This window comes from Streptomyces sp. NPDC090442 (assembly GCF_044769405.1).
GTDB lineage: Bacteria > Actinomycetota > Actinomycetes > Streptomycetales > Streptomycetaceae > Streptomyces.
The window spans coordinates 57,672-282,968 of the sequence record NZ_JBIVXW010000002.1; the positions used below are offsets into that span (position 1 = coordinate 57,672).

201 protein-coding genes, 3 tRNA genes, 1 pseudogene and 1 riboswitch (2 of these 206 running past the window's edge) are annotated in these 225,297 nt (G+C 72.7%); of the genes and pseudogenes, 85 read left to right on the top strand and 120 right to left on the bottom strand.

The genetic code is table 11. The features are described 5' to 3' along the window. Together ACIQU6_RS02050 and ACIQU6_RS02055 are read right to left on the bottom strand one after the other, a co-directional pair. Positions 1–188: the 5' portion of a DUF6230 family protein gene (locus ACIQU6_RS02050; protein WP_403479701.1), read on the bottom strand. 433 nt of this gene lie to the left of the window's left edge; only the first 188 of its 621 coding nucleotides appear in the window; its start codon is at positions 186–188; its stop codon lies off the left edge, out of view. A 639-nt stretch (positions 189–827) separates the two neighbouring features. Then, a complete protein-coding gene (locus ACIQU6_RS02055) occupies positions 828–1,802 on the bottom strand; it encodes a tetratricopeptide repeat protein (RefSeq protein WP_403479702.1) in 975 nt (324 codons plus the stop codon). 308 nt (positions 1,803–2,110) lie between these two features. On the opposite strand from ACIQU6_RS02055, the gene ACIQU6_RS02060 reads away from it, so the two are divergent. After that, positions 2,111–2,749 (top strand): TetR/AcrR family transcriptional regulator, encoded by a 639-nt coding sequence (locus ACIQU6_RS02060; RefSeq protein WP_403479703.1) that lies wholly within the window; start codon positions 2,111–2,113, stop codon positions 2,747–2,749. Between the two features lie 28 nt (positions 2,750–2,777). Here the strand turns inward: ACIQU6_RS02060 and ACIQU6_RS02065 are convergent, their stop codons facing one another. Both ACIQU6_RS02065 and ACIQU6_RS02070 read right to left on the bottom strand, forming a co-directional pair. Continuing rightward, positions 2,778–3,791, bottom strand: a complete 1,014-nt coding sequence (locus ACIQU6_RS02065; protein ID WP_403479704.1) for a GDP-mannose 4,6-dehydratase — start codon at positions 3,789–3,791, stop codon at positions 2,778–2,780. Next, positions 3,788–4,948 (bottom strand): UDP-N-acetylglucosamine--N-acetylmuramyl-(pentapeptide) pyrophosphoryl-undecaprenol N-acetylglucosamine transferase, encoded by a 1,161-nt coding sequence (locus ACIQU6_RS02070; protein ID WP_403479705.1) that lies wholly within the window; start codon positions 4,946–4,948, stop codon positions 3,788–3,790. Before ACIQU6_RS02070 ends, ACIQU6_RS02065 begins: the two co-directional genes overlap by 4 nt. A gap of 62 nt (positions 4,949–5,010) precedes the next feature. Between ACIQU6_RS02070 and ACIQU6_RS02075 the strand changes: the two genes are divergently transcribed. Both ACIQU6_RS02075 and ACIQU6_RS02080 read left to right on the top strand, forming a co-directional pair. After that, positions 5,011–5,751 (top strand): response regulator transcription factor, encoded by a 741-nt coding sequence (locus ACIQU6_RS02075; RefSeq protein WP_403479706.1) that lies wholly within the window; start codon positions 5,011–5,013, stop codon positions 5,749–5,751. 67 nt (positions 5,752–5,818) lie between these two features. Then, positions 5,819–7,243: a sensor histidine kinase gene (locus ACIQU6_RS02080; protein ID WP_403479707.1), complete on the top strand. Its 1,425-nt coding sequence runs from the start codon at positions 5,819–5,821 to the stop codon at positions 7,241–7,243. A gap of 342 nt (positions 7,244–7,585) precedes the next feature. Here ACIQU6_RS02080 and ACIQU6_RS02085 read toward each other — a convergent pair whose 3' ends face one another. The 4 genes from ACIQU6_RS02085 to ACIQU6_RS02100 all read right to left on the bottom strand — a co-directional run bounded on the left by ACIQU6_RS02085 (position 7,586) and on the right by ACIQU6_RS02100 (position 12,102). Next, complete coding sequence (locus tag ACIQU6_RS02085) at positions 7,586–9,286, bottom strand: methylmalonyl-CoA mutase (protein ID WP_403479708.1); 1,701 nt, start codon at positions 9,284–9,286, stop codon at positions 7,586–7,588. A 412-nt stretch (positions 9,287–9,698) separates the two neighbouring features. Continuing rightward, positions 9,699–10,031: a DUF3817 domain-containing protein gene (locus ACIQU6_RS02090; RefSeq protein WP_403479709.1), complete on the bottom strand. Its 333-nt coding sequence runs from the start codon at positions 10,029–10,031 to the stop codon at positions 9,699–9,701. A gap of 143 nt (positions 10,032–10,174) precedes the next feature. Next, positions 10,175–10,687 carry a MarR family winged helix-turn-helix transcriptional regulator gene (locus tag ACIQU6_RS02095; RefSeq protein WP_274913221.1) on the bottom strand — a complete coding sequence of 171 codons (513 nt, stop codon included), beginning with the start codon at positions 10,685–10,687 and terminating at the stop codon, positions 10,175–10,177. A gap of 125 nt (positions 10,688–10,812) precedes the next feature. After that, on the bottom strand, positions 10,813–12,102 hold the full coding sequence (locus ACIQU6_RS02100; protein WP_403479710.1) for an MFS transporter: 1,290 nt from the start codon (positions 12,100–12,102) through the stop codon (positions 10,813–10,815). Positions 12,103–12,180: 78 nt separating this feature from the next. Here ACIQU6_RS02100 and ACIQU6_RS02105 point away from each other — a divergent pair, with 78 nt between their 5' ends. After that, on the top strand, positions 12,181–13,170 hold the full coding sequence (locus tag ACIQU6_RS02105; RefSeq protein WP_403479711.1) for a DUF5937 family protein: 990 nt from the start codon (positions 12,181–12,183) through the stop codon (positions 13,168–13,170). Positions 13,171–13,182: 12 nt separating this feature from the next. On the opposite strand, the gene ACIQU6_RS02110 is transcribed toward ACIQU6_RS02105, so the two are convergent. Both ACIQU6_RS02110 and ACIQU6_RS02115 read right to left on the bottom strand, forming a co-directional pair. Continuing rightward, positions 13,183–13,491, bottom strand: coding sequence for an MTH1187 family thiamine-binding protein (locus ACIQU6_RS02110; protein ID WP_403479712.1), 309 nt, complete (start codon positions 13,489–13,491; stop codon positions 13,183–13,185). Continuing rightward, positions 13,488–13,838 (bottom strand): DUF3817 domain-containing protein, encoded by a 351-nt coding sequence (locus ACIQU6_RS02115; protein ID WP_403479713.1) that lies wholly within the window; start codon positions 13,836–13,838, stop codon positions 13,488–13,490. The genes ACIQU6_RS02110 and ACIQU6_RS02115 overlap by 4 nt, the downstream gene beginning before the upstream one ends. Before the next feature lie 218 nt (positions 13,839–14,056). Between ACIQU6_RS02115 and ACIQU6_RS02120 the strand changes: the two genes are divergently transcribed. The 4 genes from ACIQU6_RS02120 to ACIQU6_RS02135 all read left to right on the top strand — a co-directional run bounded on the left by ACIQU6_RS02120 (position 14,057) and on the right by ACIQU6_RS02135 (position 16,714). Further along, positions 14,057–14,695 carry an AIM24 family protein gene (locus tag ACIQU6_RS02120; RefSeq protein ID WP_403479714.1) on the top strand — a complete coding sequence of 213 codons (639 nt, stop codon included), beginning with the start codon at positions 14,057–14,059 and terminating at the stop codon, positions 14,693–14,695. Next, a complete protein-coding gene (locus tag ACIQU6_RS02125) occupies positions 14,695–15,345 on the top strand; it encodes an AIM24 family protein (protein WP_403479715.1) in 651 nt (216 codons plus the stop codon). Before ACIQU6_RS02120 ends, ACIQU6_RS02125 begins: the two co-directional genes overlap by 1 nt. Further along, on the top strand, positions 15,342–16,115 hold the full coding sequence (locus ACIQU6_RS02130; protein ID WP_403479716.1) for an AIM24 family protein: 774 nt from the start codon (positions 15,342–15,344) through the stop codon (positions 16,113–16,115). Before ACIQU6_RS02125 ends, ACIQU6_RS02130 begins: the two co-directional genes overlap by 4 nt. 122 nt (positions 16,116–16,237) lie before the next feature. Beyond that, on the top strand, positions 16,238–16,714 hold the full coding sequence (locus ACIQU6_RS02135; protein WP_403479717.1) for a MarR family winged helix-turn-helix transcriptional regulator: 477 nt from the start codon (positions 16,238–16,240) through the stop codon (positions 16,712–16,714). A gap of 128 nt (positions 16,715–16,842) precedes the next feature. Here ACIQU6_RS02135 and meaB read toward each other — a convergent pair whose 3' ends face one another. Both meaB and ACIQU6_RS02145 read right to left on the bottom strand, forming a co-directional pair. Beyond that, on the bottom strand, positions 16,843–17,802 hold the full coding sequence (meaB, locus tag ACIQU6_RS02140) for a methylmalonyl Co-A mutase-associated GTPase MeaB (protein ID WP_403479718.1): 960 nt from the start codon (positions 17,800–17,802) through the stop codon (positions 16,843–16,845). Positions 17,803–17,872: 70 nt separating this feature from the next. Then, complete coding sequence (locus ACIQU6_RS02145) at positions 17,873–19,048, bottom strand: acetyl-CoA C-acetyltransferase (protein ID WP_403479930.1); 1,176 nt, start codon at positions 19,046–19,048, stop codon at positions 17,873–17,875. 164 nt (positions 19,049–19,212) lie between these two features. Between ACIQU6_RS02145 and mce the strand changes: the two genes are divergently transcribed. From mce to ACIQU6_RS02180, 7 genes are all read left to right on the top strand, one after another. Next, complete coding sequence (gene mce, locus ACIQU6_RS02150; RefSeq protein ID WP_403479719.1) at positions 19,213–19,653, top strand: methylmalonyl-CoA epimerase; 441 nt, start codon at positions 19,213–19,215, stop codon at positions 19,651–19,653. Between the two features lie 210 nt (positions 19,654–19,863). Beyond that, positions 19,864–24,162 (top strand): polarized growth protein Scy, encoded by a 4,299-nt coding sequence (gene scy / locus ACIQU6_RS02155; protein ID WP_403479720.1) that lies wholly within the window; start codon positions 19,864–19,866, stop codon positions 24,160–24,162. Positions 24,163–24,276: 114 nt separating this feature from the next. Continuing rightward, entirely contained in the window at positions 24,277–25,215 is a 939-nt protein-coding gene (locus ACIQU6_RS02160) for a cellulose-binding protein (RefSeq protein ID WP_403479721.1), read from the top strand. Positions 25,216–25,373: 158 nt separating this feature from the next. Next, positions 25,374–26,399 carry an ABC transporter ATP-binding protein gene (locus tag ACIQU6_RS02165; RefSeq protein ID WP_403479722.1) on the top strand — a complete coding sequence of 342 codons (1,026 nt, stop codon included), beginning with the start codon at positions 25,374–25,376 and terminating at the stop codon, positions 26,397–26,399. Positions 26,400–26,402: 3 nt separating this feature from the next. Next, a complete protein-coding gene (locus ACIQU6_RS02170) occupies positions 26,403–27,176 on the top strand; it encodes an ABC transporter permease (RefSeq protein WP_403479723.1) in 774 nt (257 codons plus the stop codon). Positions 27,177–27,300: 124 nt separating this feature from the next. After that, a complete protein-coding gene (locus ACIQU6_RS02175; RefSeq protein ID WP_403479724.1) occupies positions 27,301–28,479 on the top strand; it encodes an ATP-binding cassette domain-containing protein in 1,179 nt (392 codons plus the stop codon). Next, on the top strand, positions 28,476–29,705 hold the full coding sequence (locus ACIQU6_RS02180; protein WP_403479725.1) for an ABC transporter permease subunit: 1,230 nt from the start codon (positions 28,476–28,478) through the stop codon (positions 29,703–29,705). Before ACIQU6_RS02175 ends, ACIQU6_RS02180 begins: the two co-directional genes overlap by 4 nt. A gap of 22 nt (positions 29,706–29,727) precedes the next feature. Here ACIQU6_RS02180 and ACIQU6_RS02185 read toward each other — a convergent pair whose 3' ends face one another. After that, positions 29,728–30,051, bottom strand: coding sequence for an ATP/GTP-binding protein (locus ACIQU6_RS02185; RefSeq protein ID WP_403479726.1), 324 nt, complete (start codon positions 30,049–30,051; stop codon positions 29,728–29,730). Positions 30,052–30,277: 226 nt separating this feature from the next. On the opposite strand from ACIQU6_RS02185, the gene ACIQU6_RS02190 reads away from it, so the two are divergent. Next, positions 30,278–31,327: an LLM class flavin-dependent oxidoreductase gene (locus tag ACIQU6_RS02190; RefSeq protein ID WP_403479727.1), complete on the top strand. Its 1,050-nt coding sequence runs from the start codon at positions 30,278–30,280 to the stop codon at positions 31,325–31,327. A gap of 128 nt (positions 31,328–31,455) precedes the next feature. On the opposite strand, the gene ACIQU6_RS02195 is transcribed toward ACIQU6_RS02190, so the two are convergent. Next, positions 31,456–31,848 carry an SCO5389 family protein gene (locus ACIQU6_RS02195; protein ID WP_403479728.1) on the bottom strand — a complete coding sequence of 131 codons (393 nt, stop codon included), beginning with the start codon at positions 31,846–31,848 and terminating at the stop codon, positions 31,456–31,458. 252 nt (positions 31,849–32,100) lie between these two features. On the opposite strand from ACIQU6_RS02195, the gene nucS reads away from it, so the two are divergent. Continuing rightward, entirely contained in the window at positions 32,101–32,763 is a 663-nt protein-coding gene (gene nucS / locus ACIQU6_RS02200) for an endonuclease NucS (protein WP_100599763.1), read from the top strand. 133 nt (positions 32,764–32,896) lie between these two features. Here the strand turns inward: nucS and ACIQU6_RS02205 are convergent, their stop codons facing one another. The 3 genes from ACIQU6_RS02205 to ACIQU6_RS02215 form a co-directional block, all read right to left on the bottom strand. After that, a complete protein-coding gene (locus ACIQU6_RS02205) occupies positions 32,897–35,602 on the bottom strand; it encodes an ATP-binding protein (protein ID WP_403479729.1) in 2,706 nt (901 codons plus the stop codon). Positions 35,603–35,900: 298 nt separating this feature from the next. Beyond that, positions 35,901–36,224 carry an STAS domain-containing protein gene (locus tag ACIQU6_RS02210; protein WP_403479730.1) on the bottom strand — a complete coding sequence of 108 codons (324 nt, stop codon included), beginning with the start codon at positions 36,222–36,224 and terminating at the stop codon, positions 35,901–35,903. Positions 36,225–36,370: 146 nt separating this feature from the next. After that, positions 36,371–37,219: a 3-hydroxyacyl-CoA dehydrogenase family protein gene (locus ACIQU6_RS02215; protein WP_403479731.1), complete on the bottom strand. Its 849-nt coding sequence runs from the start codon at positions 37,217–37,219 to the stop codon at positions 36,371–36,373. Between the two features lie 365 nt (positions 37,220–37,584). On the opposite strand from ACIQU6_RS02215, the gene ACIQU6_RS02220 reads away from it, so the two are divergent. After that, positions 37,585–38,157 (top strand): cob(I)yrinic acid a,c-diamide adenosyltransferase, encoded by a 573-nt coding sequence (locus ACIQU6_RS02220; RefSeq protein WP_403479732.1) that lies wholly within the window; start codon positions 37,585–37,587, stop codon positions 38,155–38,157. 6 nt (positions 38,158–38,163) lie between these two features. On the opposite strand, the gene ACIQU6_RS02225 is transcribed toward ACIQU6_RS02220, so the two are convergent. Continuing rightward, entirely contained in the window at positions 38,164–38,748 is a 585-nt protein-coding gene (locus ACIQU6_RS02225; RefSeq protein ID WP_403479733.1) for a hypothetical protein, read from the bottom strand. Between the two features lie 261 nt (positions 38,749–39,009). Between ACIQU6_RS02225 and ACIQU6_RS02230 the strand changes: the two genes are divergently transcribed. Both ACIQU6_RS02230 and ACIQU6_RS02235 read left to right on the top strand, forming a co-directional pair. Then, complete coding sequence (locus ACIQU6_RS02230; protein WP_403479734.1) at positions 39,010–40,239, top strand: sensor histidine kinase; 1,230 nt, start codon at positions 39,010–39,012, stop codon at positions 40,237–40,239. Next, on the top strand, positions 40,236–40,925 hold the full coding sequence (locus ACIQU6_RS02235; protein WP_403479735.1) for a response regulator: 690 nt from the start codon (positions 40,236–40,238) through the stop codon (positions 40,923–40,925). The genes ACIQU6_RS02230 and ACIQU6_RS02235 overlap by 4 nt, the downstream gene beginning before the upstream one ends. 362 nt (positions 40,926–41,287) lie before the next feature. On the opposite strand, the gene ACIQU6_RS02240 is transcribed toward ACIQU6_RS02235, so the two are convergent. The 25 genes from ACIQU6_RS02240 to ACIQU6_RS02360 all read right to left on the bottom strand — a co-directional run bounded on the left by ACIQU6_RS02240 (position 41,288) and on the right by ACIQU6_RS02360 (position 67,914). Further along, positions 41,288–41,731, bottom strand: coding sequence for a DUF2550 domain-containing protein (locus ACIQU6_RS02240; protein WP_383409287.1), 444 nt, complete (start codon positions 41,729–41,731; stop codon positions 41,288–41,290). Between the two features lie 117 nt (positions 41,732–41,848). Next, on the bottom strand, positions 41,849–42,232 hold the full coding sequence (locus tag ACIQU6_RS02245; protein ID WP_136742616.1) for a F0F1 ATP synthase subunit epsilon: 384 nt from the start codon (positions 42,230–42,232) through the stop codon (positions 41,849–41,851). Positions 42,233–42,339: 107 nt separating this feature from the next. After that, positions 42,340–43,782 (bottom strand): F0F1 ATP synthase subunit beta, encoded by a 1,443-nt coding sequence (gene atpD / locus ACIQU6_RS02250; protein ID WP_403479736.1) that lies wholly within the window; start codon positions 43,780–43,782, stop codon positions 42,340–42,342. 5 nt (positions 43,783–43,787) lie between these two features. Further along, complete coding sequence (locus ACIQU6_RS02255) at positions 43,788–44,708, bottom strand: F0F1 ATP synthase subunit gamma (protein WP_403479737.1); 921 nt, start codon at positions 44,706–44,708, stop codon at positions 43,788–43,790. A gap of 20 nt (positions 44,709–44,728) precedes the next feature. After that, positions 44,729–46,318, bottom strand: a complete 1,590-nt coding sequence (atpA, locus tag ACIQU6_RS02260) for a F0F1 ATP synthase subunit alpha (RefSeq protein ID WP_403479738.1) — start codon at positions 46,316–46,318, stop codon at positions 44,729–44,731. A gap of 212 nt (positions 46,319–46,530) precedes the next feature. Beyond that, positions 46,531–47,346 (bottom strand): F0F1 ATP synthase subunit delta, encoded by an 816-nt coding sequence (locus ACIQU6_RS02265; protein WP_403479739.1) that lies wholly within the window; start codon positions 47,344–47,346, stop codon positions 46,531–46,533. Continuing rightward, a complete protein-coding gene (locus ACIQU6_RS02270; RefSeq protein WP_274913259.1) occupies positions 47,343–47,906 on the bottom strand; it encodes a F0F1 ATP synthase subunit B in 564 nt (187 codons plus the stop codon). The genes ACIQU6_RS02265 and ACIQU6_RS02270 overlap by 4 nt, the downstream gene beginning before the upstream one ends. 41 nt (positions 47,907–47,947) lie before the next feature. Then, a complete protein-coding gene (atpE, locus tag ACIQU6_RS02275) occupies positions 47,948–48,217 on the bottom strand; it encodes an ATP synthase F0 subunit C (protein WP_274913260.1) in 270 nt (89 codons plus the stop codon). A 76-nt stretch (positions 48,218–48,293) separates the two neighbouring features. Then, positions 48,294–49,088, bottom strand: coding sequence for a F0F1 ATP synthase subunit A (atpB, locus tag ACIQU6_RS02280; RefSeq protein WP_274919004.1), 795 nt, complete (start codon positions 49,086–49,088; stop codon positions 48,294–48,296). 279 nt (positions 49,089–49,367) lie between these two features. Beyond that, entirely contained in the window at positions 49,368–49,805 is a 438-nt protein-coding gene (locus ACIQU6_RS02285) for a hypothetical protein (RefSeq protein ID WP_274913262.1), read from the bottom strand. 289 nt (positions 49,806–50,094) lie between these two features. Beyond that, positions 50,095–51,420, bottom strand: a complete 1,326-nt coding sequence (locus tag ACIQU6_RS02290; RefSeq protein ID WP_403479740.1) for an MraY family glycosyltransferase — start codon at positions 51,418–51,420, stop codon at positions 50,095–50,097. A 119-nt stretch (positions 51,421–51,539) separates the two neighbouring features. Next, complete coding sequence (gene glyA, locus ACIQU6_RS02295) at positions 51,540–52,928, bottom strand: serine hydroxymethyltransferase (RefSeq protein ID WP_403479741.1); 1,389 nt, start codon at positions 52,926–52,928, stop codon at positions 51,540–51,542. Positions 52,929–53,159: 231 nt separating this feature from the next. Next, complete coding sequence (locus ACIQU6_RS02300) at positions 53,160–53,855, bottom strand: protein-tyrosine-phosphatase (protein WP_403479742.1); 696 nt, start codon at positions 53,853–53,855, stop codon at positions 53,160–53,162. Then, the gene (locus ACIQU6_RS02305; RefSeq protein WP_274913268.1) at positions 53,855–54,502 is read right to left on the bottom strand and encodes an L-threonylcarbamoyladenylate synthase; all 648 of its coding nucleotides are present in this window, start codon (positions 54,500–54,502) and stop codon (positions 53,855–53,857) included. Before ACIQU6_RS02305 ends, ACIQU6_RS02300 begins: the two co-directional genes overlap by 1 nt. A gap of 70 nt (positions 54,503–54,572) precedes the next feature. Beyond that, a complete protein-coding gene (prmC, locus tag ACIQU6_RS02310; RefSeq protein WP_274913269.1) occupies positions 54,573–55,418 on the bottom strand; it encodes a peptide chain release factor N(5)-glutamine methyltransferase in 846 nt (281 codons plus the stop codon). A gap of 39 nt (positions 55,419–55,457) precedes the next feature. Further along, positions 55,458–56,537: a peptide chain release factor 1 gene (gene prfA, locus ACIQU6_RS02315; RefSeq protein WP_403479743.1), complete on the bottom strand. Its 1,080-nt coding sequence runs from the start codon at positions 56,535–56,537 to the stop codon at positions 55,458–55,460. Between the two features lie 168 nt (positions 56,538–56,705). After that, positions 56,706–56,930, bottom strand: coding sequence for a 50S ribosomal protein L31 (gene rpmE, locus ACIQU6_RS02320; RefSeq protein WP_248015100.1), 225 nt, complete (start codon positions 56,928–56,930; stop codon positions 56,706–56,708). A gap of 154 nt (positions 56,931–57,084) precedes the next feature. Continuing rightward, positions 57,085–58,209 (bottom strand): LCP family protein, encoded by a 1,125-nt coding sequence (locus tag ACIQU6_RS02325; protein ID WP_403479744.1) that lies wholly within the window; start codon positions 58,207–58,209, stop codon positions 57,085–57,087. A gap of 349 nt (positions 58,210–58,558) precedes the next feature. Then, positions 58,559–60,586 (bottom strand): transcription termination factor Rho, encoded by a 2,028-nt coding sequence (gene rho, locus ACIQU6_RS02330; RefSeq protein WP_403479745.1) that lies wholly within the window; start codon positions 60,584–60,586, stop codon positions 58,559–58,561. Positions 60,587–60,959: 373 nt separating this feature from the next. Continuing rightward, the gene (gene thrB, locus ACIQU6_RS02335; RefSeq protein ID WP_403479746.1) at positions 60,960–61,877 is read right to left on the bottom strand and encodes a homoserine kinase; all 918 of its coding nucleotides are present in this window, start codon (positions 61,875–61,877) and stop codon (positions 60,960–60,962) included. A 347-nt stretch (positions 61,878–62,224) separates the two neighbouring features. After that, positions 62,225–63,307, bottom strand: coding sequence for a threonine synthase (gene thrC, locus ACIQU6_RS02340; protein ID WP_274913277.1), 1,083 nt, complete (start codon positions 63,305–63,307; stop codon positions 62,225–62,227). Positions 63,308–63,315: 8 nt separating this feature from the next. Beyond that, positions 63,316–64,608, bottom strand: coding sequence for a homoserine dehydrogenase (locus tag ACIQU6_RS02345; RefSeq protein WP_403479747.1), 1,293 nt, complete (start codon positions 64,606–64,608; stop codon positions 63,316–63,318). Positions 64,609–64,765: 157 nt separating this feature from the next. Further along, positions 64,766–66,157: a diaminopimelate decarboxylase gene (lysA, locus tag ACIQU6_RS02350; RefSeq protein ID WP_403479748.1), complete on the bottom strand. Its 1,392-nt coding sequence runs from the start codon at positions 66,155–66,157 to the stop codon at positions 64,766–64,768. A gap of 100 nt (positions 66,158–66,257) precedes the next feature. After that, the gene (gene nrtL, locus ACIQU6_RS02355; protein WP_403479749.1) at positions 66,258–67,289 is read right to left on the bottom strand and encodes an ArgS-related anticodon-binding protein NrtL; all 1,032 of its coding nucleotides are present in this window, start codon (positions 67,287–67,289) and stop codon (positions 66,258–66,260) included. A gap of 121 nt (positions 67,290–67,410) precedes the next feature. Further along, positions 67,411–67,914 (bottom strand): response regulator, encoded by a 504-nt coding sequence (locus ACIQU6_RS02360; protein WP_403479750.1) that lies wholly within the window; start codon positions 67,912–67,914, stop codon positions 67,411–67,413. Between the two features lie 257 nt (positions 67,915–68,171). Between ACIQU6_RS02360 and ACIQU6_RS02365 the strand changes: the two genes are divergently transcribed. From ACIQU6_RS02365 to ACIQU6_RS02380, 4 genes are all read left to right on the top strand, one after another. Continuing rightward, a tRNA-Arg gene (locus tag ACIQU6_RS02365) sits at positions 68,172–68,243 on the top strand. Positions 68,244–68,771: 528 nt separating this feature from the next. Further along, positions 68,772–69,293, top strand: coding sequence for a hypothetical protein (locus ACIQU6_RS02370; RefSeq protein ID WP_403479751.1), 522 nt, complete (start codon positions 68,772–68,774; stop codon positions 69,291–69,293). Further along, on the top strand, positions 69,286–70,551 hold the full coding sequence (locus tag ACIQU6_RS02375; RefSeq protein ID WP_403479752.1) for an MAB_1171c family putative transporter: 1,266 nt from the start codon (positions 69,286–69,288) through the stop codon (positions 70,549–70,551). The genes ACIQU6_RS02370 and ACIQU6_RS02375 overlap by 8 nt, the downstream gene beginning before the upstream one ends. A 152-nt stretch (positions 70,552–70,703) precedes the next feature. Next, positions 70,704–71,159: an NUDIX domain-containing protein gene (locus ACIQU6_RS02380; protein WP_403479753.1), complete on the top strand. Its 456-nt coding sequence runs from the start codon at positions 70,704–70,706 to the stop codon at positions 71,157–71,159. Here ACIQU6_RS02380 and ACIQU6_RS02385 read toward each other — a convergent pair. Together ACIQU6_RS02385 and ACIQU6_RS02390 are read right to left on the bottom strand one after the other, a co-directional pair. Further along, entirely contained in the window at positions 71,156–72,088 is a 933-nt protein-coding gene (locus ACIQU6_RS02385) for a helix-turn-helix transcriptional regulator (protein ID WP_403479754.1), read from the bottom strand. The two genes, ACIQU6_RS02380 and ACIQU6_RS02385, sit on opposite strands and share 4 nt — an antisense overlap. Positions 72,089–72,533: 445 nt before the next feature. After that, positions 72,534–73,832 (bottom strand): cytochrome P450, encoded by a 1,299-nt coding sequence (locus ACIQU6_RS02390; protein WP_403479755.1) that lies wholly within the window; start codon positions 73,830–73,832, stop codon positions 72,534–72,536. A 370-nt stretch (positions 73,833–74,202) separates the two neighbouring features. Here ACIQU6_RS02390 and ACIQU6_RS02395 point away from each other — a divergent pair, with 370 nt between their 5' ends. From ACIQU6_RS02395 to ACIQU6_RS02410, 4 genes are all read left to right on the top strand, one after another. Then, on the top strand, positions 74,203–75,651 hold the full coding sequence (locus tag ACIQU6_RS02395) for an FtsW/RodA/SpoVE family cell cycle protein (RefSeq protein ID WP_403479756.1): 1,449 nt from the start codon (positions 74,203–74,205) through the stop codon (positions 75,649–75,651). Next, positions 75,648–77,102 carry a penicillin-binding transpeptidase domain-containing protein gene (locus ACIQU6_RS02400; RefSeq protein WP_403479757.1) on the top strand — a complete coding sequence of 485 codons (1,455 nt, stop codon included), beginning with the start codon at positions 75,648–75,650 and terminating at the stop codon, positions 77,100–77,102. The genes ACIQU6_RS02395 and ACIQU6_RS02400 overlap by 4 nt, the downstream gene beginning before the upstream one ends. Before the next feature lie 120 nt (positions 77,103–77,222). Beyond that, the gene (locus ACIQU6_RS02405) at positions 77,223–78,053 is read left to right on the top strand and encodes an ABC transporter ATP-binding protein (RefSeq protein WP_403479758.1); all 831 of its coding nucleotides are present in this window, start codon (positions 77,223–77,225) and stop codon (positions 78,051–78,053) included. Positions 78,054–78,170: 117 nt separating this feature from the next. After that, entirely contained in the window at positions 78,171–79,079 is a 909-nt protein-coding gene (locus tag ACIQU6_RS02410; protein ID WP_403479759.1) for an alpha/beta fold hydrolase, read from the top strand. Between the two features lie 39 nt (positions 79,080–79,118). Here ACIQU6_RS02410 and ACIQU6_RS02415 read toward each other — a convergent pair whose 3' ends face one another. Together ACIQU6_RS02415 and ACIQU6_RS02420 are read right to left on the bottom strand one after the other, a co-directional pair. After that, positions 79,119–80,027, bottom strand: coding sequence for an ADP-ribosylglycohydrolase family protein (locus tag ACIQU6_RS02415; protein WP_403479760.1), 909 nt, complete (start codon positions 80,025–80,027; stop codon positions 79,119–79,121). A gap of 30 nt (positions 80,028–80,057) precedes the next feature. Next, complete coding sequence (locus tag ACIQU6_RS02420; protein ID WP_403479761.1) at positions 80,058–81,167, bottom strand: ferritin-like domain-containing protein; 1,110 nt, start codon at positions 81,165–81,167, stop codon at positions 80,058–80,060. 207 nt (positions 81,168–81,374) lie between these two features. On the opposite strand from ACIQU6_RS02420, the gene ACIQU6_RS02425 reads away from it, so the two are divergent. The 3 genes from ACIQU6_RS02425 (at position 81,375) to ACIQU6_RS02435 (ending at position 83,520) form a co-directional block, all read left to right on the top strand. Beyond that, positions 81,375–82,301: a diiron oxygenase gene (locus ACIQU6_RS02425; RefSeq protein WP_403479931.1), complete on the top strand. Its 927-nt coding sequence runs from the start codon at positions 81,375–81,377 to the stop codon at positions 82,299–82,301. A gap of 203 nt (positions 82,302–82,504) precedes the next feature. Then, positions 82,505–83,245 carry a TetR/AcrR family transcriptional regulator gene (locus tag ACIQU6_RS02430; protein WP_403479762.1) on the top strand — a complete coding sequence of 247 codons (741 nt, stop codon included), beginning with the start codon at positions 82,505–82,507 and terminating at the stop codon, positions 83,243–83,245. An 11-nt stretch (positions 83,246–83,256) separates the two neighbouring features. Then, positions 83,257–83,520 carry a hypothetical protein gene (locus tag ACIQU6_RS02435; RefSeq protein WP_403479763.1) on the top strand — a complete coding sequence of 88 codons (264 nt, stop codon included), beginning with the start codon at positions 83,257–83,259 and terminating at the stop codon, positions 83,518–83,520. A gap of 191 nt (positions 83,521–83,711) precedes the next feature. Here ACIQU6_RS02435 and ACIQU6_RS02440 read toward each other — a convergent pair whose 3' ends face one another. From ACIQU6_RS02440 to ACIQU6_RS02465, 6 genes are all read right to left on the bottom strand, one after another. Then, complete coding sequence (locus tag ACIQU6_RS02440; RefSeq protein WP_403479764.1) at positions 83,712–84,953, bottom strand: tyrosine-type recombinase/integrase; 1,242 nt, start codon at positions 84,951–84,953, stop codon at positions 83,712–83,714. A gap of 628 nt (positions 84,954–85,581) precedes the next feature. After that, on the bottom strand, positions 85,582–85,803 hold the full coding sequence (locus ACIQU6_RS02445; protein WP_403479765.1) for a helix-turn-helix transcriptional regulator: 222 nt from the start codon (positions 85,801–85,803) through the stop codon (positions 85,582–85,584). A 20-nt stretch (positions 85,804–85,823) separates the two neighbouring features. Then, entirely contained in the window at positions 85,824–87,581 is a 1,758-nt protein-coding gene (locus tag ACIQU6_RS02450; RefSeq protein ID WP_403479766.1) for a phage/plasmid primase, P4 family, read from the bottom strand. Next, entirely contained in the window at positions 87,578–88,054 is a 477-nt protein-coding gene (locus ACIQU6_RS02455; RefSeq protein ID WP_403479767.1) for a hypothetical protein, read from the bottom strand. Before ACIQU6_RS02455 ends, ACIQU6_RS02450 begins: the two co-directional genes overlap by 4 nt. Continuing rightward, positions 88,051–88,734 (bottom strand): HNH endonuclease, encoded by a 684-nt coding sequence (locus ACIQU6_RS02460; protein WP_403479768.1) that lies wholly within the window; start codon positions 88,732–88,734, stop codon positions 88,051–88,053. The genes ACIQU6_RS02455 and ACIQU6_RS02460 overlap by 4 nt, the downstream gene beginning before the upstream one ends. Then, positions 88,731–89,840 (bottom strand): sigma factor-like helix-turn-helix DNA-binding protein, encoded by a 1,110-nt coding sequence (locus ACIQU6_RS02465; protein ID WP_403479769.1) that lies wholly within the window; start codon positions 89,838–89,840, stop codon positions 88,731–88,733. The genes ACIQU6_RS02460 and ACIQU6_RS02465 overlap by 4 nt, the downstream gene beginning before the upstream one ends. A 247-nt stretch (positions 89,841–90,087) precedes the next feature. Here ACIQU6_RS02465 and ACIQU6_RS02470 point away from each other — a divergent pair, with 247 nt between their 5' ends. Further along, positions 90,088–90,861 (top strand): GntR family transcriptional regulator, encoded by a 774-nt coding sequence (locus tag ACIQU6_RS02470; RefSeq protein WP_403479770.1) that lies wholly within the window; start codon positions 90,088–90,090, stop codon positions 90,859–90,861. Next, complete coding sequence (locus ACIQU6_RS02475; RefSeq protein WP_403479771.1) at positions 90,858–91,424, top strand: GNAT family N-acetyltransferase; 567 nt, start codon at positions 90,858–90,860, stop codon at positions 91,422–91,424. The genes ACIQU6_RS02470 and ACIQU6_RS02475 overlap by 4 nt, the downstream gene beginning before the upstream one ends. Before the next feature lie 1,289 nt (positions 91,425–92,713). Here ACIQU6_RS02475 and ACIQU6_RS02480 read toward each other — a convergent pair. The 5 genes from ACIQU6_RS02480 to ACIQU6_RS02500 form a co-directional block, all read right to left on the bottom strand. Next, positions 92,714–93,970, bottom strand: a complete 1,257-nt coding sequence (locus tag ACIQU6_RS02480) for a styrene monooxygenase/indole monooxygenase family protein (RefSeq protein WP_403479772.1) — start codon at positions 93,968–93,970, stop codon at positions 92,714–92,716. 57 nt (positions 93,971–94,027) lie between these two features. Beyond that, entirely contained in the window at positions 94,028–94,603 is a 576-nt protein-coding gene (locus ACIQU6_RS02485) for a GTP-binding protein (RefSeq protein ID WP_403479932.1), read from the bottom strand. A gap of 76 nt (positions 94,604–94,679) precedes the next feature. Then, on the bottom strand, positions 94,680–95,081 hold the full coding sequence (locus ACIQU6_RS02490; RefSeq protein WP_274913306.1) for a DUF742 domain-containing protein: 402 nt from the start codon (positions 95,079–95,081) through the stop codon (positions 94,680–94,682). Continuing rightward, positions 95,078–95,572, bottom strand: coding sequence for a roadblock/LC7 domain-containing protein (locus ACIQU6_RS02495; protein ID WP_403479773.1), 495 nt, complete (start codon positions 95,570–95,572; stop codon positions 95,078–95,080). The genes ACIQU6_RS02490 and ACIQU6_RS02495 overlap by 4 nt, the downstream gene beginning before the upstream one ends. Beyond that, positions 95,572–98,556: a nitrate- and nitrite sensing domain-containing protein gene (locus ACIQU6_RS02500; protein ID WP_403479774.1), complete on the bottom strand. Its 2,985-nt coding sequence runs from the start codon at positions 98,554–98,556 to the stop codon at positions 95,572–95,574. The genes ACIQU6_RS02495 and ACIQU6_RS02500 overlap by 1 nt, the downstream gene beginning before the upstream one ends. Before the next feature lie 615 nt (positions 98,557–99,171). On the opposite strand from ACIQU6_RS02500, the gene ACIQU6_RS02505 reads away from it, so the two are divergent. Then, positions 99,172–100,017 (top strand): hypothetical protein, encoded by an 846-nt coding sequence (locus ACIQU6_RS02505; RefSeq protein WP_403479775.1) that lies wholly within the window; start codon positions 99,172–99,174, stop codon positions 100,015–100,017. A 92-nt stretch (positions 100,018–100,109) separates the two neighbouring features. On the opposite strand, the gene ACIQU6_RS02510 is transcribed toward ACIQU6_RS02505, so the two are convergent. Beyond that, positions 100,110–100,631 (bottom strand): MarR family winged helix-turn-helix transcriptional regulator, encoded by a 522-nt coding sequence (locus tag ACIQU6_RS02510; RefSeq protein ID WP_403479776.1) that lies wholly within the window; start codon positions 100,629–100,631, stop codon positions 100,110–100,112. Between the two features lie 306 nt (positions 100,632–100,937). Here ACIQU6_RS02510 and ACIQU6_RS02515 point away from each other — a divergent pair, with 306 nt between their 5' ends. Next, the gene (locus ACIQU6_RS02515; RefSeq protein WP_403479777.1) at positions 100,938–101,798 is read left to right on the top strand and encodes a lysozyme; all 861 of its coding nucleotides are present in this window, start codon (positions 100,938–100,940) and stop codon (positions 101,796–101,798) included. 71 nt (positions 101,799–101,869) lie between these two features. On the opposite strand, the gene lon is transcribed toward ACIQU6_RS02515, so the two are convergent. The 3 genes from lon to ACIQU6_RS02530 form a co-directional block, all read right to left on the bottom strand. Beyond that, a complete protein-coding gene (gene lon / locus ACIQU6_RS02520; protein ID WP_403479778.1) occupies positions 101,870–104,335 on the bottom strand; it encodes an endopeptidase La in 2,466 nt (821 codons plus the stop codon). A 148-nt stretch (positions 104,336–104,483) separates the two neighbouring features. Beyond that, entirely contained in the window at positions 104,484–105,344 is an 861-nt protein-coding gene (locus ACIQU6_RS02525; RefSeq protein WP_403479779.1) for a pentapeptide repeat-containing protein, read from the bottom strand. A gap of 97 nt (positions 105,345–105,441) precedes the next feature. Then, a complete protein-coding gene (locus tag ACIQU6_RS02530) occupies positions 105,442–106,296 on the bottom strand; it encodes a rhomboid-like protein (RefSeq protein WP_403479780.1) in 855 nt (284 codons plus the stop codon). Positions 106,297–106,490: 194 nt separating this feature from the next. Between ACIQU6_RS02530 and ACIQU6_RS02535 the strand changes: the two genes are divergently transcribed. The 7 genes from ACIQU6_RS02535 to ACIQU6_RS02565 all read left to right on the top strand — a co-directional run bounded on the left by ACIQU6_RS02535 (position 106,491) and on the right by ACIQU6_RS02565 (position 115,863). After that, positions 106,491–107,234, top strand: a complete 744-nt coding sequence (locus ACIQU6_RS02535) for a spermidine synthase (protein ID WP_403479781.1) — start codon at positions 106,491–106,493, stop codon at positions 107,232–107,234. Between the two features lie 113 nt (positions 107,235–107,347). After that, complete coding sequence (locus ACIQU6_RS02540; protein WP_043266083.1) at positions 107,348–108,088, top strand: response regulator transcription factor; 741 nt, start codon at positions 107,348–107,350, stop codon at positions 108,086–108,088. Beyond that, entirely contained in the window at positions 108,085–109,209 is a 1,125-nt protein-coding gene (locus tag ACIQU6_RS02545; RefSeq protein ID WP_403479782.1) for an ATP-binding protein, read from the top strand. Before ACIQU6_RS02540 ends, ACIQU6_RS02545 begins: the two co-directional genes overlap by 4 nt. Before the next feature lie 238 nt (positions 109,210–109,447). Further along, a complete protein-coding gene (locus ACIQU6_RS02550) occupies positions 109,448–113,245 on the top strand; it encodes a multifunctional oxoglutarate decarboxylase/oxoglutarate dehydrogenase thiamine pyrophosphate-binding subunit/dihydrolipoyllysine-residue succinyltransferase subunit (protein ID WP_403479783.1) in 3,798 nt (1,265 codons plus the stop codon). A gap of 164 nt (positions 113,246–113,409) precedes the next feature. Then, complete coding sequence (locus ACIQU6_RS02555; RefSeq protein ID WP_403479784.1) at positions 113,410–113,598, top strand: DUF6104 family protein; 189 nt, start codon at positions 113,410–113,412, stop codon at positions 113,596–113,598. A 178-nt stretch (positions 113,599–113,776) separates the two neighbouring features. Then, positions 113,777–114,688, top strand: a complete 912-nt coding sequence (locus tag ACIQU6_RS02560; protein WP_403479785.1) for a DUF4097 family beta strand repeat-containing protein — start codon at positions 113,777–113,779, stop codon at positions 114,686–114,688. A 2-nt stretch (positions 114,689–114,690) separates the two neighbouring features. Then, the gene (locus ACIQU6_RS02565) at positions 114,691–115,863 is read left to right on the top strand and encodes a helix-turn-helix transcriptional regulator (RefSeq protein ID WP_403479786.1); all 1,173 of its coding nucleotides are present in this window, start codon (positions 114,691–114,693) and stop codon (positions 115,861–115,863) included. A gap of 115 nt (positions 115,864–115,978) precedes the next feature. Here the strand turns inward: ACIQU6_RS02565 and ACIQU6_RS02570 are convergent, their stop codons facing one another. Both ACIQU6_RS02570 and ACIQU6_RS02575 read right to left on the bottom strand, forming a co-directional pair. Next, the gene (locus tag ACIQU6_RS02570; protein WP_403479787.1) at positions 115,979–116,539 is read right to left on the bottom strand and encodes a Clp protease N-terminal domain-containing protein; all 561 of its coding nucleotides are present in this window, start codon (positions 116,537–116,539) and stop codon (positions 115,979–115,981) included. Further along, positions 116,539–116,748: a helix-turn-helix domain-containing protein gene (locus tag ACIQU6_RS02575; RefSeq protein WP_039640853.1), complete on the bottom strand. Its 210-nt coding sequence runs from the start codon at positions 116,746–116,748 to the stop codon at positions 116,539–116,541. The genes ACIQU6_RS02570 and ACIQU6_RS02575 overlap by 1 nt, the downstream gene beginning before the upstream one ends. Before the next feature lie 157 nt (positions 116,749–116,905). Here ACIQU6_RS02575 and ACIQU6_RS02580 point away from each other — a divergent pair, with 157 nt between their 5' ends. Continuing rightward, the gene (locus ACIQU6_RS02580; RefSeq protein ID WP_403479788.1) at positions 116,906–117,658 is read left to right on the top strand and encodes an antibiotic biosynthesis monooxygenase; all 753 of its coding nucleotides are present in this window, start codon (positions 116,906–116,908) and stop codon (positions 117,656–117,658) included. Between the two features lie 27 nt (positions 117,659–117,685). On the opposite strand, the gene ACIQU6_RS02585 is transcribed toward ACIQU6_RS02580, so the two are convergent. Both ACIQU6_RS02585 and ACIQU6_RS02590 read right to left on the bottom strand, forming a co-directional pair. Further along, complete coding sequence (locus ACIQU6_RS02585) at positions 117,686–118,648, bottom strand: zinc-binding dehydrogenase (RefSeq protein WP_403479789.1); 963 nt, start codon at positions 118,646–118,648, stop codon at positions 117,686–117,688. Positions 118,649–118,845: 197 nt separating this feature from the next. Further along, the gene (locus tag ACIQU6_RS02590) at positions 118,846–120,072 is read right to left on the bottom strand and encodes an NADP-dependent malic enzyme (protein ID WP_403479790.1); all 1,227 of its coding nucleotides are present in this window, start codon (positions 120,070–120,072) and stop codon (positions 118,846–118,848) included. Positions 120,073–120,634: 562 nt separating this feature from the next. On the opposite strand from ACIQU6_RS02590, the gene ACIQU6_RS02595 reads away from it, so the two are divergent. The 3 genes from ACIQU6_RS02595 to ACIQU6_RS02605 all read left to right on the top strand — a co-directional run bounded on the left by ACIQU6_RS02595 (position 120,635) and on the right by ACIQU6_RS02605 (position 123,444). Continuing rightward, positions 120,635–121,618 (top strand): ABC transporter substrate-binding protein, encoded by a 984-nt coding sequence (locus ACIQU6_RS02595; RefSeq protein WP_403479791.1) that lies wholly within the window; start codon positions 120,635–120,637, stop codon positions 121,616–121,618. Positions 121,619–121,702: 84 nt separating this feature from the next. Next, positions 121,703–122,638: an amino acid ABC transporter permease gene (locus ACIQU6_RS02600; RefSeq protein ID WP_403479792.1), complete on the top strand. Its 936-nt coding sequence runs from the start codon at positions 121,703–121,705 to the stop codon at positions 122,636–122,638. 53 nt (positions 122,639–122,691) lie between these two features. Further along, positions 122,692–123,444: an amino acid ABC transporter ATP-binding protein gene (locus ACIQU6_RS02605; protein ID WP_403479933.1), complete on the top strand. Its 753-nt coding sequence runs from the start codon at positions 122,692–122,694 to the stop codon at positions 123,442–123,444. 77 nt (positions 123,445–123,521) lie between these two features. Here the strand turns inward: ACIQU6_RS02605 and ACIQU6_RS02610 are convergent, their stop codons facing one another. After that, positions 123,522–124,283 carry a class I SAM-dependent methyltransferase gene (locus ACIQU6_RS02610; RefSeq protein ID WP_403479793.1) on the bottom strand — a complete coding sequence of 254 codons (762 nt, stop codon included), beginning with the start codon at positions 124,281–124,283 and terminating at the stop codon, positions 123,522–123,524. A gap of 92 nt (positions 124,284–124,375) precedes the next feature. Here ACIQU6_RS02610 and ACIQU6_RS02615 point away from each other — a divergent pair, with 92 nt between their 5' ends. After that, on the top strand, positions 124,376–124,996 hold the full coding sequence (locus tag ACIQU6_RS02615; protein ID WP_403479794.1) for a CGNR zinc finger domain-containing protein: 621 nt from the start codon (positions 124,376–124,378) through the stop codon (positions 124,994–124,996). Here ACIQU6_RS02615 and sodX read toward each other — a convergent pair. Then, a complete protein-coding gene (sodX, locus tag ACIQU6_RS02620; RefSeq protein WP_403479934.1) occupies positions 124,909–125,364 on the bottom strand; it encodes a nickel-type superoxide dismutase maturation protease in 456 nt (151 codons plus the stop codon). The genes ACIQU6_RS02615 and sodX overlap by 88 nt on opposite strands. A gap of 164 nt (positions 125,365–125,528) precedes the next feature. On the opposite strand from sodX, the gene sodN reads away from it, so the two are divergent. Then, positions 125,529–125,924, top strand: coding sequence for a superoxide dismutase, Ni (gene sodN, locus ACIQU6_RS02625; protein WP_403479795.1), 396 nt, complete (start codon positions 125,529–125,531; stop codon positions 125,922–125,924). Positions 125,925–126,103: 179 nt separating this feature from the next. Here the strand turns inward: sodN and ACIQU6_RS02630 are convergent, their stop codons facing one another. Further along, positions 126,104–127,063, bottom strand: coding sequence for a LysR family transcriptional regulator (locus ACIQU6_RS02630; protein WP_403479796.1), 960 nt, complete (start codon positions 127,061–127,063; stop codon positions 126,104–126,106). A gap of 244 nt (positions 127,064–127,307) precedes the next feature. Here ACIQU6_RS02630 and snpA point away from each other — a divergent pair, with 244 nt between their 5' ends. After that, a complete protein-coding gene (gene snpA, locus ACIQU6_RS02635) occupies positions 127,308–127,973 on the top strand; it encodes a snapalysin (protein WP_403479797.1) in 666 nt (221 codons plus the stop codon). A gap of 221 nt (positions 127,974–128,194) precedes the next feature. Here snpA and ACIQU6_RS02640 read toward each other — a convergent pair whose 3' ends face one another. The 3 genes from ACIQU6_RS02640 to crcB are packed head-to-tail and all read right to left on the bottom strand — an operon-like array spanning position 128,195 to position 129,407. Further along, on the bottom strand, positions 128,195–128,554 hold the full coding sequence (locus ACIQU6_RS02640) for a fluoride efflux transporter FluC (protein WP_403479798.1): 360 nt from the start codon (positions 128,552–128,554) through the stop codon (positions 128,195–128,197). Beyond that, on the bottom strand, positions 128,551–128,973 hold the full coding sequence (locus ACIQU6_RS02645; RefSeq protein ID WP_403479799.1) for a DUF190 domain-containing protein: 423 nt from the start codon (positions 128,971–128,973) through the stop codon (positions 128,551–128,553). The genes ACIQU6_RS02640 and ACIQU6_RS02645 overlap by 4 nt, the downstream gene beginning before the upstream one ends. After that, positions 128,970–129,407: a fluoride efflux transporter CrcB gene (gene crcB / locus ACIQU6_RS02650; RefSeq protein ID WP_403479800.1), complete on the bottom strand. Its 438-nt coding sequence runs from the start codon at positions 129,405–129,407 to the stop codon at positions 128,970–128,972. The genes ACIQU6_RS02645 and crcB overlap by 4 nt, the downstream gene beginning before the upstream one ends. A gap of 176 nt (positions 129,408–129,583) precedes the next feature. On the opposite strand from crcB, the gene ACIQU6_RS02655 reads away from it, so the two are divergent. Beyond that, the gene (locus tag ACIQU6_RS02655; protein WP_403479801.1) at positions 129,584–130,363 is read left to right on the top strand and encodes a FadR/GntR family transcriptional regulator; all 780 of its coding nucleotides are present in this window, start codon (positions 129,584–129,586) and stop codon (positions 130,361–130,363) included. Then, positions 130,360–131,631, top strand: a complete 1,272-nt coding sequence (locus ACIQU6_RS02660) for a CynX/NimT family MFS transporter (RefSeq protein ID WP_403479802.1) — start codon at positions 130,360–130,362, stop codon at positions 131,629–131,631. Before ACIQU6_RS02655 ends, ACIQU6_RS02660 begins: the two co-directional genes overlap by 4 nt. Before the next feature lie 57 nt (positions 131,632–131,688). Here the strand turns inward: ACIQU6_RS02660 and corA are convergent, their stop codons facing one another. Further along, entirely contained in the window at positions 131,689–132,774 is a 1,086-nt protein-coding gene (corA, locus tag ACIQU6_RS02665; RefSeq protein ID WP_403479935.1) for a magnesium/cobalt transporter CorA, read from the bottom strand. Between the two features lie 248 nt (positions 132,775–133,022). On the opposite strand from corA, the gene ACIQU6_RS02670 reads away from it, so the two are divergent. The 3 genes from ACIQU6_RS02670 to ACIQU6_RS02680 all read left to right on the top strand — a co-directional run bounded on the left by ACIQU6_RS02670 (position 133,023) and on the right by ACIQU6_RS02680 (position 137,506). Beyond that, positions 133,023–134,036: a helix-turn-helix transcriptional regulator gene (locus tag ACIQU6_RS02670; protein ID WP_403479803.1), complete on the top strand. Its 1,014-nt coding sequence runs from the start codon at positions 133,023–133,025 to the stop codon at positions 134,034–134,036. 86 nt (positions 134,037–134,122) lie between these two features. After that, positions 134,123–136,396 (top strand): heavy metal translocating P-type ATPase, encoded by a 2,274-nt coding sequence (locus ACIQU6_RS02675; RefSeq protein WP_403479804.1) that lies wholly within the window; start codon positions 134,123–134,125, stop codon positions 136,394–136,396. Positions 136,397–136,567: 171 nt separating this feature from the next. Continuing rightward, positions 136,568–137,506, top strand: a complete 939-nt coding sequence (locus tag ACIQU6_RS02680) for a beta-ketoacyl-ACP synthase III (RefSeq protein WP_403479805.1) — start codon at positions 136,568–136,570, stop codon at positions 137,504–137,506. 50 nt (positions 137,507–137,556) lie between these two features. Here ACIQU6_RS02680 and ACIQU6_RS02685 read toward each other — a convergent pair whose 3' ends face one another. Beyond that, positions 137,557–137,790 carry a hypothetical protein gene (locus tag ACIQU6_RS02685; RefSeq protein ID WP_403479806.1) on the bottom strand — a complete coding sequence of 78 codons (234 nt, stop codon included), beginning with the start codon at positions 137,788–137,790 and terminating at the stop codon, positions 137,557–137,559. 98 nt (positions 137,791–137,888) lie between these two features. Next, positions 137,889–138,806: a glutaminase gene (locus tag ACIQU6_RS02690; RefSeq protein WP_403479807.1), complete on the bottom strand. Its 918-nt coding sequence runs from the start codon at positions 138,804–138,806 to the stop codon at positions 137,889–137,891. Between the two features lie 236 nt (positions 138,807–139,042). Here ACIQU6_RS02690 and ACIQU6_RS02695 point away from each other — a divergent pair, with 236 nt between their 5' ends. Further along, a complete protein-coding gene (locus ACIQU6_RS02695; RefSeq protein ID WP_403479808.1) occupies positions 139,043–139,276 on the top strand; it encodes a hypothetical protein in 234 nt (77 codons plus the stop codon). Positions 139,277–139,321: 45 nt separating this feature from the next. Next, on the top strand, positions 139,322–140,233 hold the full coding sequence (locus ACIQU6_RS02700) for a 1-aminocyclopropane-1-carboxylate deaminase/D-cysteine desulfhydrase (RefSeq protein ID WP_403479809.1): 912 nt from the start codon (positions 139,322–139,324) through the stop codon (positions 140,231–140,233). Positions 140,234–140,257: 24 nt separating this feature from the next. On the opposite strand, the gene ACIQU6_RS02705 is transcribed toward ACIQU6_RS02700, so the two are convergent. Then, complete coding sequence (locus tag ACIQU6_RS02705) at positions 140,258–141,850, bottom strand: Na+/H+ antiporter (protein ID WP_403479936.1); 1,593 nt, start codon at positions 141,848–141,850, stop codon at positions 140,258–140,260. Positions 141,851–141,916: 66 nt separating this feature from the next. Here ACIQU6_RS02705 and ACIQU6_RS02710 point away from each other — a divergent pair, with 66 nt between their 5' ends. The 4 genes from ACIQU6_RS02710 to ACIQU6_RS02725 all read left to right on the top strand — a co-directional run bounded on the left by ACIQU6_RS02710 (position 141,917) and on the right by ACIQU6_RS02725 (position 144,455). After that, the gene (locus ACIQU6_RS02710) at positions 141,917–142,177 is read left to right on the top strand and encodes a UBP-type zinc finger domain-containing protein (protein ID WP_403479810.1); all 261 of its coding nucleotides are present in this window, start codon (positions 141,917–141,919) and stop codon (positions 142,175–142,177) included. Between the two features lie 67 nt (positions 142,178–142,244). Continuing rightward, positions 142,245–142,733, top strand: coding sequence for a GNAT family N-acetyltransferase (locus tag ACIQU6_RS02715; protein ID WP_403479811.1), 489 nt, complete (start codon positions 142,245–142,247; stop codon positions 142,731–142,733). 299 nt (positions 142,734–143,032) lie between these two features. Beyond that, on the top strand, positions 143,033–143,446 hold the full coding sequence (locus ACIQU6_RS02720; protein ID WP_018536172.1) for an anti-sigma regulatory factor: 414 nt from the start codon (positions 143,033–143,035) through the stop codon (positions 143,444–143,446). 43 nt (positions 143,447–143,489) lie between these two features. Continuing rightward, positions 143,490–144,455, top strand: coding sequence for an RNA polymerase sigma factor SigF (locus tag ACIQU6_RS02725; RefSeq protein WP_403479937.1), 966 nt, complete (start codon positions 143,490–143,492; stop codon positions 144,453–144,455). A 238-nt stretch (positions 144,456–144,693) separates the two neighbouring features. On the opposite strand, the gene ACIQU6_RS02730 is transcribed toward ACIQU6_RS02725, so the two are convergent. After that, positions 144,694–145,155 carry a hypothetical protein gene (locus ACIQU6_RS02730; protein WP_403479812.1) on the bottom strand — a complete coding sequence of 154 codons (462 nt, stop codon included), beginning with the start codon at positions 145,153–145,155 and terminating at the stop codon, positions 144,694–144,696. A 96-nt stretch (positions 145,156–145,251) separates the two neighbouring features. Between ACIQU6_RS02730 and ACIQU6_RS02735 the strand changes: the two genes are divergently transcribed. Together ACIQU6_RS02735 and ACIQU6_RS02740 are read left to right on the top strand one after the other, a co-directional pair. Beyond that, on the top strand, positions 145,252–146,235 hold the full coding sequence (locus tag ACIQU6_RS02735) for a diacylglycerol/lipid kinase family protein (RefSeq protein WP_403479813.1): 984 nt from the start codon (positions 145,252–145,254) through the stop codon (positions 146,233–146,235). A gap of 320 nt (positions 146,236–146,555) precedes the next feature. Further along, on the top strand, positions 146,556–146,813 hold the full coding sequence (locus ACIQU6_RS02740) for a WhiB family transcriptional regulator (RefSeq protein ID WP_003983230.1): 258 nt from the start codon (positions 146,556–146,558) through the stop codon (positions 146,811–146,813). A 173-nt stretch (positions 146,814–146,986) separates the two neighbouring features. On the opposite strand, the gene ACIQU6_RS02745 is transcribed toward ACIQU6_RS02740, so the two are convergent. Further along, positions 146,987–148,459 (bottom strand): sensor histidine kinase, encoded by a 1,473-nt coding sequence (locus ACIQU6_RS02745; protein WP_376567656.1) that lies wholly within the window; start codon positions 148,457–148,459, stop codon positions 146,987–146,989. 355 nt (positions 148,460–148,814) lie between these two features. Beyond that, positions 148,815–149,474 carry a TetR/AcrR family transcriptional regulator gene (locus ACIQU6_RS02750; RefSeq protein WP_403479814.1) on the bottom strand — a complete coding sequence of 220 codons (660 nt, stop codon included), beginning with the start codon at positions 149,472–149,474 and terminating at the stop codon, positions 148,815–148,817. Between the two features lie 134 nt (positions 149,475–149,608). On the opposite strand from ACIQU6_RS02750, the gene ACIQU6_RS02755 reads away from it, so the two are divergent. After that, the gene (locus ACIQU6_RS02755) at positions 149,609–150,382 is read left to right on the top strand and encodes an SDR family oxidoreductase (RefSeq protein WP_403479815.1); all 774 of its coding nucleotides are present in this window, start codon (positions 149,609–149,611) and stop codon (positions 150,380–150,382) included. A 303-nt stretch (positions 150,383–150,685) separates the two neighbouring features. Next, on the top strand, positions 150,686–151,468 hold the full coding sequence (gene nagB, locus ACIQU6_RS02760) for a glucosamine-6-phosphate deaminase (protein ID WP_403479816.1): 783 nt from the start codon (positions 150,686–150,688) through the stop codon (positions 151,466–151,468). Positions 151,469–152,164: 696 nt separating this feature from the next. On the opposite strand, the gene ACIQU6_RS02765 is transcribed toward nagB, so the two are convergent. The 4 genes from ACIQU6_RS02765 to ACIQU6_RS02780 all read right to left on the bottom strand — a co-directional run bounded on the left by ACIQU6_RS02765 (position 152,165) and on the right by ACIQU6_RS02780 (position 156,936). Next, positions 152,165–153,712 carry a glycoside hydrolase family 3 protein gene (locus ACIQU6_RS02765; RefSeq protein ID WP_403479817.1) on the bottom strand — a complete coding sequence of 516 codons (1,548 nt, stop codon included), beginning with the start codon at positions 153,710–153,712 and terminating at the stop codon, positions 152,165–152,167. A 3-nt stretch (positions 153,713–153,715) separates the two neighbouring features. After that, positions 153,716–154,546: a carbohydrate ABC transporter permease gene (locus ACIQU6_RS02770; RefSeq protein WP_403479818.1), complete on the bottom strand. Its 831-nt coding sequence runs from the start codon at positions 154,544–154,546 to the stop codon at positions 153,716–153,718. Beyond that, positions 154,543–155,526, bottom strand: coding sequence for a carbohydrate ABC transporter permease (locus ACIQU6_RS02775; RefSeq protein WP_403479819.1), 984 nt, complete (start codon positions 155,524–155,526; stop codon positions 154,543–154,545). Before ACIQU6_RS02775 ends, ACIQU6_RS02770 begins: the two co-directional genes overlap by 4 nt. A 141-nt stretch (positions 155,527–155,667) precedes the next feature. After that, entirely contained in the window at positions 155,668–156,936 is a 1,269-nt protein-coding gene (locus ACIQU6_RS02780) for an extracellular solute-binding protein (protein WP_403479820.1), read from the bottom strand. Between the two features lie 243 nt (positions 156,937–157,179). Here ACIQU6_RS02780 and ACIQU6_RS02785 point away from each other — a divergent pair, with 243 nt between their 5' ends. The 3 genes from ACIQU6_RS02785 to mctP all read left to right on the top strand — a co-directional run bounded on the left by ACIQU6_RS02785 (position 157,180) and on the right by mctP (position 159,997). After that, positions 157,180–157,941, top strand: a complete 762-nt coding sequence (locus ACIQU6_RS02785) for a GntR family transcriptional regulator (RefSeq protein WP_274919017.1) — start codon at positions 157,180–157,182, stop codon at positions 157,939–157,941. A 134-nt stretch (positions 157,942–158,075) separates the two neighbouring features. Beyond that, positions 158,076–158,336 (top strand): DUF3311 domain-containing protein, encoded by a 261-nt coding sequence (locus ACIQU6_RS02790; protein WP_403479821.1) that lies wholly within the window; start codon positions 158,076–158,078, stop codon positions 158,334–158,336. Continuing rightward, positions 158,333–159,997, top strand: coding sequence for a monocarboxylate uptake permease MctP (mctP, locus tag ACIQU6_RS02795; protein WP_403479822.1), 1,665 nt, complete (start codon positions 158,333–158,335; stop codon positions 159,995–159,997). Before ACIQU6_RS02790 ends, mctP begins: the two co-directional genes overlap by 4 nt. A 12-nt stretch (positions 159,998–160,009) precedes the next feature. On the opposite strand, the gene ACIQU6_RS02800 is transcribed toward mctP, so the two are convergent. Next, a complete protein-coding gene (locus tag ACIQU6_RS02800) occupies positions 160,010–160,228 on the bottom strand; it encodes a hypothetical protein (RefSeq protein WP_403479823.1) in 219 nt (72 codons plus the stop codon). 161 nt (positions 160,229–160,389) lie between these two features. Here ACIQU6_RS02800 and ACIQU6_RS02805 point away from each other — a divergent pair, with 161 nt between their 5' ends. The 4 genes from ACIQU6_RS02805 (at position 160,390) to ACIQU6_RS02820 (ending at position 166,888) form a co-directional block, all read left to right on the top strand. Further along, complete coding sequence (locus ACIQU6_RS02805; protein ID WP_403479824.1) at positions 160,390–160,899, top strand: GNAT family N-acetyltransferase; 510 nt, start codon at positions 160,390–160,392, stop codon at positions 160,897–160,899. Between the two features lie 135 nt (positions 160,900–161,034). Further along, positions 161,035–161,132, top strand: a riboswitch (cobalamin riboswitch). Positions 161,133–161,317: 185 nt separating this feature from the next. After that, a complete protein-coding gene (locus ACIQU6_RS02810) occupies positions 161,318–163,723 on the top strand; it encodes a ribonucleoside-diphosphate reductase subunit alpha (RefSeq protein WP_403479825.1) in 2,406 nt (801 codons plus the stop codon). After that, positions 163,723–164,778, top strand: coding sequence for a ribonucleotide-diphosphate reductase subunit beta (locus ACIQU6_RS02815; protein ID WP_403479826.1), 1,056 nt, complete (start codon positions 163,723–163,725; stop codon positions 164,776–164,778). Before ACIQU6_RS02810 ends, ACIQU6_RS02815 begins: the two co-directional genes overlap by 1 nt. A 166-nt stretch (positions 164,779–164,944) precedes the next feature. Next, positions 164,945–166,888: a transglycosylase domain-containing protein gene (locus ACIQU6_RS02820; protein WP_403479827.1), complete on the top strand. Its 1,944-nt coding sequence runs from the start codon at positions 164,945–164,947 to the stop codon at positions 166,886–166,888. Between the two features lie 50 nt (positions 166,889–166,938). Here ACIQU6_RS02820 and def read toward each other — a convergent pair whose 3' ends face one another. The 8 genes from def to ACIQU6_RS02860 all read right to left on the bottom strand — a co-directional run bounded on the left by def (position 166,939) and on the right by ACIQU6_RS02860 (position 174,876). Next, entirely contained in the window at positions 166,939–167,568 is a 630-nt protein-coding gene (def, locus tag ACIQU6_RS02825) for a peptide deformylase (RefSeq protein ID WP_403479828.1), read from the bottom strand. 101 nt (positions 167,569–167,669) lie between these two features. Then, positions 167,670–168,668 carry a tetratricopeptide repeat protein gene (locus tag ACIQU6_RS02830; RefSeq protein ID WP_403479829.1) on the bottom strand — a complete coding sequence of 333 codons (999 nt, stop codon included), beginning with the start codon at positions 168,666–168,668 and terminating at the stop codon, positions 167,670–167,672. Between the two features lie 324 nt (positions 168,669–168,992). Then, a complete protein-coding gene (locus ACIQU6_RS02835) occupies positions 168,993–170,312 on the bottom strand; it encodes an HD-GYP domain-containing protein (RefSeq protein ID WP_403479830.1) in 1,320 nt (439 codons plus the stop codon). Next, a complete protein-coding gene (locus tag ACIQU6_RS02840) occupies positions 170,309–171,715 on the bottom strand; it encodes an HD-GYP domain-containing protein (protein WP_403479831.1) in 1,407 nt (468 codons plus the stop codon). The genes ACIQU6_RS02835 and ACIQU6_RS02840 overlap by 4 nt, the downstream gene beginning before the upstream one ends. Before the next feature lie 194 nt (positions 171,716–171,909). After that, entirely contained in the window at positions 171,910–172,302 is a 393-nt protein-coding gene (gene rsrA / locus ACIQU6_RS02845) for a mycothiol system anti-sigma-R factor (RefSeq protein ID WP_403479832.1), read from the bottom strand. Then, on the bottom strand, positions 172,299–173,003 hold the full coding sequence (locus tag ACIQU6_RS02850; RefSeq protein WP_403479938.1) for a sigma-70 family RNA polymerase sigma factor: 705 nt from the start codon (positions 173,001–173,003) through the stop codon (positions 172,299–172,301). Before ACIQU6_RS02850 ends, rsrA begins: the two co-directional genes overlap by 4 nt. A 340-nt stretch (positions 173,004–173,343) precedes the next feature. Beyond that, positions 173,344–173,991: an alpha/beta family hydrolase gene (locus tag ACIQU6_RS02855; protein ID WP_403479833.1), complete on the bottom strand. Its 648-nt coding sequence runs from the start codon at positions 173,989–173,991 to the stop codon at positions 173,344–173,346. Positions 173,992–174,045: 54 nt separating this feature from the next. Then, a complete protein-coding gene (locus ACIQU6_RS02860) occupies positions 174,046–174,876 on the bottom strand; it encodes an SOS response-associated peptidase (RefSeq protein ID WP_403479834.1) in 831 nt (276 codons plus the stop codon). A 43-nt stretch (positions 174,877–174,919) separates the two neighbouring features. On the opposite strand from ACIQU6_RS02860, the gene ACIQU6_RS02865 reads away from it, so the two are divergent. The 4 genes from ACIQU6_RS02865 (at position 174,920) to ACIQU6_RS02880 (ending at position 178,663) form a co-directional block, all read left to right on the top strand. After that, a complete protein-coding gene (locus tag ACIQU6_RS02865) occupies positions 174,920–175,633 on the top strand; it encodes a M50 family metallopeptidase (RefSeq protein WP_403479835.1) in 714 nt (237 codons plus the stop codon). Positions 175,634–175,809: 176 nt separating this feature from the next. Beyond that, positions 175,810–177,159, top strand: coding sequence for a 3-phosphoshikimate 1-carboxyvinyltransferase (gene aroA / locus ACIQU6_RS02870; RefSeq protein ID WP_403479836.1), 1,350 nt, complete (start codon positions 175,810–175,812; stop codon positions 177,157–177,159). A 13-nt stretch (positions 177,160–177,172) separates the two neighbouring features. Further along, a complete protein-coding gene (gene rsgA / locus ACIQU6_RS02875) occupies positions 177,173–178,180 on the top strand; it encodes a ribosome small subunit-dependent GTPase A (RefSeq protein WP_403479837.1) in 1,008 nt (335 codons plus the stop codon). A gap of 159 nt (positions 178,181–178,339) precedes the next feature. After that, positions 178,340–178,663: a DMT family transporter gene (locus ACIQU6_RS02880; protein WP_403479838.1), complete on the top strand. Its 324-nt coding sequence runs from the start codon at positions 178,340–178,342 to the stop codon at positions 178,661–178,663. Between the two features lie 42 nt (positions 178,664–178,705). Here the strand turns inward: ACIQU6_RS02880 and ACIQU6_RS02885 are convergent, their stop codons facing one another. Further along, on the bottom strand, positions 178,706–179,335 hold the full coding sequence (locus ACIQU6_RS02885) for a TetR/AcrR family transcriptional regulator (RefSeq protein ID WP_403479839.1): 630 nt from the start codon (positions 179,333–179,335) through the stop codon (positions 178,706–178,708). A 183-nt stretch (positions 179,336–179,518) separates the two neighbouring features. On the opposite strand from ACIQU6_RS02885, the gene hisN reads away from it, so the two are divergent. Beyond that, entirely contained in the window at positions 179,519–180,322 is an 804-nt protein-coding gene (gene hisN / locus ACIQU6_RS02890; protein ID WP_403479840.1) for a histidinol-phosphatase, read from the top strand. Positions 180,323–180,524: 202 nt separating this feature from the next. Beyond that, positions 180,525–180,923, top strand: coding sequence for a cyclic nucleotide-binding/CBS domain-containing protein (locus tag ACIQU6_RS02895; RefSeq protein ID WP_403479939.1), 399 nt, complete (start codon positions 180,525–180,527; stop codon positions 180,921–180,923). 174 nt (positions 180,924–181,097) lie between these two features. On the opposite strand, the gene ACIQU6_RS02900 is transcribed toward ACIQU6_RS02895, so the two are convergent. After that, a complete protein-coding gene (locus ACIQU6_RS02900) occupies positions 181,098–182,561 on the bottom strand; it encodes a catalase (protein ID WP_403479841.1) in 1,464 nt (487 codons plus the stop codon). Between the two features lie 161 nt (positions 182,562–182,722). Between ACIQU6_RS02900 and ACIQU6_RS02905 the strand changes: the two genes are divergently transcribed. After that, a complete protein-coding gene (locus ACIQU6_RS02905; protein ID WP_403479842.1) occupies positions 182,723–183,142 on the top strand; it encodes a Fur family transcriptional regulator in 420 nt (139 codons plus the stop codon). A gap of 425 nt (positions 183,143–183,567) precedes the next feature. Here the strand turns inward: ACIQU6_RS02905 and ACIQU6_RS02910 are convergent. The 4 genes from ACIQU6_RS02910 to ACIQU6_RS02925 form a co-directional block, all read right to left on the bottom strand. After that, positions 183,568–183,641, bottom strand: a tRNA-Met gene (locus ACIQU6_RS02910). 118 nt (positions 183,642–183,759) lie between these two features. After that, positions 183,760–185,595: a sel1 repeat family protein gene (locus tag ACIQU6_RS02915; RefSeq protein ID WP_403479843.1), complete on the bottom strand. Its 1,836-nt coding sequence runs from the start codon at positions 185,593–185,595 to the stop codon at positions 183,760–183,762. Between the two features lie 207 nt (positions 185,596–185,802). Further along, positions 185,803–185,876, bottom strand: a tRNA-Met gene (locus ACIQU6_RS02920). 132 nt (positions 185,877–186,008) lie between these two features. Continuing rightward, a complete protein-coding gene (locus ACIQU6_RS02925) occupies positions 186,009–188,903 on the bottom strand; it encodes a UPF0182 family protein (protein ID WP_403479940.1) in 2,895 nt (964 codons plus the stop codon). 136 nt (positions 188,904–189,039) lie between these two features. On the opposite strand from ACIQU6_RS02925, the gene ACIQU6_RS02930 reads away from it, so the two are divergent. After that, positions 189,040–189,594: a PPA1309 family protein gene (locus tag ACIQU6_RS02930; protein ID WP_403479844.1), complete on the top strand. Its 555-nt coding sequence runs from the start codon at positions 189,040–189,042 to the stop codon at positions 189,592–189,594. Positions 189,595–189,633: 39 nt separating this feature from the next. Here the strand turns inward: ACIQU6_RS02930 and ACIQU6_RS02935 are convergent, their stop codons facing one another. From ACIQU6_RS02935 to ACIQU6_RS02950, 4 genes are all read right to left on the bottom strand, one after another. Next, positions 189,634–190,728 (bottom strand): PDZ domain-containing protein, encoded by a 1,095-nt coding sequence (locus ACIQU6_RS02935; protein WP_403479845.1) that lies wholly within the window; start codon positions 190,726–190,728, stop codon positions 189,634–189,636. An 89-nt stretch (positions 190,729–190,817) separates the two neighbouring features. Beyond that, positions 190,818–191,012, bottom strand: a complete 195-nt coding sequence (locus ACIQU6_RS02940; protein WP_403479846.1) for a hypothetical protein — start codon at positions 191,010–191,012, stop codon at positions 190,818–190,820. 231 nt (positions 191,013–191,243) lie between these two features. Beyond that, positions 191,244–191,717: a molybdenum cofactor biosynthesis protein MoaE gene (locus ACIQU6_RS02945; RefSeq protein WP_403479847.1), complete on the bottom strand. Its 474-nt coding sequence runs from the start codon at positions 191,715–191,717 to the stop codon at positions 191,244–191,246. A gap of 149 nt (positions 191,718–191,866) precedes the next feature. Next, the gene (locus ACIQU6_RS02950) at positions 191,867–193,015 is read right to left on the bottom strand and encodes an SDR family oxidoreductase (RefSeq protein ID WP_403479848.1); all 1,149 of its coding nucleotides are present in this window, start codon (positions 193,013–193,015) and stop codon (positions 191,867–191,869) included. Between the two features lie 190 nt (positions 193,016–193,205). Between ACIQU6_RS02950 and ACIQU6_RS02955 the strand changes: the two genes are divergently transcribed. Then, positions 193,206–194,702, top strand: a complete 1,497-nt coding sequence (locus ACIQU6_RS02955) for a zinc-dependent metalloprotease (RefSeq protein WP_403479849.1) — start codon at positions 193,206–193,208, stop codon at positions 194,700–194,702. Then, a complete protein-coding gene (locus ACIQU6_RS02960) occupies positions 194,699–195,241 on the top strand; it encodes an NUDIX hydrolase (RefSeq protein WP_403479850.1) in 543 nt (180 codons plus the stop codon). Before ACIQU6_RS02955 ends, ACIQU6_RS02960 begins: the two co-directional genes overlap by 4 nt. A 304-nt stretch (positions 195,242–195,545) precedes the next feature. Here the strand turns inward: ACIQU6_RS02960 and ACIQU6_RS02965 are convergent. Together ACIQU6_RS02965 and ACIQU6_RS02970 are read right to left on the bottom strand one after the other, a co-directional pair. Continuing rightward, positions 195,546–196,673, bottom strand: a pseudogene (locus ACIQU6_RS02965) (TerD family protein); the annotation flags it as partial. Positions 196,674–196,781: 108 nt separating this feature from the next. Next, positions 196,782–197,393 (bottom strand): M48 family metallopeptidase, encoded by a 612-nt coding sequence (locus tag ACIQU6_RS02970; protein ID WP_403479851.1) that lies wholly within the window; start codon positions 197,391–197,393, stop codon positions 196,782–196,784. Between the two features lie 189 nt (positions 197,394–197,582). Between ACIQU6_RS02970 and ACIQU6_RS02975 the strand changes: the two genes are divergently transcribed. Both ACIQU6_RS02975 and ACIQU6_RS02980 read left to right on the top strand, forming a co-directional pair. Continuing rightward, the gene (locus ACIQU6_RS02975) at positions 197,583–198,722 is read left to right on the top strand and encodes a TOMM precursor leader peptide-binding protein (RefSeq protein WP_403479941.1); all 1,140 of its coding nucleotides are present in this window, start codon (positions 197,583–197,585) and stop codon (positions 198,720–198,722) included. 34 nt (positions 198,723–198,756) lie between these two features. After that, positions 198,757–200,220, top strand: coding sequence for an ABC1 kinase family protein (locus ACIQU6_RS02980; protein WP_403479852.1), 1,464 nt, complete (start codon positions 198,757–198,759; stop codon positions 200,218–200,220). Positions 200,221–200,223: 3 nt separating this feature from the next. Here ACIQU6_RS02980 and ACIQU6_RS02985 read toward each other — a convergent pair whose 3' ends face one another. From ACIQU6_RS02985 to ACIQU6_RS03005, 5 genes are all read right to left on the bottom strand, one after another. Further along, positions 200,224–200,445, bottom strand: coding sequence for a hypothetical protein (locus tag ACIQU6_RS02985; protein ID WP_403479853.1), 222 nt, complete (start codon positions 200,443–200,445; stop codon positions 200,224–200,226). 113 nt (positions 200,446–200,558) lie between these two features. Further along, the gene (locus tag ACIQU6_RS02990; protein ID WP_274913414.1) at positions 200,559–200,876 is read right to left on the bottom strand and encodes a hypothetical protein; all 318 of its coding nucleotides are present in this window, start codon (positions 200,874–200,876) and stop codon (positions 200,559–200,561) included. Next, positions 200,873–201,223 carry a WhiB family transcriptional regulator gene (locus ACIQU6_RS02995; RefSeq protein ID WP_403479854.1) on the bottom strand — a complete coding sequence of 117 codons (351 nt, stop codon included), beginning with the start codon at positions 201,221–201,223 and terminating at the stop codon, positions 200,873–200,875. The genes ACIQU6_RS02990 and ACIQU6_RS02995 overlap by 4 nt, the downstream gene beginning before the upstream one ends. A 117-nt stretch (positions 201,224–201,340) precedes the next feature. Next, a complete protein-coding gene (locus ACIQU6_RS03000) occupies positions 201,341–201,658 on the bottom strand; it encodes a hypothetical protein (RefSeq protein ID WP_274913416.1) in 318 nt (105 codons plus the stop codon). 145 nt (positions 201,659–201,803) lie between these two features. Next, on the bottom strand, positions 201,804–204,035 hold the full coding sequence (locus ACIQU6_RS03005; protein ID WP_403479855.1) for an ATP-dependent DNA helicase UvrD2: 2,232 nt from the start codon (positions 204,033–204,035) through the stop codon (positions 201,804–201,806). A 224-nt stretch (positions 204,036–204,259) separates the two neighbouring features. On the opposite strand from ACIQU6_RS03005, the gene ACIQU6_RS03010 reads away from it, so the two are divergent. After that, positions 204,260–204,505 carry a mycoredoxin gene (locus ACIQU6_RS03010; RefSeq protein ID WP_274913419.1) on the top strand — a complete coding sequence of 82 codons (246 nt, stop codon included), beginning with the start codon at positions 204,260–204,262 and terminating at the stop codon, positions 204,503–204,505. Between the two features lie 93 nt (positions 204,506–204,598). On the opposite strand, the gene nudC is transcribed toward ACIQU6_RS03010, so the two are convergent. The 5 genes from nudC to ACIQU6_RS03035 form a co-directional block, all read right to left on the bottom strand. After that, on the bottom strand, positions 204,599–205,534 hold the full coding sequence (gene nudC / locus ACIQU6_RS03015; RefSeq protein WP_403479856.1) for an NAD(+) diphosphatase: 936 nt from the start codon (positions 205,532–205,534) through the stop codon (positions 204,599–204,601). A 74-nt stretch (positions 205,535–205,608) separates the two neighbouring features. Next, positions 205,609–207,009: a dipeptidase gene (locus ACIQU6_RS03020; protein ID WP_403479857.1), complete on the bottom strand. Its 1,401-nt coding sequence runs from the start codon at positions 207,007–207,009 to the stop codon at positions 205,609–205,611. A 10-nt stretch (positions 207,010–207,019) separates the two neighbouring features. Next, a complete protein-coding gene (locus ACIQU6_RS03025; protein ID WP_403479858.1) occupies positions 207,020–210,637 on the bottom strand; it encodes a UvrD-helicase domain-containing protein in 3,618 nt (1,205 codons plus the stop codon). Between the two features lie 89 nt (positions 210,638–210,726). Then, positions 210,727–214,149 carry an ATP-dependent helicase gene (locus ACIQU6_RS03030; RefSeq protein ID WP_403479859.1) on the bottom strand — a complete coding sequence of 1,141 codons (3,423 nt, stop codon included), beginning with the start codon at positions 214,147–214,149 and terminating at the stop codon, positions 210,727–210,729. 190 nt (positions 214,150–214,339) lie between these two features. Then, positions 214,340–214,768, bottom strand: a complete 429-nt coding sequence (locus ACIQU6_RS03035) for an MGMT family protein (RefSeq protein ID WP_403479860.1) — start codon at positions 214,766–214,768, stop codon at positions 214,340–214,342. 186 nt (positions 214,769–214,954) lie between these two features. Between ACIQU6_RS03035 and ACIQU6_RS03040 the strand changes: the two genes are divergently transcribed. Next, complete coding sequence (locus ACIQU6_RS03040) at positions 214,955–217,972, top strand: lysylphosphatidylglycerol synthase domain-containing protein (RefSeq protein ID WP_403479861.1); 3,018 nt, start codon at positions 214,955–214,957, stop codon at positions 217,970–217,972. Positions 217,973–218,069: 97 nt separating this feature from the next. On the opposite strand, the gene moeZ is transcribed toward ACIQU6_RS03040, so the two are convergent. The 6 genes from moeZ to ACIQU6_RS03070 all read right to left on the bottom strand — a co-directional run. Then, complete coding sequence (gene moeZ, locus ACIQU6_RS03045; RefSeq protein WP_403479862.1) at positions 218,070–219,248, bottom strand: adenylyltransferase/sulfurtransferase MoeZ; 1,179 nt, start codon at positions 219,246–219,248, stop codon at positions 218,070–218,072. Positions 219,249–219,345: 97 nt separating this feature from the next. Continuing rightward, positions 219,346–220,173, bottom strand: a complete 828-nt coding sequence (locus ACIQU6_RS03050) for a spherulation-specific family 4 protein (RefSeq protein ID WP_403479863.1) — start codon at positions 220,171–220,173, stop codon at positions 219,346–219,348. Then, a complete protein-coding gene (locus tag ACIQU6_RS03055) occupies positions 220,161–221,120 on the bottom strand; it encodes an NAD-dependent epimerase/dehydratase family protein (protein WP_403479864.1) in 960 nt (319 codons plus the stop codon). The genes ACIQU6_RS03050 and ACIQU6_RS03055 overlap by 13 nt, the downstream gene beginning before the upstream one ends. A gap of 250 nt (positions 221,121–221,370) precedes the next feature. Continuing rightward, positions 221,371–222,663, bottom strand: a complete 1,293-nt coding sequence (locus ACIQU6_RS03060) for a hypothetical protein (protein WP_403479865.1) — start codon at positions 222,661–222,663, stop codon at positions 221,371–221,373. 229 nt (positions 222,664–222,892) lie between these two features. Further along, positions 222,893–224,650: a DUF3492 domain-containing protein gene (locus ACIQU6_RS03065; protein ID WP_403479866.1), complete on the bottom strand. Its 1,758-nt coding sequence runs from the start codon at positions 224,648–224,650 to the stop codon at positions 222,893–222,895. Between the two features lie 199 nt (positions 224,651–224,849). Then, positions 224,850–225,297, bottom strand: the 3' portion of a protein-coding gene (locus ACIQU6_RS03070) for a dipeptide ABC transporter ATP-binding protein (RefSeq protein WP_403479867.1). Its footprint extends 1,220 nt past the window's final position; only the last 448 of its 1,668 coding nucleotides appear in the window; the start codon falls outside the window, past its right edge; its stop codon occupies positions 224,850–224,852.

Consider the following 225,297-nt stretch of genomic DNA (forward strand, 5'->3'; position numbering starts at 1 on the left):
TACTGGACGAAGCCGGTGCCATCCAGCCGGTCCGTGCTGACCTTGAACTGCTGGCCGGACACGCTGAACGACGCCGCCAGGGCACCCTGCGAGAGGGCGACACCGATCGCGGCGGTGGCCGCGACGCTCGGCACCATGACGACGGCGAACCGCTTCCATCTGGTCCCGCCACGAGTCAAGGACTCCATGACTTTCCTCCTTCTCGGACGTACATCTCCGGTGCGTACCGCCTCGGTTGAGGCCGGCCGTACCTGGGATGGGAGAAGTGCTACGTCCTCGGGAAGGAGAGCGCCCGTCTCGAAGGGCCACAGCAGTGTTCTTCGAATACCGGCGATCACCCCCGAGCGACAACCACTGGCCACGCTCTCGCGCAACCTCACCGGACAGGCCCTGCCACGGACGGCAGAGACCCCCCTGTCCACGGCCGGCGCCACTGCCGCCGACCCACTCGGTGGGGACCCAATTGCCCCGCGGCGCCGACCGGATGCCGGGCTGCGGGAATGGACCGAGCGTCGCCGATCGTCGTGCATTCCCGGCCGCCGCACAAGGCCCTCGTTACTTACGGGTAACGACCCGATAACCGTGCCGGGACACAGAGAGATCACCTAGGCACGCAGCGTCGCTGCTCACAGCGGCCAAACAAGGGGCAATTCAGGGCAGAATTGGGCTAGTTGACCGCTGCGACTTACTCCAAGTAACAGCGGCCACCTTTACCAAGTTTCGGTAAAGCGTGGCCGCCGTGTCGTTTGCTGGACGCTTGTGTGGGAGTCGTGAGGGAGCGGATCCGGACGGGACGGAAATGTGCCCGGAAATCGCCGAAGCCTGGCTCAGAACAGGACGCGGGCCAGTGCCGTGCGCGCCTTCGACACCCGCGGGTCCTCCGCGCCGATCACCTCGAAGAGCTCCAACAGCCGCACCCGCGCGGCCTCCCGGTCCTCGCCCGCGGTCCGCTTCACGGTCTCGATCAGCCGGCCGAAGGCGTCCTCGACGTGCCCGCCGACCAGGTCCAGGTCCGCGGCCTTGATCTGCGCCGCGGCGTCGCCCGGCTGCTCCGCGGCCTCCTTGCGGACCGCCTGCGGGTCCAGGTCCTGCACCCGCGCCAGGAGTTCGGCCTGGGCCAGGCCCAACTTGGCCTCCGGGTTGGCCGGATCGTCGGAGAGCACGTTGCGGTAGGCGCGGACGGCGCCGTCGAGGTCACCGGCGTCCAGCGCGTCGGCCGCCGCGGTCAGCGCCGCGTCGTACGGGCCGACCGGTGCGGGCGCCTCGGTCGCGGCGTCGGCCTGCGCGGCGGCCGACGGGTCGACCGGCGCGCCCACGATGCCGAACTGCTGCTCGGCGACCTGCACCAACTGGTCCAGCACCTGGCGGAGCTGGGCCTCGGGGACCGCACCCTGGAACAGCGGGATCGGCTGGCCCGCGACCACCGCGAAGACCGCCGGGATGCCCTGCACCCCGAACTGCTGGAACAGCATCTGGTTGCTGTCGACGTCGATCTTGGCGAGGACGAACCTGCCGGCGTACTCCGCCGCGAGGCGCTCCAGCAGCGGGCCAAGCTGCTTGCACGGCTCGCACCACTCGGCCCAGAAGTCGATGACGACCGGGACCTCGTTGGACTGCTGGAGGACGTCCTGCTGGAACCCCGCCTCGTCGACGTCGAACACCAGGCGGGCGGCGCCGGCCGGCTGCACACCGGTGCGGGCGGCCTCGGCGCGGGCCTGCTCGGCCTTCTGCTTCGCTTCCCCTGCCGCCTTCACCGCTGCGAGGTCGACGACTCCACTCATGGACATGTTGCGTGGCTGCATGTGTCCATCCTCCCCCCTGAGCGGCCGGTTCCGGAAAGCGATCCGGGAAGCGGGCCCGCTCACGCCCGTGCGCCCCGCTGGAATGCGGCCCGCGCCGGGGAACCGGTGCCCGTCGGCGGCCCCGTGCACGGGGCCGGTGGTGCGCGGCCGTGGGTCCCCACCCACGGCCAGTGGTGTCGCTCTTACGCTACGGGTCGTAGCGTAACTTGGGGCCGCCCCCGCCCGGCACCCACTTTTCGGCCCGGCCCGCGTGATCTCCCTCACGAGAGGCGCCGCCCGCCGCACTACCGGCCGGTATGGTCGCCGGCATGCACCAGTCCGCCCACCCGCCGAAGGGCCGCCCGGGTCGCCCCCGCAGCGTCGAGGCCGACCGCGCGATCCTCGACGCCACCCGCGCCGCGCTCGTCGACGTGGGCTGGGGCGGGCTCACCATGGGCGAGGTCGCCCAGCGCGCCGGGGTCGCCAAGACCACCCTCTACCGCCGCTGGGGCAGCAAGAGCGAACTGGTCGTGGACGCCGTCGCGGTCCTCTTCGACGAGCTCGAACTCCCCGACCGGGGCTGCCTCCAGGCCGACATCGAGGGCGTGGTGCTCCAGTTCGGCGCGCTGCTGGCCCGGCCCGAGACCAAGACCGCGCTGATGGCGGTGGTCGCCGAGTCCACCACCGACGACGCGCTGCGCGAGCGCATCCGGCAGGCCATCGTCGAGCGGCAGAAGCGGCTGGTGCTGCTGGGCCGCTCGCGGGCGCAGGCCCGCGGCGAACTCCCGCCGGACGCCGGCGGACCCGAGGGCGAGCAGGCCGCCGAGTGCACCGTGGGGTTGATCTTCGACGTGATCGCCGGGGCCGTCGTGCACCGCCTGCTGGTCAGCGCGGGCCCCGTCGACACCGGCTGGGCCCGGCAGTTCACCACGCTGCTGCTGGCGGGCCTGGCCGGGCTGGAGCCGTAGCCCCGGCCCGGCGCCGCCGGACCCGCCGTCAGACCTGGTAGCGGTCCGCCCGGAACAGGTGGACATGCTCCGCCACCCACGCCGAGGTCCGCTCCAGCCCCTCCTTGAGGGAGACCTGCGGCTCCCACGAAGCCCACTGCCGCGCCCGGGAGTTGTCCGACAGCAGCCGCTCCACCTCACTGCCCGAGGGCCGCAGCCGCTCGGCGTCCACCACCACCTCGGCGTCCCGCCCGGACGCCTCGATCAGCGCCTCGGCCAGCGCCCCGATGGCGATCTCCCGGCCGCTGCCGAGGTTGACGACCTGCCCCAGCGCCCGGTCGCAGTCGGCCAGCGCCAGGAACCCGGCCGCGGTGTCGGTGACGAACGTGAAGTCCCGGGTCGGGGTCAGCGAACCCAGCTTGATCTGCCGCGCGCCGGCGTGCAGTTGGGCCAGGATCGTCGGGATCACCGCGCGGGCGGACTGCCGGGGCCCGTAGGTGTTGAACGGCCGCACCACCGTCACCGGCAGCTCGAAGGCGTGCCAGTGCGACAGCGCCATCATGTCCGCACCGATCTTCGAGGCGGAGTACGGCGACTGCGGCTGGAGCGGGTGCTCCTCGCTGATCGGCGCGGTGAGCGCGGTCCCGTACACCTCGCTGGTGGAGGTGTGCACCATCCGCCGCACCCCGTGCCGGCGGCACGCCTCCGCGACGTTCTCGGTGCCCACCACGTTCGTCTGCACGTACGCGCCCGGCGAGTCGTAGCTGTACGGGATGCCGATCAGCGCGGCCAGGTGGAAGACGGTGTCGCAGCCGGCGACCGCGTCCATGACCCGGCCGGCGTCCCGCACGTCGCCGGCGACCATCTCGACCGGGCCGCCCGGCACCAGGTACCGCGCCAGATTGCCCTTCTCCGCGTACGGCTTGTAGTGCACGAAGGCGCGCACCTCGGCGCCCGCGTCCACCAGCAGGTCGACCAGCGTCGACCCGATGAACCCCTCGGCCCCGGTGACCAGGACCTTCCGTCCGGCCCACGACCGGGACACGGTGCTGCGCGTGCTCATGCTGACTCCTTCAGGGTGGTGGTGAGGTGGTGGGGGTGGCCGGCCAGCGCCAGGGTCCGGGCGGCCAGCAGGTCGGCGGCGTGCGCGTGCGTGCCGGGGTCGGCCGCCGCGCCCATCGCGGCCAGCCGGTCGGGGTCCGCCAGCAGCGGGGTGAGCTGCGCGTCCAGCCGCTCGTCGGTGACCTCCGCGTCGGGCAGCAGCAGTGCCGCGCCGGCGTCGGAGAGCACCCGGGCGTTGTGCGTCTGGTGGTCGCCGGGCGCGTGCGGGTACGGGACGAGGACGGCCGGCATCCCGATCGTGGCGAGTTCGGCGACGGTCGCCGAACCGGCCCGGCACAGCACCAGGTCGGCCGCCGCGTACGCCAGGTCCATCCGGTCCAGGTACGGCACCGCCTCGGCGACCGCGGCCCCGCCGTTGGCCTCCAGGGCGGCCCGGGTGGCGTCCAGCGCCGCCGGCCCGGTCTTGATCAGCAGCCGCATCCGGGACCGCCCCAGATAGCGGCCGGCGAGCCCGACGGCGGCCTCGGTGAGCCGGGCGGCGCCCAGGCTGCCGCCGTTGACCAGCAGCAGTCGGGCGTCCTCCGGGATGCCCAGGGCGCGCCGGGCCGCGCTCCGCAGCGCCGTCCGGTCCAGCCCGGCCAGCGGCCCGGACAGCGGCATCCCCACCGTCTCGGCCCGCTCGCCGCCCGCGAGGTGCGGCCGGCTGCGGTCGAAGGCCAGGGCGATGTGCGGGGTGAGCCGGGCGGCGAACTTGTTGGCCCGGCCGGGCACCGCGTTGGACTCGTGGATCAGGCTCGGCAGCCCGGCCATCCTGGCCCCGACGATCACCGGGGCACTGGGGTAACCGCCCATGCCGACGGCGACCTGGGCGCCCTGCTCCCGCAGGATCGCCCGGCATTGGGCGCCGGACTTCAACAAGGCGGCCGGCAGCAGATAGCGCCGGGCGCCCAGCGAGGGGTCGAAGGGAATCATGTCGACGGTGTGCAGCCGGTAGCCGGCCTGCGGGATCAGCCGCGTCTCCAGGCCGCGGTCGGTCCCCACGAAGGAGATCACCGCGTCCGGCACGGCCCGACGCAGCGCGTCGGCGAGGGCGAGTCCGGGATAGATGTGGCCGCCGGTGCCGCCCGCACCGATCACGACCGAGAGTGGTGTGCGCATGGCCGCCACGCTCGACCGCCGCTTTAAGAACGTTCTAAGACGCGGTTTGGCAGCCTTGGTCCATGACCGCACGCCCCGCACCCGCGCCCGCCCCCGGCACGCCCCCGCCGGCCGCCCCCAGGATCCTGGTCGTCGACGACGAACCGGAGGTCCGGGCCGCCGTGGCGGACGGACTCGCCGTGGAGGGCTACGCGGTCCGCGGCGCCGCCGACGGGCTGGCCGCGCTCTCCGAGGTCGCCGCCTGGCAGCCGGACGCCCTCGTCCTGGACGTGATGATGCCGGTCCTGGACGGTCTGGCGGTCTGCCGCCGGCTGCGCGCCCTGGACGACCGCACCCCGATCCTCGTCCTGACCGCCCTGGACGCGGTCAGCGACCGGGTCGACGGCCTGGACGCCGGCGCCGACGACTACCTCGTCAAGCCGTTCGCCCTGGACGAGTTGATCGCCCGGGTCCGCGCCCTGCTGCGCCGGGCCGAGGCGGGCCGGGCCGACACCTCCCACCTGGCCTTCGCCGACCTCGTCGTCGATCCCACCACCCGCACCGGCCACCGCGGCCAGCGCCCGCTGGAGTTCAGCCGCACCGAGTACGCCCTGCTGGAACTGCTGCTGACGCACCCCGGCCAGGTGCTGCCGCGGGAGACGATCCTGGAGCGCGTCTGGGGCCGCGACTTCGGCCCGGACTCCAACTCGCTGGCCGTCTACATCGGTTATCTGCGCCGCAAGTTGGAGGCCGGCGGCGAGCCCCGGCTCGTCCACACCGTGCACGGCGTCGGCTACCGCCTGGACCGCCCGGAGGGCACATGACCCCGCGCCTCCCCCACCCGACCGCGACGGCGACCGCGACGGCGACCGCGCCGAACGGGACCGCGGCATGACCGGCCGGCGCCGCCTGGGCGGCCGCTGGGTCCGCCGCCGCCCGTTGCGCGCCCGGCTGGCGCTGGCCGCGTCCGCCGCGGTGGCCCTGGTCGCGGTGGGCGTCTGCGCGGCCGCGTTCGTCGTCCTCCGGGTCCAGATGACCCGTCAGCTCGACCTCAACCTCGCCCAGACCGCCACCCAACTCGTCCAGCGCACCCGCAACTGGGGCCCGACCACCAGCGACACCTCCTGCCGCTACCAGGCCGTCCCCTGCGTCCAGATCGTCCCCGCCGACCCCGCCCGGGACGCCCGCGGCCGCCACGGCCTGCCGCTCTCCCCGGCCACCCGCGAGGTGGCCGCCGGCCGCCACGCGCCCTACTACACCAACCTCACGGTCGCCGGGCACCCGGTGCGGATGTACACCTCCCGGTTGCCGGGCCGGGACGAGGCGCTCCAAGTGGCGCTGCGCTCCGACACCGTCGAGCGCGGGGTGCGCCAGGCCGCCTGGGCACTGGCCGCGGTCGGCGGCGCCGGCGTCCTGTTCGCCGCCGGCCTCGGCTACTGGGTCTCGCGCACCGGCCTGGCCCCGGTCGCCCGGCTGACCGCCACCGCGGAACGGATCGCCACCACCCGCGACCCCCGGCACCGCATCGACCTCCCGCCCGGCTCGCCCGCCCACGAGGACGAACTCACCCGGCTCGCCGCCAGCTTCAACACCATGCTCGGCGAGCTGGAGCAGTCCGTCACCGCCCAGCGCCGTCTGGTCGCCGACGCCTCCCACGAACTGCGCACCCCGCTCACCGCGCTGCGCACCAACGCCGAACTCCTCGCCCGCGCCGACCGCTTGACGGACGAGCAGCGGGACCGCGCCTCCGCGGCACTGGGCCGCCAACTGCGCGAGGTCACCACCCTCGTCAACGACCTGATCGAGCTCGCCCGCGACGAGGAACCCCGCCCGCTGCTCGAACAGGTCCGCCCCGCCGCCCTGTTGGAGCACGCGGTCGCCGCGGCCCGCGGGCACTGGCCGGCCCTCGCCTTCACCACCCGCATCGCCCCCGGGACGGCCACCACCACCCTGCCCGGCGTCCCCGCCCGGCTCGCCCGCCTGCTGTCCAACCTCCTGGACAACGCCGCCAAGTTCTCCCCGCCCGGCGGCCCCGTCGAGACCGAACTGGCGGACATCGCGGGCGAGTTGCACCTCACCGTCCGCGACCACGGCCCCGGCATCACCGACGGCGACCTGCCGTACGTCTTCGACCGCTTCTACCGTGCCCAGGCCGCCCGGGCCCTGCCCGGCTCGGGCCTCGGCCTGGCAATGGCCCGCCAGATCGCCCGGGCCCACGGCGCCGAACTCACCGCGGAACAGGCCCCGGGCGGCGGCGCGCTCTTCCGCCTCCGCATGCCCGTCCCCCCGCAGTCCCCCGAGCGGGAGGACGGGTGACGACCGCGCCCCCTCGACCCCTCACATCACACGGCTGCGCCGGCCTCCGCTCCCCGACTGCTCACCAACCACACCCCTCGCACCCCGGACTGCGCCCCGGCCACAGACGGACGCGCCCTGCCCCCTGGCTGACGCACCTGGCCCTGACCACAGCCCGGCCGATCCCAGACTTCCCTTAAGTCCGGCGACTACAGTCCTCAAGCCCGGCGACTACAGTGCGACCACACCCCGACTACAATCCGTAACGGAACGGGGAACTCCCCACCGTCCCGCGTTCGTTGCCGGATAAGAGGAGGCAGCGGCGGCGAGTAAGGCCCGAAGCCCTCGCCCACCGCCTCCCGGTCAGAAGCCGGCCGGTTCGGTGTAGACCCCCCATTCCTCGCGCAGCACGTCGCAGATCTCCCCGAGGGTCGCCTCCTCACGGACCGCGGCCAGCATCGGCTCGATCATGTTCCGCCCGCCGCGGGCCGCGGCCAGCAGGTCCGCGAGCGCGGCCCGCACCCGGGCGTCGTCGCGGGCCGCCTTGCGCTCCGCCAGGAGTCGCACCTGCTCCCGCTCGACCTCGTGGCTGACCCGCAGGATCTCCAGGTCCCCGGTGACCGAGCCCTCGTGGCAGTTGACCCCGACGACCCTCTTCTCGCCCTTCTCCAGGGACTGTTGGTAGCGGAACGCGGACTCGGCGATCTCGCCGGTGAACCAGCCGTCCTCTATGCCCCGCAGGATGCCGGAGGTGATCGGGCCGACCGGGTGCTGCCCGTCCGGCACCGCCCGCGCCCCGCGCTCCTTGATCTGCGCGAAGATCTTCTCCGCGTCCGCCTCGATCCGGTCGGTCAGCGCCTCGATGAACCACGAACCGCCCAACGGATCCGCGACGTTGGCGACGCCGGTCTCCTCCATCAGCACCTGCTGGGTGCGCAGCGCGATCTCCGCGGCCTGCTCGCTGGGCAGCGCCAGGGTCTCGTCCAGGGCGTTGGTGTGCAGCGAGTTGGTGCCGCCGAGCACCGCCGCCAGCGCCTCCACGGCCGTGCGCACCACGTTGTTGTACGGCTGCTGGGCGGTCAGCGAGACGCCGGCGGTCTGGGTGTGGAACCGCAGCCACTGCGCCTTCTCGCTGCGCGCGCCGTAGACGTCGCGCATCCAGCGGGCCCAGATCCGGCGCGCGGCGCGGAACTTGGCGATCTCCTCGAAGAAGTCCACGTGCGCGTCGAAGAAGAAGGACAGGCCGGGGGCGAAGGTGTCGACGTCCAGCCCGCGGGAGAGGCCGAGCTCGACGTAGCCGAAGCCGTCGGCGAGGGTGTAGGCGAGCTCCTGGGCGGCCGTCGCGCCGGCCTCCCGGATGTGGTAGCCGGAGACCGACAGCGGCTTGTAGGCGGGGATGCCCTGCGCGCAGTGCTCCATCAGGTCGCCGATCAGGCGCAGGTGCGGCTCGGGCGGGAAGAGCCACTCCTTCTGCGCGATGTACTCCTTGAAGATGTCGGTCTGGAGCGTGCCGTTGAGCACCGCCGGGTCGACGCCCTGGCGCTCGGCGGCGACCAGGTACATGCAGAAGGCCGGCACCGCGGGCCCGCTGATCGTCATGGACGTGGTGACGTCGCCCAGCGGGATGTCCTTGAAGAGGACCTCCATGTCGGCGGCCGAGTCGATGGCGACGCCGCAGTGCCCGACCTCGCCGAGCGACCGCGGGTCGTCGGAGTCGCGCCCCATCAGCGTCGGCATGTCGAACGCCACCGAGAGGCCGCCGCCGCCGGCCTTGAGGATCATCTTGTAGCGCTCGTTGGTCTGCTCGGCGTTGCCGAAGCCGGCGAACTGGCGGATCGTCCACGTCCGGCCGCGGTAGCCGGTCGGGTACAGGCCGCGCGTGAAGGGATACTCCCCCGGCCATCCGATCCGCTCGAAGCCCGCCACGGAGTCGCCGGGGCGGGGCCCGTACGCCGGCTCGACGGGGTCGCCGGACAGGGTGGTGAAGTCCGCGTCGCGCTTCCGGGCGGAGTCGTACCGGGCCTGCCAGCGACGGCGGCCCTCTTCGATCGCGTCAGCGTCCATGCCCACGAATTTACTAGGACGTCCTACTATCTGTCGATGGGAAGCACCCCGGATTCGCCTCGGGGACCGCCCCCTAGGGGCCCCGCATCCCCCCACCGGGGGCTGCCCACAGCCCCCCGCACCGAAACCCGCCCCGCCCGGCGCCCGGCGCCGCCCCACCACCGACGAGCCACAAGCCACACACCGCCACCCCGACACCGACGAGCCGCGCACCGTCACGTCGTCCCACCACCGACGCACCGCGCACCGCCACCCCCACCACGCGCCCGCCCCGCGTACGGAAGGGAGGCGGCACGGCCACCACAGCGGACAACACAAACGCGCCCCTCCCGCATCGGGAGAGGCGCGCACGGGCCGTGCCGCGGCAGCCGGGGCCGCCGTGGCGCGGGCGCCACGGCCGACCGGCCCGCCGTCAGACCTTGGCCAGATCCGGCTTGGCGTCCGCGAGCAGCGGCTCGATCTCGCGGACCACCTTGCGCTCCACGAAGAACGCGGCGGTCGGGATCGTCCCGGAGACCAACACCCACAGCAGCTTGCCGAACGGCCAGCGCGCCTTGGAACCCAGGTCGAACGCGAAGACCAGGTAGATGATGTAGAGCACGCCGTGGACCTGGGCGACGACGAGGGTCAGGTCCTTGCCCATCCCGAAGCCGTACTTGAAAACCATGCAGGCGCAGAGCACGAGCAGCATCACGGCGGTGATGTAGGCCATCGCCCGGTAACGGGTCAGCACGCTGGATTTCATGGGTACGAGCGTAACCGCCCGGAAAATCCCCGCGGACACGGGGACCGCGCAAGGGCCGGGCTGCAGGTGGGGGCCCTTTTCGGCCCCTCTCCGCGGATTCGGGCGCCTGCCCGGTGGCCCGTCTGGAGGCTTCTGCGCGGCCCTCAGTCCCGGTCTTCGAAGTCCCCGGCCGCCACCCGCAGCGGCCGCAGCAGCGCGAAGACCTCGGCGCACTCCTCGGCGTCGTACGTCCCGAGCCCGAAGTCCATGGCCATCAGGTCCCGGGTGGCCGCGTCGCACACCTCGCGCCCCTTCTCCGTGATGGACGCCAGGGTGCCGCGGCCGTCGTTCGGGTTGGGGCGCTTGGCGACCAGCCCGGACTTCACCAGCCGGTCCACGGTGTTCGTCACCGACGTGGGGTGCACCATCAGGCGCTCGCCGATCTTCGACATCGGCAGTTCGCCCGCCTTGGAGAAGGTCAGCAGCACCAGCGCCTCGTAGCGCGCGAAGGTCAGCCCGTACGGCTTGACCACCGCGTCCACCTCGGACAGCAGGATCTGCTGGGCCCGCATGATCGAGGTGATCGCGGCCATGGAGGGCACGGATCCCCATCGCTGCGCCCAGAGTTCGTCTGCGCGCGCGATGGGATCAAAAGCAAGGCTGAGCGGCTTCGGCACGCCTCCGACCCTACCGGGCGGCCACATGCTGGTCAGCACTGTCTCAACTTCCGGTCCCAGTCTGTGGCCTGCACCGCTTCGGGCCGTCTCCGGGGCGGCACAGAGGGCCGCAGCCGCCCTGGGCCTCACGCGGTCACCGCCTCCCCCGTATTCCGAGCACCCGAGCGCCACACCTCGACGAGCACCGCCAGGACCGCGACCGCACCCAGCACTCCCCCGGCCGGCATCACCACCGGGAGCGGCGCGTAGGTGGCCGCCACCCCGGCCAGCGCCATCGCCGCACCCATGATCGTCATCCGGCCCGCCTGCATCACCGTCATCGCCTGTCCCAACAGCTCCTCGGGCACCGCGGCCACGAACCACCGGTCGACGCCGAAGTTGTACGAGATGCTGGTACCGGTCAGCACCAGCAGCACCAACGCCCAGCCCAGCGAAGGCCGGAGGGCGAACCCCAGGGACGGCACCACCGCGAACGCCCCCAACGGGAACGTCAGCCGCGTACGGGCCCGCGGCCCGAGGAACGTCCCCACCACGGTCTCGGCCACCACCGCCCCGATCGGCATCCCGCACATCAACAGCCCCTGCCCGGCCGGCCCCACCCCCAACAGGTCCCCGTACGGGACCAGCAGCGCCTCCGGGACGACCACGACGGCCGGCGGCACCCAGCCGAGCAGCAGCAGCGCCCGCACCCGCCGGTCGGCCAGCAGGTGCCGGGTCCCGGCCAGCGAGGCGCCCAGCAGCGCCCCGCCGGACCGCCCCCGGGCCGGGCGGGCGGCCGTCCCCAGCCGCACCAGCAGCGCCGAGGCGGTGAACGTCCCGGCGGTGACGCCGAGCACCGCCCCCGGCGAGACGGTCGCCAACAGCAGCCCCCCGGCGGCGAATCCGACGAGCTGCGCCCCCTGGTTGACGATCCGGACCAGCGAGCGTCCCAGGACGAACAGGTCGCCGTCGCCCAGGATTTCCCCGAGCGACCCGGCCCGGGTGCCGGCGAAGACCGGCGCCACCGCCGCGATCAGGCAGCGCAGCCCGAGCAGCACCACCACCGGCGTCCCGGGCAGCACCATGGCGGCGGCCGCGGCCGCGCACACCGCGTCGCAGCAGACCAGGACCCGACGGGCCGGGTGCCGGTCGGCGACGGCCGACAGCAGTGTGCCGCCGACGACGTACGGCAGCAGGCCGAGCGCGAAGGTCAGCGCGCTGAGCAACGGCGAGTCGGTCAGCCGGTAGACCAGGACGGACAGCGCGATCTCGCAGACCACCACGCCCAGGGAGGACAGCAGGTGGGCGGCGAAGACGTAGCGGAACTCGGGGACGGCGAAGACGGCGCGGTACCCCGTCCCCGGCGGCGCGGCGGCGGCCGGGGGACGGCAGGCGGGAGCGGGGCCCGGTCGTGCGGGCCCGGTGGGCGTCGGCATGGCGCCAGGCTGCCGGCGCCGCCCGGTGGGCCGTAGTGTTTCGGCTCGGGCCGAATGCTGCGGAGGGAGGGCCCGGCGGTGCCGCTGGAGCTGCATTTCGGGGCGGACGACCTGTTGCGGATCCGGTTCGCGATCTCGCCGCTGTGCGAGACGCACGAGGCGCTGCGGACCCTGCGCCGCACCGACCGGCACGGCTACCACCTGCCGTGGCTGCGACGGATGCGGGAGCGGATGGCGGGGCTGGACCTGTCCCCGCTGTGGCTGTTCATGCCGGCCCGACGGCCCGGCTACACCCCCGACTTCCTGGGCCGCCCACCGGACGTCCCGTTGGCCGACTTCGGCGCGGAGCTCGCGCGCCTACGGGCCACCGACCCGGCGCTGGCCCGCGCCGAGATGGCCAAGTCGCTGACCTGCGTCCCGGGGGCGGCCCACTCGCCAGAGGGGCGGGCGGCGTTGGCCGACCCCGAACGGGCCGTGCGGCGGCTGGCGGACCTCACCGAACGCGCCTGGGAGGCGCTGCTCGCGCCGGACTGGCCACGGCTGCGCGCCCTGTTGGAGGCGGAAATCGCCTACCGCTCGCGCCAGTTGGCCAGCGGCGGGCTGCGCCGGCTGTTCGCCGATCTGCACCCGCGGCTGTCCTGGTCGGACGACGGCACGCTGACCGTCCGCACCCGTACGGACTTCGCGCAGCTCCAGGACCTGGCGGGGCGGGGGGTGTTGCTGTTGCCCAGCGTCTTCGTCTGGCCGGACGTGATCAGCGGCTTCGACCCGCCGTGGCAGCCGACGGTGATCTACCCGGCGCGCGGGATCGGCGGGTTGTGGCAGCGGCCGGCGGGCGGTCCGGCGCTGGCCCGGCTGCTGGGCGCCAACCGGGCCGCGGTGCTGACGGCCCTGGACGCGCCGGCGACCACGTCGGCGCTGGCCCACCGGTTGGGGCTGGCCGCCTCGTCGGTCTCGGCGCACCTGTCCGTGCTGCGCGACGCCGGGCTGCTGACCTCGCGCCGGCACGGACACCAAGTGCTCTACGAGCGGACGCCGTTGGGCATCGCCCTGACGGCCGGCGGCTGACGGCCGCTCCCGTCAGGCGCCCCGCTCGCCGCCGGCCAGGTGGCGCTCGACGGTCTCCACCTTGGAGGTGAGGCCGTCGGTGACGCCCGGCCGGATGTCGGCCTTGAGGACCAGCGAGACCCGACCGGCGCGCGCCTCGACGGCGGCCACGGCGCGCTTGACGACGTCCATGACCTCGTCCCACTCGCCCTCGACGGAGGTGAACATGGCGTCGGTGCGGTTGGGCAGCCCGGACTCGCGGACGACCCGGACGGCGTCGGCGACGTACTCGCCGACGTCCTCGCCAACGCCCAACGGGCTGACGGAAAAGGCGACGATCATGCGTTCACGGCACCTTCCCGGCGCGCTCGGGCGGCGATCACCTTGGCCGCCTCCTCGCGCTTGAGCACCTTGTCCGCGTAGAGGCCGCCGAACGGCAGCACCGCGAGGAGGAAGAAGAAGGCCACGCGCTTGAAGGGCCACTTGGTGCGGTTCCAGGCGTCCAGCAGCAGCACCACGAAGATCGTGAACAGGATGCCGTGCAGCAGGCCGAGGGGCATGACCAGCTTGTCGTAGCCCAGGAAGATCCGGAAGCCCGTGCCGAATATCAGCAGCGCCGGGAAGGAGAGCGCCTCCGGGATGGATGCCAGGCGCAGTCGGTGCAGGGCAGCGGCGGTCTTGATGTCCACGGGAACCTCGTTCGGGCGGAGGGGAGGCGTCACAGGCTTGTGCAAGAGTTCACAAGCATCCGCCCCATTGTTACAGCCGTCCCGACGATCACCGCGCCGGGGGCCGTCGCGCGGCCACGTCGCTCCGCGGTGTCCGGGGCGGGCTCGGGGAAAGGTCAGGGGCGTCTCCGGGCCGAAGGCCCTGCCCAGCGCGGCCGTCGCCGACTACCGTCTGACGCGTGGCTCAGTTTCGGCTCCAGGGGAGCAAGGTCCTCGCCGTCGACCTCGCCGGCGACGCCGTCAAGGCGAAGAACGGCGCGATGGTCGCCTATGACGGCGACATGACCTTCAAGAAGATGACCGGCGGCGGCGAGGGGCTGCGCGGGATGGTCACCCGTCGGCTGACGGGCGAGCAGATGACGGTGATGCAGGTGAAGGGGAAGGGCACCTGCTACTTCGCCGACCGCGCCAGCGAGATCAACCTCGTCCGCCTCCAGGGCGAGAAGCTCTACGTGGAGGCCAGCAACCTGCTGTGCACCGAGGCGGCACTGCACACCGGCACGACGTTCACCGGGCTGCGCGGCGCCTCGCAGGGCAACGGCCTGTTCACCACCACCGTCGAGGGCCACGGGCAGGCCGCGCTCACCTCCGACGGCCCGGCCGTGGTGCTGCGGGTCACCCCGCAGTACCCGCTCCAGGTCGACCCGGGCGCCTACGTCGCGCACACCGGGAAGCTGAAGCAGCACTTCCAGTCCGGGGTGAATTTCCGCACGTTCATCGGCGAGGGTTCCGGCGAGGCGTTCCAGATCCGTTTCGAGGGCGAGGGACTGGTCTACGTGCAGCCCAGCGAGCGCAACACCGTGGGCGGTGAGGTCTGATGCCGTTCACGGCCCTCAACTCCCGCATGGTGGAGGCCCGGATCGTCCCCGGGCAGCGGATGTTCAGCCAGCGCGGCGCGATGCTCGCCTACCGCGGCGAGGTCGCCTTCACCCCGAACATCCAGGGTGGCCAGGGCGGTCTGGGCTCCATGATCGGCCGCCGGGTCGCCGGCGAGGCGACGCCCCTCATGACTGTGGAGGGCAGCGGCACAGTCATGTTTGGTCACGGCGGCCATCACGTCCACATCGTCGACCTGACCGGCGACACCCTCTACGTGGAGGCCGACCGGCTGCTGGCCTTCGACGGCTCGCTCGCCCAGGGCACGATGTTCCTCGGTTCGCAGGGCGGGGTGCTGGGCATGGTGCGCGGACAGGCCACCGGCCAGGGCCTGTTCACCACCACGCTCCAGGGGCACGGCTCGGCCGCGGTGATGGCCCACGGCGGCGTCGTCGAGCTGCCGATCACCCCACAGCGCCCGGTGCACGTCGACCCGCAGGCGTACGTCGCGCACCGCGGCGAGGTGCGCAACCGCCTCTCCACCGCCATCGGTTGGCGCGAGCTGATCGGCCGCGGCTCGGGCGAGGCGTTCCAACTGGAGCTGTCCGGCCAGGGCACCGTCTACGTCCAGGCGTCCGAGGAGAAACTGTGACCGGCCCCGTCATCCACGACGTCCACACCCTCCCCGTCCACGACAACGTCAACGACTACGCCTTCAGCGTCGCCCTGGACGGCCAGTGGTTCCTGCAGAAAGGGAAGATGATCGCCTACTACGGGCAGATCGACTTCCACGGCATCGGGTACGGCCGCCTCGACGGCCTCGTCGCCGGGAGTTTCCATTCGCCACTGCACGCCGCGGACTGGGTGGTCGCCGAGGGCCGGGGCAAGATGCTCCTGGCCGACCGGTCCTTCGACGTGAACTCCTTCGATCTCGATGAGGGCAACCTCACTATTCGCTCCGGCAACTTGCTCGCCTTTCAGCCATCTCTCGCCCTGAAGCAATCGATCATCCCCGGCTTCCTCACCCTGATCGGCACGGGGAAGTTCGTCGCCGCCTCCAACGGCCCGGTGGTCTTCGTCGAACCGCCGATCCGGGTCGACCCGCAGGCCCTGGTGGGCTGGGCCGACTGCCCGTCCCCCTGCCACCACTACGACCACCGGTACCTGCGCGGATTCCTCGGCGGGGTGCGCGCCCACACCGGCATCGGCGGCGCCTCCGGCGAGGAGCACCAATTCGAGTTCACCGGCGCCGGCACGGTCCTGCTCCAGTCCACGGAACAACTGCTTCCGGAGCGCGCGACCGGCGCGCTGTCGGCAGAGGACGGCGTCCCGGGAGGCGCCGCCCCCGCGCCGGAAAGTGGCTCACATGTGCCGCAGCCGTCCGGTGCCCTCGGGGGGCTCCAGCGCCGCTTCGGGCTGTGAGCGGTAGTCTGCGGACGGTGACCTCGAACGTCTGACCCACCACGGATCCCGGCCAGCCGAGTTCCGCAATGTCACACGCCATGACTAATTCATTATTCAACTTTCACGGGTAGAATTCATCCATGACGACCGACAGTGACACTCCCTGGCTGACCAACCAGGAGCAGCGTGCCTGGCGCACCCATCTGGACGTCAGCAGGCTGCTGATGCACCAACTGGAGCGCGATCTCCAGCCGTTCGGCCTGACGAACAACGACTACGAGATCCTGGTCAACCTCTCCGAGGCCGAGGACCACCGGCTGCGGATGAGCGACCTGGCCGCCAGCACGCTGCAGTCCAAGAGCCGCCTCTCGCACCAGATCACGCGCATGGAGAACGCCGGCCTGGTACGCCGCGAAAGCTGCGAGTCGGACCGCCGTGGCCTCTACGCCGTCCTCACCGAAGCCGGTTGGGAGACGATGCGCCGGGTCGCCCCGCACCACGTCGCCTCGGTCCGCCGCCACTTCATCGACCTCTTCACCCCCGAGACCCTGGAGTCCCTGCACGACTCCCTCACCCCGGTCGCCGACCACCTGCGCGAACACCGCGGCAACCCGTAGCCGGCCGCACCGCGCCGCACGTTGTAGCCACGGTGCGTCCACCACCCCGCCGGCCCCTGCCCGTTGACGCTTGCGCGCCGTGACGGCGGCGGGGGTCGTGGTGGCCGCCGGCTCCCCGCTTCGCCGCGCTACGTGCCGTTCGTGAGGCCCGTGACGAGTTCGTCCGCGGCGCGGTACGGGTCGGTGTCGCCGGCGACGATGCGTTCGGCGAGGGCGTCGAGGTGGCGGTCGCCGGAGAGGTCGCCGATGCGGGAGCGGAGAGTGGTGACGGCGATCGTCTCGACCTCGCGCGCGGCGCGGGCCAGCCGGCGTCGGGCCAGTACGCCGCGCTCCTCCATCCAGGCCCGGTGCTTCTCCAGCGCCGCGACGACCTCGTCGACGCCCTCGCCGCGGGCCGCGACCGTCTTGACGATCGGCGGCCGCCAGTCGCCGGGCGCCCGGGCCTCGCCCAGGCCCAGCATGTGGTTCAGCTCGCGGGCGGTGGCGTCCGCGCCGTCCCGGTCGGCCTTGTTGACGACGTAGACGTCGCCGATCTCCAGGATGCCGGCCTTGGCGGCCTGGATGCCGTCGCCCATCCCGGGGGCCAGCAGCACCACGCTGGTGTCGGCCTGCGAGGCGATCTCGACCTCGGACTGGCCGACGCCGACGGTCTCGACGAGGACCACGTCGCAGCCGGCGGCGTCCAGCACCCGGATCGCCTGCGGGGCGGCCCAGGCCAGCCCGCCGAGGTGGCCGCGGGTGGCCATGGAGCGGATGTAGACGCCGGGGTCGGAGGCGTGTTCCGACATCCGGACGCGGTCGCCGAGGAGCGCACCGCCGGAGAACGGCGAGGACGGGTCGACGGCCAGCACGCCGACCCGCTTGCCCGCCTTGCGGTACGCGGTCACCAGGGCGGAGGTGGTGGTGGACTTGCCGACGCCGGGCGAGCCGGTGAGGCCGACCACGTAGGCGTTGCCGGTCAGCGGCGCCAGCGCCGCCATCACCTCGCGCAGCTCCGGCGCCGCCCCCTCGACGAGGGAGATCAGCCGGGCCACCGCCCTCGGCCGGCCCTCCCGGGCCTGTTCCACTAGCTGCGGGACGTCCACCATCGCGCTCGGCTCCTTCGACCTCGACTCACTGGCTGGTACGCGCTGTTCCGGCGCCGGTCCCGTCCGGCGGTCACTTGCCCGGTACCCGCAGGATCAGCGCATCGCCCTGACCGCCACCGCCGCACAGCGCCGCCGCGCCGGTGCCGCCGCCGCGACGCCGCAGTTCCAGCGCGAGGTGCAGCACGATACGGGCGCCGGACATGCCGATCGGGTGGCCGAGCGCGATGGCACCACCGTTGACATTCACCTTTTCCGGGGAGACCCCGAGGTCCTTCATTGACTGCACGGCGACCGCCGCGAACGCCTCGTTGATCTCGATCAGGTCGAGGTCGTCGACGGTCAGGCCGTCCTTGGCGAGGGCGTGGTTGATGGCGTTGGAGGGCTGCGACTGCAGGGAGTTGTCGGGGCCGGCGACGTTGCCGTGCGCGCCGATCTCGGCGATCCACTCCAGGCCCAGTTCCTCGGCCTTGGCCTTGCTCATGACGACGACGGCGGCGGCACCGTCGGAGATCTGCGAGGAGGTGCCGGCGGTGATGGTGCCGTCCTTGGAGAAGGCCGGACGGAGCTTGCCGAGGCCCTCCGCGGTGGTCTCGGGGCGGATGCCCTCGTCCTTGCTGAAGAGCACCGGGTCGCCCTTGCGCTGCGGGATCTCGACGGGGGTGATCTCCGCCTCGAAGAGGCCGTTCTTCTGGGCGGCGGCGGCCCGTTGGTGGGAGCGCGCGGCGATCTCGTCCTGTTCGGCGCGGCCGATGCCGAGGCGGGTGTTGTGCTTCTCGGTGGACTCGCCCATGGCGATGCCCTCGAAGGCGTCGGTGAGGCCGTCGTGCGCCATGGCGTCGAGCAGTTCCACCGCGCCGTACTTGTAGCCCTCGCGGGACTTGGGCAGCAGGTGCGGGGCGTTGGTCATGGACTCCTGGCCGCCGGCGACGACGACATCGAACTCGCCGGCGCGGATGAGCTGGTCGGCCAGGGCGATGGCGTCGAGGCCGGAGAGGCAGACCTTGTTGACGGTCAGCGCGGGGACGTTCATGGGGATGCCGGCCTTGACGGCGGCCTGGCGGGCCGGGATCTGGCCGGCGCCGGCCTGGAGCACCTGACCCATGATCACGTACTGCACCTGGTCGCCGCCGATCCCCGCGCGGTCCAGCGCCGCCTTGATGGCCGCTCCGCCCAGGTCGGCCCCGGAGAAGCTGCGCAGCGAGCCGAGCAGGCGGCCCATGGGGGTGCGCGCGCCGGCCACGATCACGGAGGTGGTGCCGTTCGTTGCAGACATACGATGCGGCCTTCCTGTGCAGGGAAGTTAACGAGGGTTCCCGTCAATGTACTGAGGGGTAGTCGCCGGGTCACCGGGAAGAGGGTGTGATCGCGCGCACGTTGCGTAACCAGCCGTGCGGGCGGTGCACTGGAGCCATGCTGACGCGAATCGACCACATCGGGATCGCCTGCTTCGACCTCGACCGGACCGTCGAGTTCTACCGTGCCACGTATGGCTTCGAGGTGTTCCACACCGAGGTCAACGAGGAACAGGGCGTGCGCGAGGCGATGTTGAAGATCAATGAGACCTCGGACGGCGGGGCCTCCTATCTCCAGTTGTTGGAGCCGATCCGGGAGGATTCGGCGGTGGGCAAGTGGCTGGCCAAGAACGGCGAGGGCGTGCATCACCTCGCGTTCGGTACGGCGGACGTGGACGGGGACGCGCAGGACATCCGCGACAAGGGCGTGCGGGTGCTCTACGACGAGCCGCGGCGGGGTTCGATGGGGTCCCGGATCACGTTCCTGCACCCCAAGGACTGCCACGGTGTGCTGACCGAACTCGTCACCGCAGCGCCCCCGGAGGCGACTGACCACTGACCTTCCGCTTCCCCGGCCGGTAGAGTGCAGCTTCGGCCGGGGTACGGGAGTGGGGCTTGCGTCCATACTCTGCCGATGATCTGACACCATTTCTTCGGAAGGGTCAGCTCCGAGGGGCGCGAGTCCTGGTACGCGGTGACGTGTACGGGACCAACGCCGCAGGGCCGGAGCCGGCCGCCGCCATGACCAGGGGACGGATGGGACCGCGCAGTGCGGGGCAACGAGCGCCAGGAGCGTCAGTGGGCTGAGGCCGACCACCTCTCGCAGTTCGAAGCCGAGATGGAGCGGCTGAAGACTGAGCGGGACAAGGCCGTCCAGCACGCCGACGACCTCGGCTACCAGGTCGAGGTGTTGCGCGCCAAGCTCCATGAGGCGCGCCGCAACCTCGCCTCGCGGCCTGCCTACGACAACCTCAGCCACCAGGCCGAGCAGTTGCTGCGCAACGCGCAGATCCAGGCCGACCAGTTGCGTTCGGATGCCGAGCGGGAACTGCGGGAGGCGCGGGCGCAGACGCAGCGACTGCTTCAGGAGGCGGCGGAGCGGCAGTCCCGCATGGAGGCCGAGCTGCACGCCGAGGCGGTCGGTCGTCGGCAGCGGTTGGACGAGGAGCTCAACGAGCGCCGGCAGACGGTCGAGTCGCACGTCAACGAGAACGTGGCGTGGGCCGAGCAGTTGCGGGCCCGTACGGAGTCGCAGGCGCGCCGCCTGATGGAGGAGTCCCGGGCGGAGGCCGAGCAGGTGCGGGCGGCCGCGCGGGACGAGGCGCAGCGGGTGGCGGACCGGGCCCGGGAGCGGCTGGGGACGGCCGCCGAGGAGGCGCGGGCGGAAGCGGAATCCATCCTGCGTCGGGCGCGGACCGATGCCGAGCGGTTGTTGAACGCGGCGTCGAATCAGGCGCAGGAGGCGACGGACCAAGCCGAGCAGCTCCGTACGTCGGCGGGCGCGGAGTCGGAGGAGGCGCGCCGGCAGGCGGCGGAGCTGACGCGGACCGCGAAGGAGCGGACGCAGGAGGCGGACGCCGCACTGCGGGAGGCGCGGGCCGAGGCGGAGAAGCTGGTCGAGGAGGCGCAGACGTCGGCCGCCAAGCGGCTGTCGTCGGCGGAGTCGGAGAACGAGCAGCGGACGCGGACGGCGAAGGCGGAGGTCACCCGGCTGGTGGCCGAGGCGACGAAGGAGGCCGAGGCGCTCACGTCGGAGGCCGAGTCGCTGCGGGCGGACGCCCGGGCGGAGGCGGACCGGCTGGTCGCCGAGGCGCACGAGACGGCGCGGTCGAAGGTCGCGGAGGATTCCGCGGCGCAGTTGGCGAAGGCGGCGCGGGCCGCGGAGGAGATGTTGTCGAAGGCGTCGCAGGACGCCAAGGCGACGACGAAGGCGGCCGCCGAGGAGGCGGAGCGGCTGCGCCGGGAGGCGGAGGCGGAGGCGGATCGGCTGCGCGAGCAGGCGCACGACACCGCCGAGCAGCTCAAGGGCGCGGCGAAGAACGACACCAAGGAGTACCGGGCCAAGACCGCCGAGCTCCAGGAGGAGGCGCGGCGGCTGCGCGGTGAGGCGGAGCAGCTTCGGGCGGACGCGGTCGCGGAGGGCGAGCGGATCCGGGGCGAGGCGCGCCGGGAGGCGGTTCAGCAGATCGAGGAGGCGGCGGGGACCGCCGAGGAGCTGCTGGCCGAGGCCAAGTCGGATGCGGAGGAGTCCCGTTCGGGCGCGGTCGCGGAGAGCGAGCGGGTGCGGACGGAGGCGATCGAGCGGGCGTCGGCGCTGCGTCGGCAGGCCGAGGAGGCGCTGGAGCGGGCCCGTGCGGAGGCCGAGCAGCTTCTGTTGGAGGGCACGCAGGCCGCCGAGGAGCTGACCGACGAGGCGGAGAAGAGCGCCGCGAAGCTGCGGGCGGAGGCCGAGGAGGCCGCCGAGGAGCGGCGGGCGGAGGCCCAGGCGGAGCTGGACCGGCTGCAGGGCGAGGCCGAGGAGAAGCTGGCGGCGGCCGAGGAGTCGTTGCGCGAAGCGCGTTCCGGGGCCGAGCAGTTGCGGCGGGAGACCCAGGAGGAGGCGGCCCGGCTCAAGGCGGAGGCCGCGGAGCGGCGGCGTGCGCTGCAGCAGCAGGCCGAGGAGGAGGCCGAGCGGCTGCGGTCGGAGGCGGCCGGGGACGCGTCGACGGCGCGGGCCGAGGCGGAGTCGGCGGCGGCGGCCCTGCGCAGCGAGGCGGCGGCCGAGGCCGAGCGGCTGAAGGCGGAGGCGCAGGAGACCGCGGACCGGGTGCGTGCGGAGGCGGCGGCGGCCGCTGAGCGGACGGGCACCGAGGCCGCGGAGGCGTTGGCCGAGGCGCAGGAGGAGGCGGCGCGGCGGCGGCGCGAGGCCGAGCAACTCCTGGGTGAGGCGCGCGAGGAGGCGCACCAGGAGCGGACGGCGGCGCGGGAGCAGAGCGAGGAGTTGCTGGCATCGGCCCGTACGCGGGTCAGTGAGGCGCAGGCGGAGGCCGAGCAGCTCGTCGAGGAGGCGGACCGGCGGGCCGCGGAGTTGGTGGCGGCGGCCGAGCAGACCGCGCAGCAGGTGCGGGACGCGGTCGCGGGGCTGCACGAGCAGGCCAACGAGGAGATCGCGGGGCTGCGTTCGGCGGCGGAGCATGTCGCGGAGCGGACGAAGTCCGAGGCGCAGGAGGAGGCCGACCGGGTCCGGGCCGATGCGCATGCCGAGCGCGAGCGGGCCGCGGAGGACGCGGCGCGGGTGCGTCAGGAGGCGCAGGAGGCCGCACAGGCCGCCAAGTCGCTTGCGGAGCGGACGGTTTCGGAGGCTTCCGAGGAGGGCGAGCGGCTGCGGTCGGAGGCGGCCGAGGTCCTCGACGGGGCGCGCCGGGACGCCAACACGGCACGCACCGAGGCCGCGGAGCAGGCCGACCAACTGGTGTCCGAGGCGACCGGGCAGGCCGAGCAGCTGGTCGCCGAGGCGACCGCGAAGGCCGGGAAGTCGGTGGCGGACGCCACGGCGCGGGCGCAGCAGTTGCGGACCGACGCGTCGGACGCGTTGGCGTCGGCCGAGCAGGATGCGACGCGGACCCGTGCGGAGGCGCGGGACGATGCGAACCGGATGCGGTCGGAGGCGGCCGAGCAGACCGACCGGCTGGTGACCGAGGCCCGTGCGGAGGCCGAACGGATCGTCAACGAGGCGACCGAGCTGACGTCTTCGGCGCAGGACGACGCGGACCGGGCGGTCCGGGAGGGCCAGGAGGCGGCGGAGCGGCTACGCGCCGAGGGCGAGCAGCGCGCGCAGCGGATGGTCACGGAGGCGTCGGAGGCGGCCGAGCGGCTGCGGGCGGACGCGGCCGAGGTGCTGGAGGGCGCCCGGGCGGACGCGGAGCGGACCGGCGACGAGGCGCGTACGGCGGCGAACAAGACGCGGGCGGACGCGGCGGCGCAGGCCGACGAGTTGGTGGCGGAGGCCGCCGGCGAGGCGGAGCGGCTGCGCACGGAGGCGGCGGAGCGGACCGCGGAGGCCGAGCGGGAGGCGGACCGTACCCGGGCGGATGCGCGGGAGCAGGCCGACCGGATGGTGGCGACGGCCACGGCGGAGGCGGACCGGTTGCGCGCCGAGGCGGCGGAGACGGTCACGTCCGCGCAGGAGCACGCCACACGGACGCGGACGGAGTCGGCGAAGGTCCGCGAGGAGGCCGAGGCGGCCGCGGAGCGGACGCGTGCCACGGCGCAGGACGAGGCGGACCGGGTGCTGGACGAGGCCCGCAAGGACGCCGCGAAGCGTCGTGGCGACGCGGCCGAGCAGGCCGACCAGTTGATCGCCAAGGCGCAGGAGGAGGCGCTGAAGACGGCGACCGCCGCCGAGGAGCAGTCCGACGCGATGGTCGGGGCGGCCCGCAAGGAGGCCGAGCGGATCGTGCGGGAGGGCACCGCGGAGGGCAACTCGCTGGTGGAGAAGGCCCGTACGGACGCCGATACGTTGCTCGGCGAGGCGCGGCGGGATGCGACGGCCATAAGGGAGCGGTCCGAGGAGCTGCGGGTCCGGGTCGAGTCCGAGGTCGAGGAGTTGCACGAGCGGGCCCGTCGGGAGTCCTCGGAGGCGATGAAGAACGCCGGGGAGCGGGTCGACAAGCTGATCGCGCAGGCCACGGAGCAGCAGGTGGCGGCCGAGGCGAAGGCCGACAAGCTGATGTCGGACGCGAACAGCGAGGCGAGCAAGGTCCGGATCGCCGCGGTCAAGAAGGCCGAGGGTCTGATCAAAGAGGCCGAGAACAAGAAGGCCGCGGCGGTGCGGGACGCGGAGAAGATGCGTGCCGAGGCGAAGCAGGAGGCGGCCCGCATCGTGACGGAGGGCAAGCACGAGTTGGAGGTGTTGGCGCGCCGCCGGGAGGACATCAATGCCGAGATCTCCCGTGTCCAGGACGTGTTGGAGGCGTTGGAGTCGTTCGAGGTGCCGACGCAGGGCGGCGGGGACGGCAAGGGCGGTGCGGTGAAGGCCGCCGCCGGCGCCGGGACAACTCGTTCGAGTGGCAAGCAGTCTGAAGGGTAGCCACTCAAATGAGGGGTCATTCTCCACTTCAAACGCGCAATGACTCGATGACACGCCGTTAAGACCCCTAGGATTCTCCTTATCACCTCACCGGTCTCTTTCGACAGGAACCCCATGAGCGACACTTCCTCCCCCTTCGGCTTCGAGCTCGTGCGGCGTGGGTACGACCGCGGTCAGGTGGATGACCGCATTACGAAACTGGTCGCGGACCGCGACAGTGCGCTGGCCCGTATCACCTCGCTGGAGAAGCGCATCGAGGAGCTGCACCTCGAAACGCAGAACGCCCAGGCTCAGGTCACCGACGCAGAACCCTCCTACGCGGGCCTCGGCGCGCGCGTGGAGAAGATCCTCCGCCTCGCGGAGGAGGAGGCCAAGGAGCTGCGCGAGGAGGCCCGCCGGGCCGCCGAGCAGCACCGCGAGCTGGCCGAGTCGGCCGCCCAGCAGGTCCGTAACGACGCGGAGCAGTTCGCCGTCGAGCGCAAGGCGAAGGCCGAGGACGAGGGCGCGCGGATCGTCGAGAAGGCCAAGGGCGAGGCGGCCTCGATGCGGGCCGAGGCGCAGAAGGACGCCCAGTCCAAGCGCGAGGAGGCGGACGCCCTCTTCGAGGAGACCCGGGCCAAGGCCGCGCAGGCGGCGGCGGACTTCGAGACCAACCTCGCCAAGCGGCGGGAGCAGTCCGAGCGTGATCTGGCGTCGCGTCAGGCGAAGGCCGAGAAGCGGCTGGCGGAGATCGAGCACCGGGCGGAGCAGCTGCGCCTGGAGGCGGAGAAGCTGCGGACGGACGCGGAGCGTCGGGCCCGTCAGACGGTGGAGACCGCGCAGCGTCAGGCCGAGGACATCGTGGCGGACGCCAACGCCAAGGCCGACCGGATCCGCAGCGAATCCGAGCGCGAGCTGGCGGCGCTCACCAACCGCCGCGACTCGATCAACGCGCAGCTCACCAACGTCCGCGAGATGCTGGCGACGCTGACGGGCGCGGCGGTGGCCGCAGCCGGCGCGCCGGGCGACGAGGAGTCGGTGTCCCGCGGGGTGCCGGCCCAGCAGAGCCGCTGAGATCCGCCGCCGGAGAGTTTCGCGCAGAGCCGGTCCGCGCCCCCGTACCACCGCCGTGGTGGTACGGGGGCGCGGTCGTGTGCCGGGCCCGAAGTGCGGTCCTCCGGGCGGCGCCGCCCCGGTGGCGGGGCGGTCGGGGCGCGCCTAGCGTGCTGTGCATGATCGAGCTCAAGGGGCTGACCAAGCACTACGGTGACACGGTCGCGGTGGACCATCTGACGTTCACCGTGCGGCCCGGGATCGTCACCGGCTTCCTCGGTCCCAACGGGGCGGGGAAGTCCACCACGATGCGGATGGTGCTCGGCCTGGACGTGCCGACGGCGGGCTCGGTGCGGATCGACGGGAAGCACTACCGGCAGTTGAAGGACCCGTTGACGTATGTCGGGGCGTTGTTGGACGCCAAGGCGATGCACGGGGGGCGGAGCGCGACCAACCACCTGTTGTGCCTGGCGCAGAGCAACGGCATTCCGCGGGCGCGGGTCGACGAGGTGTTGGATCTGGTCGGGTTGACGCCGGTGGCGCGGAAGCGGTCGAAGGGCTTCTCGCTGGGGATGGGGCAACGGCTGGGGATCGCGGGGGCGTTGTTGGGCGATCCGCGGATCCTGATGTTCGACGAGCCGGTCAACGGGTTGGATCCGGAGGGCATCCACTGGATCCGCAATCTGATGAAGAGCCTGGCGTCCCAGGGGCGGACGGTGTTCGTGTCGTCCCATTTGATGAGCGAAATGGCGCTGACCGCGGAGCACTTGGTGGTGATCGGGCAGGGTCGGTTGTTGGCGGACACGTCGATGGCGGAGTTCATCCGGGAGAACTCGCGGTCGTATGTGCGGCTGCGCTGCCCGGAGCGGGAGCGGCTGTTGGACGTGTTGCACCGGGAGGGCATCCGGCCGTCGACGGGGCGGGGCGGGGCGCTGGAGGTCGACGGGGTGCCGGCGGAGCGGTTGGGGGAGTTGGCGGCCGCGCACCGGTTGGTGTTGCACGAGCTCAGCCCGCAACAGGCTTCGCTGGAGGAGGCGTTCATGCAGCTCACGGCGGGTGCGGTCGAGTACCACGCGCACGACGGGCGGACGGCCGGGCAGGGCGGCGGGGCGCCGGCGCGGCCGACGGTGCCTCAGGGCGCGATGTCGGGCGGGGCGGCGCAGGGCGGTTGGGGTTCGGACTGGCAGCAGCGGAAGAGGAGTTGAGGGATGGCTGTCGTGGGGCAGGTGCTGCGGTCGGAGTGGACCAAGATCCGGTCGGTGCGGTCGACGGTGTGGACGCTGGGCACCGCGGTGCTGGTGACCGTCGCGCTGGGCGTGCTGATCTGCACGCTGGCGCGGAGGGACTTCGATTCGATGCCGGCGGAGCGGCGGCTGGCCTTCGACCCGACCAACATCAGCTTCGCGGGGATGGGGTTGGGGCAGTTGGCGATGATCGTCTTCGGGGTGCTGGTGGTGACGAACGAGTACAGCACCGGGATGATCCGCACGTCGTTGGCGGCGGTGCCGCGGCGCGGGGTGTTCCTGTTCTGCAAGGTGCTGGTGGCGACGGTGCTGGTGTTCGGGGTCGGGTTGGTGACCAGCTTCGCGGCGTTCTTCGCGGGGCAGGCGGCGCTCGGCGCCCATCGGGCGCACCTCGGCGATCCGGGGGTGCTGCGGGCGGTGATCGGCGGCGGGCTGTACATGGCGATGATCGCGCTGTTCTCGATGGCGGTGGCGACGATGTTGCGGAGCCCGATGTTGTCGCTGGGGACGCTGATGCCGTTCTTCTTCCTGATCTCCAACATCCTGGGGAACGTGTCGGCGACCCGGAAGGTCGGCCGGTACCTCCCGGACCAGGCCGGCTCGAAGGTCATGCAGGTGGTCGCGCCGGTCAACGACCAGACGCCGTACGGGCCGTGGGGCGGGTTCGCGATCATGGCGGCGTGGACGGTGGCGGCGCTGATCGCCGCTTACGTGCTGCTGGCGCGTCGGGACGCCTGACCGTGGGGGCCGGTACCGACCGGTGGTGTGGCTTTGGCGGGAACCGTCAACGTGCCGATAGCCTCGTACTCCTCACGGGGGCACGAGGGCGCCTCTGCCCCGACCATCTCGCGAGGGGCGGAGAATGATCGAGGCAGTCGGCCTGACAAAGCGCTACGGGCCCAAGACGGCCGTGCAGAACCTGACGTTCCAGGTGCGTCCGGGCACCGTGACCGGCTTTCTGGGGCCCAACGGCTCGGGCAAGTCGACGACGATGCGGATGATCCTGGGCCTCGACGCCCCGACGTCCGGTCACGCCACGATCGGTGGCCGACCGTTCCGCCGGACCCCCAACGCGGCGCGCCAGGTGGGCGCGTTGCTGGACGCGAAGGCGGTGCACGGGGGGCGCAGTGCGCGGGCGCATCTGCTGTCGTTGGCGCAGTTGTCGGGGATCCCGGCACAGCGGGTCGACGAGGTGCTGGGGGTGGTCGGCCTGCAGGACGTCGCGCACCGGCGGTCGAAGGGGTTCTCGCTGGGCATGGGGCAGCGGCTGGGGATCGCGGCGGCGCTGCTCGGCGATCCGCAGGTGCTGCTCTTCGACGAGCCGGTCAACGGCCTGGACCCGGAGGGCATCCTGTGGGTGCGCAACCTCATGAAGCGGTTGGCGGCCGAGGGCCGCACGGTGTTCGTCTCCTCGCACCTGATGAGTGAGATGGCGCTGACCGCGGAGCATCTGATCGTGATCGGCCGGGGGCAGTTGCTGGCGGACATGCCCGTTACGGACTTCATCTCGACGCACTCCGCGGACTTCGCGCGGGTACGGACGCCGGGCGACGCGCCGGAACAGCGCGAGAAGCTGGTCGCGGCGGTCGCCGAGGCGGGCGGCACGGCGGTGCCGGAGCCGGACGGTGCGCTGCGGGTGACCGGGCTGCCGCTGCCGCGGATCAGCGATCTGGCGCACGCGGCCGAGGTGCGGCTGTGGGAACTCTCCCCGCACCAGGCGTCGTTGGAGGAGGCGTACATGCGGATGACGCAGGGCGTCGTCGACTACCGCTCCGCCGCCGATCAGCGGGCCGGCTTCCCGCCGCCGGGCCCGCCCCAGGAGCACGCGCCGGGGCAGCCGCTGTTCGGCAGGCCCGCGCCGCCGAATCCGTACGCGCAGCCGGACCCGTACGCGGGGCCCGCGGGCGCGCCGTTGCCGCCGCCGCAGGGTCACCCGTACGGGGCGCCCGGTCCGTACGGCGCACCCCACCCGTACGGGCAACAGCCGCCCGTGCCCACCCCCGCCGACCAGTCCATGCCGCACCCCCAGGACGCCCGATGACCAGCCCTCAGCAGCCGCAACCGCGGCCCCAGCCCGGTGCGCAGCCGATGCCGCCGTCCGCCGCGCCCACCGCCGGGCCGATGCCGCCCGCCGTGCCCCCGGCCGCGCCGGAGTCGGCGGTGCCGCCCGCGCACGCCGTCCAGCCGCAGCCGCCGCAACAGCCGGCGCCCGCCCAGGAGGCGGGGACGATGATGTTGCAGGCCCAGCCCGCCCCCGCGCAGGAGCCGGGGACGATGATGCTCCAGGCGCAGCCGCTCCCCCACGCGCAGCCGCCGGCCGGCACTCACCCCGAGCCGCGGCCGCTGTCGGCACACGGGCCGGGCAAGGACGTCGGCACCATGCTGCTCACCGCCGCCGCACCGCCGCAGGCCCCGCAGCCGCAACCGGCACAGCCGCCCCAGCCGTCGCACCTCACCCCCAACCACCAGGCCCCGCACGGCGGTTACATCTCCCCCATCCCCGTCCGCCCGACGCACCTGGGCCATGCGCTGGCCGCCGAGTGGACCAAGATCCGCTCGGTGCGGTCGACGATGTGGACGCTGGGCGTGCTGGTCGTGCTGATCCTCGGCATCGGCCTGCTCACCGCCACCGCCCTGTCGGGCCACGACGTCAACCCCCGCATCGCCTTCGGCTTCTTCGGCGTGATGCTGGGGACGCTGTGCATCATCCCGCTCGGCGTCCTGGTGATCTCCGCCGAGTACGGGACGGGGATGATCCGGACCACCATGACCGCCTGCCCGAGCCGGGCCCGGGTGTTGGCCGCCAAGGCGATCGTCTTCTTCCTGCTGGCCTTCGTGATCACGACGCTGGCCGCCACGCTGGTGGCGCTCGCCATGTCCGGCATGGTCGGCGGCCGGGAGCCGACGGTCGACGAATGGCTGCGGGCCACGGTCGGCACCGGCCTGTACGTCTCCCTGCTCGGCCTGCTGGCGCTGGCGATCGGCTCCCTGCTGCGGCACTCCGCCGGCGCCATCAGCGCCATGTTCGGAGTGGTCCTGCTGCCGATGCTGCTCGCGGTCTTCATGCTCGGCGCGTCGAGCCTGCAGTGGCTCACCAAGGGCCTGATCAACTACTCGGTCCCCAACTCCCTGGCGACCCTGTACGGCATCCCGTTCCTCTCGGACGGCTCCGGTCCGGAGGGGTGGACCCCGCTGTGGATCCTGGCCGCGGTCGCCGGCTGCGCCCTGGGCGCCGCCTTCCTCGTCCAGGAACGGCGCGACGTGTAGGGCGCGCTGCCGCGTGGCGCCTTCAGTAGCGAGGCGCGTTCCGGGACCGCTGGAGCCGTGCGCTCCGGCGGTCCCGTGCGTTCCAGCAGGCCCGGTGCCAGTGCCGGCGGTCGTCGACGTCGCCGTGCTGGGGCCAGGTGACGACGTGCGGGACGCCGGGCGGGATCTCCTGGTCGCAGCCGGGGCAGCGGTAGTGCTTGACCGCGCCGGTGCCGCCGACCTGGCGGACCACCCACTCCTCCCCGCGCCACTCCTCGGCGGCTTCCAGGCCGTAACGGCCGGCCCCCGTGCGCTCCGTGCGGTCGGCGGGTTTCGCACCGCGTTGGCGGTTTCGGCGCGGAGACACAGCACTCCTCGACAGGTCGCAGGGGTCGGGGGCCCTCCGGTCGAAGGAGGTGGAGAGCTCGGGGGGAGGGCTGTCACCAGCGTACGCGGCACGGTCAGGGGCAAAAGTCCGCCGTCACGTTTCTGCGATGATCTGGAAATTTCGCGTCAGGCCGTGCCCTGGGCAGGTGTCGCACGTTGTTGCCGGGTGAGGAGGGGTCGCGTCGGCTGCAAGGAGGCAGAGAGCGATGCGTGTTGGGGCCTTCATCCTGGCCGCCCAGTTCCCCGGCCAGGGGCAGGGGGAAGCACTGCACCGCGCGGTGCGGTCCGCGGAGCTCGCGGAGCAGGCCGGGCTCGACGAAGTCTGGCTCGCCGAACACCACTTCGTCCCGTACGGGGTGTGTCCGCAGGCGACGACGCTGGCCGCGCTGTTGCTGGGGCGGACGCGGCGGATCGGGGTGGGGACGGCGGTGAGCGTGCTGCCGACCCAGCATCCGGTGGCGCTCGGCGAGCAGGCGGCGCTGCTGCACCTGACGTCCGAGGGCCGGTTCACGCTCGGCGTCGGACGGGGCGGTCCCTGGGTGGACCTGGAGGTCTTCGGCGCCGGTCTGGACGCGTACGACCGCGGCTTCCCCGAGTCGTTGGACCTGCTGCTGCGGTGGCTGCGCGAGCCGCGGGTGGGTGCGTGCGGCGAGCGCTACGCCTTCCGGGAGGTGGCGGTGGTGCCGCGGTCGTCCGAGGCGCTCACCGACCCGGACGATCCGGACGGGTTGACGGCCGGGCCGCCGGTGGTGGTGGCGTGCACCTCGCCGTCGTCGGTGCGGCTGGCCGCGGCCCGGGGGTTGCCGATGCTCCTCGGGATGCACTGCGGCGACGAGGAGAAGGCCGACATGGTCGCCTTGTGGCGGGCGGCGGCACTTCAGGCCGGGCGGGACCCGGTCGAGGTGGCCACGGCCGAGCACGTCTCGGCGGGCGTGGTGCAGATCGCCGACGACCGGGCGGCCGCGGTGGAGTCGTTGACCAAGGCGATGCCGGGCTGGCTGCGGCAGGGCCTGGGCGCGCATGTGACGGTCGACGGCCGGTACCGGGCGATGCGCGATCCGCTGGCGTACACGGAGTTGCTGTGCGAGCTGCATCCGGTCGGCCCGCCGCAGTGGTGCGTGGACCGGCTGGCGCAGACCGCGGAGCGCACCGGGATCCGGCGGTTCGCGCTGCTGGTGGAGGGCTCCGGGGACCTCGCCGCCACCGAGGAGAACGTCCGGCGACTGGGCACCGAGGTGTTGCCCCGGCTGGCGTGACCCCGCCGGAGGTGGGCGGCGGGGTCACGGAAGCACACCTGGGGCACGGCTTTCGGTGCTGGTGCTGAACGCCGGTGCGCGGCGCCGGAGGGAGCTCCGGAGGATCGGCTCGGCGGCAGCAACTCCGTTCAGCAGTCGCGGAGTTCGGGCGACTGGTTCAGCAACTGGCCCCGCACGGAGGTGAATCGGGCCAGCCGCGGGCCAGCGGCCGGGTCGAGCGAGAACACCGCGACCCGGTGGCAGTTCTGGAAGGCGAGGCGCACACCGAAGTGACGCTCCAGCGAGCCGCGGATGGCGTCGCTTGCCAGCGCGCGCAGGAGCTGGCCGCGCGCCTGCTCGTCCGGCGGCGGCGTCTGGTTGTCGGCGAACTCGCCGCCGTCCGCCTCCAGCCGGTCCACCAGTGAGCTGATCATCCCCCACGCATAGGGCAGGGACGTCCGGACGCAGTCGACAAACGCGGCTTCGTCGACCTCGCCTCGCTCGGCCTGTTCGAGGAGGGCCGGTGAGACGTCGAGCGACATGAGGTTCTCCTCTCGCGGCCCCGCCGGGACGGACGGGACCTCATGGATGGGACAAGGGGAAATCACGACAGAGCGTGTTCGCACCGCGACCCCCCGCGTCAACGGTATGCCGCGCAAGGGGTCCGCACCAGGAGATTGCACATACAACCGGCCATGCGCGGGCGCCGGGGGTGCGGCGGTTTCCGCCGTAAAGGGCCTCCGGTCCGGGGCCGAATCGCGTCGGCGGCCCCGCTTCGAGTAGCGTGGCGCACCATGCGTCTCGTCATCGCCCGCTGCTCCGTGGACTACGCGGGGCGGCTCACCGCTCATCTGCCCTCCGCCCCCCGCCTGATCCTGGTGAAGGCGGACGGCTCCGTCTCCATCCACGCGGACGACCGGGCCTACAAACCCCTGAATTGGATGTCCCCGCCCTGCTCCCTCAAGGAGGGCGACGGCAACGTGTGGACGGTGGAGAACAAGGGCGGCGAGAAGCTCATCATCACCCTTGAGGAGATCATGCACGACTCCTCGCACGAGCTCGGTGTGGACCCCGGGCTCATCAAGGACGGTGTGGAGGCTCACCTCCAGGAGTTGCTCGCCGACCGGATCGAGACACTGGGCGAGGGCTACTCGCTTATTCGGCGTGAATACCCCACTGCCATTGGCCCGGTGGATATCTTGTGCCGGGACGCCGACGGGCAGACCGTCGCCGTCGAGATCAAGCGGCGCGGTGAGATCGACGGCGTCGAGCAGCTCACCCGCTATCTCGAACTCCTCAACCGCGACCCGCACCTGGCCCCGGTGAAGGGCGTCTTCGCAGCTCAGGAAATCAAGCCGCAGGCCCGGGTGTTGGCCACCGACCGCGGCATCGGCTGTGTGGTGCTGGACTACGACGCGCTGCGCGGCATCGAGGACGACAAGCTGCGACTGTTCTGACCGCCCGCACCGGCCCGTACGACGACGGCCCGGTACGCGATCCGTCCGCCCGGTGGGCGGGGGTGCGTACCGGGCCGTCGTCGCGTGGTGACGCGCACCGGATGGGCCGGGTGGTGCGGGTGGGGCGACTGGGTCAGCCAGTCGGGGTGCCCTGCCCGGTGGCCTCCTGGCTGGAAGCCGCCTGGCCGGATGACGACGGTGCGGTTCCGGAGCCGCTCCCGGAGCTGGTGGACGGCGCCACCACGGAGCTGCCACCGGAGGGGCTGCCGCCCGTGGAACTCCCCGTAGAACCGCCCGTGGAACCGCCCGTGGAGCCACCGGACGTCGACGGGGTCGGGTCGGTCGGGGTGTCGGTGGGCTTCCCCGTCGGGGTGGGGTCGGTCGGGGTGTCGGTCGGCTTCCCCGTCGGGGTGTGGGTGGGGGTGTGCGTGGGGTGCGTCGGGCGGCCGGTCGGGGGCGTGGTGCCTCCGGTCGGGGAGCCACTGCCCGAGGTCGGTCCGCCGGTGGGGGTGCCGGGGCCGGTGGGGGCGCCGGTGGTGCCGGGGGCGGACGGCGAGGTGGTGGGCCGGTGGCTCGGGGTGCCGGGGGTGCCGGGGTGGGTGGTGCCGCGGCCGGTGGGCGGCAGGCCGGTGCCGGTCTCCCGGGCCGGCTGCCCGGTGTCGTCGCTCGGGGTCGAGGACTCCTCGGTGGTGACCTTCTTGTCGTCCTGCGGACCGGTGTTGTCGGAGGCCACGCCGAGGGTGACGACGGTGCCGAGCACGGCGGCCAGCAGCACGCCGCCGCCGGCGGCGAGGAGGTTGCGGCGGCCGGTGCGGCGCAGGGCGTGCCGGACGCCGCCGGTGGACGAACGGCCGCCGGCCGCGGCGGACTTGGCGGTCACACCGGTCGCCGCGGTCGGGACCGCCACCGGGGTCCGCACCGTCTTGGCGGCCTTGGCGGCGGGCAGGGTGGCGGTGGTCTCGCCGGGCGCGGCGGCCGCGGCGGCGGGACCCTCCGGCCGAACGAGCGCGTGCAGCTTGGCCGTTGACACCGCGTCGGGCGACGCCCCGGCGGCCGTCTCGTGGCCCGCGGGCGCGTCCGCCCCCTCGGGGGTCGGCGTCGCGGCGACGGGGGCGATCAGGGTCGTCGGGGCGTCCGCGGAGGCGGCCCGGGCGCGGTCGATGACCAGCGCGAGGGCGCGCCGCCCGGCGACCGCGCCGTCCCGGTCGGAGAGCACCCCGCGCAGCCCGATGGACGCCTCCAGTTCGGCGCGCGCCCGGTCCACGTTGCCGCTGCACAGCGCCAGCACGCCCAGGTCGTGGTGGAAGTACGCCTCCTCGGCGACCTCGCCGGCGAGCCGGGCGGCCTCCTGGCCGTGCCGCAGGCTGCGTTCCCAGGCGCTCCAGTGCAACGCGGCGGCGAACGCGGGCGCGGCGGTGCGGGCCAGCAGCACCGCGGCGGCCGGGTGGCCGCTCTCCCGGCTGCCGGTCAGCACGCCCATGGCGGCCAGCACCGCGTCGGACTCCGCGGCGGCCCGCTCGGGGGTGACCGAGGGGTGGCCGGCCCACCAGGCGTAGTGCTGGGCGGCGGCGTGCGCCCGGGCGGGGGCGTCCTCGGCGTAGCCGGCGGCGGTCAACTGGTCCTGGACGGTGGCCGCGAGGCGGTAGTGGCCGCCGGCCGGGCTGATCAGGCCGCAGCCGAGCAGCTCGCCGAGGGCGGCGTCGGCCTGGGTGTCCTGGGTGAGGGCCGGCAGGTGCGCCTGGTGCGGCAGCTCACCACCGAGGGCGACCGCGAAGCGGAGCGTCTCCTGGGCGGCGGCGCCGAGCCGGGTGGCGAGCAGCGGCGCGGGCGCGGCGGCCTCGCCGAGGTCCGGCAGCGGGACCGCGGGGCGCTGCTCCGGGTCCGCGGCGCCGTCCTCGGGGAAGAGGCCGTAGCCGTCGTCGAGGGCGCCGGGCGCGGTCCGGGCCTTGTCGCGCTGCCGCAACAGGGCGGCGCCCTGGACGAACCGCAGCGGCAGCCCCTCGGACTCGAACCACAGGTCGGCGGCCCAGGACTTCTCCTCCCGGGTGAGCGGGCGGTCCACGGCGCGCTCCAGCAGCCGGACCCCGGCGGCCTGGCTGATCCCGCCGACGAAGACCTCCTCGACGTGGGCGTCGGCGCTGGGCGCCGGCACGTCGGGGGTGGCGGCGAGGAGGAAGGCGCACTCGGGGGTGGCGTCGAGCAGTTCGTCGAGCGCGGCGCCGCCCAACTCCAGGTCGTCCAGGACGACCACGGCGCCGATCTCGCCGAGCAGGCGCAGCAGTTCGGGCCGTTCCGGCCGGTACTGCGGGGCCCGGTAGACGGCGGCGAACAGCGCGTACAGCACGTCGGCGACGCTGCGGTGGTAGCCGGAGAGCCGGACCACGCCGTCCGGGGCGAGGTCGGCGACGCCGCCCGCGACGGCGTCCAGCAGCCGGGTGCGGCCGGAGCCGGCGGGGCCGGTGACGCGGACCGAGCGACCGCGGGTGAGCAGCCGGATCAGCCGGGCGACGTCCTCGGCCCGCTCTTCGAGGGGGATCGCGTGGCCGGCGAAGGAGAGCGGTCCGGCGGGCGCCGGGGGCAGCGCGGCGCGGGCCGTCTCGGCGCGGTCCCGGGCGTCCCGCTTCTCCGGCGCGGCGGGCCGCTCACCGGGCGGGCAGGGCTGTATCTCGCAGCCGTCGACGGGGTTGACGGTGACCAGGTAGGGGCCGGTCACCAGGCGGACGACGCGGGCCAGGCCGTCGGATGCGGCGGCCCGGCCGGCGGACTCGGGGGCCGGCGGCCCGGCCGGGCCGCCCTGCTCCTCGTACTCGTCGGGCCCCGGGTGGGTGTTCGGGTCCATGTTGCAAGCTCCCAGGATGTGCGTGCCGTCGGTGCTTCCGGCCGTCCGCACTCCCCCGGCTCCGGCGATTGTCCTCAGCCGTCGCGTCTGGTCCGGTGCCCCGCCGCGGATGATGACACACGGCAGGCAACCGAACCATAGACCGTTCCCCGGCCCGGGGCACACCCGGGGTACCGCCTTGCCGGAAACCACCGCACATCGTGAGAGATGTGCGCTTCTTCGGATTTGCCCGAATATGAACGTCGGCCCGCGCGGGCGCGCCCGCCGACCCGTGACGACCGCACCCGCCTCCCCGGTCTCACACCCGGGGAAGCGACTCCGCCTCGATCCCGCCCTCGATCACGAGGATGCGGTGGAGCCGGGTGGCGACCAGGAGCCGCTGCATCTGCGGCGGCACCCCGCGCAGGACGAGCCGGCGGTTGTTGCGGCCGGCCCGCCGGTGCGCACCCATGATCACTCCGAGGCCGGTGGCGTCCCACGAGTCCAACTCGGTGAGATCCAGCACCAGATCACCCCGGCCGGCGTCCACGGCGGCGTGCAGGGCCGTACGGGCGTCCGCCGCGCTGCGGACGTCGAGGCGGCCCCCGACGACCAGCTCGGCGTGGTCGCCCCTGATGTGCATATGCGCTCCCCGATGTCATGGGTTGTGGTGCATTGTCGTCTACCGAACTGACTGCCTCTCCCACGGCGAAGTTGCCGTCTGTGAGCGAACCGATACCGAAATCACCCCGCGGGGTGACCCCGTGGGAGTACGTCCCTGACGCGGCATCAGTGTGCGTAGAACCCCTGCCCGCTCTTGCGGCCGATGTCACCGGCGTCGACCATGCGGCGCATGAGCTCCGGCGGGGCGAACTTCTCGTCCTGCGACTCGGTGTAGATGTTCTCGGTGGCGTGCAGCAGGATGTCGACGCCGGTCAGGTCGGCGGTGGCCAGCGGGCCCATCGCGTGCCCGAAGCCCAACTTGCAGGCGGTGTCGATGTCCTCGGCGGTGGCCACCCCGGACTCGTAGAGCCTGGCGGCCTCGACGACCAGCGCCGAGATCAGCCGGGTGGTGACGAAGCCGGCCACATCGCGGTTGACCACGACGCAGGTCTTGCCGACCGACTCGGCGAACTCCCGTGCGGTGGCGAGGGTTTCGTCGCTGGTCTTGTAGCCGCGCACCAGCTCGCAGAGCTGCATCAGCGGCACCGGCGAGAAGAAGTGCGTGCCGACCACCCGCTCGGGCCGCGAGGTGGCCGCGGCGATCTTGGTGATCGGGATCGCCGAGGTGTTGGAGGCCAACACCGCCTCGTCCTTGGCCAACTTGTCCAGCGTCTGGAAGATCTCCCGCTTGACCTCGATCTTCTCGAAGACCGCCTCCACCACGAGGTCCGCGTCGGCGACCGCGTCCAGGTCGGTGGTGGTGGTGATCCGGGCCAGCGCCTGCTCGGCGTCGGACGCCGTCAACTTCCCCTTGGCGACGAACTTCTCGTACGAGGCGGCGATGCCGCCCTTGCCGCGCGCCAGCGCCTCGTCGGTGACGTCGCGCAGGACGACGTCCCAACCCGCCTGGGCCGAGACCTGCGCGATACCGGAACCCATCAGTCCGGCGCCGATGACGGCCAGCTTCTTTGCCACTGCTGTCCCCTCACACCCTGTGCATTTGACGGTCGTGAGCGACGTTAGCGGTCGACGGCGATCGATTGGCCGCTAAGAGATACGCGTCACGTCTCGAATGACGGACATCACACTCAGGGGGCTCGCCGGCCCCCACCGGAACCGTCAGTCGGCCACCCGCACCCCGGAGTTGAGGACCCGTCCGGTCGCCCTCGCCACCCTCTCGTCGGCGGCCCGAGCGCGTCGTGGGAGACCTTCGCGGGCCCGCGCCGGACCCGGCCGGTCGGCACCGCACCGACCGGCGCACCGGCGGCCCGGCCCACGGCCGACGCCGACGGCCCCGCACGCCCGCGCCCTCCCCCGGCCCGCGGCGTAGTCTCACTCGTATGGTGAATCTGACCCGCATCTACACCCGTACCGGAGACAAGGGCACCACCGCGCTCGGCGACATGAGCCGGACCGCCAAGACCGACGCCCGGATCGCGGCGTACGCGGACGCCAACGAGGCCAATGCGGCGATCGGGGTGGCGCTGGCGCTCGGCGCGCTGCCCGAGGAGGTCGCCGCGGTGCTGCTGCGGGTGCAGAACGACCTCTTCGACGTCGGCGCCGACCTGGCGACCCCGGTGGTGGCGGACCCGGAGTACCCGCCACTGCGCGTCGAGCAGTCCTACGTCGACAAGTTGGAGGCGGACTGCGACCGCTTCCTGGCGGAGCTGGAGAAGCTGCGCAGCTTCATCCTCCCCGGCGGCACCCCCGGCGCCGCCCTGCTCCACCAGGCGTGCACCGTCGTCCGGCGCGCCGAGCGCACCACCTGGGCGGCGCTGGAGGAGCACGGCGAGACCATGAACCCGCTCACCGCCACCTACCTCAACCGCCTCTCCGACCTGCTGTTCATCCTCGCCCGCACGGCCAACAAGGAGACCGGGGACGTGCTGTGGGTGCCGGGCGGCGAGCGCTGAAGCGCCCTAGCTCAGCGACTTCTCCCGGGGCCGGTCCGCCGCTTCCGCCGGCGCGGACCGGCCGTTGGGGTCCTTCTTCTGCCAGATGAGGTAGGTCAGCGCGATCACCGCGTGGATCATCACGATGCGCAGGCCCGTCGCCTGCCACTCCCGGAGCGACGACGCGTCCCCGTCCTGACCGACGTACCAGATGGCGCCCTGCAGCAGCGCGGCCGCCACCCCGGCCATCACCACCGTGCGCACCCACAGCTTCATCTCGTGGACGAAGCGCTGCATGCCGTAGCGCTTGACGGGGCGCGGGCCGCCGGCGAAGCGGTGGGCGAAGTGCCCGTCGACCCACTTGATCGTGTAGTGGCCGTAGGCGACGGTGTAGCCGATGTAGAGGGCGGCCAGGCCGTGTTTCCAGTCCGCGGTGGCCCCGTTCTTCAGGTCGATCGCGGTGACGATCAGCAACACCAGCTCCAGCAGCGGCTCCATCAGCAGCACCGCCGCCCCGGTCTTCGGCATCCGCGCCAGATAGCGCAGCGCCAGGCCGGCGGCGAGCAGCACCCAGAAGCCGACCTCGCAGGCGATGATCAGGGTGACGACCACGGCATCTCTCCTCTCCGGCCGCTCCGCGTCCCGGGCGGCCGTGGCGCTCCGGCCCAGCGGGGCGGTCCCTCAAAGGCTCGCAGCCGAGGACGCCCGGTACGTCGTCGTCGGCGACGATCCCGAGCTGCATCTTTCGATGTACGCGACCGACGGGCGGGAGGAGGCGGCGCGGTGCGCGGGCCCGGCCGCCGCCCGCCCGCGGCGTAGCCGGACGCGGGCGAGGTGGCGGCGCCCGGGCCCGACGCCGTGTTTGATGGAGGGGTGATCGCCCACCATCCCGCCGCGCCGGGCCGGCCGCACCGCCTCGACGTCCTCATCGCGGCCGGCGGGCTGTCCACCGGGGTGCTGCTGTGGGTCCTCGACCTGCACGGCAGTCCCCCGCTGTTCGGCCTGCCCTCGTGGGCCACCCTGGTCGCGCTCGCCGTCATGGCGGCGGCCGAACTCCTGCGCCGCACCGCCCCGATGACCGCGCTGGCCCTCGCGGTGCCGGCGCTGGCGCTGGACGTCTGCGTCGGCACGCTGATCGCCACCGTCCTGATGTTCACGGACGTGTTGTACGCCGCGGTGCTCTACGGGCCGCCGGCCGCCGCCCGGCGGATCCCGGTCCACTCGGTGCTGGTGACGGTGCTGGCCACGGCCGCGACCGCGGCGGCCTGGCCCGACCCGCAGGTGGTGCTGGTCGGCATCGGCATCGCGCTGATCACCGTGGCCCCCGCCTGGACCGGCGTGATCATCCGCGGCCATCGGGACGCCGCGCAGAACGCCCGGCTGCGGGCCGAACAGACCGCGCTGCTGGCCGAGATGGACCGCACCCAGGCGGTGGTCGGCGAACGCGCCCGGATGGCACGGGAGTTGCACGACCTGGTCGCCAACCACCTGTCCGCGATCGCCATCCACGCGACCGCCGCGCAGACCATCGACGACGCGTCGGCGACCCGCGCGGCGCTCGCCGTGATCCGCGAGAACAGCGTCCAGGGCCTGGCCGAAATGCGCCGCCTCATCGGGCTGTTGCGGGACCCGGCGGCCACCACCGGCGAGGAGCCGGCCGCCACCCCCACCCTCGACGGCCTGGAGGCCCTGGTCGAACAGGCCCGCGCCAACGGCGTCGCCAGCGACCTGAGGTTCGCCCTGGACGACGACCGGCGACCGGCCGACCAGGGCGGGGAACGGCCCCCGGCACCGCTGGAGTTGGCCGCGTACCGGATCGTCCAGGAGTCGCTGACCAACGCGCTCAAGCACGCCGCGCCCGGCACGGTCCGGGTGCGGGTCGCCGACGGCCCCGGCGGGGCGCTCACCGTCACCGTGCGCAGCCCGTACGGTGAGCGTTCGGGCCCCCGCGCGCCCGGCTCCGGGGCCGGGCTGGTCGGTATGCGGGAGCGGATCGCCCTGCTGGGCGGGGAGTTCGAAGCCGGCCCGGAAGGCGGGCCGGACGGAAGAGTCTGGCTGGTCCGGGCAGCGTTGCCCGCCGCCGGAGAGGAAGAGCAACGATGACAGGCGCCGCCACCCAGCCGATCCGGATCCTCGTCGCCGAGGACCAGTCCGCCGTACGGGCCGGACTGGTCCTCATCCTGCGCTCCGCGCCCGACATCGAGGTGGTCGGGGAGGCGGTGGACGGCGAGGAGGCGATCCGCCTGGCCCGCGCGTTACGACCCGACCTGGTGCTGATGGACATTCAGATGCCGCGGCTGGACGGCGTCTCGGCCACCGGACGGATCACCGCGGAGGGGCTGGCCGACGTCCTGGTGCTGACCACCTTCGACCTGGACGAGTACGTCTTCGGCGCGCTGCGGGCGGGGGCCGCGGGCTTCCTGCTCAAGGACAGCGACGCGGCGGCGCTGCTGACCGCGGTGCGCACGGTGGCGGCCGGCGAGGGGCTGATCGCCCCGGCGGTGACCCGGCGGCTGATCGCGGAGTTCGCCCGCCCGCGCGCGGCGGGCCGACCGCCGCGGGACCGCCAGGCCCCCGACCCGGCGGCGCTGGACGCGCTGACCCCACGGGAGCGGGAGGTGCTGGGCTGCCTGGGTCAGGGACTGTCGAACGCCGATATCGCGCTGCGGCTGGCGATGGCGGAGGCCACCGTCAAGACCCATGTCAGCCGCCTCCTGGCCAAACTGGACCTCCGCAGCCGCGTCCAAGCGGCCGTCCTGGCCCAGGAGTTGGGGGTGGATGCGCCGTAGCCGAGGCGCGCACGCAGAGGTGCGCGAGCCGAGGCACGGTGGGCGGGTGGTTGGCCGTAGGGGACGCCCGAACGGATCCCGTAGGGGGCGCCAGGCCCCCCTGCGGGGCCACAACGACGTCGGGACGGGAACTATTCCGGCCGTCAGCCGACAGCCGCTCAGGCAGCGACGCTCAGCCGACAGCCAGCAGCCAGCAGCCACCAGACAGCGGCGCTGAGGCGACAACCAACAGACGGCAACCGCCACCAGACAGCGGCGCTCAGGCAACAGCCGGCAGACGGCAGCCTTCAGGCAGCCGCCATCAAGCGACAGCTCTCAGGTGACCAACAGCCCTCAGTCGACAGCCCTCGCCCGCCGGCCCCTCAGGCCACGTTCACCCGCTGCCCCGGAGGGGCCGCCTCCAGCCAGGCCAGGAAGCCGGTGAGGGCGTCCTCGCTCATGGCGAGTTCCACGCGGATGCCGTCGTGGGCGCAGGCCAGCACGATGGAGTCGGAGAGCAGGGCGAGTTCCTCCTCGCCCTGGGGGGTGCGGCGCTCCAGTACCTCGATGGCGGAGCGCTCCAGCACGCGGCGGGGGCGCGGTGCGTACGAGAAGACCCGGAACCACTCGACCCGGTCGCCGTTGTACCGCGCCACACCGTAGATCCAGCCCTTGCCACCGGGCTCGACCTCCGGCGCGTTCCAGCGCAGGCTGCAGTCGAAGGTGCCGCCGGAGCGCTGGATGAGCCGCCGTCGCAGTCCGAAGACGAACAGCCCCAGCAGCACGAGCAACACGACCGCGCCGCTCACGAGCAGAGCGAGGACCATCTCGACCGACCTCCTCGCCGTGTATTCGGGAAACGCACCTGCATTGCCTCAGCCGCGGACCGCTCCGGAAGTCCGGGCAGCCCGCGGCTGAGGATCGATCTCGACGGTGACGGAGCTCTAGTGAACGCCCGTCACCGCACGCAGCCGGACATCGGCGCGGCGCTCGGCGGCCGCGTCGGCCTCCGACTTCGCCCGCTCCAGGGCCCGCTCCGCGCGCTGGACATCGATCTCGTCCGACAGCTCGGCGATCTCCGCCAGCAGAGACAGCTTGTTGTCGGCGAACGAGATGAAGCCGCCGTGCACCGCGGCGACGACGGTGCCGTCCCCGCTCTCACCGGTCGTGCGAATCGTCACCGGGCCCGACTGCAGCACGCCGAGCAGCGGCTGGTGTCCGGGCATGACGCCGATGTCGCCCGACGAGGTGCGCGCGACGACCAGGCTGGCCTCGCCGGACCAGACCTGCCGGTCCGCGGCGACCAACTCGACGTGCAGCTCAGCCACGATGGCTCCTCGGGTCTCCACCTGCCTGGTGTGGCAGATGTTGGGTCAAATACTAGTGGTCGTACGGACCGGGGACGGCCAGGCCGCCCCCGGTCCGGGAGCACGGGTCAGGAGACGCCAAGCTCCTTGGCGTTCTTCTTCAGGTCCTCAAGGCCACCGCACATGAAGAAGGCCTGCTCCGGGAAGTGGTCGAACTCGCCGTCGGCGATCGCGTTGAAGGCCGCGATCGTCTCGTCCAGCGGCACGTCCGAGCCGTCGACGCCGGTGAACTGCTTCGCCACGTGGGTGTTCTGCGACAGGAAGCGCTCGATGCGACGAGCGCGGTAGACCGTGAGCCGGTCTTCCTCGCTGAGCTCGTCCATACCCAGGATGGAGATGATGTCCTGGAGGTCCTTGTACTTCTGCAGGATCGACTTCACGCGCGAGGCGCAGTTGTAGTGGTCCTGCGAGATGTAGCGCGGGTCCAGGATCCGGGACGTCGAGTCCAGCGGGTCGACCGCCGGGTAGATGCCCTTCTCCGAGATCGGACGGGAGAGCACCGTCGTCGCGTCGAGGTGGGCGAAGGTGGTCGCCGGCGCCGGGTCGGTCAGGTCGTCCGCGGGGACGTAGATCGCCTGCATCGAGGTGATCGAGTGACCACGGGTCGAGGTGATGCGCTCCTGGAGGAGACCCATCTCGTCGGCCAGGTTCGGCTGGTAACCCACCGCGGAGGGCATCCGGCCGAGCAGGGTCGAGACCTCGGAACCGGCCTGGGTGAAGCGGAAGATGTTGTCGATGAAGAACAACACGTCCTGCTTCTGGACGTCACGGAAGTACTCGGCCATGGTCAGGCCGGCCAACGCGACGCGCAGACGGGTGCCCGGCGGCTCGTCCATCTGACCGAAGACCAGCGCGGTCTTGTCGATGACGCCGGAGTCGGTCATCTCCTCGATGAGGTCGTTGCCCTCACGGGTGCGCTCGCCGACACCGGCGAACACGGAGACACCGTCGTGGTTGTTGGCGACGCGGTAGATCATCTCCTGGATGAGCACCGTCTTGCCGACGCCGGCGCCGCCGAACAGACCGATCTTGCCGCCCTTGACGTACGGGGTCAGCAGGTCGATGACCTTGATGCCGGTCTCGAACATCTCGGTCTTCGACTCAAGCTGGTCGAAGGACGGGGCCTTGCGGTGGATCGCCCAGCGCTCGGTGACGTCGGCGGTCGCCTCGGGCTTGTTGAGGATCTCGCCGAGGGTGTTGAACACCTTGCCCTTGGTGATGTCACCGACGGGCACGGTGATGCCGTCACCGGTGTTGGTCACCGGGGCCTGGCGGACCAGGCCGTCGGTGGGCTGCATGGAGATCGCCCGGACCAGGCCCTCGCCGAGGTGCTGCGCGACCTCCAGCGTCAGGGTCTTGGTCTTGCCCTTCTCGGCCGGGTCGATGACCTCGACCGTCAGGGCGTTGTAGATGTCCGGCATCGCGTCGACGGGGAACTCCACGTCGACGACCGGGCCGATGACCCGCGCGACGCGGCCCGTCGCCGTGGCCGTCTCAACAGTGGTGGTCATAGTTGTCAGTCACTCCCCGCGGTCGCGTCGGCCAGTGCGGCACTGCCACCGACGATCTCGCTGATTTCCTGGGTGATTTCGGCCTGGCGGGCCGCGTTGGCAAGCCGCGAGAGCGACTTGATGAGCTCTTCGGCGTTGTCGGTCGCCGACTTCATCGCGCGCCGGGTGGCGGCGTGCTTGGAGGCGGCGGCCTGCAGCAGCGCGTTGTAGATGCGCGACTCCACGTACCGCGGCAGCAGGGCGTCGAGGACGTCCTCCGGCGACGGCTCGAAGTCGTAGAGCGGGAGGATCTCGCCCTTGGACTTCTCGTCGGACGCGTCCGCCGCACCGTCCAGGGACAGCGGCAGCAGACGGTCGTCCAGCGCGTTCTGCGTCATCATCGAGATGAACTCGGTGAAGACGATGTGGAGTTCGTCCACTCCGCCGTCCGCGGTGTCCTGCTGGACGGCGGCGATCAGCGGAGCGGCGATCATCTTGGCGTCGGCGTACGTCGGGTTGTCCGTGAAGCCGACCCACGACTCCATGACCTTCCGCTCGCGGAAGCCGTAGTAGGACACGCCCTTGCGGCCGACGATGTAGGCGTCGACCTCCTTGCCCTCGGCCTTGAGCCGCTCGGTGAGCTGCTCCGCGGCCTTGATGACGTTGGAGGAGTAGGCGCCGGCCAGACCGCGGTCGCTCGTGATGAGCAGCAGCGCGGCCCGGATCGGCTTCTCCGCCTCGGTCGTCAGCGGGTGCTGGGTGTTCGAACCCGTGGCAACCGCGGTCACCGCGCGGGTCAGTTCACTGGAGTACGGCGTCGATGCCGCCACCTGACGCTGCGCCTTGACGACGCGCGAGGCGGCGATCATCTCCATCGCCCGAGTGATCTTCTTGGTCGCGGTGACGGAGCGGATGCGACGCTTGTAGACCCGGAGCGTGGCTCCCATGGATCAGGTCCCTTCCGTCGTCACTTGCCGGTGGCGGGAGTGTCCTCGCCGAGCAGCTTGCCGTCCGAGGTCTCGAACTGCCGCTTGAAGGCGTCGACCGCGTCCGAGATGGCACCGATGGTGTCGTCGGACATCTTGCCGCCCTCGCGGATGCTGGTCAGCAGGTCCTTCTTCTCCCGGTGGAGGTGGGCGAGGAGCTCGCGCTCGAAGCGGCGGATGTCCCCGACCGGGACCTCGTCCATCTTGCCGTTGGTGCCGGCCCAGACGGAGATGACCTGGTCCTCGGTGGACATCGGCGCGTACTGGTCCTGCTTGAGCAGCTCGGTCATGCGCTGACCGCGCCCCAGCTGGGCCTTGGAGGCCGCGTCCAGGTCGGAACCGAAGGCGGCGAACGCCTCCAGCTCGCGGTACTGGGCGAGGTCGACGCGGAGCCGACCGGAGACCTGCTTCATCGCCTTGTGCTGGGCCGAACCGCCGACGCGGGAGACCGAGATACCGACGTTGAGCGCCGGCCGCTGGTTGGCGTTGAACAGGTCCGACTCCAGGAAGCACTGGCCGTCGGTGATGGAGATGACGTTGGTCGGGATGAACGCCGAGACGTCGTTGGCCTTGGTCTCGACGATCGGCAGACCGGTCATCGAACCGGCGCCCATGTCGTCGGAGAGCTTGGCGCAGCGCTCCAGCAGACGCGAGTGCAGGTAGAAGACGTCACCCGGGTACGCCTCACGGCCCGGCGGGCGGCGCAGCAGCAGGGACACGGCGCGGTAGGCGTCGGCCTGCTTCGAGAGGTCGTCGAAGATGATCAGGACGTGCTTGCCCTGGTACATCCAGTGCTGACCGATGGCCGAACCGGTGTACGGGGCCAGGTACTTGAAGCCCGCCGGGTCGGACGCCGGGGCGGCGACGATGGTGGTGTATTCGAGGGCACCGGCCTCTTCCAGCGCGCCGCGGACGGACGCGATGGTGGAGCCCTTCTGGCCGACGGCGACGTAGATGCAGCGGACCTGCTTCTTCGGGTCGCCGGAACGCCAGTTGTCGCGCTGGTTGATGATGGTGTCGACGGCCAGGGCGGTCTTGCCGGTCTGGCGGTCGCCGATGATCAGCTGACGCTGGCCACGGCCGATCGGCACCATCGAGTCGACGGCCTTGTAGCCGGTCTCCATCGGCTCGTGGACCGACTTGCGGACCATGACGCCGGGGGCCTGCAGCTCCAGGGCACGGCGGCCCTCGGTCTCGATCTCGCCGAGACCGTCGATCGGGTTGCCCAGCGGGTCGACGACGCGGCCGAGGTAGCCCTCGCCCACGGCGACCGAGAGCACCTCACCGGTGCGCTGCACCGGCTGGCCCTGCTCGATGCCGCTGAACTCACCGAGGATGACCGCACCGATCTCGCGCTCTTCCAGGTTCAGCGCCAGACCGAGCGTGCCGTCCTCGAACTTCAGCAGTTCGTTCGCCATCGTCGAGGGCAGACCCTCGACGTGTGCGATGCCGTCGCCGGCATCGCTGACCGTCCCGACCTCTTCGCGCGAGGCCGCGTCCGGCTTGTACGCCTGGACGAAGTTCTCCAGTGCGTCCCGGATCTCCTCCGGCCGGATCGTGAGCTCCGCCATCTGGGTTCCCTGCTCTCCTTGTTGGGCCCGAAGTTACGTGCGGGTGTCCTGGGGGCGTCTCCCCCGGACCGTTTCCGCTTACGGCCCAACTCGGGGCCGCCGTCATGCTTGTGCTGTTTTCCGGGGCGTCGTCCGGACCGCGGCCGGACCTGTCGGTCCGGCGGGCCCGGTCTCTCGCCGCCGGGTGCGCAGCTCTTGAGTTGGTGGCTGGGTCAGCCGGCCATCCGCCGGGACGCCTCGTCGAGGCGCTCCGCGACGGTCCCGTTGATGACCTCGTCGCCGATCCGGACCTGCACGCCGCCGAGGACATCGGGGTCCACGTCGAGGTTCAGGTGGATCTGCCGGCCGTACAGCGTGGCCAGTGCGGCGCCGAGGCGCTGCCGCTGTCCGTCGCTGAGCGGCACCGCGGAGGTGACCACCGCGACCATGCGGTCCCGGCGGGCCGCCGCCAGCTTGGAGAGGGCGTCGAGCCCCGCCTCCAGGCTACGGCCCCGCGGCTGTGCGACAAGACGGATCACCAGCCGCTCGGTGACCGGGTTGGCCCGACCGCCCAGCAGCGTGTGCAGCAGCTCCGTCTTGGCGGAGGCCGTGGCGCTCCGGTCCGTCAGCGCGCGGCGGAGCTCGCCGCTCCCGGCGATGATCCGACCGAACCGGAACAGCTCGTCCTCGACGTCGTCCAGGCGGCCGTCCCGCTGCGCCGCGACGAGGTCGGCGCTGAACGCCAGCTCCTCGATCGCGTCCGGCAGGTCACGCGAGCGCGACCAGCGGGAGCAGACCATGCCGGTCACCAGGTCGAGGGTGGCCTCGCCGACCTGGCCGCCGAGCAGCCGCCGGGCCAGCTCGGCCCGCGCCTCGCCGGGCTGCGCCGGGTCGGTGAGGACCCGACGCAACGAGACCTCGCGGTCGAGCAGAGCGGTGACGGCAGCCAGCTCCTCGGCGAGCTTCGCGGCGTCGACGGAGGTGTTGTCCGTCAGCGCGTTGAACTGCTCGCGTGCGGAGGCGAGTGCCTCGCGGCTCGCTCCATTCATCGGCCGGCCTCAGCCTTCGTCGCGTCCGATGCCGACTTCTCCTCAAGCTCGTCGAGGAAGCGGTCGATGGTCCGGCTCTGTCGGGCGTGGTCCTCAAGGGACTCGCCGACGAGCTTGCCGGCCAGTTCGGTGGCGAGCTTGCCCACGTCCTGGCGCAGCGCCTGCGCGGCCGTCTTGCGGTCCGCCTCGATCTGGGCGTGACCGGCGGCGATGATTTCCTCACGCTGCCGCTGGCCCTCGGCGCGCATCTCGGCGATGAGCGTCGCGCCCTGCTCCTGCGCCTCCTGGCGCAGGCGCGCGGCCTCGTGGCGGGCGTCGGCGAGCTGGGCCCGGTAGTCCGCGAGCACCTGCTGCGCCTCGGCCTGAGTCGCCTCGGCATCCTCGATCCGGCCCTCGATCTGCGCCCGGCGCTCGTCCAGAACCTTGTTGATGTTCGGGAGGAGCTTCTTGGCGAGGAAGCCGAAGACGATGAAGAAAGCGATCAGGCCGATGACCAGCTCTGGAATCGGCGGGACGAGGGGGTTCTCAGGAACCTCCGCCGCCAAGTTCAGGGCGTTCACATCAGTGCCTTCCGTCTGAATGGATAGTCGATGAGTTTCGTTTACTTGTAAACGAAGCCCATGACGATGCCGATCAGGGCGAGAGCCTCACAGAAGGCGAAACCCATGATCTGGTTGGTGCGGATCAGGCCGGCGGCCTCGGGCTGGCGGGCCAGGGCCTGGGTGCCGTTACCGAAGATGATGCCGACGCCGACGCCGGGGCCGATCGCGGCGAGACCGTAACCGATGGCGGCGACGTTGCCGACGACCGTGGTCTTGGCGGAGTCGCCGGCGGCGGCGAGGTGGTTGGCCATCTCGAGAGCAGCGGACATGCCGTTACTTCCTTCTCGTTTCACGGACCGGTGGGGGTTGGCCACCGGACAGCTGTTGGGGTGGGAGCCGGGGTGCTCAGTGGTGTTCGGCGAGCGCGCCCTGGACGTAGTTGCAGGCCAGAAGCACGAAGACGTACGCCTGAACGGCCTGGATGAACAGCTCGAAGGCCGTCATCAGGATGGTCATGATGAACGACGCGCCGGCGTACACGAAGCCGATGCCGTTGAGCAGGTACCAGCTCGCGACGGTGAACATCAGGATCAGCAGGTGACCCGCGAACATGTTCGCGAAGAGTCGGACCGCGTGGGTGAAGGGCCGGATGATCAGGTTCGAGAAGAGCTCGATGACCATCAGCAGCGGGAGGACCCAGCCGAGCGACTTGTCGTAGCCGGAGAAGTTCTTGAAGGCACCGACGAAGCCGTGCTTCTTGAAGGTCAGGAAGACCCAGAGGATGTAGACGATCGCCGCGAGGCCCGCGGGGAAGGCGATCACCGACGTCACCGGGAACTGGGCGACGGGGATGATCGACCAGATGTTCATGATCCACACGAAGAAGAACAGCGAGACCATGAAGGGGACGTACTTGTCGCCCTCCTTCTTCCCCAGCGCGTCGTAGACGAGCCCGCGACGCACGAAGTCATAGCCCGCCTCGCCGATCATCTGCAGCTTGCCGGGAACCACCTTGGCGCGGCCGAATGCAGCCCAGAAGAACCACACCACGACGACCGTGCTGAGCAGGGCCAGCAACATCGGCTTGTTGAACTCGAAGCCACCGATGGTGAAGAGGGGCTCGAAGACGAAGTTATGAAGCCCGGGAGCATCAAAGCCGCACCCGGAAAAGATGTGGCAGTCGGTCTCGAAGGCGAGCATCGTTTCAGCACTCACCGCGAGCTCCTTCAGCGTGGCGCATGGGTACGGCAACCTCGTTGTGTCGGCGCGGCGTTGAACCACGGAGCGGCACTGGACTGGTGTTACGGATTAGGGGGCGGCTGGTCGGCACTAGGCCGGTCCGGATCACAGGCATCGGCCGCGAGAACTTCCCGTTCCCTCTCGGGGACCCTGGGAGCTCAGCCGCCTGCGCCAGCTGCGCCGCAGTTGGCACCGGACGATAGCAGGCCGGCACGAGGCCGTTTATCTCGGCCCTACGTGTCACGTCGGCGACCCCGCCGTCTTGGCCGTCTTGGCCTCCGCGGAGTCGGGATCCACGTACAGAATCTTCGCCTTCATGTGGCCGCGGGTCTGCGCCGCGATCCATACGAGGGTGGCAGCGAGCAGAGAGAACGCAAATGCCTTGGTGTCGAAGAGAGTTGTGTCCTTGAAGGCGATGAGGAACACCGCCACGAACAGGATCTGCACCGTGTACAGCAGCAGCCCCATCATCTGGAACAGCTGCGGCAGCTTCTTGGCGGTCTGCTGCAGGACGACGAGCCCGGCCCCCATCACCAGGATGACCAGCAGGGCGCCGAAGGCGGCGCCGAGCGCACCCGCGGCGCCCGCGACCACACCGCTCACGGCAACGGCGATGGCGCCGGCGGCAACGGTGGGTACGGCGGCGTGGAGAAGTAGTCGGGCGTCATTCGACTGCATGGTGGCGCTCCGGCATGGGATGGGGGTGGTGTCGTCAGGGACGAGCGTAGACCCGGCCGGCGCAAGAACCTTCAGGCCAATGGACCGTCGCACTACGGTCCTTCGGCTCTATCGCCGGGTTTCGTGAACGGTATCACAAACTATTTGATGAGGTCTTTACCTGGTTCGTGTGGATCCTGTCACACTTGAGAGTGACTCTGCACATCAGTGCACTGACGAACCGTCGGCTGTCTGGTATGGGGTCAACCGTCCCGATTCCTGACGCACATTCGGGCGACCTTGAGGGGCCTCAGCGGTGACTCCCCGCCCTGCGGCGGTCCACGAAACGTGACCGGTCGCCGATCGCCGTGGCGCCGTGGATCCCGGGCGGAACCGTCGAACGACGCTCCTCCCCCGGCTCGTCCGCGACCGCGCCGTCCACCTCCAACGCCTCGCGGACGACCCGGCGGTAGCGCGGCGGGACCAGCCGCTCGGCCCAGATCGGGGCCCGCGGGGTGAAGCGCGGCAGCAGGAGCAGCACCAGGCCGACCGCGCTGAGCAGCACGATGCCCAGGACGATCCACATGCTGGCGTCGTTGGCGGAGTACGCCACCGCGCCGAACGCGATCAGCGCGGACCAGAAGTACATGATCAGCACCGCGCGGCTGTGCGAGTGGCCGATCTCCAGCAGGCGGTGGTGCAGGTGCCCGCGGTCCGCGGCGAACGGCGACTGCCCCTTCCAGGTCCGCCGAACAATGGCCAGAATCAGATCCGCGACGGGTACCGCGATGATCGTCAGCGGCAGCAGCAGCGGGATGTAGACCGGCACCATCGCGTGGGTCGCCTCGCGCAGACCGCCCGCCTTCTGGTTGAGCAGGTCCGGGTCGACCTGGCCGGTCAGCGAGACCGCGCCGGCCGCCATCACCAGGCCGATCAGCATCGAGCCGGAGTCGCCCATGAAGATCCGGGCCGGGTGCATGTTGTGCGGCAGGAAGCCCAGGCACATGCCCATCAGCACGACCGAGAACAGGGTGGCCGGCGCCGCCGCCTCGATGCCGTAACCGAACCAGAGCCGGTAGGTGTACATGAAGAACGCGGCCGCGGCGATGCAGACCATGCCGGACGCCAGACCGTCCAGGCCGTCCACGAAGTTCACCGCGTTGATGGTGATGACGACCAGCGCGACGGTCAGCAGGGTGCCCTGCATCGGCGTCAGCGCGACCGTGCCGATGCCGGGGACCGGGAGGTAGAGGATCGTCAGCCCCTGAAGGACCATCACACCCGCGGCGATCATCTGGCCGCCCAGCTTGACCAGGGCGTCCACGCCCCATTTGTCGTCCAGCACGCCGAGGATCCAGATCAGCGCGGCGCCCGACAGTAGGGCCCGCGGCTCGTTGGTCTCGAAGACGCTCTTGAGGTTGGTCAGGTGCGCGGCCACCAGCAGCCCCGCGCACAACCCGCCGAACATCGCGATCCCGCCCAGTCGCGGGGTCGGCTCGCGGTGTACGTCCCGCGCACGGATCTCCGGTACCGCACCGGCCGCGATCGCGAACTTCCGCACCGGCCCGGTCAGCAGGTAGGTCACCGCGGCAGTGACGCACAGCGTCAGCAGGTATTCACGCACGGGCTGCCCCATAGAGATAGCTGGCCATCACAGCCCCACACCTTATGCGTGTCCGGCCGGTGGCCGTGAATACGGGCGCATGCCGGAGAAGACGCCGGGCGCCGCGCGGACGGTTCCGGCGCCGCCCGCGCTCAGTCCTGCTCCGGATACGGCGGGAACCGGCCGACCAGCCCGGCGATCGCGGCGCGCACCGCGCCGTCCTCCCGCAGCGCCGCCCCGATCAGCTCCGCGACCCGGTGCATCTCGGCCTCGCCCATCCCCTGCGTCGTCACCGCGGCGGTGCCCAGCCGGATCCCGGTCGGGCAGGTCCCGGACCCCGCGGGCGCCTGGGCGCCGGGCAGTGCGCAGGTGTCCAGCACGATGCCGGCGGCCGCCAGCCGGCCGCGGGCGGTGCGCGCGTCCAGGCCCAGCGGGGCGGTGTCCGCGGTGATCAGATGGGTGTCGGTGCCGCCGGTGGTGACCGTCAGGCCCTGCGCGGCCAGCCCGCCGGACAGCGCCCGGGCATTGTCGACGACCTGGCGGGCGTAACCCCGGAACGCCGGCGTCGCGGCCTCCGCGAACGCCACGGCCTTGGCGGCCACCGCGTTCATCTGCGCGCCGCCCTGGGTGAACGGGAACACCGCGCGGTCGATCCGCTCGGCCAGCCGCGCCCGGCACAGGATCATCCCGCCGCGCGGCCCGCGCAGCACCTTGTGGGTGGTCGCGCACACCACGTCCGCGTACGGCACCGGGCTGGGCGCCGCCCGGCCGGCGATCAACCCCATCGGGTGTGCCACGTCGGCGATCAGATACGCGCCGATCTCGTCGGCGATGTCGCGGAAGGCGGCGTAGTCGATGTGCCGCGGATAGGCGATCGAGCCGCACACCAGGGCCTTGGGGCGGCGCTCGCGGGCCAGTGTGCGGATCGCGTCGTAGTCGAGCAGGCCGGTCGCCGGGTCGACGCCGTAGCCGGCGAAGTCGAACCACCGGCCGGAGAAGTTGGCCGGTGAGCCGTGGGTGAGGTGGCCGCCGTGCCGCAGGGACATCGCCAGGACGGTGTCGCCGGGGCGCAGCAGCGCGGCGTAGGCGGCGAGCACGGCCGAAGAGCCCGAGTGGGACTGGACGTTGGCGTGTTCGGCGCCGAAGAGGGCGGTGGCGCGCTCCACCGCGATCCGCTCGGCGAGGTCGACGATTTCGCAGCCGCTGTGGTGCCGGGCGCCGGGATAGCCCTCGGCGTACTTGTTGCCCAGCGGGGAGCCGAGGGCGGCCAGGACGGCGGGCGAGACGAAGTTCTCGGCGGCGATGAGTTGGAGCCCGTCGCTCTGCCGGCCGCTCTCCGCCAACAGGACGCCGGCGATCTCCGGGTCCTGGCGCAGCAGCGCGGCGAAGTCGGGAGAGCCGGGCGGGCGGGTGACCTGGTCGTGGGCGGCGGCCCGGGCCCGCTGCTCGACGGTCTCGGCCGCGGCGGCGGCCCGGGGGTCGCCGGCCGTGACGCGGCCGGCCGGGGACGTGCGGCGGGATGACGCGGTGGTGGCGGGCATCGCTGGCTCCGGGCCTCGTACGGGACCAGGACACGTCGCACGTGCCCCGGGGCCCGGCCGGCCCTGACCGCCCGGCAGGCCCAATCCCAATGTAGGCGCGGCTCAGGCATCGGGCGCGGCGTGCCGAGGCCGATCGGGTCCCGGGGCCGGCCACGGGCCGCAGAGGGGCCGTCAGGGCTGTTCCCGGGGCGCCTGGGACGCGAGGGGCGCGCCGGAGGGTGCGCGGGCGCGCTATGCCGGCGCCGGGACTCCGGTGAGGGCGGTGACGACCGGGTCGAGCGCGCGGTTGATCTCGTCGCCGATGGAGCGGAAGAACGTGATCGGTGCCCCGTAGGGGTCGTGGACCTCGTCGGACTCCGGGTTGGGCGCCAGCAGCCAGCCGCGCAGCGCGGCGGCCGCGCCGACCAGCGCGCGGGCCCGCTCGACCAGCCCGCCGTCGGGCAGCCCCGGGTCGGGCGCCGGCAACGTGGCCGGATCTATGGCGCGAACCAGGCGGTTGAACTCCTTCAGCGTGAAGGTGCGCAGCCCCGCGGAGTGCCCCATGGAGATGACCTGCGCGCGGTGGTCGCGGGTGGCGGTGAGCACCAGGTCGGCCCGGATGACGTGCTCGTCGAGCAGCTCCCGGCCGATGAAGCCGGCCGGGTCCGCGCCGTAGTCGGCGAGCACCGTCGCGGCGTGCGTCTCCATCGGGGCGCCCTCATGGCCCCAGGTGCCGGCGCTCTCCACGAGCAGCCCGCAGCCGCGGACGGCTTGTGACGAGCCGAGCCGCTCCTGGAGGGCGTGCCGGTGCAGCCGCTCGGTGATCGGCGAGCGACAGACGTTGCCGGTGCTGACGTGGAGGATCCGGAAGCAGTGCGGGCTCTCCACCGGGACGGAGAAGGTGTCGGCGCCTCGTCCCGCTATGCCCCGTCCCTGTGGCGGCGGCATCAATGCGCCACCTCAAGCTCGGGTACGACCTTGCGCAGCTCCTCGACGCTGATCGCGCCCTCGCGCAGCAGCACCGGCACCTTGCCGGTGACGTCCACGATCGACGACGGCACGGCGGCGGGCGTCGGGCCGGCGTCGAGGTAGACCGAGACCGAGTCGCCGAGCATCTCCTGCGCGGCGTCGCAGTCCTGCGGGGAGGGGTGACCGGTGAGGTTGGCGCTGGAGACGGCCATCGGGCCGAACTCGGTGAGCAGTTCGATGGCGACCGGGTGCAGCGGCATCCGCACCGCGACCGTGCCGCGGGTCTCGCCCAAGTCCCAGGTCAGCGACGGCTGATGGCTGGCGACGAGGGTCAACGCCCCCGGCCAGAACGCGTCGACCAGCTCCCATGCCTGCTCGGAGAACTCGGTGACCAGGCCGTGCAGGGTGTTGGGGGACCCGACCAGGACCGGGGACGGCATGCCCCGGCCGCGGCCCTTGGCCTCCAGCAGGTCACCGACGGCCTCCGGGCTGAAGGCGTCCGCGCCGATGCCGTAGACGGTGTCGGTCGGCAGCACGACCAGCTCGCCGCGCCGCACGGCCGAGGCTGCCTCACGCAGGCCGGTCGCGCGGTCGGTCGCGTCGCTGCAGTCGTATCGCCGTGCCATTAGCGGTCCTCCTCGTGCGGAACGAATACTTCGGATGCATCGCCTGCATCGGGCGCCTGGGCGGGGCGGCTCATGGCGTCGCCCGGCGCGCGGTGGCGAAGCGGGGCCGGTTGTTGAGGTCGGGGTGGTCGGCCGCGTCCGCCCAGCCCAGCTCCTCGTTGAAGATCCACGGCACCTGCCCGCCCTGGGTGTCGGCATGCTCGACGACGACCACGCCGCCGGGCCGCAGCAGACGGTGTGCGGTCCGCTCGATGCCCCGGATGGTGTCCAGGCCGTCCTCGCCGGAGAACAGCGCCAGCTCCGGGTCGTGGTCGCGGGCCTCGGGGGCGACGTACTCCCACTCGGTGAGCGGGATGTACGGCGGATTGGAGATCACCAGGTCGACCTGCCCGTCCAGTTCGGGGAGCGCGGTGAGCGCATCGCCGTGGTGGAGAACGACGCGGGACCCCTCGACGTTCTTGCGGGCGAAGCCCAGGGCCTCGTCGGAGAGCTCCACGGCGTGCACCCGCGAGCGCGGCACCTCCTGCGCCAGGGCGAGGGCGATCGCCCCCGAGCCGGTGCAGAGGTCGACGATCAGCGGCTCGACGACGTCCATGGCGCGCACCGCGTCTATCGCCCAACCGACCACCGACTCGGTCTCCGGGCGGGGCACGAACACCCCCGGCCCGACGGCCAGTTCGAGGTAGCGGAAGAACGCCCGGCCGGTGATGTGCTGGAGGGGTTCGCGCGCCTCACGGCGGGCGACGGCCTCCCAGTAGCGGGCGTCGAAGTCCGCGTCGGGGACCGTGTGCAACTGGCTGCGCTTGACGCCGTGCACATGCGCGGCCAACTCCTCCGCGTCGAAGCGCGGGGAGGGCACGCCGGCGTCGGCCAGCCGCTGGGTGGCCTGGGCCACCTCCGCGAGCAGCAGGTTCACTGGTCCTCCAGCCGATCGGTCCTTGAGGGTCTTGCGGTCTTACTGGGCGGCGGCCAGCTTGGCCGCCGCATCGGCGTCGACGCACGCCTGGATGACCGGGTCCAGCTCGCCGTCGAGCACCTGGTCCAGGTTGTACGCCTTGAAGCCCACCCGGTGGTCCGAGATGCGGTTCTCCGGGAAGTTGTAGGTGCGGATGCGCTCCGAGCGGTCGACGGTGCGCACCTGGCTGCGCCGGGCGTCCGACGCCTCCTTCTCGGCCTCCTCCTGGGCCGCGGCCAGCAGCCGCGAGCGGAGGATGCGCATCGCCTGCTCCTTGTTCTGGAGCTGGCTCTTCTCGTTCTGGCAGGAGACCACGATGCCGGTGGGCAGGTGGGTGATCCGGACCGCGGAGTCGGTGGTGTTGACGGACTGGCCGCCGGGTCCCGAGGAGCGGTAGACGTCGATCCGCAGGTCGTTGGCGACGACCTCGACCTCGACCTCCTCGGCCTCCGGCGTGACCAGCACACCGGCCGCGGAGGTGTGGATCCGGCCCTGCGACTCGGTCGCGGGCACCCGCTGGACGCGGTGCACCCCGCCCTCGTACTTCAGCCGCGCCCAGACGCCCTGGCCGGGCTCGGTGGCCCCGCCGCCGCCCTTGGTCTTCACCGCGACCTGGACGTCCTTGTAGCCGCCGAGGTCGGACTCGTTGGCGTCGAGGATCTCGGTCTTCCAGCCGACCCGCTCCGCGTACCGCAGGTACATCCGCAGCAGGTCGCCGGCGAACAGCGCGGACTCCTCGCCGCCCTCACCGGCCTTGACCTCCAGGATGACGTCCTTGTCGTCGCTGGGGTCGCGCGGGACGAGCAGCAGCCGCAGCTTCTCGGTGAGCTGCTCGCGGGTGGCTTCGAGGTCCTTGGCCTCACTCGCGAAGTCCGGGTCGTCGGCGGCCAGTTCACGGGCCGTGCCGATGTCGTCGCCGGTCTGCTTCCACGCGCGGTACGTGGCGATGATCGGGGTCAGTTCCGCATAGCGCTTGTTGAGCCGCATGGCCTCGCGCTGGTCCGCGTGGACCGCGGGGTCGGCCAGCCGCTTTTCGAGGTCGGCGTGCTCGCCGACCAGTTCCTCGACCGCCTCGAACATCGTGTGTTCCTCTGCTGACTGCTGGTGTGGCTTCCCGGGACGCTGCGCCCCGTTGCCGCGGTGCGGCGGGCCGGCCCCTCAGCCGGGGGGCAGAGGGTACGGACGACAAAGACGCCGGTCCGGTCCCCCTTGTCCAGGGGCGACCGGAGGCCGGCGCCTTGCGGGTCGCTACTTCTTGGCGGCCTTGGCGTTCTTGCCGAAGCGGGCCTCGAAGCGGGCCACGCGGCCGCCCGTGTCCAGGATCTTCTGCTTGCCCGTGTAGAACGGGTGGCACTCGGAGCAGATGTCGGCGCGGATGGTGCCGCCGGCGACGGTGCTACGAGTGGTGAAGGAGGCGCCACAGGTGCAGCTGACCTGGGTCTCGACGTACTCCGGGTGGATGTCGCGCTTCAAGGGATTCTCCTAGGTTCGGGAGTGGCTCCGGGTCGTGGCACGGATTGCGTCACGTGAACCGGGGCCGACGGTCCAGTTTGCCAGCACTGGCCGTATCTCCCAAAACCGGGGTACGGCCTGCGCTATTCCCGGGCGGGCGTGGCGCCGGTGGCGGCTACTTGACGTAGCGGGACGTACCGCCCTTGTCACCCGCCGAGCCCTTGAGCGCGGCCTTGGGGATGTCCTGGTCGTTGCGGAGCGCGTCCCACACCTGCCGGCTCTTGGCGGTGAGCGGCAGCACGCGGTCGGGGTTGACCGGGTCGTAGGTCACCGGGAGCGTCGCCATGTCGATGTCGTCGGTGGAGATGCCGCCGAGCTCCTTGGCCAGACCGGTCAGTGCGGTGACCGAGTTGAGGTCGGTGTCGGTGGTGACGGCCTTGGTGGCGGTGTCGGCGATGTCGTAGAGCTTGCCGGGGTTGGAGAGCACGCCGATGCTGCGGACCTGCTTCAACAGGGCCTTGATGAAGGTCTGTTGGAGCTCGATGCGGCCGAGGTCGCTGCCGTCGCCGCCGGGGACGCCGTGCCGGGTGCGGACCAGGCCGAGGGCGTCCTCGCCGCCCAGGGTGTGGGTGCCGGGCGCCAGGTGCAGATGGCTGTACTTGTCGTCGATCGGCTTGGTGGTGGTGATCGGCACCCCGCCGAGCGCGTCGATGAGCTTCTTGAAGCCGGTGAAGTCGACCTCGACGAAGTGGTCCATACGGATGCCGCTCATCGACTCGACGGTCTTGACGGCGCAGGCCGGGCCGCCGACCTCGAAGGCGGTGTTGAACATGGCGCGCCGCTCCCCCGGGACGGTCCTGCCGTCCTTGGTGCAGTCGGGCCGGGTGACCAGGGTGTCGCGGGGGATGCTGACGACGCTGGCCTTCTTGTGGCCCTTGAAGACGTGGAGGACCATCGCGGTGTCCGAGCGCGCCCCGCCCTCGTCCTTGCCGTAGGAGGAGTTGGCGCCCGAGCGGGAGTCAGAGCCCATGACGAGGATGTCCATCGAGCCGTTGTCGATGTTCTTGGGCCGGTCGCGGCCGAGGGCGGCGTTGATGTCGACGCCCGTGAGGTTGCCGTTGAACTTGAAGTAGAGGTAGCCGGCCCCGGCGCCGCCGAGCAGCACCACGCCGACCAGTGCGCACAGGGTGCGGGTGAGGATCCGGTGCCGCCGGCTGGGGGCCTTGCGCCGCCGTCCGGTGCCACGTATGGAGCGTCCTCCGCTTCCGGCGGTTCGCCCGGTCCCGTCGCTCTGCGCCATCTGTTCTCAGTCCTTCGTCGGTCGACTGCGCCTCGCCGTCTCCCTGCCGTAAGCGGTGGATTGCCTAGTCAGACGGGGGGCCGACCGGAAGGGTTGCACAGCCCAATATGAGCGTTTTCTTAGAAGAACCGGGCGTCGCTCGACGATGCGGAGCCCGCGGCACGGCCCTCACCAGGGGTTTCGCGGCGCGGCACACTCCGGCGTAAACGCCGCGGGCGCCGTCGATCTGTGCGAAAGGTCTCAAGCGGGTCACGGCCCCGCGCGGCGCGGGTCGCACCGGAACGCACCGGGCCCCCATACCCGCGAAGGGGTGTGGGGGCCCGGTGGAAGTGCGGCGCGGCCGCGGGCGTCAGTCGTTGCCGTTGCCCGTGGTCGGCGTCGTCTTCTGGATCTGCAGCAGGAACTCCGCGTTGGACTTGGTCTGCTTCATCTTGTCCAGCAGCAGCTCGATGGCCTGCTGCTGGTCCAGCGCGTGCAGCACCCGGCGCAGCTTCCAGACGATGGCCAGCTCGTCGCTGCCCATCAGGATCTCTTCCTTACGGGTGCTGGACGCGTCCACGTCCACCGCCGGGAAGATGCGCTTGTCGGAGAGCTTGCGGTCGAGCTTGAGCTCCAGGTTGCCGGTGCCCTTGAACTCCTCGAAGATCACCTCGTCCATCCGCGAGCCGGTCTCGACCAGCGCGGTGGCCAGGATGGTCAGCGAGCCGCCGTCCTCGATGTTGCGCGCGGCACCGAAGAAGCGCTTCGGCGGGTAGAGCGCGGTCGAGTCGACACCACCGGAGAGGATGCGGCCGGAGGCGGGCGCCGCGAGGTTGTACGCGCGGCCCAGGCGGGTGATGGAGTCCAGCAGCACGACCACGTCGTGACCGAGCTCGACCAGGCGCTTGGCGCGCTCGATGGCGAGTTCGGCGACGGTGGTGTGGTCCTCGGCCGGGCGGTCGAAGGTCGAGGAGATGACCTCGCCCTTGACCGACCGCTGCATGTCGGTGACCTCTTCCGGACGCTCGTCGACGAGGACGACCATCAGGTGGCACTCGGGGTTGTTGCGGGTGATCGAGTTGGCGATCGCCTGCATGATCATGGTCTTGCCGGTCTTCGGCGGCGCCACGATCAGACCACGCTGGCCCTTGCCGATCGGCGTGACGAGGTCGATGATCCGGGTCGTCAGGCCGCCCGACTCACCCTCCAGGCGCAGCCGCTCCTGCGGGTAAAGGGGCGTCAGCTTCCCGAACTCGGCACGCTGGCGGCCCTGTTCGGGCGCCATGCTGTTGACGCTGTCCAGCCGCACCAGGGCGTTGAACTTCTCGCGCCGCTCGCCGTCCTTGGGCTGCCGGACCGCGCCGGTGACGTGGTCGCCCTTGCGCAGGCCGTTCTTGCGGACCTGGGCGAGCGAGACGTACACGTCGTTCGGGCCGGGCAGGTAGCCGGAGGTCCGGATGAACGCGTAGTTGTCGAGGATGTCGAGGATGCCCGCGACGGGGATCAGCACGTCGTCCTCGGCCAACTGCGGCTCGTTCGCGAAGTCCTCGCGGCCACGACGCCCGCGGCGGTCGCGGTAACGGCCGCGCCGACCGCGCCGACCGCCCTCGAAGTCCTCCTCGTCGCCGCCGCCGTCCCGACGGTCCCGCTGACGGTTGCCGCCCTGGCCGCCGCTGTCGCCCGCGTCGCCCTTGCGACGGTCGCGGTCGCGGTCCCGGTCACGGTCCCGACGACCCCGCTCGCCCTTCGGGCCGCGGTCCTGACGGTCCCCGCGGTCCTGACGGTCGGTGCCCCTGGCGGTCCGGCCCTCGCCGGCCTCCTGCGCGGCGGTGTCGGTCTTGGCCTCGGCCTTGACCGCGGTGGCGGACTCGGCCTTGGCGTCGGTGCCGTCCGGGCTGCCCGCGGGGGCGGTGGCCCGGCGCCGGCGGCGCTCACCGGTCGGCGCCTCCTCGGCGGCGGCGCCGCCCTGCGGGGAGGGCTGGCCGGGGATGTCGATCTGCTGCTGGGTCCCGGCCTTCTCCGTGGACTTGGCCGACTTGGCGGCCTTCTCGGCCTTGGCGGGCTCGGCGCTCTCCTCACCGGTGCGGGCCTTGGAGGTGGCCCGGCGCTTGGGCTTGGTCTCGGCGTCGGCGGCGGGCGCGTCGGCCTTGGTTGCGGCCCCGGAGCCGGCGGCCTGCCGCTCCTTGATGACCTCGATCAGCTGGCTCTTGCGCATCCGCGCGGTGCCCTTGATACCGAGGCCCGAGGCAATCTGCTGCAACTCTGCCAGGACCATGCCCTCAAGGCCGGTGCCGGAACGGCGGCGCCGCGTGGTGGCAGGCGCGGCGGGAGCGTCCGTGGCGGGCGTGGCGGCACTGCCGTCGGTGCGCGCGCCCATCAGATCGGTGGTGTCGCTCACGAAGGGTCCTTCCCTGGAGCGGGCGTCGGCCTGTCTGGCTCGGCGACCGGTTGTGCTGTCCGGCCGGTTCCTTGGTCTAACGGACCGGGCCGGGGCGGTGGTCCCGCCTGATTCGGCGGAGAAATCAATTCATGGCTCCGGCGTGAAGATCTGGGATGTGACTTGTGTCGTCACGCCGATTCCGGAGCGTGCTCACGTCTGCTCAGGACAAAGGTTCCAAGCAGTTTGGGAGGCTCCCGGAAGAAATGGTCCCGATGGGGGACACGAAGCACCGCGCCACACTGGCGTCGAGTACTGACTTGAGGTTAACACTACCGGATCCAACAAACATTCCCCCTCTCCAAGACCGGCGATCGTCGATCACTCGGTGTGATCACCCGGCGAGCGGCAGCACGCAGGTGCCCGCCGCGTCGAGGGTCAGCCGGTTGGCCGCCCACCCCTCTCCCGCCAGCGCCGCGACCTTGTCGGCCGCCGCTTCTTCGACCAGTGCGAGCACCGTCGGGCCCGCACCGGAGATGACTGCGGGGACGCCGTCCGCGCGCAGTCGGTTCACCAGGCCCATGCTCTCCGGCATCGCGGGGGCGCGGTAGTCCTGGTGAAGTCGGTCCTCGGTCGCGGCGAGCAGCAGCTCGGGGCGCCTGGTCAGGGCCTCGACGAGCAGTGCGGCACGACCGGCGTTGGCCGCGGCGTCCACGTGCGGGACGGTGCGCGGCAGCAGTCCGCGGGCGGTCTCGGTGAGCACCGGCTTCCCGGGCACGAAGACCACCGGAACGATGGAATCGGCCGGATCCATGCGGATCGCCCGCGCGGTGCCGGTGTCCGTCCAGGCCAGCGTGAACCCGCCGAGCAGACAGGCCGCGACGTTGTCGGGGTGGCCCTCGATCTCGTTGGCGAGCTCCAACAGCGCGGCGTCGTCCAGCTTCTGCTCGCCGCCTATGGTCACCGCGCGGGCCGCGACGATGCCGGCGCAGATGGCGGCCGAGGAGGAGCCGAGGCCCCGGCCGTGCGGGATGCGGTTGGCGCAGACGATCTCCAGGCCGCGCGGCTGCCCGCCGAGCAGGTCGAAGGCGGTGCGCATGGCCCGTACGAGCAGATGGCTTTCGTCGCGCGGCAGCGACTGCGCACCCTCGCCGGCGATGTCGACGTGCAGACCGGAGTCGGCGACCCGGACGACGACGTCGTCGTACAGCCCCAGGGAAAGTCCCAGGGCATCGAAGCCGGGGCCGAGATTGGCGCTGGTAGCGGGGGTGCGCACCCGGACGGCGGCGGCGCGGAACGCGGGACCGGCCATCGCTCGATGACTCTCCTTGATTGATGCTGCGGTACTGCCCCGGAGCACGACTCCGCGGCGCCGAAGCGCCCGGGCGGCTCGTGGGGTCTGTTCTGACCTGCCCTGCACACCACTGCGTTATGCCGTGGGGAGGGGAGTTGGGTGCCAGCCTATCGAAGGAAGGTTCTGTCGCGACATAGGGCGCACAGGAGGCGCACGATGCGTGTCGCGCGCCATCACATGCCTCAACGGCGCCTTTGCAGCGTTTGCCCGAGGCTTTGCGCAATGCGCGGTTCGGGGCGGGCGGGCGGCTGGCCGGCCCACCCGCCCCGAACGTCTCCGCAGGTTGCGGGGGTTGCCCGGGAGGGTCAGGCGAGACCGAGGCGCTCGGCCGCGGCGTCGGCGTCGATCGGGACCGTGACCGGCTGCGGCGCACCGGCGACCGCCCAGTCGGGGTCCTTCAGGCCGTTGCCGGTGACCGTGCAGACGATCCGCTGGCCGGGGTCGACCTTGCCCTCCTCGGCGGCCTTCAGCAGACCGGCTACCGAAGCGGCCGACGCGGGCTCCACGAAGACACCCTCCTGCGCGGCCAACAGGCGGTAGGCGGCGAGGATTTGACGGTCCGTCACGTCGTCGATGAAGCCGCCGGACTCGTCCCGGGCGCGCTCGGCGAACTCCCAGGAGGCGGGGTTGCCGATGCGGATCGCGGTGGCGATGGTGTGCGGGTCCTTGACGACCTCGCCGCGCACGATCGGGGCGCTGCCGGACGCCTGGAAGCCCCACATCCGCGGGGTGCGCGCGGCGACGCCGTCGGCCGCGTACTCCCGGTAGCCCTTCCAGTAGGCGGTGATGTTGCCGGCGTTGCCGACGGGCAGGACGTGGATGTCGGGGGCGTCGCCGAGCATGTCGACGATCTCGAAGGCGGCGGTCTTCTGGCCCTCGATGCGCACCGGGTTAACGGAGTTCACAAGTGCGACCGGGTACTTCTCGGAGAGGCCCCGGGCCAGCGTCAGGCAGTCGTCGAAATTTCCGTCGACCTGGAGGATCTTGGCGCCGTGCACCAGCGCCTGGCCCATCTTGCCGAGCGCGATCTTGCCCTGCGGGACCAGCACCGCGCAGACCATCCCGGCCCGGACCGCGTAGGCGGCGGCCGAGGCGGAGGTGTTGCCGGTGGAGGCGCAGATGACGGCCTTGGCACCCTCTTCCTTGGCGCGGGTGATGGCCATCGTCATCCCGCGGTCCTTGAACGACCCCGTGGGGTTGGCGCCCTCGACCTTGAGGTGCACCTCGCAGCCGGTGCGCTCGGACAGCACCTGGGCGGGGACGAGCGGCGTGCCGCCCTCCCGGAGGGTCACGACCTCGGTCGTGTCGCTGACCGGCAGCCGGTCGCGGTACTCCTCGATGATTCCGCGCCACTGCCTACTGGTGGCCACGGTGGAATTGGCAGACATGGGTTCCTCTACTCCCCTTCGACCCGCATGATGCTGACGACACCGCGGACGGTGTCCAGCTCGCGCAGCGCTTGGACCGTCGACGACAGGGCCGCGTCGGTCGCCCGGTGGGTGACGACGACGAGGTCCGCCTCCCCGTCCTTGCCCTGTTGGCGGACGGTGTCGATGGACACGCCGTGTTCGGCGAAGACCGTCGCGACCTGCGCGAGGACGCCGGGCTTGTCGGCCACGTCGAGACTGATGTGGTAGCGGGTGACGACCTCACCCATGGGGCTGACGGGCAGCGCGGTGTACGCCGACTCCCCCGGCCCGGTGGCTCCGGCGAGCTTGTTGCGGCAGACCGCGACGAGGTCGCCGAGGACCGCGGAGGCGGTCGGCGCACCGCCCGCACCCGGCCCGTAGAACATCAACTGGCCGGCCGCGTCGGCCTCCACGAAGACCGCGTTGTACGCCTCGCGCACGGACGCCAGCGGATGCGTCAGCGGGATCATCGCCGGGTGCACCCGGGCGGTCACCGACGCGCCGTCCGCGGCCCGTTCGCAGATGGCCAGCAGCTTGACGGTGCAGCCCATCCGCTTGGCGGAGGCGATGTCCGCGGCGGTGACCTCGGTCAGCCCCTCGCGGTGCACGTCGTCGATGGTGACGCGGGTGTGGAAGGCGATCCCGGCGAGGATCGCGGCCTTGGCGGCGGCGTCGAAGCCCTCGACGTCGGCGGTCGGGTCGGCCTCGGCGTAGCCGAGCGCGGTGGCCTCGTCGAGGGCCTCGCTGTAGCCGGCGCCGGTGGTGTCCATCTTGTCGAGGATGAAGTTGGTGGTGCCGTTGACGATGCCGAGGACGCGGTTGACCTTGTCGCCGGCGAGCGACTCGCGCAGCGGCCGCACCAGCGGGATCGCGCCGGCGACCGCCGCCTCGTAGTACAGGTCGGCGTTGTGCTTCTCGGCGGCCGCGTGCAGCGCTGCGCCGTCGGCCGCCACCAGGGCCTTGTTGGCCGAGACCACGCTCGCGCCGTGCTCGAAGGCGGTGGTGATCAGCCCCCGGGCGGGCTCGATCCCCCCGATCACCTCGATGACCACGTCGATGTCGCCGCGTTTGACGAGCGCGGTGGCATCGGTGGTGATCAGCTCGGCCGGGACGCCGGCCCGCACCTTCTCCGGGCGGCGGACGGCGATCCCGGCGAGCTCCACGGGCGCACCGATGCGGGCCGCGAGGTCGTCGGCGTGCGTCGTCATGATGCGCGTCACCTCTGAGCCGACCACACCACAGCCCAGCAGCGCCACCTTCAGCGGACGCGTACGCATCATTCGACCTCGTCTTTTCTTCGATCCAGCGGTTTCATGCTTGGTCACGCACCGGTTTCCCGGTCGTGCACCAGTCTCACGCACCGGACGGCGGTTTCCGCCCCGCGTCCGGATGCCGAGACATTTATTTCATCCGGGGCCCGGTCCCGGCGATCCGCCCCTACCCGACATCCAACCGCAGGAGATCTTCCTCCGTCTCCCGCCGGACGATCACCCGGGCCGCACCGTCGTTGACCGCCACCACCGGCGGGCGCAGCGCGTGGTTGTAGTTGCTGGCCATGGAGCGGCAGTACGCGCCGGTCGCCGGCACCGCGAGCAGGTCGCCCGGCGCCACGTCGGAGGGCAGGAAGGCGTCCCGCACGACGATGTCGCCGCTCTCGCAGTGCTTGCCGACCACCCGCGACAGCATCGGCTCGGCACTCGACGTCCGGGAGGCCAGCACCACGCTGTACTCCGCGTCGTACAGCGCGGTGCGGATGTTGTCCGACATCCCGCCGTCCACGGAGACGTAGGTGCGCAGCCCCTCCAACTCCTTGACCGTGCCGACCTCGTAGAGCGTGAAGGCGGTCGGGCCGACGATCGCCCGGCCCGGCTCGACGGACAGCCGCGGCACCCGCAGCCCGGCCGCCGTGCACTCGCGGCCGACGATCCCGCGCAGCGCCTCGGCGATCTCGTGCGGCGCCCGCGGGTCGTCGTCGGAGGTGTAGGCGATGCCCAGCCCGCCGCCGAGGTCGATCTCCGGCAGCTCCACGCCGTGCTCGTCGCGGACCGCCGCGAGCAGCTCCACGACGCGGCGGGCCGAGACCTCGAAGCCGGCCATGTCGAAGATCTGCGAGCCGATGTGGCTGTGGATGCCGATGAGTTCGAGGCCGTCCAGCTTCAGCGCGCGCCGGACCGCCTCGGCGGCCTGGCCGCCGGCCAGCGCGATGCCGAACTTCTGGTCCTCGTGCGCGGTCGCGATGAACTCGTGGGTGTGCGCCTCGACGCCGACCGTGACCCGGATCTGCACCCGCTGGCGCTTGCCGAGCCGCTCGGCGATGTGCGCGACCCGGGCGATCTCCTGGAAGGAGTCCAGCACGATGCGGCCCACCCCGGCCTCGACGGCCCGGGTGATCTCCTCGGTGCTCTTGTTGTTGCCGTGCAGGGCGATGCGCTCCGCGGGCATCCCCGCGTCCAGCGCGGTCGCGAGTTCGCCGCCGGAGCAGACGTCGAGGTGGAGGCCCTCCTCGTGCAGCCACCGCACGACGGCGCGGGACAGGAACGCCTTGCCGGCGTAGAAGACGTCGGCGTCCGGCCCGAACGCGTCCTTCCAGGCGTGGCAGCGCGCCCGGAAGTCCGCCTCGTCCAGGAAGTAGGCCGGCGTGCCGAACTCCTCGGCGAGCGCGGTCACGGACAGCCCGCCGACGGTCACCGCGCCGTCGGCGTCGCGCGCCACGGTGCGGGACCAGACCCGCGGGTCAAGGGAGTTGAGGTCGGCGGGCGGCCCGGCGTAGTGCCCCTCGGGCAGTACGTCGCCATGCCGGGGGCCTGCGGGGTGCGCGGAACGGCTCATAACGGAAACGGTCCCCTCAAGATCGTTCAGAGGTGCTGATCGGGACGGCCACCGGTGCGGTTCGCACGACGTCGGACGCATGCATCGGAGGTCTCCGGATTCAGATGTGTTCAGGAGCAGAGATGCCGAGAAGGTGCAGGCCGTTCCCCAGCACCGTCCCCGTGGCCTCGGCGAGGGCCACCCGGGCGCGGTGCACGGCCAAGGGTTTCTCCCCGCCGACGGGCAGCGGCCAGAACTCCTCCTGCCACCGCAGATAGGCGTCCGCGGTGGCTTCCAGATGGCGCACCACGCGATCCGGCGCGCACCGTCGGGCGGCGGTCGCGGTGGCGGTGGGATACGTGCCGAGGCAGGTCTCCAGCGTCTGGAGCGTCGGGGACGTCGGGGCGTCCTGCGGGGGCCGGTGGTCGGCCGCGGGCGCCTCGCCGCGGACGTCGCCCGCTGCGCCGGCGAAGCCCAACTCGGCGGCGTTCCGCACCATGGCGCGCGTGCGCGCGTGGGCGTACTGGACGCGGAACCGCGGGTTGTCCTCGTGCTGCACCGGCCGCTCCGGCAGCCGCACCGGGTCGTGCGCGGCGGGCCGTAGCAGCGCCCAGCGCGCCTCGTCGCTGCCCAGCCGCGCGACCAGACCGGCCAGTTCCCCGTCGGATTCCGGAGCGTCCGCCTCCGCGTCCGCGGCCCGGCCGAGCCGTGCCAGCACCTCGCCGACGACGGCCGCCCGGGCCCGCGCCCACCGCCCGGCGAAGCGCGCCGGGCCGCCGGGCCGGCCGGGCCCCGCGGCTCCCGGCGCCGGGGGTGCGCCGTAGCGCTCCCCCTGGGCCAACACGTCCGCGACGAGGCCGGCCGCGGCCGCGCCGCCCAGGTGGAAGTTGAGGAATCCCGGCCCGGCGATCTCCACCCGCGCGATGCCGTCCCGTCCGGTCAGGCGCCGCCGCAGGATCTCGGCGACCTCGCGCGCCGGCCGCCCGGCGGGGCCGGCCAGTTGCAGCGCGACGTTGGAGGCGTATTCCCCGCAGCCGGGGCGGGGCGGCGGCTGCACCACGATCCGCGCCGGCACCGACACGGAGAGCTCCCGCTCCGCAACGGCCCCGCGCACGGAGCACAGGACGGTGTGGGAGAGCTCTTCCGGGGTCACAGCACCAGCGTATGGGAGGAAGGGGGTGCCCACGCGAACGGGTTTCGTCCTGTGGACTTCCGGCCCGCTCCACCGCCCGTTCCCCACCCGACGACCGGGACCCGTCCCGCTCCGTCGTTCGTCATCCGGCGGCCCGATCGCCCCCGGCCCCCGGCTCGCCGTCGCTCCCCCACGCGCCCCCGCCCGGGCGCCCGTTCTCCGCTCCCCCGGCGCCCTCCGCGAGGCCGCCGCACCCCCTGCGCTCCCGCCGCCCCTCGCGCACCAACATCCCCACCGTGCGCACCAGATCCGTCGGCTCGAACGGCTTGGCCAGAAACGCGTCGATGCCCACCGACTCCCCGTTGTCCACCTCGCCCTGGGAGCAGGCGCTGACGATGGCGATCGGGATGTCCCAGGTGCGCGGGTCTGACCGCAAACGCGCCGCGGTGTGCAGTCCGCCCAGCCGCGGCATCACCACGTCCAGGGTCACCACGTCGGGTCTGACCCGGTGGACGACATCCAGACACTCGGCACCATCAGCCGCGGTCACGACCTCGAAGCCCTCCAGCTCAAGGTTGACCCTGATCAACTGCCGGATCACCTTGTTGTCATCGACCACAAGGATCCGACCGGACAAGCCAGGCACACCACGAGACTAGGCGCGGCCCCGCGGCTGCGTCCGGGTTTTGCCCACTTCCGTCCTCGTGCGGGGGACGTTTCCGCGACCGTCGTCGACCGCCCGCCGCCATGCGCTAGGACCGCCCGACCCTGATCCGTCGAACAGTCCCCGGGGGCGCCCTTCCTCGCCCCCCGGACCCCGCTCCCGGCCCTGACCACGGGAACGTTCATGACCACCCCGGCGGAGCTGGTAGTGTTCTACCCGTCGCCGCAACGAGCGGCAAAGCCCCCGTAGCTCAGGGGATAGAGCAACGGCCTCCGGAGCCGTGTGCGCAGGTTCGAATCCTGCCGGGGGCACTTCGCTTCGACCGCCGCGAGAGCGCGATGGGTCAGCGCAGATGCCAAGAGGAAGAGCCGGATCCAGTCTCACTGGGTCCGGCTTTTTCGTTTGGGTCGGGCGGTTCTGATGCCTCGCGAACGCCCGGCCGCCGTCGCTCGCGGTCACCAACTGGGGCCGGGGCCGCGGCTCTTGGCGGACGTGCCGGGAATCCGTGGGCGGCGCGGGCGAGTTGGCGGGGACGCAGTCCTCGGGGCGCGTGGTACCGGCCACGGTCGAGGGCGTTGGGCCGCAACGAGCGGCGGGCGATGATGCAACGACCAGGAAGCTAATTCACCTGGGAATTCAAGGTGTTCAAGGGTTTGAATCCCGCACTTGACAAGAGCAACCGGAAATCGCCTAATGTCGCTTCGACTCATCGAGTGGACTGGATGACGCGCTGCCATCGTTTGGTCTGCCGATTCCGGGGCTTACGGGTATAGGGAACCAGTCGCATGCGGTGGAGGAGGCGTCGCCAAGAAGGCGGGAGGCCGGTCAACCACCGTGCCGTGCGCAAGGAAGCCCGGCGGATCGTCGAGGAGATGCCCGTTCCCCGTCCGTTCGACCTCGACGGCCTGGTGGCGAACATCGCCGCGGCGCGCGGCCGGAGCATCCGCCTCGTGCCGCTGCCGGACCGGCTGCTGGGGAGCACCGGGCTGTGCGGGCTGTGGCTCAAGCACGAGACCCTGCCGCTCGATCTGATCCTGCACGTCGAGAGCACCACGCGCTTCCACCGCGAGAAGATCATCCTTCACGAGCTGGGGCACCTGTGGTGCGACGACGCCGACGGGGTCACCTCGCAGGTGCTGGACCAGGTGGCGGGCGATCCGTCCGCCGAACTGGTCGACCGGCTGGTGGGGCGCGGGCAGGCGGCCGCCCGCCGGCGCTACGGCACCCGCGAGGAGGCCCGCGCGGAGACCGTGGCGGACCTCATCCACCACATCGCGTACAGCGACGAGTTCATCGAGGACGGTGCGCTGCGCGCACTGGACGACACCCTCACCCATCCCGGCAGGAGCCCCCGTGACTGATGCGATCGCCTACACCATCGTGGGCCTGCTGCTGGTGCAGGCCCTGTGGCGGGCGCCCGCCGCGCTGCGGGGCCGGGCCCGGGAGCGCTCCCTGTGGGGCACGTTCACCGCGCTGGCGCTGGCCTGGCTGATGCGCACCGCGCTCGGCAGGTTCCTCGTCGACCACATCGGCGTGGCCGACCTGGCCACGCTGCTCAAGCACACCATCACGATCGCGGCGATGTGCACGCTGCTGCGGTACCTCACGGCAGTCGACGCCGGGGAGCTCGCCTCGGGCGCGGAGCCGAGCCGTCGGGTCCGGATCACCTCCGCGGTGCACCGGCACGCGGGGTGGGCCTGCGCGCTCACCATCGCCGTCATGGCCGGGGTCTTCCTCTTCTGGCTGCACCGCACCGAGGTCCCCACCTCCCCGTACTTCATGGAGCGGCACGCCGGGGAGCCCGGACTGGCCGTGTACATGGGCCTGTTCTACCTCTACTCCGGCGCCGTCACCGCCCTGTGCGGGTACCAGTGGGGCAGCAAGGCCCGGCACGCGCCGCGCCGCACGCTGCGCGTCGGGCTGTGGCTGATGGCCGACGGCATGGCCGTGGCCACGCTGTACTGCGTGGTGCGCGCCGTCTGCGCGGTCTGGAACACCGTCAGCCCGATGCCCGAGGGGCCGGCCGCCGTCCAGGAGGCGGTGACCGACACCCTGCTGTACGGGGCGTTCCTCCTGTGGGCGATCGGCGTGATCGCCCCGACCATCCACGTCGCCGTGCTGCGCTACCGGACCCTCGCGGCGATCCGGCGGCTGCACCGGCTCTGGCGCGACCTGGCGTTCGTGGTACCCGATCTGGTGCTGTACCCGCCGAGTCGCATCCTGCCGGGCAGCCGGCTGGCGGCGCCGCTCAACGCGGCGCGGGACATCTTCGCGCACGACGCGTCCCCGCAGATCCGGCTCGGCCGGTACGTCACGGAGATCCGGGACGCGATCCACGAACTGCGCCGGCGCGCGCCGGAGGATCTGTACCGGCACGCCACGGAGTTGGCGGCGGCCGAGACGGACGGCCGGCCCGCGGACGCCGTCGCCGAGGCGTACTGGATCCGGGCCGCCATGGCGAGCGCCGACCGCCCCGTCGGCTCGCCCGTGCCGTTCCCCTCCGGCCGCGGGGAGAGCCTCGCCGCGGAGGTGCCGTGGCTGCTGACGGTGGCCGACGCCTACGCGAGCGCCAACCCGACGGCCACCGTCCGGCTGCTGGGCGCGGCGACGCCGGCGTGACGGGCGGACGCCCGGCGGGCGCCCCACCAACCGACGCGCGCCCCACCGCGGTTCCGCCCACCGACGCGCGACCGACTGACCACCGACCACCCTCCGGTCGACCGGCTTCCACCACCTTCCGGTCGACCAACGACATATCTCAGGAGTCACCCATGAGCGCTGCTCACGCCCGTGTCGGGGCCTCGGCCGGGGCCGTCGTCACCGACGAGGACGGCCGCGTGCTGATCGTGAAGCCGACCTACAAGCCGGCCTGGAACCTGCCGGGCGGGCGCATCGACGAGGGCGAACTGCCGCGTGCGGCCTGCGAGCGGGAGCTGCGCGAGGAGTTGGGCGTCGAGCCGGCGGTCGGCCCGCTGCTGGTGAGCGCGTGGGTGACCGTCCCCGGCCGCGGCTCGCACGTCTACTACGTCTTCGACGGCGGCACGCTCACCGGTGCCCAGCAGGAGTCGATGGTGCTGCAGTCCGAGGAGCTGGCGGAGCACCGTTTCGTGGCGCCGCGGGAGGTCGGGCCGGATCTAATTCCGGCGCCGATGAGCGTCGCCTGGGAGGCGGCGTTGGCCGCCCGCGAGGACGGGCAGCAGCGCTACGTCGAGGTGACGGCGGGCTAGGGGCGGTCCGACGGGTGTGGCGGGTCCGGGAGTTCGGTGCGCCGGATCTCCTGGAACATCTCGCTGATGTAGTCCATGAGTTCGGCCGGCACGCCGCCGTCCCGGCCGCGCGCCGCCATGCCGGTGAAGCCGTCCCTGACCAGCCGTATCCCGCTGACGATCCGGTCCACCTCGCGGTCGTGGCTGGAGAAGAAGAGCTCGGGGGCGTCGAGGGCGAGGGCCAGCGCCTTGAGGGCCTCGGGTGGGGCCTCGGTCACCGCCCCGGAGTGCAGTTCGGCGACGAGCCGTTCGCAGAGCACGGGTTGGCCGAAACGCTCGTTCCCGCGAGTGGCGAGCTCGGCGTGGGTGGGGCGGGCGGCGGGCTTCGAGAGCCTCAGCAGGCCGGCGATCTTCTCCGCGATGGACCGCGGCTCCTGGCCGGCAAAGGGCCCGGTGGCGGTCTCCGTGGCCGACTCGACGGCCGGCCTGGTGGTCGGCTCGGCGGTCGGTCGGGACGGGGGCGCGGGGACCTCGTGGCCGAACGAGCGCTCCTGCGCGGTCAGGAGCGCCTCGACGCTCACCCCGTAGGCGGCGGCGAGGGGTTGGACGAGGGCGTCGCCCAGGCGTCTGCGGCCCCGTTCGGCGTTGGCCACCGCGCCGGTGCTCTTGGTCCTGGTGACGGCCTTGGTGTCGCGCTGCGCATAGCCGGCGTCGGCGCGCAGATCGGCGAGATCGGGGAGGCCGTCCCGGGGGAACAGCTCGTCGAGGTCCCGTCCGAGGGCGCGGGCGAGCGCCGGCAGCTTCTCCGGGGGCGGTGAGCTGTGACCGGTCTCCCAGCTCGCCACGGCCGTGTCCCGGACGCCGACCGCCTGCGCCACCTGGCACTGGACTAGCTCGGCGGCTCGGCGTACGGCGCGTACGCGGCGACCGTCGAATCGACGAGCGGGCATGGCAGTTACTCCTGGGCGACGGGCTTGGATTCGATCTACGAACTCTAGTCACCGGCGCCTGAAACGACGACTTGATCGGTTCACCGAATCGGGATAACTTCAATCTAGCCGACGCGAGGTGCGGTCGGGACGCCGCCCGGCTCCCCTCACACCTTCCTCGTCGGTGGCACCGGTTGCACCGGGCCGAACTCCGCGCCGTGGCGCGGCGGATGGCCGGGTGAGGGGCAGGACAGGCAGCGCGCACGGGGGAGGCGCTGCCTGTCTTGTCCCCAACTGGCGTTTCGCTTCCGGGTTTTGCGGCCGCCGACGGCCCGACCTTCTCCTCGCCCCCTTCTGGGCCCCTCGGCGTCCGTGACCCTCCCGCCTTCTCCCCACACAGCACTGATCCCTTGACCGGCGCGCTGCCGATCAAGGGATCTTTCGTTGCCCGGGGTTGGGGCGCCCGTCAGCCGTCCACGCGGACCGGCAGCGAGTCCAGGCCGTAGACGATCGACAGCTTGCGGAAGGCCAGGTCCTCGGGGCGGGCGGCGAGGCGCATGGTCGGGAAGCGGCGGACCAGGGCGGGGTAGGCGGCGCGGAGTTCCATGCGGGCGAGCTCGGCGCCGACGCAGCGGTGGATGCCGTAGCCGAAGGCGAGGTGGGAGCGGGCCTTGGCGCGCTGGGGGTCGAACTGCTCCATGTCGGGGCCCAGTTCGCCGTCGCGGTCGGCGCCGCTGAGGGAGCACAGCACGACGTCGCCGGCGGCGATGTGGACGCCGCCGACCTCCAGGTCCTCGCGGGCGAAGCGGGGGAAGGCGACCTGGACGACGGTGAGGTAGCGCAGCAGTTCCTCGACGTAGGCGTCGACGACGTCCTCGCCGTCCTTGAGGGCCGCGAAGTGCTTCGGGTCCTGGAGGAGGACCAGGGCGCCGAGCGCGAGCATGCTGGCGGTGGTCTCGAAGCCGCCGGTCAGCACGCCGTCGGCGAGGCCGGCGAGCTCCTCGTCGGAGACCGAGTCGCCGTGCTCCCGGATGATCATGCCGAGCAGGCCGTCGCCGGGGTTGGCGCGCTGCTTCTTGACGACCTCGCGGAAGTAGGCGAGCGATTCGGATATGGCGCCGAAGGAGGCGTTGGCGCCGCTGAAGAGGTCGAAGCGGGCGGCGCTGAGGCGTTCGAAGTCGTCGCGGTCCTCGTAGGGGACGCCGAGGAGCTCGCAGATGACGAGGGAGGGGATGGGGAGGGCGAAGGCGGCGACGAGGTCCACCGGCTCACCGTCGCGACCGGCCTGCTCCATGGCGTCGAGGCGCTCCTCGACGATGTCGTGGATGCGCGGGGTGAGCCGGTTCAGGCGGCGCATGGTGAATTCGGGGGTGAGCAGCCGGCGGAGGCGGGTGTGCACCGGCGGGTCGGCGAACCCGAGGCCGCCGGGGTTCTGTTCGGCGCCGGCGCCGGCCTTGCCGACGAGGTTGGTGAAGTCGGAGCTGAACGCCTGGCCGTTGCCGAGGACAGCCCTGGCCTCGTCGTAGCCGGTGACCAGCCAGACGTTGGCGGCTATCGGCACCGGGAGCTTGCTGATGGGCTCGCGCTCGCGGACGGCGGCGAGGTCGGGGACCGGGTCGAGCCCGTCCCGGCGCAACGGCATCAGGACGGAGTCCGGCAGGAAGGACATGCGGGAGAGGTCGAAGCCCTTCTTCCGCGTTCTCGCCAGGTAGAGGCGGCCGGCCCAGGCGAAGATCCGGGAACGGAGGGTCGTCATGGCGCTCATACTGCCTTTCGTCGCGGGGGACGGTCACCCGCGCTCGGCCGCCCCCGTGGGCCGAAACGGCGCGGGACCTTCACTGGCGTGCTCGGTGTCGTACGCCATAGCCCCTCGCGTGCGGCGCCATGGCACAGGTCCATGGCGTCGACCGGTGCGTTCGGTCGCCCGCATCAGCGTGACGAGCTCGGCCTTCTGCTTTTCGTTCTGCCCGAGTTTACAAACTGCCGTCGGGGTCGGTCGCGGAACGGCCGCGCCCCGCGCCCTGTGAGGTCCCTGATTCTTCCCCTAGGGGACGGCGAGCACTTTCGGCCACCCGTGTCCCGGCCGTATTCCGTCCGTGTTCCGTCGGGCGGGAGGGGTTGACGGAGCGGGCGGCATGACCGAAATACACCGTTTTGCTTGCTACGTTGCCGCTGTGGATGTGGCGGACGGGGCGGAGGCGACGGAGGTGCGGGCGGGGGACGTGCCGGCGGCGGTGGCCCGGCCCAAGAGGCGCGGCGTCGAACTGGCCCTCCTCGTGGGCGCGGTGCTGATCAGCTTCTGCGGCTACCTGGTGGTGGGGCTGGCGCGGGCGCACGCGGTGCCGGGCGGGGCCCTGCGGTACGCGGCGGGGCTCGGCGGCCTGGCGCTGCTGGCACACCTCGCGGTGCGGTTCGGCGCCCCGTACGCGGATCCGCTGCTGCTGCCGACCGCGGTGCTGCTCAACGGGCTCGGGCTGGTGCTGATCTTCCGGCTGGACCTGGAGACGGCGCACGACCACGCCGCGCCGGCGCAGTTGGTGTGGTCCACGGTGGGTGTGGCGCTGTTCATGGCGGTGGTGGCCGGGCTGCGGGATCACCGGGTGCTCCAGCGCTGCGCCTACGGGTGCGCCGGGCTGGCGCTGGCCCTGATGGTGGTGCCGATCCTCTTCCCGGCCGTCAACGGGGCACGGATCTGGATCAGGGTGGCCGGATTCTCGCTCCAGCCGGCCGAGTTCGCCAAGGTGTTGATCACGGTGTTCTTCGCGGCGTACCTGGCGGCCAACCGGGAGGCGCTGGCGGACACCGGCAAGGTGGTGTGGCGGCTGCGGCTGCCGGCCGGGCGGGTGCTCGGCCCGGTCGTCGCGATCTGGCTGGTGAGCGTCGGGGTGCTGGTCCTCGAACGGGACCTGGGGACCTCGCTGCTGTTCTTCGGGGTCTTCGTCGTGCTGCTGTACGTCGCCACCGGACGGACCGGGTGGATCGCGGTGGGGGTGCTGCTGGCGGCGGCCGGGGCGGCGGCGGTGGGCGCGTTGGAGCCGCATGTGCACGGCCGGGTGGCGGACTGGCTGCATCCGTTCGCCGGGATCGCGGCGGGCCGGGGGCCCGGGCAACTGGCCCAGTCGCTGTTCGCGTTCGCCGCGGGCGGGACGCTGGGGACGGGGCTGGGACAGGGGCACTCGTCGCTGATCGGATTCGCGCGCAAGTCCGACTTCATCCTGGCGACGGTGGGCGAGGAGCTCGGACTGGCCGGGCTGTGCGCGCTGTTCGTGCTGTACGCGCTGCCGGCGGCCTGCGGGTACCGGGCGGCGCTCGGGCTGCGCGAGGCGTTCGGCAGCCTGCTGGCGGTGGGGCTGGCGGTGCTGCCGGCGCTCCAGGTGTTCGTGATCGCGGGTGGGGTGATGGGGCTGATCCCGCTGACCGGGATGGCGATGCCGTTCCTGGCCCAGGGCGGTTCGTCGGTGGTCACCAACTGGATCATCATCGCGCTGCTGGTGCGGCTCAGCGACCGGGCGCGGGGGCCACGGGCGCCCGCCCCGGTCCGGCCGGCGCGGGCCGCCGCGGACGCCGTCGGGGCGGCCCGGTGATCCGCGGCATCCGGCACACCGCCGCGTTCTCCTTCCTGCTGCTGACCGCGCTGTTGGTCAACGCCGTCCGGGTGCAGGTCTTCGAGGCGGACGGCTACACCGCGAACCCGGCCAACCGGCGGCCCGCCATCGCCCGGTACGCCCAGCCGCGCGGCGCGCTCGTCGTCGGCGGCCGACCGGTCACCGGGTCGCGGGACAGCGGCGGGCGGCTGCGCTACGAGCGCACCTACGCCGACGGCCCGCTGTACGCGCCGATCACCGGCTTCGCCTCGCAGACGTACGGCACCTCGCTGTTGGAGCGCGCCGAGGACGGCATCCTCGCCGGGACCGACGAGCGGCTGGCCGGGTTCCCCTGGTGGGACCGGCTGACCCGCCGGCGGCCACCCGGCGGCCGGGTCGAGACCACCGTCGATCCGGCGATGCAGCGCGCCGCGTACCGCGGGCTGGCCGGCCGCAAGGGCGCGGTGGCGGCCGTCGAGCCGCGCAGCGGGCGGGTGTTGGCGCTGGTCAGCTCGCCCTCGTACGACCCCGGCGAGCTCTCCGGCAACGGCCGCTCGGTGTCCGCCGCCTGGCGCCGGCTGAACGGGGCGGCGGACCGGCCGATGCTCAACCGGGCGCTGCGGCAGACCTATCCGCCCGGTTCCACCTTCAAGGTCGTCACCGCGACGGCCGCGCTGGAGTCCGGGCTGGTCAAGGACCTCGACGCCCCGCTGGACGTGCCCGACCCGTACACCCTGCCGGGCACCCGCACCCCACTGGGCAATCCGACCGACGGCTGCGAACACATCGGCCTGCGGGAGGCGTTCCGGCTCTCCTGCAACACCGTCTTCGCGCGACTGGGCGTCGGCGTGGGGCTGCGCACGATGGTCCGGACGGCAGAGCGGTTCGGCTTCGACGACGCCGGGCTGCGGCTGCCCTCCCCCGTCGCGCCGAGCACCTTCGACACGGACCTGGACCCGGCGCAGCTCGCGCTGTCCGCCATCGGCCAGTACGACACCGCGGCCACCCCGCTCCAGATGGCGATGGTGGCGTCGACGGTGGCCAACGACGGGCAGTTGACGCCGCCGTACCTGGTGGAGCGGGTCACCGACGCGCACGGGGTGACGGTCGGCACCGGCCCCCGGGGGCCCACCCGGCAGGTGATGAGTCCGGCCACCGCGCAGCAACTCCAGGAGCTGATGGCCGAGGTCGTCGAGCACGGCAGCGGGGACACCGCGGCGATCGACGGGTACACCGTGGGCGGCAAGACGGGGACGGCCCAGCACGGGGTGCGCAACGAGGGCACCCCGTACGCCTGGTTCATCGCCTGGGTCCGCGACCGCGAGAGCCACGAGCCGACGGCGGCGGTCGCGGTGGTCGTGGAGGACGCGGAGGCCGACCGCGACGACATCAGCGGAGGCGGCAGCGCCGGCCCCATCGCCCGGGCGGTACTGACCGCTGGCCTCCACTGACCAGCGGACCACGACGCCCAGCCCCCGGCGGGAAGGCCGATAACGGGGGGCACGGCCGACCGCAGGTCCACGTCGCGGACGCCCCAACGAAAACGTGCCACACACAGCTAGCCTTCCGCGATGACTCCCACGCAGCCCCCGGACCCCCAACCCCCGGACGCGGGGCGGGTGATCGCCGCCCTCGCCGGCGTCGGCGTCCGCCGCTACACCACCGACCAGGTCGTCCTCGACGGCATCGACTGGACCGTGCGCGCCGGCGAGCACTGGGCGTTGCTCGGCGCGAACGGCGCCGGGAAGACCACCGTGCTGCGGCTGATCGGCGCGCTGATGTTCCCCACCGTCGGCACCGTCGAGGTGCTCGGTCACCGGCTCGGCCGCGTTGACGTGCGCGAACTGCGCGCCGCCATCGGCCTGGTGTCCAGCGCCCAGAAGGTGCCGCAGGACGCGACCGCGCACACCGTGGTGCTGACCGGCGCGACCGGCACCGTGCAGCCGCTGTGGCGCGCGTACGACCAGGAGACCCGGGAACGGGCCCGCGAGCTGCTGGCCGAGCTGGACTGCAAGGAGCTGACGGAGCGGCCGTTCGGCGTCTGCTCGGGCGGCCAGCGGGCCCGGATCCTGATCGCCCGCGCGCTGATGGCCGACCCGTCGCTGCTCCTGCTCGACGAGCCGTTCAACGCCCTGGACCTGCCGTCCCGCGAGGACCTGATCGACGCGCTGCACCGACTGGCCGTGGGGCGGCCGGAGTTGGCGACGGTGACGGTCACCCACCACCTGGAGGAGCTGTCCCCGGCGGTCGACCGGGCGGTACTGCTGCGCGACGGGCGGGTGCAGGCGCTCGGGCCGGTCGCCGAAGTGCTGACGGGCGAGCGGATGACGGCGTGCTTCGGGCGGCCGATCGAGGTGTCCCGCCACGACGGGCGGTGGCTGGCCCGGTCCGGGCGGCGGTAGGCGGCGTACGATCGCCAACTGACCGCACGAGGACGTCACTTGTGACGCGCCGCGTCGGGTCAGGCACCGCACCCGTCCGGACGTCCGTCCGCCGTCCTCTCCACACCGGAGGCACCCGTGTCCGCGAGCCCCACCCCCTCCGGTCCCGCCGCCCCTTCCGCGTCCTCGCCGTCCCCGGCGTTCCGCACCGCGTACGAACGGGCCCTGGCGCTCTGGCCGGTGCCGGTCGAACCGGTCGCGTGCCAGGGGGAGTTCGGGACCACGCGGGTGAACGCCTGCGGGGCGGTCGGGCGGCCGCCGCTCGTGCTGCTGGGCGGCGGCGGGCCCACCTCCGCCGGCTGGTACGCGCGGGTCGCCGAGCTCGCCCGGACGCACCGGGTGCACGCGGTGGACGTGCCGGGCACGCCGGGGCTGACCGTGCCCGCAGGGCGGCCGCTGCGCCGGCCGGCCGACCTGATGGCCTGGTTGGACGGGCTGTTGGACGGGCTCGGGCTCGACCGGGTCGCGCTGATGGGGCACTCGTACGGGGGCTGGATCGCGGCGGGCTATGCGGTGCACGCGCCCGACCGGGTGGAGCGGTTGGTGCTGCTGGATCCGACGCAGGTCTTCGCCGGCTACCGGGTGTCGTATCTGGTGCGGGCGGTGCCGCTGTTGGTCCGGCCCGGAGAGGCCGGGGCCCGGCGGTTGTTGGCGTGGGAGTGCGGCGACGGTCCGGGGGTGGCGCCCGAGTTGGTGCGGCTGATGGGGAAGGGCGAACGGGAGTTCCGGGGCGTCCGGCCGGTCACCGGGGCGCGACCGGAGCTCGCCCGCCTGGCGGCCGCCGGGGCGTCGGTGCTGGTACTGGTGGCCGGGGAGAGTCGGGCGCACGACGCGCGGAAGGTGGTTGCGGCGGCGGGGCGGGCGCTGCCGGGGGCGCGGGTCGTGACGGTGCCGGGGGTGGGGCACCATGCGCTGCCGGAGCTGCGGTCGGCGGAGATGGACGGGGAGTTGAGCGGGTTCCTGACGGACGGGGCGGAGTCGGGCTGAGGGCGGGCTGGGGCCGGGCTGGGGGTCCGCGCCGCGTGCTCACACCTCGTCGAGCCACTCCGGCAACGGCTCCCGCCGGCGCGTCCACTCCTCCCCCAGCGCTCCCGTCCCCCCACGGGCGCCCACCACGCCGCCGGTGATGGCGCAGGTGGTGTCCACGTCGCCGAGGCCGGCGGCGGTGGCCCACAGGGCGGTGGGCAGGTCGTCGGGGTGGCGGGTGGCGCACCAGAGGGCGAACGGGACGGTGTCCTCGGCGCGTACGCGGTGGCCGCTGCCCAGGGTGGCGGCGGCCTCCTCGGGGGCGGTGTCGGGCGGGAGTTGGGCGGCGTGGAGCAGGCCGTCACGGACCGGGCCCTCGGGGGTGCGGGCGGCGATCTCGGGGAGGGCGAGGAGAGTCCCGCGGGCGGCGAGCGCGGCGGCCACGGCCACCGCGACCGCGCCGGCGACGCCCTGGGGGTGGGCGTGGGTGACCTCCGCGGAGCGGGCGGCCTGTTCGGCGGCGCGGTCGAGGTCGTGGTGGAACCAGGCACCGAGCGGGGCGACCCGCATGGCGGCGCCGTTGCCGAGGCTGCCCTCGCCGCCGAAGAGGGCGTGCGCCAACTCCCGCCAGCCCTCGGGCGCGGCCGCGGCGCGGGGCAGCAGGGCGTGCATGCCGGGGCCGTAGCCGCGGCCCGGGTCGGCGCGGTGGGTGGCGGCGAACCGGGCGATGAGGGCGGGTTGTCGGACCTCGCCGTGTGCGGCGAGGACGGCCAGCAGGTCGAGCGCCATGGCGGTGTCGTCGGTCCAGCGCCAGTGAGGGTCGGGCGGCAGGCGGCGGGCGGTGATCAGCGCGCGGGCCTCCTCCTCGGTCCGCAGGAGCGGGAAGAAGCGTTCACCGAAGGCGTCGCCGTGCGCCAGGCCCTCGATGCTGCCGCGCACCGCGGCGCGCCGTCGGTCGTCGGTGTCCATGGGCGGATCCTGCCACGGCGGGCGGGGAGTTCACCCTTCGTCGGCGCCCCGGGCGACGGCCTCGGCCACCTCCGCCGTGCGGGCCGCCTCCTCGGTGGCGAACCGCTCGGCGTCCAGCTTTTCGGCGAGTTCCTCGTCCCGGGTCATCAGCAGGTCGAGGTTGGCGTCGCCCAACTCGAAGACACCGAGGTCCACATAGGCGCGCTGGAGGCGCTCGCCCCACAGGCCGATGTCCTTCACGCACGGGACGATCCGGCTGAACAGCAGCTTCCGGAAGAGCTGGAGGAACTCGGAGCCCTCGGTGAGCTCGGCGGCCTCCCTCGGCGGGATGCCGAAGTCCTCCAGGATCTGGGTGCCGCGCAGCCGGTCGCGCATCAAGTAGCAGCCCTCGATGACGAATTCCTCGCGCTCGCGGAGCTCGGCGTCGGTGAGCTGCCGGTAGTAGTCGCGCAGCGCCATCCGGCCGAAGGCGACGTGCCGGGCCTCGTCCTGCATGACGTAGGCGAGGATCTGCCGCGGCAGCGGCTTGTTGGTGGTGTCGCGGATCATGCCGAACGCGGCCAGCGCCAGGCCCTCGATGAGGACCTGCATGCCGAGGTAGGGCATGTCCCAGCGGGAGTCGGCGAGGGTGTCGGCCAGCAGCGCCCGGAGGTTGTCGTCGACCGGGTAGAACATCCCGATCTTGTCCTTGAGGAAGCGGCCGTAGATCTCCGCGTGCCGGGCCTCGTCCATGGTCTGGGTGGCCGAGTAGAACTTGGCGTCTAGGTCGGGGACGGACTCCACGATGCGCGCGGCGCAGACCATCGCGCCCTGTTCGCCGTGCAGGAACTGGCTGAACTGCCAGGCGGTGAAGCGCTGTCGGAGGTCGCCGCGGTCCTTCTCGGTCATCCGGCCCCAGTACTTCGTCCCGTACAGGGCCAGGGCCTCGTCGGGGGTGCCGAGCGGGTCCTTGGGGTCCACCTCCAGGTCCCAGTCGATCCGGGTGGTGGCGTCCCACTGCTTGTCCTTGCCCTTTTGGTAGAGGGCCAGCAGTCGGTCGCGCCCCTCGTCGTACTCCCAGTTGAAGCGGGCCGCGCCGGTGGCCGGCACGGTCCACAGGGGATCGCCTGGGTCCTGTACGTACAGCTCTCGGATGGACACCGCCCGGTACCTCCTCCGCACGCCAACGCCCGCTACCGGGCCGGCCGTTGGCAGGTTCACACGCTCATTACCGGCGGGTCAAGAAGTCGTGCGCGAGGGATTGACGCGCTTACTGACACGCAGTCTCATAAAAGGGAGCCGCATGTGACCGCGGGTAACTTTCGACCGTGAGGTGTAGCCAGAGCCATGACGAGCGCGCCCACCGCAATGACCGTGGCGGATATCGAAGTCCTGCGGGACGCCCTCGGGGCGCTCAAGGACCGGGAGCAGGTCGCCGAGCGACTGCTCGCCTCCTCCGCCAAGCACTCCTTCGACCCCGACGCCGAACTCGACTGGGACGCGCCCTTCGAGGAGGGCAAGTGGTTCTGGCCGCCGGAGCTGGTGTCGCTCTACGACACCCCGATGTGGCAGCGGATGAGCCAGGAGCAGCGCATCCTGCTCTCCCAGCACGAGGCCGCGGCGCTGGCCTCGTTGGGCATCTGGTTCGAGATGATCCTGATGCAGTTGCTCGTCCGGCACATCTACGACAAGCCGGTCACCAGCGCGCACGTCCGGTACGCGCTCACCGAGATCGAGGACGAGTGCCGGCACTCGAAGATGTTCGCCCGGCTGATCTCCCGCGGGGACACGCCCTGGTACCCGGTGAGCCGGGTCCACCACAACCTCGGCCGCCTCTTCAAGACGATCTCCACCACCCCGGGTTCGTTCACCGCGACCCTGCTCGGCGAGGAGGTCCTGGACTGGATGCAGCGGCTGACCTTCCCCGACGAGCGGGTGCAGCCGTTGGTCCGCGGCGTCACCCGGATCCATGTGGTGGAGGAGGCCCGGCACGTGCGGTACGCCCGCGAGGAGTTGCGGCGGCAGATGGTGACGGCGCCCAAGTGGTCGCAGGAGTTCACCCGGGTCACCTCCGGCGAGTTCGCCCGGATCTTCGCGGTGGCGTTCGTCAACCCCGAGGTCTACACCAACGTCGGCCTGGACCGGAACGAGGCCGTCGCCCAGGTGAAGGCCAGCGGCCACCGACGGGAGGTCATGCAGAACGGCGCCCGTCGACTGACGGACTTCCTGGACGACATCGGGGTGCTGCGCGGGGTCGGCCGCCGACTGTGGCGCAGCTCGGGACTGTTGGCCTGAGCCCCGCCCCCGACACCCGAAACGGCTGACGGCCACGCGGCGGAGCCGCCCATCGACCCAGCCTGGACGACATCGGGGTGCTGCGCGGGGTCGGCCGCCGACTGTGGCGCAGCTCGGGACTGTTGGCCTGATCGCTCCCTCCACGACCGGTGGGGCCCGAGCACCTGTACGACGCTGAAACCCCGGCGGCTACGCTGCTGTTCATGAACGGCAGCGGCACCGCCCCAGCAGTACCCAGACCCGCCTACCGCAGGCTGAGCGTGGAGCAGCGTCGCAGCCAGCTCCTGGCCGCGGCGCTGGGCCTGTTCGCCCAGCGCGCGCCGGAGGACGTCTCGTTGGACGACGTCGCGACCGCCGCCGAGGTCTCGCGGCCGCTCGTCTACCGCTACTTCCCCGGCGGCAAGCAGCAGTTGTACGAGGCGGCGCTGCGCAGCGCCGCCGACGAGCTGGAGCAGTGCTTCGCGGAGCCGGAGGCCGGCCCGCTCACCCGGCGGCTGGGCCGCGCCCTGGACCGCTACCTGGCCTTCGTCGACCAGCACGACGCCGGGTTTTCCGCACTGCTGCAGAGCGGCAGCGTGGTGGAGACGTCCCGGACGAACGCGATCGTGGACGAGGTCCGGCGGGCCGCGGCCGAGCAGATCCTGCACCACCTCGGCGCCCCGGAGCCGAGCCCGCGGCTGCGGACGACGGTCCGGATGTGGATCGCCTCGGTCGAGGCCGCCTCGCTGATCTGGCTCGACGAGGACAAGCAACCCGCCCTCGACGAGCTGCGGGACTGGCTGGTGGACCACTTCGTGGCGCTGCTGACCGCCACCGCGGCCCGCGACGCGGGCACCGCCCGGGTGGTCCGGGCGACCCTGAAGCTGGAGGCCCACGACGGCCCGGCCGGCGACTTCGCCCGCCGCCTCCTGCCCGTCGTCAGCGACGCCGCCCATCTGCTGTAAGACTTGAGCCAGTGCGCAGCGAGAACACCCTCTTCGTCGGCGGTCCCCTGGACGGCCGGGTCCTGCCCGTCCTGGTCGGTCCCACCGGGCTGCCCCCGAAGAGCTACGAGATCCCCGTACCCCGCGACGACGGACGGCCGCCGGAGGTACACGTCTACCGCCGGGTCCCGGGCCCGCCGGGCCGCCTGGGCCTGCCGCGCGGCTGGCGGTACGCCTACGTCCCGGAGGGCCGGGCCGGCCTGGCCCCCAAATGGCCCTGGCGCAGGCGGCGTTGACGACCGGTGCCGGCGGTCCGCGAACGGCCGCCGGCACCCTTGCCGGTCCCCGGGTCAGCCGGTCAGCGACGCCAGGTAGGCGGCGGTCTTCTCCGGCTCGGAGAAGCAGGCCCACAGCCTTACGAGCCTCTTACCTGGGGTTTCTCCCCAACAGGCGGGCCAGCAAAGGGCTGTGGGCCGTCTGTGGGCCGTCAGGCCGGGCGTCGGGCCGTGTCGTAGACGGTCGCGATCGCCTTGCGGGTGCGTTCCTGGCTGCTCGGCATGAGGTGAGCGTAAATCCGCAGCGTTAGAGCCGCGTTGCTGTGCCCCAGGTACTCGCTGACGGCCTTAACGTTCTCTCCACCGTCCAGGAGCGCGGACGCGTAGAAGTGCCTCAGCGCGTGCATCCCGTGCTCGCGTGCGGCGGCGTAACCGTCCTTCTTCGTCTCCGGCTCCGGGATGACTCCGGCAGCGGCGAGAGCGGGCTTCCACGCTTCCTCGTTCAGGGAGGTGCGCCACACGTGGTTGCGGCCGGCCGCCATGAAGATGAGTCGCTTGGTCACCTTCGGCCCGTCGGGCGTCCTCCAGGGCAACGTGATCTCGACCGGCGGGAACTGCTTCATGTGTGCCCTGAGCGCGTCGGCCACAGGACCAGGGAGCGGCACATCTCGCGTCTTGCCGCCCTTGGGTAGCGCGAACACGGGCTTGCTCCTGCTGAGTTTGAGTTGCTGGACCACGTGCAGGGTGTCGGTGTCGAAGTCGACCGCGTCAACAGCAATCCCCAGGATCTCCGCTTGCCGCATGCCGCAGCCGGCGCCCAGGTCGACCATCGCGCGGTATCGCTCCGGCATGGCCGCCTGGACAGCGAACACGCGCTCAACCGACCACGGCACCACGCGCTTGGGGTCAACAGCCGGCGGCTTGACGGACCTTGCGGAGTACGGATGACGGTTCAGGTAGCCGTCGTCCACTGCCGCGCTCAGGGCAGCGCGCACGTTCGCGTAGACGGCCCGGCCGTAGGAGCCGGGCATGCCGTTCTCTTCAAGCGCGGCCACCCACTCGCGGATGTGCTCCGGCTTGAACGATCCGAGGGGGCGCGTCCCGATGTACGGGTAAGCGTGCAGCCGGAGTTGGGAGTTCATCGATTCGAGGGTGTTCGGGTCGTTCCCAAGGGCCTTGAGCCACTTCTCGGCGTACTGCTGAAACGTGACCTTGCCCCTCCGAGGGTCGACGTAGTCGCCGCTATCCATGTCGGCTTCGGTCTTCGTGAGCCACTTCTCGGCGAGACGCTTCTGACCGTCGCGGAAGCTCTTGGACTTCTCGGTGCCGTCGGGACCGATGTACCGGGCGCGGTAGCGCAGGCCGGTGCCGTGACGGTCGGTCTTGACGCGGGTGGTCTTGCCGTTGGTGTCGGTCTCGGTCTTGTACCAGCGGTCTTGGATGTGGCCAGCCATGCGGCAGGACTCCTTCGGTGAGTGGGTGGTGATAGCAGCCGGCGGGAGGGCTTTGGGGCCCTTGTGAGCCGGTTTCGGGCAGTGCGGTGCCGGGCCTGCTAGTTGCTAGCGGCCTGGTCAGCGGGGAGTTGGGGTGCTAGCGGGGGTGCTATCGATAGCAAGGGGGCCTGCTACCGGTAGCGACCGTTCCCGGCTGGGGAGGGAGGCAGGGGTAGGGGCCGAAGAGGCTTCCCAAGGGCCTTTTCAGGGGCGGGGAGAGGTGCCTCCCCAGCCTCCCCAGACTCCCCAAAACGGGTGTCTGCGCAGGTCAGGTTCGGGGAGGCGGGCTGGGGAGGCGGCTGGGGAGAACTCCCCACCTCCCCAGCGCTTCCCTGCCTGCCTCCCCACACGGAGCGTGACCTTTCAGACGTCGGAACGGGCGCGGCCGGTGCCGGAATGGGCGCGGTTGGCGTCGTAACGCCGGGCGGTGCCCTCGAAGTGCGGACCGCTCACGTCAAAGCGGGCTACGAGATCTGGGGGCCGTCCCCGAAGTGCCGGGGCTGGCCGTCGGAATGATGGCGAGGTCGGTCGTAGGGGTGCTGGGTGGTGCCGCCGGGCCGGGGTGGTCCGGCGGCACCGTGGCGGACTGCTAGTCGGCGTCCTGGGCGGCCTGCTGGTCGATCCAGGCGCGAACGGTGTCGGGGTCGTAGCGCAGGTGCTTGCCGACGCGGAACCCGGGCGGGCCGGTGCGCTTGCGGCGCCAGGCGTAGACCGTCTCGACGCTCTCCAGGGAGAACAGTGCGACCAGGTCTTCGGGGGTCAGGTAGCGATCGGGGAGGCCGCGTCGGAGTGCGGCCGTTGCGCTGGGCATGGTGTCTCCGTTCCGGGCTGTCAGCGGCAGTTGCGGCAGTGGGGATTGCCGAATGGGCCGTAGCGGACGGTGGGGGTCTTGCAGCGGACGCACGGGCCAACGTTCGGCCCGCTGATGCCCGCGGCCGGACTACCGGCGGGCGGGGCGTCAGGGTGCTCGGTGAGCGACGGGTTGCAGTCGGGGTGGACGAGATGCCCAGCGGCCGTGAGGTCCGGCGCCATGGACCGCTCACACACGGCGCACCGCAACCCCGGCAGGCTGGACGCCGCATCGCTCGTTTCCTCGGAACCGGCAAGACGCTGACCAGCGTGACGACCCCCGTCACGGCCGGCGTCACACCCCGCGCCCGAGGGCCGGTGCGGCATGGGCCCCATCAGGTCGTGGACGGGGTCCCAGAGGAGAGCGACGCCCGTGTAGCTGGGCACCTGGCGACCGTCGAGCCCACGGGGCCTGCTGCGGCGCAACTGCGGCACGACAGAGAGGAGGTTCCTGCCGAACAGGGCTTTCGACCCGGCCGGTACGCCGCTGTCCAAGGCCCACTCCTGCCAGGCCGACCACAGCAGATCCACGCCCACCGTGCACTCCGGGCCGGTCTCGCAGCGTTCTCGCAAGAAGGCACTGGTGGGTGAGGCGGTATCCTGCATGGCCGTGATCTCCTCCCGGGACGAAGCCGGTTGGGTCATGCGACCGGCGCGCTGGAGCCGATCGAGGCCATCCAGCGCCCAGTTGAGGATGCCGGGCATCTCAGCGTCCAACTTGTCGCCGAGGGCGGGGTCTTCCTTGCCGAGCCAGGACACCTCCATACGCAGCACCACGAACCGGTTGGCGATCACGCCGCTGCTGTCACCGAAGTTCGGCAACACGTTGGACAGGATCATCAGCCGGGTGGGCAGCTTGCCGGTCCACGGCTGCTTGAACTTCCGGTCGATGTCGATCGGGTCTTCCCCACTGATGGACAGCAACCGCTCCACCACCTTGCTGCTGTCGCGGCCGTCCAGGCGGGCATCGGAGATCAGGCCCAACGACTTGCCCAGCAGCGGGGAGAGGCCGAAGTTCGTGGACATGCTGGCCAACGTCGGCCCGGCCATGTTCCCTTCGCCCACCAGCGTGGACAGGGCCCGCGCGATGGTGCCCTTCCCGGACCTGGTCGGGCCGATGATGAGGAGAATCTTCTGCTGGTCGGTCCGGCCGGACAGCACGTACCCGAACCACTCCTGAAGAGCCTCGATCGACTGCGGATCGTCCGGCCACGCCTTGTTCAGGAAGGCAGTCCAGGTGGGGGCGGTGGCGTCCGGGTCGTAGTCGAACGGCACCGACACCAGGTTGAAGAACTGCGGTGTCAGGTCCAGCAGCGTCCGATCGGCCACCCGCAGAAGGCCATTGGTGCACGCCACCATCGGACCGTCATCCCGCCCCGTGGCTCCGTCCTCATCGATCCACGCCGGCGGATCGACGCGCGGCGAGAGGTGGGTTACGGCGGTGGTGGCCTGCGTCAGGTCCGCGACCTTCCGCGCCGTCGGCGCCCAATCCCGGCCCTCCTGCTCGCCCTTGGGCGTGCGGACCGTGAACGTGGCGTGCTCCAGACGCTTGTAGAGCCACGCCCGAAGCTCCTCGCCGTCCATCTCGCGCCAGGCGTTGTCCTCCCAGCGCATCCAGGTGCCGCGCCAGTGCCGCAGCGTCAGGACGCCATCGCGCAGCCAGTACGGGGACAGATGACGGGCCACGGCCATGGGGTTCGTCGGCGGAGGTACTTCTTCGCTGTTCTGGAAGCCGTTCACGCGGCGTCCCTCCTTTCAGGTGCAGCGGTGCGATAGGGCAGGTCGGTCTGAACGCCGTTGATGCAGTGGCGCCACCAGCCCGGCCGTCCGGGGATGCGGACCGGCGGCCACCCCGGCGTGGCCCGCACCGGGTGCGGGGGCTTCGGGCGCCGCCGCGCGGCGAGCTCGGCAGCGCTCAGCGAACGGGACAGTCGCAGGCGCCGGGCCGTGCGGCGGGCCTCCTCGTTGGCGTCGGCGGTGACCTCCCGGAACCAGCGGTCCGGGTCGGTGTCCAAGAGCGCGTCCAGCCGGGCCTGTTCGGCGACCTGGCGGCGCCACAGCTCCGCTGCCTCCAGCACGGCCGCGAACCGGGCCGGGCTGTCCGGCGGCAGGGCGGACCACTGGGGGCTGCCATAGGCGGGGTAGTCGCCCGCGAGGTGAACGGCTTGGGCCTCCGCCCATAAGGCGACGGGGTCCTCCCAGAAGCAGTTCATGAACAGCCCACCCCCGCTCGATCGACGGGCGCCGAGGTCGGTTCGGCGGGCGTCGATCGGTACGCCGTCGGGCGTCGAATCACCGTCCGTTCCAGGCTCGATCGATCGGCTTCCCGATCGAGCCGTACGGGCAGGTCAGCCATCGACCGTTGGGGCGTGGCGAGCGGCCCGGACACGGTCCGGACCTGTCCGGACAGCGATCCGGACAGGCCCCGCTCCGCCCGCACAGCCAGTCGGGCCAGCAACGACCAATCGGGCGTGAACACCTCCCCGATCGATCGACCGACGCGTTCACCCGACCGTTCACGAACAGCCCCACCCGACCGCTCGTGAACGGTGTCGATCGGCTGTTCATGAACGGCGTCCGCGTGCCCGCTTCCCTTTACGCCCAAGGGCTGTACGGCCCGGCGGCCAGCCCACTGGGCGCACAGCAGCAGCGCGATCGACAGCGGCAGCCGATCGGCCTTCGCCTCGTTGCACGGCCGACAGGCCAGTACCAGGTTCTCCGTGCGCCAGGTGCGGAACAGGGAGATCGGCACGACGTGATCGATCGAAGCGTCCCGCAGGTCGGCGGCGAACAGCGCTCCGCAGTAGGTGCAGTGGCGGCCGTCCCGCCGGGCGAGGGCGCGCTTCCTCGCCCGGCGACGGGCCGCGTTCAGGTGCGGCCGGGGGTAGCTCATGCCGCCTGCTCCATGTCGGTCTGAGAGCGAGCGACGGTGTAGCCGTAGATGCCGTTGGGCTCGATCAGCCCCTCACCGCGGAGTACGGCCCAGGCGTTGTCGATGGTGCGGCTGCCGACCCCGAAGCGCCCCATGAGCGCCTTCCGCGTCGGCAGCCGGTCACCGGGCCGCAGGCTACGAATGTCCTCGCGCAGTGCATCAGCGACCTGGGCGAACTTCGAGGGCGCACGCCGCCGGCCGACCTGGCGCTTCGGCGCAGCCTGAGCGCCAGGAGCCCGCAGGGCAGAGACGCAACGAGTCACGGACGACGCCGCGTCATAGGAGAGGCCAAGCCGCTTGCCGATCTCCTTCTTGCCCAGCCCGAGGTGCTTGAGTAGAAGGGCCTGCCGCGTTACGGACTCCAGCCGCAGCAGTGCCTCGCGCCGTGCCAGGTGCAGCTCTGCCAGCGCGCGCTGCTCCCAGTCGGGGAGCGACTCCAGGGCCACCGGTTCACCCGAGAGCTCCGGGTGGTCGATCTGGAGCAGCACCACGGCCGCGTTGGCTCGCCGTTCAGCGGTCGAAGCGCTGCAACCGAGACGTTCGGCCATGACCCGCGGGTCATGGCCGTCCAGCATCAGGAGCAGTGCCTCACGCTCCTCCTCCGGCAGCTCGTCGACCATCTCGGCGAGGTAGGCGGGAAGCTCGACCATGGCGCACCCGCTCGGCATCAGCGAGCACAGCTCGTTGCACGTCACCGTGTCCGACCAGTCCACCAGCCGCTCCCCCGACGAGCGCCGGCCGAAGTGGCAGATGACTTCCTGCCTCACCCACCAGAACAGCAGCGCCTGCGGCGAGTCCGCCGTCAGCGGCTCGCCACCCAGCAGCGCGCCCTTCCCGCCCTCTCGGGCGATCTGCATCCATACCTTTTGGCTGATGTCCTCCGCGAGCGTCCACGCGGCCGAACCCTGCGGCCCCCAAGAGGTGATCTGGGAGTAGGCGAAGCGCATCATGCGCCGCCCGTACTCCTCGTACAGGGAGGCCAGCCGATCCGACTGCTCCGCCGTCAGCGGCTCGATCTCCCCTACTCGACGCCGGCTGGTCGTCCGTTCCGCGATGGTTCCAGGCATGATGGAGGCACCCCTTTCGGGTCGGGGAGCGGTTGTTCTGCTTGGCGGTAGGTGGCCGCTCCCTGTTTGAGCCCCGGTGAGCTTCACTGCCGGGGCGTTCTTGTGGGCGCAGGCGAGACCCCTCAGGCTCATGAGGCCACCTGCTCAACTTGTAGGAACAAGCTGATGCAGTGATGCTGCACCGACGGAACGTGATGCGTCAAGCGTCATGTACCAACAAGTTGACCGAGTGCGTCATGATGGGGGTATGAGCAAGCAGCCGAAGTACCAGCAGGTGGCCGAGGTCCTCCGCCGTGACATCGTTGACTGCACCTATCCACCGGGAGCCCGACTCCCGTCAGAGAGCGACCTTGAGGCTCGGTTCGAGGCCTCGAGAAACACAGTCCGTGCGGGGCTGAAGCTCCTGGTGAGCGAAGGTTTGATCTCTTCGAGTCAGGGGCTCGGATACGAGGTGCGCAAGCACGAAGTGTTCGAGCTCAACGCCTCTCGCTTCGAGAACCTGACCTTCCCGCAGACCGGTGACGCTTACAGCACGGACGTGACGAACGCCGGCCGTCGACCGCACCAGACCTTCCGCGTCGAAGTGGCTATCGCTCCCGAGTACGTAGCAGAACGTCTCAAGGTCGAGGCGGGTACCACATCGGTGCTGCGCTTCTGCCATCGGTTCGTGGACGACGTGCCATGGTCGACGCAGGCCACGCACTACCCGGAGTGGCTGGTGTCTAAGGCGCCGCGGCTCGCCGAACCCGGCGATATCGCGGAGGGGACAACTCGCTATCTGACCAAGCTCGGCATCGAGCAAATCGGGTACTACGACGAAATCGCCACCCGCATGCCAACGCCTGACGAATCCCGCCTGCTTGACCTCGGAGCAGGCGTTCCAGTGCTGCTCTGGACCCGCACGGGGTACTCCGCCGAACGGCCCGTGCGGTGCACTGTGACGACGTTCCGCGGAGACCTTAACCGCATGAACTACGAGATTGGCGACCTTTCCGCCAGGAATGAGGACGAGCCTCAGTGAAAATCACCCTTGCTGAGCCGAGCGACCTGCCCAAGCTGCTCGCTTTCCGGACGGAGGCAGCAGCTTGGCTCAGCGCGCTCGGCACCGACCAGTGGAAGCGTCCTTACCCGGCAGACCGGCTCCTGGCCACGATAGAGGCTGGCACCGTCTTCATGGTGCACGACAGGGAGGCGATCGCAGCCACGATCACGCTCACGCCCGAAGCCGAGGACGGGCTGTGGACTGATCAGGAGCTGAGCGAGCCCTCACTGTTCGTCAACAAGCTCACAGTGGCCCGCACGCATGCGGGCCAGAATCTCGGTGGGCGCCTACTCGATTGGGCAGGCGACAGGGCCTTCCGCTGTTCCGCGAAGTGGCTTCGACTCGACGCCTGGACGACCAACGAGGCACTTCAGCGCTACTACCTTGGCCAGGGCTTCGAACACGTCCGCACTGTCCGTGAAGGCTCCGCCATCAACGGAGGCCCGCGCGTCTCGGGCTGGCTCGCTCAGCGTGCGACGCGGCCAACGGACCACGGGTTCGTGGACGGAGCACCAGCTCTCAGCGAGTGCCTTCCGCGCTGAGCCCAGCGGCTCGCAGCCATGGGCTCATGTAGCGGAAACTTTTTGAATTTGCCCGGCTCACCCGGCTCACCCGGCTCACCCGCAGGTCAGGGGTGTGATCGAGAGTCGAGGTTGCCCGGCTCAAGCCCGGCTCAAGCCCGGCTCAACACACCGCTGGACACCGCCGGCGCGGCCGGCAGCGGGCAAGCTACAAGAGGGACCGCAGGACCCGAAACCAGGCTTGTGGGGCCCGGTTGGAGCTTGTGGGGCCCGGTTGGAGAGGCGCCTCCACCAGGTCCACCAGGTCCATCAACGCGGCGTTGTCGCAGATGAAGGGCGATGGAGGCGGGTGATGGACCCCCTGATGGAGTTCTCCATCAGATTCCGGCACCTCCACCACTCGCCTCCACCAGTCGGCAACTACTCTGCGCCGCGCTCGGTGGCGTCTTCGCGTACCTGCCTTCGCCCGTGGTGCTGCTCGGCCGTGGTGCAAGTCGCCACCACGGACAAGCGGACGCCCTTCGGGCGGCGTCCTTCAGCGCCCGCAGCCGGCCGTGGTGCGGGTCGAACGGCGACTCCTGGGAGCCAGCCCCCTTGCCGGCACGAGCGGAAGAGACCACCCGCGCCGGCGGTGTCCAGCGGTGCGTTGAGCCGGGCTGAGCCGGGCTTGAGCCGGGTTTGAGCCGGGCAACCCCGACTCTCGATCACACCCCTGACCTGCGGTTGAGCCGGGTGAGCCGGGTGAGCCGGGCAAATTCAAAAAGTTTCCGCTACATGAGCACAGTCAGAGTTGGCTCCGGCGAGACGACGACAACTGGGGCTGGCTTCCTGCCAGTCCGCGCGCGGCGGGTCCTAGCGCCTCCAGCATCAGGCCGGGCCACCCCCACCCTCGAATTCCAGGCTCCGCCGCATCCCACTGCTAGACGCTAGATGCCTGATCAGATGCCCTATGAGCTGCTAGCGGGGGTGCTAGACCTAGCAAGAACACCTGCTAGGTCTAGCACCCCGCCGACGGGGCCGGCCCACCCAGCGCGTAGGCGCTGAAGGACGCCGCCCGAAGGGCGTCCTCTAAATCCAAAGGGTTAGCGATAGCGCCTCGACAGGCCCCAGTGGGTCGCCCTTGGCGACGCGCACGCTCACCAACAGAACAGGCCCGCTAACCACTAACACGCAGGTCTGCGGGCCCACTTGGCGCTAGCCGGGCCGCTAACGTTAGCGACCCCGCCGGGCCGTCTCTGGGCCGTCCGGCAAGGGCCGACGACGACCAGTAACGGCCAACAACGACCCTAAGAATCCTGGTCAGAAGCCCGTCAGGCTCCGGTCAGCGACGCCAGATAGGCGGCGGTCTTCTCCGGCTCGAAGAAGAAGTTCTCGAAGTCGGCCGGGTTGTTGAAGCCGTTGGCGAACCGGTCGGCGACCGGCTGGAGCTGGCCGGCGGCGCCGATGAGGTTCAGCACGTGCTCCGGCGGCGGGGCCAGCATCGCGTTGGTCCACTTCGTGACGTGCTGGGCGGTCTCCCAGTAGCGGTCGAAGGTGGCCTGCATCCACGCGCCGTCGAACGGGCGATCCCCGCGCTCGACGATGGACGAGAGGTAGGAAGCGGCGCACTTGGCGGCGGAGTTGGAGCCCTGGCCGGTGATGGGGTCGTTGGCCACGACCACGTCCGCGACGCCCAGCACCAGGCCACCGGAGGGCAGCCGGCCGATCGGGTTGCGGACGGTCGGGGCGTAGCGGCCGGCCAACGTGCCGTTGGCGTCGGTCAGTTCGACGCCGGCGCTGCGGGCGTACTCCCACGGCAGGAACGTTTCCATCAGCTCCAGCGTGAGGGCCAGGTGTTCCCTCGGGTCCCGCACGCCCTGGAAGGCGTCCACCGGGCCGCCCGGGACGCCCTCCCAGAAGAGGATGTCGGCCCGGCCGCTGACGGTGAAGGTCGGCATCACGAACAGTTCGCCGACGCCGGGCACGAGGTTGCAGCGCACCGCGTCGAACTCCGGGTGCTCCGGGCGCGGGCCCATGCCGTGCACATAGGCGACGGCCAGGGCGCGCTGCGGGGTGTCGTAGGGCGAGCGGGCGGCGTCCCGGCCGAACATCGAGACCAGTTCGCCCTTGCCGGCGGAGACCAGCGTCAGGTCGTAGCGCCGCGCGAAGAAGTCCAGGTCGGAAACTGCCGCGCCGTGGATGACCAGTTGGCCGCCGCGCTGCGCGAAGGTCTCCATCCAGCCGGCCATCTTGACCCGCTGGTCGACGGACTGGGCGTAGCCGTCCAGCTTGCCGACCCAGTCGATGGCGCGCTGGCTGCCGCCGGGCTCGGCGTGGCTGCCGGGGGCGGCGACCGAGACGCCCAGGCCCTCGATCCGCGGGGCCTGGCCCTCCCAGAAGTTGACCGCCAGGTCGCGCTCGTGCTGGAGGGCGGTGTGGAACATGCACTGCGTCGACATGACCCGGCCGGAGCGTATCTCGTCGGCGGTGCGGTTGGACATCAGGGTGACGTCGTAGCCCTGCGTCTGGAGGCCGAGGGCGAGTTGGAGACCGGACTGGCCGGCTCCAACGATGAGTATCTTCCGCATGGCGGCGCTTCTTTCGTTCCTGCGGTTCGGGGGGAGGGGGGTGGCGGAGGGCGGAGGCTACTCGGGCGTGACGTCCAGCGCGTGGCCGACCAGGCCGAGCAGCGCCTGGATGACCGTGGACCGGCGCCGGGCGTCCATCACCACGACCGGCACCTCCGGCGGGACGGTCAGCGCGTCCCGGACGTCCGCCACGTCGTACAGCTCGGTCCCCTCGAAGTGGTTGACCGCGACGATGTACGGCAGCCCGCAGCTCTCGAAGTAGTCCAGCGCCGGGAAGCAGTCCTCCAGCCGCCGGGTGTCCGCCATCACGATCGCGCCGATCGCGCCGCGCACCAGGTCGTCCCACATGAACCAGAAGCGCTGCTGGCCGGGGGTGCCGAAGAGGTACAGCACCAGTTCCTGGTCGAGGGTGATCCGGCCGAAGTCCATGGCGACCGTGGTCGTGGTCTTCTCCGGCGTCGCGGTCAGGTCGTCGGTCGCCTCGCTGGCCTCGGTCATCACCGCCTCGGTCTGGAGCGGGGTGATCTCCGAGACCGACCCGACGAAGGTGGTCTTGCCGACGCCGAAGCCGCCCGCCACCACGATCTTGGTGGCGATCGGCGCCTGCGAACGGTCCGTCTGCCAGCTCTGCAGCCCCGCGTCGGCGGCGGTGGCCGGGGCGGCCGGTGCCGTGGAGCCGGCGGCCGGCCCCGTGCCGGCCGCTATCGTGTCAGAGCCTGTGAAGTCCACTCAGCACCCTTTCGAGCAGCGCGCGGTCGGGCCGGCCGGTGCCGTGCCCGGTGCCGTAGACGCGAATCTTTCCCTGGTCGGCGAGGTCGCTGAGCAGGACGCGGACCACACCCAGCGGCATCTTGAGGAGCGCGGAGATCTCCGCGACCGAGCGCATCCGCCGGCACAGCTCGACGATCGCGCGCATCTCCGGCATCACGCGGTCCCCCCAGCCGCCGGAGGTCAGCTCGCGCCGCTCCTCGGGGGCGTCCAGCGCCGCCACGAACGTCTCGACGAGCAACACGTGGCCGAAGCGCGTCCGACCACCGGTGAGCGAATACGGGCGGACCCGTGCGGGTTTGCGTTCCCCGCCGCGCACGGGGAGTTTCGGGCTACTGCTCACTGGACGTTCTCCATCGACTTGCGGAGTTCGGTGCGGAGTTCGGGGGTGAGGACATGGCCGGCCCGGCCGACGAACAGGGCCATGTGGTAGGCGACGACGCTCATGTCGCAGTCCGGGGTGGCGTGCACCCCGAGCAGCGAGCCGTCGCTGACCGACATGACGAAGAGGCTGCCCTCGTCCATCGCGACCATCGTCTGCTTGACGGTGCCGCCGTCCATCAGCTTGGCCGCCCCGTTGGTGAGGCTGCCGAGGCCGGACACGATGGTGGCGAGGTCGGCGCTGGAGCCGCGCGGACCGTCCTGCTCGCCGCCGTGGCCGGCGGTGACCCCGACCCGCTCGGGGTCGGAGGAGAGCAGCAGCAGACCGTCGGAGGAGACGACCGCGACGGAGCGGACGCCGGGGACCTCGTCGACCAGATTCCCGAGCAGCCAGTGCAGATTGCGTGCCTGGGTGCTCAGTCCGTGTCCGTAAGCAGTGGGCGCTTGCGCCATCACTCGCGTGCCTCCTCGCCGATCCGGCTGTCTCCCGGGGCCCCCGCTCCGTCGGTGTCCGTCTGTGGGATGGTCTGCTCCGCGGTACGTTCCGCGATCTCGGCGGCGACGTCGCGCCGGCCGTCTCGTGCCCCCTGCTGGAAGCCGCCGAGCCGGCGGCGCAGCGCCTCGGCGTTGGCGGCGCCCGTCCGCCGGGGAGCGGTGGGCGCCTTCTTCTGCGCCACGTTCTTGGGCGTGCGCTTGGGCAGCCCGGTGGCGGTCCGGCGCGGCGGCCCGGCCGCGCCGGGTGCCGCCTGTGGCGTCTCCCTCTGGGACGCCGGGTCCGGGGCCGCGGTGGGCTCCGGTGCTCCGGCGGGCTCCCCGCCCTGGACGGGGCGGGCGTGCTGGTCCGGCCCGATGGCGTACGGGTCGGCGGTGGCCGGCGCCGGGGCGGCGTGCCGGCCCTTCCCGGGCGCCGGGACGCCCGGGGCGCCCTCGGCCGGGGACGCGCCCTGCGGCGCGGCCTCCCCGGGGCGGGTGTGCTCGCCGGTGGCGTTGCCCGGGATCCCGGCGGCGTTTCCGGCGGAGGCGTACGGGCCGGCCGACTGCGGGCCGTACGGGCTCAGTTCGGGTGCCGGGGCGGCGGGCTCGGGCGCGACGGGTTCCGGCGCGGCCTTCGACTGGGCCGGTACGGAGGGTGCGGCCGGCGGGCCCGACGGCGGCTGCTCCGCCGGGGCCTGGGCCGAAGTGCCCAGCCCCGCCGCGTCGATGGCGCGCTCGGCCGCGGCGACGAACGGGTCGCCGGCCAGACCGCGCCGGGCGGCCGGCTCCTGGGCAGCCGGCTCCGGCGCGGCCTGCGCCGCCGGGGCGGGTGCGGGCGCCGGGGTCGGGGTCGGTGCGGGGGCCGGGGCCGCCGGCTCCGCGGGGGCCGGCGGGCCGGCCGGGTCGAGCCGATGCGTCCGCGTCTGGAGGGTGTTGGAGTTGGCCTCGGCGATCGAGCCCGGGAGGGTCGGCCCACCGGTGCCCGCCGCCGCGCCCTGGGGCACCGGTCCCGGCCCCGGCCGGTTCGGCAGGATCGAGCCGGGCAGCACGACGACGGCGGTGACCCCGCCCTGCTTCCGGTCCCGGAGCTGGACCCGCACCCCGTGCCGGGCGGCCAGCCGGACCACCACGTACAGGCCGAGGCCCAGCGCCTCGTCCACGGTCTCGGACGTCGAGGCGGACTCGGCGTCCGCGAGCCGCTCGTTGACCTCCGCCAGCCGGTCGGCGGTCATCCCGATGCCCTCGTCCTCGACGGAGAGCATCAGCTCGCCGCCCTCCAACACCCAGCCGGAGAGCTCGACATGGGCGTCCGGCGGGGAGAACGCGGTGGCGTTCTCCAGGAGTTCGGCGACCAGGTGGCTGATGTCGTCGGAGGCGAACCCGGCGACCTGGGCGTGCGGCGGCAGCGAGGCGATCCGCACCCGCTCGTAGCGCTCGATCTCGCTGACCGCGGCGCGCAGCGTGTCCAGCAGCGGCACCGGCCCCGAGTGGCTGCTGCCGTGCTGTTCGGCGCCGGCCAGGACGAGCAGGTTCTCGCTGTTGCGGCGCATCCGCGCGGCGTAGTGGTCCAGCTTGAAGAGGGTCTCCAGCCGCTCCGGGTCCTGCTCGGACTCCTCCAGCGACTCGATGACGCCGAGTTGGCGCTCCACCAGACCGACGGTGCGCAGCGAGAGGTTGACGAACCGGCCGTGGACGCCGGTGCGCAGCACCGCCAGCCGCTCGGTGAGCGCGGCCGCCTCCTCCTTGAGCGCCTCCGCCTGCTCCTGGAGGACCTCCCGCTCGGCGACCAGCCGCTGCCGGCCGCCGACCAACCGCTTGCGCTCGCCCTCCAGTTCGGCGGTGCGCCGGGCGGTCTCGGCGACCTGGGCGTGCAGCGCGTTGACCGACCGGACGGTGGCCGCGAACTCGTCGTTGCGGCCCTTGTAGTTGAGCGGTTCCTCGTGGCCGGGGTCGGCCGCCAGCCGCTTGGCGCCGATCCGCAGCGCGGCCAGCGGCTGGGTCAGGGTGCGGGCGGCCCAGATGCCGGTGCCGACGGCCACCAGCAGGCAGAGGCCCTCCAGCCCGACGGCGATCTCCAGGTCCGTCACGTCGTCGTCGCGGAGCTGGCCCAGGCGCTGGATCTCGGCGGTGGCCAGGGCCGATTCGACGCCCCGCATCAGCCCGACCCGGGCGGTCAGGGCCGCCTCCACCCGGCTCCGGCTGAACGCCGTGTCGGTGGCGTCCAGATACGGCCGGTCGGTGAGCTTGGTCAGATAGCGCTCGGCGGTGTCGACGTCGCTGCCGTTGACGGTGCGCTGGTAGCGGTCCCGGGCCTGCTGGCTCGCGGCCTGGTTGAAGTCGCCCAGCGCGCCCTGCGTGCGGACGTGGGCGACCTGCGCGGCGGCGGTCAACCGGGGTTGGCTGCCGCCGGCCTTGAGGCCGGCGAGCAGCAGCGCCCGGGCGCCGGCGGCCTGGTCGACGGCCCGGCCGAGGGCGGGCAGCGCGCGGGTGTCGGCGGCGCCGCCGTCGGCCCGGGCGGGCAGGCCCCGGGCGATGTCGTCGCTGATCCCGCCGAGCGCCTGCACGACCTCGCTGTAGGAGTCGTAGACCTGGTCGGCGGTGGCGGACCCGGCGAGCGCCTTCTGCCGGGTGTCCGGCAGTTGCTTGAGGAGCTTGTCGGCGGCGGCGAACGCGGCGGAGTCGCCGTGGGCCTGGCCGCGCAGATCGTCGATCTGCCGGTCGATCTGGGCGCGTTGGGACCCGGTGGGCGGCTGGCTGACGTTGCGGCCGGTGCGCCCGCCGGCGACGTACGCGGTCATCGCGTCGCGCTCGTCGGCGAGGGAGTGCGCGAGGGTGATGGCCTTCGCGTTCACCCCGGCGAGATCGACCAGTTGTTGACTGCCGTTGGCGTTGTCGGCAGCGGTCAACACTGCCGGGGCGCCGGCCCCCAGCACCGCGACGGCGACCACGGCCACGGCCCCCACGAGCCGGTTGCGGACCCGCGCGGGACGCCGTCCCGAGCCGTCCGTGCCGTCGCCTGCCGCGCCCGGTCCCGTACCGGATCCCGGTACCGAGACCGATCCGGCCGGTGACCCCGGCTTCCCTGCGCCGCCCCGAAGCCGCTTCTTCCGCACCGCTGCTCGCATTCCTGTCTCGCCTGCCCACGCCGTGTTGGCGTCGCGGACCCGGCTCGCTCACCGCTCGCGGGTCGGATCTGCGCGAAGAACGCGGCAGCGCACAATCCCGCGAAGGGGAACAGCCCGGCTCTGCGCGTCGCGACGAACGTCCTGACCACCCCGGTTGATCCGGGAAACGACCATTCCACCGGCGCCGCGCAGTGGCTCGGCAACACATCTCCGGCCACCTGAACGAGTGAACAACAATCGCAGTTTGACCATCAACTTCCGCGCCACATCAGTTTCGGCCGCAACCCCGCGCAACCCCAAAGCGGGTTTGGAGATGCGTGCCGGTCCTGGAAGGATGCCCGCCCGCAGCCGACCCCCGGGCCGCCAACCGGCCCCGGCCCACCTTTACTCACCCGGCCCGCCACACCGTCCGGCCACCGCTGCGTTCCGGCCACCTCCGGCAGACTTTCCGTCATGCGCATCGCACTCGCCACGGAGCCGGGCGATCCCCAACGCCCCAACGAGGACTACGCATCGGTCGCCCTGCCTGCCTCCGGGGAGGGCGGCGCCCTGGTGCTGCTGGACGGGGTGACCCCGCCGGAGGGGGACGACGGCTGCGTCCATTCCGTGCCGTGGTTCACCGCGCGCCTGGGGGGCGCAATGCTCGAACTGTCGGTTTCACGCCGCGACATGACGCTCACTGAGGTGCTGGCCGCGGCCCTGGCCAAAACGGCCGACACCCACCGCGAAACCTGTGACCTTTCTCACCCCCGCACGCCGCAGGCGACGGTGGTCGCCGCCCGCTGGTCCCCGGACACCGTGGAACACCTGGTGTTGTCCGATTCCGTACTGCTCGTGGCGGAGGCGGACGGCTCGGTGCGTCCCGTGCGCGACACCCGGCTCGACACCCTGCCGCCGGCGGTCCGCGCGCAGCGCGCCGCGGTCCGGGCCCTCCCCCGCGACTCGGCCGAACGCGCCGCCGCGGCCCGGGAGTACGTCCGCGCCGTGGAGGCGCTCCGGAACGCCGAGGACGGCTTCTTCACCGCCGCCGCCGACCCTGCCGTAGCCACCCGCGCCCTCACCGGCACCGCCCCGCGCGCCGAGGTCCGCTCCCTGACCGCACTGACCGACGGCGCCACCCGCTGGGTGGACGTCTTCCGTGCCGGCACCTGGGCCGAATGCGCCGCCCTGGTAGCAACGGCCGGCCCCCAGGCCCTCATCGACCGCGTCCGCACCCTGGAGAACGCCGACCCCCGCTCCACCACCCACCCCCGCGGCAAGCCCCACGACGACGCGGCAGTGATCCACGCGACAACGTGAGCGGGAACGCCCCACCACGAGGCTGGAATTCGCCCCGGAACCCCCCGGCCCCGCCACCACGGGCAACGGAGGCGAACCCCGGAGGGGAGGGGCTAGCCCTCCTCGCCCTCCTGCTCCGCGTTCAACCGATGCAACAGCCGCGCCAACTCCGCGACCTCCGCCCGATCCCACGACGCGAGATTGCACGCATACCGCGCCCGCCGCGCGGTCCGCACGCGGTTGAACCGCTCCCGCCCCTCCTCGGTGATCCGCACCAACACCGCCCGCCCATCGGCCGGATCGGGCGCCCGCGCCACCAGCCCCAGCCGCTCCAGCGCGTGCAGTTGACGGCTTATCGTCGCCTTCCCGACCCCGAAGAACGCCGCGAGGTCGGTGGCCCGCTGCGCCCCCGCGTCGGCGAGCCGCACCAGCAACCCGTAGGCGGCCGCCTCCAGATCGGGGTGGACCTCGCGCGAGAGCTCGCCGGAGGAGGCCCGGGCCCGCCGCAGGAAGACCGCCAATTCGCGTTCCAGCGCCAGGAACGCGGGGTCCACGCCCATCGGCTCGCCCTCCGCCGTGGTACCGCCGGCTCCGGTGTCCTGCACGTCAGCGCCCTTTCCCGCGTCGTCCCTCATGTCCAGCAATTCCCCCGGTGCTTCCCCGATGTTCCCCCGGTGCACTCTCCCGCGTTTCCCGCCGCCGGGAGATTTCCTTCCCGGCCCGGCGGAACCGCAGTTGGGACAGTATTTCGCAGGATGGGACCAACGGCGGTCCGCGCACCCCTTTTACCACGGGGGTCTACGCGCGTATCGTCAGTTCTGGCATGGCCACACCAAGCGTGGCGCCGATACCTCCCCCTCAAAAGGTCACGTCTGCTCCATCGGATTTCCCCCATCGGACCGGGATCCACCGAGATCCACCGAGATCTATGGAGGCACGTAATGCCCGTGCTCAGATCCGGCTCCCCCACCCACCGCCCCGCGCGCTCCCGCGCGGCCGTGGCCGGGATCCTGCTCACGACCGTCTCCCTCCTCGTCGGCCTGCCCGGCACGGCCGGCGCCGCGGCCGCCCGGCGCGCCCCCGAGCCCTCCCACCCCGAACAGGACTGGGCCGGCTCCCAGATCGCCAAGCACGAGGGCGGCAAGGGCGGCGTGCTGCCGCCGCCCTCGCTGACCGCGTCCGTCGAGGGCGTCGACGTCAGCAGCCACAACGGCAGCGTCGCCTGGCCGACGCTGTGGGCCGCCGGCGTGAAGTTCGCCTACGTCAAGGCCACGGAGTCGACCAGCTACACCAACCCCTCCTTCGCCCAGCAGTACAACGGCTCCTACAACTCCGGCATGATCCGCGGCGCCTACCACTTCGCGACGCCCGACACCTCCAGCGGCGCCGCCCAGGCCACCTACTTCGTCGCCCACGGCGGCGGTTGGTCCAAGGACGGCAAGACCCTGCCCGGCGCACTGGACATGGAGTACAACCCCTACGGCGCCACCTGTTACGGGCTGAGCGCCGCGGGGCTGGTGAACTGGATGAAGGACTGGTTCGCCACCTACAAGGCGCGCACCGGGCGGGACGCGGTGCTCTACACCTCCACCAACTGGTGGAAGCAGTGCACCGGCAACTCCGCCGCGTTCGGGAGCAGCAACCCGCTGTGGGTCCCGCGCTACGGCTCCTCGGTCGGCGAACTCCCGGCCGGCTGGGGCTTCCACACCATCTGGCAGTACACCTCGACCGGCCCGACGGTCGGTGACCACAACCGCTTCAACGGGGCGTACGACCGCCTCCAGGCGCTGGCCGACGGCTGACCGCACGGCGGGCCGGCCCGTCCTCCCGCGCAGGGGGACGGGCCGGCCTCCGCCGCACCGTCGCCCGGCTCCTACGCCGCCACCGGGACCTCGGGCCGCTCCCCGTTCCCGGCCGGCGTCAGGGCCAGTTCCAGCACCTGCCGCACGTCCGCGACCGGGTGCACCTCCAGCGCTTCGAGGATCTCGGCCGGGACGTCGTCCAGGTCGGGCTCGTTGCGCTTGGGGATGATCACGGTGGCGATGCCGGCGCGGTGCGCCGCCAGCAGCTTCTGCTTGACGCCGCCGATCGGCAGCACCCGCCCGGTCAGCGAGACCTCGCCGGTCATCGCGACGTCCGGGCGGACCTGGCGACCCGACAGCAGCGAGGCCAGCGCGGTGGTCATCGTGATGCCCGCGCTGGGCCCGTCCTTGGGGACGGCGCCGGCCGGGACGTGCAGATGGACGCCGCGCTCCTTCAAGTCACCCACCGGGAGCTCCAGTTCGGCGCCGTGCGAGCGCAGGAAGGACAGCGCGATGTGCGCCGACTCCTTCATCACGTCGCCGAGCTGACCGGTCAACTGGAGCCCGGAGGCGCCGGTCTCCGGATCGGCCAGCGACGCCTCCACGTAGAGCACGTCGCCGCCGGCCCCGGTGACCGCGAGGCCGGTGACCACGCCGGGCACCGCGGTCCGCCGCTCGGCGGGGTCCTGCGCCGACTCCGGGGTGTGGTGCGGGCGCCCGATGAGCGACCGCAGCTGGTCGGCGCCGACGGTGAACGGCAGCTTCCGCTCGCCCAGTTCGTGCTGGGCGGCCACCTTGCGCAGCAGCCGGGCGATCGACCGCTCCAGGTTCCGCACGCCGGCCTCGCGGGTGTACTCGCCGGCCAGCCGGCGCAGCGCGGCGTCCTCGACGGTGACCTCGTCCGCCGCCAGCCCGGCGCGCTCCAGTTGGCGCGGCACCAGGTGGTCGCGGGCGATGACGACCTTCTCGTCCTCGGTGTAGCCGTCGAGCCGGACCAGCTCCATCCGGTCCAGCAGCGGCTCCGGGATCGCCTCCAGGACGTTGGCGGTGGCCAGGAACACCACGTCGGACAGGTCCAGTTCGACCTCCAGGTAGTGGTCCCGGAAGGTGTGGTTCTGCGCCGGGTCCAGCACCTCCAGCAGGGCGGCGGCCGGGTCGCCCCGGTAGTCGGAGCCCACCTTGTCGATCTCGTCCAGGAGGACGACCGGGTTCATCGAGCCGGCCTCCTTGACGGCCCGCACGATCCGGCCGGGGAGCGCGCCGACGTAGGTGCGCCGGTGGCCGCGGATCTCCGCCTCGTCCCGGACGCCGCCGAGCGCGACCCGGACGAACTTCCGCCCCATGGCGCGCGCCACGGACTCGCCGAGCGAGGTCTTGCCGACCCCGGGCGGCCCGACGAGCGCCAGCACGGCGCCGCCCGCCCGTCGCCCGCCACCGCCCCGGCCGGAATCGCTGCGCGACGCCCCCTTGGACCGCCCCCCGACGAGCCCGAGCCCGCGCTCGGACCGCCGCTTGCGGACCGCCAGGTACTCGGTGATCCGCTCCTTGACGTCCTCCAGTCCGGCGTGGTCGGCATCCAGCACGGCCTTGGCGCCGGCGATGTCGTAGGCGTCCTCGGTGCGCTCGTTCCAGGGCAGCTCCAGGACGGTGTCCAGCCAGGTGCGGATCCAACTGCCCTCGGGGCTCTGGTCGCTGGCCCGCTCCAGCTTGTCGACCTCCTTGAGGGCGGCCTTGCGCACCTCCTCCGGCAGGTCGGCGCCCTCGACCCGGGCGCGGTAGTCGTCGCCCTCGTCCTCCGGGTCGCCGTTGAGCTGGGCCAGTTCCTTGCGGACCGCCTCCAGTTGGCGCCGCAGCAGGAACTCCCGCTGCTGTTTGTCGACGCCCTCCTGGACGTCCTTGGCGATGGACTCGGCGACGTCCTGCTCGGCCAGGTGGGAGCGCAGGACCTCGATGGCGTACTTCAGGCGGGCCACCGGGTCGGCGGTCTCCAGGAGTTGGAGCTTCTGCTCGACGGCGAGGAAGGGCAGGTAGCCGGCGTTGTCGGCGAGCGTGGGGACGTCGTCGATGCCGGTGACCCGGTCGACGACCTGCCAGGCGCCGCGCTTGCGCAGCCAGCTCGTGGCCAACGCCTTGTATTCCGTGACGAGTTCGGCGACCGCGCCCGGCGGGGGCTCGGGGGCCTGCTCCTCGACGGTGGTGCCCTCGACCCAGAGCGCGGCGCCCGGCCCGGTGGTGCCGGAGCCGATCCGCACCCGGCCCAGGCCCCGGATCAGGGCGCCCGGGTCGCCGTCGGACAACCGGCCGACCTGCTCGATCCGCCCGAGCGTGCCGATCGCCGCGTACGTCCCGTCGATCCGCGGCACCAGCAGCACCCGCGGCTTGGTGCCCGACGGGGCGGCGGCCTGGGCGGCCTCCACCGCGGCGCGCACCTCGGCGTCGGACAGGTCCAGGGGCACCACCATGCCGGGCAGGACGACCTCGTCGTCGAGGGGCAGCACGGGCAGGGTGAGCGGTGTGGACGCCGGCTCAGCAGTCATGATCTCCCCTTCGGCAAGCAAGTTGAGCTTTACCCACTCAATGCCGGGGAGCCGACGGTTGTTCCCCGCCATCTGTTCGCTGTGAGCGATCGGCGTGGGGCAACTCGGTGACGGGGCAGGGCGCATGGGCCCTGCGGGAGGGGTGCCGCTACCAGTGGGCGGGGCGGTGCAGCCCCCGCGGCAGCCGGGTGCGCGCATCGCCCCGGGCGGCGTTCATCTGGGCCTGCGTCAGGAAGAGGCCGTCGGTGAGGTCGGCGCCGCGCAGATCGGCGTCCCGGAGGTCGGCGCCGATCATGTCCGCGCTCCGCAGGTCCGCGTCCCGCAGGTCGGCGGCGATCAGATACGCGCCGCGGAGGTTGGCGCCCCGCAGGTCGGCGCCCTTCAGCCGGGCCCCCATCAGGTCCGCGCCCCGCCGCTCCTTCTTACGGCCCGGCACCTTCGCCCGGACCGCCTCGCTGACCCGCAGCAGCAGGACGTTGACCTCGCCGCGGTGCCCGGCCACGTCCACCGCGGCCAGCTCCTCGGCGGTCCCCAGGGTCAGCCGCTCGGTCTTCTCCAGGGCGGAGCGCAGCTCCTCCCGCACCGGGTGGGCCGCGGGCAGCGCCACCGCCTCCGTGAGGTACCAGAGCAGCTCGTGGAGTTGGCGCATCACGGCGAACGCGTCGAACATCGGCCGGGCGGCCTCGGGCGCGCTCCGCCAGTCCCGCCCCTCGAAGGTGACCTGGGAGACCTTCTGCCCGGCGCCGAAGCACTCGAAGACCGTGCAGCCGGAGAAGCCGCGCTGCCGCAGGTCCCGGTGGATGCCGCAGCGGAAGTCGGTCGCCAGGTTGGGGCACGGCCGCCCGGCCTCCTTGTCCAGCGCGAAGTCCGCGGACCGGGCGAACGGCAGCGCCACGCAGCACAGCCCGAAGCAGCTCCCGCAGTCGGAGAGCAGCGGCAGCCGGTCGGCCTCCGGGGCCTGCGGCGGGGTGGACGCGCGGTCCTGGGCGGGGCGGCGCTCGTGCGACACGTTCTCAAGCTCCTGCGGCCGGCGGTCGCTCTTCCGTTGCGGCGCCCGCGAGAGGCCCCATTCTCCGGGATCGGCGCCGTCGGCGGACGGGTCGGGGTCAGGGCGTCCGGGGCGCCCGCAGCGCCGGGTGGCCCAGGTCGCCCAGCAGCGGGGCGGGCCCGGAGCGCTGCGCCCGCCAGTGCCACAGCAGCGGCCAGGCGGTCAGGCCCAGGACGAGCGAGAGCAGATGGCCCCAATCGGTCATCGGGTCCGACGAGTTGAGCAGCCCGGCCACCGCCTGGTAGCCGGCCGCGGCCACCAGGGGCCAGCGCGCCCAGGCGGGCAACAGCCCGGCCAGCGCCCCGATACAGGTCATCACGCCGAAGCTGATCCCGTAGTCGAGGCGGTGCAGCGAGCTGTCCGGCAGCGACCCGGCGGCGACCGAGAAGCCCACCGGCATCTCGGTGGCGAGGGTGGCCAGCGCATGGCCGCCGAAGAACACCACCGCGGTGCGCACCCCGCCGATCCGCCGCTCCAGGGCGGTCACCACGAACAGGAAGACGAGCGCGAACCCGGAGGTCACCCCGCCGGCTATCCACAGCGCGCTGGCGACCAGCACCAGCAGCGGCGCCTGCGCGAGGTGGGTCACGTCCGTACTGGAGCCCTGGAGCAGCGCGGCGACCTCCGAGGGGTTGCCGTGGTCGGCGTAGAACGAGGTGGCCAGGAGCAGCAGCGCGTAGCAGAAGGTGAAGGGGGTGCCGGTGGGGGTGGGGAGCAGCCGCCAGGGACGCAGGGCCTGCCGGGGGCGGCGGGCCGGGGCGTCCACCGGGTCGGGGACGGCCGCGGCCGCCTCCCCGCGCTGGCGGGGCACACCGGCGAGCAGCACCGGGGCCGCGCCGCCGGGGCCGGCCGCGGCCGGGTCCACCCCGTCGCCGACCCGGGCGCCGCCGACCGGCTCCGCCACACTCGTCATCCCAGGTCCTCTCCCCGCCCCCGCGCTCCGTTCGCGACCCACTGTGCCCGGCCAACCCATGAGTCAGCTATGTGAGTGATATCCGTCACGGCCGGCAACCCCCGTGCGGTGCACCGGCGTTGCCCCGCCCCCGCCCGGCGGCGCCGCCCGCCGTCGGTGGACCGGCTAGAGGGGACGTTGCTAAAGATGGCCGCATGGCTCCCGTTCACCCCTGGCATCCGCACGCCGGCGCCGAGCCGGCCGTACGCACCCTGGACCGTCGCGAGGGCCCCCACGGGGAGGTGGTGCTCCGGCAGCGCGACCCGGTCGGGGCGGCCCCCGGGGAGGGCGGTCCGGTCTACGAGATCATCGCCAACGGCTGCTTCCTGATGGACACCTCCGACGGGCGTTCGGAGCGGCTGCTGGTCGACGCGGCGCTCGCCGCGCTGCCGCCGGACCGACCCCGCCCCGCGGTGCTGATCGGCGGGCTGGGCGTGGGCTTCTCGCTGGCCCGGGCGGCCGCCGAGCCGCGCTGGGGCCGGATCGCGGTCGCCGAGCGGGAGGCGGCGGTGATCGACTGGCACCGCGCCGGCCCGCTGGCCACGGTCTCCGGGCCGGCGCTGGCCGACCCGCGCACCGCGGTCCTGCACGCCGACCTGCTGGCCCACCTGCGTACCGACGCCGCCCAACGCCCTTACGACGCCCTGTGCTTGGACATCGACAACGGCCCCGACTGGACCGTCACCGACGACAACGACGCCCTCTACTCCCCCGCCGGACTGGCCGCCTGCCGCGCCGCGCTGACCGACGGCGGGGTGCTCGCGGTGTGGTCGGCCCGGCCGTCCCCGGCGTTCGAACGGGCGCTGGAAAACGCCGGATTCGGGGGCGTACGGACCGAAGAGATCCCGGTTGCCCGAGGCGTCCCGGACGTTGTCCACCTGGCGCTCCGGTGCGCGTAGGGCGCGTAGCCGACTGTCACATCATGCCCTTACGCTGCTGCCCAGCACGACGCGACAAGACGCGACCACGCAGGCAAGACGCGACCACGCAAGGGCACATGCAGGGGCGGGCGATGGACCAGACTCAGACAACCCAGGGCGGCACCACCGCGGCCACGCCGGGCGCCCAGCGCCGGGTGCTGGTCGTGGAGGACGATCCGACGATCGTCGACGCCATCGCGGCCCGGCTGCGCGCCGAGGGCTTCCAGGTGCAGACGGCCACCGACGGCCCGGCGGCGGTGGACACCGCCGAGGCGTGGCAGCCCGATCTGCTCGTCCTCGACGTGATGCTGCCGGGCTTCGACGGCCTGGAGGTGTGCCGCCGGGTGCAGGCGCAGCGCCCGGTGCCGGTGATGATGCTCACCGCCCGGGACGACGAGACCGACATGCTGGTCGGCCTCGGCGTCGGCGCCGACGACTACATGACCAAGCCGTTCTCCATGCGGGAACTGGCCGCCCGGGTGCACGTGCTGCTGCGCCGGGTCGAGCGGGCCGCGCTGGCCGCGCACACCCCGCGCAGCGGCATCCTGCGGCTCGGCGAGCTGGAGATCGACCACGCCCAGCGCCGGGTCCGGGTGCGCGGCGCCGACGTCCACCTCACCCCCACCGAGTTCGACCTGCTGGTCTGCCTGGCGAACACCCCGCGCGCGGTGCTCTCCCGCGAGCAGTTGCTGGCCGAGGTCTGGGACTGGGCGGACGCCTCCGGCACGCGCACGGTCGACAGCCACATCAAGGCGCTGCGCCGCAAGATCGGCGCCGAGCGCATCCGCACGGTCCACGGCGTCGGGTACGCCCTGGAGACCCCGCCGGCATGACGCTTCGGTGGCGGCCGCGCGCACGGGACCTGTGGGACCGGTTCTGGGAGGCGTTGCGGCCGCTGGACCCCTACCGCTCCGTCAAGGCCGCGCTCGGCGCGCTGGTGATCGTCTCGGTGATCATCACCACACTCCTGGTGTTCGTGGCGATGCACTCGGCGACCGAGCTGCGGGTGATCACGGTCTTCTCGATCATCGCCTCGCTGTTGATCACCCAGTTCGTGGCCACCGGCCTGACCGCCCCGCTCGGCGAGATGACCGAGGTGACCAGGGCGATGGCGCACGGCGACTACACCCGCCGGGTGCGCGCCGGCCGCCGCGACGAGTTCGGCGACCTGGCCGACGCCTTCAACCGCATGGCCGCCGACCTGGAGGCGGTCGACACCCACCGCAAGGAACTCGTCGCCAACGTCTCGCACGAGTTGCGCACCCCCATCGCGGCGCTGCGCGCGGTGCTGGAGAACGTCGTCGACGGCGTCTGCGAGCCGGACTCGGACACCATGCGCACGGCCCTGAAGCAGACCGAACGCCTGGGCCGCCTGGTGGAGCACCTGCTGGACCTGTCCCGTCTGGACAACGGCGTGGTCCCGCTGCACGCCCGGCGCTTCGAGGTCTGGCCGTACCTGTCCGGAGTGCTCAAGGAGGCCAACATGAGCCGCGGCGCCTCCACCCTCTCCGGCGTCACCGGCTCCGGCACCCACGCCCGCGCCGACGTCCACCTCCACCTCGACGTCTCCCCGCCGGAGCTGACCGCGTACGCCGACGCCGAGCGGCTCCACCAGGTCGTCGCCAACCTCATCGACAACGCGATCAAGCACAGCCCGCGGCACGGCCGGGTCACCGTGCGGGCCCGCCGCGGCGACGGGCCGGAGAGCCTGGTGCTGGAGGTCCAGGACGAGGGCCCCGGCATCCCGGAGTCGGAGCGCTACCGGGTCTTCGAGCGGTTCAACCGCGGCGGCCCCGGCACCTCCGGCCCGGGCACCGACGGCGGGACGGGGCTGGGCCTGGCGATCGCGCGCTGGGCGGTGGACCTGCACGGCGGCCGGATCGGGGTGGCCGAGTCACCCCGGGGTTGCCGGATCCGAGTCACTCTTCCGGGGTTCACGTCATCCCGGGGTTGACGTCGGCTGACGTAGGGTCGGTGGTGGGAGCACTGATTTCCGGGGTGCTACGGCGATGCGCGCTACCCGCACGCGGGCAAACCCCGTGTGTTTCCCGCCAAGTAAGGCCCTGAAACCCTTCGGTGAATGTGACGTGCGCGACGAGTGACCCTCCCGGACTGCACCAAAGGTCACAAGAGGCGTAGCCTTTATTCCCGCTGTCCACCACCTTAGGAAGCGGAAGAGGGCGGTTGCCGCCGTGTCGCTACAGTCCCCCAACAGTGCGAGTGTCTCGACCGAACAGGAAGAGCAGCGGAAGAATCCCGCTGCGGCGTTCGGTTCCAACGAGTGGCTCGTCGACGAGATCTACCAGCAGTACCTCCAGGACCCGAACTCGGTAGACCGAGCCTGGTGGGACTTCTTCGCCGACTACAAGCCGGGCGGTGCCACCGCGCCGAACCCGCCGGCAGCAGGCGCTGCTCCGGCGGCCCCGGCTCCGTCGGCACCTGCCCCGGCGGCCCCCGCCGCGGACGGGCCGAAGCCCCCCGCCCAGCCGGCCGCCCCGGTGCGGCCCGCCGCCCCGGCCAAGCCGGCCGCCGCCGCTGCGCCCGCGCCGGCCAAGGCCGCTCCCGCGAAGCCCGCGGCGAAGGCCGCCCCGGCGAAGAGCGCGCCCACCGGCGAGGCCCCCGCGGGTCCCGAGTTCGTCACCCTGCGCGGCCCGTCGGCCGCCGTTGCGAAGAACATGAGCGCGTCCCTGGAGCTGCCGACGGCCACGTCCGTCCGCGCGGTCCCGGTGAAGCTGCTGTTCGACAACCGCATCGTCATCAACAACCACCTCAAGCGCGCCCGCGGCGGGAAGGTCTCCTTCACGCACCTCATCGGGTACGCGATGGTGCAGGCCCTCAAGGCCATGCCGTCGATGAACTGCTCCTTCGCGGAGAAGGACGGCAAGCCGACGCTGGTCAAGCCGCCGCACATCAACCTCGGCCTGGCCATCGACCTGGTCAAGGCGAAGGGCGAGCGCCAACTGGTCGTCGCGGCCATCAAGAAGGCCGAGACGCTGAGCTTCTTCGAGTTCTGGCAGGCGTACGAGGACATCGTCCGCCGGGCCCGGGACAACAAGCTCACGATGGACGACTTCACCGGGGTCACCGCGTCGCTGACGAACCCCGGCGGCATCGGCACCGTCCACTCCGTGCCGCGCCTGATGCCCGGCCAGTCCATGATCATGGGCGTCGGTTCGATGGACTACCCGGCCGAGTTCCAGGGCACCTCGCAGGACGCCCTGAACAAGCTGGGCGTCTCCAAGGTCATGACGCTGACCAGCACCTATGACCACCGGGTGATCCAGGGCGCCGCCTCCGGCGAGTTCCTGCGGGTCATGAGCCAGCTCATGCTCGGCGAGAACGACTTCTACGACGACATCTTCAAGTCGCTGCGGATCCCCTACGAGCCGATCCGTTGGATGCGGGACATCGACGCCTCGCACGACGACGACGTCACCAAGGCCGCCCGGGTCTTCGAGCTGATCCACTCCTACCGGGTCCGCGGCCACGTCATGGCCGACACCGACCCGCTGGAGTACCACCAGCGCAAGCACCCCGACCTGGACATCACCGAGCACGGCCTCACCCTGTGGGACCTGGAGCGGGAGTTCGCGGTCGGCGGCTTCGCCGGCAAGTCCATGATGAAGCTGCGCGACATCCTCGGCGTGCTGCGTGACTCGTACTGCCGCACCACCGGCATCGAGTTCATGCACATCCAGGACCCCAAGCAGCGCAAGTGGATCCAGGACCGGGTCGAGCGCCCGCACAAGTCGCCCGAGCGCGACGAGCAGCTGCGCATCCTGCGCCGGCTGAACTCCGCCGAGGCGTTCGAGACGTTCCTGCAGACCAAGTACGTCGGCCAGAAGCGGTTCTCGCTGGAGGGCGGCGAGTCGGTCATCCCGCTGCTGGACGCGGTCATCGACTCCGCGGCCGAGGCGCGGCTGGACGAGGCCGTCATCGGCATGGCCCACCGCGGCCGGCTCAACGTGCTCGCCAACATCGTCGGCAAGTCCTACGCGCAGCTCTTCCGCGAGTTCGAGGGCAACCTCGACCCGAAGTCGATGCACGGCTCCGGCGACGTGAAGTACCACCTGGGCGCCGAGGGCACCTTCACCGGCCTGGACGGCGAGCAGATCAAGGTCTCGCTGACCGCCAACCCCTCCCACCTGGAGGCCGTCGACCCGGTCGTCGAGGGTGTCGCCCGCGCCAAGCAGGACATCATCAACAAGGGGGGCACGGACTTCACGGTCCTGCCGATCCAGTTGCACGGTGACGCGGCGTTCGCCGGCCAGGGCGTGGTCGCCGAGACGCTGAACATGTCGCAGCTGCGCGGCTACCGCACCGGCGGCACGGTGCACGTCGTCATCAACAACCAGGTCGGCTTCACCGCCGCCCCGGAGTCGTCGCGCTCCTCCATGTACGCCACGGACGTGGCCCGCATGATCGAGGCGCCGATCTTCCACGTCAACGGCGACGACCCCGAGGCCGTCGTCCGGGTCGCCCGGCTCGCCTTCGAGTTCCGCCAGGCGTTCAACAAGGACGTGGTCATCGACCTCATCTGCTACCGCCGCCGCGGCCACAACGAGCTGGACAACCCGGCCTTCACCCAGCCGCTGATGTACGACCTGATCGACAAGAAGCGCTCGGTGCGCAAGCTCTACACCGAGTCGCTGATCGGCCGGGGCGACATCACCCTCGAAGAGGCGGAGCAGGCGCTCCAGGACTTCCAGGGCCAGCTGGAGAAGGTCTTCACCGAGGTCCGCGACGCCACCACGGCGCCCGGTGCGGTGGAAGTCCCGCAGCCGCAGGCGGAGTTCCCGGTCCACGTGGACACCGCGGTCTCCCAGGAGGTCGTCAAGCGGATCGCCGAGTCCCAGGTCAACATCCCTGAGAACATCACCGTCCACCCGCGCCTGCTGCCGCAGCTCCAGCGCCGGGCGACGATGGTCGAAGAGGGCACGATCGACTGGGGCATGGGCGAGACCCTGGCCATCGGTTCGCTGCTGATGGAGGGCACCCCGGTCCGGCTCGCCGGCCAGGACTCCCGCCGCGGCACGTTCGGCCAGCGCCACGCGGTGCTGATCGACCGGGAGACCGGCAACGACTACACCCCGCTGCTGTACCTGTCCGAGGACCAGGCGCGGTTCAACGTCTACGACTCGCTGCTCAGCGAGTACGCGGCGATGGGCTTCGAGTACGGCTACTCGCTGGCCCGTCCGGACGCGCTGGTGATGTGGGAGGCGCAGTTCGGCGACTTCGCCAACGGTGCGCAGACCGTCGTCGACGAGTTCATCTCGTCCGCGGAGCAGAAGTGGGGCCAGACCTCCGGCGTCACCCTGCTGCTGCCGCACGGCTACGAGGGCCAGGGCCCGGACCACTCCTCGGCCCGGATCGAGCGCTTCCTCCAGCTCTGCGCGCAGAACAACATGACCGTCGCGATGCCGACGCTGCCGTCGAACTACTTCCACCTGCTGCGCTGGCAGGTGCACAACCCGCACCACAAGCCGCTGGTCGTCTTCACCCCGAAGTCGATGCTGCGTCTGAAGGCGGCGGCGTCGAAGGCGGAGGAGTTCACCACCGGCGGCTTCCGTCCGGTCATCGGCGACAGCACGGTCAAGCCCGAGGACGTCCGCAAGGTCGTCTTCTGCTCCGGCAAGGTCTACTACGACCTGGAGGAGGAGCGGACCAAGCGCGGCGCGAACGACACCGCCCTGGTCCGGATCGAGCGGCTGTACCCGCTGCCCGGCAAGGAACTCCAGGCGGAGATCGCCAAGTTCCCGAACGCCGAGAAGTACCTGTGGGCGCAGGAGGAGCCGGCGAACCAGGGTGCCTGGCCGTTCCTCGGCCTCAACCTGATCGACCACCTGGACCTGGCGGTCGGCGCCGACGTCCCGCACGGTGAGCGCCTGCGCCGCATCTCGCGGCCGCACGGCTCCTCGCCGGCGGTCGGTTCCGCCAAGCGGCACCAGGCCGAGCAGGCCCAGCTCATGGCGGAGGTCTTCGACGCGTGAGCGTCTAGTCCGTGACCACGGCCCCGAAGGGCCCGTTCCCACCCAGGTGGGGCGGGCCCTTCGGGCTGTCCGGGCCCGGCGCGGATGCCGGCGGCCCGCGGCACGGGCGGTCCGCGCGGCTGCCTATCCTGGCCGCAATGTCCCTTTGACCTGCTGGAGAGCACGTGTATTTCACCGACCGCGGCATCGAGGAGCTGGAGAACCGGCGCGGCGAGGAGGAGGTCACCCTCGGGTGGGTGGCCGATCAGCTCCGGACCTTCGTCGACCTCAACCCGGACTTCGAGGTGCCGGTGGAGCGGCTGGCCACCTGGCTGGCCCGGCTGGACGACGAAGACGACGAAGACGACGAGTAGGACGTAGCCGAGCAGGGCGTGGGGGCGTAGGCGCAGAGGGCCGTCACCTAGGGGAACGGAAGGGGCGTATCAGGGCAAGGTCGGGGTTGGGCCCGCTTGACTCTCCCGGACTGCGATATATCGTGTCTAGCGAAGACGCGATATGTTGCGTTGTCCGCCTACCCAGGGGAGGCCAGGTATGTCAGCCCAGTCCGAGTGGTCGGTCTCCGGGCCGCGCACGCTGGAGTTCGCCGAGCCCGTCCGGACGCTGACGGTGCGCCTGGTGGGCGGCACCGTCAACGTCGTCGGCACCACCGAGGACGGCCCGGCCCGCCTGGAGGTCTCCGCGGTCGACGGCCCGCCGGTGTCGGTCTCCCACGAGGACGGCACCCTCTCCGTCGGCTACGACGACCTGCCCTGGAAGGGCTTCTTGACATTCCTCGACCGCAGGGGCTGGCAGCGCAGCGCGGTGGTCTCGGTGACGGTGCCGGCCGCCACCCGCGTCGAGGTCGGCGTGGTCGGCGCCGGCGCGGTCGTCTCCGGCATCTCCGGTCCCACGGAGCTGCGCGGGGTCAACGGGGACGGCACCCTCGTCGGCCTCTCCGGCCCGGTCCGCGCCGACACCGTCGGCGGCAACGTCGAGGCCCAGGCGCTCACCGGCGACCTCCGCTTCCACTCCGTCTCGGGCGATCTGACGGTCGTCGAGGGCACCGGCGGCGCGGTCCGCGCCGAGTCCGTCAGCGGCGACATGGTGCTGGACCTGGATCCGGCGACCGGCGCGGAGATCGAACTGACCACGGTCTCCGGCGAGATCGCCATCCGGCTGCCCGACCCGGCCGACGCCAAGGTGGACGCCGGCACCACCACCGGCGCGGTCACCAACGCCTTCGACGACCTCCGGGTCACCGGCCAGTGGGGCGCCAAGCGGATCACCGGCTCGCTGGGCGCCGGCACCGGCCGGCTCCGGGCCACCACGGTCTCCGGCGCCCTGGCCCTGCTGCGCCGCCCCGCCTACGAGGAGTCGGACGGTCCCGCCGGCGCCGCGCCGCCCGGCGCGCCGGGCGAAGGCCCCTCCCCCACGACCCCGCCCGCCGGGAAGAAGGTGCTCTGAGCATGCCCCCCGTCTTCGCCCACGGCCGCCTGCGGCTCTACCTCCTCAAGCTGCTCGACGAGGCCCCGCGGCACGGCTACGAGATCATCCGCCTCCTGGAGGAGCGCTTCCAGGGGCTCTACGCCCCGTCCGCCGGCACGGTCTACCCCCGGCTGGCCAAGCTGGAGGCCGAGGGCCTGGTGTCCCACACCACCGAGGGCGGTCGCAAGGTCTACTCCATCACCGACGCCGGCCGCGCCGAGCTCGCCGACCGCGGCGGTGAACTGGCCGATCTGGAGCTGGAGATCCGGGAGTCGGTGGCGGCGCTCGCCTCCGACATCCGCGAGGACGTCAGCGGTTCGGCCCGCGATCTGCGCCGGGAGGTCAAGGAGGCCGCCCAACAGGCCCGCGCCGGCCGCCAGAAGGGCGACGGGAAGGCCGGCGGCAAGGCCGGTCGCGGGGCCCCGGGCGGGCGCCCGTTCCCGGAAGCCTCGGACTACTTCGACGGCGCGTACGGCGACAAGGACGCCTGGCGGCAGGCGAAGGAGGAGTTCCGGCGCGCCAAGGAGGAGTGGAAGGAGCAGGCCCGGCGGGCCAAGGAGGAGAGCCGGCGCGCCAAGCAGGACGCCCAGCGGGCCCGCAAACAGGCCCGGGACGCCCAGGTGTTCGCCCGCGAGGAGGTCCAGCGGGTGATCCGCACTGTCCAGGAGCAGGCCCAGGGGGCGGTGCGCACCGGGGACTGGTCGTCGGCGGTGAAGGAGGCGCTGGCCGAGGTCTCCCGTGAGGTCGGCCGCTTCACGGGCGCCCCGTCCGGTGCCGGCGAGCGCGACGGCACCGCGGACGGCCCGCGGGTCACCGTCGAGCGGGTCGATCTCACCAAGGAGGCCCCAAAGTCGGCGCCCTCGGAGGAGGCCGCCGGGCCGGCCGCGGCGGCGCCCGCACCGCCGGAGCCCACCGCGCCCGCCTGGGCCGCCGAGCCCGGCAGCGGCGATCCGGCCCGCGACTTCGACCGCCTGCTGGACCGCTTCCGCGACGACCTGCGGGACGCGGCCCGCGACCACGGCGTCACCGCGGAGCAGTACGCCGAGTCCCACCGCCGGCTGGCGTCGGCCGCCGCCCACATCGGCACACTGCTGCGCCGGCCCGGTGCGGGCGACGACGACGCCACCGGCGCGGGCGGCGGCCCGGGGGCGTAGGCGCGGGCCGGCGGTCCCGGTGGCCGGGCGCCCGTGTGCGCCCTCCGGTCCGGGGCCGCCGTTGGTCCGTCCCCTTCGGGCGCCGAGCCCGCCGCCGGCGCCCCAAGTCCCGCCGTCAGCCCGCGCGTTCGGCGGGCGGCCGGGCCAGCGTCCGCGCCACCGCCTCGTACGTCACCCCGCGGCCGGCGAGCACCGCCCCGGCCGGTCCGGAGCGGGCGGTGAGCGCCAACAGCAGGTGCTCGTCGCCGATGTGCCGGTCGCCGCGGCCGAGCGCGATCCGCAGGGCGCGCTCCAGCACCGCCTTGCCCTCCGGCGCGAACGCCCGGCGGATCCGCCTGCCGCGCCCGCCCCGGCGGCCACCGACCGCCAACGCCCCGGCGCCGTGCGCCTCCTCCACCCGCGCGATGACCTCCTCGACGTCGATCCCGAGCCCGGCCAGCGCCGCCGCGTCGACCGCCGAGAGGCCGGCCCGCCGGCGGTCCGCCGCCAGATCGTCGGCGAGCGCCGCCCGTGGCGCGCCGAGCCCGTCGAGTGCCGCGGCGGCCGGGGTGCCTCGGCGGTCCAACACCGCCAGCAGCAGCTCCGGTTCGCCGATGGTGTCGCTGCCGGTGCGCTCCGCGTGCGCGCCGGCGTCGCGCACCACCGCCCGCGCCCCGGCCGTGAGCCTCTCGAACATCAGCGCCTCCCGTGCTTCTTGTGGACCGCCTGCCGACTGACCCCCAGTTCGGCGGCGATCTCCTGCCAGGACCAGCCCTTCGCGCGGGCGCTGCGCACCTGTACGGCCTCCAACTGCTCCAGCAGCCGGCGGAGTGCGGCGACGGCGCGCAGCCCGGCTCGCGGGTCCGGGTCGCTCGCCCGCGCGGCGAGATCCGTTGCTTCGGTCATGATGTCAACGTAGGTTGACGGACAAGGCATGTCAACCCCAGTTGACAGGCCCCTCCATAAAGACACCCCTCCACGCCCCAACCCCCTTGATCTCAACCACACTTGAGGGATCAGGCTCGTGCCGTACCCAGGAGCGCCCCAACCGAACGGAGCCGCCATGTCCCCGACCGACCCCGCCCCGACCCTCGCGTTCCCGGACGTCCAACGGCCCGACGCCGGCACCGCCCTGATCAGCGCCTGGCTGGTACCGGACACCCGCTTCCAACGCCCGGCGGCCGACGCGGTGTGGGATGCCTGGGAGGCGCAGCCCCGCCCGGCCGCGATGCTGGCGCTCACCACCTTCCTGAGCACCGACGGCGGCCACGTCCTCACCTACGCGCAGTGGACCGACGACGCGGCCCACCAAGAGTGGGTGCGCACCCGGCGCCCCGCCGCCCTCGCCCCCATCGACGCGGCCCTCCCCGGCATCCGCCGCCCGGGCCTGACCCGTTACCGCCACCACCGCAGCCACGTGGCCGCGGAACGCGCCACGCGGACACCGGAGTTCGTGGTGACCCCGGCGTTCGCCACCGCCACGGTGGACGCCCAGCACGCCCTCGCCGACACCGTGCTCCGGATGCTGGCCGAGGAGCCCGTCCCGGGGCTGCTCGGCGCGCACCTCCACCTCTCCCGGGACGGCCGCCGGGTGCTCAACTTCGGCGAGTGGCGGGACCGTTCGGCCTGGCGGGCGTTTGCCGACAGCGCCGCGCCGGCCCGGCTGCGGACGGCGATCGAGGCGCTGCCCGGGGTCGCTCCCGCCCCGGCGGTACCGGCGGACGGCGCGAGCGCGGGCACGTCCGGCGTACCGGCCGTGCCCGCCTATGTGCCGCACCGGAGCCTGGTCAACGTCCCGCCACCAGGACGCGGCTGACGCCCCCTCTGCTCCGGTGCCGACGGCTCAGACCGTCAACACGACCTTCCCGAAGAGCTCCCCCTCCGCCATCTTCGCGAAGCCCTCGCGCGCCCGGTCCAGCGGCAGCGTCGAGTCGATCACCGGCCGGATGCCCTTGGCGGCGCAGAAGTCGAGCAGCCCGGCCAGTTCCTCCTTGCTGCCCATGGTGGAGCCGACGACCTTCAGCTCCAGGAAGAAGATCCGGTTCAGCTCGCCGCTCTTGGGCGTGAAGCCGCTGGTGGCACCGGAGATGACCAGGGTGCCGCCGGGCCGCAGCGACCTGATCGAGTGCGACCAGGTGGCCGCGCCGACCGTCTCGATCACCGCGTCCACCCGCCCGGGCAGCCGCTCACCGGTCGGGAACGCCGCCTCGGCGCCCAGTTCCACGGCGCGCTTGCGCTTGGCCTCGTCCCGGCTGGTGGCGAAGACCCGCAGGCCCGCGGCGGCGCCCAGCACGATGGCGGCGGTCGCCACCCCGCCGCCGGCGCCCTGGACCAGCACGCTGTCGCCGGGCCGGACCCCGGCGTTGGTGAACAGCATCCGGTACGCGGTCAGCCAGGCGGTGGGCAGGCAGGCCGCCTCCTCGAACGAGAGCTCCGCGGGCTTGGGGAGGACGTTCCAGGCGGGCACGGTGACCCGCTCGGCGAAGGTGCCCTGGTAGCGCTCGGTGAGGATGGAGGGCTTCTCGTCGGGGCCGACGCCGTGGCCGGTCTGCCCGATGACGGAGTGCAGGACGACCTCGTTGCCGTGCTCGTCGATGCCGGCGGCGTCGCAGCCGAGGATCATCGGGAGCGACTCCTCGGTGATCCCGACGCCGCGCAGCGTCCACAGGTCGTGGTGGTTGAGGGAGGCGGCCTTGACGTCGACGGTGGTCCAGCCGGGGCGGGCGGTGGGGGCCGGGCGCTCCCCCAATTCCAGTCCGGAGAGCGGCTGATCGCGGTCGATGCGGGCGGCGTAGGCAGCAAACATGATCCCAAAGTAGGCCGCCGGCGGTCCCCGCGACAGCGGGCGCGGGTGTGACACGCACCGCCCGGCGGGTGCCCGCGGGTGGCCGGATCCGTGCGGCCGTTTCCGGCCGGCGCCGCCCCACGCGAACGGGCCGGGCCGACACCCCCGAGGGGTGCCGGCCCGGCCCGTTTTCCGGTGGTCGGTCCACGGCGGACCGGTCAGCGCCGGGCCACGCCCTCCGCGCGGGCGGCGGCCGCGACGGCCGCGGTGACGGCCGGGGCGACCCGCTCGTCGAACGGCGAGGGGATGACCTTGTCCGCGCTCAACTCGTCGGCGACGACGGCGGCCAGCGCGTCGGCGGCGGCGAGCTTCATGCCCTCGGTGATCTGCGCGGCGCGCACCTGCATGGCGCCGGCGAAGATGCCGGGGAAGGCGAGCACGTTGTTGATCTGGTTCGGGAAGTCGCTGCGCCCGGTGGCGACCACGGCGGCGTACTTGTGGGCGACGTCCGGGTGGATCTCCGGGTTGGGGTTGGCCATCGCGAAGATCAGCGAGTCCTTCGCCATCTTCGCCACCGCCTCCTCCGGCACCGTGCCGCCGGAGACCCCGATGAAGACGTCGGCGCCGTCCAGCGCCGACTCCAACGAACCGGTCAGGCCGGCCTTGTTGGTGAAGCCGGCCAGCTCGCGCTTGACGTCGGTGAGGTCCTCCCGGTCCGCCGAGACCACGCCCTTGCGGTCGCAGACGGCCACGTCGCCGATGCCCGCGTTGATCAGGATCTTGGCGATGGCGACACCGGCCGCGCCGGCGCCCGAGATGACCGCGCGCAGGTCGCCGAGCTCGCGCTCGGTGAGCTTGGCGGCGTTGCGCAGGGCGGCCAGGGTGACCACGGCGGTGCCGTGCTGGTCGTCGTGGAAGACCGGGATGTCCAGCCGCTCCTGGAGCCTGCGCTCGATCTCGAAGCACCGCGGTGCCGAGATGTCCTCCAGGTTGACGCCGCCGAAGGACGGCGCGAGCCGGACGACGGTCTCCACGATCTCGTCGGTGTCGGTGGTCGCGAGCGCGATCGGGACCGCGTCGACACCGCCGAACTGCTTGAAGAGGATGGCCTTGCCCTCCATCACGGGAAGGGAGGCTTCCGGTCCGATGTCGCCCAGGCCCAGCACCGCCGTGCCGTCCGTGACGACGGCGACGACCTGGGACTTCCAGGTGTAGTCGTGCACGAGCTCGGGCCGCTCGGCGATGGCGCTGCACACCTTGGCGACGCCCGGCGTGTACGCGAGGGACAGGTCGTCCCGGTCGCGGACCGGCACGGTCGCCTGGATGGCCATCTTGCCGCCGCGGTGCAGGGCGAAGGCCGGATCGAAGGGCTCGCCGGACGTGCCGTCCGCGCCGCCCGCACCGGTCTCGCGATCGCTGCGAGGATTGACGATCTCCGCTGCCACTGTTCTTAGACCCCTTTGTCGTAAATCAGTTGAGGGTGGCCACTCCCTGGTTGGGGGGTGGGCGGGCACCGCGCCCGCGCCCTGCGCCGCGGATGGCCGCCGCGCGGGGGGAGGTACGGACGCCGGGCGCGCCGCACACGCGCCCTGAGCCCCGGATGAGGGGTGTAACGACCCTTTCTACCGGACGGGCATGCACGCCGACGAGTCAGATTCGTTACCTGCTGGTACAAGGCCCAGACAATAGCGACGGAATGCCCGAAACCACTGAACGCCCTCGGGGCCCGTCCGTATTCCGAGACATCGCCCCTTCGTCGGCGCTCTCCCTATCCGCCGCGGGCAGCCGATTCCCTTGCGCGGGAAGGCCGGGAGTGACCATTGCCCGTCCGTTATGCGATTTTGACCTGAACGGCAGTCCGAATACCGGAGTCCGGATGGCAAGATTCCGTCACCGACCGAGGGCGCGACGCCCAAAGGTGCCCAAAGGTGTGTGCCCACCCCCTTCTCACCAGCGCATCGGCTGCCCACACTGGCACGTCGGTTACCCATCCGCAGGAGGATCCGCATGACCGCAGACACCACCCGTCGCGCGGCGGCCGGCAGGCCCGGCAGGTCCGTCAAAACCGCTGCCGCGATAGCCACGGTCACCGCATCGCTGCTGCTGCTCAGCGCCTGCGGTGACCAGACCCAGGCGGCGCAGGCCCGGCGGGAGGCGGCGAAGAACCGGAATCCGCACGCCCCGCTTTTCAGCAAGTTGCCCAAGGACGTCCAGGACAAGGGGATGCTCCAGGTCGGCTCGGACATCACCTACAAGCCCGTGGAGTTCCGGTCGAACGGCAAGGTGGAAGGCATCGATCCGGATCTCGCCGCCGCCATCGGCAAGGAACTGGGCATCAAGCTCAATTTCAACAACGCCACCTTCGACACCCTCATGGGCGGCCTGAAGTCCCAGCGCTACGACATCGCGATGTCGGCGATGACGGACACCAAGGACCGTCAGCAGGGCGTCGACTCCACCACCGGCAAGAAGATCGGCGAGGGCGTCGATTTCGTGGACTACCTCAACGTCGGCGTCTCGCTCTACACGCAGAAGGGCAAGACCCAGGGCATCGACGGCTGGGAGACGATGTGCGGCAAGAAGCTGGCCGTGCAGCGCGGCACCGTCTCCCACGACCTCGCCAAGGAGAAGTCCAAGTCCTGTGAGACGGGCGGCCAACAGCCGATCTCCATCGAGGCGTTCGACAACGACTCCGAGGCCCAGACCCGGTTGCGCACCGGCGGGGTCGACGCGGTCTCCAGCGACTACCCGGTCGCGGCCTACGCGGTGAAGGTCTCCGGCGGCGGCAAGGACTTCCAGATGGTCGGCGGCGCCCCGCTCAAGGCGGCCCCGTACGGCATCGCCGTCCCCAAGGGGCAGGAGAAGCTGCGCGACGCGATCAAGGCGGCCGTGGAGCTGACGATCAAGAACCACGCGTACGACGCCGTCCTGGCCAAGTGGGACGTCAAGGACGCCGGCGTCAAGGAAGTGAAGATCAACGGCGGCTCCTGAGGCCGGCGTTCGACCCGCCGAAGCCGGCGCGGTCCGCGCGGTCCTCCGTTACGCCTCTCCCGTCACACGCTGAAAGGCAGCCCTGTGTCAGTCGACGTCGACAAGCCGGCCGAGCCGCCGGCGGCCGCTCCGCCCCAGCCCGAGCCCATCAAAGCCATCCCCGTCCGCCACTACGGCCGCTGGATCGCCGCGCTCGTCGTCATCGGGCTGCTGGCGCTGCTCGTCCGGGCCTTCGCCTCCGGAAAGGTCAACTGGGGCGCGATACCGGAGTACATGTTCAACGCGGACATCCTCAAGGGTCTGCGCAACACGTTGTGGATCACGCTGCTGGCGATGGTGATCGGCATCGTGCTGGGCGTGATCCTGGCGGTCATGCGGCAGTCCAAGAACCCGGTGACCTCGTCCGTGGCGTGGTTCTACATCTGGTTCTTCCGCGGCACCCCGGTCTACGTCCAGCTCTTCCTCTGGTTCAACCTCGGCCTGGTCTTCCAGTACATCGACATCATGCCGATCTACAAGGACGAGTGGTCGGACTTCATGACCCCGTTCCTGTGCGCGCTGCTCGGCCTCGGCCTCAACGAGGCCGCATATATGGCCGAGATCTGTCGGGCCGGTCTGAACGCCGTCGACGAGGGCCAGACCGAGGCCGCGCACGCGCTGGGCATGAGCCACAGCAGGACCCTGCGCCGGATCATCGTGCCGCAGGCGATGCGGGTGATCGTGCCGCCGACCGGCAACGAGGTCATCAACATGCTCAAGACCTCGTCCCTGGTCATCGCGGTGCAGTACTACGACCTGTTGCAGGCCGCGCAGAACGTCGGCCGGGACTCCGGCGTGGTGGTCGAGATGCTGATCCTGGCCGCCGCCTGGTACCTGATCGCCACGACGGTGCTCAGCGTCGGCCAGTACTACCTGGAGCGCTACTACGCCCGCGGCTCCAGCCGCCAGCTTCCGCCCACCCCGTTCCAGCGCCTCAAGGCGAAGCTGGCCGGCCCGAACCGCGCCGGAGGTGCGGCATGAGCAAGCCCACGAGCAGGACCTCGATCACCGGCTCCGGCAAGGCGGCCGTCCCGATGGTCAAGGCCGAGGGCGTCCACAAGTCCTTCGGCAACGCCCACATCCTCAAGGGGATCGACCTGGAGGTGGCGCCCCGGGAGGTGTTCTGCCTGATAGGCCCCTCCGGCTCCGGCAAGTCCACGTTCCTGCGGTGCATCAACCACCTGGAGAAGGTCAACGCCGGCCGGCTGTCGGTCGACGGCGAACTGGTCGGCTACCGCGAGCACCACGGCAAGCTCTACGAGCTGCGCGACCGCGAGGTCGCCGCCCGTCGGCGGGACATCGGGATGGTCTTCCAGCGCTTCAACCTCTTCCCGCACATGACCGCGGTGGAGAACGTCATGGAGGCGCCGGTCCAGGTCAAGGGCGAGGCCAAGGCGTCCGCGCGGGAGCGGGCGGTCAAGCTGCTGGACCGGGTGGGGCTGGCCGACAAGGCCGGCAACTACCCCTCGCAGCTCTCCGGCGGCCAGCAGCAACGGGTGGCGATCGCCCGGGCGTTGGCCATGGAGCCCAAGCTGATGCTCTTCGACGAGCCGACCTCGGCCCTCGACCCGGAGCTGGTCGGCGACGTGCTGGACGTGATGAAGGACCTGGCGGCCGACGGCATGACGATGGTCGTGGTCACCCACGAGATGGGCTTCGCCCGCGAGGTCGGCGACTCGCTGGTCTTCATGGACGACGGCGTGGTCGTCGAATCCGGCCACCCGCGCGAGGTGCTCACCAACCCCCGGCACGAACGGACCCAGTCGTTCCTGTCCAAGGTGCTCTGACGGGCCCGGCCGCGGCGCGGTGGGCGGGACCCGCGCGGTCCCGCCCGCCGCGCCGGGTGCCCGCGCGGCGCCGCGGGCTACTTCAGCGCCAGCACGAGGCTGTCGGTCGGCGAGGCCCACACCGGGCGCACCTCGGAAAACCCGGCCGCGCGCAGCGCCTCGGCGTGCCAGCGCAGCGGGGGCGTCTCGCCGTCCGCGTGCTCGCCGTAGATCGCGAAGCGCTCGGCGGTCGGCCCGGCCAGGTGCGGGGTGGCGGCGGCCCGCCGCCACCACTCGGCCCAGTCGACCGCGCCGGCCGCCTTGGCGCGCGCCATCCGGGCGTGCCGGAACTCCCGCTCGGCGGCGTTGATCCGCGGGGTCTCCTCGTCGGGCATGTGGTCGGCGTTGAGGAACACCCCGCCGTCCCGGACCAGGCCGCCCAACCGCCCGTAGAGCGTACGGAGTTCGGGCGCGTGCAGCCAGTGCAGCGCGGTGGCGGTGAGCACCGCGTCGTAGGAGTCGTGGGGCAGCCCCGCGGGCCACTGCGGGTCCTTGAGGTCGGCCCGGACGAAGCGGATTCGCGGCTCGTCGGCGAAGTACCCCTCGGCGATCGCCAGCAGCGCCGGGTCCAGGTCGACGCCGACGCTCTCGGCCTTGGGGAACCGCTTCAGCAGCCGGTCGGAGATGCTGCCGGTGCCGCACGCCAGGTCGAGCACCCGGGGCTCCGGCCCCACCAGCGCCTCGACCATGTCCAGCATCACCCGGAACCGCTCCTCGCGGTCCGGCATGTACCACTCCTGCTGGCGGTCCCAACTGTCCTGCCACGCCTGCCAGTCGCCGTCGAGCACGGTCTCGGTCATTGCCACCCCTCCGGTACGTAATACCCTCGTACTGACAACACCCATTACGCCTGGGTGCTTGCACCTTAGACGCCGTCCCGTAAGGACTACAAGTGGAACTGGCCTATTACTCGGACTATGCCGTGCGGCTGGTCAACACCGAGCAGCCCGAGCGCGGCGGGGACAGCCTCACCTCGGTCGAGGCGGTCCGCGAACTCTTCGGCGTCGCCCAGCAGGCCGCCCGGCGGGCCACCGAGAGCGATGTGACCCGGCTTCGGGCGGTCCGCTCCCGACTGCGCGCGGTCTTCGAGGCCGCCGACGGCGGCGACGAGGTGCGCGCGGTGGACCTGCTCAACGCGCTGATGATGGAGTTCCCGGTCAGCCCGCAGATCTCCGGCCACGAGTTCCGGGACGACGACGGCCGCCCCAAGTGGCACCTGCACATCGCCGACCACGCCGCCAACGCCACCGCCGGCTACACCGCGACCGCCTGCATGGGCCTGGCGTTCCACCTCACCGAGCTCGGCGTGGACCGGCTGGGCATCTGCGAGGCCAGGCCCTGCCGCAACGCCTATCTGGACACCTCGACCAACCGGTCCCGGCGCTACTGCTCCGACCGCTGCGCCACCCGCTCCAACGTCGCCGCCTACCGCGCCCGCAAGCGCCGGGAGAGCGGCCGCACCGCCGACAGCGCCCAGGCGCCCCAGTCGAGCACCGCGCGCGGCGAGCGCTGAAGTCCACGCGGCGGCCGCACCCGCAGCCAGGCCCGGGCGATCACCAGCTCGTCGGGGACCGTCCCGAACTCCCGGCTGTCGTTCTCCACGAACGGATTGTCGCCGCGCACCCACCAGCCGCCGTCCCGCCGCTCGACCGCCCGCTTGACGATCAGCAGGTCCTGCCGGAACGGGTGCCGCAGCACGACCACGTCACCGGGGCGCACCTCCGCCCCGTACCGGACCACGAGCTGGTCACCGGGCCTGAGCGTCGGCACCATCGACGGGTTGTAGACCTCGGCCAACCCCAGCGCCCGCAGCGGCCCGCCGCGCACCGACTCCGCGCCGTCGCCCGCGCCCCGCTCCGGCCCGCGCACCCGCTCCGGCATCCGTACCTCCCGCTGCTGCCCCCGTCCGACCCTCACGGACCATCCTCCATCAGTCCCGACCCGGTGCCGGACTTTTGCCCTAAGACCCCCGGGGCGCCCGAGAAAAGCCTTCCCGCACCGAGTAATCTCGCACCTGAGAAGACGATCACGAGGAAGGACTGAACATGCTTTCCCGCCTGTTCGCCCCGAAGGTCCGGGTCAGCGCCCACTGTGACCTGCCCTGCGGCGTGTACGACCCCGCCCAGGCCCGCATCGAGGCCGAGTCGGTCAAGGCCGTCCAGGAGAAGTACCAGGCCAACGAGGACCCGGACTTCCGCACCCGCGCCGTCCTGATCAAGGAGCAGCGGGCCGAGCTGGCCAAGCACCACGTCTCGGTGCTGTGGAGCGACTACTTCAAGCCCCCGCACTTCGAGAAGTACCCGGAGCTGCACCAGCTGGTCAACGACACCCTCAAGGCGCTCAGCGCCGCCAAGGGCTCGAACGACCCGGCCACCGGCCAGAAGGCCCTGGACCTGATCGCCCAGATCGACAAGATCTTCTGGGCGACCAAGAAGGGCTGAGCCCGCCCCATCCCGCCCGGCCGGCGCTCGCTTCGACCGCCCGGCCCCGGAATCGACCGCACCCGGTCCGCACCCCGCCGCAACCCGGCGGACGTCGCGGGCCGGGTGCGGCCGTTCCCGGCGCCGTCGGGCCGGGAACGGCCGCGGGCGATAGCTCCGCCCTATAAGCCCCTGACGCCTCAGCGCTCGACCGACAGCATCCCGCCGTGCCGGACCAGCCAGTCGTGGTACGCCTCGCTGGCCCAGGCGATCTCCGTGTAGGCGGCGGTGAGGTCGGCGAACAGGTCGTCGGCGGAGGCGGCCGGCGGGCCGTCCGCGCGGCAGGCCATGAACAACCGGACCGCCAACGGGTCGCCGTGCAGCGGGCGGATCGCCATGCCGGGGCGGGAGCGTGCGGTGGGCTGGCAGGGGGTGACCACCTCGCCGGCCATGACGAGGTCCACGGCGGTGAGGTAATCGCCGTGCACCACCCGGGGGTTGATGCCGGCCGCGGCCCAGATGCGGCGCAGGCCGGCCCACTCGCCGTCCACCGTCGGGTCGACCATCCACTGGTCGGCGGCCAGGTCGGCGACCCGGACGACGGGGTGACCGGCCGCCGGGTGGCTCTCGGCGAGCGCGATGAACTGCGGTTCCCGGGCGAGGAGTTCGTGCGCGAGCAGCCCGTCGGGGACGCGCAGCGGTGCGCCCTCGACCTCGTGCACGAAGGCCGCGTCGAGCTGGCCCATCGCGACCATGTGGAGCAGGGCGTTGGCGGACACGTCGGTGCGTATCGTGGTGTCGGTCTCCGGCAGGCGGGCGCGCAGCCGGCGCAACCAGCCCGCGACGGCCGGGCTGTTGGTGCTGCCGATCCGCAGCCGGGTGCCCTCCTCCCGTACGGAGACCGAGGCGATGTCCTCGACAAGCGCGCGCATCTCGGCCACTATCGGCCGGGCGCGGCAGAGCACCGAATGCCCGAGCGGGGTGGGACGACTGCCGGTCGGCTCGCGGAAGAAGAGCTGGCCGCCGAGGGCCTTCTCGATGCGGTGGAGCTGGGTGGTCAAGGAGGGCTGCGTCATTCCCAGTTGACGGGCCGCCTTGCGCACGCTGCCGGTGTCGGCGATGGCGCACAGGGCGCGAAGATGCCTTACCTCAAGCTCCACGCCCGGAGCATAAACGCGCAGACGCAACTCACACCAGACTTTTACCACCGGTCCGAACTCCGGCCCTTCACCAGCGCGTTGGCCGGTCGCCACCCGGGGTATTGACCCGCGCTATCGCCACCTGGCATCTCCGCCTTCCGGGTGAACTCCGTCCACACTCAACGGCACCAAGAAATCCGCAGGGCCCCGGCCGCCGCCCCACACGGCGGCCGTACGGCCCCTCGGAAATAAAGGAGCCCCCCACATGAGAACTCCCAAGACGGCGCTGTCGGCTGCGCTCGGTCTGGGCCTCGCCGCCGCGCTCGCCGCGGCCGCACCGGTGTCGGCCGCGCCCGTCACCGCACACTCCGCCCCCCACCACAGCACCCCCGCCTCGATCGCCGCCTACACCGGCTCGGCGGCCGAGAAGGCGAACACCAAGGCGTTCTTCAACGCCGTCATGGCGGTGGCCAAGGCCAAGCACCTGGCCAACCCGTCCCTGAAGTCGGTGACCGTCACCTACGACGCGAGCGCCGCGCCGTCCTTCGCGGACCAGATATCCCAGAGCGCCTCCATCTGGAACGGCGCCGTGCAGAACGTCAAGCTCCAGGCGGGCAGCGGCGGCGGTGACTTCCAGTACAAGGAGGGCGACGACCCGCGCGGTTCGTACGCCAGCACCGACGGCCACGGCAAGGGCTTCGTCTTCATCGACCACGCCCAGGCCCAGCAGTACAACTCGGTCCGCGTGGTCGCCCACGAGACCGGTCACGTGCTGGGGCTGCCGGACCACTACGAGGGCCCGTGCAGCGAGCTGATGTCCGGCGGCGGGCCCGGCCCGTCCTGCCAGAACACCCAGCCGGACGCCAACGAGCGCGCCAAGGTGGACCAGCTCTGGGCCAACGGCCTGGCCGGCGTCCGCTTCGGCGGCTGACCTCCCGGGTCAACTCCGGGACGCGGCACGGCGGTCGCCCGTCGTCCGCCCGGCCGGGCTGACGGTGGCCGGGCGGACGGCGGGCCGGGGCTGACGGAGGCCGGCACCTGGCGGGGCCGGCCTCCGTACCCCCCACCAGCCCTCGCGCGCCGTACGTCCGCCCATGCGGTGGGGCTCCTCCCCGAGCCCCACCGCTTGCGTACGCGCGGGGAGTTGGCCGGTCAGCGCCAGAGGGCCTGGCCGAGGGCCAACCCCGCGCCGGCGGCGGCCAGTCCGGCCACCAGGCTGAGCACCACGTTGAGCGCGGCGTACCGGCGCGCGCCGTCGGCGGCCAGCCGCAACGTCTCGTAGGAGAACGTCGAATAGGTCGTCAGCGCCCCGCACAGGCCGGTGCCGAACAGCAGTTGGAGGTCCGGCCCCGCGGCGCCGGTCAGCACGCCCAGGACGAGGCTGCCGCCGGCGTTGACGGCGAGCGTCCCCCAGGGGAAGACGGTGTCGTGCCGGGACTGCACGAAGCGGTCGGTGAGGAAGCGCAGCGGTGCCCCGACCATGGCACCGGCCACCACCAGCAGCCAGTTCACTCGCGCGAGTCCTCCCCGCCGGCGGCCGTGCCCGGCCGGCCCCGGAACGCGATCGTCTCGCACGGGTCGAGGGTCATCAGGCCCCCGCCGGCGAGGAGTTCGGTCAGCCGCGGCAGGAACGCCCGCACCCGCTCCTCGGTGTCCACCACGACCACCGCCACCGGCAACTCCTCGCTGAGCGAGAGCAGTCGGTGGGTGTGGATCAGCGAGGTGGACCCGAAGCCCTCGATGCCCCGGAAGGCGCTCGCCCCGGCCAGCCCCGCCGCGCGGGCGCGGTGCACGATCTCCGCGTAGAGCGGCCGGTGGTGCCAGAGGTCCTGCTCGCCGACGAAGACGGTCAGCCGCAGGCCCGGCTCGCCGGCCGGCACCGGGTCGCCCGGGGGCCCGGCCGGGCCGCGGCCCGTCGTGCCGTCGGTCATGCCGCCCGCCGCCCCGGTCCGACCAGCGCGCGGGTGGTGGCCGCGGCGAGCGCCACCGCGGCCAGCGCGGCGAGCAGGGTGCCGGCGAGATAGGCCAGAGCCAGCGGCAACCGGCCGGCGCCCACCAGGCGTTGGATGTCCACCGCGTAGGTGGAGAAGGTGGTGAAGCCGCCGAGGACGCCGGTGCCCAGGAACGGGCGGAGCAGCCGGTGGGCGCTCCACACCTCGGTGATCAGCACCATCAGGACGCCCATCAGCGCACAGCCGGCCACGTTGACCAGCAGCGTGGTCCAGGGAAAGGCGTCCCGCGCGGTCGGCCAGAGCAGCCCCGCGCCGTAGCGGGCCGAGGCGCCGAGGGCGCCGCCCACGGCCACCGCGCCGATCACCGGCCACTGGCCCTGCCAGGGCAGCGGGCGGCGGGCTGGCTGGTCCATGGTCCGCGGGCCTCCCTGCTCTGCTGCGTGCGACCGGGCGTCGTCGCCCTCAGGTTAAGCCGTGCCGTTTGACACGGCTAAACATGGGATGTTCCCATCACTGGCGGAATCGGCGCCCCGTCGAGGGGTGCCGACGGACGCGGAACCCACCCCCCGCGAACGAGAGGACGGCGCCGATGCCGCTGCGCAGTACCGCCCGCACCAGCCTCGTCGAGCTGGTCATCGAGCAGATGGAGCGGCTGATCGCCGACGGCGAGTGGCCGGTCGGCGCGAAGATCCCCGCCGAGCCGGTGCTGGTCGAGCAGTTGGACGTCGGCCGGAACACCGTCCGCGAGGCGGTCCGCGCCCTGGTGCACACCGGGATGCTGGAGCCGCGGCAGGGCGACGGGACCTACGTCCGGGCCCGCAGCGGCTTCGGCGCGGCGGTCCGGCGCCGGCTGCGCCGGGCCGCCAACCTGGAGGCGTACGAGGTCCGTTCGTGCCTGGAGCGCGACGCCGCCCGTTACGCGGCCGAGCGCCGCACGGACGAGGACCTGGCCGCGCTGCGGGAGGCGCTGGCGGTGCGCGGCCGGGCCTGGGACACCGGCGACGCGGCCCGCTTCGTGGAGGCGGACATGCGCTTCCACCGGGCGGTCGCGGCCGCCGCGCACAACGGCCTGCTGGCCGAGTTGTACGAGCAGTTCAGCGACGCGCTGCGGGAGGCGCTGGCGGCCGTGGTCGACACGCCGCTGCTGCCCGACGCGGTCCGGCACCAGTGCGACGCGCACGCCGCGATCGTCGACGCGATCGAGGCGCGGGACCCGGACGCCGCCGAGCGGGCGGCGCTGGCGCACCTCGCGGAGGCGGCGCAGGTACTGCGCGAGGCGCCCGCCGAACCGGCCCGGAAGACGAAGACCGCCGGTGCCGCCAACGGGACGGCCCGGAACGACGGGACACAGGAGGAAGCCCAGTCATGACCCAGGGACCGCCGACGGGGATATCCGAGGCGCGGCCGGCCGCCGGGCCGACGACCGCGCCCGGAGAGGGCCCCGCGCCCACCGGCACCACCGGCCGCCGCGCCCTCTACCTCGGCCTCGGCGTCGTCCTGTTGGCGCTGAACCTGCGCCCGGCGCTGGTCGCGGTCTCCCCGCTGGCCGGCACCATCCGCACCGAGAGCGGGATGTCGGCGGCCGCCACCAGCCTGCTGACCGCGCTGCCGCTGCTCTGCTTCGGACTGCTGGCGCCGGTCGCGCCGCGGCTGGGCCGGCGCTTCGGGATGGAGCGGTCGCTGCTGGCCACCATGGTGCTGATCTGCCTGGGCACCGGGCTGCGGCTGCTGGACTCGGTGGTGGCGCTGTTCGCCGGGACGGTGGTGATCGGCGCCGGCATCGCCGTCGCCAACGTCCTGCTGCCCGGCCTGATCAAGCGGGACTTCCCGGCCAGGGCCGGCCTGATGACCGGGCTGTACTCGATGTCGCTGTTCGGCGGCGCGGCGCTGGCGGCCGGCGTCACCGTGCCCGTGCAGCAGGCCGCGGGGCTCAGCTGGCAGGCCACGCTGGCCTGTTGGGGCGCGCTGGCGCTGCTCGCGCTGGTGGTCTGGCTGCCGCAGACCCGCACCCGCACCGACGTCTCCGAGGCCGCCGCCCGGCAGGCCGCCCACCCGGTGCGCAGGCTGTGGCGCTCCCCGCTGGCCTGGCAGGTCACCGGCTTCATGGGGCTGCAGTCGCTGAGCTACTACGCGGCCGCCGCCTGGCTGCCGACGGTCTTCGAGGACGCCGGGATGAGCGCGGGCGACGCCGGCTGGATGCTGTCGTTCTCCTCGCTGTTGGGGATCGCGGGCTCGTTCCTGGCGCCGGTGATCGTCGGCCGCCGGCTGCGGGCCGGCACCCTGGCGGCGCTGGGCGCGGTGCTGTGCGCGGCGGGCTTCGTCGGGGTCTGGGCGGCGCCGGTCGGCGGCGCGTACCTGTGGATGACGCTGCTCGGCCTCGGCCAGGGCGCGGCGATCAGTCTGGCGCTGCTGTTCATCGTCCAGCGCGCCCCGGACACCCGGCACGCCGCCCAACTCTCCAGCATGGCCCAGTGCTTCGGCTACATCCTCGCCGCCACCGGCCCGGCGGTGCTGGGCGCGGTGCACGACGCCTCGGGCTCCTGGACGGTGCCGCTGGCGCTGCTGCTGGCGCTGCTGGTCCCGCAGGTGGCGATGGGGCTCGGCGCCGCCCGACCGCGGCACGTCGCGGGGCGATGAACGCGGGGGCGGTCGAACGGCCGCCCCCGACAAGCCCGTTGGCCCCCGCGGAGATCCCTACAGCCAGCCGTTCCGCTTGAAGCCGCGGTGCATCAGCCAGCAGACCCCCACCATCACGGCCATCACCGTCGGATAGCCGTAGGTCCAGTTCCTCTCCGGCATGTACGCGAAGTTCATGCCGTAGACGCCGGTGACCATGGTGGGGACGGCCAGGATCGCCGCCCAGGCGGACATCCGGCGCATCGCCTCGTTCTGGGCGTTGGCGACCTGGGCGAGGTGCGCCTGGAGTATCGAGTTGAGCAGTTCGTCGAAGCCGGTGATCTGCTCCCGGACCCGGTCGAGGTGGTCCGCGACGTCCCGGAAGTAGGTCTTGATCCGGGGGTCGATGTACATCGGCGAGCGGGTGGCGAGCTCCTGGAGGGGGCGGTCCAACGGGGTCACCGCCCGCTTGAACTCCAGCAGCTCGCGCTTGAGTTGGTAGATCCGGCCGGCGCCACGGCTGCCCCGGACCGAGAAGACCTCGCTCTCGACGTCGTCGATGTCGTCCTGGACGGCGGCGGCGACGTCGAGGTAGTCGTCCACGACGAGGTCGGCGATGGCGTGCAGCACGGCCGACGGGCCGAGCGCGAGCTGCTCGGGCTCGCGCTCCAGTTGCTCGCGCAGCGGGCCCAGCGAGCCGTGACCGCCGTGCCGCACCGTGATCACGAAGTCGGCGCCGGTGAAGACCATGATCTCGCCGGTGTCGACGACCTCGCTGGTGTCGGTGAGTTGGTCGTGCTCCACGTAGCGCACGGTCTTGAAGACCGTGAACAGCGAGTCGTCGTAGTGCTCCAGCTTGGGGCGCTGATGGGCGTGGACCGCGTCCTCGACGGCGAGCGGGTGCAGCCCGAACAGCTCGACGATGCCGGCGAACTCCACCTCGGACGGCTCGTGCAACCCGATCCAGACGAAGCCGTCACCGGTCCCCCGGACCTGCAAGATCGCCTCGTCGGCCGGTCGGTGACCGTCCTGGCGCACCCCGCCGACGTAGACCGCGCAGTTCACCACGGCGGTGCCCAGCGGCGAGCGCGCGGGGTGGCTGAGGTCCACCGCGCCGCGACGCGGCTGCGGCAGCCGGACGGCCTTGCGGAGGTTGCTGATCATCGACACCGGGTCAGTATCGCCCGTGGGCGCGCGCCGGCGGTATGCCGGCCGCCTGATTTTGCGCACTCCGCACCGACCCGTGGTGGACTCCGTGCCCCGCGTTTGCCCGCCCCCGAGTGCGCCCCGCGCGCCGGTGGAAGGCCGGCGCGCGGTCCCAGACCACCACACACCGTCCCGAAGAGTCCGGAACCCTGGGCGCCCCGCCCTAGGACAGCATCCGTCCTACTTCGTCCCCCATCATCGTCCCCATGAGTGAGACGTCGGCACGCCTGCTGAATCTGCTGTCCCTGCTCCAGACGCCCCGGGAGTGGCCCGGCCGGGAGCTGGCCGAGCGGCTGCGGGTCACCACCCGCACCATCCGCCGCGACATCGAGCGACTGCGCGAGCTGGGATATCCGGTGCACGCCACGATGGGCGCCGACGGCGGCTACCGGCTGGCCGCCGGCACCGCCATGCCGCCGCTGCTGCTGGACGACGAGGAGGCGGTGGCCATCGCGGTGGGCCTGCGCTCGACCGCCGGGCACACCCTCGTCGGCATCGAGGAGGCGTCGGTGCGGGCGCTGGCCAAACTGGAGCAGGTGCTCCCGACCCGGCTGCGGCGCCGGGTCAGCACCCTGGGCACCGCCACCGTCCCGATGCCCGGCGGCGACGGCCCGACCGTCGACCCGGAGCACCTGACGGTGCTGGCCGCGGCGATCGCCAACCACGAGCGGGTGCGCTTCCGTTACCGGGCGCACGCGGGCGAGTCGAGCCGGCGCCTGGTGGAGCCGCACCGCCTGGTCGCGGCCGGCCGCCGCTGGTACCTGGTCGGCTACGACAACGACCGCGACGACTGGCGGATCTTCCGGGTGGACCGGCTGGCCGAGCCGTTCGCGACCGGGGTGCGGACCCCGCCGCGCGAACTGCCGGCCGCCGACGCCGGGACGTACGTCCAAGAGCGGATGCGGGGGCTCACGGCCGGGTACCGGGCGGTGGCGACGGTGCGGGGGCCGGCGGCGGAGGTGGCCGCGCGGCTCGGCGGGCCGGCGGTGGGCGAGGTCACCCCGCTCGACGCGGGCACCTGCCGGTGGCGCAGCACGCCGGATTCGCTGGAGTGGCTGGCGATGCGACTGATGCTGCTGGGCTTCGAGTTCACGGTCCATGAGCCGGCCGAGCTGACCGCGTACGTGCGGGAGCTGGGCGGCCGGGCGGTGCGGGCAGCCAGGGCCGGGGCGCCGGACGACGCGGCGGGGCCGGGCGACGGGAATACCCCAGGGGGGTAAAGTGTTGGTCGAGATCGACGGAAGGCGGTCGCCACGCCGGCCGCCACCGGCGCCCCACGGCCCCGCGAACAGGAGGAACAGCCGTCATGACCACCGCGATCGACGGGCCCGTCGTCGAGCTGGAGATCGGCGGGATGACCTGCGCCTCGTGCGCGGCCCGCGTCGAGAAGAAGCTCAACCGCATGGACGGGGTCACCGCCGCCGTCAACTACGCCACCGAGAGGGCGCAGGTGACGCTCGCGGAGGGCAGCGGCGTGGCGACCGCCGACCTGATCGCCACCGTGGAGCGGACCGGCTACACCGCCGCCGTCCCCGAGCCGCCCGCCCCGGAGCCGTCCGCCGAGGACGCCGGCGACGGCCCGGCCCCGGCGGACGACGGCCCGCTCGCCGCCCTCCGGCAGCGCCTCGCGGTCTCCCTGGCGCTCGCCGTCCCGGTGGTCCTGATGGCGATGGTCCCCGCGCTCCAGTTCACCAACTGGCAGTGGCTCTCGCTGACTTTGACCGCACCCGTGGTGGTGTACGGGGCGTGGCCCTTCCACCGCGCCGCCTGGACCAACCTCCGGCACGGCGCGGCCACCATGGACACCCTGATCTCCCTGGGCACCCTCGCCGCCTTCGGCTGGTCGCTGTGGGCGCTGTTCTTCGGGACGGCGGGCACGCCCGGGATGACCCACCCCTTCGCGCTGACGCTGGCCCGTACGGACGGCGGCGACGCCCTCTACCTGGAGACCGCGGCCGGCGTCACCGCCTTCATCCTGGCCGGCCGCTACTTCGAGGCCCGCGCCAAGCGCCGGGCCGGCGCCGCGCTGCGCGCCCTGCTTCGGCTGGGCGCCAAGGACGTCGCCGTCCTCCGGGCCGGCCGCGAGGTGCGCGTCCCGGTGGGTCAACTGGCCGTCGGCGACCGCTTCGTGGTCCGCCCCGGGGAGAAGATCGCCACCGACGGGCGGGTGGAGGAGGGCTCCTCCGCCGTGGACGCCTCGATGCTGACCGGGGAGTCGGTGCCCGTGGAGGTGGCCCCCGGCGACACCGTCACCGGCGCCACCGTCAACGCCGGCGGCCGGCTGGTCGTCGAGGCCACCCGGATCGGCGCGGACACCCAACTCGCCCGCATGGCCAAGCTGGTGACGGACGCGCAGAACGGCAAGGCGGCGGCCCAGCGGCTCGCCGACAGGATCTCCGCGGTCTTCGTCCCGGTCGTCATCGCGCTCGCCCTGGGCACCCTCGGCGGCTGGCTCGCCACCGGGCACGGCGCGGTGGCCGCCTTCACCGCGGCGGTCGCGGTGCTGATCATCGCCTGCCCGTGCGCGCTGGGCCTGGCGACCCCGACGGCGCTGATGGTCGGCACCGGCCGCGGCGCCCAGCTCGGCATCCTCCTCAAGGGCCCGGAAGTCCTGGAGACCACCCGCACCGTCGACACCGTCGTCCTGGACAAGACCGGCACCGTCACCACCGGCGCGATGGCCCTGACCGACGTGCACCTGGCCGACGGCGTGACCCGCGCGCAGGCGCTGCGGCTGGCCGGCGCGCTGGAGCACTCCTCCGAGCACCCCATCGCCCGGGCCGTCGCCGGCGCCGCCCAGGAGGCCGAGCCCACCGGCGCCCTCCCGGTGCCCGAGGACTTCGCCGGCGTCCCCGGCCTCGGCGTCCGCGGCACCGTCGAGGGGCACGCCGTCCTCGTCGGCCGGGAGCGGCTGCTGGCCGACCACGGCCAGCCGCTGCCGCCCGCGCTGGCCGCCGCCAAGGACGCGGCCGAACGGGCCGGGCGCACCGCGGTCGCGGTCGGCTGGGACGGTGCCGCCCGCGCCGTACTGGTGGTCTCCGACGCGGTCCGGCCCACCAGCGCCGAGGCGGTCCGCCGCCTGCGCGCCCTGGGGCTGACCCCGGTCCTGCTGACCGGCGACCACCGCGCGGTCGCCGAGTCGGTCGCCGCGGAGGTCGGCATCGACGAGGTGATCGCCGAGGTGCTGCCCGAGGACAAGGTCGCCGTCGTCGAGCGCCTCCAGGCCGAGGGCCGCTCGGTCGCCATGGTCGGCGACGGCGTGAACGACGCGGCCGCGCTGGCCACCGCCGACCTCGGCCTGGCGATGGGCACCGGCACCGACGCCGCCATCGAGGCCGGCGACCTCACCCTGGTCCGCGGCGACCTGCGCACCGCGGCGGACGCCATCCGGCTGGCCCGAGCCACCCTCGGCACCATCCGCACCAACCTCTTCTGGGCGTTCGGCTACAACGTCGCCGCGCTGCCGCTGGCCGCCGCCGGGCTGCTCAACCCGATGATCGCCGGCGCCGCGATGGCCTGCTCCTCGGTCTTCGTCGTCGGCAACAGCCTCCGCCTGCGGCGCTTTCGCGCGCTGCGCTGACGCCGGCCCGTCGCCCGCCGGCCCCGGTCGCATACCGCTGCCCCGGGGCCGGCGGGCGTCGGAAGCCTCCAGTTCTCGCCGCCGAACGTTGGCGGTTCGCACAGCCGTCCCCCGCCGCCGAACGGCGAGACTGTCCGGGTACCACCCGCTCCACGTACCCCAGGGGACCTCATGACCGGGTCGCGCATCTTGGCCCTCGGCCATTACCAGCCCTCCCGCGTGCTCACCAACGACGACCTCGCCGAGAGGGTCGACACCGACGACGCCTGGATCCGCAGCCGCGTCGGCATCCGCACCCGGCACGTCGCGGCGCCGGACGAGACCGTGGACGCGATGGCCGCCGCGGCGGCCGCGAAGGCGCTGGCCACCGCGGGCCTCGCCGCCGCGGACATCGACCTGGTCCTGGTCGCCACCTGCACCGCGGTGGACCGCAGCCCCAACACCGCGGCCCGGGTCGCGGCCCGCCTGGGCCTGGCCTCCCCCGCCACGATGGACCTCAACGTGGTCTGCGCCGGCTTCACCCACGCCCTGGCCACCGCCGACCACGCCATCCGGGCCGGCTCGGCGACCCGCGCCCTGGTCATCGGCGCGGAGAAGTTCACCGACGTCGTCGACTGGACCGACCGCTCCACCTGCGTCCTGGTCGGGGACGGCGCCGCCGCCGCGGTGGTCACCACCGCCGACGCACCCGGCATCAGCCCGGTCCTGTGGGGCTCGGTCCCGCAGATGGGCAACGCGGTCCGCATCGAGGGCGACCCGCCCCGCTTCGCCCAGGAGGGCCAGACCGTCTACCGCTGGGCCACCACCCAACTCCCCGCCATCGCCCGCCAGGTGTGCGACCGGGCCGGCGTCCGCCCCGAGGACCTCGCCGGCGTCGTCCTCCACCAGGCCAACCTGCGGATCATCGAGCCGGTCGCGGAGCGGATCGGCGCGGTCAACGCGGTCGTCGCCCGGGACGTCGTCGACTCCGGCAACACCTCCGCCGCCTCGGTCCCGCTCGCCCTGTCCAAGCTGGTGGAACGCCGCGAGATCCCCTCCGGCGCCCCCGTCCTGCTGTTCGCCTTCGGCGGCAACCTCTCCTACGCGGGCCAGGTCGTCACCAGCCCCTGACGCCGGCCGGCCACCCGGTGGCCGGCCCCGTCCGCCTCACCCGGTGCGGCTCATTCGGCGTCCTGAGGGTGCTCCTCCAGGTACATCACGCCGCAGGTGCGGCAGAACGGCTGCGCCTCGCTCGTTCCCCACTTGCCGGCCGATTGGGTGGCGGCGGCCGGAGCCAGCGGCTGCCCGCACATCGCGGTCGTCGCGCCCACCCGGGTCATGTGCCACTTCCTGACCGGCGTGTCCTCGTGCGGCAGCACGCCCTCCGCATACTCAGCGCGCATCTCATGCTCCATGGCAGGTGCACCTCCTACCGCCCACCATGCGCCGCCGCCCCCGACCCCACAACGCCAGGGCCGGGGCCGGGGCCGGGCGCCCGCGCGCCGGCCGCCGGCTAGAAGACCGACCAGCCGGTCAGCGTCGTGAACTGGTCCAGCGCCGCCATCCCGGCCACCGAGTTCCCCCGCGCGTCCAGCCCGGGGCTCCACACGCACAGCGTGCACCGCCCCGGCACCACGGCCACGATGCCGCCGCCCACGCCGCTCTTCGCCGGCAGCCCGACCCGGTAGGCGAACTCGCCCGCCGCGTCGTACGTCCCGCAGGTCAGCATCACCGCGTTGATCCGCTTGGCCTCGCGCGCCTCCAGCAGCCGGCTACCGTCGGCCCGCAGCCCGTGCCGGGCCAGGAACCCGCCGGCCACCGCCAGGTCCCGGCACGTCATCTCCATCGAGCACTGCCAGAAGTAGTGCTCGATCACGCTCGGCACCGGGTTCTCCAGGTTCCCGAACGACGCCATGAAGTGGGCCAGCGCCGCGTTCCGGTCCCCGTGGTCGGCCTCGGAGCCGGCCACCGCCTGGTCGAACGCCAACTCCGGGTTCCCGCTCTCGGCCTGGAGGAACTCCAGCATCGAGGTGCTCGCATCGCCCGTCATGGTCAGCAGCCGGTCGGTCACCACCAGCGCGCCCGCGTTGATGAAAGGATTCCTCGGAATCCCGTTCTCCCACTCCAGCTGCACCAGGGAGTTGAACGGCGTCCCCGAGGGCTCCCGCCCGACCCGCTGCCAGATGTCGTCGTGACCGTGCGACCCGGCCATCACCAGCGCCAGCGAGAACGCCTTGGAGATCGACTGCACCGAGAACGGGACCTCCCAGTCGCCGGTCCCGTACACCTCGCCGTTGATGTCGGCTACCGCGATCCCGAACTGGTCCGGGGACACCTTCGCCAACGCCGGAATGTAGTCGGCGACGTGCCCGCGCCCCACGAACGGCCTCGCATAGGCCGCTACCTCCTCAAGAACGGCCTGGTAGTCCATACCGGACACGCTAACCCGCCCACAGGAGCGCCCCCATCGGAGCCCCCCGTCAACGCCCTCCGGCGCCCGCCCGTTCGGGACCCGGGTCGGGTGCGCCGACCGGGTCACCCGTGTCGCGCGCCGCGTCCACATACCCCAGCCTGGCACGGGAACCGCACGGCCCTCCCCGCCGTTGATCCCGTAACGAATCCGACACCGAGTCGGGCCCACCGACCCGTACGCCCAGGGAGGCAGCAATGTCAGGGTTTCTCGACCGCGCCAAGGAGCAGGCCAAGCAGGGGCTGGCGCAAGGCCGGCAGAAGGTCGACGAGTTGCAGCAGCAGCGCGCCGGCAACGACCTGCTGAGGAAGCTGGGCGCGGCCTACTACGCCGAGCGCCGCGGCAGCGGCACCCCCGAGGCCACCCAGAGCGCCCTGTCGGCCCTCGAAGCCCACATCAGCGCGCACGGCGACGGCTTCCTGCACGACTGACGCCCGCCGCACCGCACCCCCGTCCCCTCCTCCCTCCCCGCTCCCGTGACCCGCTCCTCCCCCGCGCCCCAGGCGCTCCGTCCCCGCCTCCCCTCACCCCTCCAGCCCGTCGACGACGAGCCGTTCGCCCGCCACGGCGTCCGCCTCGTCCTCAAGCGGGACGACCTCATACACCCCGCCCTCCCGGGCAACAAGTGGCGCAAGTTGGCGCCCAACCTGCGCGCCGCCGCCGAGGCGGGCGACCGCGCGCTGCTCACCTTCGGGGGCGCGTACTCCAACCACCTGCGCGCCACGGCCGCGGCCGGCCGGCTCCTGGGGTTCGACACCCTCGGCGTGGTCCGCGGCGACGAGTTGGCCCACGCCCCGCTCAACTGGTCCCTGGCCCGCTGCGCCGCCGACGGGATGCGCCTGCACTTCGTCGACCGCGCCACCTACCGCCGCAAGACCGACCCGGACGTCCTGGCCGCCCTCCGGGAGGGTTTCGGCGCCTTCCGCCTCATACCGGAGGGCGGCAGCAACCCCCTTGCCGCGCAGGGCTGTACGGAGCTGGGCCGGGAGCTGCGCGGGCAGGCCGACACGGTCGCGGTGGCGTGCGGGACCGGCGGCACCCTGGCCGGGCTCGCCGCCGGCCTCGGGCCCGGGCAGCGCGCGCTGGGCGTCCCGGTCCTCAAGGGCGGCAGCCCGCACTTCCTGCACGAGACGGTCGCGGACCTCCAGCGCGCGGCCTTCGGCGGGCCGCGCGGCGACTGGACGCTGGCGGAGGGCTTCGACTTCGGCGGTTACGCCCGGCGCACCCCCGAACTCGACGCGTTCGCCGAGGCGTTCGAGGAGCGGCACGGCCTGCCCGTCGAGCGGGTCTACGTGGCCAAGCTGCTGTTCGCGCTGACGGCCCTGGTCGAGCGGGGGGCCTTCCCCACCGGCAGCACCGTCGTCGCCGTCGTCACCGGGACCGGGTAGCCGCCCCGCCGCCCACGGGACGGGTCACGAGGCGCCCTCCCGGTAGGCCGCCGCCTCCTCCAGGTCCAGCCGGCGCAGCAGCGTCCGCATCATCTCGTCGTCGATGCGCCGCGCGTCCCGCAGTTCGACGAAGACCCGCCGCTCGGCGTCGATCATCTCCCTGGCCAGCCGCCGGTAGGTGTCGTCGGCGGACTCCCCGGTCACCTCGTTCACCGCGCCCAGTCGCTCCCACACCGCGTTGCGGCGCCGCTCCAGGACCATGCGCAGCCGGTCGACGAGCGGCCCCGGCAGGGCGTTGCGCTCGTCCTGGAGCAGGGCGTCGAGGCGGGCCTCGGCGGCCCGGGACGCCTCGCTCTGGGCCTGTGCCTCGGCCAACGTCTCGGCCTGGGCGTCGCGGCCCGGCAGCCGCAGCGCCCGGATCAGCGGCGGCAGCGTCAGCCCCTGGACGACCAGGGTGGCGATGACGGTGGTGAAGGTCAGGAAGAGCACGAGGTTGCGGGCCGGGAAGGGGCCGCCGGCCTGCACCGTCGCGGGGATGGAGAAGGCGATGGCCAGCGAGACCACCCCGCGCATCCCGGCCCAGCCGACGATGACCGGTGCCCGCCAGGTGGTGTCCGGTTCCCGGGTCCTGATCCGGGCCGAGAGCAGCCGCGGCAGGTACGTGGCGGGGAAGACCCACAGGAAGCGCGCCAGCACCACCACGGCGAACACCACCGCCGCGTAGCCGAGCGCCTGCGTGGTGCTGAACTTCCCCAGCCCCCGCAGCACGACCGGCAGTTGGAGCCCGATCAGCGCGAAGACCGCGGACTCCAGCACGAAGGAGACCATCTTCCAGACCGCCTCCTCCTGGAGCCGGGTCTCGAAGTCCACCTGCCAGGAGCGGTGGCCCAGGTAGAGACCGACCACCACGACGGCCAACACCCCGGAGGCCCCGACCTGTTCGGCGGCGGCGTACGCGGTGAACGGGATGAGCAGCGAGAGGGTGTTCTCCAGGAGCGCCGAATCCCGCAGCCGGCAGCGGAGCCAGTGCAGCGGCACCATCAGGACGACGCCGACGCCGATGCCCCCGAGGGAGGCCACGGCGAACTCCTTCAGACCGGCGCCCCAGGTGGCGCTCACCCCCACGGCGGCGGCCAGCGCCACCTTGTACGCGGTGATCGCGGTGGCGTCGTTGACCAGCGACTCGCCCTGGAGGATCGTCGTGATCCGGTGCGGCAGCCCCAGCCGGCGGGCGATCGCGGTGGCCGCGACGGCGTCCGGCGGGGCGACGACGGCGCCCAGGACGAGCGCGGCGGTCAGCGGCAGGTCCGGCACGAGCAGGTACGCCGCGTACCCGACGGCCAGCGTCGCGAACAGCACGTAGCCGACCGAGAGCAGCGCCACCGGCCGGAGGTTGGCCCGCAGGTCCAGGTAGGAGCTGTCCAGCGCGGCGGTGTGCAGCAACGGGGGCAGCAGCAGCGGCAGGACGACGTGCGGGTCGAGGGTGTAGTCCGGGACGCCGGGGATGAACGCGACGCCGAGCCCCGCGGTGACCAACAGCAGCGGCGCCGGCACCGGCGTCCTCCGCGCCAGACCGGCGATCCCCGCGCTGCCCGCGACCAGCAGCAACAGCGGCATCACGTTCACGACCGCACCGTCCCCACGCTCCCCCGCCGGCCGTCCCGGCGATCTAACCTGGCCATCATGAGCGAGTGCACGCACGTTCCCGAACTGCCGCGCGCCGAGCCGGCGCCGCTGAGCGAGACCTGCCTGGAGTGCCTGGCCGCGGGCAGCCACCCGGTGCAGTTGCGGCTCTGCCTGGTCTGCGGGCACGTCGGCTGCTGCGACTCCTCCCCGTACCGGCACGCCACCGGCCACTACGAGGAGACCGGTCACGCGGTGATGCGGTCGTTCGAGCCGGGCGCGTCCTGGCGGTGGTGCTTCGTGGACGAGGCGCTGGTCTGAGGCCCGCCGGCGGCCGGTGGCGGGTACCGCCGCGGGGCTCCTCGGGGGCCCGGTCTAGCCTTGCCGCATGATCCGCGCAGCGACCCCCGACGACGTCCCCGTCATCCTCGCCATGATCGGCGAACTGGCCGCCTACGAACGCACTCCCGAGTCCGCGCAGGCCACCGAACCCCAGTTGAAGGAGGCGCTGTTCGGCTCGCAGCCGGCGGCCTTCGCACTGATCGCCGAGGACGCCGGCGAGCCGGTCGGCTTCGCCCTGTGGTTCCGGAACTTCTCGACCTGGACGGGCACGCACGGTGTCTATCTGGAGGACCTGTACGTGCGCCCCGAGGCGCGCGGCGGCGGCCACGGCAAGGCACTGTTGGCGGCCCTCGCACGCATCTGCGTGGAGCGCGGCTACCAGCGTTTCGAGTGGTCGGTCCTGGATTGGAACGAACCGTCCATCGGTTTTTACCGGTCCATCGGCGCCCGGCCCATGGACGAATGGACGGTCTTCCGGCTCACTGGAGATGCGCTCCAGTCGCTCGCGGAGACCGCGCCCGCCAACGGAGCGTAATCGGCCTCGATTTGACGACCCCGACCCCTACCACTGTCCGTGCCTGAAGTTTTACACTCTGTAACAGAAGCGCCGTCGGCGAGCCGGCCGTCGCCGTCCGGACGGGTGCCCTGCTCCTTCCGGGCGACACCGGCCCGCGGATCGCGATAGCGTCACAGCCGAACCACGAGCCGCGCCGATCGTTCTCCCGTCGGGAGGGCCACCGGCACGGATACCCCGCAAGAACGTGAAGCACGCCAACCGCTGGTGCTTCCGCACGCATTCCAGCTTTACCAGCTTGTGCCACCTTGGAGGTGAGGGTGTCCCAGATCGCAGGCGAGCCCGGGACTCAGGACTTCGTGGAAGTCCGTCTGCCCGCTGCGGGTGCCTACCTGTCAGTGCTGCGTACCGCCACGGCCGGTCTCGCAGCCCGCTTGGACTTCACCCTCGACGAAATCGAGGATCTGCGCATCGCGGTGGACGAGGCCTGCGCGATCCTGCTGCAACAGGCCGTCCCCGGCAGCGTGCTGAGCTGCGTCTTCCGGCTCATCGACGACGCGCTGCAGGTGACGGTCTCGGCCCCGACGACCGACGGCCGCGCTCCCGAGCGCGACACCTTCGCCTGGACGGTGCTCTCCGCACTGGCCGGCAAGGTCGACTCCAGCGTTGCCGAGGACCGTACGGTCACCATCAGTCTGTACAAGGAGCGCGGCGCCGGTCCCGGACCGTCATGACCGAACAGGGGGCCCCGTGAAAGATGTCGAACGCGGCGCGAGGATGGCGGCGGGCGCGGTCATCCCCGGGCAGCACGCCCGGCCGCATCCGGTGGGTGGGGACGACCACGGCGTCCGGTTGGACGCGGCGGAGCAGGCAGAGCGGGCGGACCACATGGACCACAGCGAGCAGCAGGACCGGCAGGCCGACCGGCAGGATCCGCCGGCCGCCGGCGACCGGCCTCAGGAGCGGCAGTCCCCGGGGCCGGGGGATCCGCACGACCGCGGCGGCGCCCGCGCGCTCTTCTACGAGCTGCGCGAGCTCCCCGCCGGCTCCCCGGAGCGCGCGGAGCTGCGCAACACCCTCGTGCGGATGCACCTGCCGCTGGTCGAGCACCTGGCCCGGCGGTTCCGCAACCGCGGTGAGCCGCTCGACGACCTGACCCAGGTCGCCACGATCGGTCTGATCAAGTCGGTGGACCGGTTCGACCCGGAGCGCGGCGTGGAGTTCTCCACGTACGCCACGCCCACCGTCGTCGGCGAGATCAAGCGGCACTTCCGCGACAAGGGTTGGGCGGTCCGCGTCCCGCGCCGGCTCCAGGAGCTGCGGCTGTCGCTGACCACCGCGACCGCCGAGCTGTCCCAGCGGCACGGCCGCGCGCCCACGGTCCACGAGTTGGCCGAGCACCTGGGGATCTCCGAGGAGGAGGTCCTGGAGGGCCTGGAGTCGGCGAACGCGTACAGCACCCTCTCGCTGGACGTCCCGGACACCGACGACGAGTCCCCGGCGGTCGCCGACACCCTCGGCGCGGAGGACGAGGCGCTGGAGGGCGTGGAGTACCGCGAGTCCCTCAAGCCGCTGCTGGAGGACCTCCCGCCGCGCGAGAAGAAGATCCTGCTGCTGCGGTTCTTCGGCAACATGACCCAGTCGCAGATCGCCCAGGAGGTCGGCATCTCCCAGATGCACGTCTCCCGTCTGCTGGCCCGCACCCTGGCCCAACTCCGCGACAAGCTCCTGGTGGAGGAGTAGCCCCGCTCACCCCTCCCCGTCGCGCTCCCCGACCCGTCCCCCGCCGCCGACACCGCCCCGGCGTCCCACCGTGGGGCGCGGCACGGGAATACCACCCCGCCCCCGCACCGTTGTGGCCCCGCAGGGGGTGGCGACGTCCCCTACGGGATCCGTTCGCCCCTCCCCTACGGGGCCACTCGCGCGTTCACGGCGCACCCGTCCACGGGGCCATCTACGCGCTCTCCGGCCGTCGTTGGGCCTACGGCGTCTCCCGCGGGCCGATGCCCAGCGCCGTGGTCGCCGTCGGGTTGACCAGCAGGACGAGCACGACCAGCGCCGCCACCGCCAGCGCGGCACCGCCGGCGATCAGCGCGCCGCCGCCCTTGACGAGCGTCCAGGCGACCGGCAGGGCCACGATCTGGGTGATCAGCGAGGGCCCCCGGCTCCACCGGCGCCGGAGCCACAGACCGCGCGCGGCGACCAGCGGGAGCAGCGCAAGCGCCAGGATGGTCACCCCGCCCATCTCCGCCTGCTGCGGGCTGTCGGGCGCCCCGACCAGCCCGTTGATCAGCATGTAGGCGCCGAGGGCGGCCAGCGCCAGCCCCTCGACGGCGGTGAGCGCCGCGGCGGCGCTCAGCCGGGCGGGACGCGGGCCCTCCGGCTCGGACACCGCGGGGGCGCCGGCGGCTCGCTTCGGGGACTGCTTCTGCTGACTGGTCACCCCAGCAGGGTAGCGCCGGGCCATGGCCGGACCGCCGGTCGCCCGGAGCGTGGACGGGAGTGAGGCCGGTACCGGCAGGTAGGTACGCTGCTGCATATGCGCGCACTTCTCGTGGTCAATCCCGCAGCAACCACCACCAGTGCCCGCACCCGTGAGGTACTCACCCACGCACTGGCCAGCGACCTCAAGCTGGAGGTCGCCGAGACGCGGTACCGCGGACACGCCCGCGACCTGGCCCGGGAGGCCGCCGAGGGCGGGGAGACCGACCTGGTGGTGGCGCTCGGCGGCGACGGCACGGTCAACGAGGTCGTCAACGGCCTGCTGACCACCGGCCCCGACCCGGACTCGCACCCCCGGCTCGCGGTGGTCCCCGGCGGCTCCACCAACGTCTTCGCCCGCGCCCTGGGCCTCCCCAACGACGTCGTGGAGGCCACCGGCGCCCTGCTGGACGCGCTGCGCGACAAGAGCGAGCGCACGGTCGGGCTGGGCCTCGCCGCGGGCACCGTCGGCAGCCCGGACGAGGGGGTGCCGGCCCGGTGGTTCACCTTCTGCGCCGGCTTCGGCTTCGACGCGGGCGTGGTCGGCCGGGTCGAGCAGCAGCGCGAGCGCGGCAAGCGGTCCACCCACTCCCTCTACGTGCGCCAGGTCGTCCGGCAGTTCCTTGGCGAGGCCAACCGCCGGCAGGGCGCCATCACGCTCGAACGACCGGGCGCGGAGCCGGGCACCACGGAGGTCACCGAGAACCTCGCGATGTCGATAATCTGCAACACCGCGCCCTGGTCGTACCTGGGCAACCGCCCGATCTACCCCTCCCCCGAGGCGTCCTTCGACACCGCCCTGGACCTCTTCGCGCTGGACAAGTTCTCGGTGCCGGCGGTGACCCGTTACGGCTCCCAACTCCTGGCCTCCACGCCGGATCGCGGCCCACGCGGCAAGCACGTCCTCTCGCTCCACGACCTCACCGACTTCACCTTGCATTCGCAGGTTCCCCTGCCGTTTCAGATGGACGGTGACCATCTGGGACTGCGGACGAGTGTGACGTTCACAGGCGTACGCCGTGCACTGCGTGTGATTGTGTGAGCAGTAGGGCCTAAAGTCCTTTCACTCGAACGTTTAGACTGGCCTCCACCCCCTGGAATGACGGCTGTGAGCTAGGCGACACCAAGGAATCAAAAAAAAGTTTCCGGAAGGGGTTGTATCCGCAGCCGAGGTTTGCGAGTCTCTTCATGGCGATCGGGACGGCCGCTTTACCGGCCCCCTTGAGAGCCCGAATCCTCCTCCTCATTCCACAGGACCGCACCAGTCCTCGACTGGCTTTCGGCCCTTCCCTTGTGGAGGGATTCGTGAAAGCGTTCACATTCACAAGCAACGTTCCCGTCACACGAGGAGATGGAGCAGCCATGGACTGGCGTCACCGCGCCGTTTGCCGCGAAGAAGACCCCGAGCTCTTCTTCCCCATCGGCAACACCGGTCCCGCGCTGCTGCAGATCGAGGAAGCCAAGGCCGTCTGCCGCCGCTGCCCCGTCATGGAGCAGTGCCTGCAGTGGGCGCTTGAGTCCGGCCAGGACTCGGGCGTCTGGGGTGGTCTGAGCGAGGACGAGCGCCGCGCCATGAAGCGCCGTGCGGCTCGTAACCGGGCGCGTAACGCCAGCGCCTGAGCCGACCTTCCCGTGGCCCCCGAGCCGCAGCGCGCAGTACCTTCGATGCTCGCCCGGAGTTGAAGACCCGGTCGATACCGCATCACCACAGCTTTGAGCCCCGGACCGGGATCGGTCCGGGGCTTGTTGCTGTGCCGGGGGCGGAGGCGAGCGGCAGCCCGCGCGCCCGCTGCTCAGTGCTTCTTGTCGGCCCGCACGGGGATGTCGAGGAGCACCTGGGTACCGCCCTCGGGTCGGCGGACCATGTCGAACGTTCCGCCCAACTCCCCCTCCACCAGGGTCCGTACGATCTGCAACCCCAGGTTTCCGGCGCGCTGCGGATCGAAACCCTCCGGCAGTCCGCGGCCGTTGTCCTGGACGGTGACCAGCAGTCGGGGCTCGGTGCGGCTGCCGCCGCGCACCGCGGCGACCTCGACGGCGCCGTGCTGCACCTGCTCGAAGGCGTGTTCCAGGGCGTTTTGGAGCACCTCGGTGAGCACCATCGACAGCGGGGTGGCCACCTCGGCGTCCAGGATGCCGAAGCGTCCGGTGCGGCGGGTGGCCACCTTTCCGGGCGCGATCTCCGCGACCATGGCCAGCACCCGGTCGGCGATCTCGTCGAACTCCACCCGCTCGTCGAGGGTCTGGGAGAGCGTCTCGTGCACGATCGCGATCGAACCGACCCTGCGCACCGCCTCGTTGAGGGCCTCGCGGCCCTGCTCGGAATCCATCCGGCGGGACTGCAGCCGCAACAGGGCGGCCACGGTCTGGAGGTTGTTTTTCACCCGGTGGTGGATTTCCCGGATGGTGGCGTCCTTGGTGATCAGTTCCCGTTCGCGGCGCCGGAGTTCGGTGACGTCGCGCAGCAGGACGAGCGAACCGATGTGCGTCCCTTTGGGCTTGAGGGGAATGGCCCGCAGTTGGATCACCCCGTCGTTGCCCTCGACCTCGAATTCCCGCGGCGCCCAGCCGCTGGCCAGTTTGACCAGCGCCTCGTCCACCGGGCCGCGGGCCGGGGCCAGTTCGGCGGTGGCCTGGCCGAGGTGGTGGCCCACGAGGTCGGCGGCGAGGCCGAGGCGGTGGTAGGCGGAGAGCGCGTTGGGGCTGGCGTACTGGACGACGCCTTCGGCGTCGAGCCGGATCAGCCCGTCGCCGGCGCGCGGCGAGGCGTCCATGTCGACCTGCTGGCCGGGGAAGGGAAACGTTCCGGCGGCGATCATCTGGGCCAGGTCGGAGGCGCTCTGGAGGTAGGTCAACTCCAGCCGGCTGGGCGTCCGTACGGTCAGCAGGTTGGTGTTCCGGGCGATCACCCCGAGGACCCGGCCCTCGCGGCGGACCGGGATGGACTCCACCCGGACCGGCACCTCCTCGCGCCACTCGGGGTCGCCCTCGCGCACGATGCGGCCCTCGTCCAACGCGGAGTCCAGCATCGGGCGACGGCCCCGGGGGACGAGGTGGCCGACCATGTCGTCCTGATAGGAGGTCGGTCCGGTGTTGGGGCGCATCTGGGCGACCGACACATAGCGGGTGCCGTCGAGGGTGGGGACCCACAGGACGAGGTCGGCGAAGGAGAGGTCGGAGAGCAACTGCCACTCCGAGACCAGCAAGTGGAGCCACTCCAGGTCGGAATCGCTCAGAGCGGTGTGCTGGCGTACGAGATCGTTCATCGAGGGCACACCTCGGAGCCTACCGGCGTACGGTATGTGTTGTGCCTGCACGGGCATGGACAGAGAAGAATGGTCTAGTCCAGAATGTGCGGTGCGGCACACCGGGGCGAAGCCCCGAACCGCTGGAACCTCCGCTCCCCCCGCACAGGAGGGCGGACCGAGGCCCACGGCGCTCTCTGCCCTGACTGCGCCCGGGCCTCCGATCGACCGGTCCCGGGACGGGGCCGTGCCCCCTACCGCACAGGGGGTACCAACCGCCCGCACTACGGGGTCGGCCGATGTCAGCTCCGGGCTGCGGTGCCGGACAGGTTGAGGGTCCTGTCCCGGCGCCGCGGCCCGCGGGTGTTTTCGGGGGTCAGCGCCGGCCGGAGGAGTCCGCGCCGCTCGCCCCCCGGGCCCGATCCCCCTTCCCCGGCCAGGCGTTCATCGCCAGCGAGGCGACCGCCTCCAGCGTCGCGCGGTCCGTGCCGTCCCGGGCGGACTGCGACATCCCCGCGATGATCGCGCTCACGTACTCGGCGAGGGCGTGCGCGTCGGTGTCGGCGGGGAGTTCGCCGGCGGCGGCGTCCGCGCGGATCGCGCGCTCGATCTCCCGGACGTTCGACTGCCGCTTGTCGCGCAGGGACGCGGCGACCTCGGCGGAGGCGGGGGCGGTGTTGAGCGCGGCGCTGATGACCATGCAGCCGCGCGGGCGGTCCGGGACGGTGTACTCGACGGCGGCCTCGCGCAGGGCCCGTTCGACGCCGCGGCGGGCGGTCGGCTCCTCGGCCAGGGCACGGGAGATGAAGCCGCCGTACACCTCCCCGTACACCGCTATCGCCTCGTCGAACAGGGCCCGCTTGTCGCCGAAGGCGGCGTAGAGGCTGGGGGCGCTGATGCCCATCTCGCGGGTGAGGTCGGCGATGGACGTGGATTCGTAGCCGTACTCCCAGAAGGAGCGGATCGCCTTCTCCAAAGCCGTCTCCCGGTCGAAGGACCGGGGTCGGCCGCGCTGCTTGGTCTCCTTGGCCACCATGGAGTGAATTCTATAGCGGTCGCTAAGAAACGCGTGCTACGGTTTTTATGTAGCGAGCGATACAGAAATCGTTCGCGGACGCACAGGCGTGCGCGCCGAGGGGCGCGCGGGCGAACGAAGGGGAGGGGCTCGCGATGGGTGCACTCAGCGGCAGGACGGCACTGGTGACGGGCGGCGGCCGGGGCATCGGCCGCGCGATCTCGGAGCGACTGGGACGGGACGGCGCACGGGTCGGCGTGCACTACGGGAGCGACGAGACGGCGGCGAAGGAGACGGCCGCGGCGATCGAGGCGGCGGGCGGCGAGGCGTTCACGCTCCGCGCCGCACTGGGGGTGCCCGGGGACGCCGAGTCGCTGTGGACCGCGTTCGACGAGCAGGCGGACGGGCTGGACATCCTGGTCAACAACGCTGGAATCAACAAGGCGTTGGACGGCGCGCTGCACCCCTTCGGCGAGATGACCCGCGCCGATGTCGAGCGCCTCTTCGCGGTCAACGCCACCGCGCCGTACTTCGTCATCCAGGAGGGCCTGTCCCGACTGCGGGACGGCGGACGGATCGTCAACGTCTCCACCCGGCTGACGCACGGCGCGGCCAAGTCCGATCTGATCGCCTACGCGATGTCGAAGGGGCCGATCGACGTGCTGACCCGCTCGCTGGCGAAGGAGCTCGGCCCCCGCGGCATCACGGTCAACGCGGTGGCACCCGGCGCCGTCGACACGGACATGAACGCCGCCTGGCTGCGCGGCGGGGAGAACGCCGAGGCGCGCGCCGCGACCGGCGCGCTCTCCCCGCTGGGACGGGTGGCAAACGCCACCGATATCGCCGACATCATGGGGTTCCTCGCCTCGGGCGACAGTCGGTGGGTGACGGGCCAGTGGATAGACGCCACGGGCGGCGCCCTGCTGTGACCGCCCGGCGCCGCGCCACCCGACAGCGACCCGCTCCCCCACGCGCGGCTCGTACGCCCGCCGCCCCGTAGACCGGCCCCGCCCATCGGTGCGGCGATCGACCCACTCATCGGTGCGTCGCTCGGCCGACTTCATCGGTACGTCGATCGATACGTCGTCGACCTGCCGGCCGGCCACCGGATCGACGCATAACGGTCGGGAAAACGTGCCCCGTCGTTCAACGGCACCACGGGACCGCGTGGGCCCACCTCTGCTAGATTGGTCTATACCACATAGCCCATTCTTCAGAACGGCAGGCCCAGCGTGGAAGTTGTCATCGTCAAGGACGCCGCGGCAGGCGGCGAGCTCATCGCGGAGGCGATCGCCACCCTGGTGCGCCGCAAGCCCGAGGCGCTCCTCGGCGTGGCCACCGGCTCGACGCCGTTGCCCGTCTACGAGGCGTTGGCGGCAAAGGTCCGGGCCGGCGAGACGGACGCCTCGCGGGCGCGGATCTGCCAGCTCGACGAGTACGTGGGGCTGCCGGCCGGGCATCCGGAGTCGTACCGCTCGGTGGTGCTGCGCGAGGTGGTGGAGCCGCTGGGGCTCGACGAGGGCGCGTTCATGGGACCGGACGGCACGGCCGAGGACGTCCAGGCCGCGTGCGAGGCGTACGACCGCGCGCTCCGCGAGGCCGGTGGGGTGGACCTCCAGTTGCTGGGCATCGGCACCGACGGGCACATCGGCTTCAACGAGCCCTGTTCGTCGCTGGCTTCGCGTACCCGCATCAAGACCCTCACCCAGCAGACCCGGGAGGACAACGCCCGCTTCTTCGACAGCCTGGACGAGGTTCCGCACCACGTCATCACCCAGGGCATCGGCACCATCCTGGAGGCGCGGCACGTGGTGCTGCTCGCCACCGGCGAGGGCAAGGCCGATGCGGTGGCCCAGGCCGTCGAGGGGCCGGTGGCCGCGCTGGTGCCGGCCTCGGCGCTGCAGTTCCACCCGCACGCGACGGTGGTCGTCGACGAGGCCGCGGCGTCCAAGCTGAAGCTGGCCGAGTACTTCCGCGCGACCTACGCCGCCAAGCCGGAGTGGCAGGGCCTCTGACGGAACCGACCAGCGGCCCGAGGGCCCGCACCAGCACCGGGCCTGTAAAGGACTCCGGCGCCGGGGCGGGCCCTCGGTGCACTGCGGGAGGGGCAGCCGGGGTTGGGGCGGGAAGCCGGCGGTACGTCGCGGTGCGGCTGGTGGCTTGTGCTTCCCGGTGCGCTTCTGGGCACCGGGCGTCGGGCGGCCGGGGGGTGGTGTGCCCGTCGGGCCGAGGGCGGTGGGGTCGAAGCCGGCGGGGTGGTCTACGGGCGGCCCTCGTTGGGGAGTTGGGTGGATGACAGCCGGACCGGCTCGGCCCCTCAGCGCCCGCCCCGTCGCCCCCTCAGGCACGCCGCGCCGTTAAGGCCCCGGGCGCGCGCACCACCAACCCGTCAGGCCCGCCTCCCTGTTGGCGTCTCAGGCTCGGGTCCCCGCGGCGTCGCGACGCCCGGCACGCGCTCCCCACGCCTTAAGGGCGCGGGGACTTCGTGCGACGTTGCCGAACTCTCCCCGTGGCTCCGCCATGAAGGCATCCCGGCGCCTTGCGATCGCGCGCACCAGACGCCGCTCGCTCCTCCACGGGAATCCGTCAGAAGCGCCCTAGGCGCACCGGCCCATTACGCCCCCGAGCGCGCGTTCCGCCAACCCGTCAGCCCCTCAACCCCTCAACCCCTCAACCCCTCAACCCGTGGAGCACACCCGCACGTTGGCGTCTCAAGCGTCCGTGCCGGTTTCCCAAGGTCCCCGGCCCGTCAGGGCCTCCGTGGCCGCTTGGGCACAGGTGTGGGCGGCGCCGTGGGTGGCTATGTGGGGGGCGCCCTGGGGTGGGGCCTGGGGGACACCCATTTCGATGACGGCGGTCTGGGGGCGGGCGGTCAGCAGGGCGTGCAGGGTGTCGGCCATCCAGGGGTGACGGTGGAGGTCGCGGACGACGGCCACGACGGGGCGGTCGCCGGCGGCGGCGAGGAGGCCGTCGACGAGGGCTGCGGGGTCGGCCGCGGCGTCGGTGGCGGTGTAGGTGGCGGACGCGGTGCCGGGGAGGAGACGGGTGAGTTCGGCGGCGACGCCCCAGGGGGTCTCGTCGCCGACGGCGATGTTGGCGAGCGGGGTGAACGCGGCGACGTAGGCGGGGACGGTGAGCGGGCGGTGCGGGGTGACGGAGGTCAGCCGGACGGCGCGCCGGGCGGCGGTCAGGCCGATCCCGGGCGCGGGCGCGGCCCCCTCCCCCGCGCCCGCGACCCGGGTCCAGTGCGCCAGGGCACGCACCCGCGCCGCGGCGTCGGCGAGCCGCTCCTCGGGCAGTTCGCCCTCCCGGACGGCCCTGACCAGCGCGTCCCGCAGTCGGTCCACGGTGTCCTCGTCGGACAGTCCGCCGCCCACGCAGATCGCGTCGGCCCCGGCGGCGAGCGCCAGGACGGTGCCGCGCTCGATGCCGTAGGTGGCGGAGATGGCCCGCATCTCGATGCCGTCGGAGACGATCAGACCGTCGAAGCCGAGGCCGCCGGCGGCGACGGGGGCGCGCAGCAGTCCGTGCAGGGTGGCCGGGCTGAGCGTGGCGGGGCGTTCGGGGTCCAGCGCGGGGAGGAGGAGGTGGGCGGTCATCACGGCGCGGGTGCCGGCGGCCACCGCGGCGCGGAACGGGACCAGTTCGCGTTCCCGGAGCGTCGTCAGGTCGGCGGTGACGCGGGGCAGGTCGTGGTGCGAGTCGACGGCGGTGTCGCCGTGGCCGGGGAAGTGCTTGGCGCAGGCGGCGACGCCGGCGGACTGCAGCCCCTCGACGTAGGCGGCGGTGTGCCGGGCCACGAGGGCCGGGTCGGCGCCGAAGGAGCGGACGCCGATGACGGGGTTGGCGGGGTCGGAGTTGACGTCGGCGCAGGGGGCCCAGTTGAAGTTGACGCCGCAGTCGGCCAGTCGGCGGCCGAGCTCGCGGGCCACGTCGCGGGTCAGCGCGGTGTCGTCGACGGCGCCGAGGGCGAGGTTGCCGGGGAAGGAGGAGCCGCCGCGCACTTCGAGGCGGGTGACGTCACCGCCCTCCTCGTCGATGGCGATGAGGAGTTCGTCACGGGCGGCGCGCAATTGGCCGGTGAGCGCGGCGAGTTGTTCGGGTCCGTGCACGTTGCGGCCGAAGAGGGCGACGGAGACCAGGCCCTCGTCGAGGCGGCGCAGCAGCCAGTCCGGCGCGGTGGTGCCGGTGAAGCCGGGTTGGAGGACGGCGAGCGCGTCCCGGGTGAGGGTGTCGGCCGGGCGGAGAGCGGTGGCCATCGGTCATCCCTTCACGGCGCCGGAGGCGAGACCGCCGACCGCCTTGCGCTGGAGGAAGAGGAACAGGATCAGGACCGGCACGGCGAAGAGCGAGGCAGCGGCCATGGTGGCGCCCCAGTCGTCGCCGAACTGGGTCTGGAACTGGGAGAGCCAGAGCGGCAGGGTGCCGGCGCCGGGCTCCTTGTTGAGCACCAGGACCAGCGGGAACTCGTTCCAGGCGGTGATGAAGCCGAAGAGGGAGGTGGCCATCAGGCCGGGGGCCAGCAGCGGCAGGATGACCTTGACGAACGCCTGGCGGCGCGTGCAGCCGTCGACCATCGCGGACTCCTCCAACTCCCTGGGCACCGCGGCGACATAGCCGCGCAGCGTGAGGAGGGTGAAGGGGAGCACCATCAGCATGTAGAAGAAGGTGAGCGGCAGCAGGCTGTTGAGCAGGTCGGCGTCCCGGACGATCAGGTAGATCGAGATCACCATGACCTCCCAGGGCGCCATCTGGGCCACCATGAAGGTCAGCAGGATGCCCTTGCGTCCCTTGAAGCGCATCCGCGCGATGGCGAACGCGCCGCACAACGCGATGACCAGGGAGAGCCCGACGGCGAGCACGGTCACCACGATCGAATTGGTGGCCAGCTGCCAGAAGTTGGGCGCGTTCACCGCGGCCGCGAAGTGGCTGAGGGTGCCGTGGAGCGGGAACCACACGGGGTCCTCGCTGAGGATGTCCCCGGTCGGCTTGAAGGCCGTGGCGAACATCCAGTACACGGGGAAGACGAACAGCAGCGCGAGGACGGCGGCGGTCGCGTTGGGCCAGATCCGGCCGGCGAGTGAGCGCTTCACAGCGCGTCCTCCTCTTGCTTGAGCGTCAGGCGCAGGTAGTACGCGGTGAGGGCGAGCAGCACGACGATGGTCAGCACGGAGATCGCGGCGCCCATCCCGAAGTGGAGGTTGCCGACGCCCTCGGTGAAGGCGTAGATCGGCAGCGTCTCGGTGAGCCGGTCGGGGCCGCCCTGGTTGATCGCGAAGATCTGCGGGAACGCCTTGAAGACCCAGATGACTTCGAGGAACGTCGTGGCCAGGAAGAAGGGGCGCAGGAAGGGGAAGGTGACCGAGGTGAAGATCTTCCAGGTGCCGGCGCCGTCCATCCGGGCCGCCTCGTAGAGCTCCTTGGCGATGGTCGTGGTGGCCGCGTAGAGGTTGAGGGCCACGAAGGGCAGCGACTGCCAGACGATCAGCACGGTGATGACGAAGAAGGTGGAGAACTGGGTGCCGACCCAGTCGTAGTGCGCCATGGAGTGCCAACCGAGGTGCGCCAGCAGCCAGTTGACGACGCCGTAGCGGGAGTCGAAGAGCCACTGGAAGACGGTGGTGGCGGCGATCACCGGCATCGCCCAGGCCAGCACCAGCGCCGCGGACAGCACCAGCCGCATCTTCTTGCCGAGCCGGGCCAGCAGCAGCCCGAGCAGAGTGCCCAGCACCATGATCAGTACGACGTTGACGGCGGTGAAGGCGATGGTGCGGAGGGTGACCCGCCAGAACTGGTCGCTGCCCAGGACCTCTTGGTAGTTGCCCAGGCCCCGCCAGTCGGTGAGGTGCTGGATCAGCTCCTTCATGTTCAGGTTCTGGAAGGAGAGCACCAGGTTGCGGACGAGCGGCCAGCCCAGGAAGACCGCGGTGGCGAGCAGGGCCGGGAGCAGCAGGAGGTACGGCGCGCCGCGGGCCGCCCGCCGGCCGCCGGGGCCGCTCCGGCCGGGTGGCGCACCGCGCTTGCGGGTCCGCGGCGCGGTCCCCTCGGCCGCTTCGTCGAGCTGCACTGCCATGAGCTGTGGTCCCCTCGTTCCCGTGAATGCGCCTGGTGGTTCCGGTGGTTGCCGCCGCCGGCCCCACCGGGGTGCTCGGGGGGTCGGCGGCGGACGGGCGTACGGGCCGGGGGCGGCCGGCCCGTACGCGTCGGGGGTCGGCTACTGCTTGGCGAGCCGGGCGTTGATCTCGGACTCGATGTCCTTGGCCGCGTCGGTCGGGGCCTTACCGTTCAGGACCGCGGTCATGTAGTTCTTGATCGGGTTCGGCACGTTCTCGACCGCGGCCCACTGGGGGATCAACGGGGTGGTGCCGCCGGACTTCTCGGCGGCCGGGGCGGCGGCCGCGGCGGCCGGGTTGTCCTTGGCCGCGCTCGCCAGGGCCGGGGACTTGGGCGTCCAGCCGGACTCGCGCACCATCTGGGCGTCGTTCTCCTTGGAGAGCGCGACCCTGAGGAATTCCTTGGCGAGGTCCTGGTTCTTGCTCAGTCCGGCGACCGCGAAGTTGGAGCCGCCGAGGAAGACGCCCTCGGGCTTGTCGGCGGTCTCACCGGGAATGGTGAAGAAGCCGATGTCGTCCTTGATCTTCGGGTTCGCCTTGATGGCGGTGGCCGCCTCATAACCCATGGCGATGATGGCGCCGGTCTTTCCCTTGGCGAAGATCTCGGCCTGCTGCGGGGTGGCCTCGTCCTTGTTCTTGGGCGCGTTGCCGAACGCCTGGTACTGCTGGTAAATGTCCATGGCCTTGGCGACCTTGGGGTCGGCGATATTCGAAACCCACTTGTCGCCCGCCTTCTTCACCAGTTGCGCACCGGTGCCGATGGTCAGGCCGTCGAGGAAGTACCAGTTCTGGCCGGGCAGATAGAGCGGCTCGGCGTCGGTCTTCTTCTTGATGGTGTCGAAGTCGTGGAAGAGTTCGGCGCGGGTGGTGGGGTTCTTCTTGATCCCGGCCGCGGCCCAGATCTTCTTGTTGTACATCACCACGCGGTTGCCGGCGAACCACGGCAGCGCGTACTGCTTGCCGTCCGCCATGGCGGCCTTGTTGAAGGCGTCGTTCCAGTCGGCGCCGATCTCCTTCTTCAGGTCGCCGAGGTCGACCAGGGCACCGGCCTTGGCGTAGGCGGCGGTCTGGGTGTTGCCGATCTCGACCACGTCCGGCGGGGTGTCCTCGGACAACGCGGTGCTCAGCTTCTGCTGAATTCCGTTCCACTGCTGGACCTTGAATTCAACGGTGGCACCGGTCTTCTTCTTGAATTGCTCGGAGACCTGCTTGGTCCACTGCTCCGGATTCGATCCGGACATCACCCAGACCGTCAACTTCTGGCCTTTGAAGCCGTCGGCGCCCGCATTCTTGCCGCCGCTCGACCCACAGGCAGCGACGCTCACCAGCATTCCCGCGGCCGCGGTCGCCGCTATGAGCCCACGCTTCATTGCGCTCTCCCCCTCAAGGACGGGTGTGGCTTTAATGGTTTAGACCAGTTCTCGCAGCTTGGCCTAGACCTTTAGGGGTGTCAAGGGTGTATAAGAGTCGCTGTCAGGTCCGTTACCGGACCGACATCTGGGGCGGGCCGCGACCCGTGTGGACGCATGGGCATCCCGCCCGTGCCACGATGTGAGCCGCTACGTACGGAGGAGCCGGTGACGGCAGCACGACAGGCATCGGAGAGGCGGGTCATGGAGACCGACGCGGGCAGCGCCGAGAACGGTGGCGGGGGCGTGCGGTCCGCCCGGGTGCCCAAGTACTACCGCCTCAAGCGGCACTTGCTGGAGATCACCGAGACCCTGCCGCCCGGTACCCCGGTGCCGCCCGAGCGCACCCTCGCCGCCGAGTTCGACACCTCCCGCACCACCGTCCGCCAGGCCCTCCAGGAGCTCGTCGTCGAGGGCCGCCTGGAGCGCATCCAGGGCAAGGGCACCTTCGTCGCCAAGCCCAAGGTCTCCCAGGCGCTGCAACTGACCTCCTACACCGAGGACATGCGGGCCCAGGGCCTGGAGCCGACCTCCCAACTGCTGGACATCGGCTACGTCACCGCCGACGACCGGCTGGCCGGACTGCTGGACATCGCCCCCGGCGGCCGGGTGTTGCGCATCGAGCGGCTGCGGCTGGCCAGCGGCGAGCCGATGGCGATCGAGACCACCCACCTGTCCGCCAAGCGCTTCCCGGCGCTCCGCCGCAATCTGGTCAAGTACACCTCGCTCTACACCGCGTTGGCGGAGGTCTACGACGTCCGGCTGGCGGAGGCCGAGGAGACCATCGAGACCTCGCTGGCCACCCCGCGCGAGGCCGGGCTGCTGGGCACCGACGTCGGCCTGCCGATGCTGATGCTCTCCCGGCACTCGCTGGACGCCCGGGGGCAGCCGGTGGAGTGGGTGCGCTCGGTCTACCGCGGCGACCGCTACAAGTTCGTCGCCCGACTGCGGCGCCCGACGGACTGAAGGCCCGCGCCCCCAACTCCCTTACGGTCACCGCCGTGTACCGATATGCGGACGGCTAGTGACGCGCACCACGCCCCTGGAATAGATTTCCAGCCGACTGCACCGGAGTTCACCAGGGACGGGAGCCAACGGTCATGGCCGAGAACGCCGCACCACCGGACCGCAGACCGGTCGTCACCCCCACACGGGTGGTGGCCGGATTGTGCCTGCTCGCCCCGTTCGTCGCGATGCTGTGGGTGAGTTCGTACGCGCGGATCGAGCCGACGCTGATCGGGATCCCGTTCTTCTACTGGTACCAGATGGCCTGGGTGCTGATCTCGACGGGGCTGACGACCGTGGCCTACACGCTGGTCCGGCGCGAGCAGCGCGCCCGTAAGGGCGGTGCGGACCGATGACGAACCCGTCCACCGCGCTCGCCGCCGGCCCCCAGGGCGTCAACGGCGTGGCCCTCGCCGTCTTCGTCTTCTTCTTCCTCGCCGTCACGGTCATGGGCTTCCTGGCCGCGCGCTGGCGCCGCGCCGAGCAGTCCGCCAACCTCGACGAATGGGGCCTGGGCGGGCGCAGCTTCGGCACCTGGATCACCTGGTTCCTGCTCGGCGGCGACCTCTACACGGCGTACACCTTCGTGGCCGTCCCGGCGGCGATCTACTCGGCGGGCGCGGCCGGCTTCTTCGCCGTCCCGTACACCATCCTGGTCTACCCGCTGATCTTCACCTTCCTGCCCCGGCTGTGGTCGGTCTCGCATCGCCACGGCTACGTCACCACCTCCGACTTCGTCCGCGGGCGGTTCGGCTCCAAGGGGCTGTCGCTGGCCGTCGCACTGACCGGTCTGCTGGCCACGATGCCCTACATCGCGCTCCAACTCGTCGGCATCCAGGCCGTCCTGGACGTGATGGGGGTCGGCGGCGGGGAGCACGCCAACTGGTTCGTCAAGGACCTGCCGCTGCTGATCGCGTTCGCCGTGCTGGCCGCCTACACCTACTCCTCGGGCCTGCGGGCGCCGGCGCTGATCGCGTTCGTCAAGGACGGGCTGATCTACCTGGTCATCGCGGTGGCGATCATCTACATCCCGCTCAAACTGGGCGGCTTCGGCGAGATCTTCCACGCCGCCGGCAAGGCGCTCGCCCAGCCCGGGCCCACCGGCAAACCGCGCGGCGAACTGGCCAGCGGCCCCAACGCCCAGTGGGCGTACGCCACTTTGGCGCTCGGCTCGGCGCTGGCGCTGTTCATGTACCCGCACTCGATCACCGCCACGCTCTCCTCGCGCAGCCGCAACGTGATCCGCCGCAACACCACCATCCTCCCGATCTACTCGCTGATGCTGGGCTTCCTCGCGCTGCTCGGCTTCATGGCGCTCAAGGCCGGGACGGACACCCACGGCAACGCGCAGTTGGCGATCCCGCAGCTGTTCGCGGACATGTTCCCGAGCTGGTTCGCCGGGGTGGCGTTCGCCGCGATCGGCATCGGCGCGCTGGTGCCCGCCGCGATCATGTCGATCGCCGCCGCCAACCTCTTCACCCGGAACGTCTACAAGGACTTCCTGAGGCCCACCGCCACGCCCGAGCAGGAACACAAGGTGGCCAAGCTGGTCTCCCTCCTGGTCAAGGTCGGCGCCCTGATCTTCGTCCTGACCATGGACAAGACCGTCGCCATCAACTTCCAACTGCTGGGCGGCATCTGGATCCTCCAGACCATGCCGGCGCTGGTCGGCGGGCTGTTCACCCGCTGGTTCCACCGCTGGGCGCTGCTGGCCGGCTGGGCGGTCGGCATGCTCTACGGCACCCTGGCCGCGTACGGCGTGGCCAGCCCGACCCAGAAGCACTTCGGCGGCTCCAACGCGGAGATCCCCGGCATCGGCGAGATCGGCTACATCGGCCTCACCGCCTTCGTGCTCAACGTGGTGGTGACGGTCGCGCTCACCGTCGTCCTGAAGGCCCTCAAGGCCCCTGAGGGCGTCGACGAGACCGCCCCCGGCGACTACACCGCCGACGTCGGCGACGAGGGCGTCACGGCCGACCTCCCGCCGGCCACGGCGGGGGCACCGGGCGGGCACTGACCCCGAACTCCCCTACGGGCCGTCGGATATCCCCGGATACCCGGCGGCCCGCGGACATTCCGGAGATTCCCGCGGCGGGGGCGCCGCGCCCCTCGGCCGCCGGGAGTCGAGCGCCAGGCCCGCGGGCGGCGGGAGGTGCGGCCACGCGCCCTCCTCGCGGGCGCGTATCCGGGCGGTCTCCTCGACGTGCTCGGGGGGCGTGCGGGGCAGCCGGTCGGCGGGCGGGGTCATGGAACCTCCTCCTTCCGCGAATCGGGCGGAACGGGACGATCGGGGCCGCGCGACGAGAGCCGCGCGACAACTGCCTCCGACCATAGCGGCGGGCACTGACAGTCCCGCCGCGCGCCAACGCCCCTTCCCCGCAACGCGGTTACCCCCGTCACACTGACCCCATGGACATCACGATCAGGCCCATACGCCAGGCGGAGTTCGAGACGGTCGGGGAGTTGGTGGTGGAGGTGTATCTGGCCGACGGACTGCTGAGCGGGGCGGACGACCCGTACGCGGCGGTGCTGCGGCGGGTGGCGCACCGGGCCGAGCACGCCGAGGTGTTGGTGGCCGTGGACGGGAAGAACGGGGCGGGCGGCGCGGTTGTGGGTGCTGTGACATTCGCCGCGTACGGCAGTCCGTACGCGGAGTTGGCCGGGCCCGGCGAGGGCGAGTTCCGGATGCTGGCGGTCCGCGACGAAGGGCGCGGTCGCGGCGTCGGTGAGGCGTTGGTCCGGGCCTGCCTTGAGCGGGCCCGGGGGCTCGGGCTGCGCGCCATGGTGCTGTCGAGCCAGCGGCACCTGCTGTCGGCGCACCGGCTCTACCGGCGGCTGGGGTTCGCGCGGGCGGCCGGGCGGGACTGGGATCCGGTGCCGGGCCTGCGACTCTGGGCGTTTGCTCGGGAGCTGGCCTGACGGCTGGTTTCCGGCCCCGCACGGGCGGTGCGGCCGTTCGCACACGCGTAGGGACGACATGAGGTGCGACACAAGATGTGGGGGTGCGTGCGGGGAGCAACACAAGATGTATGCTCTTCCTCGCTGTCGTCGCAGGGGAATCCGGTGCGAATCCGGAACTGTCCCGCAACGGTATGAGGGCGCAGGATACGGCCAGTTTCTGGGGGTCTTACGCGCTCACGAGTCCGAAGACCTGCCGATGGTACGTCCGCACCGCCACTGGTGCGGCGTCGAGACGTCCGGGCCCCGAGGGATGGGTTGGTGGACGGAGCGCGGCCGGCCCCGCGCACCCCCGGTTCGCCGCGGGTGCCCCCCTTGCCCGCCCGCGCGCCGCCCCTGCTGCACCCTCCGGCCCCCGCCGAGTGAGGGAGAGCATCAGGTGACCATCGCGCCAACGGAGCCCGCGTCAGACGCCGAGGTCGTGCCGCCCGCGGTGGCCGCGCCTCCCGTGGCCGAAGACGGCCCGGGTGTCGCCCTGCTGCGCACGCTGACCGAGCTGACCGCGGACCTGACCGCCACCGACCCGGGCAAGGTGGCCGCCGCCGCGCTCCGCGGCCGGCACCCCGGCTCCGACGAGGCCGAGTTGCGGTCCCTGGCCACCGAGGCCGCGGCCGGGCTGATCGGCGACGAGCCGCAGTACTCCAAGCTGGCCGCGCGCCTGCTCACCCTCGCCATCGCCGAGGAGGCCGCCGGCCAGGGCGCCACGTCCTTCTCCGCCTCGATCGCGGTCGGCCACCGGGAGGGACTGATCGCGGACGCCACCGCGGAGTTCGTCGCCGCGCACGCCGAGCGGCTGGACGCCCTGGTGGACGGGGCGTTGGCCGACGGCGCGGACGACCGCTTCGGGTACTTCGGGCTGCGCACCCTCCAGTCGCGCTACCTGCTGCGCCACCCCACCACCCGCAGCGTGGTCGAGACCCCCCAGCACTTCCTGCTGCGGGTGGCCTGCGGCCTGGCCGAGGACGCCTCCGAGCGGGCGCTGGCGGACGTCGCCGAGCTGTACCGGATGACCAGCACGCTCTCCTACCTGCCGTCCTCCCCCACCCTGTTCAACTCCGGCACCCGGCACCCGCAGATGTCCTCCTGCTACCTGCTGGACTCCCCGCTGGACGAGCTGGACTCCATCTACGACCGCTACCACCAGGTGGCCCGGCTCTCCAAGCACGCCGGCGGCATCGGGCTGTCGTACTCCCGGATCCGCGCCCGCGGTTCGCTGATCCGCGGCACCAACGGGCACTCCAACGGCATCGTGCCGTTCCTGCGCACCCTGGACGCGTCGGTCGCGGCGGTCAACCAGGGCGGTCGCCGCAAGGGCGCGGCCTGCGTCTACCTGGAGTCCTGGCACGCCGACATCGAGGAGTTCCTGGAGCTGCGGGACAACACCGGCGAGGAGGCCCGCCGGACCCACAACCTCAACATCGCGCACTGGATCCCGGACGAGTTCATGCGCCGGGTCGAGGCGGACGCGGACTGGTCGCTGTTCTCCCCCTCGGACGTGCCCGAGCTGGTCGACCTGTGGGGCGACGAGTTCGACGCCGCCTACCGGGCCGCGGAGGCCGCGGGCAAGGCCCTCAAGCAGGTGCCGGCCCGGGTGCTGTACTCCCGGATGATGCGCACCCTGGCGCAGACCGGCAACGGCTGGATGACGTTCAAGGACGCCGCCAACCGCACCGCCAACCAGACCGCCGAGCCCGGCCGGGTCGTGCACTCCTCCAACCTGTGCACCGAGATCCTGGAGGTGACCGACGACGGCGAGACCGCGGTCTGCAACCTGGGGTCGGTCAACCTCGCGGCCCACCTGGGCGAGGACGGCCAGATGGACTGGGAGCGGCTGGACGCCACCGTCCGCACCGCCGTGACCTTCCTCGACCGGGTCGTGGACATCAACTTCTACCCGACCGAGCAGGCCGCCGCCTCCAACTCCCGCTGGCGGCCGGTCGGTCTGGGCCTGATGGGCCTCCAGGACGTCTTCTTCCGGCTGCGGCTGCCGTTCGACTCGGCCGAGGCCCGGGAGCTGTCGACCCGTATCTCCGAGCGGATCATGCTCGCCGCCTACGAGGCGTCCGCCGACCTCGCCGAGCGGCACGGCGCGCACCCGAACTGGGCCGCGACCCGGACCGCCCGCGGGGTGCTGCACCCGGACCACTACCCGAACGCCGAGGTGCGCTGGGCGGACCGCTGGGCGGCGCTGCGCGCCCGGATCGCGAAGACCGGCATGCGCAACTCGCTGCTGCTGGCGATCGCGCCGACCGCCACCATCGCCTCGATCGCCGGCGTCTACGAGTGCATCGAGCCGCAGGTCTCCAACCTCTTCAAGCGCGAGACGCTCTCCGGCGAGTTCCTCCAGGTCAACACGTACCTGATCGGGGAGCTCAAGGAGCTGGGCCTGTGGGACGCGCGGACCCGGGACGCGCTGCGCGAGGCCAACGGCTCGGTCCAGGAGCTGTCCTGGATCCCCGCGGACGTCCGGAACCGCTACCGCACCGCCTGGGAGATCCCCCAGCGCGCCCTGATCGACATGGCCGCGGACCGCACGCCCTACCTGGACCAGAGCCAGTCGCTCAACCTCTTCATGGCGTCGCCGACCATCGGCAAGCTCAGCTCGATGTACGCGTACGCCTGGAAGCGCGGGATCAAGACCACGTACTACCTGCGCTCCCGGCCGGCCACCCGGATCGCCCAGTCCGCCCGCGCCGCCACCATCCCCGCCCAACTGCCGGTGACCGACCCCGAGGCGGTCGCCTGCTCCCTGGAAAACCCCGAGTCCTGCGAGGCCTGCCAGTAATGACCACCGCACCCGAGAAGAACGCAGCAGCGACCCACACCGCCACCACGGGGACGAAGAACCTCCTCGACCCGGGCTTCGAGCTGACCCTGCGCCCCATGCGGTACCCGGACTTCTACGACCGGTACCGGGACGCGATCAAGAACACCTGGACCGTGGAGGAGGTCGACCTCCACTCGGACGTGGCCGACCTCGCCAAGCTCTCCCCCGGCGAGCAGCACCTCATCGGCCGCCTGGTGGCCTTCTTCGCCACCGGCGACTCGATCGTCTCCAACAACCTGGTGCTGACGCTCTACAAGCACATCAACTCCCCCGAGGCGCGGCTGTACTTGAGCCGTCAGCTCTTCGAGGAGGCGGTGCACGTCCAGTTCTACCTGACGCTGCTGGACACCTACCTCCCCGACCCCGAGGACCGGGCCGCCGCCTTCGCCGCGGTGGAGAACATCCCGTCCATCCGGGAGAAGGCCCAGTTCTGCTTCAAGTGGATGGACCACGTCGAGGAGATCGGGCAGCTGGAGACGAAGGCCGACCGCCGTCGCTTCCTGCTCAACCTGATCTGCTTCGCGGCCTGCATCGAGGGCCTGTTCTTCTACGGCGCGTTCGCCTACGTCTACTGGTTCCGGTCGCGGGGCCTGCTGCACGGCCTGGCCACCGGCACCAACTGGGTGTTCCGCGACGAGTCCATGCACATGGACTTCGCGTTCTCCGTGGTGGACACGGTCCGCCAGGAGGAGCCCGACCTCTTCGACGACAAGTTGGAGCAGGAGGTCACCGACATGCTCAAGGAGGCCGTCGAGGCCGAGCTCCAGTTCGCCCGCGACCTGTGCGGCGAGGGTCTGCCGGGGATGAACACCGCGTCGATGCGCGAATACCTTGAGTGCGTCGCCGACCAGCGCCTGCGCCGCCTGGGCTTCCCGGCCATCTACGGCTCGGAGAACCCGTTCTCCTTCATGGAGCTGCAGAACGTCCAGGAGCTGACCAACTTCTTCGAGCGGCGCGCCTCGGCCTACCAGGTCGCCGTCGAGGGCTCGGTCTCGTTCGACGACGAGTTCTGATCCCGCGTCGGGTTCTGCTCCCGATCGACCGGACCGACGGCCGGACGGCGGCCTGCCCCGCCGTCCGGCCGTCCCGTCTTCCTCCGGCCGCCCGCCGAATGTGAGCGTTCGATTAGCGGGCGGCCGGAGCGGCAACCGGAGTCCTGCCCACCGCATCTACGCATGCATGGAGGGAAGGAAAAGACGCCGGTACATCGACTACCCCCGCAACGGCCGTACGGGAGTGCGCCGTTGGCTGCCGTCCTGGCGGCTCTGGCTGGGATCGGGCGGGTTTGTCCTGCTCTGCCTCGCGGGACTGTTCGCGGTCGTGTATGTGAAGATCGACATCCCCAACGAGAACGCGCTGGCCGCCCGGGAGGCCACCGTCTACTACTGGGCGGACGGCAGCCAGATGGTCAGCGTCGGCGCCGTCAACCGCCAGAACATCTCCCTCGACAAGGTGCCCAAGCACGTCCAGAACGCGGTGATAGCGGCAGAGAACGCCACCTTCTACAAGGACCACGGGGTCTCGCTCACCGGAATCGCCCGCGCCGCGGTGAACATGGTCTCCGGCGGGGACACCCAGGGCGGTTCGACCATCACCCAGCAGTACGTGAAGAACACCTATCTCTCGCCGGACCAGACCGCCACCCGCAAGGTGAAGGAATTCATCATCGCGCTGAAGGTCAACAACCGGAAGTCCAAGTCGGAGATCCTGCGGGGATATCTCAACACCAGTTGGTTCGGCCGCGGTTCGAACGGAATCCAGGCGGCCGCGCACGCCTATTACGGCATCGACGCCAAGGACCTCGATCCCAGCCAAGGGGCCCTGCTGGCGGCCCTGTTGAAGGGCTCAGAGCAGTACGATCCGGGGCTGAGCAAGGCCAACCACGCGCGGGCGGTGGCGCGTTGGAAATGGATACTCGACCGGCTGGTCGACACCGGTGCGATGAGCAAGCAGGAAAGAGCGCACTACCGCACGTTCCCCGAGCCGCGCCCGGTGACCAAACCCACCAGCCAGGCCGGCCAGATCGGCTATCTCGTCGACGTCGCCAACAAGTTCGTCAAGAGCGCGACCGGGCTGACCGACAAGGACCTCGCCCGCGGCGGCTACCGCATCCACACCACGTTCGACAAGCGGCGCACCCACCAACTGGAGAAGGCGGTCGCCGACGTCCGTAAGAAGAACCTCGACCCGAAGAAGCGCACCGAGGACACCTACGCGGAGTTCGGCGCGGCCTCGGTGCGCCCCGGCGACGGCGCCATCGTCGCGCTCTACGGCGGGACCGACGCCACCTCGCACTTCGTCAACAACGCGGACACCTCCGCGGTCCCGGCCGGCTCCGCCTTCAAGCCGTTCGTGCTGGCCACCGCCCTCCAGCAGGAGGCCGAGCAGTACGGGGACCAGCCGCGCCCGGTGGACACCGCCGGCGACGCCGAGGAGTTGCGCGGCGCCCTGATGCGCGGCGAGAGCGCCCCGTTCGTCCAGGCCGGCAAGAAGCTGGGGTTGGCGCGGATCCGGGACCTGGTGCTCCGCGCCGGACTGCACAAGGAGAGCCTGGCGCAACTGGAACAGACCTTCCCGCTGGGCACCTCGGCGCCCAGCGCGATCCGGCTGGCCAGCGCGTACACCACGTTCGCCAACGGCGGCCGGCACGCCGAGCCGTACGCGGTGACGAAGATGTCCCACCAGGGCAAGGGCGTCGCCGGCTTCGCGCGCGGTGAGCCGCAGCAGGTGCTCGCCCCGGCGGTGGCGCAGGAGATGACCGCCACGTTGGAGGGGCTGGGCTGGCGCGCGCTGAGCCCGCTGGGCGGCGAGTCGGCGCGGCAGCCGGTCGCGGCCGGGGCCACCGAGTCCGGGGACCGGATGAAGTCGGCGTGGTTCGTGGGCACCCCGCCGCCGGCCAGCACCTGGAGCCGGCCGTCGGGGGGCGCCCCCGGTGCCGGGGTCCGCGCCGACCGCGCCCCCGAAGAGGCGAACGGTACCGAACCGACCACGGCGATCACGCTGTTCCGGAACAAGCCGGGCGCGCCCCGGTTGCTGCCGCTGAACGGCGTCGGCGGCCCCGACACCGGGCTGGGCACCTCGCTCCCGCCCCGGGTCTGGGCCGCCTATCAGAACGCCACGTAGGGCCGCACGGGCCCGCGCAGGGCCTTAAAGCCCCGCTCGCGCCGCCGCGCTCAGTCGTTGGGCACGACGTCGTAGCGGGGCTCCTGCTCGGCCATCTGCTTGAGCACGTCCTTGCGCTCCCGCTTGGAGAGCCGGTCGATGTAGAGGTAGCCGTAGAGGTGGTCGGTCTCGTGCTGGAGGCAGCGCGCGAAGTAGCCGGTGCCCTGCACCACGATCGGCTCGCCCTTGGCGTTCTGGCCGCGCACCACCGCGTAGTCCGGGCGCGGCATCGGGGCGTAGGCACCGGGGACGGACAGGCAGCCCTCGTTGGAGTCGTCCAGCACCCGCTGCCCGGCCGGCAGCTCCTCCAGGACGGGGTTGCAGACCGCGCCGACGTGCCGGACGCCCTCGTCGTCCGGGCAGTCGTAGACGAAGACCTTGAGGTCCACGCCGATCTGGTTGGCGGCCAGGCCGACGCCCTCGGCGGTGCGCTGGCTGGCGAACATGTCGTCGATCAGCTGCGCCAGCTCGTCGTCGAACGCGGTGACGTCCTTGCACTCCTTGTGGAGCACGGGATTGCCGACCACGGTGATCGGACGGGAGGTGCCGCGCTCCCGGTGGGCCTCCTCGCGCTCCTTGGCGTCCGTGACGTCGTCGACGAACGCGTCGCTCGCTTGCTGCTCGCTGTCCTGCTGGGCCATCTCCGCCGTACGCCTTCCTGCAAAACCCTCGGGTAACGCCCTACAGCCTAATCCGTTGCCGGCGACGGTTTCCGGGGCCGGCGGATACGTCTTCGCCGGCTTCAGCAGACCTCTTCGAGATCGCGCCATTCCCGGGTGTCCGGGCTGTCCGCGACCCAGCCGTCCAGCAGCCCGCGCACCAACGCCGCCGGCGCCGCGATCCCGCACTCGCGCTCGGGGACCCACAGCGAGCCGGAGCCCGCGGTGCGGTGGCCCAGCGGCCCGGGGTGGCCCGGTTCGCTGTGGTCGTGCGGGTCCAGGTGCTCGCCGTCGCCCTCGTCGCTGGGCATCCGGCTCTCGGAGCAGGTGCGGCACAGCAGCCGCACCGACGACGACCAGTCCTCGGCCGCGAAGCCGGCGTCGGCGGCCAGTTGCTCCAGGGCGTCCCGGTCGTCCTCGGTGGCGGCCTCCAGGAGCACCACCCAGGTGGGCACCGGGGACGGCGCCCACAGCTCGATCTCGTCGAAGACCGGGAACGTCCGGGTCTCGCCGCCGGCCCCGGTGGTGGTCCGCTCGCCGTGCGGGACGCCGTCGTGCAGCACCACCTCGCCCCAGCGCCGGCCGGAGGACGGCAACGGGATGGAGAGCACCTCGATCCGGGCCGGGTCCAGCCGGCGGCCCCAGACCACCTCGGCCTCGCCCTCCGGCGACAGCCGCACCGCGGCGCTGCCCAGCGCCATCCCCAGCGGCTCCCCGGTCGGCGAGCCCTCGCCGGGGACCCTCAGTCCGTACGCCTGCCAGGCGCGGCGGGCCAACGGCCAGTCCTGGAGGGCGGTGGCGGCGATGCCGACGTTCCACCAGTCGGGCGCTCCGGTCTCGCGGTCCAGCAGCGCCACCGCGCGCAGTCCGGCGGCCCGGGCCTGTTCCCAGTCGTGCCGGAACTTGTGCAGCAGCGCGAGGTTGAACCAGGACTCCGACAGCCAGGGTTCCATGTCCGCCGCGCGGGTCAGCAGCGCCCCCGCGTCCTCGTAACGGCCGTCGCCGATCAGCGTGAAAGCCCGGTCGGTCGCCTGCCGCCACGAGGCGGAGGGCCGGTGCCGTACCTTGCCGAAGATCCTCACGATTCCCGCCTGCTGGTTGCTCTTGTGCCGCTCCGGAGGTGTCCCGGGCGGCGCCCGGGGCCTTCTGGGGACCCACTCGACAACCTGCCACAGATTGCCGTCGGGCTCAGCCCGGTGCACAGCACCCCCGTGCGGCTCATGCCCTGCGCCGACCCCCTGAACCCCCCTTCAGGAGGCTTCCTTCGCATCCAACCATGCCCATCTCGCGGGCCGCTCATTACCCATGGGTTCCCGGGCGGTGGACGGCCCCGGAACACTGCGCACCGGTGTGCGCGGGAGCCCGCCACGGGGCGCGACCACGGGTGTTCGCGCCCCGGGCGCCCCTCAACCCGCCCGGTCCGCGCGGGCCAGGACCCGGGCCAGCGCCTCGACCACCCGCGGCTCGTGGTCCCGGGCGGTGGCCAGCCGCAGCCGCTCCAGCGCCCGCAGCCTGGCCGCGGGCCCCACGCCCTCCGCCACCAGGTCCTCGTACGCGTTGACGGTGCGCACGACACGGGCCGTGAGCGGCTGTTCCCGGTACGGGTCGGCCTGCCGCTCGACGATCACCGCGACCTCCGGCGGGGCGCCGGTCTGCCGGGCCACGGCGCCGCCGAGCAGCGCGATCCGGCGCTGCTCGGCGGGCGGCAACGGGGCGGTGGCGCCCGCCGGCACCGGGTCGACGAGCGAGAGCTGGCCGATGTCGTGCATCAGCGCGGCGTGTTCGAGGATCTCCAAGTCCGGTCCGCCGAGCCCGAGTTCGCGCCCCACCTCGCGGCCGAGCGCGGCCACCCTGCGGGCGTGCCCCGGCGGGGTGCAACCGGCGACCTCGGTGGCCCGGGCCAGCGAGGCGACGGTCTGCCGGTAGGTGGCGCGCACCGCGGCGTACCGGCGGAAGGCGCTCTGGGCGAGCAGCAGCGGCAGGCAGAAGACGGGCAGCGCCCACAGCCCGGCGACGGCCACGCCCAGCGCGCTGACCACCCCGGTGGCACAGATGGCGGTGCCGATACCGGGCAGCGCCCGCAACTCGTCGCGCAGCAGCGGCCCGTACGGCCAGCCGGTCCGGGCCCGGATCAGCGCGGCCGCCACCACCGCGTCGCAGAGCGCGGTCAGCGCCAGCAGCACCGCCAGGAAGAGCGGGCGGGCCGGACCGGCGACGCCCCAGGCGCGCAACACACCCGCGGCGTAGAGGGGTTGGCAGCAGGTGGCGGCGAAGGCGACGGTCAGCACCCGGCGGGCCAGCGGATCGAGCACCGGGCCGCCGCCGCGCACCAAATACGGGACGAGGCCGACCAGTTGGGCCGCCACCACCACCGCGAGGGTCTGCGGCACCCCGTGGGCGGCCGGCCGGCCGCCCACCTCGCCGAGCAGCGCGTAGCCGAGCGCCCCGGCCGCGCCGAGCGGGGCGCCCTCCCGGAGGCCGGGCACCAGGGACGCCGCGCGGACGGCGTCCGGGTACGGCGCCCGCGCGGGCCGCGCCGCGGGGCGCTCCGGCCCGCGGCCGGCCGCGGCGGGGACCCGGCGCACCGCCTCGCCCGCCGCGATCAGCGCCCCGAAGGCCAGCGCGGCGCGCGGCCCGGTGATCCCGTGCCACAGCGTGTGCCCGAGGCCCCAGCCGGCCAGCACGGCGGCCGGGGCGTGCAGCCAGCCGGCCGGGCGGGCGGTCATCGGATGGCGCCGCGGGCCGCACCGGGCCCGTGGGACAGCCGAGTTGGCGGGACGTTTCCGCGCCCTGCCGGGGCCGGTTCCGGCGCCCGCTCCTCCCCCGCGGTCACCCGCTCGGGCCGCCAGCCGTGCCGGTCCAGGGCGGCGGCCAGCGCCCGGACCATCCGCGGGTCGAACTGCGTCCCGGCGCACCGGCGGAGCTCGGCGACGGCGGCCGACACCGGGCGGGCGCGGCGGTAGGAGCGGGTGGAGGTCATCGCGTCGAAGGCGTCGGCGACCGCCACCACCCGGGCGCACTCGGGGATTTGGGCGCCGGTCAGGCCGTAGGGGTAGCCGCTGCCGTCCATCCGCTCGTGGTGGTGGAGGATCGCGGCCCGGGCCTCGCCCAGGAAGCCGATGCCGCGCACGATCTCGTGCCCGTACTCCGGGTGCAGCTCGATGATCCGCCGCTCCTCCGGTGTCAGCGGCCCGTCCTTCCGCAACACCCGGGTGGGCACGCCGAGTTTGCCGACGTCGTGCAGGATCCCGGCGAACCGCAGCACCTCCAGCCGGTCCTCCGGCAGGCCCAGCTCCCGGGCGATCAGCACCGAGGCCCGGCCGACCCGCTCGCTGTGCCCGCGGGTGTAGCGGTCCTTGAGGTCGACGGCCTGGACGAGGGCGCGGACGGTGGCCTGGTGGGCGGCCCGCTCGCGCTGGTACTGGGCCCACGCCCAGCAGGTCAGATGGACCGGCAACAGCACCAACAGCGCCGCGGGCGGCCCGTAGGCGCTGCGCCAGAGCACCGCCATCATCAGCCCGGTCAGCCCGTGGACGAGGTACGCCAGCGGCAGCCGGACCGCGGGACCGCGCCAGGCGGTGCGCGCCGGATGCCGCTCGGCGAGGACCAACACCCCGCCGCCCAGCCCGACCAGGACGGCGCAGCAGGCGCCGGCGCCGGCCAGGGCGGGCGGCAGCAGCTCCGGGAAGGGGGCCGCGGCCGGCGCGGCGGGGCCGACGGCCCGGAAGACCTGGGCCGACGCCCAGGCGGCGAGGGCGAGTTCGGCGGTGTGCCAGAGGCGGCGGGCGGCCGGCCAGGGCCGGGCGGCCGGGGCCAGCGCGGCGCCGGGGACGGCCACCAGGGCGGCCAGCGGCGGGGGCAGCAGGAAGGATCCGGCGAGCAGCACGGGGGCGGCCCAGCCCGGTGGGAAGCCGCCGGGCGGCCCGTCGGGGCCCGGGGCGGGGCGCTGCGGTCCGTCGGTCAACGGGCAGCGGCGGATGCGCTCGCACAGGCCGTGCAGGGTGCCGAGGGCCAGGGCGCCGGTCCAGGGGGCGGCGGCGCCGAGCCGTACCGCGGGGGCCGCGCAGAGCGCCGCGGCCAGGGCGGCGCAGCCGATGTAGACCCGCGCGGCCGTCGGGAGTTCCCGCATCGCGCCCTCCTCACCCTGCCCGACGCTCTCCGTCGCGGCGGAGCGCCGCGTGCCTCGGGGTTCGGCGAGGATAGAGGGACCGGGGCGCCACAGGGGGCGCATCGATGAATCGGGCGGGACGGACCCCTCTGCCCTCACTCCCAGGGGTGAGGGCGACGCGCGCCTGTTCGGCGCGCGGGCGTCGGGGCGGGGTCCTACTCGGCGTGCGCGGCGTTGCCCGCCGGGTCGGCCTTCGGCGCGGGCGGCGGGGTGGCGCCGGCGGCGTCCGCCCGCTCCCGCTGGGCCTGTTCGTGCCGCGCCTGGTCCAGCACGCTCACCTCGGGCACGGCCTCCCCGGCCCGGATCAGGTCGATCCGGCCCATGACCTTGGAGCGCAGGTCGGTGGGGACGTCGTCGTGCCCGCAGCAGCGCTTGACCAGCTTCTTGACGGCCTGCTCCAGGCCGTACTTCTCCAGGCACGGCGAGCACTCGTCGAGATGGACCTGGAACTCGGCGCACTCGCCGGCCGGCATCTCGCGGTCGAGGTACTCGTAAAGGTGGTCAAGGACCTCTGAGCAGTCCTTCTCGTGCGGCTCTCCGCAGCTCATGATCCCGAGCCTTTCCGGTCGTGCGACTCCGGCGTGCCCGCGGACTGCGCCTCGGCGGCAGCCGCCCCCGCCGGGACCAGCCCGCGCTCACGGGCGTAATCCTCCAGCATGCCGCGCAGTTGGCGACGACCGCGGTGGAGACGGGACATCACCGTGCCGATGGGTGTCCCCATGATGTCCGCGATCTCCTTGTACGCAAAGCCCTCGACGTCCGCGAGGTAGACGGCGATCCGGAACTCCTCCGGGATCGCCTGGAGCGCGGCCTTCACGTCCGAGTCCGGGAGGTGGTCCAGCGCCTGCGACTCGGCGGAGCGCAGCCCCGTCGACATGTGGGACTCCGCGCGCGCGAGCTGCCAGTCCTCGATCTCGTCGGCGGCGCTGCGCTGGGGCTCACGCTGCTTCTTGCGGTACGAGTTGATGAAGGTGTTGGTGAGGATCCGGTACAGCCATGCCTTGAGGTTGGTGCCCTCCCGGAACTGGTGGAAGGACGCGTACGCCTTGGCGTAGGTCTCCTGCACCAGGTCCTCCGCGTCGGCCGGATTGCGCGTCATGCGCAGGGCGGCGGAGTACATCTGGTCCAGGAAGACGAGGGCGTCCCGCTCGAAGCGCGCATTGCGCTCGGCGTCGCTCTCCGCCCCGCCCGCGGTCTGCTCCGCGGCCGGGCCGTCGGTCCCTTCGTCGGCTCCGGTGACCGGACCCACCTCCTCCAACACCATGGCGGACCCCGCTGCCTGCGCCGCGGGCCCTCTCGATTCGGAGAATAGACGACGATCCGGTGCCCCCGCCGCTCCAACCAGGGCGGACTGGGTCACCTGCATCTTCGGCCACTGCAGGTCGGCGGCCGGGCGGGCCGGGCAAGCGATTCCCATGCGGCGGACTCCCATTCCTCGTTGCGCGCTGAACGTGCTCCACTGCCTACGCATGGCACAACAGCGGTACCCCGCCTGATCATTCCCGGCCCGGCCGGCCCTTTCCGCACGCGAGCCGCGGCGGGTGACGCCGGGGCCCGGGGTCAGGCGCGACCGCACCGCCCGGGCCGGGTCAGCCGCACACGCCGTCCAGCCACGCCAGCACCGCGTCGGTGAGCGCCGCCATCGACTCCGCCTCACTCACCCCGGCCGACTTCGGCACCGCGAAGCCGTGGTCCCCGTGGGCCACCTCGGTGATCTCGGTGCCCGCGGGGAACTCCGCGGGCCGCCCGAACGGATCCCGGCCGCCCTGCACCACCAGGGTCGGCACCCCGGCGCCGGTCAGCTCCTCGCCCCGGGACTTCTCCGGCCTGCCCGGCGGGTGCAGCGGGAAGCTCAGCGCCAGTACGGCGTGCGCGCCCAGCTCGCGGGCCGTGCGGCAGGCCACCCGGGCGCCGGCGCTCCGCCCGCCCGCGACCACCGGCAGCCCTGGCTTGGTGAGCGCCGGCCACAGCGCGGTCCAGGCCGCGTCCAGGGTCTTCGGCGCGGGCGCCACCTTCTTGCCGGCCACCCGCCACGGCTGCTCGACCAGCGCCACGGTGTAGCCGCGGGCCGGCAGCGCGGCGGCCAGCGCCACCAGGTCGCGGGCCTCGACGCCGCCGCCGGCGCCGTGGCTCACGGCGACCACGGCCCGGGCCGGTTCGGCCTCGCGGTACCAGGAGATCCGGGCGTCGCCCGCCGGCGTCGTGACCGTCTCGCGCTCATGCGCCCTCGTGCTCATACGCCCATCCTGCCCGCGGTGCGCCGCGCGGGGCGGCCCGGCCCGCCCGGCGGCTCAGAACAGCGTGCCGACCTCGGGGCCGTCGAGCTCGGTGACCAGCTCGGGACCGTTGTTGCGGACGTTGCTGACGTCGGTGGGGACCGGGTAGGCGCGCATCAGCCCGGGCGGCGGCGGGGCGAGCAGGGCGCGCAGCTCGTCGGGGTCGGTGCGGGTCGGGTCCAGCCAGGCGTCCCAGCGGTCCGGCGGCAGCACCAGCGGCATCCGCGGGTGGATGGCGGCGAGCGACTGCGGGCCCTCGCCGTCGTCGGCCCCGGCCAGCGGCGTGGTCTCGGCCTCGGTGGTGACGACCGTGCAGGTCACCCACCAGGCCAGCGGGTGGTCCCCGGGCAGGGTGCGGTCCCGCCAGAACTCGTAGAGGCCGGCCATCGCCATCACCGAGCCGTCCGCGGGCGTGACGAAGTACGGCTGCTTGCGGGGCCGCTTCTTGCGCCCCTGCTCCTCCAGCTCCCGCTCGCCGGCGCCGGTGACCCACTCGAAGTAGCCGTCCCCGGGGAGCAGGCAGCGGCGCGCGGCGAACGCCTGCCGGAACGACGGCTTCTCGTGCACCGTCTCGGCCCGCGCGTTGATCATCCGCGCGGCGCCCTCGGGTGATTTCGCCCACGACGGGACCAGGCCCCACCTGAGCGTCCGCAGCTGACGCACCGGTCCCGGCGGGAAGGCGGCGGCCGCCTCGCCCTTGAGGGGACGTTCCAGCACCGCCTGCACGTTGTCCGTCGGGGCGATGTTCCAACTGGGCGCCAGGGTCTCCGTGGGCTCCCACTGCTGAACGCCGAAGATCCCCACCAGGTCCTCGGGCTTCCGGCTCGCTGCATACCTACCGCACATGCATGCCACACTGCCATGCACGCCGAAGGGAGACGCGGAGACCATGGACACCCACAGCATCACCGACGTCTGGGACCGGGTCGTCTCGGCCCAACCAGGCCCGGCGCTCTGGCTGGTGATCGTTACCGCCGTGCTGGCCCTGGGGGCCATCGTCCCGCGCACCGCCTGGCGGCTGTCGCGGAACGCCGTCACCATCGCCCACGAGGGCGGCCACGGGCTGATCGCCCTGCTCACCGGCCGCCGGCTGGACGGCATCCAACTGCACTCGGACACCTCGGGGTTGACGGTCTCCCGGGGCAAGCCGCACGGCCTCGGCATGATCCTGACCGCCGCGGCCGGCTACATCGCGCCGTCCCTGCTGGGCCTGGCCGGCGCCGCACTGCTGGCCGCCGGGCACATCACGGCGCTGCTGTGGGGGGCCACCGCGCTGCTGCTGGCGATGCTGGTCATGATCCGCAACGCGTACGGCGTACTCACCGTCGTACTGGCCGGCGGCACCTTCCTGTTGGTGTCCTGGCTGACCGACGCCCAGGTGCAGGCGGTGTTCGCGTACGCGGTGGTGTGGTTCCTGCTGCTGGGCGGGGTGCGGCCGCCGTTCGAGCTCCAGGGGAAGCGGCGCCGCGGCGGCGCCGTGGACTCCGACCCCGACCAGTTGGCGCGGCTCACCCACGTCCCGGCCGCGGTCTGGCTCGGTTTCTTCCACGTGGTGACGGTCTGCTCCCTGATGGGCGGCGGGCGCTGGCTGCTCGGTATATGAGGAGCCGACTGTCCTTCTCGATGACATCCGGTAACCCACATTCCGTATGTCTCCTGCGCCCCTGTTGCCCCGAAGACGCCAGCTGCCTGCGGTTGTACTGGCGGGGCCGTGTTTCGCACAGGTTGCGCCGCTTTTGATCAAGATCGGCACCCTTGTCCAGCCATTAAAGTAAGGGCATGACCGAGAGCCCCGCCCCCCCTGCCCTGTGGCCCGCCCCCGTAGCCCCGGGGGCGGTCGATGCGACCGTCACCGTGCCCGGCTCCAAATCGGTCACGAACCGCGGACTGGTGCTGGCCGCGCTGTCCTCCGAGCCCGGCTGGCTGCGCCGCCCGCTGCGCTCCCGCGACACCCTGCTGATGGCCGAGGCGCTGCGCGCCATGGGCGTCGGCATCGAGGAGACCGTCTCCTCGGGCTCCGCCAACTCCGGCGGCGAGGCGTGGCGGATCATCCCCTCCGGTCTGCACGGCCCCGCCACCGTCGACGTCGGCAACGCCGGCACGGTCATGCGCTTCCTGCCCCCGGTCGCCGCGCTCGCCGACGGCCCGGTCCGCTTCGACGGCGACCCGCGCTGCTACGAGCGCCCGCTGGGCGGCGTCATCGACGCGCTGCGCGCCCTCGGCGCCCGGATCGACGACGACAACCGCGGCGCGCTCCCGATGACGGTCTTCGGCGGCGGCGCCCTGGAGGGCGGCGCGGTGGAGATCGACGCCTCCTCGTCCTCCCAGTTCGTCAGCGCCCTGCTGCTGTCCGCGCCGCGCTTCAACCAGGGCGTCGAGGTCCGGCACGTCGGCGCGGCGCTGCCCTCGATGCCGCACATCCGGATGACCGTCGACATGCTGCGCAGCGTCGGCGCCCAGGTGGACACCCCGGAGGCCGGCGGCGAGCCGAACGTCTGGCGGGTCACCCCCGGCGCGCTGCTCGGCCGCGACCTGGTCGTCGAGCCGGACCTCTCCAACGCCCAGCCCTTCCTGGCCGCGGCCCTGGTCACCGGCGGCAGGGTCACCATCCCGGACTGGCCCGGGCACACCACCCAGCCCGGCGACGCGCTGCGCGAGATCTTCACCGCCATGGGCGGCTCCTGCGAGCTGACCGACGACGGCCTGACCCTCACCGGCAGCGGCCGGATCCACGGCATCGACGTCGACCTCGGCGAGGTCGGCGAGCTGACCCCGGGCATCGCCGCCCTCGCCGCGCTCGCCGACTCGCCCTCCACGCTGCGCGGGGTGGCCCACCTCCGGCTGCACGAGACCGACCGCCTGGCCGCGCTCACCAAGGAGCTCAACGAGCTCGGCGGCGACGTCACCGAGACCGCCGACGGCCTGCACATCCGGCCGCGCCCGCTGCACGGCGGGATCTTCCACACCTACGAGGACCACCGGCTGGCCACCGCCGCCGCGATCATCGGCCTGGCCGTCGAGGGCGTGGAGGTGGAGAACGTCGCCACCACCGCCAAGACCCTGCCGGACTTCCCGGCGCTGTGGACACGGATGCTCGACCCGACGTCGGCCCCCGCCCGGAGAGCTTGAGGGTCGTCGCACGATGCGCCGCTACGGCAAGAACCCCGATGAGGACGACGTCCGCGTCCGCCCCAACCGCAAGGGCAACCGCCCGCGGACGAGCATCCGGCCCAAGCACGAGGACGCCCGCCAGGGCCTGGTCCTGACCGTCGACCGGGGCCGTCTGACGTGCCTGATCGAGGGCCGGACGGTCACCGCGATGAAGGCCCGCGAGCTGGGCCGCAAGAGCGCGGTGGTCGGCGACCGGGTCGCGGTGGTCGGCGACCTGAGCGGCGCCAAGGACACCCTGGCCCGGATAGTCCGGGTCGAGACGCGCTCCTCCACGCTGCGCCGCACCGCCGATGACGACGACCCGTTCGAGCGGGTGGTGGTCGCCAACGCCGACCAGCTCGCGATCGTCACCGCGCTCGCCGACCCCGAGCCCCGCCCCCGGCTGATCGACCGCTGCCTGGTCGCCGCCTACGACGCGGGGCTGGACCCGCTCCTGGTGCTGACCAAGTCCGACCTGGCGCCGCCGGACGCGCTGCTGGAGTCCTACGGCGCGCTCGGCGTCCCGTACGTCGTCACCAACCGCGAGGAGCTGGCCGACGGCGCCGCCGCCGAGCGGGTCCGGGAGAAGCTGACCGGCCGGATGACGGCGTTCGTGGGGCACTCCGGGGTGGGCAAGACGACCCTGGTCAACGCCCTGGTGCCGGAGCGCCGCCGGGCCACCGGGCACGTCAACGCGGTCACCGGCCGCGGCCGGCACACCACCACCTCGGCGCTGGCGCTGCCGCTCCCGGACGACACCGGCTGGGTCATCGACACCCCGGGCGTCCGCTCCTTCGGGCTGGCGCACATCGACCCGTCCCGGGTCATCCACGCCTTCCCGGACCTGGAGCCCGGCACCGTCGAGTGCCCCCGGGCGTGCAGCCACGACGAGCCGGACTGCGCGCTGGACGCCTGGGTGGCCGACGGGCACGCGGACCCGGCCCGCCTGTATTCCCTGCGCCGACTGCTGGCCACCCGCGAGCGGCGCGAGGGCGACTGAGCGCGGCGATCCCCTGCCGACCATCCGGACCGCGGGCATAATCGCCTTCAACCAGGACGCGGTCCGGTCTGGTCCGGTCCGTTCCCGTCCGATCCGGTCCGGCCCCGCCAGAAGTGCTCAACCGGCTGGAGCGGCCCCGAGCTGACGGAGGCATGGGATATGGCGTGGCTGCTGGTCGTGGTGGCGGGGCTGCTGGAGACCGGCTTCGCGGTCTGCCTCAAGCTCTCGCACGGCTTCACCCGCCTCTACCCCACGCTCGCCTTCGCGGTCTTCGCGCTGGGCAGCTTCGGCCTGTTGACGCTGGCGCTGCGGAAGCTGGACGTCGGCCCGGCGTACGCGGTGTGGACCGGCATCGGCGCGGCCGGCACCGCGATCTACGGCATGGTCTTCCTCGGCGACCTGGTCTCCACGTTGAAGATCGTCTCCATCACGCTGGTGGTCGTCGGGGTGATCGGGCTCCAACTGTCCGGCTCGGCGCACTGAAGCACGTCGCAGCACACAAAGGCGGCCGGTGGGGCCGCGCCATCAGGCCGTGAGCCCGGCGAACGCCTTCCGGACGAGCCGGCCGACCGCCTCCGTCTCGACCTCCGGCCCCCGCTGCCGCGGCACCTGTGCGGACGCCCCCGCCGGCGCCGCGTCCGGTGCCGGTCCCGCCGGGACGATCACACAGGACAGCGTCAACCGGGCCGCGGTCTCGCAGGCGGTTCCCAGGGCCGGCAGCTCCTCCCGGGGCCGGCCGGGCGCCAACGCCGCCACCGCCCGGTCGCGGAAGTGCCCGACGAGTTCGGCGGGCCCGGTCTGCCCGGCCGGCAGCCGCTCCCCCCAACACCCCGTCAGCGCCGCCTTGACCAGCGGATTCGTCCGTGCGGTGCGCAGCGTCCAGGCGGCCGCGGCGGCCACCCGCGCGGCCGCGTCGCCCGCCGGGCCGTCCGGGCCGCCGACGGCCAGCGCCCGCTCCACCCCGACCAGATAGTTCTCGGTCTCCCGGCGGACCAGCGCGCGGGCCAACCCCTCCTTGCTGCCGAAGGCGTTGTAGAGCGTCTGCCGGGAGACCCCGGCCGCGGTCGCCACCTCCACCATCCGGACCTCCACCCAGGCCCGGTTCAGCAGCGCCGCATAGGCGGCATCCAGCAGGGCCTCACGCGCCGAGGGCATCCGCCACCTCCCCGACCCACCCGACTTGTGGGCCAGGTCACAGAATTGACGCACCGTCAGAGGCTGTCAAGACCCGCTACGGGCACCACCGGCGCGAAGGCGGCCGGCACCGACGGGCAGACCACCCAATGGGCGCGGCATGGCCGTGTGGCTCCCGCGTATACCAGTCGATACTGTTCGCCCATGCCCGACTATCACGATGATCTTCGCCTGGCACACGTCCTGGCGGACGCCGCGGACGCCGCGACCATGGAACGGTTCAAGGCCCTCGACCTCAAGGTGGAGACCAAACCGGACATGACCCCGGTGACCGAGGCGGACAAGTCCGCCGAGGAACTGATCCGCAGCCACCTCCAGCGCGCCCGGCCGCGGGACGCGGTGCTCGGCGAGGAGTTCGGCAGCGAGGGCTCGGGCCCGCGCCGCTGGATCATCGACCCGATCGACGGCACCAAGAACTACGTGCGCGGGGTGCCGGTCTGGGCCACCCTGATCGCCCTGATGGAGCGCGGCGAGGGCGGCGACCGCCCGGTCGTCGGACTGGTCTCCGCGCCGGCGCTGAACCGGCGCTGGTGGGCCGCGGAGGGCCTGGGCGCCTTCACCGGCCGCAGCCTGACCTCGGCGACCCGGCTGCAGGCCTCCCAGGTCGGCCGCCTGCAGGACGCGTCCTTCGCCTACTCCTCGCTGACCGGCTGGGAGGAGCGCGGCAAGCTCCCCGGCTTCCTCAACCTCTCCCGGGACTGCTGGCGCACCCGCGCCTACGGCGACTTCTGGCCGTACATGATGGTCGCCGAGGGGACCGTGGACATCTGCGCGGAGCCGGAGTTGTCGCTCTGGGACATGGCGGCCTGCGCGGTGATCGTCCAGGAGGCCGGCGGGCGCTTCACCGGGCTCGACGGCCGACCCGGCCCGCACAGCGGCAACGCGGCGGCCTCCAACGGCCTGCTCCACGAGGACCTGCTCTCCTACGTCGGCGACGACCGGAGCTGATCCCGCAGGGGTGACCGGCGCCGGCTTTCACGTCGCGCACACCCCGGCCGACCTGCACAGGGGCGGATGTTCGGACTGACGTCCAGCATCTGCCCCTTGTTGTGGGCCCGGGAGCATGTGAACATGAGAAGCCCCCACTTTGTGAATTTGTGAATCGTTTCGCATTTTCACAGCCCCAAGGAGGTGGCTCTTCTCCATGCCCCTGCTCGTCAAAGACGCCATGAGCACGACGGTCCTCACCATCGGGCCGGCTCACACCCTCCGCCAAGCGGCGCGACTGATGGCGGCCCGCCGCATCGGCGCGGCCGTGGTCCTCGACAACGACACCTGCGGCATCGGCATCCTCACCGAGCGCGACATCCTCAACTCCCTTGGCGCCGGCGAGAATCCCGACCGGGAGACCGCACAGGGCCACACCACCTCGGACGTGGTCTTCGCGGCGCCGGACTGGACCCTGGACGACGCGGCGGGCGCCATGGTCCGCGGCGGCTTCCGCCATCTCGTCGTCCTCGACGCCATGGAGCCCGTCGGCATCGTCTCGGTCCGCGACATCATCCGCTGCTGGTCCGGCGTCCCCGCCCGGGCGGTCGCGGCGGCGTGAGGGGCGCCACCGCGCACCCCGGCCACGGGCCCGCCCCGTGCGGGCTCGGGTCGGCGTACGCGCGAAGAGGCCGGAGCCCCATGGCTTCCGGCCTCTTCGGCATGTACGGCAAGCGACGACGGATCGTCCCGTGCTGCGGCCACCGCGCGGGCGGCGACCGCGGCGCGTGGGACGTCAGCCGCGCAGGGCCTGGACCGCGGCCTCCAGCCGCTTGCCGTAGTCCGCGTCCGCCTTGCGGAAGTTCTCGATCGCGCGCTGCGCGATGTCGTCGCGGGAGACCTTGGCGATGAAGCCCGCCAGGTTGTTGACCAGGCGCTCCTTCTCGGCCTCGGACATCAGGCGGTAGAGGTTGCCGGCCTGGACGAAGTCGTTGTCCTCGGCGTGCGAGGGCGCCGCGCTCTTGGCGGACTCGCCGGAGACCGCGACCGGCTGCCACAGCGGCCGACCGGTCTCGACCGGGCCACCGAAGCTGTTGGGCTCGTAGTTCTTCTGACCGGCGTGGCGGCCGTCGTAGAGCACGCCGTCCCGGCCGTGGGTGCGCGCCTCGGTGGCGTGCGGGCGGTTCACCGGGAGGTGGTCGGCGTTGATGCCGACGCGGTAGCGGTGCGCGTCGCCGTAGGCGAACAGGCGGCCCTGGAGCATCTTGTCGGGCGAGGGGCCGATGCCCGGCACGAAGTGGTGCGGGGAGAAGATCGACTGCTCGACCTCGGCGAAGATGTTCTCCGGGTTGCGGTTGAGCTCCAGCTTGCCGATCTCGATCGGCGGGTAGTCCTCGTGCGGCCAGACCTTGGTCAGGTCGAACGGGTTGAAGCGGTAGTTGGCCGCCTCGGTCGCCGGCATGATCTGCACCTGGACCGTCCAGGTCGGGAACTCACCGCGCTCGATGGACTCGCGCAGGTCCCGCTGGTGGCTGTCCGGGTCCTCGCCGGCCAGCTTGTTGGCCTCGTCCTGGGTGAGGCTCTTGATGCCCTGGTCGGTCTTGAAGTGGTACTTGACCCAGAAGACCTCGCCCGCCTCGTTGCTCCACTGGAAGGTGTGCGAGCCGTAGCCGTTCATGTGGCGGTAGCTGGCCGGGATGCCGCGGTCGCCGAAGAGCCAGGTCACCTGGTGGGTGGCCTCGGGCGACAGGCCCCAGAAGTCCCAGACGTTGTCCGCCTCCTGCGAGCCGGTGTACGGGTCGCGCTTCTGAGTGTGGATGAAGTCGGGGAACTTGATGGCGTCCTTGATGAAGAAGACCGGCGTGTTGTTGCCGACCAGGTCGTAGTTGCCCTCTTCGGTGTAGAACTTCAGCGCGAAGCCGCGGGGGTCGCGCACCGCGTCGGCCGCACCGAGGTTGCCCGCGACGGTCGAGAAGCGCAGGAAGGTCTCGGTCTGCTTGCCGACCTCGGAGAGGAACTTCGCGCGGGTGTACTTCGTCACGTCCGCGGTCACGGTGAAGGTGCCGTACGCGCCGGCGCCACGGGCGTGCACGATGCGCTCCGGGATGCGCTCGCGGTTGAAGTGCGCCAGCTTCTCGATCAGGTTCTGGTCCTGGATCAGACCGAGGCCGCCGACGCCGGCCGTCTCGCTGTTCTGGTTGTCCGCGACCGGGGCCCCGGCCTCCGTGGTCAGCGGTCCGGTGGTGCTCTCTACCGACACGTGCGCCTCCTGATGTCTTTCGTACACCTGCCCTTGGCTTCCGCCGAGCCCGATCCTACATTGGACATTGTCTAAGTCAAGAAGTGGCCGAAAGTCGTACACGATCCGGTGATGGACGGCCGCTGGTACCCTGGTGGCTATCTGACTGATAGGTGATTGGCATGAGTGACCTGCTGGAACGACTCCGGGGACGCGGCTGGCGACTGACCGCACAGCGCCGCGTCGTCGCCGAGGTCCTGGACGGGGACCACGTCCACTACACCGCCGACGAGGTGCACGCCAAGGCGTCGGAGCGCCTTCCCGAGATCTCCCGCGCCACGGTCTACAACACCCTCGGCGAACTGGTCTCGCTCGGCGAGGTGATCGAGGTGAGCACCGACGGCCGCGCCAAGCGCTACGACCCCAACGCCCACCACGACCACCAGCACCTGGTCTGCTCGCGCTGCGGCACCATCCGCGACGTACACCTGCACGGCGACCCGCTGTCCGCCCTGCCCGAGCCGGAGCGCTACGGCTTCGACGTCTCCGAGGTCACCGTGACCTACCGGGGCATCTGCCCCAACTGCAACACCGATTCCTGACCCGGGCCCGGCCCCCGTCCGGGCCGCGCCCCAGGCCCCCGCCGCCACCGCGCGCTCCCCTCGGCCACCCCGCGGGACCGTTCCGCCCCTGGAGCAACGGCCCGCCGCCGACCAGGACACCCCCGGCCCACAGTCGACGACACCCCGGCCACCCCCTCGCGCCCGCCACACCCGCGCACAGGGCGCGCATGCCCCGTCGCCACAACTGACGGCACGTCAAATCCCTGCAGTGTCACACGCTTTGATCACGTGGCGACGACCCGCCCGGGCGCCCGTATCGGCCATCGGGTCCGCCCTCCTCCCAGGGAAAGCACACCGCGAGAGCCCCCACCCCGCGGCCGCACGCACAGCCAACCGCGCACGACGCCACCACCCCCACAACACCGAAGGCCCGGATCCTTGAGGATCCGGGCCTTCGGTTTCAGTAGCGGGGACAGGATTTGAACCTGCGACCTCTGGGTTATGAGCCCAGCGAGCTACCGAGCTGCTCCACCCCGCGCCGTTGTGACTCAACTTTAACCCCACCGCGACGACCAGCGCAAATTCCCTCCGCGGGACCCCGGGGCCGGCCCTCGGACCGGGTCCCGGGCACCGGACGCGGACGCGCCCGGCCGCCGTCACGCGCTCAGTTCCTCCTGGAGCGCCGCCCGCAACCGGGCCGCCCGCTCGGCCACCTCCGGCGGCCCCAGCTCCACGGCCCGCGCGCACCAGCGCTGGGCCTCCGCGAGCGCCCCGCGCCGGGCTGCGATCAACGCCAGCCGCAGCGCGGCCCGGCCGTGCCCGCCCTCGGCGGCGCGCTGCCACCACAGGGTGGCCTCGGGCAGGCTGCCCTCGCGGGCCAGCAGCAGGCCGAGGTTGAAGGCGCCGTTGCGGCTACCGGCCTCGGCCGCCGCGCGGTACCAGTTCGCCGCCTCGACGACGTCCCCCTGAGCCGCCGCGAACATGCCAACCCGGACCTGGGCGCGGCGGTGGCCCTGCCGGGCGGCCCGCTCGTACCACTGCCGGCTCTCGTCGCCCTCGGCCCGCTCGCCGTCCGCACCCGCGGAGCGCCGGTCCAGCAGGTCGGCGAGCCGGAAGGCCGCCTCGGCGCTGCCGCCCCCGGCCGCGCAACGCAGGTTCCGCTCGGCGTCCTTGACCTCGCCGTCCCGGAGTTGCGCTATGGCCACCTGGAGCGCGGCCTCGGTGTGCCCGGCGGCCGCCGCACGCTCGTACCAGGAGAGCGCCAGCCGCTCCTCGCCGCGCCCGGCGAACAGGATGCCGAGGTTGAACGCCGCATCCACGCTGCCGGCCTCGGCCGCCTTGGAGAACCACGGCTCGGCCCCGGAGGCGTCGCCGCGCTGCAGCAGCAGGATCGCCAGCGCGTTGGCCGCCTCGCGGTGACCGGTGTACGCGGCGCGGCGGTACCACTGTTCGCCCCGGCCGGGCCGGCCCTGCTCGGCGCAGAGCAGGCCGAGGTTGTAGGCGCCGTTGATGTCCCCGGCGTCCAGCGCGGCGCGGTACCAGCGCTCGGCGGTCTGGAGTTCACCGCGGTCGGCGTGGAGCGCGCCCAGGGCGTTGGCCGCGTTGCCGTCGCCGTCCTGGGCCGCGCGCCGCCACCACTCGGCGGCGCTCTCCTCGTCGCCGGCGTCGCGCAGCAGGAAGCCCAGCGCGCAGGCGGCGCGGGCCTCGCCGTCCTTGGCCGCGGAGAGGTACCAGCGGCCGGCCTCCTGGATGTCGCCGCGCTCCTCCAGCAGCGCGCCCAGTTGCAGCGCGGCCCGCCGGTGACCGCGGGCGGCGGCCTGGCGGTACCACTGCTGGGCCTCGGCCTGCTGGGTCAACTCCCCGTAGGCGGGCGCCGTTCGGCGCTCGGCGTCCCGACCCTCCTCGATGAGCCGGGCCAGGCGGTAGGCGGCCTCGCGGTGGCCGCGCTCGGCGGCGGCCCGGAACCACCGCTCGGCGCCGATGTCGCCGCGGTGCTCCAGGAGGTCGGCGAGGGCGTAGGCGCCCAAGTAGTGGCCGGACTCGGCGGATTGGCGCAGCCAGTACTCGGCGGCCGGCTCGTCGCCACGCTCGCGGTAGTGACGGCCCAGGGCATGCGCGGCGGCGGCGGAACCGGCGACGGCGGCGATCCGCCACCAACCGGCGGCCTCGTCGCCGTAGCCCCGCTGGTGCAGGAGGACGCCGAGGTTGTTGGCCGCGGCCCGGTCCCCGGCGGCGGCCGCGGAGCGCAGGTGAGGTTCGGCGCCGTCCAGATCGCCACGGCGCAACAGCAGTGCGCCCAGGGCGCTCATGGCGGCGGTGTCGCCCGCCTCGGCGGCGCGGCGGTAGCCGGACTCGGTCACCGCGTCGGACGCCTCGGCCGTGCCGTCGGCCTCCATCGCGTCCATCGCCTTCTCGGAATCGCGCCCGTCGTCGGGCGCCTGCACAAACCGGTCCGTCTCCAACAACCTTGCCTTGTCCCCCATAAGAACCATCGTCGCATCACCTGTAACGCGCGTACACCTGGTATACCGCAGCAAGTGAGGTCACTTCAGCGGTTTGTCGACTTCCCGACACGGCGACATGTCAAACTCAAGCACACAGCTTTCCCACATGGGGTGTCCGACCCGCCCGTCGGTCGCTTTGACACGAACGCATGACAAAGGCCCGGATCCTCAAGGAATCCGGGCCTTGGTCTTCAGTAGCGGGGACAGGATTTGAACCTGCGACCTCTGGGTTATGAGCCCAGCGAGCTACCGAGCTGCTCCACCCCGCGCCGTTGTGACTCCAACGTATCACGCCACGGGGACCGCGATTGACACTCGGTGCGCGGTGGCCGCCGGTTCGCGCCGGCGGCCACCCCGCTGAGGCCCGCGCCGGGCACCACCCCGTGGCGCCCGGGGAAGGCTCAGTCGCCCGACTTCCCGCCCTTCTCGGACGCCTTGGCCGCCCGGTCCAGCGCGGCCTTCAGCTTCTTCTGGGCGTCGCCGTACGCGGCCCAGTCGCCCGCCACGCGCGCCTTCTCGCCCTCGTCGTACGCCTTCTCGGCGTCCGACAGGGCCTGTTGGACGGTCTGGCCGGACGGCGGCTGCTCGCCGGTCTGGCCGCCGCCGGGCGGGTTCTCCGGGGTGGTGCCGGCGCTCGGCGCCTTCTTGCCGAAGACCACGTCCAGCGCGTCCTTGAGACTGTTCTCCAGGACGGGCTTGTTGTCGCCGTAGCTCACCAACACCTTCTTCAGGAGTGGGTAGTTGGTGTTGGCGCCGCGCAGGTAGACCGGTTCGACGTAGAGCAGACCGCCGTCCAACGGGACGGTCAGCAGGTTGCCGTACTCGATCTCCGAGTCGCCGAACTTCTTGAGGATGTTGAGCTCGTTGGCGATGGCCGGGTCGGAGTTGAACTTCGACTGGGCCAACTGCGGTCCGGGCACCGGGGTCTGCGCGGGCAGCTTCAGCAGTCTGATCTTGCCGTAGTCACCGCTGTTCGCGTCCGCGTCGACCGCCATGAAGGCGCCCAGGTTGTCCTTCTTGTTGGGCGTGAAGGTGGTCGTCAGCGAGAACGCCCGGTCCTTCTGGTCGGGCATCTTCATGCTGAGGTAGTACGGCGGCACCGCGTTGCCCGACTTGGTGGTCGGGTCGTTCGGGATCTGCCAGCGCTCCGAACCGGTGTAGAAGGTGCCCGGGTCGGTGACGTGGTACGTGGTCAGCAACTGGCGCTGCACCTTGAAGAGGTCCTGCGGGTAGCGCAGGTGGGCCTTCAGCTCGGGGCTGATGGAGCTCTTCTTCTCGACCGTGCCGGGGAACGCCTTCATCCAGGTCTTCAGGACCGGGTCCTTGGTGTCCCACTGGTAGAGCTTGACCGTGCCGTCATAGGCGTCGACCGTCGCCTTGACCGAGTTGCGGATGTAGTTGACCTGGTTCTGCTGGGCCACCACCGCGCGCTGACCGTTGGTGAGCGAGTCGGCGGTGCTGTCCCCGAGGGTGGTGCGCGAGGCGTACGGGTAGCCGTTGCTGGTGGTGTACGCGTCCACGATCCACTGGATGCGGCCGTTGATCACCGCCGGGTAGGCGTCGCCGTCGATGGTCAGCCAGGGGGCGACGGACTCCACGCGCTCCTTGGGCGTGCGGTTGTACAGGATCCGCGACTTGTCCCCGATGGCACCGGAGTAGAGGATCTGCGGCTCACCGAACGCCACCGCGTACGCGGCGCGGTTGATCGGGTTGGACAGGCTCACCCCGCTCTTGCCCTGGTAGCGGTAGCCCTTCTCACCGCTGTCGTCGGAGTAGTCCAGCTCCTTCTGCGGCCCGCCCACGATGGAGTACTGGGTGGTCTTCTCGCCGTAGTAGATGCGCTGTTCGTACGGGGGAAGCTGGCCACGGGAGGGGAGGTTGGCCTCGGTGTAGTCCGGGGCGCCGCCGTCGGCGGTCTCGGTCCCCTTGGCGGTGACCGCGCCGTAGCCGTGGGTGTACTTGAAGTGGTCGTTGATCCAGTTGCGTTCGGGGATGCCGGCGATGTTCAGCTCGCGCAGGCCGATGACGGTGTCCTGCTCCTTGCCGTCCTTGTCCTTGTACCGGTCGACGTCCAGGGTGGACGGGAACTGGTAGTAGGACCGCACCTGTTGCTGCTGCTGGAAGGCCGGCGAGACCACGTTCGGGTCGAGCAGCCGCATGCTGGCGGTGGTGTCCGCCGCGTCCCGCAGCCGCTGACTGTCCTCCTTGGTGGTCGGCTTGTAGTTGCCCTTGTAGGGCGTCACCTCGGCGTCCTGGATGTCGTACGCGTCCCGGGTCGCCTTGATGTTGTTCTCGATGTACGGCGCTTCCTTGGCCTGCTCGTTGGGCTGGACCTGGAACTTCTGCACGATCGCCGGGTACAGCCCGCCGATCAGGACGGCGGAGAGCACCATCAGCCCGAAGCCGATCACCGGCAACTGCCAGGTGCGCCGCCAGAGGGTGGCGAAGAACAGCACCGCGCAGATCGCCGCGATGAAGAACAGGATGGTCTTCGCCGGCAGATAGGCGTTGGCGTCGACGTAGCGCAGGCCGGTCCAGTTGTCGGCCGACCTCAGGCCGCTGGACTTCACCGCCAGGCCGTAGCGGTCGAGCCAGTACGCGACCGCCTTCAGGGAGACGAAGAGGCCCAGCAGCACCGAGAGGTGGCCGGTGGCCGCGGCGGTCGCCCGGGAACCGGGGCTGGTCAGCCGCAGTCCGCCGTAGAGGTAGTGGGTGAGGGCCGCGGCCACCAGGGACAGCACCGCGCAGGCGAAGCCGAAGCTCAGCAGGAAGCGGTACCAGGGCAGGTCGAAGGCGTAGAACGAGACGTCCTTGTGGAACTGCGGGTCCGTGGTGCCGAACGGGACGCGGTTGACCCACTGGAGCCAGGTGCGCCACTCACCGGAGGCGGAGGCCCCGGCGATCAGCCCGATCACCGCGGTGATCGCGATCAGCGCCCACTTCTTGAACGGGGCGATGCCCATGCGGTAGCGGTCCAGGCTCTGCTGCTCCATGGACATCGCGGCGAGTGGCGGCCGCAGCCGGTGCGCCAGCCAGATATTGATGCCGACGGCGATCGCCATGACGATGCCGAAGGCGAAGAACAGCCCGATCTTGGTCCACAGGGTGGTGGTGAAGACCGAGGAGAAGTGGAGCGAGCGGTACCAGAGCCAGTCGGTCCAGAAGCCCGAGAACATCACGAAGAGCATGGCCAGCACGGCCAGTGCGCCCAACGTCATGAGCAGGGTTCGGAACCGCCGCGACGGTCGGCCGACTCTGATCCGTGGCCCGGAGGGGCCTCCGCCGCGGTCCGGCATCTGGAAAGCCAAGGTGCGCACCTCGAAGTTCGCTGTCGTGTGGAGCAGGCCCGGCGATAGTAGGACCCAGTGATGCAACTTACGACGGCTTTACTCGGTTCCCGATTTCCGGGGTCTACAGGGCACGATGTTGGGCATGACCAACCTCCCCGTTGACGGCACCCCCCTCGCCGCCGACCCACTGACCCGCGCGGTGCTCGAAATCGACGAGTACGCCGCCGGGCTCGGCTGGGACCAGCCCGCCCGACTCTTCGCCCTCGTCGACACCGCCAAGCTCCGCGCGCAGGAGCCCTCGCTCGCCGCCCAACTGGGCATCGACGAGTCCTCCGGCACCTCCCTGACCCCCATCGAGCAGGACGAGATCCCCGCCGGCGCCCCGCTGGACGAGTTCCTCGCCACCATCGCCTGGCCGGACGCCGTCGTCGGCTGCGCGCTCACCGTGGAGCGCCTGATGCTGCCGCCGTCCGCCGAGGAGGCCGAGCCGGCCGGCATGAGCGGGGAGCAGCTCGCCAAGTGGGTCGCCAAGCACCCGGACCGCCAGGAGGTGCGGATGACGGTGGCCGTCCTCCGGGACGGCGCCCGCGAGTCCGCGCTGCGACTGCGCGAGAAGGACTCCACCTCCGAGGTGCTGACCGGCAAGTCGCTGGTGCCCGGCCTCGCCGAGGCGCTGGCCGCGACCTTCGAGGAGTAACGGCCGCGGCGGGCCGCGCGGGCCCGCCGGCCGCCCCCGCTACCGGCCTGCCGGGCTACAGCTCGGCAGGCCGGCGGTGTCGTGGTTGCGGATCTTCTCCAGCGCCTTGACCGCGTCCTGAATGGAGCCGACCTTCACCAGCCGGAGGCCGCCGGGGGTGTCGTTCGCCGCGGCCGCGCAGTTCTCCTTGGGCGTCAGGAAGAACTCCGCGCCCTTGTCCCGCGCCCCGATCGTCTTCATCGAAATGCCGCCGATCGGGCCGACCTTGCCCTGATCGTCGATGGTGCCCGTACCGGCGACGAACTTGCCGCCCGTCAGATTGCCGCCCGGGGTGAGCTTGTCGACGATGCCGAGCGCGAACATCAGCCCGGCGCTCGGGCCGCCGACGTCGGCCAGCTTCACGTCGATGGGGAACGGGAAGATGTGGTCCAGCTGGGCCTGGATGCCGACCACCGCCCGGCCGCCGTCCGACGCCGTGGTGATCGCGAGCTGCTTGACGGGGACCTCGGGCCGCTTGCCCTTCTTCTCCGCCGCGGCCGCCTCCTTGGCCGGAATGATGGAGAAGACCACCTTCTCGCCCGGCTTGTGCTGGGTGACGAACTTGGCGACGTCGCTGGCCTGTTGGACGTCCTTGCCGTCCACCGCCTTGATCACGTCGCCGGCGTGCAGCACCCCGTCGGCCGGCTTGTCCTTCAGGACCGCCCCGACGACGGTCTGGGTGGCGACCGGAATGTTCAGTTCCTTGAGCGCGGCGACCTTGGCGCTCTCCTGGGACTGGCTGAACTCCTCGGCGTTCTGCTGGTCGGCCTGCTCGGCCGTCTGTCCCTCGGGATAGAGCGTCTTGTGCGGCACCACCGCGCTGTTCGGGTCCAACCAGCCGTAGACCGCCTCAAGGAGGTTCATGTTGTAGTCCGGCCCCGTGACCCGGACCGTGGTCATGTTGAGGTGCCCGGACGTCGGATACGTCTTCCGGCCGGAGATCTGCAGGACCGGCTCCCCGTTGTGCTCACCGAGGGTGTTGACCGTCGGGCCCGGGGACATCTCGGCATACGGGACGGGAATCAGCACCCCGGCGCAGAGCAGCGCGATCAGCATCAAGGTCGAGGCGAGCAGCGTCGCGGTGCGGCGTGGCATGGAACGACAGTACGGGACGGGTGCGACAACCGGCCCGCGGGGCCGTCCGTACGGGGGCGGGCGAGGGCGCCGGACCGGCCGCTACGACGTCAGGCCGGGTCGGAGGCGTGCTCGGGGGCGGTCGCGGCCGGGGCGTGCCCGCGCTCCATCGCGGCGCGGAACCGGGCGTAGCCCGCCAGTTCGGCGACGTCCCCGGAGCGGCGGTTGCGCATGGCCCAACTGCTCCACATCGCAGCGGCCAGACCGGCCAGCACCGGAATCAGCAGCCAGAGGAGCGCTCCCATGGCGACCTCCTACCCCTTGCGCACCCGCGATCGACAAATAAGCAGATTAACCATCTGCCACGTCAACGCTGGTCCCGAGGACGGGGTTACGCAACCGGAACCCAAGGCACCGGTTCGGCCGCATGGCCCGGGAGCGCGGGATACGCACTCGGCCTACGCACCCGGCCTACGCACCCGAGGAGAGCGCTACTCTCCCGCCCGTCGCCCGACCCCCACCCCCAGATGAAGGCGCTACGCGCCTACCCATTCCTCGGTCCCGTTCGAGAACGTCTGGTGCTTCCAGATGGGGACCTCGTGCTTGAGGTCGTCGATCAGCTTGCGGCAGGCCGCGAACGCCTCGGCCCGGTGGGGGCAGGCGACCGCGACGACCACGGCCAGATCGCCGATGGCCAGATCGCCCACCCGGTGAACGGCGGCCAGCGCGCGGACCGGGTAGTCGGCGACGACCTTCTCGGCGATCCGGCGCAGCTCCGCCTCGGCGGACGGGTGCGCGGAGTAGCCCAGGCCGTCCACGTCCGCGCCGCCGTCGTGCGAGCGGACGGTGCCGACGAAGAGGGCCGTGCCACCGGCCGATTCGTCACCGACCGCCGCGAAGACCTCGTCCACGGACAGCGCGGCGTCGCGGATCTCCAGAAGCCGGATGGGGTCCTCGGCGGCCTGCTCACCAGGGTGGTCGCGGCCGGTGCGGGAGTGCGTGCCAGACATGGTCCCATCGTGCCGTACCGGGAGGGCACCGCGGAATGGCCGTTTCCACCGGGCGTCCGCGGCCGCGTATGGAGGCTCGTACAGTCCCGTGGCCCCGGTGGCCGAGTCGGGCGGGTGTACGGGCGGACGGAGGGTCCCGATGGGTGGCGTCAGATGCGGCGACGGGCCTTGCGTGCGCGGCGGACCAGGGCCGCGGTGCCCAGGAGGGCGACGGTGGCGCCGGCGGCGCCCGCGGCGGTGGCGTCCTTGCGGCCGAGCCGGCGGCCGGCGACGGTGTGCCGCCCGGCGACCTCCTCCAGCAGTTCGGCGAGGACCTCCTCGTTGGTCCACCGGGGCCGCCAGCCCGCGTCGTGCAGCCGACTGCCACTGACCACCCAGGGGTGCATGGTGTACGCCAGGTCTCCGGCGGGCGACGGCGTCAGGCCGATCCGGTGCAGCCGGGCGGCGGCGCCCAGCGCCACCGAGGACGGCAGCTCCATCCGCCGGATACCGGAGAGCTCCTCGACCTCCTCCTGCTCCAACCAGCCGTCGCAGCCCACCGCCAGCTCGCCCTCGACCTTCTCCAGGGCGGCGTACTCCAGGGCGCTGACCAGGTCCTCCACGTGGCAGAACTGCCAGGCGGGGCGGGAGCCGGCGACGACCAGGAGGCGCGGCGACTCGAAGTAGCGGGTCAGCGCGGTGTCGGTGCCGCCGACCAGGACGACGGGGCGGAGCACGGTGACGTTCAGGCCCGGGTGGGCACGGGGGGCGCGGCGCGCCAGGTGCTCGATCTCCAGGAGGTCGCCGACCCCGGTGGCGTCCGCGGTGGCGCGCAGTTCGGCGTCCTCGGCGAGCGGGACGTCGTTGTCCGGCAGCGCCCCGTAGACCATCGCGGAGGTGCACAGCACCACCCGGTGGACGCCGGCGGCCGCGGCGGCGGTCAACACGGTCTGGGTGCCGCGCACGTTGTAGGCGGTGCGGGCCGCGGCGTCGGTCTCCAGGTCGAGGTCGAGCGCGAGATGGACGACGACGTCCGTTCCGCGCAGTTTGTCGGCGATGGCGGGGTCGCGGACGTCGAGGACGTGCCACTCCGCCTCGGCGACCTCACCGACCCGCTCGTCGATGGCCACCACCTGCTTGACCTCGTCGGACGCGACCAGGGCGCGGGTCAGCAGCGCGCCGACCCCGGAGGCGGCTCCGGTGACGGCGACGACGGGGCGGCGCAGCGGCCGGCCGGCGTCGGACGGGCCGCGGTCGGCCTGTTCTGTTGTGGCGGCAGCGTTTCGCGCTGCGCGAACGGTCGGATCTGGGGAACTCACCGGGCGTCTCCAGCGGTTGTCTTCAGTGCGGGCGCGTCTGACGCGTTCGCACCAGGTGGCGTCCATCCTGCCGCAGCCACCGGGACAGCGAAGCACCGAGCCCCAGGGCGGGGCGAGTGTCTACGCTGGAGGTGATGTCGGGCAGCCGCCGTCGGCGTAGGGCCGGCGGCCCTACGAGCCGAGGAAACCCGTGAGTGACACCCCATTTGGATTCGGCCTTCCGCCGGAGGAGCCGGAGGACGGCGACAACGGCAAGCAGAAGGGCGGCCAGGGAGGTAGCCAGGGCCCCGCGAACCCCTTCGGGTTCGGCGGCGGGAGCGGCGACGCGAACAATCCGTTCGCGGCGCTCTTCGGCGGCATGGGGGGACCCGGCGGCCAGATGAACCCTGGCGACCTCGGCGCCGCCTTCCAGCGCCTCGGCCAGATGCTCTCCTACGAGGGCGGCCCGGTGAACTGGGAGATGGCCAAGGACATCGCGCGGCAGACCGTCGCGCAGGGCGCCGAGGACGGCAGCAAGGACGCCAGCGTCTCCCCCGGTGAGCGCTCGGCGGTCGAGGACGCCGTACGGCTCGCGGACCTCTGGCTGGACGGCGTGACGTCGCTCCCGTCCGGCGCCGGCACGGTGGTGGCCTGGAGCCGCGCCGAGTGGGTCGAGGAGACCCTGCCGGTGTGGAAGGACCTGGTCGACCCGCTCGCCGAGCGGGTCGGTTCGGCGATGGGCGACGTGCTGCCCGAGGAGATGCAGGCCATGGCGGGCCCGCTGCTCGGGATGATGCGCTCCATGGGCGGCGCGATGTTCGGCACCCAGATCGGGCAGGCGCTGGGCGTGCTGGCCTCCGAGGTCGTCGGTTCGACGGACATCGGGCTGCCGCTGGGCCCGGCCGGCAAGGCCGCGCTGCTGCCGGCGAACGTCACGGCGTTCGGCGCCGGGCTGGGCGTCCCCGAGGAGGAGGTGCGGCTCTACCTCGCCCTGCGCGAGGCCGCCCACCAGCGGCTGTTCGCCCATGTGCCGTGGCTGCGCTCGCACCTCTTCGGTGCCGTCGAGGGCTATGCGCGCGGCATCAAGGTCGACACGACCAAGCTGGAGGACGTGGTCGGCCAGCTCGACCCGCAGCACCCCGAGGAGCTGCAGAACGCCCTCCAGCAGGGCATGTTCCAGCCCGAGGACACCCCGGAGCAGAAGGCCGCGCTGGCCCGTCTGGAGACCGCGCTGGCGCTCGTCGAGGGCTGGGTCGACGCGGTGGTGCACGCCGCGGCCAAGCCGCACCTGCCGTCCGCCGACAAGCTCCGCGAGACGCTGCGGCGGCGCCGGGCCACCGGCGGTCCGGCCGAGCAGACCTTCGCCACGCTGATCGGCCTCCAGCTCCGCCCGCGGCGCCTGCGGGACGCCTCGCGGCTGTGGGCCTCCCTGACGGACGCGCGGGGCCTGGACGGCCGCGACGGCCTGTGGGAGCACCCGGACATGCTGCCGACGGCGGCCGATCTGGACGACCCGGACGGCTTCGTCCACCACGAGCACCCGGACTTCTCCGAGCTCGACAAGATGCTGGGCGAGGCGGCGTCCGGTGCGGGCCCGGACCTGACCAAGCGGTCCGGGGACGCCGGCGAGGCACCGTCGGACGGCACCAAGGACGAGGGCGGCGCACGCGGCCCCGAGGACGAGGGCAAGGGCGGCGGCGCCCAGTGACCCTGCGGGAGGACTCGGCGCGGGTGCTCAAGGAGTGGCCCGCGCCGTCGGCCGACCAGGAGCGGCTGCGGCTGGCCTATCTGGACCACCTCGCGGCCCATCAGGACGGCATGTGGAAGCCGTGCAAGGACGGGCACCTCACCGCCAGCGCGCTGGTGATCGACCCGGAGGGCGGTCGGGTGCTGCTCACCCTGCACCGCAAGCTGGAGATGTGGCTCCAGATGGGCGGCCACTGCGAGCCCGAGGACGCCTCGCTGGCCGACGCGGCGCTGCGGGAGGCGCGCGAGGAGTCCGGGATCGCGCGCGGGCTGACGCTGCTGGGCGGTGCGCCCGTGCGGCTGGACCGTCACCAGACGCCCTGCGCCGTGCACTTGGACGTCCAGTACGCCGCGCTGGCGCCGCCGGACGCGGTCGCGGCGATCAGCGACGAGTCGCTGGACCTGCGGTGGTTCCGCTACGACGAGGTGCCCTCGGTGGCCGATGCGTCGGTGGTCAACCTGGTGGCGGACACCCGGGCACTGCTGTCGGCGACATCGTGACGCCGCCGCACGCCATTTGACGTAGCGTCAGTTACGTCAACTCCGGCGCCCGCCCCCAACGGGGCGGGCGCCGGACGCATTTGGGGCCGGGGCGGGGCCGCCGCGTGCGCGCCGGTCAGCGACCCCGGTGCGGGTGGCCCTGCGGGGCGCCCGGGCCCGCACCCGGTTCCTCTTCGGGGTGCCACTGCCCGCCGGCGCCCTCGGGAGCCGGCGCGCCCTGCCCCGGATACGGGGCGTAGGGCGCCCCCGGGGGCGGCGGCTGCTGGCCCGGCTGGCCGTACGCACCGGGCGGCGGCGGGAGCGGCACCGGCGGCCCCTGGGGCGCGGCGTACCCACCGGGCGGCGGGGGCGGCGACTGCTGGCCGTACGGAGGCGGCGGAGACTGCTGACCGTATGGCAGCGGAGGCTGCTGACCGTATGGCAGCGGCGGAGGCTGTTGGCCATACGGGGGCGGCGGGGGCGGCTGCTGGCCGTACGGGGGCAGCGGCGGGGGCTGTTGGCCGCCGGGCACCTGGCCGTACGGGGGCGGCGGGGGCGGACCCGGCACGCCGACGACCGGCGGCGGGGGGAGCGGCGGGGGCGGCGCCTGAACGCCCGGGGGCGGCGGCGTCCCGCCCGGCGGGACCAGCGGCGCAACGAGCGTCGGCGCGCTGTGGATCTGCGCGGCGGCCGGCTGGGGCAGCGGGGGCGGGGCCGACTGCGGCTGGTACGGCGCCGGTTCGCGCGGATCCGGGGTGGTCGGTGCCGGCCCGGGCACCCCCTGCGCGGTGACGGGCGGTGCCGGGGGTGGGACGGGCCCGGGATCGGGTGTCGGGGCGGGGACGCCCTGTGCCGTGACGGGTGGCGCCGGAGCCTCGCCTGCGGGCCCTGTCGCTCCCTCGGTGCCCCCGGTACCCTCGCCCCCCTCCAGTACCTCGCCGCCGAAGTGCGTCAGCAGCGACTCCAGGCCGCCGTCGAAGCCCTGGCCCACGGCGGCGAACCGCCAGACGTCCTTGAAGTAGAGGTCACCAAGCATCACCGCGCGCTCGGTGCTGAACTCGGCGCCGGTGAAGGGGTATCGGGCCACTTCCCGGCCACCGGCGACGATGCGCAGGAAGCCCGGCCCGATCTGCGACATCTGTCCGTCACCGTCGAGGGTGGCGGTGAAGGTCAACTTCCGCACCTGCGGCGGGACGCGGTCGAGGGCGATCCGGAAGGACTCGGTGTCGCCGCCCTGCGCGCCGAGCAACTGGATGGCTTCTTCGGGCGACTTGGGCTGGTTGTAGAAGATGAAGTAGCGGTCGTCGGACAGCCGCTCGTCGGCGTCCAGTCCGAAGCAGCTTATGTCGACGACCAATCCGGGACCGGCGATCTGCACGCCGACGTACAGCTCCCGTTCCGTCGTCAGATCGGCAAGCCTGGCCTTGTGGCCGCGCTGGAATTCCCTGGCCATGGACACCGGCCCTCCCCCGCCCTCGCGTTGAATCCGTACCCTCGCCAGGCTAACGGCTGGTACGGACAACGGGCCTCCCCGGTGCGCGCCCCGGGGCCTTCGGACCCGTCAGCGGCGGCGGGCGGCCGGCAGATGCGGCAGCCGGTCGGCGGCCACCACGCCTTCGAGGTAGCCGCGGGCCCGTTCGGTGCGCGGGTAGGACTCCAACAGGCGCCAGAACTCCGGCCCGTGGCCCGGGACGAGGAGGTGCGCCAACTCGTGCAGCAGGACGTAGTCGATGACGTACTCGGGCATGCCCTGGAGGCGGTGCGACAGCCGGATGCTGCCCTCGGCCGGGGTGCACGACCCCCAGCGGGTGTTCTGGTTGGTGACCCAGCGCACCGACCCCGGCCGGGCCCGCCCGTCGAGGTACTGCTCGGAGAGCCGCTCGGCCCGTTCGGCCAGGTCGCCGTCGCCCAGCATCCGCTTGCTCTCCTGGGCGGCGAGCTTGTCCAGCATCACCGAGACCCAGCGCTGCTCCTCGGACTGCGACATCCGGGCCGGGATCAGGACGATGGTGCGGTCGCCCTCGCGGTACGCGGAGACCGTCCGGCGCCGTCGCGCGCTGCGCCGCACTTCGACCGCGCGGGCCGGTGGGCTCGGCTCGTCCCGGCGCGGGCGGTCGGCGGCGCGGCGCAGAGGCGTCTCCCCGGATCCGCGCGGGGAAGGGTCGGCGGGCACGCGCCCGACGTTACCCGTTGGCACTGCGGGAAGTCCCGCCCCTCGGACGGTTCGCCACCTGAACGCCCCCGGCGTGCACGCGTTGTACGACGAATGACCGCCGCCTGTGGATAACTTCCGCCGCGCTCGGGCGCTCGGCGCATGCTGGAGTCCGGTCGAGAACGAACGGGGGCGGAAGACATGCATCCGATGCTCAAGCCCGCGCTGCGGCGCGGTTGGCGGGACCGGGAGACGGTGTGGTTCGGGGTGGCACCGGCCCATGCGCGGTCGGTCGGGCCGGTCGATGTGGCGACCGGCTGCTTCATCGAGTTGCTCGACGGCACGCGCTCGCTGCCGCAGCTGCTCGACGAGGCGGTGGCGCTGGACGTGCCGCCGGAGCGGGCGCGCGGGGTGGTGGAGCGGCTCGGCGCGGCCGGGCTGTTGGAGGCGCCGACGGCGGACGGGCCGGCGGCGGACGCCCTGCGGGCGGACGGCGCGGCCACCGAGCGGTTACGGGCGGATCTGGGCGCCCTGTCGGTGCGGCAGCGCGGGGGCGCGTCGGGACCGCTCGCGCGGATGGGGGCGCGCGGGTCGGTCCGGGTCAAGGTGAAGGGGGCGGGGCGGGTCGGCGCGCAGCTCGCGGCGCTGCTGTCGGCGTCGGGGGTCGGCCGGGTGGACGTGGTGGACGGCGGCACGGTCGCACCCTGGGACGTGGTGCCGGGCGGGCCGGCGGCCGGGCAGATCGGCGAGCGCCGGGCCGAGGCCGCCGGCCGGTTGGTCCGGGAGTCCTCCCCGTGGAGCGGCCGGGCCCGGTCCGGTGCCCCGGTCACCGAGTCCGGCGAGCCCGGCATCTCCCTCGTGGTGCTCGCCCCGCGCGACGGCCTCGGCGCCTTCGCCCCCGATCCCGTGCTCGCCGAACCGCTGCTCACCGCCGGCATCCCGCACCTCTACGCGGGCGTGCTGGAGGGCACCGGAGTGGTGGGCCCGTTGGTGGTGCCCGGCGTCTCGGCCTGTGCCGGCTGCGACCAACTCCGGCGCACGGACGCCGAGCCGGCCTGGCCGCGGCTGCTCGCGCAGTGGCGCTCGGGGCGCGGCACCCCGGCGGTGCCGGCCTGCGACGCCGCGTTGGCCACGGCGGTCGCGGGGCTCGCCGCCGTCCAGGCGCTGGCGTTCCTCGACGGCGAACCACCGCCGTGCACGGGGGCGCGGATGGAACTGCCGCTGCCGTGTGCGAGCGTACGGACGGTGCGGATCGCCCCGCATCCCGACTGCGGCTGCGGTGCCGCCGCGGAGCGGGGCGCGGCGGACGCCTCGGTTCCTCGGCCGCGACACGCAACAATGACCGGGTAACCCCGGTAGGGGACGGTGTGAGTTGGAGGGGCGCATGTCTGATCTTCCCCGCAAGGCGGTCACCCGCACCGCCAAGCTGGCCGCGCTGCCACTGGGGTTCGCCGGCCGTGCCACCTGGGGCCTGGGCAAACGGCTCGGCGGCCGGTCCGCCGAGATCGTCGGCCGCGAGCTCCAACAGCGCACCGCGGAGCAGCTCTTCAAGGTGCTCGGCGAGTTGAAGGGCGGTGCGATGAAGTTCGGTCAGGCGCTGTCCGTCTTCGAGTCGGCGCTGCCCGAGGAGATCGCCGGCCCCTATCGCGCGGCGCTGACGAAGCTCCAGGACGCGGCGCCGCCGATGCCGACGAGCACCGTGCACGCCGTGCTGGCCGAGCAACTGGGCACCAACTGGCGGGAGCTGTTCGCGGAGTTCGAGGACAAGCCGGCCGCGGCGGCGTCCATCGGGCAGGTGCACCGGGCGGTGTGGCACGACGGCCGCGAGGTGGCCGTCAAGGTGCAGTACCCGGGGGCGGGCCCGGCGCTGTTGTCGGACCTGACGCAGCTCAGCCGGTTCGCCCGGCTGCTCGGGCCGCTGATCCCGGGCATGGACGTCAAGCCGCTGATCACCGAGTTGCGCGACCGGGTCGCGGAGGAGCTGGACTACTCCCTGGAGGCCGAGGCCCAGCAGGCGCACGCCGCGGAGTTCGCCGCCGATCCCGACGTGGTAGTGCCGGTGGTGGTGCACCAGGGCGACCAGGTCCTGGTGACGGAGTGGTTGGCGGGGGTGCCGCTGTCCGAGGTGATCGCCGACGGCACCGAGGAACAGCGGGACCGGGCCGGGCAGTTGCTGGCGCGCTTCCTCTTCTCCGGCCCGGCGCGCACCGGCCTGCTGCACGCCGATCCGCACCCGGGCAACTTCCGGCTGCTGCCCGGGGAGTCGCCGGACGGCCCGGTGGCGGAGTGGCGGCTGGGCGTCCTGGACTTCGGCACCGTCGACCGGCTGCCCGACGGGCTGCCGCCGACGATCGGCGCCTCGCTGCGGATGGCGCTGGACGGCGAGGCGGACGCGGTCTACCGCATGCTGTGCGAGGAGGGGTTCGTCAAGGAGTCCATCGCGCTGGATCCCGACGCGGTGCTGGAGTACCTGCTGCCGATCATCGAGCCCGCGCAGGCGGACGCCTTCACCTTCACCCGGGGCTGGATGCGCCAGCAGGCGGCCCGGATCGGCGATCTGCGCTCCCCCGCCCACCAGTTGGGCAAGCAGCTCAACCTCCCGCCCTCCTACCTCCTGATACACCGGGTGACGTTGAGCACCATCGGGGTGCTGTGCCAGTTGGGGGCCACGGTGCGGCTGCGCGACGAGTTGGAGGCGTGGCTGCCGGGCTTCCTGCCGGACGCGTACGAGGAGGACGCGGCGGCGGAGGAGGACGCGACCGGCGAGGACGAGGTCGGGGCGAGCGCGGCCGCGCGGGAGGCGGGCGCGGACGGCGCCGCCGGGAGCCCGGCGGAGCGCCCGGCCTGACCGTCACCACCAGTCGGAGTCCAGCCGACCCTCGATGGCACGGATGTTGTCCCGGGCGCAGCGGTCGCAGAAGTACCGGCGTTCGCCGTTCTCGACCGAGCAGCTCCAGGTCGGCGGGGAGCCCTCGGCCACCGCGCCGCAGCGCGCACACACCGTGCCGTCGACCGTGCCGTCGGAGGTCAACTCCGCCTGTTGCCGCGTCTGATGCGTCTTCTGGTCCACCATCCGACGATATCCCCGCAGGAGTCGTGAACCGGGACGCAACGCAGTACGGGGCCCGTCCGGTCGAACGGGCCCCGTGGCGCGGGCGGTTCAGTGCGCGGTGCCGGGGTGTCCGGTCACTGCATCACGGCCATGGCCAGCGCCCGGCGGGCACGCAGCGACGCGCGCTCGGCGCGCCGCTGCATCCTCCGCGCGGCGGCGAGCCGATGCCCCCTGCGTTCGGACTCGGCTTCCTGGAGGCGTTGCTCCACATGAGCCCTGGCCAGGGCTTCTGGCATGAGTTGCATGGCGAGGTTCCTGTTCTGACGCGACTTCAGCGCGCCGGAGTTCGCGGGTGCGGGGGTTTCGGTGAAAGACGGGGTCATCGTGGGGTCCTGCTTCTGGGGGTCCCGGGTGGCGGGACGGTCGATCGTTCCTGTGCGCGCGGTGCTCATGCCACGACCGGGTTCTTGCGCGGACGGCCCCGCGGACGCTTGCGCGGTACGACGACGCCCTGGACGAAGAGCTCACCGCCCCACACGCCCCACGGCTCGCGGCGGTCCTTGGCACCGGCCAGGCAGGCCTCGCGCACCGGGCAGGTCTGGCACAGCGTCTTGGCGTACTCGACGTCGGCCGGGGACTCGGCGAAGAAGACCTCGGGGTCGTAGGTGCGGCAGGGGACGGCGGTGCCGAGGCGGTCGATCTCGTCGTCGAGCTCGGTGAGGGGCAACAAGGGGTTCTCCTGGAGGTCAGGCGGAGGGATCAGGTCGGTGGCTGACGGGGTGTGCGTCTTGAGTTGCACTGGTGTGTGTTCCTCGTCTGTTGCGGCCCTGGGTGGCGGGCGCGTTGGGCAAAACAAAAGGACCGCGGATCCCGGTGTGGGTTCCGCGGCCCTGGAAGGTGCCGACCTGATCGCCGATCAGGCTGGATCTCTCCAGGGTTCGAGGCCGCGGTAGGCCCACATGTCGTGCTGGTACTGCTTCCGGGATTCGGCACCATGGGCCGCCGTCACGAGGGCAAAGGAATTCGCCGTCGTTACCGCTGCCGCGGGTGCCTCGGTCGGTCGCGCGACGCGCTCGCCCGCCGTCGGGACGGCGAGGGCCTCGGGACGCGCGACCTCAATACCGGACAGGCGGCCGGAGCCGGACAGACCGGTACCAAGGAGCGAAACGCCGAGAGCGCAGGGGGCGACGACCGAGAGATCGGTCATTTTGTTGGTCTCAATGAAGCTGATCACGGGGTCTCGCCTCCTCTCGGCGTCTTTGGGGACCGGGAAAATCCCGATCCGGGCGTTCAAGTACAGCACGGATCCATCGGATCTCGGAAGTTCCGTCGTTTCCGTTGCTCCCGCAGGCTATGGGGATGCGCTCCGCGCGCGCAAACTATTTTTCCAACGAGTTTTCCGCGCCCTCCGCGCGCCCCCCTGCGGCGCCCTCACCGGGCTCCTCACCGGCGCAGATCGCCAGGACGTCGGTGCCGAAGCGGTCCAGCTTGCGGCGGCCCACGCCGGGGATGACGGCCAGTTCCTCGGCGCTCGCCGGGACGGTCTCGGCGATGGCCATCAGGGTCTTGTCGGTGAAGACGCAGTAGGCGGGCTGGCGGGTGACCGCGGCCTGCGCGGAGCGCCAGTCCCGCAGCCGCTCGTAGAGCCCCTCGTCGAGCTCCGAGGGGCAGTCCTCGCAGCGCATCAGCTTCATCTCGCCGGGGTCGGTCAGCGTGCGGTTGCAGACCCGGCAGCGGGCGGGGCTGCGGTGCGCGCGGCGCGGCCGGTCGGGGACGGCCGCGGCGCGACCGCGCTCGACGCCGCCGGCGGACGGGCCCCCGGCGGCGCGGTAGCGGGACCCGCCGGAGCCGGGGCGCAGGCCGTCGAGGAAGCGGCTGGCGCTGCGCGAGGGCCGACCGCCGGGCGAGCGGGCCAGCGACCAGGACAGCGTCAGCCGGCGGCGGGCGCGGGTGATGCCGACGTAGAGCAGCCGGCGCTCCTCCTCGACCTGCTCGTCGGTGCGGGCGTGGTGGATCGGCACCATGCCCTCGGTGAGGCCGACCAGGAACACCGCGTCCCACTCCAGGCCCTTGGCGGCGTGCAAGGAGGCGAGGGTGACGCCCTCGACGGTGGGGGCGTGCTGGGCGCCGGCCCGCTCGTCGAGTTCGGCGACGAGGTCGGCGAGGGTGGCGGTGGGGCGGGCCCGGGCGAAGTCCTCGGCGAGGCGCACCAGGGCGGCGAGCGACTCCCAGCGGTCGCGGACGGCGCCGGAGCCGGCCGGCGGCTGGTCGGTCCAACCCATGTCGCTGAGCACCGCGCGCACCTCGGACGGCAGGCCGGCCGCGCCGTCCAGCAGGGTGTCGTTGCCGCCGAAGCGGGCCGCGCCGCGCAGCTTGACGCCGGCCTCGCGCACCTCGGGCCGCTCGAAGAACCGCTCGGCGCCGCGGAGTTGATAGGGCACGCCGGCGTCGGCGAGGGCCTGTTCGTAGACCTCGGACTGGGCGTTGATGCGGAAGAGGACCGCGATCTCGCTCGCCGGGATGCCGGCGGCGATCAGGTCGCGGATCCGGCGGGCGGTGCCCTCGGCCTCGGCGGGCTCGTCGGCGTACTCGGTGAACGCCGGCTCGCCGTCGGGCTCGCGCTGCGAGACCAGCTCCAGGCGGTGCTCGGCGGCGCGGCCCCGGGCCCGGGAGAGCAGGCCGTTGGCGAGGTGGACGACCTGGGGGGTGGAGCGGTAGTCGCGGACCAGCTTGACGACCGTGGCGTGCGGGTGACGGACCCGGAAGTCGAGGAGGTGGTCGGGGGTGGCGCCGGTGAAGCTGTAGATGGTCTGGCTGGCGTCGCCGACCACGCAGAGGGTGTCGCGGTCGCCCAGCCACAGGTCCAACAGCCGCTGCTGGAGCGGGCTGACGTCCTGGTACTCGTCGACGACGAAGTGCTGGTACTGGGCGCGCACCTGCTCGGCGATGTCGTGCCGGTCCTGGAGGACGCCGACCGTGAGCAGCAGCACGTCCTCGAAGTCGATGGTGCCGCGGTCCCGCTTGAGCTGTTCGTACGTGGCGTATATCTGGCCGATCTCGGCGGGGTCGCGGGGGGCCTCGCGGCCGGCCTTGACGACCGCGGCCGGGTAATCGGCGGGCACGGTCTGGGTGACCTTGGACCACTCGATCTCGCCGGTGACGTCGCGCAGTTCGTTGCGGTCGAGCTTGAGGCGGCAGCGGGCGGCGGCCTCGGCGACCAGCGGGCCCTTGCGGTCCAGCAGCCGCGGCAGCTCGCCGCCGACCGCCCGGGGCCAGAAGAACTGGAGCTGGCGCAGGGCCGCGGAGTGGAACGTGCGGGCCTGCACGCCGGCCGCGCCGAGCTGTCGGAGCCGGCCGCGCATCTCGCCGGCGGCGCGGGCGGTGAAGGTGACCGCGAGCACGCTGGCGGGCTGGAGGATCCCGGCCCGGACGCCGTACGCGATGCGGTGGGTGATCGCGCGGGTCTTGCCGGTGCCGGCGCCGGCCAGGACGCACACCGGCCCCTGCAGGGCCGTGGCGACCTCGCGCTGCTCGGGGTCGAGCCCGTCGAGCACCGCGTCGGCCGTCGCCGGAACCTGCGGGAAGAGAGTGGCGTCCGTTGCTGCTGTCACCCCGCCATGCTGCCAGGTCCGCGGGGGCACCCGAGAACGTCGTCCACAGCGCCCGGGAGCGGTCGTACCGGTGGGCGCTGGTGGGGACGGCGGTGGCGCGGCGGCGGGCCGATCGGGAATGGTTGGGGGCCGGTGGGCGTTGTGCTCATCGGTGCCACGGTGTCGGAAGGACGCGCGTGGCACGTGATCACAATCGAGACGACCCCCGAAGGAGCGCAGGGCACATGGCGGGCACTGTGACGATGTACAGCACGACCTGGTGCGGTTACTGCCGTCGGCTGAAGGGCCAGATGGACCGCGAGGGCATTGCCTACACCGAGATCAACATCGAGCAGGACCCGGAGTCCGCAGCGTTCGTGGAGAAGGCCAACGGCGGCAACCAGACGGTGCCGACCGTGCTCTTCGCCGATGGTTCGACGCTGACCAACCCGTCCCTGGCGCAGGTCAAGGAGAAGGTCGCCGCGGCCTGAGGGCCCGGCGCACCACCATGGCGGGGCCGCCGACCGGTCCGGTGAGGGAGCCGGTCGGCGGCCCGATCGCGCCCGCGGCCCGGGCCGTGCGGCTCAGGGCCTGGGCAGCGGCTTGCCGTACCACTTCTCGATGAGCCGCGCGGCGATGGAGATGCCGTAGGGCGGGAGGACCTCACCGGAGGCGAAGGCGGCGGCCAGGTCGTCGCGGGAGAACCACCGGGCCTCCTCGATCTCCTCGCCGTCCACCTGGATCTCCGAGGAGGTGGCGCGCGCCATGAATCCCAGCATCAGGCTGGAGGGGAAGGGCCAGGGCTGGCTGGCGACGTACTCGACGTCGCCGACGACGACCCCGGCCTCCTCGTAGACCTCGCGGGCGACCGACTGCTCGATGGACTCGCCCGGCTCGACGAAGCCGGCGAGCGTGGAGAAACGCCCCTCGGGCCAGTGGACCTGGCGGCCGAGCAGGGCACGGTCCTGGTCGTCGGTGACGAGCATGATCACGGCCGGGTCGGTGCGCGGGTAGTGCTCGGCGCCGCAGGCCGGGCAGCGGCGGATGTGGCCGGCCGCCGCGATGACCGTCCGCTCGCCGCAGCGGGAGCAGAAGCGGTGCATCCGCTGCCAGTTCTCCAGCGCCACGGCGTGCACCAGCAGACCGGCGTCCCGCGGGGAGAGCAGCATCCCGGCCTCGCGCAGTCCGGCGGCGCGCGCGGACTGGTCAAGGCGGCCGGGCAGCGCGTCCTTCTGGAGCGCGAAGTAGCTGACCCCGTCCTCGTCGGTGCCGAGGTAGTAGCGGTGGGCCTCGGTCAGCGGCGCCTCGAAGGACGGCGTCATGATCAGTTCGGTGCGGCCGTCCGGGGTGTCGTCGATCAGCGCCTGCCCCCCGGACACGACGAAGACCCGCGTCGTCGGGTGGCTCCAGGCCGCCGCCAGCCATGCCTCGTCCAGACGGTGGTGGGCACTGCGGTCGACGCCGCTCGGCGCGCTGAAGGTGATCGGCCGGTCGGCCGTGCGGTCGGTCCAGGTGGTCACTGCTGTTTCCAACTCCCCCTATGGCGTGGGTGATTGCTGCGTGCGGCGCGGAGCGGTACGGCGGTGCGCGCGGGTCAGGACGGGCGCCAGGCGTCCGCCAGGTCGCCCCAGAGGTGGGCGGCGGTCTCGACGCCCTTCATCAGCAGGTCGAGCTCGACCTTCTCGTTCGGCGCGTGCCAGCCGTCGGAGGGCACCGAGATGCCCAGGAACAGGACCGGGACGCCGAGGACGTCCTGGAGATCGGCGGCCGGGCCGGAGCCGCCCTCGCGGGTGAAGCGGATCTCCGTCTCGAAGGCCCGGCCCATGGCACGGACCACGGACTGGAGCGCGGGGTGGTCGAGCGGGGTGAGGCAGGGGCGGGTGGCGCCCCAGAAGGTGATCTCGTGGCGGATGCCGGCCGGGAGCCGCTCGGCGACCCAGGCGCGGACGGCCTGCTGGACGGCGTCCGTGTCCTGGCCGGCGACCAGCCGGAACGAGAGCTTCAACTGGGCCGAGGACGGGACGATGGTCTTGCCGCCGGGGCCCTGGTAGCCGCCGGCGATGCCGTTGACCTCGGCGGTGGGACGGGCCCAGATGCGCTCCAGGGTGGTGGCGCCGGCCTCGCCGAGGGTGGCGTGCGAGTGCGCGGTGCGCAGCCAGCCCTCCTCGTCGAAGGGCAGCTCGGCGAAGAGCTCCCGCTCGCGGTCGGTGAGCTCGATCACGCCGTCGTAGAAGCCGGGGACGGCGACCCTGCGGTCGGCGTCGTGGAGGGCGGCAGCGAGCCGGGCCGCCTCGGTGGCCGGGTTGGGCACCGCGCCGCCGAACGATCCGGAGTGGATGTCCTGGTCGGGCCCGTACAGGTCGATCTGACAGTCCGTCAGCCCGCGCATGCCGGTGCAGACGGTGGGGGTGTCCCTGGACCACATCCCGGTGTCGGAGACGATCACCGCGTCGCAGGCCAGGCGGTCGGCGTGCCGCTCGATCAGGGCCGGGAAGTGCGGCGAGCCGGACTCCTCCTCGCCCTCGATGAGCAGCTTGAGGTTGACCGCGGGGGCGGTGCGGCCGGTCGCGGCGAGGTGCGCGCGGACGCCCAGGGTGTGGAAGAACACCTGTCCCTTGTCGTCGGCGGCGCCGCGGGCGTACAGCCTCCCGTCGACGGTCTGCGGCTCGAAGGGGTCGGTGTGCCAGCCGTCCTCGCGGGCGGCGGGCTGGACGTCGTGGTGGCCGTAGACGAGCACGGTGGGGGCGGACGGGTCCCCGGCGGGCCACTCGGCGAAGACCGCGGGCAGTCCCCCGGTCTCCCAGACCTCGGTCACCGGGAAGCCGGTCTCGGCCAGCTTGGCGGCGAGCCACTCGGCGCTGCGGCGCACGTCGGCGGCGCGGTCGGGGTCGGCGGAAACCGAGGGGATGCGCAGCCACTGGGCGAGGTCGTCGAGGAAGGCGTCGCGGTGGCCGGCGATGTACGCGCGGACGGCGTTGTCCGGGGTGGTGCTCATACGCCCGAGCCTATCGGCCTTCCGGGGGATACCGGCCGGCGGTCTCGCCCCGCAAGATCCGCTCCAGCCCCTCCCGGCCTGGTAGTCGGGCCGGTCTGACCACTTCCCCGGTGCGGACGAAGAGGAACGCGGCGCCGACCTCGGACGGGGCCAGGCCGTACCGCTCGGCCCAGGCCAGGCGGTAGACGGCGAGCTGGAGGGGGTCGGCGCCGCCGGCGCCCGAGGGGAGGTTCCGGCCGGTCTTCCAGTCGACGATCTCGAAGCGGTCGCCGTCCGGGCCGGGCTCCTTGTAGACCGCGTCGATCCGGCCGCGGATCACCCTTCCGGCGAGCGTCATACGGAACGGGACCTCCACCCGGAACGGGGCCCGCCGGGCGTACGGGCTGCGGGCGAACGCCTCCTTGAGCGCCTGGAGGTCCTGCTCGTCGGCGATCTCCGGCTCCTCGCCGGGCTCGGCGCCCGGGAGCTCGTCCGGGCCGAGCAGCGGCAACGGCAGCTCCTCGAAGCGGGACTGGACCCAGGCGTGGAAGCGGGTGCCGCGGCGGGCGGCGCGCTGCGGTGCGCGCGGCATCGGGCGGGCCAGCTCGCGGGCGAAGCCGTCCGGGTCGGCGGCGACCTGGAGGAGCTGGGTGGCGGTGAGCGAGGCCGGGAGCGGGACATCGCGGACCCGGGCGCGGGAGCTGCGCAACTCGGCGGCCAGCGCCGTCAGATCGCGGTCCCAGGACGCCGCGAGGCGACGCTCCTCGGGGAGCAGCGGGGGGTCCTGCTGGCCGGCGGTGCCGTCGGGGGCGCCCGCGACGGCCGTCCCGTCGACAACGCCTTCCAGGGTGGCCGGGTCGGGCTCGGCGGAGCGCTGGGCGATGAGGCGGGGGCGGCGGCCGTCGGCGTACGGCTCGGCGGCCGGGGCGTCCGCCCCGTACGGGGGCTCGCCCTCGTGCGGGAACCCGTCCTCGTACGGGGCCTCCTCGTACGGGTCGTCCTCCGGGGGCGGCGGGAACGGATCGTCCTCGTAGGCGGCCGTCCACTCCTCGTCCTCCGGGGGCGGCGGCCACTCCGGGTCGTACCCGGGGGCCGGGGGTGCCGGGGCGGCCTCCGGGGACTGGTGGGCGAGGTGGGCGCGGACGGTGGCGGCGGCCGCGCGGCGGCGGGCGGTGGCGTCCTCGTCCAGGGGCAGCGGCCAGGGCCGGTCGGCGGCGGCCTCGGCGAGGGCGGGGTTCTCGGCGCCCTCCTCGGGCTGGTCGGCCCAGACCTCGATCTCGCCGTGGCCCGCCTCGCAGTGCTCGCGCAGCGCCGTGAGGAAGGCGGACGGGCCGCGCGGGCGCTTCTGGCTCGGGCCCCACCAGTGGCCGGAGCCGAGGAGGAGGGAGCGGGGGCGGGTGAACGTGACGTAGCCGAGGCGGAGTTCCTCGGTCTCCTGGTGGTGCCGCATCGCCTCCTTGAAGTCCTTCACCCCGCGGGCGGTCCACTCCCCCACCTCGGGCAGGGTCGCGGCGTCCCCGCGGAGCGGGTGCGGCAGCACCTTGGCGCGGCCGGTCCACGACTCGCGGGCCTGCTCGCTGGGGAACTGCTTGGTCACCAGGCCGGGCACCGCGACGACGTCCCACTCCAGGCCCTTGGACTTGTGGGCGGTGAGCACCTTGACGGTGTTCTCGCCGCCCGGGAGCGAGCTGTCCAGGCCCTTCTCGAACTGGACGGCGGTGCGCAGGAAACCCAGGAAGGCGAGCAGGGTGGCCTCGCCGTCGAGGGCCGCGCCGCCCTCCTTGGCGGCGAAGCCGGCCGCGAGGTCCAGGAAGGTGCCCAGGGTCTCCCGGCGGCGGGCGGCCAGGGCGTGCGGCGAGGCGGACAGCTCGACCTCCAGGCCGGTGACGGCCAGGATCCGGTGCAGCACGTCCATCAGCGGGTCGGCCAACGCGCGCCGCAGATCGCGGAGTTCGGCGGCCAGCCGGGCGAAGCGGACCCGGGCCTCCGGGGAGAACGGCAGGCCGTCGTCCGGGCCGCCGGCCTCCAGGAAGGTGTCCAGCGCGTCGGCGAGGGAGACCGTCTCGGCCGGGTCGACGCCCTCGACGGCCGCGGCCAGGCGGCGCTCCGGGTCGTCGTCGGCGGGGGTGCCGGGGCGGGCCAGGGTGCGCGCCCGGCGGCCCAGCAGGGCCAGGTCGCGCGGGCCGATCCGCCAACGGGGGCCGATCAGCAGCCGCACCAGGGAGGCGTTGGCCGTCGGGTCCTGGAGGACCTCGCAGACCGCGACCAGGTCGGCGATCTCGGGGAGGTGGAGCAGCCCGGAGAGGCCGACGACCTCCACCGGGACGTCCCGGGCCACCAACTCGCCCTGGATCTGCGCGAAGTCGGCGGCGGAGCGGCACAGCACCGCGATCCCGCCGGGCGGGGTGCCGGTGCGGACCAGGTGGGCGAGGGAGTCCGCGAGCCAGGTGAGCTCCTCGGCGTGGGTGGGCAGCAGGGCGCAGCGGACCTGGCCGTCCCGCTCGGCGCCGGGGGCCGGGCGCAGCGCCTCGACGCCGGCGTGCATCGCGCGCAGCGGGGCGGCCAGGCCGTTGGCGAGGTCCAGGAGGCGGCCGCCGCTGCGACGGTTCTCGCTGAGCGCGAAGCGGCGGGCCGGGGTGCCGTCGGCGAACGGGAAGTGGGCGGGGAAGTCGTCCAGATTGGCGACGGAGGCGCCGCGCCAGCCGTAGATGGCCTGGCAGGGGTCGCCGACGGCGGTGACCGCGTGCCCGGTGGCGGGACCGGCGCCGGCGCCGAACAGGCCGGCGAGCAGCAGCCGTTGGGCGACGGAGGTGTCCTGGTACTCGTCGAGGAGGACGACGCGGAACTCCTCACGCAGCAGCGCGCCGACCTCCGGGCGGGTGGTGGCCAGCGTCGCCGCGAGGGCGATCTGGTCGCCGAAGTCCAGCAGGTCGCGGCGGCGCTTCTCGCGGCGGTAGGCGCCGACGAGGTCGAGCAGCTCCAGCCGGCCGCGGGCGGCCTCGGGGACCTTGCGCAGATCGGCGTTGCTGAGCTTGGCGCGCTCCAACTCGGCGAGCAGCGCGGTGTCGTGGGCGTGCAGGGCGGGCGGGTCCACCAGGTGCTCGGACAGCTCGCCGTCGAGGGCGAGGAGGTCCTCCACGAGGGTGGGCAGCGAGGTGGTGAGCGAGGGATACGGGCCGGGGGCGGCGCGCAGGGTGCGGGCGGCGAGCTGGAAGCGGGTGGCGTCGGCGAGCAGGCGGGCGCTGGGCTCCAGACCGATGCGCAGGCCGTGGTCCTTCAGGAGCTGGCCGGCGAAGGCGTGGTACGTGGAGATCCGCGGCTCCCCGGGGGGCTCGGCGCCGGCGGCCACGCCCGGGAGGGGGTCGGGGTCGGTGACGCCGGCCGCCAGGAGGGCCGCGCGGACCCGCTCGGCCAGCTCGCCCGCCGCCTTGTTGGTGAACGTCAGCCCGAGGACCTGCTCGGGGGCGACCTGGCCGGTACCGACCAGCCACACCACCCGCGCGGCCATCACCGTGGTCTTGCCCGAACCGGCCCCGGCCACGATGACCTGCGGGGCGGGCGGCGCCGTGATGCACGCCGTCTGCTCCGGGGTGAACGGGATGCCCAGCAGCTCCTTGAGCTGCTCGGGGTCGGTGAGGTGAGCTGCCACATCGGACACCGTAACGGCCGCCACCGACAGTCCCGCCCCGGCCGCCGTCGGCGCAGGTCAGCGCGGTACGACGGCGGGTGTGGGGCGGCTCACTCGACGATCTGCCGGCCCTCGGGGCGCGCGCTGCAGGAGGCCCGGAAGGCGCAGTGCGTGCAGTGCGCGCCGGTGGTCGGCGTGAAGCGCTCCTCCAGGACGCGGCCGGCGGCGGTGGCGAGCAGCTCGCCGACCCAGTCGCCCTCCGGCGGCGGCTGCGCCTGGACGGCCGGGAACGCCTCGCCGCCCTCCTTGCGGGGCGCGCCCAGCCGCAGGTGGACCAGCTCGGCGCCGCCGGCCTCCGGCCGCTGTCCGTCGAAGGCGTCGTCGAGGGCGCCCTCGCGGACCGCGAGCTGGTAGACGGCGAGCTGCGGGTGGCGGGCGACCTCGGGGCCGGTGGGCTTCTGCTTGCCCGTCTTGAAGTCGACGACGTAGGCGCGGCCCTCGGCGTCGCGCGCGACGTGGTCCATGCTGCCGCGGATGCGGACCTCGTAGGCGCCGGCGGCGAGGGTGACGTCGAAGCCGTGCTCGGTGGCCACGGTGTCCCGGCCGAGGCTCTCGCGCTCCATGACGTGCCAGCGCAGGAAGCGCTCCAGGGCGGCGCGGGCCTGGTCCTTCTCCTGGCGGGACTTCCAGGGGGCGTCGAAGGCGAGCGCGTCCCAGACGGAGTCCAGGCGCGCCATCAGGACGGTCAGGTCGGCCGGAGTGCGCCCGGAGGCGACCTCGTCGGCGAGGACGTGGACGACGTTGCCGAAGCCCTGGGCGGCGGTGGCCGGGGCGTCGGCCTTCACCTCGCGCCCCAGGAACCACTGGAGGGCACACGTGTTGGCCAGTTGGTCGAGGGCGCTGCCGGAGAGCACCACGGGGCGGTCGCGGTCGCGCAACGGGACGGAGTTGTGGGTGGGCTCTTCCAGCCCCCACCAACTGTCCGGGTGCGCGGCCGGCACCAGGGGGTGGCCCTCGTCGTCGCGCAACGCGGCCAGCCGGGCCAGCCGTTGGGCGGCGGCGTCGCGCAGCGCGGGACCGGCGTCCGGGTCGACGGTGGTGGCGCGCAGTTCGGCGACGAGCGCGGCGACGGTCAACGGCCGGCGGGGGCGGCCGGTGACGTCCTGGGGGGTGACGCCGAGTTCGGTCAGGAACCGGGACGGCTGGTCGCCGTCCTCGGCCGCGGCCTTGACGGCGGTGACCACCAGGCGCTCGCGGGCCCGGGTCGCGGCCACGTAGAACAGCCGGCGCTCCTCGGCGAGCAGGGCACCCGGGGTGAGCGGTTCGGCCAGGCCGTCCCGGCCGATCCGGTCCGCCTCCAGGAGGGAGCCGCGGCGGCGCAGGTCGGGCCAGAGTCCCTCCTGGACTCCGGCCACCACCACGAGCCGCCATTCCAGGCCCTTGGCGCGGTGCGCGGTCATCAGACGGACCGCGTCCGGGCGGACCGTACGGCGGGTGAGGGTGTCCGCGGCGATGTCCTGGGCGGCCAGCTCCTCCAGGAAGTTCCGGGCACCGCGGCCGCCGGTGCGCTCCTCGGCGCGGGCCGCGGTCTCGAACAGGGCGACCACCGCGTCCAGATCGCGGTCGGCGTTGCGCCCGGCGGCCCCGCCGCGCCGGGCGGCCCGCTCCAGCCGGGCCGGCCAGGGGGTGCCGTTCCACAGCTCCCACAGCGCCTCCTCGGCCGTCCCGCCGCCGGCGAGCAACTCCCGCGCCTTGCGCAGCAGCAGGCCGAGCCGCTGGGCGCCGCGGGCGTGGCCGGGGTCGTGGGCCACCAGCCGCTCGGGCTCGGCCAGCGCGCGGGCGATGAGCTCGTCGGAGGGCGGCGGCACCGGGTGGCCGGCGGCCCGCTCCTCCTCGCGCAGCGCCCGGCCCAGCCGCCGCAGATCGGCCGCGTCCAGCCCGCCCAACGGGGAGCTCAGCAGGTCGATGGCGGTCTCGGGATCGACGCGGAGGGCGGCCGTCCGCTCGGACGCGACGTCCGCGGGGTCCGGGGCCTCCGGTGCCGAGTCCAACGGTGCGGCGGACGCGGGCCCACCCGGTACGCCGGCCGCCACCCGCAGCGCCGTCAACAGCGGCGCGACGGCCGGTTCGTGGCGGAGCGGGAGGTCGTCGCCGTCGATGTCGAGGGGGATCCCGGCGGCGGTGAGCGCACGGCGCACGGCGGGGATCGAGCGCCCCCCGGCGCGCACCAGGACGGCCATCTCGCGCCAGGGCACGCCGCGTTCGAGGTGGGCGCGGCGCAACAGGTCGGCGATGTTGTCGAGTTCGGCCCCGGGGGTCGGGTAGGTGAAGACCTCGACCCGGCCGCCGTCCCGGACGGGGGCGGGCTCCCGGTGGGCGCGGACCGCCTCGGCGGGGAGCCGGGTGAGCGGCATCCGGCGGGTGAGCAGGCGGGTGGCGGCCAGCAGCGCGGCGCCGGCGCGCCGGGAGGTGCGCAGCACGGCCACCGGGGCGGGGGCCCCGTCGGCGCGCCGGAAGGTCTCCGGGAAGTCGAGGATGCCGTTGACGTCGGCCCCGCGGAAGGCGTAGATCGACTGGTCCGGGTCGCCGAAGGCCAGCAGCGTGCGGCCCGGGGAACCGGGGGCGGCCGGCGCGCCCCGGTGGCCGGCGAGCGCCCGCAGCAGCCGCACCTGGGCGGCGTCGGTGTCCTGGTACTCGTCCACGTAGACCGCGTCGTAGGCGCCGACCAGTTGGGCGGCGACCTCGGGGCGCTCGGCCAGCAGCACCGCGCGGTGCACCAACTCGGCGTAGTCCAGCACCCCTTGGGCGTCCAGGACGTCGAGGTACTCGGCTAGGAAGGCGGCCGCGGCCCGCCAGTCGGGGCGGCCGGTGCGGCGGGCGAAGTCGCCCAACGCGTCGGGTCCCAGGCCCAGTTCGCGACTGCGGGCCAGCACCGCGCGGACCTCGTCCGCGAAGCCCCGGGTGGTCAGGCAGGCCCGCAGCTCGTCCGGCCAGCCCACCCGGGCGCGGCCGTCACCGGCCAGCTCCGCCTGGCCCTCCAGGAGCTCGCGGACGACCAGGTCCTGCTCGGGGCCGGACAGCAGCCGCAACGGGTCGGCGAAGAGGTCGGCGTCCTGGTGACCGCGGACCAGGGCGTAGCAGAAGGAGTGGAAGGTGGTGGCCTGGGGGGCGTCGGGCCGGCGGGCGGCGGACGGCCCGCCCCCCTCGTCGGCCAGGCGGGCGGCCAGCCGGTCCCGGAGGGCCACCGCGGCCTTCCGGCTGAAGGTGAGGACGAGGATCCGCTCGGGGTCCGTCCCCGCCCGCACGCGGCGCACCACCGACTCCACCAGCGTCGTGGTCTTGCCCGTCCCCGGCCCGGCGAGGACCAGCAGCGGCCCCTGCCGGTGCTCCACCACGGCGCGCTGGGCGGCGTCCAGGGCCGGCGGCGCGGTCCGCTCCGGCGGGGTGCGCACCAGGCGGTACGCGCCGGGGGCGCCCCGCCGCGCGGCCTCGCGGGGCTGCGCCGACGGAACGGCCGGAAGGGAGGAGCTCAACTTGATCGCCGGTCCTGGGAGGGAGGTGCTGGTCGGGGTGCGGACGGTGCCGCCGGTGCGCCGGGCCCGTCCGGGCGTCCGCGGCGGGACGCGGCCGGGGCGACGGCCCCATCGACCGTACCGGGTCGGGCGGCCGGCCCCCGAGCGCGTGCCCTGGAGCCCGTCCGAACCCTGACCCGTCGGAAGCGCCCTAGCGTCCTTCGTCCCCGGACGCGGCGTCGCCGTCCCACCGCGCCCGCCGCATGTCGATCCGCGGTATGTGACCCTCGGTGGCCGCCGAGGCGCCCCTGAGTGGCGTGCCCTCGTCCCGGTAGTGGGCCAGGGCGCGCAGTTCGTGGCCGGGGAGCAGCACGCCGTCCGCGCGGACCACCCGCCACCAGGGCACCACGCTGCCGTAGAGGGCCATCACCCGCCCCACCTGGCGGGGGCCGCCCGGTGCCGGGCCCTCGGGATGGTCCTCGTCCTTGAGCCACTCCGCGACGTCCCCGTAGGTCATGACCCTGCCGGGCGGGATCTCCTCGGCGACGCCGAGGACCCGCTCCGCGTAGTCCGGCAGGGCCTCCGGCGCGGCCCGGTCACCGGCGGCGCCGGCGCTGTCCATGTCTCCGGTCCCCTTCATTCGGCCCATCCTGCCGCACAGCACCGACAATGGGCTTGGACGCCTGGTCCCGCGCCGGCCGGAGAGGCCCGGAGGGCGGCGGGGCCCCGGTGCGGTGGCCGCGGTTCCGCTTTCCGTGGCCCCCAAATGCACCCTGATGCCTCCCCGGACCGGACGGCCGTGCCACCATCTTCCGGACGGTGACTGGTGATACGAGATCAAGAAGAGACGGCCGAGCAGCAGGGTGCGGTGCCTCCACGGGAGGCCGGCGCCCCTGATGTGCTGGCCGCCGGCGACACCGGCACCACCCCGGAACCGACCGCAGGGACCGCGCAGCCGCAGGGGCCGCGGGCGGCGACACCGGGGACGCAGCAACGGGAGCCGGCGACGGCTCCCGCTACCGAAAAGGCGAGCACGATCGAGAAGGCCGAACGACCCGAGGCGTCCGCGAGGCCAGGACGGCCCACGGCGCCCGAGCCACCCGAGCGGCACGAGCCCGACCGGCGGACTGAGGAGAAGGACCAGGGCGCTGCGCAGCCGGACGAGCGGCCCGAGCACCACAAGGCCGCGGACGACACCCCCCGGGGCGGGCCGCCGCCCCGTACGGGCGCGCACCGTGCCGAGGGCGGTCCCGAGGACAGCGGCGAGTTCCACGTCGACCGGCTCGCGGTGGACGAGCCGCTGCTGCCCGCCCGGGTGCACCGCCCCGCCGACCTGCTCCGGCTGCTCCTCGGCATCGCCGGGATCGCGCTGGTGCTGGCGCTGGCGACGTTCGCGCACGGCACCACCCAGGGCCTGAAGAACGACATCGGGCAGGGCGCCGGAGCGGCGCCGCCGCTGCTGATCAACCTCGCGGGGCTGGCCTCCAGCGTCCTGGTGCTGATCGTGCCGGTGGCCTACGCCGTGGAGCGCCTGATCAAACGGGACGGGCTGCGGATCGCCGACGGCGTGCTGGCCGCCGTACTGGCGCACGGGGTGTCGCTCGCCACCGACCTGTGGGTGGCCGAGGCCGCCCCCGCCTCGATCCGCAGCGCGCTCACCCAGCCGCTGGCCAACGGGTCGCTCTCCGCGCCGGTGCACAGCTATCTGGCGCCGGTGATCGCCTACATGACGGCGGTCGGGATGTCGCGGCGGCCGCGTTGGCGGGTGGCGATGTGGTGCGTCCTGTTGCTGGACGCGTTCGCGGTGCTCATCGGGCGGTACACCACCCCGTTCGCGATCGTGGTCACCATCCTCATCGGCTGGACCGTCGCGTTCGGCACCCTCTACGCCGTCGGCTCCCCCAACGTCCGCCCCACGGGCCAGAACCTCCTGGCCGGTCTGCGGCGGGTCGGCTTCCGGCCGGTCAGCGCGATGCGCGCGGAGGACGGCAGCCCCGACCACGCCGACCGGGGCCGGCGCTACCTCGTCGCCCTGGAGGACGACGCACCGATCGACGTCACCGTCGTGGACCGCGAGCAGCAGGCGCAGGGCTTCTTCTACCGGGTGTGGCGCCGGCTGTCGCTGCGCGGGATCAACCAGCGCCGCAGCCTCCAGTCGCTGCGCCAGGCGCTGGAGCAGGAGGCCCTGCTGGCGTACGCGGCGATCGCGGCCGGGGCCAACGCGCCCAAGCTGATCGCCACCTCCGAGCTGGGCCCGGACGCGGTGATGCTGGTCTACGAGCACATCGAGGGCCGCCGCTTCGACCAGCTCGCGGACGAGGAGATCACCGACGAGCTGATGCACAGCGCCTGGCGCCAGGTGGCCGCGCTCCAGTCGCGGCGGATCGCGCACCGGCGGCTGGTCGGGGACGCCCTGGTGGTGGATCGTTCCGGCAGCATCGTGCTCACCGACCTGCGCGGCGGCGAGATCGCCGCCGGTGATCTGGTGCTGCGGATGGACATCGCCCAACTGCTGGCCACCTGCGGACTGCGGGTCGGTGCCGAACGGGCGGTCGCCGCGGCCGTCGAGGTGCTCGGCCCGGACGCGGTGGCCGACAGCCTGCCGCTGCTCCAGCCGATCGCGCTCAGCCGCACCACCCGCGCCACCCTGCGCCAACGGGCCCGGGAGCGGGCCCAACGGGAGCGGGAGGCGGTGCTGGCCGCCTCGCAGGCCGTGAAGGAGGCCCGGGAGGCCCACGCCGCCGAGGCCCCCAAGGACCGCAAGGCGCTGCGGGCCGAGCGGAACGCGGAGAAGAACGCCGAGAAGCGGGCCCTGGAAGAGGCGTCGGAGGAGGTCAGGGAGGAGGACCTGCTGGCCCAGATCCGCCGCCAGGTGCTGCTGATCCGACCGACCGCGGTCATCGAGCCGGCGAAGCTGGAGCGGCTCAGCCCGCGCATCCTGATCAGCTGGATCGCCGGTGCGTTCGCGGCCTATCTGCTGTTGTCTCAGCTGAGCAACTTCGACCTGAACGACGTGATCAGCAAGGCCCGGTGGGTGTGGGTCGTGGTCGCGATGGTCTTCTCGGCACTGACCTACCCCGCGGCCGCGATGAGCCTGTTGGGGTTCGTCACGGAGAAGGTGCCGTTCGTCAAGACGGTCATCGCGCAGATCGCCGGCAACTTCGTGAAGTTGGTGGCGCCCGCGGCGATCGGCGGCGTGGCGCTGAACACCCGCTTCCTCCAACGGGCCGGGGTGCGCCCCGGGTTGGCGGTGGCCAGCGTCGGCGCGTCCCAACTCTTCGGGCTGGGCAGCCACATCATGCTGCTGCTGGCGTTCGGCTATCTGACCGGCACCGAACACACCCAGGACATCACGCCGTCCCGTACGGTCATCGCCGGTCTGTTGACGGTCGCCGTGCTGGTGCTGATCGTCACGGCCGTGCCGGTGCTGCGGAAGTTCGTGGTCACGCGGGTGCGGTCGCTGTTCGCCGGCGTGGTGCCACGGATGCTGGACATCCTCCAGCGGCCGCGGAAGCTGGTCACCGGCATCGGCGGAATGCTGCTGCTGACGGCGGCGAACGTGATGTGCCTGGACGCCTCGATCCGGGCGTTCGGCGGCGATCAGCTCAGCTACGCGACCATCGCGGTCGCCTTCCTCGCCGGCAACGCGCTGGGCTCGGCGGCCCCGACGCCGGGCGGTGTGGGCGCCGTCGAGGGTGCGCTGTGGGGCGCGCTGACGTTCTCGGGACTGGCCGCCGACACGGCCCTGCCCGCGGTGCTGCTGTTCCGCCTGATGACCTTCTGGCTCCCGGTACTGCCGGGGTGGATCGCCTTCACCTTCCTCTCCCGCCGGGGCGAGATCTGAAGCGACCGAGCCAGGGGTTTCGCCCCGCAGACGCACCGAAGGCGCCGGTCCGTACCGAACGGACCGGCGCCTTCCGCGTGACGGGTGGAGCGGCGGATCAGTAGACCGGCTTCTCCGGTTCGACGGTGTTGACCCAGCCGATGACGCCGCCGCCGACGTGCACCGCGTCGGCGAAGCCCGCGGACTTCAGGACCGCGAGGACCTCGGCGGAGCGGACGCCGGTCTTGCAGTGCAGGACGATCTTCTTGTCCTGCGGGAGGTCCTGGAGGGCGGTGCCCATCAGGAACTCGTTCTTCGGGATCAGCCGCGCGCCGGGGATCGAGACGATCTCGTACTCGTTGGGCTCCCGGACGTCGATGATGTCGATCTTCTCGTCGTTGTCGATCCACTCCTTGAGCTGCTGCGGAGTGATCGTGGAACCGGCCGCCGCCTCCTGGGCCTCCTCGGAGACCACACCGCAGAACGCCTCGTAGTCGATCAGCTCGGTGACGGTCGGATTCTCGCCGCAGACCGCGCAGTTGGGGTCCTTGCGGACCTTGACCTGGCGGTACGTCATCTCCAGCGCGTCGTAGATCATCAGGCGGCCGACCAGCGGGTCGCCGATGCCGGCGAGCAGCTTGATGGCCTCGTTGACCTGGATCGAGCCGATGGAGGCGCAGAGCACGCCGAGCACGCCGCCCTCGGCGCAGGACGGCACCATGCCGGGCGGCGGGGGCTCCGGGTACAGGCAGCGGTAGCAGGGGCCGTGCTCGGACCAGAACACCGACGCCTGGCCGTCGAAGCGGTAGATGGAACCCCAGACGTACGGCTTGTTCAGCAGCACGCAGGCGTCGTTGACCAGATAGCGGGTGGCGAAGTTGTCCGTGCCGTCGACGATCAGGTCGTACTGGGCGAAGAGCTCCATGACGTTGGTGGAGTCGAGGCGCTCTTCGTGGAGGTTGACCGTGACGTACGGATTGATGCCGAGGACCGTGTCCTTGGCGGAGGCGGCCTTGGAGCGGCCGATGTCCGCCTGGCTGTGGATGATCTGGCGCTGCAGGTTCGACTCGTCGACCTCGTCGAACTCGACGATGCCCAGGGTGCCGACGCCGGCCGCGGCCAGGTACATCAGCGCGGGCGAACCCAGGCCGCCGGCGCCGACGCACAGCACCTTGGCGTTCTTCAGCCGCTTCTGCCCGTCCATCCCGACGTCGGGGATGATCAGGTGGCGGGAGTACCTGCGGACCTCGTCGACGGTGAGCTCCGGAGCGGGCTCGACCAGGGGTGGCAGCGACACGGGGACTCCGTTGGTCGGTCTCGATGGGGCTCCTCCGCCCCGGCCGGAACCGGGGACGGCGGAGGTGACTCTTCCCGTAACACTGCCACGCCCTTCTTCATTCCGAGACACCTGGTCCGATGCGCGAGACAAAGGTGTCCCAGTAGCCGGGCAGCGACTCCCAGGCGACGGCCGCGGCGTCCGCCGCACCGGCCGCCCGGCGGTCGGTGAGGTACACGGTGCCGGCGCCCTGCCAGCGGGCGATCCGCAGCGCCTCGTCCAGGTGCGTGCGCGGGACGCCGTGGACGAGGTGGCAGAAGCGGTCCGGCGGGTAGTCCGCGGTCCACTCGGCCACCTGTGACCAGCGGTAGTCCGCCCAGGATCCGGCGAAGGTGACCAACTGGTCGGCGGACTCGGCGTACCCGGGGTGCGGGTGGGCGCCGTGCGAGAAGACCAGGTAGCCGTCGTCCTCCAGGGCCCGCAGGGCGCCGGCCAGCCGCCGGGTGGCCGGCAGCAGCGTCCGGTCCGTGGGGCAGCGGTCCAGCCAGAAGCCGTCGACCTTGTACCACTCGCGGTAGCGGTGGGCGTCGGCGATCAGCTCGGCGTACGGGCGGGCGCCCCGCCCGAGGTCCAGATGTCCCAACAGGCGGACGCCGGTCTCACGGATGCGGGCGGCGGCCGGGAGGCAGTGCGGGTCGGGGCAGGCGCCGGGCCCGTTGCAGACGTTGAGCACCGCCCAGTGCACCGGCGTCATCCGCCGGTAGCCGGGGCCGGCGCCCACCCCTTCGGGCTCCGGGGGCAGCACGAACCCGCGGGCGGCGCGCAGCAGTTCCGCCCACTCGGCGGGGGCCAGCAGGGGGTGCGCGAAGCCCGGCACCCCCACCCCGAGCGGCCCGGCCCCGGTGGGGGCGCGGGCGCTGTCCACGGGAGCGCTCAGATGCGACACGCGGCCTCCATCCAGATGTCGGCGAGGGACTCCTCCAGGCCGATCCGCGGGCGCCAGCCGAGCCGGTCGCGGGCGGTGCGCACATCGGCCTGCTGCCAGGTGCCGCAGCCGTCCGGGTAGGGGTAGGCAGTGGGCGGCCCGCCCGCCGGGTGCCCCTCGGAGGCGGGGGCCGGGATCACCAACCGGGCCGGCGGGGAGTCGAGTTCGTGCAGCGAGCCGCCGAACCCGGCGACCCGGGCGAGCACCGCGGCCGCCTCCCGCAGCCGCACCGCCCGCCCCGTCCCGATGTTGACCACGCCCTGCGCGGCGGAGAGCGAGGCCGCGTGCACCGCCCGGGCGACGTCCCGGACGTCGACGAAGTCCCGTTGGACGCCCAGGCCGCCCAACTTCAGCTCGGTGTCGCCGGATTGCATGGCGCGGCGCATCGCCTCGGCGAGCCGGCCCAGCGGGGAGCCGGCCGGGGTGCCCGGGCCGACCGGCGAGAAAACCCGCAGCACCACGGCGTCCAGCCCGGAGCCCAGGACCAGCTCGGTGGCGGCCAACTTGCTGACGCCGTAGGGGCCTCCGGGGCGCGGCACCGCGTCCTCAGCGGTGGACGAGCCGGGTTGCGAGGGCCCGTACTCGGAGGCGCAGCCCAGGTGGACCAGGCGCGCGCCGCAGCCGCTGCGGCGCAGCGACTCGCAGATGGTGGCGACCGCGACGGTGTTGTGCCGGGTCAGCTCCCGGGCGCCGCCGCGGGTGGTGCCCGCGCAGTTGACGACGACGCCGGGGTGGACCGCGTCGAGGAAGCGGGTGAGCGCCCCGGGGCTGCCGGTGGCGAGGTCGAAGCGGACGTCGGCGTCGTCCCCCCGGCCGAGTGCGGTGAGTTGGACGGCGGGGTCGGCGAGCAGACGGTCGGCGACATAGCGGCCGAGGTAGCCGTTGGCGCCGATGAGCAGCACCCTCATCGTGCGTCCCCCCTGCGCGCGTGCCGTGTGGTCGGGTGGACGTTCATGTGTCGACTCCTCCTGCGGATCGAGGGAAGCGGGTGGGTTCCGCCGGTTCCGGCCGCGGCTTCGGCGTCCGCCCCTGGGGGCGGGGGCCAGGTGGGGGGTGCGGTCCGCGGCGCGGGGGCCGGGGCGTGCGGAGCGGCGGCACCGAAGCGCCGCGCCGCGGGGTGCGCGTGGCACGGGGGCCCGGGCGGGCGGGTGGGACGGGTCATGACCGGTGTCCCTCCGCCGCGTCGGTGAGGGGGGCGGCCCCGCGCCGGTCGGGCGCGGGGGACGTCACGGGGCCGGAAGCGGCCCGTCGTTGCGGGGTGGCGGGCGGGTGGGCGCAGGCGCCGGTGAGCGCCCGCAGGGCGTGCACCAGGAGGGCCAGGGCCGCGGGCGCGCAGGCGAGCGCCGGGATGGCGGCCGGACCGGCGGCACCGACCAGGGCCGTCACGGGGGTGCCGAGCGGGGCGAGTTCGGGGAGCCGGGCAGCCAGGGCCAGGCCCAGGGCCGTCGCTTCGAGGGCGGCGGCGAGGCCGGTGCCGGCCGCCGCGGCGGTCGGGAAGCCGTGCACGGTGAGCAGCCGGGCGAGGAAGAGCAGCACCGCCAGCGCGGTCGCCGCCGGGACGGCGCACCGGCCGCCGGGGCTCCCGCCGGCGCCGAGGAGCAGCGCGGCGCCGGCGGCCAGCGCCCCCGCGACGGCCAGGAAGAGCAGGGTGACGCCGAGCAGCAACGGCCTTACCCTGGCGGCGAGTTCGCCGAGCGCGCGGCTGACGGCCAGGCCGCGCCGGGCACGCCGGGCGAAGGCGGCGGCGCAGGCGGCGGCCGGGGCGACGGCGCAGACCAGCGCGACGGCGGTCGCGACGGCCGCCCGGGGGTGCGGGCCCGGCACATCGGGCCCGCCGGACAGCGCCTGGGTCAGCAGCCAGTCGCCGTAGACCGCGTACCCCAGGGTCCAGGCGGTGCACAGCACGGCCGTACGGGAGCCGGGGCCGCGGCGGGGGCGCAGCGGCCCGTTGCGCAGCGCCAACCGCAGCGCGAGCAGGGTGAGCAGCAGTCCGGCCGCGTCAACCGCCGCCCTGGCGTGCGGAGTTGTGGGCGCGACGGAGGCGTGCGCGGCGAGCGTGGCCAGACCGACCGCGCCGGGCAGCAGCTGGACCGCGCCGCGGACGAGACGGGGGCCGGGGGCGGGGGCCGCGACCCCGACGGCCGGGCCGGGGTCCGCCGGCGGCGCGTCCGGGGGTTCGTCCGGCGGCCCGGCCGGCTCTGGTGCGTCGGCGCGCGGGACCCGGGCGTAGAGCTCCTCGGCCAGCGAGAAGACGTCGCGGTGCCGGAAGCCGGCCGCGGTGCGGTCGGTGACGCCGTGCGCCTCCAGTCCGGCGGCGATCTCCAGGGGGTCAACGGCCCGTTCACACAGGGCACGGTGACGATGCATCAGGATCTTTACCGGGTCGGCGGGGCCGAACCGGGGGGCCGACCGCGCGGGCCGGACCGCGGTGTCGCTCTCGGGTGCGGTCATGCGCGAGCCCCCCTCCCCCGCCGCCGGGCATACGGGTCGGGGCCGCGCCTTCCGGGGACGGGCAGCCGGCGGCCGGCACCCGGGCAGTCGGACCGCCGGGCGCCGTCCGGGCTCCCCCCACTCCCCTCGTGCGCCACGTCCACCCTCCCCGTCACCAGGGCCGCGCCGACCACGCCCGTCGCGCAGAGCGCATCCAGCACCACTGTCACCATCGCCGTCTCCCTCACCCTCACCACACCTGTCCGGCGGCCCGCCCGCCGGCCGCTCCGTACCGCCTGCGCCGGGGCCGTCCGCCCGCCGGCTCGGCCTCCTCGGCCCGCGCCCAGCTCGGGGTGCGGACGGCGCCGACCGGGGCCGGTCCGCCGGCCACATGCGACTCGGCGGGCCGGGCGAAGGGCCGCGGGGCGTCGCCCCCGGCCGCGGCCGGGCACCCGGCCGGACGGGCCGGGGCGTGCGCGATCAGCTCCAGGTAGATGCCACGAAATGCCGCGATGTTCTGCTCGACGGTGAACAGTTCGAGGGCCCGGGCGCGGGCGGCGGCGCCCAAGCGGGCCCGCCGCTCCGGGTCGGCCAGCAGCGCCCGGCAGGCGTCGGCCAGCGCGCGGGGGTTGCGCGGCGGGACGACCAGGCCGGTGCCGCCGATCACCTCGCAGACCGCGCCGGTGTCGGTGGAGACGGTGGCGCGGCCGCAGAACATCGCCTCCACCAGGGAGCGCGGGAATCCTTCGACCGTGCTGGAGAGCACCACCACCGTCGCGGAGGCGTAGGCATCGGCGAGGGTGGGTGCGGTGGGGTCGCCGATCTCCTCGAAGCGGACCGGGTTCTCGCCGGCGGTCAGCGCGTCGGCGGCCTCGTCGGGGAAGAGTTGGGCGGCCAGCGCCCGGCACTGGGTGCGGTAGCCGGCGGCCTCCGGGTCGTCGCCGAGGCCGCCGATGATCCGCAGGGTGGCGGTCGGCACCGCCCGGCGGAGGTCGGCGAAGGCGTGCAGCAGCCCGACGAGGTCCTTGTCCGGGGTGATGGCGCCGGTCCACACCAGGGTCGCGGAGTCGTCCGGCGCGGCGTCCGGCACCGCGGCGAACGGACCCGCGGCCATGCCCGGGTAGACCGTGCGCAACCGCGCCGGGTCCGCGCCGCAGTGCTGCTGCCAGCGGCGGGCCCGGGTGGAGCCGGGGGTGAGCAGCGCGGCCCGGGCGTAGGTCTCGACGGCCAGGGCGCGCCGGAAGGCGGCGAGCAGCGCGCGGACCGGGGCGGAGCGGGGCGCATCGGAGTACGCGAGGTAGTGCTCGCGCAGCCGCACGCCGTGCTCGGTGACCAGGAGCGGGGTCCCGAAGAAGCGTTTGCCCAGCAGTCCCGGGAGCGCGGCGGAGCCGGCCGAGGTGGCGTGGCAGAGATCGACCCGGGCGAGGTCGGCGCCGCCGTACCAGTCCAGGGAGAGCGGGCGCAGCGCCGACTCCAACTCCGCGGCCAGCGCCAGGAGATCGGCGACCTGGGCGCCCTGGGCGGCGGGCGGCGCGCCCGGGCCGTGGCAGACCGCCTCCAGGACGCGTACCGCGCCCTCGGAGCGGAGCAGGGCGGGCAGCGGGGCGCCGTCGCGGGCGAGGTCGGCGAGCCCGTAGAGCCCCCTGGCGAAACGGTCCGCCTGACCTTCTTCGGCGGCGGGCCGTTCGCCGGCCGGCAGGGCGGCGCAGCCCGCCACCAAGTCGTCGAAGTGCTCGACGAAGCGCCGCCGGACGCGCCGCCCGGCACCCCGCTCGCCGCCGCCCCGCCGGGACGCCGTGGGCGTCTCCCCCCACAGCGGCGCCCGCCCCCTGAGCTCCGCGTTGACCGGCAACGCGGCCGGGCCACGGGCCTCCTGGCGAGGGGTCGTGGTCAGCGCGTAGAGCGCGAAGTCATGGCCGGCGAGCCCGCGCACGAGCCGCTCGCACCACGCGTGCGCCTCACCGGACGCGTAGGGATAACCACCCTCGGTGAGCAGTCCAATGCGCACGACGGCACCCCCGTCCTCCCATATCGGCGTCCTGGCGCGGCACGTCCCCCGCCACCTGCAGGAAGAAGCTACGCAAAGGGGCCGGTGGCGCGATGGACGGTTGTCCATCGCGCCACCGGAAGGGGTGAACGCGCGTGACTTTCCACCCCTCGGGGCGTTTCTGCGCGCTATGGGGCCGTTGGCCGGGAGCGCCCGATGGCTAGGCGGTCGCCCGCAGCGCCCGTTTCCCGGCCGCGAGCTGCGGGTCCAGTACGGGGACGGCCGCCAGCAGCCCCTGGGTGTAGGGGTGTTGGGGGGCGTCGTACACCCGGTCGACCGGTCCCTCCTCGACGATCCGGCCGGCCCGCATCACCGCGACCCGGTCGCTGACCGCCCGGACCACCGCCAGGTCGTGCGCGATGAAGACCAGCGCCAGGCCCAACTCCCCGCGGAGCTCGGCGAGCAGCGCCACGATCTGCGCCTGGGTGGTCACGTCCAGCGCGGAGACCGGCTCGTCGCAGACGAGCAGCCGGGGCGCGGGCGCCAGGGCCCGGGCGATCCCGACGCGCTGCCGCTGGCCGCCGCTGAACTCGTGCGGATAGCGGTGGTACCAGGCCGGGTCCAGGCCGACCCGCGCCAGCAGCTCCCGCGCCCGCCGGACGGTCTCC

Coding starts and splice junctions, on each gene's coding strand:
- ACIQU6_RS02595 (WP_403479791.1), top strand. CDS start 120,635: ATGACCGCAGACACCACCCGTCGCGCGGCGGCCGGCAGGCCCGGCAGG.
- ACIQU6_RS02495 (WP_403479773.1), bottom strand. CDS start 95,572: ATGGCGCAAGCGCCCACTGCTTACGGACACGGACTGAGCACCCAGGCA.
- ACIQU6_RS02935 (WP_403479845.1), bottom strand. CDS start 190,728: ATGCCACGCCGCACCGCGACGCTGCTCGCCTCGACCTTGATGCTGATC.
- glyA (WP_403479741.1), bottom strand. CDS start 52,928: ATGCCCGCCACCACCGCGTCATCCCGCCGCACGTCCCCGGCCGGCCGC.
- ACIQU6_RS02925 (WP_403479940.1), bottom strand. CDS start 188,903: ATGCCGGACCGCGGCGGAGGCCCCTCCGGGCCACGGATCAGAGTCGGC.
- ACIQU6_RS02585 (WP_403479789.1), bottom strand. CDS start 118,648: ATGTTTGCTGCCTACGCCGCCCGCATCGACCGCGATCAGCCGCTCTCC.
- ACIQU6_RS02425 (WP_403479931.1), top strand. CDS start 81,375: ATGACCGTGGCGGATATCGAAGTCCTGCGGGACGCCCTCGGGGCGCTC.
- ACIQU6_RS02300 (WP_403479742.1), bottom strand. CDS start 53,855: ATGCCGCCGCCACAGGGACGGGGCATAGCGGGACGAGGCGCCGACACC.
- ACIQU6_RS02725 (WP_403479937.1), top strand. CDS start 143,490: ATGGCGGCGGGCGCGGTCATCCCCGGGCAGCACGCCCGGCCGCATCCG.
- ACIQU6_RS02975 (WP_403479941.1), top strand. CDS start 197,583: ATGCTCAAGCCCGCGCTGCGGCGCGGTTGGCGGGACCGGGAGACGGTG.
- ACIQU6_RS02540 (WP_043266083.1), top strand. CDS start 107,348: ATGGACCAGACTCAGACAACCCAGGGCGGCACCACCGCGGCCACGCCG.
- ACIQU6_RS02255 (WP_403479737.1), bottom strand. CDS start 44,708: ATGGGAGCCACGCTCCGGGTCTACAAGCGTCGCATCCGCTCCGTCACC.
- rsrA (WP_403479832.1), bottom strand. CDS start 172,302: ATGAGCTGCGGAGAGCCGCACGAGAAGGACTGCTCAGAGGTCCTTGAC.
- ACIQU6_RS02610 (WP_403479793.1), bottom strand. CDS start 124,283: ATGACCGAGACCGTGCTCGACGGCGACTGGCAGGCGTGGCAGGACAGT.
- lon (WP_403479778.1), bottom strand. CDS start 104,335: ATGACTGCTGAGCCGGCGTCCACACCGCTCACCCTGCCCGTGCTGCCC.
- atpD (WP_403479736.1), bottom strand. CDS start 43,782: ATGACCACCACTGTTGAGACGGCCACGGCGACGGGCCGCGTCGCGCGG.
- ACIQU6_RS02345 (WP_403479747.1), bottom strand. CDS start 64,608: ATGATGCGTACGCGTCCGCTGAAGGTGGCGCTGCTGGGCTGTGGTGTG.
- thrC (WP_274913277.1), bottom strand. CDS start 63,307: ATGTCTGCCAATTCCACCGTGGCCACCAGTAGGCAGTGGCGCGGAATC.
- sodN (WP_403479795.1), top strand. CDS start 125,529: ATGCTTTCCCGCCTGTTCGCCCCGAAGGTCCGGGTCAGCGCCCACTGT.
- ACIQU6_RS02745 (WP_376567656.1), bottom strand. CDS start 148,459: ATGAACGATCTCGTACGCCAGCACACCGCTCTGAGCGATTCCGACCTG.
- ACIQU6_RS03010 (WP_274913419.1), top strand. CDS start 204,260: ATGGCGGGCACTGTGACGATGTACAGCACGACCTGGTGCGGTTACTGC.
- ACIQU6_RS02780 (WP_403479820.1), bottom strand. CDS start 156,936: ATGAAGCGTGGGCTCATAGCGGCGACCGCGGCCGCGGGAATGCTGGTG.
- ACIQU6_RS02305 (WP_274913268.1), bottom strand. CDS start 54,502: ATGGCACGGCGATACGACTGCAGCGACGCGACCGACCGCGCGACCGGC.
- ACIQU6_RS02190 (WP_403479727.1), top strand. CDS start 30,278: ATGCGTGTTGGGGCCTTCATCCTGGCCGCCCAGTTCCCCGGCCAGGGG.
- ACIQU6_RS02175 (WP_403479724.1), top strand. CDS start 27,301: ATGATCGAGGCAGTCGGCCTGACAAAGCGCTACGGGCCCAAGACGGCC.
- ACIQU6_RS02565 (WP_403479786.1), top strand. CDS start 114,691: ATGCCCCCCGTCTTCGCCCACGGCCGCCTGCGGCTCTACCTCCTCAAG.
- thrB (WP_403479746.1), bottom strand. CDS start 61,877: ATGGCCGGTCCCGCGTTCCGCGCCGCCGCCGTCCGGGTGCGCACCCCC.
- ACIQU6_RS02990 (WP_274913414.1), bottom strand. CDS start 200,876: ATGAGCACCGCGCGCACAGGAACGATCGACCGTCCCGCCACCCGGGAC.
- snpA (WP_403479797.1), top strand. CDS start 127,308: ATGAGAACTCCCAAGACGGCGCTGTCGGCTGCGCTCGGTCTGGGCCTC.
- ACIQU6_RS02735 (WP_403479813.1), top strand. CDS start 145,252: ATGCGCGCACTTCTCGTGGTCAATCCCGCAGCAACCACCACCAGTGCC.
- prfA (WP_403479743.1), bottom strand. CDS start 56,537: ATGTTCGAGGCGGTCGAGGAACTGGTCGGCGAGCACGCCGACCTCGAA.
- ACIQU6_RS02905 (WP_403479842.1), top strand. CDS start 182,723: ATGAGTGACCTGCTGGAACGACTCCGGGGACGCGGCTGGCGACTGACC.
- ACIQU6_RS02070 (WP_403479705.1), bottom strand. CDS start 4,948: ATGCGCACACCACTCTCGGTCGTGATCGGTGCGGGCGGCACCGGCGGC.
- ACIQU6_RS02580 (WP_403479788.1), top strand. CDS start 116,906: ATGTCCCCGACCGACCCCGCCCCGACCCTCGCGTTCCCGGACGTCCAA.
- lysA (WP_403479748.1), bottom strand. CDS start 66,157: ATGAGCCGTTCCGCGCACCCCGCAGGCCCCCGGCATGGCGACGTACTG.
- ACIQU6_RS02560 (WP_403479785.1), top strand. CDS start 113,777: ATGTCAGCCCAGTCCGAGTGGTCGGTCTCCGGGCCGCGCACGCTGGAG.
- sodX (WP_403479934.1), bottom strand. CDS start 125,364: ATGCCGGAGCGGGTGCGCGGGCCGGAGCGGGGCGCGGGCGACGGCGCG.
- ACIQU6_RS02820 (WP_403479827.1), top strand. CDS start 164,945: ATGGAGGGAAGGAAAAGACGCCGGTACATCGACTACCCCCGCAACGGC.
- ACIQU6_RS02160 (WP_403479721.1), top strand. CDS start 24,277: ATGAGCGACACTTCCTCCCCCTTCGGCTTCGAGCTCGTGCGGCGTGGG.
- ACIQU6_RS02685 (WP_403479806.1), bottom strand. CDS start 137,790: ATGGAGCATGAGATGCGCGCTGAGTATGCGGAGGGCGTGCTGCCGCAC.
- ACIQU6_RS02985 (WP_403479853.1), bottom strand. CDS start 200,445: ATGGTGGACCAGAAGACGCATCAGACGCGGCAACAGGCGGAGTTGACC.
- ACIQU6_RS03020 (WP_403479857.1), bottom strand. CDS start 207,009: ATGAGCACCACCCCGGACAACGCCGTCCGCGCGTACATCGCCGGCCAC.
- ACIQU6_RS02265 (WP_403479739.1), bottom strand. CDS start 47,346: ATGAATGGAGCGAGCCGCGAGGCACTCGCCTCCGCACGCGAGCAGTTC.
- ACIQU6_RS02220 (WP_403479732.1), top strand. CDS start 37,585: ATGGTGAATCTGACCCGCATCTACACCCGTACCGGAGACAAGGGCACC.
- ACIQU6_RS02455 (WP_403479767.1), bottom strand. CDS start 88,054: ATGAACTGCTTCTGGGAGGACCCCGTCGCCTTATGGGCGGAGGCCCAA.
- ACIQU6_RS02395 (WP_403479756.1), top strand. CDS start 74,203: ATGACCGAAATACACCGTTTTGCTTGCTACGTTGCCGCTGTGGATGTG.
- ACIQU6_RS02545 (WP_403479782.1), top strand. CDS start 108,085: ATGACGCTTCGGTGGCGGCCGCGCGCACGGGACCTGTGGGACCGGTTC.
- crcB (WP_403479800.1), bottom strand. CDS start 129,407: ATGGACCAGCCAGCCCGCCGCCCGCTGCCCTGGCAGGGCCAGTGGCCG.
- ACIQU6_RS02765 (WP_403479817.1), bottom strand. CDS start 153,712: ATGGCCACCGCTCTCCGCCCGGCCGACACCCTCACCCGGGACGCGCTC.
- ACIQU6_RS02465 (WP_403479769.1), bottom strand. CDS start 89,840: ATGCCTGGAACCATCGCGGAACGGACGACCAGCCGGCGTCGAGTAGGG.
- ACIQU6_RS02775 (WP_403479819.1), bottom strand. CDS start 155,526: ATGGCAGTGCAGCTCGACGAAGCGGCCGAGGGGACCGCGCCGCGGACC.
- ACIQU6_RS02480 (WP_403479772.1), bottom strand. CDS start 93,970: ATGCGGAAGATACTCATCGTTGGAGCCGGCCAGTCCGGTCTCCAACTC.
- ACIQU6_RS02385 (WP_403479754.1), bottom strand. CDS start 72,088: ATGCCCGCTCGTCGATTCGACGGTCGCCGCGTACGCGCCGTACGCCGA.
- ACIQU6_RS02170 (WP_403479723.1), top strand. CDS start 26,403: ATGGCTGTCGTGGGGCAGGTGCTGCGGTCGGAGTGGACCAAGATCCGG.
- meaB (WP_403479718.1), bottom strand. CDS start 17,802: ATGGTGGACGTCCCGCAGCTAGTGGAACAGGCCCGGGAGGGCCGGCCG.
- ACIQU6_RS02865 (WP_403479835.1), top strand. CDS start 174,920: ATGGACACCCACAGCATCACCGACGTCTGGGACCGGGTCGTCTCGGCC.
- ACIQU6_RS02100 (WP_403479710.1), bottom strand. CDS start 12,102: ATGCCGACGCCCACCGGGCCCGCACGACCGGGCCCCGCTCCCGCCTGC.
- ACIQU6_RS03035 (WP_403479860.1), bottom strand. CDS start 214,768: ATGAAGGGGACCGGAGACATGGACAGCGCCGGCGCCGCCGGTGACCGG.
- ACIQU6_RS03060 (WP_403479865.1), bottom strand. CDS start 222,663: ATGACCGCACCCGAGAGCGACACCGCGGTCCGGCCCGCGCGGTCGGCC.
- ACIQU6_RS02855 (WP_403479833.1), bottom strand. CDS start 173,991: ATGAGCACGAGGGCGCATGAGCGCGAGACGGTCACGACGCCGGCGGGC.
- ACIQU6_RS02840 (WP_403479831.1), bottom strand. CDS start 171,715: ATGCGGGAACTCCCGACGGCCGCGCGGGTCTACATCGGCTGCGCCGCC.
- ACIQU6_RS02380 (WP_403479753.1), top strand. CDS start 70,704: ATGAGCGCTGCTCACGCCCGTGTCGGGGCCTCGGCCGGGGCCGTCGTC.
- rsgA (WP_403479837.1), top strand. CDS start 177,173: ATGCGCCGCTACGGCAAGAACCCCGATGAGGACGACGTCCGCGTCCGC.
- ACIQU6_RS02505 (WP_403479775.1), top strand. CDS start 99,172: ATGCGCATCGCACTCGCCACGGAGCCGGGCGATCCCCAACGCCCCAAC.
- ACIQU6_RS02090 (WP_403479709.1), bottom strand. CDS start 10,031: ATGAAATCCAGCGTGCTGACCCGTTACCGGGCGATGGCCTACATCACC.
- ACIQU6_RS02675 (WP_403479804.1), top strand. CDS start 134,123: ATGACCACCGCGATCGACGGGCCCGTCGTCGAGCTGGAGATCGGCGGG.
- ACIQU6_RS02285 (WP_274913262.1), bottom strand. CDS start 49,805: ATGCAGTCGAATGACGCCCGACTACTTCTCCACGCCGCCGTACCCACC.
- aroA (WP_403479836.1), top strand. CDS start 175,810: ATGACCGAGAGCCCCGCCCCCCCTGCCCTGTGGCCCGCCCCCGTAGCC.
- ACIQU6_RS02235 (WP_403479735.1), top strand. CDS start 40,236: ATGACAGGCGCCGCCACCCAGCCGATCCGGATCCTCGTCGCCGAGGAC.
- ACIQU6_RS03055 (WP_403479864.1), bottom strand. CDS start 221,120: ATGAGGGTGCTGCTCATCGGCGCCAACGGCTACCTCGGCCGCTATGTC.
- ACIQU6_RS02645 (WP_403479799.1), bottom strand. CDS start 128,973: ATGACCGACGGCACGACGGGCCGCGGCCCGGCCGGGCCCCCGGGCGAC.
- atpB (WP_274919004.1), bottom strand. CDS start 49,088: ATGCTCGCCTTCGAGACCGACTGCCACATCTTTTCCGGGTGCGGCTTT.
- ACIQU6_RS02690 (WP_403479807.1), bottom strand. CDS start 138,806: ATGGACTACCAGGCCGTTCTTGAGGAGGTAGCGGCCTATGCGAGGCCG.
- ACIQU6_RS02680 (WP_403479805.1), top strand. CDS start 136,568: ATGACCGGGTCGCGCATCTTGGCCCTCGGCCATTACCAGCCCTCCCGC.
- ACIQU6_RS02110 (WP_403479712.1), bottom strand. CDS start 13,491: ATGATCGTCGCCTTTTCCGTCAGCCCGTTGGGCGTTGGCGAGGACGTC.
- ACIQU6_RS02940 (WP_403479846.1), bottom strand. CDS start 191,012: ATGGGAGCGCTCCTCTGGCTGCTGATTCCGGTGCTGGCCGGTCTGGCC.
- ACIQU6_RS02055 (WP_403479702.1), bottom strand. CDS start 1,802: ATGCAGCCACGCAACATGTCCATGAGTGGAGTCGTCGACCTCGCAGCG.
- ACIQU6_RS02800 (WP_403479823.1), bottom strand. CDS start 160,228: ATGACCCCGCCCGCCGACCGGCTGCCCCGCACGCCCCCCGAGCACGTC.
- ACIQU6_RS02080 (WP_403479707.1), top strand. CDS start 5,819: ATGACCGGCCGGCGCCGCCTGGGCGGCCGCTGGGTCCGCCGCCGCCCG.
- ACIQU6_RS02165 (WP_403479722.1), top strand. CDS start 25,374: ATGATCGAGCTCAAGGGGCTGACCAAGCACTACGGTGACACGGTCGCG.
- ACIQU6_RS02575 (WP_039640853.1), bottom strand. CDS start 116,748: ATGACCGAAGCAACGGATCTCGCCGCGCGGGCGAGCGACCCGGACCCG.
- ACIQU6_RS02445 (WP_403479765.1), bottom strand. CDS start 85,803: ATGCCCAGCGCAACGGCCGCACTCCGACGCGGCCTCCCCGATCGCTAC.
- hisN (WP_403479840.1), top strand. CDS start 179,519: ATGCCCGACTATCACGATGATCTTCGCCTGGCACACGTCCTGGCGGAC.
- ACIQU6_RS02390 (WP_403479755.1), bottom strand. CDS start 73,832: ATGAGCGCCATGACGACCCTCCGTTCCCGGATCTTCGCCTGGGCCGGC.
- ACIQU6_RS02660 (WP_403479802.1), top strand. CDS start 130,360: ATGACCCAGGGACCGCCGACGGGGATATCCGAGGCGCGGCCGGCCGCC.
- ACIQU6_RS02915 (WP_403479843.1), bottom strand. CDS start 185,595: ATGGTTCTTATGGGGGACAAGGCAAGGTTGTTGGAGACGGACCGGTTT.
- ACIQU6_RS02085 (WP_403479708.1), bottom strand. CDS start 9,286: ATGGACGCTGACGCGATCGAAGAGGGCCGCCGTCGCTGGCAGGCCCGG.
- ACIQU6_RS02065 (WP_403479704.1), bottom strand. CDS start 3,791: ATGAGCACGCGCAGCACCGTGTCCCGGTCGTGGGCCGGACGGAAGGTC.
- ACIQU6_RS02605 (WP_403479933.1), top strand. CDS start 122,692: ATGGTCAAGGCCGAGGGCGTCCACAAGTCCTTCGGCAACGCCCACATC.
- ACIQU6_RS02755 (WP_403479815.1), top strand. CDS start 149,609: ATGGGTGCACTCAGCGGCAGGACGGCACTGGTGACGGGCGGCGGCCGG.
- ACIQU6_RS02325 (WP_403479744.1), bottom strand. CDS start 58,209: ATGGCGCAGAGCGACGGGACCGGGCGAACCGCCGGAAGCGGAGGACGC.
- ACIQU6_RS02060 (WP_403479703.1), top strand. CDS start 2,111: ATGCACCAGTCCGCCCACCCGCCGAAGGGCCGCCCGGGTCGCCCCCGC.
- ACIQU6_RS02180 (WP_403479725.1), top strand. CDS start 28,476: ATGACCAGCCCTCAGCAGCCGCAACCGCGGCCCCAGCCCGGTGCGCAG.
- ACIQU6_RS02885 (WP_403479839.1), bottom strand. CDS start 179,335: ATGCCCTCGGCGCGTGAGGCCCTGCTGGATGCCGCCTATGCGGCGCTG.
- mctP (WP_403479822.1), top strand. CDS start 158,333: ATGACGAACCCGTCCACCGCGCTCGCCGCCGGCCCCCAGGGCGTCAAC.
- atpA (WP_403479738.1), bottom strand. CDS start 46,318: ATGGCGGAGCTCACGATCCGGCCGGAGGAGATCCGGGACGCACTGGAG.
- ACIQU6_RS02240 (WP_383409287.1), bottom strand. CDS start 41,731: ATGGTCCTCGCTCTGCTCGTGAGCGGCGCGGTCGTGTTGCTCGTGCTG.
- mce (WP_403479719.1), top strand. CDS start 19,213: ATGCTGACGCGAATCGACCACATCGGGATCGCCTGCTTCGACCTCGAC.
- ACIQU6_RS02470 (WP_403479770.1), top strand. CDS start 90,088: ATGAGCAAGCAGCCGAAGTACCAGCAGGTGGCCGAGGTCCTCCGCCGT.
- ACIQU6_RS02695 (WP_403479808.1), top strand. CDS start 139,043: ATGTCAGGGTTTCTCGACCGCGCCAAGGAGCAGGCCAAGCAGGGGCTG.
- ACIQU6_RS02750 (WP_403479814.1), bottom strand. CDS start 149,474: ATGGTGGCCAAGGAGACCAAGCAGCGCGGCCGACCCCGGTCCTTCGAC.
- ACIQU6_RS02880 (WP_403479838.1), top strand. CDS start 178,340: ATGGCGTGGCTGCTGGTCGTGGTGGCGGGGCTGCTGGAGACCGGCTTC.
- ACIQU6_RS02930 (WP_403479844.1), top strand. CDS start 189,040: ATGACCAACCTCCCCGTTGACGGCACCCCCCTCGCCGCCGACCCACTG.
- ACIQU6_RS02405 (WP_403479758.1), top strand. CDS start 77,223: ATGACTCCCACGCAGCCCCCGGACCCCCAACCCCCGGACGCGGGGCGG.
- ACIQU6_RS02815 (WP_403479826.1), top strand. CDS start 163,723: ATGACCACCGCACCCGAGAAGAACGCAGCAGCGACCCACACCGCCACC.
- ACIQU6_RS02980 (WP_403479852.1), top strand. CDS start 198,757: ATGTCTGATCTTCCCCGCAAGGCGGTCACCCGCACCGCCAAGCTGGCC.
- ACIQU6_RS02785 (WP_274919017.1), top strand. CDS start 157,180: ATGGAGACCGACGCGGGCAGCGCCGAGAACGGTGGCGGGGGCGTGCGG.
- atpE (WP_274913260.1), bottom strand. CDS start 48,217: ATGTCCGCTGCTCTCGAGATGGCCAACCACCTCGCCGCCGCCGGCGAC.
- def (WP_403479828.1), bottom strand. CDS start 167,568: ATGGCCCAGCAGGACAGCGAGCAGCAAGCGAGCGACGCGTTCGTCGAC.
- ACIQU6_RS02210 (WP_403479730.1), bottom strand. CDS start 36,224: ATGCACATCAGGGGCGACCACGCCGAGCTGGTCGTCGGGGGCCGCCTC.
- ACIQU6_RS02415 (WP_403479760.1), bottom strand. CDS start 80,027: ATGGACACCGACGACCGACGGCGCGCCGCGGTGCGCGGCAGCATCGAG.
- ACIQU6_RS02075 (WP_403479706.1), top strand. CDS start 5,011: ATGACCGCACGCCCCGCACCCGCGCCCGCCCCCGGCACGCCCCCGCCG.
- ACIQU6_RS02655 (WP_403479801.1), top strand. CDS start 129,584: ATGCCGCTGCGCAGTACCGCCCGCACCAGCCTCGTCGAGCTGGTCATC.
- ACIQU6_RS02135 (WP_403479717.1), top strand. CDS start 16,238: ATGACGACCGACAGTGACACTCCCTGGCTGACCAACCAGGAGCAGCGT.
- ACIQU6_RS02570 (WP_403479787.1), bottom strand. CDS start 116,539: ATGTTCGAGAGGCTCACGGCCGGGGCGCGGGCGGTGGTGCGCGACGCC.
- ACIQU6_RS02945 (WP_403479847.1), bottom strand. CDS start 191,717: ATGTCTGGCACGCACTCCCGCACCGGCCGCGACCACCCTGGTGAGCAG.
- nucS (WP_100599763.1), top strand. CDS start 32,101: ATGCGTCTCGTCATCGCCCGCTGCTCCGTGGACTACGCGGGGCGGCTC.
- ACIQU6_RS02195 (WP_403479728.1), bottom strand. CDS start 31,848: ATGTCGCTCGACGTCTCACCGGCCCTCCTCGAACAGGCCGAGCGAGGC.
- ACIQU6_RS02530 (WP_403479780.1), bottom strand. CDS start 106,296: ATGACGAGTGTGGCGGAGCCGGTCGGCGGCGCCCGGGTCGGCGACGGG.
- ACIQU6_RS02460 (WP_403479768.1), bottom strand. CDS start 88,734: ATGAGCTACCCCCGGCCGCACCTGAACGCGGCCCGTCGCCGGGCGAGG.
- ACIQU6_RS02430 (WP_403479762.1), top strand. CDS start 82,505: ATGAACGGCAGCGGCACCGCCCCAGCAGTACCCAGACCCGCCTACCGC.
- ACIQU6_RS02125 (WP_403479715.1), top strand. CDS start 14,695: ATGCCGTTCACGGCCCTCAACTCCCGCATGGTGGAGGCCCGGATCGTC.
- ACIQU6_RS02860 (WP_403479834.1), bottom strand. CDS start 174,876: ATGTGCGGTAGGTATGCAGCGAGCCGGAAGCCCGAGGACCTGGTGGGG.
- ACIQU6_RS02440 (WP_403479764.1), bottom strand. CDS start 84,953: ATGGCTGGCCACATCCAAGACCGCTGGTACAAGACCGAGACCGACACC.
- ACIQU6_RS02510 (WP_403479776.1), bottom strand. CDS start 100,631: ATGAGGGACGACGCGGGAAAGGGCGCTGACGTGCAGGACACCGGAGCC.
- ACIQU6_RS02835 (WP_403479830.1), bottom strand. CDS start 170,312: ATGACCGCCCGCCCGGCCGGCTGGCTGCACGCCCCGGCCGCCGTGCTG.
- corA (WP_403479935.1), bottom strand. CDS start 132,774: ATGATCAGCAACCTCCGCAAGGCCGTCCGGCTGCCGCAGCCGCGTCGC.
- ACIQU6_RS02535 (WP_403479781.1), top strand. CDS start 106,491: ATGGCTCCCGTTCACCCCTGGCATCCGCACGCCGGCGCCGAGCCGGCC.
- ACIQU6_RS02805 (WP_403479824.1), top strand. CDS start 160,390: ATGGACATCACGATCAGGCCCATACGCCAGGCGGAGTTCGAGACGGTC.
- ACIQU6_RS02290 (WP_403479740.1), bottom strand. CDS start 51,420: ATGGGGCAGCCCGTGCGTGAATACCTGCTGACGCTGTGCGTCACTGCC.
- ACIQU6_RS02710 (WP_403479810.1), top strand. CDS start 141,917: ATGAGCGAGTGCACGCACGTTCCCGAACTGCCGCGCGCCGAGCCGGCG.
- ACIQU6_RS02740 (WP_003983230.1), top strand. CDS start 146,556: ATGGACTGGCGTCACCGCGCCGTTTGCCGCGAAGAAGACCCCGAGCTC.
- ACIQU6_RS02705 (WP_403479936.1), bottom strand. CDS start 141,850: ATGCCGCTGTTGCTGCTGGTCGCGGGCAGCGCGGGGATCGCCGGTCTG.
- ACIQU6_RS02790 (WP_403479821.1), top strand. CDS start 158,076: ATGGCCGAGAACGCCGCACCACCGGACCGCAGACCGGTCGTCACCCCC.
- ACIQU6_RS02205 (WP_403479729.1), bottom strand. CDS start 35,602: ATGGACCCGAACACCCACCCGGGGCCCGACGAGTACGAGGAGCAGGGC.
- ACIQU6_RS02715 (WP_403479811.1), top strand. CDS start 142,245: ATGATCCGCGCAGCGACCCCCGACGACGTCCCCGTCATCCTCGCCATG.
- ACIQU6_RS02670 (WP_403479803.1), top strand. CDS start 133,023: ATGAGTGAGACGTCGGCACGCCTGCTGAATCTGCTGTCCCTGCTCCAG.
- ACIQU6_RS02515 (WP_403479777.1), top strand. CDS start 100,938: ATGCCCGTGCTCAGATCCGGCTCCCCCACCCACCGCCCCGCGCGCTCC.